168 protein-coding genes, 3 tRNA genes and 1 pseudogene (1 of these 172 running past the window's edge) are annotated in these 179800 nt (G+C 58.3%); 88 read left to right on the plus strand and 84 right to left on the minus strand.

Annotation, left to right across the window (positions count from 1 at the left end; translation table 11 throughout):
* Positions 1-27 carry the start of a 5-formyltetrahydrofolate cyclo-ligase gene (locus QN370_RS01535; protein ID WP_322128952.1) on the minus strand. The gene continues 585 nt to the left of window position 1, outside the view, so 27 of the gene's 612 nt are visible here — the first part of the coding sequence; it begins with the start codon at positions 25-27; its stop codon lies off the left edge, out of view.
* A 34-nt stretch (positions 28-61) separates the two neighbouring features.
* On the opposite strand from QN370_RS01535, the gene QN370_RS01540 reads away from it, so the two are divergent.
* The 5 genes from QN370_RS01540 (at position 62) to QN370_RS01560 (ending at position 5723) form a co-directional block, all read left to right on the plus strand.
* The gene (locus QN370_RS01540) at positions 62-2014 is read left to right on the plus strand and encodes a lytic transglycosylase domain-containing protein (RefSeq protein WP_322128951.1); all 1953 of its coding nucleotides are present in this window, start codon (positions 62-64) and stop codon (positions 2012-2014) included.
* Between the two features lie 41 nt (positions 2015-2055).
* Entirely contained in the window at positions 2056-3024 is a 969-nt protein-coding gene (locus QN370_RS01545) for a complex I NDUFA9 subunit family protein (RefSeq protein ID WP_322129205.1), read from the plus strand.
* Between the two features lie 31 nt (positions 3025-3055).
* The gene (locus QN370_RS01550; protein ID WP_322128950.1) at positions 3056-3781 is read left to right on the plus strand and encodes a glutathione S-transferase family protein; all 726 of its coding nucleotides are present in this window, start codon (positions 3056-3058) and stop codon (positions 3779-3781) included.
* 6 nt (positions 3782-3787) lie between these two features.
* Complete coding sequence (locus QN370_RS01555) at positions 3788-4957, plus strand: multifunctional CCA tRNA nucleotidyl transferase/2'3'-cyclic phosphodiesterase/2'nucleotidase/phosphatase (RefSeq protein ID WP_322128949.1); 1170 nt, start codon at positions 3788-3790, stop codon at positions 4955-4957.
* 85 nt (positions 4958-5042) lie between these two features.
* Complete coding sequence (locus QN370_RS01560; protein ID WP_322128948.1) at positions 5043-5723, plus strand: GNAT family N-acetyltransferase; 681 nt, start codon at positions 5043-5045, stop codon at positions 5721-5723.
* Between the two features lie 18 nt (positions 5724-5741).
* Here QN370_RS01560 and QN370_RS01565 read toward each other — a convergent pair whose 3' ends face one another.
* Positions 5742-6245 (minus strand): Lrp/AsnC family transcriptional regulator, encoded by a 504-nt coding sequence (locus QN370_RS01565; protein WP_322128947.1) that lies wholly within the window; start codon positions 6243-6245, stop codon positions 5742-5744.
* 127 nt (positions 6246-6372) lie between these two features.
* Here QN370_RS01565 and hppD point away from each other — a divergent pair, with 127 nt between their 5' ends.
* The 3 genes from hppD (at position 6373) to QN370_RS01580 (ending at position 12097) form a co-directional block, all read left to right on the plus strand.
* Positions 6373-7479 (plus strand): 4-hydroxyphenylpyruvate dioxygenase, encoded by a 1107-nt coding sequence (hppD, locus tag QN370_RS01570; protein ID WP_322128946.1) that lies wholly within the window; start codon positions 6373-6375, stop codon positions 7477-7479.
* A 1-nt stretch (position 7480) separates the two neighbouring features.
* Positions 7481-8365: a phenylalanine 4-monooxygenase gene (gene phhA / locus QN370_RS01575; RefSeq protein ID WP_322128945.1), complete on the plus strand. Its 885-nt coding sequence runs from the start codon at positions 7481-7483 to the stop codon at positions 8363-8365.
* 114 nt (positions 8366-8479) lie between these two features.
* Positions 8480-12097 (plus strand): indolepyruvate ferredoxin oxidoreductase family protein, encoded by a 3618-nt coding sequence (locus QN370_RS01580; RefSeq protein ID WP_322128944.1) that lies wholly within the window; start codon positions 8480-8482, stop codon positions 12095-12097.
* A gap of 59 nt (positions 12098-12156) precedes the next feature.
* On the opposite strand, the gene queC is transcribed toward QN370_RS01580, so the two are convergent.
* On the minus strand, positions 12157-12873 hold the full coding sequence (gene queC / locus QN370_RS01585; RefSeq protein WP_322128943.1) for a 7-cyano-7-deazaguanine synthase QueC: 717 nt from the start codon (positions 12871-12873) through the stop codon (positions 12157-12159).
* Positions 12874-13218: 345 nt separating this feature from the next.
* On the opposite strand from queC, the gene QN370_RS01590 reads away from it, so the two are divergent.
* The 6 genes from QN370_RS01590 to QN370_RS01615 are packed head-to-tail and all read left to right on the plus strand — an operon-like array spanning position 13219 to position 19485.
* Complete coding sequence (locus QN370_RS01590; protein ID WP_322128942.1) at positions 13219-13767, plus strand: GspH/FimT family pseudopilin; 549 nt, start codon at positions 13219-13221, stop codon at positions 13765-13767.
* Entirely contained in the window at positions 13764-14303 is a 540-nt protein-coding gene (gene pilV, locus QN370_RS01595) for a type IV pilus modification protein PilV (protein ID WP_322128941.1), read from the plus strand. The genes QN370_RS01590 and pilV overlap by 4 nt, the downstream gene beginning before the upstream one ends.
* The gene (locus tag QN370_RS01600; protein ID WP_322128940.1) at positions 14300-15064 is read left to right on the plus strand and encodes a PilW family protein; all 765 of its coding nucleotides are present in this window, start codon (positions 14300-14302) and stop codon (positions 15062-15064) included. Before pilV ends, QN370_RS01600 begins: the two co-directional genes overlap by 4 nt.
* Positions 15061-15642: a pilus assembly PilX family protein gene (locus QN370_RS01605; protein ID WP_322128939.1), complete on the plus strand. Its 582-nt coding sequence runs from the start codon at positions 15061-15063 to the stop codon at positions 15640-15642. The genes QN370_RS01600 and QN370_RS01605 overlap by 4 nt, the downstream gene beginning before the upstream one ends.
* A gap of 12 nt (positions 15643-15654) precedes the next feature.
* Positions 15655-18948 (plus strand): PilC/PilY family type IV pilus protein, encoded by a 3294-nt coding sequence (locus tag QN370_RS01610; RefSeq protein ID WP_322128938.1) that lies wholly within the window; start codon positions 15655-15657, stop codon positions 18946-18948.
* Between the two features lie 42 nt (positions 18949-18990).
* Entirely contained in the window at positions 18991-19485 is a 495-nt protein-coding gene (locus QN370_RS01615) for a type IV pilin protein (RefSeq protein WP_322128937.1), read from the plus strand.
* A 12-nt stretch (positions 19486-19497) separates the two neighbouring features.
* On the opposite strand, the gene QN370_RS01620 is transcribed toward QN370_RS01615, so the two are convergent.
* From QN370_RS01620 to QN370_RS01630, 3 genes are all read right to left on the minus strand, one after another.
* Positions 19498-21096: a hypothetical protein gene (locus QN370_RS01620; RefSeq protein WP_322128936.1), complete on the minus strand. Its 1599-nt coding sequence runs from the start codon at positions 21094-21096 to the stop codon at positions 19498-19500.
* A gap of 125 nt (positions 21097-21221) precedes the next feature.
* Positions 21222-21974, minus strand: coding sequence for a DUF3108 domain-containing protein (locus tag QN370_RS01625; protein ID WP_322128935.1), 753 nt, complete (start codon positions 21972-21974; stop codon positions 21222-21224).
* A 24-nt stretch (positions 21975-21998) separates the two neighbouring features.
* The gene (locus tag QN370_RS01630; protein WP_322128934.1) at positions 21999-23090 is read right to left on the minus strand and encodes a DUF3108 domain-containing protein; all 1092 of its coding nucleotides are present in this window, start codon (positions 23088-23090) and stop codon (positions 21999-22001) included.
* A 99-nt stretch (positions 23091-23189) separates the two neighbouring features.
* Between QN370_RS01630 and QN370_RS01635 the strand changes: the two genes are divergently transcribed.
* On the plus strand, positions 23190-24449 hold the full coding sequence (locus tag QN370_RS01635) for a branched-chain amino acid ABC transporter substrate-binding protein (RefSeq protein WP_322128933.1): 1260 nt from the start codon (positions 23190-23192) through the stop codon (positions 24447-24449).
* A gap of 58 nt (positions 24450-24507) precedes the next feature.
* Entirely contained in the window at positions 24508-25170 is a 663-nt protein-coding gene (locus tag QN370_RS01640; RefSeq protein ID WP_322128932.1) for a PhaM family polyhydroxyalkanoate granule multifunctional regulatory protein, read from the plus strand.
* A gap of 246 nt (positions 25171-25416) precedes the next feature.
* On the opposite strand, the gene QN370_RS01645 is transcribed toward QN370_RS01640, so the two are convergent.
* Together QN370_RS01645 and QN370_RS01650 are read right to left on the minus strand one after the other, a co-directional pair.
* On the minus strand, positions 25417-25677 hold the full coding sequence (locus QN370_RS01645; RefSeq protein ID WP_323581658.1) for a hypothetical protein: 261 nt from the start codon (positions 25675-25677) through the stop codon (positions 25417-25419).
* Between the two features lie 36 nt (positions 25678-25713).
* Positions 25714-26958, minus strand: coding sequence for an MFS transporter (locus tag QN370_RS01650; protein ID WP_322128930.1), 1245 nt, complete (start codon positions 26956-26958; stop codon positions 25714-25716).
* Between the two features lie 238 nt (positions 26959-27196).
* On the opposite strand from QN370_RS01650, the gene QN370_RS01655 reads away from it, so the two are divergent.
* Both QN370_RS01655 and QN370_RS01660 read left to right on the plus strand, forming a co-directional pair.
* Positions 27197-28474 carry a hypothetical protein gene (locus tag QN370_RS01655; RefSeq protein WP_322128929.1) on the plus strand — a complete coding sequence of 426 codons (1278 nt, stop codon included), beginning with the start codon at positions 27197-27199 and terminating at the stop codon, positions 28472-28474.
* 3 nt (positions 28475-28477) lie between these two features.
* The gene (locus QN370_RS01660; protein WP_322128928.1) at positions 28478-29314 is read left to right on the plus strand and encodes a methyl-accepting chemotaxis protein; all 837 of its coding nucleotides are present in this window, start codon (positions 28478-28480) and stop codon (positions 29312-29314) included.
* On the opposite strand, the gene QN370_RS01665 is transcribed toward QN370_RS01660, so the two are convergent.
* The 9 genes from QN370_RS01665 to QN370_RS01705 form a co-directional block, all read right to left on the minus strand.
* The gene (locus QN370_RS01665) at positions 29292-29768 is read right to left on the minus strand and encodes a nuclear transport factor 2 family protein (protein WP_322128927.1); all 477 of its coding nucleotides are present in this window, start codon (positions 29766-29768) and stop codon (positions 29292-29294) included. The two genes, QN370_RS01660 and QN370_RS01665, sit on opposite strands and share 23 nt — an antisense overlap.
* On the minus strand, positions 29765-30532 hold the full coding sequence (locus tag QN370_RS01670) for an SDR family NAD(P)-dependent oxidoreductase (RefSeq protein ID WP_416172187.1): 768 nt from the start codon (positions 30530-30532) through the stop codon (positions 29765-29767). Before QN370_RS01670 ends, QN370_RS01665 begins: the two co-directional genes overlap by 4 nt.
* On the minus strand, positions 30532-31065 hold the full coding sequence (locus QN370_RS01675) for a DUF3833 domain-containing protein (RefSeq protein WP_322128925.1): 534 nt from the start codon (positions 31063-31065) through the stop codon (positions 30532-30534). Before QN370_RS01675 ends, QN370_RS01670 begins: the two co-directional genes overlap by 1 nt.
* A gap of 24 nt (positions 31066-31089) precedes the next feature.
* The gene (locus QN370_RS01680; RefSeq protein WP_322128924.1) at positions 31090-32331 is read right to left on the minus strand and encodes an MFS transporter; all 1242 of its coding nucleotides are present in this window, start codon (positions 32329-32331) and stop codon (positions 31090-31092) included.
* Positions 32331-32873, minus strand: coding sequence for a chalcone isomerase family protein (locus QN370_RS01685; RefSeq protein WP_322128923.1), 543 nt, complete (start codon positions 32871-32873; stop codon positions 32331-32333). The genes QN370_RS01680 and QN370_RS01685 overlap by 1 nt, the downstream gene beginning before the upstream one ends.
* The gene (locus QN370_RS01690; protein ID WP_322128922.1) at positions 32870-34096 is read right to left on the minus strand and encodes a cyclopropane-fatty-acyl-phospholipid synthase family protein; all 1227 of its coding nucleotides are present in this window, start codon (positions 34094-34096) and stop codon (positions 32870-32872) included. The genes QN370_RS01685 and QN370_RS01690 overlap by 4 nt, the downstream gene beginning before the upstream one ends.
* Positions 34093-34866 carry a DUF1365 domain-containing protein gene (locus QN370_RS01695; protein WP_322128921.1) on the minus strand — a complete coding sequence of 258 codons (774 nt, stop codon included), beginning with the start codon at positions 34864-34866 and terminating at the stop codon, positions 34093-34095. Before QN370_RS01695 ends, QN370_RS01690 begins: the two co-directional genes overlap by 4 nt.
* A gap of 1 nt (position 34867) precedes the next feature.
* Positions 34868-36163, minus strand: coding sequence for an NAD(P)/FAD-dependent oxidoreductase (locus QN370_RS01700; protein WP_322128920.1), 1296 nt, complete (start codon positions 36161-36163; stop codon positions 34868-34870).
* Positions 36164-36268: 105 nt separating this feature from the next.
* Positions 36269-36859, minus strand: coding sequence for a glutathione peroxidase (locus tag QN370_RS01705; RefSeq protein WP_322128919.1), 591 nt, complete (start codon positions 36857-36859; stop codon positions 36269-36271).
* Between the two features lie 179 nt (positions 36860-37038).
* Here QN370_RS01705 and QN370_RS01710 point away from each other — a divergent pair, with 179 nt between their 5' ends.
* From QN370_RS01710 to QN370_RS01720, 3 genes are all read left to right on the plus strand, one after another.
* Entirely contained in the window at positions 37039-38577 is a 1539-nt protein-coding gene (locus tag QN370_RS01710; RefSeq protein WP_322128918.1) for a cryptochrome/photolyase family protein, read from the plus strand.
* A gap of 121 nt (positions 38578-38698) precedes the next feature.
* Positions 38699-39550, plus strand: coding sequence for a ferritin-like domain-containing protein (locus QN370_RS01715; RefSeq protein ID WP_322128917.1), 852 nt, complete (start codon positions 38699-38701; stop codon positions 39548-39550).
* A gap of 135 nt (positions 39551-39685) precedes the next feature.
* Positions 39686-40174: an adenylyltransferase/cytidyltransferase family protein gene (locus QN370_RS01720; protein ID WP_322128916.1), complete on the plus strand. Its 489-nt coding sequence runs from the start codon at positions 39686-39688 to the stop codon at positions 40172-40174.
* Positions 40175-40177: 3 nt separating this feature from the next.
* Here the strand turns inward: QN370_RS01720 and QN370_RS01725 are convergent, their stop codons facing one another.
* From QN370_RS01725 to QN370_RS01735, 3 genes are read right to left on the minus strand one after another with little or no spacing between them, the layout of a single operon-like run.
* Entirely contained in the window at positions 40178-40621 is a 444-nt protein-coding gene (locus tag QN370_RS01725) for a copper chaperone PCu(A)C (protein ID WP_322128915.1), read from the minus strand.
* 37 nt (positions 40622-40658) lie between these two features.
* The gene (gene trmL, locus QN370_RS01730; RefSeq protein ID WP_322128914.1) at positions 40659-41129 is read right to left on the minus strand and encodes a tRNA (uridine(34)/cytosine(34)/5-carboxymethylaminomethyluridine(34)-2'-O)-methyltransferase TrmL; all 471 of its coding nucleotides are present in this window, start codon (positions 41127-41129) and stop codon (positions 40659-40661) included.
* Positions 41130-41148: 19 nt separating this feature from the next.
* On the minus strand, positions 41149-41961 hold the full coding sequence (locus QN370_RS01735; RefSeq protein WP_322128913.1) for a ComF family protein: 813 nt from the start codon (positions 41959-41961) through the stop codon (positions 41149-41151).
* Here QN370_RS01735 and QN370_RS01740 point away from each other — a divergent pair.
* From QN370_RS01740 to QN370_RS01775, 8 genes are all read left to right on the plus strand, one after another.
* Entirely contained in the window at positions 41955-42887 is a 933-nt protein-coding gene (locus QN370_RS01740; RefSeq protein WP_322128912.1) for a methyltransferase domain-containing protein, read from the plus strand. The two genes, QN370_RS01735 and QN370_RS01740, sit on opposite strands and share 7 nt — an antisense overlap.
* Before the next feature lie 194 nt (positions 42888-43081).
* Positions 43082-43531: a DUF2244 domain-containing protein gene (locus tag QN370_RS01745; protein ID WP_322128911.1), complete on the plus strand. Its 450-nt coding sequence runs from the start codon at positions 43082-43084 to the stop codon at positions 43529-43531.
* Between the two features lie 88 nt (positions 43532-43619).
* Positions 43620-44792 (plus strand): cytochrome c oxidase subunit II, encoded by a 1173-nt coding sequence (gene coxB, locus QN370_RS01750; protein ID WP_322128910.1) that lies wholly within the window; start codon positions 43620-43622, stop codon positions 44790-44792.
* 19 nt (positions 44793-44811) lie between these two features.
* Entirely contained in the window at positions 44812-46419 is a 1608-nt protein-coding gene (gene ctaD / locus QN370_RS01755; protein ID WP_322128909.1) for a cytochrome c oxidase subunit I, read from the plus strand.
* Between the two features lie 38 nt (positions 46420-46457).
* On the plus strand, positions 46458-46565 hold the full coding sequence (locus QN370_RS01760; RefSeq protein ID WP_322124172.1) for a cytochrome oxidase small assembly protein: 108 nt from the start codon (positions 46458-46460) through the stop codon (positions 46563-46565).
* 1 nt (position 46566) lies between these two features.
* Positions 46567-47157 carry a cytochrome c oxidase assembly protein gene (locus tag QN370_RS01765; protein WP_322128908.1) on the plus strand — a complete coding sequence of 197 codons (591 nt, stop codon included), beginning with the start codon at positions 46567-46569 and terminating at the stop codon, positions 47155-47157.
* 16 nt (positions 47158-47173) lie between these two features.
* Complete coding sequence (locus QN370_RS01770) at positions 47174-47398, plus strand: DUF2970 domain-containing protein (RefSeq protein WP_322128907.1); 225 nt, start codon at positions 47174-47176, stop codon at positions 47396-47398.
* A gap of 20 nt (positions 47399-47418) precedes the next feature.
* Positions 47419-48279, plus strand: coding sequence for a cytochrome c oxidase subunit 3 (locus QN370_RS01775; RefSeq protein ID WP_322128906.1), 861 nt, complete (start codon positions 47419-47421; stop codon positions 48277-48279).
* 80 nt (positions 48280-48359) lie between these two features.
* On the opposite strand, the gene QN370_RS01780 is transcribed toward QN370_RS01775, so the two are convergent.
* The gene (locus QN370_RS01780) at positions 48360-48560 is read right to left on the minus strand and encodes a twin transmembrane helix small protein (protein WP_322128905.1); all 201 of its coding nucleotides are present in this window, start codon (positions 48558-48560) and stop codon (positions 48360-48362) included.
* Between the two features lie 93 nt (positions 48561-48653).
* Between QN370_RS01780 and QN370_RS01785 the strand changes: the two genes are divergently transcribed.
* From QN370_RS01785 to QN370_RS01805, 5 genes are read left to right on the plus strand one after another with little or no spacing between them, the layout of a single operon-like run.
* Positions 48654-49376: an SURF1 family protein gene (locus tag QN370_RS01785; RefSeq protein ID WP_322128904.1), complete on the plus strand. Its 723-nt coding sequence runs from the start codon at positions 48654-48656 to the stop codon at positions 49374-49376.
* A complete protein-coding gene (locus tag QN370_RS01790) occupies positions 49363-49989 on the plus strand; it encodes a cytochrome C oxidase subunit I (protein ID WP_322128903.1) in 627 nt (208 codons plus the stop codon). The genes QN370_RS01785 and QN370_RS01790 overlap by 14 nt, the downstream gene beginning before the upstream one ends.
* A 6-nt stretch (positions 49990-49995) precedes the next feature.
* Positions 49996-51108 (plus strand): COX15/CtaA family protein, encoded by a 1113-nt coding sequence (locus tag QN370_RS01795; protein WP_322128902.1) that lies wholly within the window; start codon positions 49996-49998, stop codon positions 51106-51108.
* A 23-nt stretch (positions 51109-51131) separates the two neighbouring features.
* On the plus strand, positions 51132-52019 hold the full coding sequence (gene cyoE / locus QN370_RS01800) for a heme o synthase (protein ID WP_322128901.1): 888 nt from the start codon (positions 51132-51134) through the stop codon (positions 52017-52019).
* Between the two features lie 5 nt (positions 52020-52024).
* Positions 52025-52648 (plus strand): SCO family protein, encoded by a 624-nt coding sequence (locus QN370_RS01805; protein WP_322128900.1) that lies wholly within the window; start codon positions 52025-52027, stop codon positions 52646-52648.
* 47 nt (positions 52649-52695) lie between these two features.
* Here QN370_RS01805 and rpoH read toward each other — a convergent pair whose 3' ends face one another.
* The 4 genes from rpoH to ftsY all read right to left on the minus strand — a co-directional run bounded on the left by rpoH (position 52696) and on the right by ftsY (position 56378).
* Positions 52696-53592, minus strand: a complete 897-nt coding sequence (rpoH, locus tag QN370_RS01810) for an RNA polymerase sigma factor RpoH (protein ID WP_322128899.1) — start codon at positions 53590-53592, stop codon at positions 52696-52698.
* 221 nt (positions 53593-53813) lie between these two features.
* Positions 53814-54746 (minus strand): cell division protein FtsX, encoded by a 933-nt coding sequence (locus QN370_RS01815; protein WP_322128898.1) that lies wholly within the window; start codon positions 54744-54746, stop codon positions 53814-53816.
* Positions 54743-55417 carry a cell division ATP-binding protein FtsE gene (locus QN370_RS01820; protein ID WP_322128897.1) on the minus strand — a complete coding sequence of 225 codons (675 nt, stop codon included), beginning with the start codon at positions 55415-55417 and terminating at the stop codon, positions 54743-54745. Before QN370_RS01820 ends, QN370_RS01815 begins: the two co-directional genes overlap by 4 nt.
* Positions 55418-55436: 19 nt before the next feature.
* Positions 55437-56378 (minus strand): signal recognition particle-docking protein FtsY, encoded by a 942-nt coding sequence (ftsY, locus tag QN370_RS01825; protein ID WP_323581663.1) that lies wholly within the window; start codon positions 56376-56378, stop codon positions 55437-55439.
* Between ftsY and QN370_RS01830 the strand changes: the two genes are divergently transcribed.
* From QN370_RS01830 to QN370_RS01845, 4 genes are all read left to right on the plus strand, one after another.
* A complete protein-coding gene (locus QN370_RS01830; RefSeq protein WP_323581664.1) occupies positions 56263-56607 on the plus strand; it encodes a hypothetical protein in 345 nt (114 codons plus the stop codon). The two genes, ftsY and QN370_RS01830, sit on opposite strands and share 116 nt — an antisense overlap.
* 96 nt (positions 56608-56703) lie before the next feature.
* Complete coding sequence (gene rsmD, locus QN370_RS01835; protein WP_322128896.1) at positions 56704-57366, plus strand: 16S rRNA (guanine(966)-N(2))-methyltransferase RsmD; 663 nt, start codon at positions 56704-56706, stop codon at positions 57364-57366.
* 37 nt (positions 57367-57403) lie between these two features.
* Positions 57404-57892, plus strand: coding sequence for a pantetheine-phosphate adenylyltransferase (gene coaD, locus QN370_RS01840; RefSeq protein ID WP_322128895.1), 489 nt, complete (start codon positions 57404-57406; stop codon positions 57890-57892).
* 9 nt (positions 57893-57901) lie between these two features.
* Entirely contained in the window at positions 57902-58162 is a 261-nt protein-coding gene (locus QN370_RS01845) for a YfhL family 4Fe-4S dicluster ferredoxin (RefSeq protein ID WP_322128894.1), read from the plus strand.
* 7 nt (positions 58163-58169) lie between these two features.
* On the opposite strand, the gene QN370_RS01850 is transcribed toward QN370_RS01845, so the two are convergent.
* The 9 genes from QN370_RS01850 to QN370_RS01890 form a co-directional block, all read right to left on the minus strand.
* Complete coding sequence (locus QN370_RS01850) at positions 58170-59264, minus strand: sensor domain-containing diguanylate cyclase (protein ID WP_322128893.1); 1095 nt, start codon at positions 59262-59264, stop codon at positions 58170-58172.
* A gap of 335 nt (positions 59265-59599) precedes the next feature.
* Positions 59600-60691 (minus strand): redox-regulated ATPase YchF, encoded by a 1092-nt coding sequence (ychF, locus tag QN370_RS01855; protein ID WP_322128892.1) that lies wholly within the window; start codon positions 60689-60691, stop codon positions 59600-59602.
* A 128-nt stretch (positions 60692-60819) separates the two neighbouring features.
* Entirely contained in the window at positions 60820-61407 is a 588-nt protein-coding gene (pth, locus tag QN370_RS01860) for an aminoacyl-tRNA hydrolase (protein WP_322128891.1), read from the minus strand.
* 110 nt (positions 61408-61517) lie between these two features.
* Positions 61518-62156 carry a 50S ribosomal protein L25/general stress protein Ctc gene (locus QN370_RS01865; protein ID WP_322128890.1) on the minus strand — a complete coding sequence of 213 codons (639 nt, stop codon included), beginning with the start codon at positions 62154-62156 and terminating at the stop codon, positions 61518-61520.
* A 165-nt stretch (positions 62157-62321) separates the two neighbouring features.
* Positions 62322-63272: a ribose-phosphate pyrophosphokinase gene (locus QN370_RS01870; protein ID WP_322129203.1), complete on the minus strand. Its 951-nt coding sequence runs from the start codon at positions 63270-63272 to the stop codon at positions 62322-62324.
* 126 nt (positions 63273-63398) lie between these two features.
* Positions 63399-63475, minus strand: a tRNA-Gln gene (locus QN370_RS01875).
* A gap of 76 nt (positions 63476-63551) precedes the next feature.
* Positions 63552-64409, minus strand: a complete 858-nt coding sequence (ispE, locus tag QN370_RS01880) for a 4-(cytidine 5'-diphospho)-2-C-methyl-D-erythritol kinase (protein ID WP_322128889.1) — start codon at positions 64407-64409, stop codon at positions 63552-63554.
* Positions 64409-65017, minus strand: a complete 609-nt coding sequence (gene lolB, locus QN370_RS01885; protein ID WP_322128888.1) for a lipoprotein insertase outer membrane protein LolB — start codon at positions 65015-65017, stop codon at positions 64409-64411. The genes ispE and lolB overlap by 1 nt, the downstream gene beginning before the upstream one ends.
* A complete protein-coding gene (locus QN370_RS01890) occupies positions 65014-66804 on the minus strand; it encodes a tetratricopeptide repeat protein (RefSeq protein WP_322128887.1) in 1791 nt (596 codons plus the stop codon). The genes lolB and QN370_RS01890 overlap by 4 nt, the downstream gene beginning before the upstream one ends.
* A gap of 132 nt (positions 66805-66936) precedes the next feature.
* On the opposite strand from QN370_RS01890, the gene mutM reads away from it, so the two are divergent.
* From mutM to mutY, 3 genes are all read left to right on the plus strand, one after another.
* Positions 66937-67758 (plus strand): bifunctional DNA-formamidopyrimidine glycosylase/DNA-(apurinic or apyrimidinic site) lyase, encoded by an 822-nt coding sequence (gene mutM, locus QN370_RS01895; RefSeq protein WP_322128886.1) that lies wholly within the window; start codon positions 66937-66939, stop codon positions 67756-67758.
* 71 nt (positions 67759-67829) lie between these two features.
* Complete coding sequence (locus QN370_RS01900) at positions 67830-69767, plus strand: dynamin family protein (protein WP_322128885.1); 1938 nt, start codon at positions 67830-67832, stop codon at positions 69765-69767.
* Entirely contained in the window at positions 69768-70925 is a 1158-nt protein-coding gene (gene mutY, locus QN370_RS01905; protein ID WP_322128884.1) for an A/G-specific adenine glycosylase, read from the plus strand.
* A gap of 29 nt (positions 70926-70954) precedes the next feature.
* Here the strand turns inward: mutY and QN370_RS01910 are convergent, their stop codons facing one another.
* Complete coding sequence (locus QN370_RS01910; protein WP_322128883.1) at positions 70955-71605, minus strand: LON peptidase substrate-binding domain-containing protein; 651 nt, start codon at positions 71603-71605, stop codon at positions 70955-70957.
* Between the two features lies 1 nt (position 71606).
* Positions 71607-72470 carry an RNase adapter RapZ gene (gene rapZ, locus QN370_RS01915; protein ID WP_322128882.1) on the minus strand — a complete coding sequence of 288 codons (864 nt, stop codon included), beginning with the start codon at positions 72468-72470 and terminating at the stop codon, positions 71607-71609.
* 132 nt (positions 72471-72602) lie between these two features.
* Here rapZ and dusB point away from each other — a divergent pair, with 132 nt between their 5' ends.
* The 4 genes from dusB (at position 72603) to ruvC (ending at position 76138) form a co-directional block, all read left to right on the plus strand.
* Positions 72603-73619 (plus strand): tRNA dihydrouridine synthase DusB, encoded by a 1017-nt coding sequence (gene dusB / locus QN370_RS01920; protein ID WP_322129202.1) that lies wholly within the window; start codon positions 72603-72605, stop codon positions 73617-73619.
* 67 nt (positions 73620-73686) lie between these two features.
* The gene (locus tag QN370_RS01925; RefSeq protein ID WP_322128881.1) at positions 73687-73920 is read left to right on the plus strand and encodes a helix-turn-helix domain-containing protein; all 234 of its coding nucleotides are present in this window, start codon (positions 73687-73689) and stop codon (positions 73918-73920) included.
* 87 nt (positions 73921-74007) lie between these two features.
* Positions 74008-75573, plus strand: coding sequence for a bifunctional phosphoribosylaminoimidazolecarboxamide formyltransferase/IMP cyclohydrolase (purH, locus tag QN370_RS01930; RefSeq protein WP_322128880.1), 1566 nt, complete (start codon positions 74008-74010; stop codon positions 75571-75573).
* Between the two features lie 22 nt (positions 75574-75595).
* Positions 75596-76138: a crossover junction endodeoxyribonuclease RuvC gene (gene ruvC, locus QN370_RS01935; protein ID WP_322128879.1), complete on the plus strand. Its 543-nt coding sequence runs from the start codon at positions 75596-75598 to the stop codon at positions 76136-76138.
* Between the two features lie 196 nt (positions 76139-76334).
* Here the strand turns inward: ruvC and QN370_RS01940 are convergent, their stop codons facing one another.
* Complete coding sequence (locus tag QN370_RS01940; protein ID WP_322128878.1) at positions 76335-76619, minus strand: BrnA antitoxin family protein; 285 nt, start codon at positions 76617-76619, stop codon at positions 76335-76337.
* A complete protein-coding gene (locus tag QN370_RS01945) occupies positions 76594-76872 on the minus strand; it encodes a BrnT family toxin (protein ID WP_322128877.1) in 279 nt (92 codons plus the stop codon). The genes QN370_RS01940 and QN370_RS01945 overlap by 26 nt, the downstream gene beginning before the upstream one ends.
* A gap of 130 nt (positions 76873-77002) precedes the next feature.
* Between QN370_RS01945 and ruvA the strand changes: the two genes are divergently transcribed.
* The gene (ruvA, locus tag QN370_RS01950) at positions 77003-77581 is read left to right on the plus strand and encodes a Holliday junction branch migration protein RuvA (RefSeq protein WP_009665122.1); all 579 of its coding nucleotides are present in this window, start codon (positions 77003-77005) and stop codon (positions 77579-77581) included.
* A 6-nt stretch (positions 77582-77587) separates the two neighbouring features.
* Positions 77588-78643 carry a Holliday junction branch migration DNA helicase RuvB gene (ruvB, locus tag QN370_RS01955; RefSeq protein WP_322128876.1) on the plus strand — a complete coding sequence of 352 codons (1056 nt, stop codon included), beginning with the start codon at positions 77588-77590 and terminating at the stop codon, positions 78641-78643.
* 16 nt (positions 78644-78659) lie between these two features.
* Here the strand turns inward: ruvB and QN370_RS01960 are convergent, their stop codons facing one another.
* From QN370_RS01960 to QN370_RS01970, 3 genes are read right to left on the minus strand one after another with little or no spacing between them, the layout of a single operon-like run.
* Positions 78660-79478 carry an alpha/beta fold hydrolase gene (locus QN370_RS01960; protein ID WP_322128875.1) on the minus strand — a complete coding sequence of 273 codons (819 nt, stop codon included), beginning with the start codon at positions 79476-79478 and terminating at the stop codon, positions 78660-78662.
* A 34-nt stretch (positions 79479-79512) separates the two neighbouring features.
* Positions 79513-81042, minus strand: coding sequence for an aldehyde dehydrogenase (locus QN370_RS01965; protein WP_322128874.1), 1530 nt, complete (start codon positions 81040-81042; stop codon positions 79513-79515).
* Positions 81043-81072: 30 nt separating this feature from the next.
* Entirely contained in the window at positions 81073-81753 is a 681-nt protein-coding gene (locus QN370_RS01970) for a GntR family transcriptional regulator (protein ID WP_322128873.1), read from the minus strand.
* Positions 81754-82000: 247 nt separating this feature from the next.
* On the opposite strand from QN370_RS01970, the gene QN370_RS01975 reads away from it, so the two are divergent.
* The 7 genes from QN370_RS01975 (at position 82001) to QN370_RS02005 (ending at position 88244) form a co-directional block, all read left to right on the plus strand.
* On the plus strand, positions 82001-83260 hold the full coding sequence (locus QN370_RS01975; protein ID WP_322128872.1) for an ABC transporter substrate-binding protein: 1260 nt from the start codon (positions 82001-82003) through the stop codon (positions 83258-83260).
* 2 nt (positions 83261-83262) lie between these two features.
* Complete coding sequence (locus tag QN370_RS01980) at positions 83263-84123, plus strand: branched-chain amino acid ABC transporter permease (protein ID WP_322128871.1); 861 nt, start codon at positions 83263-83265, stop codon at positions 84121-84123.
* Complete coding sequence (locus QN370_RS01985; protein ID WP_322128870.1) at positions 84120-85061, plus strand: branched-chain amino acid ABC transporter permease; 942 nt, start codon at positions 84120-84122, stop codon at positions 85059-85061. Before QN370_RS01980 ends, QN370_RS01985 begins: the two co-directional genes overlap by 4 nt.
* Positions 85058-85798, plus strand: coding sequence for an ABC transporter ATP-binding protein (locus tag QN370_RS01990; RefSeq protein WP_322128869.1), 741 nt, complete (start codon positions 85058-85060; stop codon positions 85796-85798). The genes QN370_RS01985 and QN370_RS01990 overlap by 4 nt, the downstream gene beginning before the upstream one ends.
* On the plus strand, positions 85788-86504 hold the full coding sequence (locus QN370_RS01995) for an ABC transporter ATP-binding protein (RefSeq protein ID WP_322128868.1): 717 nt from the start codon (positions 85788-85790) through the stop codon (positions 86502-86504). Before QN370_RS01990 ends, QN370_RS01995 begins: the two co-directional genes overlap by 11 nt.
* A gap of 12 nt (positions 86505-86516) precedes the next feature.
* Positions 86517-87326: an alpha/beta fold hydrolase gene (locus QN370_RS02000; protein WP_322128867.1), complete on the plus strand. Its 810-nt coding sequence runs from the start codon at positions 86517-86519 to the stop codon at positions 87324-87326.
* Between the two features lie 75 nt (positions 87327-87401).
* Positions 87402-88244, plus strand: a complete 843-nt coding sequence (locus QN370_RS02005; protein WP_322128866.1) for a 4-oxalocrotonate decarboxylase — start codon at positions 87402-87404, stop codon at positions 88242-88244.
* A 9-nt stretch (positions 88245-88253) separates the two neighbouring features.
* Here QN370_RS02005 and trmB read toward each other — a convergent pair whose 3' ends face one another.
* Together trmB and QN370_RS02015 are read right to left on the minus strand one after the other, a co-directional pair.
* Complete coding sequence (trmB, locus tag QN370_RS02010; protein WP_322128865.1) at positions 88254-88955, minus strand: tRNA (guanosine(46)-N7)-methyltransferase TrmB; 702 nt, start codon at positions 88953-88955, stop codon at positions 88254-88256.
* A 99-nt stretch (positions 88956-89054) separates the two neighbouring features.
* A tRNA-Gly gene (locus QN370_RS02015) sits at positions 89055-89128 on the minus strand.
* A 115-nt stretch (positions 89129-89243) separates the two neighbouring features.
* On the opposite strand from QN370_RS02015, the gene QN370_RS02020 reads away from it, so the two are divergent.
* The 5 genes from QN370_RS02020 (at position 89244) to QN370_RS02040 (ending at position 96059) form a co-directional block, all read left to right on the plus strand.
* Complete coding sequence (locus QN370_RS02020; protein ID WP_322128864.1) at positions 89244-89597, plus strand: PHB depolymerase family esterase; 354 nt, start codon at positions 89244-89246, stop codon at positions 89595-89597.
* 237 nt (positions 89598-89834) lie between these two features.
* A complete protein-coding gene (locus tag QN370_RS02025) occupies positions 89835-90932 on the plus strand; it encodes a Stealth CR1 domain-containing protein (RefSeq protein ID WP_322128863.1) in 1098 nt (365 codons plus the stop codon).
* A 154-nt stretch (positions 90933-91086) separates the two neighbouring features.
* On the plus strand, positions 91087-92718 hold the full coding sequence (locus QN370_RS02030) for an ExeA family protein (RefSeq protein WP_322128862.1): 1632 nt from the start codon (positions 91087-91089) through the stop codon (positions 92716-92718).
* Between the two features lie 4 nt (positions 92719-92722).
* On the plus strand, positions 92723-93349 hold the full coding sequence (locus QN370_RS02035) for a general secretion pathway protein GspB (protein ID WP_322128861.1): 627 nt from the start codon (positions 92723-92725) through the stop codon (positions 93347-93349).
* A 211-nt stretch (positions 93350-93560) separates the two neighbouring features.
* On the plus strand, positions 93561-96059 hold the full coding sequence (locus QN370_RS02040) for an ankyrin repeat domain-containing protein (RefSeq protein WP_322128860.1): 2499 nt from the start codon (positions 93561-93563) through the stop codon (positions 96057-96059).
* Positions 96060-96094: 35 nt separating this feature from the next.
* On the opposite strand, the gene QN370_RS02045 is transcribed toward QN370_RS02040, so the two are convergent.
* On the minus strand, positions 96095-98620 hold the full coding sequence (locus QN370_RS02045; protein ID WP_322128859.1) for a TonB-dependent receptor: 2526 nt from the start codon (positions 98618-98620) through the stop codon (positions 96095-96097).
* A 165-nt stretch (positions 98621-98785) separates the two neighbouring features.
* Here QN370_RS02045 and QN370_RS02050 point away from each other — a divergent pair, with 165 nt between their 5' ends.
* Both QN370_RS02050 and QN370_RS02055 read left to right on the plus strand, forming a co-directional pair.
* Positions 98786-100093 carry a sensor histidine kinase gene (locus QN370_RS02050; protein ID WP_322128858.1) on the plus strand — a complete coding sequence of 436 codons (1308 nt, stop codon included), beginning with the start codon at positions 98786-98788 and terminating at the stop codon, positions 100091-100093.
* The gene (locus QN370_RS02055) at positions 100090-100731 is read left to right on the plus strand and encodes a response regulator transcription factor (protein ID WP_322128857.1); all 642 of its coding nucleotides are present in this window, start codon (positions 100090-100092) and stop codon (positions 100729-100731) included. The genes QN370_RS02050 and QN370_RS02055 overlap by 4 nt, the downstream gene beginning before the upstream one ends.
* 132 nt (positions 100732-100863) lie before the next feature.
* Here the strand turns inward: QN370_RS02055 and QN370_RS02060 are convergent, their stop codons facing one another.
* The 3 genes from QN370_RS02060 to QN370_RS02070 all read right to left on the minus strand — a co-directional run bounded on the left by QN370_RS02060 (position 100864) and on the right by QN370_RS02070 (position 104933).
* The gene (locus QN370_RS02060; protein ID WP_322128856.1) at positions 100864-102153 is read right to left on the minus strand and encodes a PepSY-associated TM helix domain-containing protein; all 1290 of its coding nucleotides are present in this window, start codon (positions 102151-102153) and stop codon (positions 100864-100866) included.
* Positions 102150-104462 (minus strand): TonB-dependent receptor, encoded by a 2313-nt coding sequence (locus QN370_RS02065; protein WP_322128855.1) that lies wholly within the window; start codon positions 104460-104462, stop codon positions 102150-102152. Before QN370_RS02065 ends, QN370_RS02060 begins: the two co-directional genes overlap by 4 nt.
* Before the next feature lie 75 nt (positions 104463-104537).
* Positions 104538-104933: a DUF2946 domain-containing protein gene (locus QN370_RS02070; RefSeq protein ID WP_322128854.1), complete on the minus strand. Its 396-nt coding sequence runs from the start codon at positions 104931-104933 to the stop codon at positions 104538-104540.
* A 168-nt stretch (positions 104934-105101) separates the two neighbouring features.
* Between QN370_RS02070 and QN370_RS02075 the strand changes: the two genes are divergently transcribed.
* Entirely contained in the window at positions 105102-107183 is a 2082-nt protein-coding gene (locus tag QN370_RS02075) for a TonB-dependent receptor (protein WP_322128853.1), read from the plus strand.
* Positions 107184-107265: 82 nt separating this feature from the next.
* Here the strand turns inward: QN370_RS02075 and nikR are convergent, their stop codons facing one another.
* From nikR to QN370_RS02140, 13 genes are all read right to left on the minus strand, one after another.
* Positions 107266-107715: a nickel-responsive transcriptional regulator NikR gene (nikR, locus tag QN370_RS02080; protein WP_322128852.1), complete on the minus strand. Its 450-nt coding sequence runs from the start codon at positions 107713-107715 to the stop codon at positions 107266-107268.
* Positions 107716-107736: 21 nt separating this feature from the next.
* Positions 107737-108138 carry a DUF2721 domain-containing protein gene (locus tag QN370_RS02085; protein ID WP_322128851.1) on the minus strand — a complete coding sequence of 134 codons (402 nt, stop codon included), beginning with the start codon at positions 108136-108138 and terminating at the stop codon, positions 107737-107739.
* A complete protein-coding gene (locus QN370_RS02090) occupies positions 108135-109355 on the minus strand; it encodes a THUMP domain-containing class I SAM-dependent RNA methyltransferase (RefSeq protein ID WP_416172170.1) in 1221 nt (406 codons plus the stop codon). The genes QN370_RS02085 and QN370_RS02090 overlap by 4 nt, the downstream gene beginning before the upstream one ends.
* Positions 109356-109430: 75 nt before the next feature.
* Positions 109431-110045: a 2-hydroxychromene-2-carboxylate isomerase gene (locus QN370_RS02095; protein WP_322128850.1), complete on the minus strand. Its 615-nt coding sequence runs from the start codon at positions 110043-110045 to the stop codon at positions 109431-109433.
* A gap of 22 nt (positions 110046-110067) precedes the next feature.
* A complete protein-coding gene (locus QN370_RS02100) occupies positions 110068-110490 on the minus strand; it encodes a CopD family protein (RefSeq protein ID WP_322128849.1) in 423 nt (140 codons plus the stop codon).
* Positions 110477-111103: a hypothetical protein gene (locus QN370_RS02105; RefSeq protein ID WP_322128848.1), complete on the minus strand. Its 627-nt coding sequence runs from the start codon at positions 111101-111103 to the stop codon at positions 110477-110479. Before QN370_RS02105 ends, QN370_RS02100 begins: the two co-directional genes overlap by 14 nt.
* 10 nt (positions 111104-111113) lie before the next feature.
* Complete coding sequence (locus tag QN370_RS02110; protein WP_322128847.1) at positions 111114-112505, minus strand: AAA family ATPase; 1392 nt, start codon at positions 112503-112505, stop codon at positions 111114-111116.
* 21 nt (positions 112506-112526) lie between these two features.
* A complete protein-coding gene (locus tag QN370_RS02115; RefSeq protein ID WP_322128846.1) occupies positions 112527-113822 on the minus strand; it encodes a glutamate-5-semialdehyde dehydrogenase in 1296 nt (431 codons plus the stop codon).
* 32 nt (positions 113823-113854) lie between these two features.
* Positions 113855-114874 (minus strand): DNA polymerase III subunit delta, encoded by a 1020-nt coding sequence (holA, locus tag QN370_RS02120; RefSeq protein ID WP_322128845.1) that lies wholly within the window; start codon positions 114872-114874, stop codon positions 113855-113857.
* A 3-nt stretch (positions 114875-114877) separates the two neighbouring features.
* Entirely contained in the window at positions 114878-115420 is a 543-nt protein-coding gene (lptE, locus tag QN370_RS02125; protein WP_322128844.1) for an LPS assembly lipoprotein LptE, read from the minus strand.
* Positions 115421-115440: 20 nt separating this feature from the next.
* Positions 115441-118092 (minus strand): leucine--tRNA ligase, encoded by a 2652-nt coding sequence (gene leuS, locus QN370_RS02130; RefSeq protein ID WP_322128843.1) that lies wholly within the window; start codon positions 118090-118092, stop codon positions 115441-115443.
* A gap of 36 nt (positions 118093-118128) precedes the next feature.
* Positions 118129-121635, minus strand: a complete 3507-nt coding sequence (locus QN370_RS02135; protein ID WP_323581659.1) for a hypothetical protein — start codon at positions 121633-121635, stop codon at positions 118129-118131.
* 291 nt (positions 121636-121926) lie between these two features.
* Complete coding sequence (locus tag QN370_RS02140; RefSeq protein WP_322128840.1) at positions 121927-125451, minus strand: hypothetical protein; 3525 nt, start codon at positions 125449-125451, stop codon at positions 121927-121929.
* A 216-nt stretch (positions 125452-125667) separates the two neighbouring features.
* Here QN370_RS02140 and QN370_RS02145 point away from each other — a divergent pair, with 216 nt between their 5' ends.
* Together QN370_RS02145 and QN370_RS02150 are read left to right on the plus strand one after the other, a co-directional pair.
* Positions 125668-126639, plus strand: coding sequence for a fatty acid desaturase family protein (locus QN370_RS02145; RefSeq protein ID WP_322128839.1), 972 nt, complete (start codon positions 125668-125670; stop codon positions 126637-126639).
* On the plus strand, positions 126629-127375 hold the full coding sequence (locus QN370_RS02150; protein WP_322128838.1) for a hypothetical protein: 747 nt from the start codon (positions 126629-126631) through the stop codon (positions 127373-127375). The genes QN370_RS02145 and QN370_RS02150 overlap by 11 nt, the downstream gene beginning before the upstream one ends.
* Before the next feature lie 163 nt (positions 127376-127538).
* Here QN370_RS02150 and QN370_RS02155 read toward each other — a convergent pair whose 3' ends face one another.
* On the minus strand, positions 127539-128480 hold the full coding sequence (locus tag QN370_RS02155; RefSeq protein WP_322128837.1) for a LysR family transcriptional regulator: 942 nt from the start codon (positions 128478-128480) through the stop codon (positions 127539-127541).
* Positions 128481-128610: 130 nt separating this feature from the next.
* Between QN370_RS02155 and QN370_RS02160 the strand changes: the two genes are divergently transcribed.
* The gene (locus QN370_RS02160) at positions 128611-129822 is read left to right on the plus strand and encodes a urate hydroxylase PuuD (RefSeq protein WP_322128836.1); all 1212 of its coding nucleotides are present in this window, start codon (positions 128611-128613) and stop codon (positions 129820-129822) included.
* A 125-nt stretch (positions 129823-129947) separates the two neighbouring features.
* Here the strand turns inward: QN370_RS02160 and QN370_RS02165 are convergent, their stop codons facing one another.
* The 7 genes from QN370_RS02165 to QN370_RS02195 form a co-directional block, all read right to left on the minus strand.
* Positions 129948-131108, minus strand: a complete 1161-nt coding sequence (locus QN370_RS02165) for an AAA family ATPase (RefSeq protein WP_322128835.1) — start codon at positions 131106-131108, stop codon at positions 129948-129950.
* 344 nt (positions 131109-131452) lie between these two features.
* Entirely contained in the window at positions 131453-132685 is a 1233-nt protein-coding gene (locus QN370_RS02170; protein WP_322128834.1) for a hypothetical protein, read from the minus strand.
* A 77-nt stretch (positions 132686-132762) separates the two neighbouring features.
* On the minus strand, positions 132763-133188 hold the full coding sequence (locus tag QN370_RS02175) for an ExbD/TolR family protein (RefSeq protein WP_322128833.1): 426 nt from the start codon (positions 133186-133188) through the stop codon (positions 132763-132765).
* A gap of 29 nt (positions 133189-133217) precedes the next feature.
* Positions 133218-133646, minus strand: coding sequence for a biopolymer transporter ExbD (locus tag QN370_RS02180; protein WP_322128832.1), 429 nt, complete (start codon positions 133644-133646; stop codon positions 133218-133220).
* 3 nt (positions 133647-133649) lie between these two features.
* A complete protein-coding gene (locus QN370_RS02185; protein WP_322128831.1) occupies positions 133650-134546 on the minus strand; it encodes a MotA/TolQ/ExbB proton channel family protein in 897 nt (298 codons plus the stop codon).
* Between the two features lie 86 nt (positions 134547-134632).
* The gene (locus QN370_RS02190; RefSeq protein WP_322128830.1) at positions 134633-135307 is read right to left on the minus strand and encodes an energy transducer TonB; all 675 of its coding nucleotides are present in this window, start codon (positions 135305-135307) and stop codon (positions 134633-134635) included.
* Positions 135308-135752: 445 nt separating this feature from the next.
* Positions 135753-135956 (minus strand): hypothetical protein, encoded by a 204-nt coding sequence (locus QN370_RS02195; RefSeq protein ID WP_322128829.1) that lies wholly within the window; start codon positions 135954-135956, stop codon positions 135753-135755.
* Positions 135957-136057: 101 nt separating this feature from the next.
* Here QN370_RS02195 and QN370_RS02200 point away from each other — a divergent pair, with 101 nt between their 5' ends.
* The 3 genes and pseudogenes from QN370_RS02200 to QN370_RS02210 all read left to right on the plus strand — a co-directional run.
* Positions 136058-136603, plus strand: coding sequence for an excisionase family DNA-binding protein (locus QN370_RS02200; protein WP_322128828.1), 546 nt, complete (start codon positions 136058-136060; stop codon positions 136601-136603).
* Positions 136603-137187: a PIN domain-containing protein gene (locus tag QN370_RS02205; RefSeq protein ID WP_322128827.1), complete on the plus strand. Its 585-nt coding sequence runs from the start codon at positions 136603-136605 to the stop codon at positions 137185-137187. The genes QN370_RS02200 and QN370_RS02205 overlap by 1 nt, the downstream gene beginning before the upstream one ends.
* Before the next feature lie 138 nt (positions 137188-137325).
* A pseudogene (locus tag QN370_RS02210) lies at positions 137326-137532 on the plus strand (recombinase family protein); the annotation flags it as partial.
* Positions 137533-137597: 65 nt separating this feature from the next.
* On the opposite strand, the gene yjjJ reads toward QN370_RS02210, so the two are convergent.
* Both yjjJ and QN370_RS02220 read right to left on the minus strand, forming a co-directional pair.
* Positions 137598-138923, minus strand: a complete 1326-nt coding sequence (yjjJ, locus tag QN370_RS02215) for a type II toxin-antitoxin system HipA family toxin YjjJ (RefSeq protein WP_322128826.1) — start codon at positions 138921-138923, stop codon at positions 137598-137600.
* Positions 138924-139236: 313 nt separating this feature from the next.
* The gene (locus QN370_RS02220) at positions 139237-142071 is read right to left on the minus strand and encodes a TonB-dependent receptor (protein ID WP_322128825.1); all 2835 of its coding nucleotides are present in this window, start codon (positions 142069-142071) and stop codon (positions 139237-139239) included.
* Here QN370_RS02220 and QN370_RS02225 point away from each other — a divergent pair.
* Complete coding sequence (locus tag QN370_RS02225) at positions 142028-142765, plus strand: hypothetical protein (RefSeq protein ID WP_322128824.1); 738 nt, start codon at positions 142028-142030, stop codon at positions 142763-142765. The two genes, QN370_RS02220 and QN370_RS02225, sit on opposite strands and share 44 nt — an antisense overlap.
* Here QN370_RS02225 and QN370_RS02230 read toward each other — a convergent pair.
* On the minus strand, positions 142753-145512 hold the full coding sequence (locus tag QN370_RS02230) for a TonB-dependent receptor (protein WP_322128823.1): 2760 nt from the start codon (positions 145510-145512) through the stop codon (positions 142753-142755). The two genes, QN370_RS02225 and QN370_RS02230, sit on opposite strands and share 13 nt — an antisense overlap.
* 545 nt (positions 145513-146057) lie before the next feature.
* Between QN370_RS02230 and QN370_RS02235 the strand changes: the two genes are divergently transcribed.
* The 13 genes from QN370_RS02235 to QN370_RS02295 all read left to right on the plus strand — a co-directional run bounded on the left by QN370_RS02235 (position 146058) and on the right by QN370_RS02295 (position 166159).
* Positions 146058-147845 (plus strand): ABC transporter substrate-binding protein, encoded by a 1788-nt coding sequence (locus tag QN370_RS02235; protein ID WP_322128822.1) that lies wholly within the window; start codon positions 146058-146060, stop codon positions 147843-147845.
* Positions 147846-147914: 69 nt separating this feature from the next.
* A complete protein-coding gene (locus QN370_RS02240; RefSeq protein WP_322128821.1) occupies positions 147915-149705 on the plus strand; it encodes an ABC transporter substrate-binding protein in 1791 nt (596 codons plus the stop codon).
* A complete protein-coding gene (locus QN370_RS02245; RefSeq protein ID WP_322128820.1) occupies positions 149702-151714 on the plus strand; it encodes a M3 family metallopeptidase in 2013 nt (670 codons plus the stop codon). The genes QN370_RS02240 and QN370_RS02245 overlap by 4 nt, the downstream gene beginning before the upstream one ends.
* Before the next feature lie 17 nt (positions 151715-151731).
* A complete protein-coding gene (locus tag QN370_RS02250; protein ID WP_322128819.1) occupies positions 151732-152670 on the plus strand; it encodes an ABC transporter permease in 939 nt (312 codons plus the stop codon).
* 11 nt (positions 152671-152681) lie between these two features.
* Complete coding sequence (locus QN370_RS02255) at positions 152682-153824, plus strand: ABC transporter permease (protein ID WP_322128818.1); 1143 nt, start codon at positions 152682-152684, stop codon at positions 153822-153824.
* An 8-nt stretch (positions 153825-153832) separates the two neighbouring features.
* The gene (locus QN370_RS02260) at positions 153833-155533 is read left to right on the plus strand and encodes an ABC transporter ATP-binding protein (RefSeq protein ID WP_322128817.1); all 1701 of its coding nucleotides are present in this window, start codon (positions 153833-153835) and stop codon (positions 155531-155533) included.
* A gap of 126 nt (positions 155534-155659) precedes the next feature.
* On the plus strand, positions 155660-156433 hold the full coding sequence (locus QN370_RS02265) for a ferredoxin--NADP reductase (protein ID WP_322128816.1): 774 nt from the start codon (positions 155660-155662) through the stop codon (positions 156431-156433).
* 353 nt (positions 156434-156786) lie between these two features.
* The gene (locus QN370_RS02270) at positions 156787-158220 is read left to right on the plus strand and encodes a TldD/PmbA family protein (RefSeq protein WP_322128815.1); all 1434 of its coding nucleotides are present in this window, start codon (positions 156787-156789) and stop codon (positions 158218-158220) included.
* On the plus strand, positions 158220-159542 hold the full coding sequence (locus tag QN370_RS02275; RefSeq protein ID WP_322128814.1) for a TldD/PmbA family protein: 1323 nt from the start codon (positions 158220-158222) through the stop codon (positions 159540-159542). The genes QN370_RS02270 and QN370_RS02275 overlap by 1 nt, the downstream gene beginning before the upstream one ends.
* A 54-nt stretch (positions 159543-159596) precedes the next feature.
* Positions 159597-160754, plus strand: a complete 1158-nt coding sequence (locus QN370_RS02280) for an efflux RND transporter periplasmic adaptor subunit (RefSeq protein WP_322128813.1) — start codon at positions 159597-159599, stop codon at positions 160752-160754.
* A 2-nt stretch (positions 160755-160756) separates the two neighbouring features.
* Positions 160757-163837 (plus strand): efflux RND transporter permease subunit, encoded by a 3081-nt coding sequence (locus QN370_RS02285; RefSeq protein ID WP_322128812.1) that lies wholly within the window; start codon positions 160757-160759, stop codon positions 163835-163837.
* Between the two features lie 75 nt (positions 163838-163912).
* Positions 163913-164845: a leucine-rich repeat domain-containing protein gene (locus QN370_RS02290; protein ID WP_322128811.1), complete on the plus strand. Its 933-nt coding sequence runs from the start codon at positions 163913-163915 to the stop codon at positions 164843-164845.
* Between the two features lie 132 nt (positions 164846-164977).
* Positions 164978-166159 carry a hypothetical protein gene (locus tag QN370_RS02295; RefSeq protein WP_322128810.1) on the plus strand — a complete coding sequence of 394 codons (1182 nt, stop codon included), beginning with the start codon at positions 164978-164980 and terminating at the stop codon, positions 166157-166159.
* A 31-nt stretch (positions 166160-166190) separates the two neighbouring features.
* Here QN370_RS02295 and QN370_RS02300 read toward each other — a convergent pair whose 3' ends face one another.
* From QN370_RS02300 to QN370_RS02310, 3 genes are all read right to left on the minus strand, one after another.
* On the minus strand, positions 166191-167054 hold the full coding sequence (locus QN370_RS02300; RefSeq protein ID WP_322128809.1) for a mechanosensitive ion channel family protein: 864 nt from the start codon (positions 167052-167054) through the stop codon (positions 166191-166193).
* A 119-nt stretch (positions 167055-167173) separates the two neighbouring features.
* Positions 167174-167512 carry a CzcE family metal-binding protein gene (locus tag QN370_RS02305; protein WP_322128808.1) on the minus strand — a complete coding sequence of 113 codons (339 nt, stop codon included), beginning with the start codon at positions 167510-167512 and terminating at the stop codon, positions 167174-167176.
* A 59-nt stretch (positions 167513-167571) separates the two neighbouring features.
* On the minus strand, positions 167572-167853 hold the full coding sequence (locus QN370_RS02310; protein WP_322128807.1) for a hypothetical protein: 282 nt from the start codon (positions 167851-167853) through the stop codon (positions 167572-167574).
* A gap of 280 nt (positions 167854-168133) precedes the next feature.
* Here QN370_RS02310 and QN370_RS02315 point away from each other — a divergent pair, with 280 nt between their 5' ends.
* The 5 genes from QN370_RS02315 to QN370_RS02335 all read left to right on the plus strand — a co-directional run bounded on the left by QN370_RS02315 (position 168134) and on the right by QN370_RS02335 (position 171705).
* Positions 168134-168532: a DUF393 domain-containing protein gene (locus QN370_RS02315; RefSeq protein ID WP_322128806.1), complete on the plus strand. Its 399-nt coding sequence runs from the start codon at positions 168134-168136 to the stop codon at positions 168530-168532.
* Between the two features lie 171 nt (positions 168533-168703).
* Positions 168704-169771, plus strand: coding sequence for an XRE family transcriptional regulator (locus QN370_RS02320; protein WP_322128805.1), 1068 nt, complete (start codon positions 168704-168706; stop codon positions 169769-169771).
* Positions 169752-169973, plus strand: coding sequence for a hypothetical protein (locus QN370_RS02325; RefSeq protein WP_322128804.1), 222 nt, complete (start codon positions 169752-169754; stop codon positions 169971-169973). Before QN370_RS02320 ends, QN370_RS02325 begins: the two co-directional genes overlap by 20 nt.
* A gap of 821 nt (positions 169974-170794) precedes the next feature.
* Positions 170795-171184 carry a TIR domain-containing protein gene (locus tag QN370_RS02330; RefSeq protein WP_322128803.1) on the plus strand — a complete coding sequence of 130 codons (390 nt, stop codon included), beginning with the start codon at positions 170795-170797 and terminating at the stop codon, positions 171182-171184.
* Entirely contained in the window at positions 171184-171705 is a 522-nt protein-coding gene (locus QN370_RS02335) for a hypothetical protein (protein ID WP_322128802.1), read from the plus strand. Before QN370_RS02330 ends, QN370_RS02335 begins: the two co-directional genes overlap by 1 nt.
* 23 nt (positions 171706-171728) lie before the next feature.
* Here QN370_RS02335 and QN370_RS02340 read toward each other — a convergent pair whose 3' ends face one another.
* From QN370_RS02340 to mutL, 10 genes are all read right to left on the minus strand, one after another.
* Entirely contained in the window at positions 171729-172238 is a 510-nt protein-coding gene (locus QN370_RS02340; protein WP_322128801.1) for a hypothetical protein, read from the minus strand.
* Positions 172235-172672 (minus strand): DUF5681 domain-containing protein, encoded by a 438-nt coding sequence (locus tag QN370_RS02345; RefSeq protein ID WP_322128800.1) that lies wholly within the window; start codon positions 172670-172672, stop codon positions 172235-172237. The genes QN370_RS02340 and QN370_RS02345 overlap by 4 nt, the downstream gene beginning before the upstream one ends.
* Positions 172669-172866, minus strand: a complete 198-nt coding sequence (locus QN370_RS02350) for a hypothetical protein (protein WP_322128799.1) — start codon at positions 172864-172866, stop codon at positions 172669-172671. Before QN370_RS02350 ends, QN370_RS02345 begins: the two co-directional genes overlap by 4 nt.
* Positions 172867-172891: 25 nt before the next feature.
* Positions 172892-173665 carry a hypothetical protein gene (locus tag QN370_RS02355; RefSeq protein WP_322128798.1) on the minus strand — a complete coding sequence of 258 codons (774 nt, stop codon included), beginning with the start codon at positions 173663-173665 and terminating at the stop codon, positions 172892-172894.
* 2 nt (positions 173666-173667) lie between these two features.
* Positions 173668-173961: a hypothetical protein gene (locus QN370_RS02360; RefSeq protein WP_322128797.1), complete on the minus strand. Its 294-nt coding sequence runs from the start codon at positions 173959-173961 to the stop codon at positions 173668-173670.
* Positions 173962-173973: 12 nt separating this feature from the next.
* On the minus strand, positions 173974-174174 hold the full coding sequence (locus QN370_RS02365) for a helix-turn-helix transcriptional regulator (RefSeq protein WP_323581661.1): 201 nt from the start codon (positions 174172-174174) through the stop codon (positions 173974-173976).
* Positions 174175-174464: 290 nt separating this feature from the next.
* On the minus strand, positions 174465-175724 hold the full coding sequence (locus QN370_RS02370) for a tyrosine-type recombinase/integrase (protein WP_322128796.1): 1260 nt from the start codon (positions 175722-175724) through the stop codon (positions 174465-174467).
* Positions 175725-175889: 165 nt separating this feature from the next.
* Positions 175890-175966: transfer RNA gene (locus tag QN370_RS02375), tRNA-Met, on the minus strand.
* 37 nt (positions 175967-176003) lie between these two features.
* Positions 176004-176969, minus strand: coding sequence for a tRNA (adenosine(37)-N6)-dimethylallyltransferase MiaA (gene miaA / locus QN370_RS02380; RefSeq protein ID WP_322128795.1), 966 nt, complete (start codon positions 176967-176969; stop codon positions 176004-176006).
* Complete coding sequence (gene mutL / locus QN370_RS02385; protein WP_322128794.1) at positions 176966-178822, minus strand: DNA mismatch repair endonuclease MutL; 1857 nt, start codon at positions 178820-178822, stop codon at positions 176966-176968. The genes miaA and mutL overlap by 4 nt, the downstream gene beginning before the upstream one ends.
* A gap of 116 nt (positions 178823-178938) precedes the next feature.
* Between mutL and QN370_RS02390 the strand changes: the two genes are divergently transcribed.
* Positions 178939-179592 (plus strand): VTT domain-containing protein, encoded by a 654-nt coding sequence (locus QN370_RS02390; RefSeq protein ID WP_322128793.1) that lies wholly within the window; start codon positions 178939-178941, stop codon positions 179590-179592.
* The last annotated feature ends 208 nt before the right edge of the window (positions 179593-179800 follow it).

Consider the following 179800-nt stretch of genomic DNA (forward strand, 5'->3'; position numbering starts at 1 on the left):
TGCTATGCTTGGTTTCGTCTGGTTCATGGCAAGTCAAATTCGCGAGTGAGGTTGCAGAGGTATGTTTTCTTTGAAATGGATAGCCGGCGTGGTCCTGGCCGTGGCATCAAGCGTCATCATCGTGCCGGTTGCACAGGCTAAAAATCGCGTTGCCAGTTTTGTCAATGATGACGATGTCTTCATGGCGCTACGCGATGCCGCCCGCCAGGATGATGCCGACAAGGCCGCCGAGCTGGCAGATCGTCTGCCCGATTATGCCATTCCTTCTTATGTCGATTACTACCGCCTCAAGCCGCGTTTGCTGCAGGCATCATCGGTGGAAATTCGCGCGTATCTGCGACGCTATAACGGCAGCGCGATTGCCGACCGCTTGCGCAATGACTGGTTGCTGATCCTTGGCCAGCAACGTGACTTCGTCACGTTCGACGAGCAGTACCCGTTGTTTGCCCTTGACGATGATCTGCAACTGAAATGCTATGCGCTCTTGTCGCGCGCAAGCCGCGGCGAGCAAGTCGCGGTCGCCGCGCGCACCTTGCTGGTGTCGCCCAAGGATTATGGCGATGCCTGCTCAACGCTGATTATGTCGCTGGCACAGAGCGGTCAGTTTACGTCGGAGGATCTGTGGTGGCAGTTGCGCCTGGCGAGCGAAACCAGCCAGGTCAGCGCAGCGCGACGCCTGGCACCGCTGGTGGCAGTGACCGAAGCGCAGGTCGTCCAGGCGATTGAAAAAGCGCCGCTGGTGCTGGCGCGTGGTGTCGGCAAGTCAGCCTCGACGCATCAGCTTTTCATCATGGCGCTGGGTCGGGTGGCACGGACCAGTCCCGAGCAGGCTGCTAGCGCCTTGAGCAATGTCGAGTCGCAACTCACTGCGGACGAGCGCGCGCAGGGCTGGTCCCAGATTGCCTTGCAGGCCTCGCTCAAGCTGATGCCGGAAGCCACCACGCTGTACTGGAGTCACTCTGCCGGTGCCTTGCTCTCCAGCGACGGCTACCAATGGCGAGCCCGGATGGCTTTGCGCAATGGGGACTGGAAACTGATTCTTCAGTCCATCGATGCGATGCCCGCTGACTTGCGTAACGATGCCGCCTGGATTTACTGGCGTGGCCGCGCGCTGGCTGCCACCGGCGACGTGGTCGAAGCGCAGAAACTGTTCAAGTCAATCTCTGACCAGACCAACTTCTACGGTCAGCTGGCGCTCGAAGATCTGGGCCAGAAAATCAGCATCCCGATTCCGGGTGCGCCCTTGACCGCTCAGGAAATCGCCCCGCTGGCAGCCAACGCAGGTTTGCGTCGTGCGCTCAAGTTCTTCGACATGAACTTGCGTTTCGAGGCGGTGCGCGAATGGAACTGGGAATTGCGTAGCCTGACCGAGCGCGAACATCTGGCGGCGGCGGAATTTGCGCGCCAGAACAACGTGCTTGATCGCATGGTCAACACGTCGGACCGAACCCGCTCCGAACGCGATTTTACCCAGCGCTTTCCGTCACCGTTCCGCAATTTCATGGTCACCAGTACCAACGCGCTCGGGCTCGACATGGCCTGGGTCTATGGATTGATCCGGCAAGAGTCGCGCTTCATCATGAACGCCCGCTCGCATGTCGGTGCCTCGGGGCTGATGCAACTGATGCCGGCCACGGCACGTTATGTCGCCAAGAAAATTGGCATGGTCGATTTCGATCCCGGTCAGGTCAATGAAGTCAGCACCAACATCGAGCTCGGCACCAATTATCTCAACATGGTGTTGGGCGACCTCGATGGTTCGCAGGCGATGGCCACGGCCGCTTATAACGCCGGTCCGGGACGGCCACGCAGCTGGCGCGCGTCACTGACCCGCCCGGTCGAAGGCGCGGTGTTTGCCGAATCGATTCCGTTTGCCGAAACCCGGGGTTACGTCAAGAACGTGTTGTCCAATGCGACGTACTATGCAGCCTTGTTCGATGGCAAGCCACAATCGCTGAAAGCCCGACTCGGGATCGTGGCACCCAAGGGTTTCGTGACGGCTGAGCTGCCTTGATAAACCTCATTGATTTACTGAACGGATAACCTGTCATGACCATGCATCACTCGAACATACTGGTACTTGGTGGCACCGGCTTCGTCGGCTCACACCTGGTCGCGCAACTGGTGGCCCAGGGCCGTCACGTGATTGTCCCGACCCGACGCGCGATTCGCGCCCGGCATCTGGCTGTCCTGCCCACCGTCGAGATCGTCGAAACCGATATCCATCAGGAGCAGGCGCTGGCCAAACTGATGCGCCGTACTGATGCGGTCATCAATCTGGTCGGTATCTTGCATTCACGCCCCGGTACCGGCGCGGCCCGCTATGGTCCGGACTTCGCACGGGCTCATGTCGAACTGCCCATTCGCATCGTCGCAGCGTGCGGCGTGGCCGGCGTCAAACGCTTCTTGCACATGAGTGCACTTGGTGCCGATCGTAATGCACCGTCGATGTACCTGCGTTCAAAAGCGGCCGGCGAAGATGCGGCCCTGTCGCATCCGGCAGTGGCCACGACGGTGTTCCGGCCATCGGTGGTGTTCGGCGAGGACGATGCCTTCCTCAACATGTTTGCCGGGATGCAGCGCTGGTTTCCTGTCATTCCGCTGGGTGGTGCCGATGCACGTTTTCAGCCGATTTATGTCGAGGATGTGGCGCAGGCGTTTGTCAATGCGCTCGACAACCAGCATACGGTGGGCAAGGTCTACGAGCTGGCCGGCCCGGAAGTCTTCACGTTGCGCGAGCTGGTGCAACTGGCCGGACGTGCGTCAGGTCATCCGCGTCCGGTGATCGGCTTGCCGCCTGCGCTGGCACGCTTGCAAGCGCTGGTGCTGGAACTCGCTCCGGGCGGACCGGTGATGAGCCGCGATAACCTCGATTCGATGAAAGCCGATAACGTCGCACGCGGACCAATCGCGCCCGAACTGGGCGTCACGCCCCAAGCCCTCGAAGCGATCGCCTCACGTTACCTGGGCGAGGCGGGTTCGCGCAGTCATTTTGATCAGTATCGCGTCCGTGCCAAGCGCTGACGCTCCCTTCTCCAACTAACCCGGACCTCGCATGCAAGCCACCGAACTCGATCCTGTACTTTCACAAACCCTTGATGCCGCCGGCAAAATGCCGCTGAAACTGGTGATCGCCAACAAACGCTACTCAAGCTGGTCGATGCGACCGTGGCTGGTGCTCAAAGCGTTCGGCATTGCCTTTGAAGAAGCCAGAATTGGTCTGGATCGGCCTGATACCTCGTTGCAAATTTCTCAGTATTCGGCAGCGGGCCGCGTGCCGGTGCTGCTGGCCGGGGATATTGCGGTATGGGATTCGCTGGCGATCTGCGAATACCTGGCCGAACAGTTTCCCGAAAAAGCGATGTGGCCGACCGACGTCGCAGCGCGCGCGCTGGCGCGGTGCATCTGCGCCGAAATGCATGGTGGTTTCACTGGCCTGCGCTCGGCCATGTGGATGAACATCGGGGCGCGCTTTCCCGGCAAGGGCAGGACGCCCGAGGCGCAGTCGGATCTTGGCCGTATCATCGAAATCTGGGAAACCTGCCTGGCGCAGTCCGGTCATCACCAGTTTCTGTTCGGGGCATTCTCGATTGCCGACGCCTATTACGCGCCGGTCGTGATGCGTTTGCAGACTTATGGCGTGTCGCTGGCACCGGCCTTGCAAGCGTATGCCGACCGGGTCGTCGCTCATCCGGCCGTGGCGCAATGGATTGCCGAGGCGCTGCTCGAAACCGACCGGATTGAAAAATACGACACGTATCCGGATCTGCCGGCGACCTGAATGCCGATGAAAATCTACACCGTCGGCGGTGCAGTGCGTGATGCCATGCTCGGGTTAGCGGTCAAGGACAGGGATTACGTAGTCGTTGGTGAAACACCCGAGACGATGGTGGCGCTCGGGTACACCCCGGTTGGCAAGGATTTTCCGGTATTCCTGCATCCGCATACGCATGAAGAATACGCATTGGCACGTACCGAGCGAAAGACTGCGCCCGGTTACAAGGGCTTCGTGTTTCATGCCGCCGGGGATGTCACGCTGGAGCAGGACCTGGCCCGGCGCGACCTGACCATCAACGCGATCGCACGGGCCGACGACGGTACGCTGGTCGATCCGTATGGCGGGTGTGCAGATCTTTCCCGCAAGCTGTTTCGCCATGTCTCCGAGGCGTTTGCCGAAGACCCCGTACGGATTTTAAGAGTGGCCCGTTTTGCGGCACGTTTCAGTGATTTTTCGGTCGCGCCGGAAACCAACCTGCTGATGCAACACATGGTCGCCACGGGCGAAGTCGATGCGCTGGTACCCGAGCGTGTCTGGCAAGAACTGGCGCGCGGATTGATGGAGCAACAGCCGTCACGGATGTTGCAGGTGTTGCGCGACTGCGACGCACTGGCCCGCTTGCTGCCCGAAGTCGATGGCGACGGACCAGTGATGGCCATGTTGGACCACGCCGCGCAGCAGGGGCTGACATTGCCGGTGCGGGTCGCCGTGCTGCTGCATGACCCTGTCGGTGGCGACGCAGCAACCCGCATGCAGCGCGTCGATGCGGTCGCGGCGCGCCTGAAAATGCCAGGCGAATGTCGCGATCTGGCCGTGATGGTGGCGCGTGATGGCGCTGGTGTCGTCGCTGCGCCGGGCTGGTCTGCTGACGCCATCGTCGGTTTGATCGAGCGTTGTGATGGTTTGCGCAAACCGCAGCGGTTTGGCGACATGCTGTCGGCAGTACGCTGCATTGTTGAGGGCGGCAGCGCTTATTCCGGCCATGTATTCGCCCCGGCAGCGCTACTCGTCACCGCACTGGAAGCCGCTCGTGGCGTGCCTGCCGGCGAGATTGCTGCCGCTCTGGGTGCCCGTCCGCAAGCCATTGCACAGGCCATACGGATTGCTCGCATCGAGGCTGTGGCGCGGTCGATCGGGGCAATAAGTCGTATCGCTGCCGCACCGCAGCAGGATAACTGAAGGACTTCAAGCCACACCGGGAAACATGGCCTACAATGCGTTGGTGCGCTGCACAACTGTCCGCGCATTTTTGATAGGATCCACCATGAACCCATCGGTTATTTCCGCACCCGATCAGCCGTTGCCAAGCGCTTATCCGGACGTTCTACTGACAGTGCGTGTCAAAGAGCTGTCCGAACGCGACCGCCGTCGCATGCTGATGCACTTTCTGGCACTCGGGGACAGCGACCGTTTATTGCGATTTGGCACGACATTGCCGGACGAACTCATTACTCGCTATGTCCAGAAACTCGACTTCGTCCGCGACACCCTTTTTGGCGTCTACGACAGCGACCTGAGGCTGATCGGCGTCGGTCATCTGGCGTTTGCACCGCGTGATGCACTGCCAACCGGTGCCGATGCAACGACCAAGGAACGGGTCGCCGAGTTCGGTCTGTCCGTCTCGGAGTCGGCGCGCGGCAGGGGAATCGGTACCAAACTGTTCGAGCGTGCGGCGATCCACTGTCGCAATGCCGATGTCGACACGCTGTACATGCACTGTCTGTCATCGAACCGGACCATGATCCGGATTGCCCGCAAGGCAGGCATGCAGATCCGTCGTTCTTACGGTGAGGCGGACGCCTACCTGAAGTTACTCCCGGCCAATCCGTCCAGCGTCATGCTCGAAGCCGTGCAAGAGCAAGTTGCCCGCTTCGACTATGCCTACAAGGCGAATAACCGGGCGGCGATCAAGTGGCTCAACAGCTACCTTTCCGGCTTCAAATAATATCTTTCACACAGTTCGTCAAATTAGCGGCAGTGCCGTCGTGTCCTTGATCCGCTGCAAGGCAAAGCTCGATTTGACATCCAGTACTGCCGGATGGCGCAGCAGTGTTTCCATCATGAAGCGCGAAAAGTGTTCCATGTCTTCGACATGGACGCGCAACAGATAATCCATCTCGCCAGTCATCGCGTAGCAGGCGGCCACTTCGGGCCAGTGCGCGACGGATTCGGCAAAATCTCCGCGCGGCGAGCGGGCTCCTGATTGCGGCACAGCCGTTGCGGCATCGCTATTCTTGATCAACCGCACATTGACATACGCCAGCAGCCCGAGGCCGATTTTTTCTGCGGCCAGCAGCGCCACATATTGGCGGATGACACCGGCTTCTTCGAGCCGGCGGATGCGCCGCAAGCACGGCGACGGCGACAAATTGACACGTTCTGCCACCTCCTGGTTCGATAGTCGACCATCGGTCTGCAGGATCGCCAATATCTTCCTGTCGGTCTTGTCCAGCGGGATTGACGCCATACATCACCTCTATTTGCAATATTCCGGCAATATTATTGCGGATGGCCGTTGCGCGGTAAAGTCATTCGCAATTTTCTGCCGTCGTCCCCGACCTATACTGAGGTTCAAACACCTTTCAGGAGCCAGCATGCAATTCCAACCGTGGGACAACCCGATGGGCACCGATGGTTTCGAGTTCATCGAGTACGCTGCACCGGACCCGAAAGCGCTTGGTGCGCTGTTCGAGCAAATGGGTTTCAGCGCGATCGCCCGCCATCGCCACAAGGATGTGACGCTGTACCGTCAAGGCGAGATCAATTTCATTATCAATGGCGAGCAGGATTCGTTTGCGCAGCGCTTCGCGCGCCAGCACGGTCCGTCGATCTGCGCGATTGCCTTTCGTGTCGACGATGCCGCCTACGCTTACAAGCGTGCCCTTGAACTCGGTGCCTGGGGTTTCGATAATCGCACCGGTCCGATGGAACTCAATATACCGGCCATCAAGGGCATTGGCGATTCGCTGATTTATTTTGTCGATCGCTGGCGCGGCAAGACCGCCGGTGTCATCGGCGACATCAGCATTTATGACGTCGACTTCGTGGCCATTCCCGGCGCGGTTGCCAATCCGGTCGGCAATGGCCTGACCTACATCGATCATCTGACCCACAATGTCCATCGCGGTCGCATGAAGGAATGGGCCGAATTTTATGAAAACCTGTTTGGCTTTCGTGAGGTGCGCTACTTCGATATCGAAGGCAAGCACACCGGTCTGAAATCGAAAGCGATGACCTCGCCCTGCGGCAAGATCCGCATCCCGATCAATGAATCGTCGGATGATAAATCGCAGATTGCCGAATACCTCGACCTCTACCATGGCGAAGGCATCCAGCACATCGCGCTGGGTACCGACGACATCTACCGCACGGTCGAACAGATGGAAGCGCAGCAAGTGCAGTTCCAGAAAACCATCGCGACCTACTACGACCTGATCGACCGGCGCTTGCCCGGCCATGGCGAAAACATCGATGAGCTGCGTCGCCTCAACATTCTGGTCGATGGCACCAGCAGTGCCACCGAGCGCGAATTACTGCTACAGATATTTACGCAAACCGTGATCGGTCCGATCTTTTTTGAAATCATCCAGCGCAAGGGCGATCAGGGTTTCGGTGAAGGCAATTTCCGCGCGCTGTTCGAGTCGATCGAACTCGACCAGATCCGTCGCGGTGTCTTGAAAGATGAAAGCGTGGGGAGCTGACATGGGTGCCATTGAGCGGTCGGTCGGGCAGGAAGAATTTTTCAACACGCTGGACGACAAGTCCGATGGCGGCAAGCTGCGCGGCGATTATTCCGATGCCGATGCGCAGTACGTCGTGGCCCAGAAGTGGGCTGGTTACACGCAAGCGCAGCATGAATTGTGGCGTCGGCTTTACGACCGGCAAGTGCGCCTGCTGCCGGGGCGGGCCTGTGAGGTCTTCATCGACAGCCTGAAAAAAATGGATGCCGCTCAGGGTATTCCGGATTTTGCGCATACCTCGGCGCAGCTGATGGCAGCGACCGGCTGGACGCTGGTGGCCGTACCGGGACTGGTGCCGGACTTCACGTTCTTCGAGCACCTGGCCAACCGGCGGTTTCCGGTGACGGTCTGGCTGCGCGAGCCGGAAGAGTTCGATTACATCGCCGAGCCGGATGTGTTTCATGATTTTTTCGGTCATGTGCCGCTGTTGTTCAATCCGGTCTTTGCCGATCATTTGCAGGAGTACGGCAAGGGCGGCTTGAAGGCCATGCCGCTTGATGGCCTGACCAATCTGGGTCGTCTGTACTGGTACACGGTCGAGTTCGGCCTGATCCGGACCGAAGCAGGTTTGCGTGCATATGGTGCCGGTATCCTGTCATCGGGCGGCGAGATCGAATACTGCCTGACCAGCCCGCAACCGCGCCGGATCCGGTTCGATGCCGAACGCGTCATGCGCACTACCTACAAGATCGACTCCTATCAGGAAACCTATTTTGTGATCGACAGTTTCGAGCAGTTATTTGCGGATACGGCACCGGATTTCACGCCGATCTACGCACGTCTGAAAGACGTCGAGGCGCTGTCCGCCAATACCTTGCTGATCGGGGAGGTTAATCAAACCGCGTAACGACGTATGCCCCGTGTAGAATAAAAAAACAGACTGACGGTCCACAAGACCCGAAGAAGTCCAGACCGCGACACGATCGCATCCAAGAACATAATTTTTGGTACGGAGACAAGCATGAATGCACCCCTGAAGCCCGAGCAGTCGTTGGCACCAGACTCAATGACCTCGTCAACACCCGCGCCCATTTCGCTGGACGACAAATACACGCTGGAACGTGGCCGCGCCTTCATCACCGGCACGCAGGCGATGATCCGGCTGCCGATGTTGCAGCGCCAGCGCGACGTGCGCGCCGGACTCAATACCGCCGGCTTCATCACCGGCTATCGCGGTTCGCCGCTGGGCAGCGTCGACATGACGGCGACCAAAGCCAAAAAATATCTCGACGCCAACCACATCAAATTCCATCCCGGCATGAACGAAGACCTGGCGGCGACCAGTGTCTGGGGCACGCAGCAAGTGAACCTGTTTCCCGGTGCCCAATACGATGGCGTGTTCGGCCTGTGGTACGGCAAAGGTCCCGGCGTCGATCGTTGCGGTGATGTCTTCAAGCACGCCAACATGGCCGGCACCTCCAGACATGGCGGCGTGCTGGTGCTGGCCGGCGACGACCATGCTGCCAAATCCTCGACGACCGCGCACCAGAGCGAACACATTCTGAAAGCCTGCGGCATCCCGGTGCTGTATCCGTCCTCGGTGCAGGAATACCTCGACTACGGTTTGCATGGCTGGGCGATGAGTCGCTTCACCGGTTTGTGGGTCTCGCTCAAATGCGTGACCGACATCGTCGAGTCAGGTGCTTCGGTAGACCTCGATCCGGACCGCGTGCAGATTGTGTTGCCGACCGATCTGGCCTTGCCCGCCGATGGCCTCAACATTCGCTGGCCCGATGCCGTGCTGGATCAGGAAGCGCGGATGAACAATTTCAAGTGGTACGCCGCGCTGGCCTATGCGCGTGCCAACAAGCTCAACAAAATTATCTGGGACAGTCCGCATGCGCGGATCGGCATCATCACCGCCGGCAAGTCTTACCTCGATACACGGCAGGCACTGGCGGACCTCGGCATCGACGAAGCGATCGCCCGCGACATCGGTATTCGCCTGTTCAAGGTCGGCATGACCTGGCCACTGGAAGCGCAGGGCGTGCGCGAATTTGCGCAGGGTCTCGAAGAAATCCTGGTGGTCGAAGAGAAGCGCCAGATCCTCGAATATCAGGTCAAGGAAGAACTCTACAACTGGCGCGATGACGTGCGTCCCCGCGTGGTCGGCAAGTTCGACGACACCGGCGAATGGAGCAACACGCCCGGCATGGGTCACGGCGACTGGCTGCTGCCCGCAACCTACGAACTCAATCCGGCGCAGATCGCCCGCGCGATTGCCACGCGCATCGGCAAGTACTTTGCCGGTCATCCGGTCGCTCAGCGGGTGCAGGAACGTATCGCCTATCTCGAAGCCAAGGAAGCGGTACTCAAGGTCAGCAGCAAGCCCGATCCGGCCAAGGATCGGATTCCGCATTTCTGCTCCGGTTGCCCGCACAACACGTCAACCAAGGTGCCCGAAGGCAGTCGCGCACTGGCCGGCATTGGTTGCCATTACATGGTGCTGTGGATGGATCGCGAAACATCGACCTTCACGCACATGGGCGCCGAAGGTACGACCTGGATCGGCCATGCGCCCTTCACCAGCGAACAGCATGTGTTCACCAATCTTGGCGATGGCACGTACTTCCATTCCGGCTTGCTGGCAATCCGTGCTTCGGTCGCGGCCAAGGTCAACATGACCTACAAGATCCTGTACAACGATGCAGTCGCGATGACCGGCGGCCAGACTGTCGATGGCCCGATCGATCCCGGCATGATATCGCGCCAGATTGCCGCCGAAGGTGTCGGCCCGATCATCGTCGTCACCGACGAGCCGGACAAATATCCGTCCGGTTACGCCTGGGCTGACGGCGTGACGGTGCGCCATCGCAGCGAACTCGATGCGGTGCAGCGCGAACTGCGCGAGTGCAAGGGCATCTCGGCGATGATTTACGACCAGACCTGCGCGTCCGAAAAACGCCGCCGCCGGAAACGCAACGAGTACCCGGACCCAGCCAAACGCGCTGTCATCAACGAGGCCGTTTGCGAAGGTTGTGGCGATTGCAGCGTGCAATCGAACTGCCTGTCGGTCGAACCGCTGGAGACTGAATTCGGTCGCAAGCGCCAGATCAACCAGTCGTCATGCAACAAGGACTTCTCGTGCGTGACCGGTTTCTGTCCGAGCTTCGTCACGGTCGAGGGCGGCAAGCTGAAGAAGCCGAAAAAAGTCGCGGTGTCGAAAGACCCGGCAAGTACTCCTGCGATGCTGTTGCCGCAGCCGATTTTGCCGACCACGGTCACGCCGTACGGCATTCTGGTTGCCGGCATCGGTGGCACCGGTGTGGTTACCGTCGGCCAGATTCTGGCGATGGCCGCGCACATCGAAGGCAAGGGCTGCTCGGTGCTCGACATGAGCGGACTGGCGCAAAAGGGCGGGCCGGTGATGTCGCATGTGCGACTGGCCGATCATCCCGACGACATCCATTCGACCCGCGTCGGTACCGGTGCCTCGGACCTCGTGATCGGCTGTGACGTGATCGTCGCGGCCAGTCGCGATGCGTTGTCGCGCATGGGTGAAGGGCGCACTTATGCGGTCATCAATTCGACCAGCACACCGACGGCCGCCTTCGTCAAGAATCCGGACTGGCAGTATCCGGGCGAGGCGGCCGACGCCGAATTGCGTGCGGCCTGCGGCAACGACCGGGTCGATTTTGTCGATGCCGGCAAGATCGCCACGGCGCTGATGGGCGACACGATTGCGACCAACATGTTCATGCTCGGCTATGCCTGGCAAAAAGGGCAGGTGCCGCTGACGGAAGCCGCGCTGATGCAGGCCATCACGCTCAATGGTGTTTCGGTCGACTTCAACAAGCAGTCGTTCGTCTGGGGCCGCACTGCCGCGCATGACCTGGCCGCAGTCGAAAAAATCACCCGCGTCAATGACACCACAGCGCACATCATCGAGTTCAAGCGGATACCGCATCTTGACGAGCTGATCGCTACGCGGGTCGCGTTCCTGACGGCGTACCAGAACACCGTCTACGCAAAGCAATATCGCGATGTTGTCGAGCAGGTGCGGGTTGCCGAGCAAGGCATCGTTGATGCTGGCAAGCCATTACGTCTCACCGAAGCGGTCGCGAAATACCTGTTCAAATTGATGGCTTACAAGGACGAGTACGAAGTCGCACGGCTCTACACCAACACGGTCTTCGCCAAAAAAATCGATGGCCTGTTCGAAGGCGACTACAAGATCAAGTTCCACCTCGCGCCGCCGCTGTTTGCAAAGAAGGATGCGCAAGGTCACTTGATCAAGCAGGAATTCGGACCGTGGATGATGCAAGCCTTCGGCGTGCTGGCAAAGTGCAAGGGCTTGCGGGGAACCGCGTTCGATCCGTTCGGCTACACCAGCGAACGCAAGACCGAACGTGGACTGATCGTCGCGTATCGGCAGACCATCGCTGCGCTGCTGCCGAGACTGACGCCAGCTAACTTGTCCACAGTGCTTGCCATTGCCAGCATCCCCGAAGAAATTCGTGGCTACGGGCACGTCAAGGACAGGCATCTGGTGGCGGCGAAGTTGAAAGAAACGGCGCTGCTGGCGAGCCTGGATGCGCCGGTGATTACGCTGTTATCGAGGGCGACTCAGTCGGCTTAACCGGCTGGCATTGATGCAGGCGACAGTGTGCGCTGTCCCTGCGTCATCGTCCCGTCTACCTACACATCAGCACTCTTCTGTTGCCGGAACCCGGCATACCCGTTGGCGCGCAATGCGCATGCCGGGCAGGTGCCACAGCCGTAGCCCCAGTCATGCAGGGTGCCGCGTTCGCCAAGATAGCAGGTATGGGTGCCGGTGCGGATCAGGTCGACCAGCGCTGCGCCACCGAGTGACTCTGCCAGTGCCCACGTGTCGGCCTTGTCGATCCACATCAGCGGGGTTTCCAGTTTCAGACGCGTGGCCATGCCCAGATTGAGCGTGACCTGCAAGGCTTTCATCGTGTCGTCGCGGCAATCCGGGTAACCGGAAAAGTCCGTTTCGCACATGCCACCGACCAGCACATTCAAACCCCGTCGATAGGCCAGCGTGGCCGCCACCATCATGAACAGCAAATTGCGACCGGGGACGAAGGTATTGGGCAAGCCGTTTTCCAGCATCGCGATCTCGACGTTGCTCGTCAGTGCCGTGTCTGAAATCTTGCCGATCAGCGACAGGTCGATGACGTGGTCTTCGCCGAGCTGGCGATCCCACTCGGGCGACTGTGCGCGCAGGCTGGCCAGCACGCCCGGTCGCACGGTCATCTCGATGGCGTGGCGCTGACCGTAGTCGAAGCCGATGGTCTCGACCCGGTCATAGCGTTGCAGCGCCCAGGCCACGCAAGTCGTGGAATCCTGGCCGCCGCTGAAAAGGACGAGTGCACCTGTGGAAGTAGTCATATGAAGTCCTTGGTGCGGTTGAGAGGCAATGATCGCCATCGCGGTGATACAGTTGCTGGTTTAATCAGGTGGCAATTATAAGTCGCGCTGTAGCCTGTTGGCGTCGTCGAGAAAGTCGTGCACGCGGGATGCAACAAGCGTGTTGCGTTGTATTTGCGAAATGATTTATAGTTGCCGTACGGTAAGTTTTGGTTGTATTACAAAAAAGCGCGAAAGCGCGATATTTCACGCCTACAATCCGATTTTGTCTTTAAGAAACATGTGGTGCCGCACCGGATCGCAGGCGGTAGCAACACCATTTGATCAACCTGATCTTCCGTTGCCCGCGGTTTCGAAAGCTGTCCCATGTCTACATTGCGCCGTGATGTTTCAGCCGGGTTCACGCTCATTGAAGTGATCGTGGTCATCGCCATTGCCGCAATCCTGTTGTCGGTTGCCGTGCCATCGTTCGTGTCGACAACGCAGCGTTTTCGCACACTGGGCGAGATCAACAGTTTTGCCCATGATCTGCAGTTTGCGCGGACTGAAGCGATCAAGCAGGGCGTGTCGGTCTCGGTCTGTGCATCGGCGGATGGTGCAACCTGTCTGAAGGCGAATACCTGGCACATGGGCTGGATCATATTTGCCGATGCGGCGCAGGTACTCAAGGTCACCAAACCCGCCGATCTGATTCGCATCCAGCCGGGCTGGAGCAATACCGATACGCTACTTGCCGACAACGCCGTCTTTTCATTTACGTTCAGCCGTGACGGCTCTACGGTCGGCTTGCCCGGTACCGGAACAGTCACCACCACCCTGCATACGACACCAGTCAACAGCAACGCCACACAATGTCTCGCGCTCATCAAAACCGGGCGGCAGCAGGTTTTACCAGCGGGGCCGGGATGCGTATGAATAAATTGACCGATCATTGCGGCTTCACGCTGCTTGAAGTGATGATCGCAATGTTCGTGACCGCCATTGGTTTGCTGGGTTTGGCCAAGATGCAGTCACTGGCTATTTCCAGTACGCAAAACGCCGGTAGCCGGTCGATGATCGCGTTTCAGGTCGGTAGTCTGGTGTCGGCGATGCACGCCAACAAAAGCTACTGGGGCTATGGCGGCGCGCCCGCCACTTTTTCTGCCAAAGGACTGGTCGTGACCGATAATTCCGGCGAACTCAACGCCAGCGCCAGCGCCAGCGGTGCCTGCCTGTCTGCGAGCTGTACGCCGGTCCAGTTGGCAGCGCTCGACATGCAGGCCTGGGCTGCCAGCATGAACGGCCGCTTCCCGACCTATAATGCGCGCTTCAATTGCACCACGGATATCACCGCACCGATTGGCTGCGAGATCTTTGTCAGCTGGACCGAGAACCGTGTCGCCATCAGCAAGGCAACGTCTGGTGGAGCCGATACGCAAGTGCAATCCTATAGCGTGTACGCCAAACCATGACGGCGCGCCTGCTTCGACGTCCCTCGGGCTTTACGCTACTCGAGTTGATGATTTCGATCACGATCACGCTCTTCCTGATGGCCGGCATGCTGGTCATGGTCGTGAACATGAAGGGGAGCTTCACGACGCAGGACCAGCTTGGTCGCACGCAGGAAAATGCGTTGTTTGTACTGACCATTCTCGACACCACGATCCGGCATGCCGGCTATTTTCCTGATCCTCTCGTCAGCACGGAAGGTGCGGCGATGCCCGCCACGACCACGGCCAACGCGGATGGAACGACCTATCTGGCAGGCCAAAGCATTACCGGCACGGCGGGTGTCGGGGCAGTCAGCGATACGATTACCGTACGTTTTCAGGCGGCCAGCAACGATGGCTTGTCGAACTGTGCCGGTGATACCAACAAGACGGCTGGCAAGGTCAGTTGGAGCAACACCTTCGCCATCGATGCGAACAACCATCTGACCTGTACCGTGAGTGTCGATGGTGGTGCGCCTGCTGCCGCGGTCGTGTTGATTGATAACGTCGCGTCGCTGCGTGTGCTGTACGGGGTCGATTCAACGGGCAACAATAATGTCGACCGTTACGTCAGCGCGACCGATATCGGTACCACCTATCCGTACACGAGTGTCCATTCGGTGCAGTTAAGCATTGTATTGAGTGACCTGATCAATTCGACCGCCGTCACCAAGGCGACGTTGCCGGTACTCACGCACACGATCAATCTGATGAACAAGACCTACGCGGAGGGCGCTTCATGAGCAGGCGATTTCATCGTCGACAATCAGCACGCGGCGTTGCACTCATCAGTGCGATGCTCATCCTCGTGATGCTGACCTTGCTGGCGCTGTCGATGTTTCGCGGCTTCGGCCTGCAGCAAAAAATCGCTGGCAACGTGCTGGAAAAATCACGAGCGTTCGAGGCCGCAGAAAGTGCCTTGCAGTACGGCGAATTCTGGCTAACGCAAAACGCAGGGCTAACCGGCGTGCCATGTACCTCGACGATCATCATTACCTCCGACGCCGACATGCGGGTATGCGATACGGCTCTGGCAACGCCGGCTGATCCTGCCAGTTGGGTCGGCGCTTCGACCTACACGCCATTGGGCATGCAAGTGCAGGCCGATGGCGGCGCGATCGTCAACGGAAACAGCAATGCCGACATCAACTACGCCCGCTCACCGGCACTGTATATCGCGTACATGGGGCTGGGTCCCAATGGCACCGATGCGCTGTATTCCGTCACGGGTGTCGGGTACGGTGGCAGCAAAACCAGTGCGGCGGTGGTACAAAGCGTCGTTCGCCAAACCGCAAAAGTGACTTCGCTGACCGGACCGTAAAGAAAGCAAATCATGAACAATTTCAGAAGACATGCCGTCGGTGCATTGTGGGTGTTGCCACTGGCCGGCCTGATGCCGTTGACGGCGTCGGCACAACTGGTGGTCAGCGATACGCTCACGGGGGCGTCGTCGACTTACGGCTGGAAACCGCTCGGTGGAGCCTGCCTTACCGCGGGCGATGACACGGGTTCCATTCCGGGATGCAAAAACTTGTCGGCTTATAGCGGCAAAACTCAGGTGGGCGGTGTCAGCGGACGGTTGCCCGATCCGATCGGACAAGGCGCGTTACGCCTGACCAATGGCGATACAACGTCTGGCAGCAACGGTGATAACCAGGCCGGTTCAGTCGTGTCTACCGCGACATTCCCGACTACGCAGGGCGTGAAGGTGACCTTCACGACGGCGACCTATGGCGGCGATGGATTGAGTAATTCGGGTGCGGATGGCATTGCTTTCTTTCTGATGGATGGCGGAAAAGTGCCATCGATTGGTTCGCCGGGCGGCAGCCTTGGATACAGCTGTTCAAATATTAATGCTCCGGGAGATGGTGTTGATGGCGGCTATCTTGCGGTGGCTGTTGACGAGTACGGAAATTTTTCCAACCTGAGCGACACCACGTCGACTGGGAACGTCAATTCGCGCAGTCCCGGCACCATCGTCGTGCGTGGTTCCGGGAGTGTTACTTTTGCGAGCTTGCAAAAGCTGAACGCGATTTACTATCCTGGCAGCCTGTCGTCGACCGACCGAATTAAAGCGGTACAAGCAACATGCAAGAACGGCAGGCTTCAAGATTGGAGTAATTCGTCCAAGCCAAAAGATACCAGTCAAGCGATTCAAAATTACCCGCTGCTTGCCCAGCCGCAAGCGGTGTCCGCGTCGATTTTCAGTCAGGAAGCGACCTTTGCACCGTTGCGTAGTAAAGCGAATTTTTTTTCGTACGACCTGAGCATCACGCAGGACGGCTTGCTCAGCCTGTCCTACAACGTCAACAACGGCGTAGTGCAGCCAATCATTACGAAGCAATCGATCACAGCCAATAACGGCCCGCTGCCACCGAGCTTCCGGTTCGGCTTTACCTCCGGCACCGGTGGTGGCAGCAATGTCCACGAAATCCTGTGTTTCAAGGCGGCCCAAATCAATGCTGCTTCCACGTCTGCCGGAACCAACATCCAGGAATCGGCGCGCGTTCAAGCCGGGTCACAAGTCTATCTGGCGTACTTCCATCCGCAAAATTCCTGGGGGCAGCTGACGGCTTCCTCGCTGGTGGCCGATTCGCTCGGCAACTTGACGATCAACCCCGCGGCGAACTGGGATGCGAGCTGTTCGCTGACGGGGGGCGCGTGCGGCGCGACAGGGGCGACGACCACGGCACAGGCAACACGTACCATGCTTAGCTGGAATGGCACCAGCGGGATTCCTTTTCAGTATCTCAGCATGACGGCGGCACAGAAAGTTTCCATGGGGCTGACTGACGGCCTGTTGCGCACCAGTTATCTGCGCGGTGACCGGGTCAACGAAGTGCCGCTGAGCGGCAGCGGGACGGGGACCTATCGGCGGCGTGACAGCATCCTGGGTGACATCATGAACTCCAGTCCGACCTGGGTCGGTGCGCCGTCGTCGCCGTATGATTTGCCGGGGAAAAGCTCCGGAAAAGATTTGCTGTCCAATGCGACGGTGGCCGAATTCGGCAGCGCTTACGCCAGTTTTTCCAGTGCCAATGCAACCCGTCCGAATACGGTCTACGTCGGTGCCAACGATGGCATGTTGCACGGGTTTCGGGCAGGTGCTTATGACGCCAACAATAACTTCACGACCAAGGTCACGCCGAACGACGGGATGGATGTACTGAGCTACGTCCCGTCGGCTGTCATCAGCAGTATTCATCCGTCGAATTCGGCACTCGATTATTCGTCGCCGCAGTACGCGCACAACGCCTATGTCGATGCGACACCAGGTACCGGCGATCTGTTCTACAGCGGCGCCTGGCATACCTGGCTGGTGGGTGGGCTCGGTGCAGGTGGCAATGCCAGCGGGACGATCAATGACAAAACCAGTACTGCCAATGGCGTGCTGTACGCGCTCGACATTACCGATCCGACGCAGTTCAGTGAAAGCAATGCCGTCAGCCTGGTCAGGGGCGAGTGGGATTCGACGAGCATCGTCTGCGTCAATGTGACCTGCAATACCAGTCTGGGAAGCGTGTACGGCACACCGATCATCCGGCGTCTGCATGATGGCAACTGGGCGGTTATTTTTGGCAATGGTCGCAACAGTACGACGGGTGCGGCAGGGGTCTTCATCATGACCGTCAATGCCATTACCGGCGCGCGTTCGTTTCGCTTTCTGGCTGCCGGTACAGCAAGTTCCGGCAACAAGAACGGCATCGACTACGTTGCCTCGGCCGATCTCGACGGCGATCACGTGACCGATTACCTGTATGCCGGCGACTATCAGGGCAAGGTCTGGCGCTTCGACCTGACCAGCAGCGATCCGGCGCAATGGGCAGCAAGCAGCACGCCGCTGTTTACCACCGCCACTGGTCAACCGATCACGACGGCGTTGACAGTCAATTCGGTGGTCCAGTCGACCGGCAATTCGCGCATCGTCGTGGCCTTCGGTACCGGCGAACAGTTACCGCAAACGCTCAATAGCGGCGCTGCGTATGCCAGCAATACCCAGTCGTTTTATGGCATATGGGACTGGAACATGGCGAGCTGGAATGGCAAGAGCCAGGTCAAGTATGTGTCGCTGGCGGCGCCGCAATCCTTTGGGATCAGTGACCTCACGCTGCAGACCATCACCACAATTTCCGGTGGGACCGGCAGCGTGGCAAATTTCCGTACCGTGTCGCAAAATCCGGTGTGCTGGAGCGGCAGCTCCGTCTGCTCCGGCAGCAACACCAAGTTTGGTTGGCGGATTGATTTTTCATCGACTGAACAGGTGATCTTTAACCCGCGACTGGCGTACGGTGCCTTGATTTTCAACACCACGCTGCCAGCCGTTGCACAGACGCTGAGTTGCTCGAATCAGCCCTCCACCGGTTATACGATGGCGATTTCGCCCGATACCGGCGGTGCGCTGACGACATCGCTGTTCGCGACTGCCGCGAAGGCGGCCGCGCTCACCGCGACCGGCGGTGCCATCATTTCCGGATTGGGTCTGAGTGCGACCGGGGGACCGTCCATTGTGATGGCTGGCGGCAATCCGTTCCTGGTGCAGCAAACGGTAACAGGCGTCGGCATTGTGACCCGTATCGATCCCATCGCTGGCCGATCCGGCCGGATGACCTGGCACAAATTGCTTTAGGCGGGTTGACTGTAGGTACCATCATGTTGAAAAGGCATAGTCATGATCGATAAACATAAAGAGCAGCAACAGCAACAGCAACAGCAACAGCAACAGCAACAGCAACAGCAACAGCAACAACGCGGCTTTACCCTCGTCGAACTGATGATCGTGGTCGCCATCGTGGCCATTCTTGCTGCCATTGCCTATCCGTCCTATGCGCAACAAGTCCGCAAGGGACGGCGCGTGGATGCGAAGTCGGCGATGCTGGACCTGGCGGCCCGTCAGGAAAAATTTTTCGCCACGAACAACCGTTATTCGGTCTCTGGCACGGCCCTCAACTATGGCAGTGCATTTCCGGTCAGTCTGGTCACCGGGAGCGTCACGTCGTACACGATGACGGTGACGCAAGCCACGGTAACGGACTACACCATCACCGCCACGCCGGTCGGTGACCAGATCAACGATCCTTGTTATGCCTATCAGCTCACCAACTTCGGTGTGCAGTCGAACCTGACGGCCAGCGGTGGGGCCAATACAGCAACCGGTTGCTGGTAAGGATGTTGCCAGTCAATAGCGCGATGCAACGATTTCCTGCGAACGGCTCTTGAGGTGGTCCTCGTCGCCCTTATAGATTGCCGTTACCAGAAAACGCGGGGAGCAGGCGATCAGGTGCAGGGGGGCATCTGGCCAGACGGTGTTGCAGGAGGGGAGCACCAGCGTGGCCACATTGCCCTCAAGGGGTACCGTTTTGCGTAGCATTGGCGCATCAACCTGACCCCCGTCCTTGAAGCGAAAGACGACCTGTCCGCCCGGATTGTTGCCGCTGACATTGGCGGTGAAGGTCTGGGTGACTGTCGCGGCGGCCGGGTTCGGCTCGCTCAGCAGTAACGTGGTTGTTGCTTCCACTTCCTGCGGCACCGGATCCAGCACGTCGCCGAACAGGGCTGTGCTGGGCTGGCCGCTTTGCGCGAATACGACGTTGGCCATCGTCGCGCCACTGGCGACATCAATGAAGCCAACGCTGCGCGGTTCACTCGCGCTGTGGATACGGTGCTCGAAAATGAACCCGGCCAGCATGAAACGTCCGGCCGTATTGCTGCCGGCCAGGCCATTGAGGTAATGGTATTCGGCACCATTGCTCGGCAGCGCAAGCACGCGGCTGTTGGACTCGGTAGCGGTATCGATTTCTGCGACGACGTTGGCATTCGGTGTCGAGCCGCCGCCAACATACAGTGTGGTACCGTCGGGGCCAAGCAGGACTGGGCCATTGAATGCAGTCATCATCGATTGAGGCGATTGCGTGATGGGCACCTGCACTGCGCGCGCGGTGGCGCTGGCCATGTCGAGCACCAGATAGCTGACCGTCTTGCTGGTCGAGCCACCGCCAAACACGATCACCCTGTCGTCTCCCGGACTGATGAGGAGCCTGGTCGGATGGATGTCGGGTGCCAGGGCGGCGGTCGGAATGGATTTTTCAATGTCGAGGGTGGCACCATGCACGATCGTGATGCCGGCGGTTCCGCCGTTGTTCCCGCTGCTGGCCACAATCAGTTTTCCGCCCTCGCGGGACATTGCCAGCGCACTGGCCGACGGATCGACCGCCACCGACTTGATGACGACACCGCTCGGGGCATAGATCATGTCGAGCCGACCGGGTGTGAGCACGTATGCGCGCGCGCCTTCATCGTCGGCCACCAGGGCCAGTGGTGCCGCGCTCAGCGGTATCGTCGCCAATACGTTATGCATCGTGATGTTGATGACATGCACGGCGGTAGCACCGAGCGCATACAACCGGGACCCTGTTACATCGACGATCAGGTCGATCACCGGTTCCGGGAGCGGAATGCGGTCAACGATTCTGGCAAGCGCCGGGTCGATGATGGCGATGCCGTTCGTGGTGTTCATGAACACCTTGCCGGCCGGTTTGCTGGCGACGATGCGGGTGGCCCCGTCGAGCGAGGCGGCAACACGCGCAGTGAAGTTGGCCATGTCGACGACGCTCACTTCATTAGTCGATGGATTGCCGACCGTGACAAAGGGTGCGGCCAGCGCGCTGCCGGCAAAGACAAGAAATAACGCAAGGAAAAACGTAAGGGAAAACTTAACTAAGAGACAGGTCATCCGTGCGGCAAGCGGCACGGTCAGGGTGATCGGGTTTTTCATCATGGACTCTCCGTGGAAGGTCGTCGACCGGATAAAGTTCGGCCGACGTTTGCAGGGGACGACTTACCTGTCCCATTCTGAAAGCTTCATCCCGGAGGTCATTGATGTGGCGCAGGCACCTGGCAGGCTTATCCCGGTACGCTACCGATCTTCTCCAATGACTGTTCGATGAAGTCGCCATCGGCTTCCGAGAAACGCACTTTCACCGGATACCATTCCTTACCCGGTGCGAGCCAGATATCGAGTTGCTGGCCTTTCGAGTCCGGTGGTGGCGCACGCGTCACATGCACGGTGCGCTGCGGGCCCAGCGTCGTGTCGAGTTTCTCTTCCTTGACCACAGTGAAGACCCACGGCTCGGCATCACGCGGGCCGGCAACAAAAAAGTCCCATGAAGAATTGACCTTGAAGGCAGCGGCGTTGGCGCGTGCGACGGCGATCAGTTGCCAGATCACGCTATTGCGATCCTGTTCGCCGCCGAGTAACGGGAACGTGTCGGCTTCCGGGGCAAAGCGGATGATCTTGGCGGTACGGTCGAAGGTCGTCGTCGTCGGCTCTTTGCGCCAGCGATTTTCAACAAAGGTCGCTGGTGCCAGGCCGAAGGCATCGATGCTGCCGCTACTGGTGGCATCGACGATCTTGCCGACCAGTGGCGAGCGGGTTTCGGTACTGATGCTGAAGGTGCCGGGCGTGGTGCGCCACTTGATCAGCGCTTCGCCGTTGAGCGAAAAACCGTTCTGGCGGGCCTTGATTGTATAGCTCAGGTCGGCCGGTGGTGGTGGCGTGAAGGTGCGCTTGTGCACCGCATGCTGGGCACTGGCCGACATGCTGGTGCAGAGGAAAATGGTGGTCGCAACAAGATGTCGCAGCGGGATGGATCGCATGAAAACTCCGTTCATAAAAAATGGTTAGCGCTCGGCCAGCGGCGTGATCGACGACATCGACATGTCGAGATAATCACCGTTGGTTTCGGTCTGTCGCAGCCGTACCGGATACCAGTCACGGGCTGGTGCCAGCCAGAATTCGACCTGGGTGTCGTAGGAGCCGGGGCGCGGCTGGCGCAGGAAATGCCAGGTGGTAAATTGCTCGCCACCCAGCGTGAGGGTTTCTTCGCCGACCACCTTGATGTGCCAGGTTTCGGCATCGCGTACGCCGGCAACGAAAATTTCGAGCGCGCTGCCGGGCACAAACTGGCTGGCATCGCCCCGTCCGATCGAGGCGAGTTGCCAGACGATGCTGGCACGGTCCTGTTCGCCGCCGGTACGCGGATAGGTCGTTGTCGACGCGGAAAAACTGATGAGTTTGCTGGCTTGCTGGAAGTGGGTATTGGTCTCGGGTTTGCGGAAACGCTTTTCACTGTACTTCAGCGGCGTGATGCCCTGCGGGTCGAGACTACCCAGACTCTGAAAACTCAGCACCGTGAAAAACAGCACGCTGGCTTCACCATTGATCAGGTAATTGTCACCGCTGCGGCGCCAGCCAATTTTGCCACTGCCATGGACGATCTTGCCGTCACGCAGTGCCTGTACAGCGTAGTTCACTTCGGCCGACGGCGGCGGTGCGGTGTTGAACGCGGGTGCCGTTGCCGGTTCCGGTTCCGGTACGGACGCGACTACCGGCGCGACCGGTTCGGCGGGCGGTGCGATCACTGCAGCGGGCGTCGTAGCGCTGGCTTCGACGGACGACTCGTCGGTGCGCGCGACGGGCGAGTCCGATGCTGCCGCGATGATCACGGGCAGTGCCGGTATGGCCGGCTGCGGCAGTTTGCGTACTGCGGGCGGGCGCGTTTTTGGCAAGGGTGGCGCAGCCGGTTTGGGGTTCGCCACCTCGCGTTGCAACTGCAGCATCACGACGGGTTCGTTGTGCGATTGCAGCACCGGATGCGCAGGATGGGCTGTGATCCAGTTGAACGCGGCCAGATGCAGCAGCGCCACGATGGCAATTGCCACCGGACGGTACCAGCGTTGCAGGCGCTTCTCGGGATTGGCCGGAGGATTCATGCCGGGAGTGTAAACGTTGCGGTGCGCGGTTGCCTTGCGGTGTCACACTCTGAATCATCCCGGCGCGTAAAATGCTCTCCTTTTTGACTGGACTCGCCAATGTCATCGCCAATGCGACAATTCTTGCTGGTCGCCTGCCTGCTCGGTGTGTGGAGTGCTACTGCCGCGGCCCTGCCGCCGATCCCGCTCGCCATGATCGAAGGCATGTCCGGTCCGTTTGCCAATGCCGGCGAAGCCGTGCAGCGCAACGTCCAGCTGGCGATCGAAGTGGTCAATGCCCGAGGGGGTGTGCGGCTCAAGGATGGTCGCCACCCGCTGCAGCTAAGCGTCTTCGACAACAAGCAGACCATCGACGAATCACTGATCGCCTTGCGTCAGGCGGAAGACCGGCATATTCCGTTTGTCTTGCAGGGCAACAGTTCAGCGGTAGCGGCCAGCCTTGTCGATGCACTGAACAAGCACAACGAACGCAGTCCCGATAACCGCTTGCTGTTCCTGAATTACTCGGCGGTCGATCCGGTCCTGACCAATGACAAATGCAGCTTCTGGCATTTCAGGTTCGATGCCAATGCCGACATGCGCATGCAGGCGCTGACCGATGTGATCGAGGGCGATAGCCGCGCCAGCAAGGTCTATCTGATCGGTCAGGATTACAGTTTCGGTCATCAGGTGGCGACGGCCGCACGCACCCAGCTGGCGGCCAAGCGACCCGATATCCGCATCGTCGGCGACGAGTTCCATCCGATCGGCAAGATCAAGGATTTCGCGCCGTACGCGGCCAAGATACGGGCCAGTGGTGCGGACACGGTCATCACGGGCAACTGGGGTAATGACCTGACGCTGCTGGTCAAGGCGGCGCGGGAGTCCGGCCTGAATCTGAAGTTCTACACGTTCTATGGCAACGGCCTCGGTGCCCCGGCGGCGATCGGTGATGCGGGTGTCGGGCGCGTGCGGGCGGTGGCCGAATGGCATCCGAATGTCGGCGGCGCGGCCAGCGATGCGTTCTACCAGTCGTTTCGCCAGCGCTTTCCGGAGCCACGGGATGACTACGTGCACTTGCGCATGCGGGTCATGATCGAGATGCTGGTCAGCGCGATCGAACGCGCCGGCAGTACCGAAGCAGCCAGCGTTGCCAGAGCCCTCGAAGGTGCACGGTTTGCCAACGGCTTTCATGAGGCGACCATGCGTGCAGCCGATCACCAGCTGATTCAGCCGCTGACCGTCTCGGTGATGCAAAAGCAGGGTGAGGACGGCGTGCGCTTCGATAACGAGGGTAGCGGTTATGGCTTCAAGACCGAGCGCTATCTGCTGCCTGCGGCGACTGCCCAGCCAAGCACGTGCACGATGACGCGCCATTGAATTGATTGTTCGTGCGGAGGCGTTCTCTGCTAATCTGGTTTTTCACTCTTGGGGACACATGATGATGAAATCTTCGATGCCAAACATGCCCGGCGCAGGCGCAATGACCGATACGCTGGAATTCATGAAAAAACTGTGGGGTGGCATTACCTTGCCGGGTGCCAGCATGCCGGGCATGGTCATGCCCACCTTGTCGGTGGAAGAAATTGACAAGCAGATCGCTGATCTGAAGGCGGTCGAAAGCTGGCTGACGATGAACATGAACATGCTGGGCGGGACCATCAAGGCGCTGGAAGTACAAAGCGCGACGATCGCCACGCTGCAATCGATGAGTGCCAATTTCAGCTCGGCGATGAAGCCGGCCGAACCGGCACCGACGCCGCAACCATCGCCTTATGAAGCATTTTTCAGGGCAGCATCAGCGAAGACCGAGGCGGCTCCAGCGCAAGCGCCGGCACCTGCGCCTGCGCCGGCACCGCAAGCAGCCCCGGTCCCCGAGGCTGCCGCTGAGCTGCCGCCGATAGCCAATCCGAACGCCTGGTGGAACATGCTGCAGCAGCAGTTCCAGCAAGCAGTCGCCAACGCGATTCCGCCAGAACCGGTGGCCGCACCCAAGCCGGCCAGCGCACCGAAGGCAGCGAGCACTGCCAAGCCAGCCGCTGCCGCCAAGCCCCGTCCCGTAAAAAAACCCACCGCTGCAGCCAAGCCGGAAAAGACCTGACGCCGCGTCAGCGCGTCGGTGTAGTCGTTGGTGCACCTGCCACGCGCAGTTCGTAGGGTGCAATAACCGCAGGGCATTGCACCGAATGTACTGACTGCGGTAGCTGATCCTGCATGCGCTTCGTCATGACCTAGCCGGGGGCGGCCCGGCAGCCGGTCACTTCTTTTTGCTTCGCCAAAAAGAAGTAACCAAGAAAAAGGCGACCGCGAAGCGGCTGCCCTTCGGGTTCCCAAAAGCCGGAGCCAGTCAGGGGGAGGGCCGCAAACTCGCTTCGCTCAGACATGCGTCCCTCTGATCCCCTGCCTGACTCCGACTTTTGGCAGCTGCTTCAATGCGGAACAGGTCAACGTCAACTGCCACGTCAAAATCAACATCAAAATCAACATCAACATCAACATCAAAATCAACATCAACTTCAAAACCATAAAACAAGGGCGGGTACGGCCTCTTGTGCCCGCGCGCGCAGATCGGGAATGCCTGCCAATTCAGGCCGTTCCGCGTGGGCACGATAGGTCTGTGTCCACGCTACGAACTGCCGCTGCGTCAGGGCGTCGGTCCAGTCGGTGGCGCACCTGCCACGCGCAGCATCGGTGCCACCAGCAGCGCGAGTAGCGTGCAGCCGACGGCGAGATAACCGACCACGTTAAAGTGCAGGATCTCGCCACCCGGCGCGCGCGTGATGATCAGTCCGGCGATCAGTGAGGCTAATCCGGCAAACGCCATCTGCACCGAGGACACCAGACTCATGAACGTACCGCGTACCTGTTGCGGCGCAATGGCACTGACCATCGCCATCGCCGGCACCATGCGTCCCGGCACCAGCACAAAGAAGATCGTCGAATTGATCAGCACCAGCCACCACGCGATCGGCACCAGATGTGTCGTGATCAGTATCGGTACCATCGACGCCAGCGCCACCCAGCGGAAGACTCTCAGCTTGCCGCGCTTGTCGGCCTGACGGCCAATTGCTTGAGACGTGAAGAAGGTTGCCGCGCCACCGCACAGATAGATCAGCGTAATGAACGATTCAGGCAAGCCGACATTGGTCGTCATGTACAGCGCAATATACGGAATCACCGTGAACCCGCCGAGCATCATCATGGCAATGAACAGGAAGCCCTTCAGATGTTCGGGATGCCTGGCCACCAGAAAAATCTGCTGGAAAATATTACCCTTGCGCGTCTGCTGCATGTGCCCGGTCAGACTGGGCAGCAAGCGGTAGCCAATCACGAAGATCACCATCGCCAGCGCGACGATGAAGAAAAACGGTGCACGCCAGCCCAGCGCCGGCAAATGATTTGCCAGCACCAGACCGAGCGGTACGCCGGCCACCGTCGACAGCGAAAATGCCGCCATCACAGTCCCCATTGCCTTGCCGCGTCGTTCAAACGGAATGATATCGGCCACCATGGTTTGCACCATCGCACCGAGGATGCCGCCAAACGCGCCTGCCAGTGCGCGCGCAAACAGCAGTTGCGGGAAGGTCTGCGCCAGACCGCAGCACAGCGTCGCCAGCATGAACAGCACGTACAGCGTCAGCGTCAGCTTGCGGCGGTCGAAACGTTCGATGTAGGTGGCCGCCAGCAAACCCGATATCGCCGCCGTGAACGTGTACGACGACAGCAGCAGCCCGAACTGGTGCGTATCAATGTGCAGCACCCGGATCAGTTGCGGGCCGAGCGGCATCATGATCATGAAGTCGAGAATGTGGGTGAACTGGATACCGGCCAGCGTCAGCAGGACCAGCCATTCTTTGCGGGGAGTCAGTCGGGGTGGGGGAATAGTCACGGTGTAGTGCACATCATCAGAGTGGGCGTGGACGGCATGGTAGCAGCCTGGCCGGATAGCGAGGTGCGCTAGAAATATATTTTCTGATATCAACTTAAGTAGCTACTCTCACGAAAATAAAACTACTAGTTGTAATTTAATGTTGACTGACATGTGTCATCATGATCGCGGCAATCAACCAACCACTCCGGCAAGGCATGCCGTTGGTAGTCGATGGACAATAACGTACGGGCAGGTCTTGCATCGGTCAACGCTGACGCAGGATGTGGTCGTTTTAGAGGGTGGCAAGGCGGGTGCTGGCATGGGTTTCGGCGTCAGCGATTTGAAGAGGTTTCAGATGCAATCGAGTGGTGATAAATCTCTTCCAGGTTCTAATGGCACTGCCGGTTTCGGCAATTTTTTCAGGTATCACGGCTGGCTCTCACCGGGAGTGCGTCTGTTTCGCAGCATCCGGTTTCAGGCCAAGGCGCTCTGGATTGCGTTGGCGTTTCTTGTCCCGTTGTTGATGACGTTGTTTTACCTGTGGTCGGCCGCCAATGACCAGGTCAGCTTTGCGCGTACCGAGCGTCAGGGCTTGACCTTTGTCCATCCGTTGGTGGACCTGCTCAAGGCGGCGCAGGGTCGTCGGCGGATAGCGTCCGGTACCGCGCCGCAACTGGCCGAGCAGCAAGCCAGTATCAGTGCTGCCTTCGATAAAGTGCAGGCGCGCCAGACCGAACTGGGCAAGGACTTCGGCACCGAAAAACCGTTCGAGCTTTTGCTCAAGGCGCACCAGTTCCTGATGCAAACGCCGCTGGCGGCCAACCCGGATGCAACCTTCAAGCTGCATTCCGATTACATCGCGCTGGTGCTGGACTTGATGGCGCGGGTTGCCGACGGGTCGCAACTGAGTCTGGACCCGGACCTTGACACGTATCACATGATGAATATTTCGGTCCTGCGTGGACCGATGCAGTACGAGAACACGGCGCAATTGCGCGGCCTCGGTAGCATGATCCTCAATGACAAGGAGCTGACACCGTTACGGCGTGAACAAATGAGCCAGCGCAATGCGGTTCAGGATTACCTCGACCGGGATGTCGAGGCGTCCTACAAGGCGGGTATCGCCATTTTTCCGGAGGTAGCACGCAACATGGACATGCAGGCCACCGACGTCGCGTCGGATGCATTCCGTGCCGCCATCATGAAGCAGATCATGGGGCCGGAACTGACCGGCGACGCCGCCACCTTTCTCGCGCTGGGTAATGCCGCTGTCGACAAGCAGATCGCGCTGACGTTGCAGGTGATGGCACGACTGGACACGCAATTGCAGGCACGGATCGATCGCCTGCAGGGCACGCTGACGACCCAGTTCGGCATCTGCCTGTTTTTTGTGCTGCTCGCGAGCTACCTGATGCTGGCGTTTTACAGAGTGATGATGGGGGGCTTGCAGGAAGTCGCCGGTCATCTGCAGGAAATCACCAAGGGTAACCTGACCACCGCACCGAAGCCCTGGGGCAGCGATGAAGCGGCCTAGTTGATGAATACGATGGGCGAGATGCAAACCAGCTTGCGGCGTATCGTCGGCATCGTACTGGACGGATCGGCGCAGGTGCAGACGGCCAGCAACGAGATCGCCGCTGCTGCCAACGACCTGTCGGGCCGGGCCGAGCAGGCTGCTGCCAACGACCTGTCGGGCCGGGCCGAGCAGGCTGCTGCCAGCCTTGAGGAAACTGCCTCGAGCATGGAACAGATTTCATCGACCGTGAAGCAGACCTCCAGCACGGTGGCCGGCGCGATGAGCATCGTGCAGGCCAACGCGGTATCGGCCACGCGCGGCGGTACCGTGATCAATCAGGTGGCGGCGACGATGGAAGGTATTCGTGTCTCGTCGAACAAGATCGGTGAGATCATCGGCGTCATTGACGGCATCGCTTTCCAGACCAACATCCTCGCTCTCAATGCGGCGGTCGAAGCAGCGCGGGCCGGCGAAGAGGGGCGCGGATTTGCAGTAGTGGCCTCAGAGGTGCGGGCGCTGGCCGGTCGTTCGGCAGCCGCCGCGCGGGAAATCAAGACGCTGATCACCGAGAGTATTGCGCAGGTCGAAAGCGGTAACCGGGTAGTCACCGAAGCCGGCACGACGATCCACGAAATCGTCATCAATGCAGACAAGATCGCAACGATGATGCAAGAGATTACGGTCACCACCAGAGAGCAAAGCAGCGGCGTCGGTCAGGTTGAAATCGCCATCCATGAACTCGATCGCACCACCCAGCAAAACGCGGCCTTGTCGGAACAGGCGGCAGCGGCGTCGACCACCTTATCCGAGCAGGCGCAGCGGTTGAGCGACGAAGTCAGTTTTTTCCGGCTCGCTTGAGCCAGCGCATCAGACTGCCCAGCACGGGCAGTTTTTCATACAGCTCTTCGGCCGCATCCCAGTAATCGCGATGCAGGCAGACCTGGCCGGCAGTATCGAAGCGCACGTGGGTAGCGCCGCGTATGCACTGCTCTTCGGTCGAAAAGCGCTTCATCCTGAAATGAAAATCCCACGTCAGGAAAGCCTGGTCATCCTGCAGTAACTGCGTGGTCACGACAAAGCGCGGCGCGTTCACCTGCACAAACATGTGCTGGAAGATGCGCGTGATCTCGGCCCTGCCACGGACTTCGTTGAACGGGTCCTTGAAGAACGCATCGGCGCTGTAAATGGTGTCGATGCGGGTGATGCTGGCTTGCGTCAGCGTCTCGAAAAAATCGACCAGTGCGTGCAGGCCGTCGGCGTGCTTTACAAGCTGGTGCTTCACAAGCTGATGCTTCACAAGCTGATCACTCATAAGCCGGTCACCTTGTGAATCAGCGCAAAATACCAGCGGTACGGTAGCAGTCGCGCCAGTCGTATCCAGTTGGTGAACCGCTTCGGAAAGTGAATATGGAAGTCGCCTGCTTCAAGCCCGGCGACCAGTTTGTCGGCCGCTTGCGTGGCGCTGATCAGCGCCGGCATCTTGAAGTCATTGACGGCCGTCATCGGCGTATCGACGAAGCCCGGATTGATCTGGTACACCGCCACGCCGCGCGGATGCAGGTCGAGGTAGAGCGACTCAGTCAGGTTGATCAACGCGGCCTTGGTCGGGCCATAGATCAGTGCTTTCGGCAAGCCGCCGAAACCAGCCACCGAGGCGACGATGCCGATGCCACCGCTGCCCTGCTTCAGCAAGCCGGGCAAGACGACATCGAGGCAATTGAAAACACCGCGCAGGTTCAGGTCGATCAGTTGATTGACCTTGGCCAGATCGAGGCTGTCGGCGCGCATTTCGTTGTAGCCGCCCGCGACGATGAGTACCAGATCGATGCCTTTCCAGGCCGCCAGCAACTGGTCGCGCGCGGCCAGCACGGTAGCGTGATCGGTGATGTCGACGAGTGCCACCAGCGCGTTGGCATGACCGGCGGCCAGCTCTTCGAGTGGCTCGGCGCGCCGTGCGGACAGCGCCACCCGCGCACCCTTGGTCAACAACTGACGCGCTGTTTCGGCGCCGATGCCGGTTGATGCACCAATGACCCAGACGCGCTGGCCGGACCAGTTGCGGATGGCCGGATTCATCATGGCCGCTTGGTGAACGACAGCGTCACGTCGCCGACATGAAAACCGAACTTGCTCATCGCCGCGCGGTTGAGCATGACGCGATCATCCATCAGGTACATCCAGTCTTCCATCGTCACGTTGATGACCTTGCCGTCGACCGGCAACGCCAGCACGTAGGTCCAGCGCAATGCATTACCCGCGACCACGCCCTGGGCCACGCCGACCACGTCCCCGGCGGTGCCGGTGTAAGTGCCGGGGCCGGTCTTGGTCAATGTCCAGACACGTTTTTCCTTGGTGCCGTCGGAGTAGGTGAAGCTCTCGTCGAGCGTACCGACATCGCCTTTCCAGCTACCGACCATGACCACGCCAAAGCGCTTGATGACTTCGCCGGAACGATCCTGGAACATCCCTTGTGCGTCCAAGGTGCCATTGAAATACTGCTGCAGGTCGAGCGTTGGTTTCTGGTCCGCGTAGCGCGATGGTTCGACCGTGCCGCAACCGGCGATCAGGACAGCGCAGCACAGGGCGAGCAGGGGTTTGAATATTTTCATGGGATTCCTTTAAATTGTGAGCAATCAAATGGTGCGCAATGGAGCCCGCCACAGCAGCGCTGCAGCGATCAATTTCAGCACGCAGGGCGTTACCGCATAACCGATGGCAATGGCTTGTCCGCCGGCGTCGCTTTGCAAGCCGGGCACGTAGCCCAGCCATTCCAGCAACGGTAGCGAGATGCCGGCGGCCAGCGCCAGGTTCATTTTGGTGGCCCAGCTCCAGGCACCGAAATACACGCCTTCGCGTTTGCCGCTGTCGCCAGCCTGATGGATGACGGCGGCCAGCAAGGCCGGCGGCAGGGCCAGGTCAGCGCCCAGCGTCAGGCCGGCCAGCACGCAGATTACGCCGAACGCCGTGCCGTCGCCGGCACCAAGTTTGTACGTCCAGACGAAGCCGGCCACCGCCAGCAGCATCGAGAACATCCAGGCACGCGCTTCACCAAGGCGTTTGGCCAGCGCGACCCAAAGCGGCATCGAGGCAGTCGCGGCGACGAAATACAGCACCAGGAATAGTCCGGCCTGCTGGCCCAGTTGCAAGCGGTCGCTGGCGAAAAACAGGAACAGCGTGGCCGGGATGGCCGCGGCGATGCCATTGACGACAAACACCGCAAACAGCCAGCGGAACAGTTTGCTGCGAAACGGCACCAGCAACTCCGACCAGCCGCTATGGCTGCGTAGCGTGCGCGCCGGCAGCGGTGCCGAACGCGTCAGCAGCAGTACAGAGCAGGCCAGTACGACGAGGAAGGCGGCGGTGAGCCACCAGGACGGACCGAGCGTCGGTAACGCTGCGGCAATGATGACGCCGATCAGTCCGCAGCCTTCGCGGGTGGCGGTCAGCCGGGAGCGCTGGTCGGGTGCCTGCGTCAGTGCCGCGCCCCAGCTCTGGTGGCTGATCGTGGCCAGACTAAAACCCACGTAGACCACCAGCAGCGCCATCATGAACCACGTCATCGGAAAGCCCGCCGCGACCGTCGGCGGATGGAACAGCGCGACGAATCCGGCCGCCAGCAACGGCAAGGCCAGCAACACGAAACGCCGGTAGCTATCGGCCCGGCGCGCACCGTCAATCCACAAACCGAGTACCGGGTCGAGGAAGGCATCGAACAGACGCGCCAGTAACAGCGCGGTACCGATCAGCGTCAGCGACATGCCGAAGCGTTCAGCGTACAACTTCGGCACGTACATGTAGACCGGTAGCGCGACCATCGCCAGCGGCATGCCGAACAGTCCGTAAGCGAACAGGCTGGCGCGGTCCAGTCGCGCCATCAGCGCGGTACCGCGTTCATCAACAAGGCGTCGCGTAATTTGCCGGCGCTGGTTTTTGGATCCAGCCAGATGGCAAAGAAGGCGCGGGCAAAGACCGGATCAGCGATCTCGCCGAGCAGTTTGCCGTCGAGGTAAAAGCGCGCGCCCGATGCGGGCAGAAAGACGCCGGTCAGTTGGGTGCCGTCGCTCACGTCAGGAAACAGCGCGGTCATGCGCGTGAGCCATTCGGCGCGCTGGGCCGGCGTGCCCAGGCCGAGCTTGCTGATTTCGTCGGCGCTGGATTCGGCGATTTTTTTGCCATTGAGCGAACGGGCATAAGTCAGAGCCAGTGCCAGTGGCGCGTCGGGTGCGATGCCTTTTGGGCCGACCCATAATTGCGCGTCGTAGATATGCAGGCCGAACCAGCGGAACGTGCCTTGTCCGGACAGCCGCGCCGTTGGCACATCGGCCTCAATGAAGGCGGGCGCAGACCATGCCGGCAGGGCCATTGCAAGGCTCAGAAGCAATCCGGAAAACAGCATTCCCCATCGGCGCGCGGTCATGGTTTTTCCAGTGTGAATTGCGCGACGTCGATACTGCCGGCGCGAAATCCCGCTTCGCAATACGCGAGGTAAAACTCCCAGGTGCGCAGGAATCGATCATCGAAACCTTGTGCCCGTACCTTCGGTAATTGTTCCTTGAAGGCGCTGCGCCACTCGTCAAGCGTGCGGGCGTAATCGAGACCGAACTTGAATTCGTTGATCACGCGCAGCCCGACTTGTTCGGCGTATTGCTTGAACACTTTCGGCGATGGCAGCATGCCGCCCGGGAAGATGTACTGCTGGATGAAGTCGGTGCCTTTGCGGTAGCGTTCAAACAGCGCGTCATCGATGACGATGGTCTGGATGCAGGCCCGTCCGCCCGATTTTAGATTGCGTGCAATGCATTCAAAGTAGCTGGGCCAGTAGCTCTCGCCGACGGCTTCAAACATTTCGATCGAGGCGATGCCGTCGAACTGGCCGCTGGTGTCGCGGTAGTCCTGCAGCAGCAGTTCGACCTGATCGACCACGCCGGCATCGGCCAGACGCTGGCGGGCAAAGTTCAGTTGTTCGGTCGACAGCGTCAGGCCGGTCACATGGGCACCGGCATCGCGTGCGGCGATCTCGGCAAAGCCGCCCCAGCCGCAGCCGATTTCGAGGATGCGGGCATCGTTGCCGACTTGCAGTTCGCTGAGGATGCGGCGGTATTTCGCCTGCTGGCCATCCTGCAGGCTGTCGATGTGACCGTTCGAAAACAGGGCGCTCGAGTAGGTCATCGACGGGTCCAGCCACAGCTGGTAAAAAGCGTTGCCGATGTCGTAGTGCGCATGGATATTCTTGCGGCTGCCCGAGCGCGAATTGCGGTTGAACAGATGCTTGACGCGATACAGCAGACTGCCCCACCAGGTGCCATAAATGACCGATTCGACGGCGTGCCGGTTGCGCGTGAACAGCTCGACCAATGCCGGCAAATTGTCGGTAGTCCAGTGGCCATCAATGAAGGTTTCGGCAAAGCCGATATCACCGGATTTCAGCGCGGCGCTGCAGACTTCCCAGTTGTGCAGTTTCATCGTCACCGGCGTCGAGGTGTCGCCGAAGTGCGCACTCTGGCCATCCGGGAATTCCATCACGATTGCGCCCTGATCGATCTTGCGCAGCAGTTGCAGCACGAACTGTACTTGCGACGGAAAGGCCTCGGTCGACAGGTGTTTGGCGTGGACGGGAAGAGTGGCAGTCGTGGTGTTCATCGGCTCAACTTTTTGGTCGGTGGTGCGGGTTTGCTATAAAACGGAACGCGTTTGAAAAACAGTTTCAGCGCTTGCCAGTGGATGCGTACGATCACGCCGAACGTCATCAGCGGATAAGAGAAAAAGCCGCGCAACACGCTGCGGTTGTTCAATGCAGTGGCGGTGCCGGCAATACTGGTCAGCAGCAGCGGACCGCTGGCATCGTCATGGTCGATGCGGGCAATCGTGTGCGCGCCTTTGTGGACGAAGCGAAAACGGTACGTGCCCGAGGTCGCGCAAAACGGCGAGACATGGAACACCTTGCGCGCGGTGATTTCCTCACCCAATGTCATGGCCGCGCCGCTGTCGAGCAGGTAGCAATGCTTCTCGCCGAAGGTATTGCTGACCTCGCAGAGAATGGCGCGCAAGGCACCGTCGGCACGGTGGCAAAACCAGAACGAGACCGGATTGAAGACATAGCCGAACACGCGCGGAAAGGTCTGTAACCAGATTTCGCCGGTGGCGTCGGTGATGCCTTCGCTGCGCAGCAGGTGGTCGATCCACGGTAACAATGCCTGCTGGCCGTCGCCGTGGTCGCGGTCGTGGAACGAGAGAAAATTGAAGCGGTTGCGCGAAAAAAGACGCGGACCAAAATCGTCCGCACCCAGCGTGCGCAGCGGCAGGCGCAAGAAATACACACCGTAGGTGAATGCGTTGGCGGCCGGACGCAGGCGACTGTGGGCGACCTTGCCGAAGCAGAGTTGCGCAGTGGAAGTGGCGGCCTGGTGCATCTCAGGCCGCCACGCGCAGCGACTGCTGGCGTTCCAGCATCGCGACGGATTGCGCCACGGCGAGACCGGATTTCAGACCGTCTTCATGAAATCCGTAGCCGGTCCAGGCACCGGCAAACCAGGTATTGCGCACGCCTTGCAGCGACGGCAAACGACCCTGCGCCCGGATCGCGGCGGCATCGAACAGCGGATGGGCATAGTCGTATTCGGCGATCACTTTGGACGGATCGGGTTCATCGATCGGGTTGAGCGACACAATCACCGGCGTTGTGAACGGCAACGGCTGCAACTGGTTAATCAGATAGTGCACGCAGACTTTTGGCGTCTGGCTGTTCTGGCTCTGGTAATTCCAGGCGGACCAGGTTTTGCGACTGGCCGGCAGACAGCTCGCATCGGTGTGCAGCACGGCGCGGTTCGGCTCATACCGTACTGCCGACAGCACCGCTTGCTCGGCGCTGCTGGCGTCAGTGAGCAAGGCCAGACTCTGGTCGCTATGGCTGGCCAGCACGACATGCTCGAACTGGTGTTCGCCATCGTCCGTGGTGATCGTGATGCGCGTGTCCGCACCATGCGGTTGGCGGGTGATCGCGCGTACCGGAGTGTGCAGCGCCGTGTGGCCGATTTTTGCCAGCAGCTTGTCGACATACTGGCGTGCGCCACCGCGTACGGTTTGCCATTGCGGCCGGCCATTGACTTGCAGCAGGCCGTGGTTATGGCAAAAGCGCACGAAGGTCGACAGCGGAAAGGCCAGCATCTGTTCGGTCGGACACGACCAGATACAGCCGGCCATCGGCAGCAAATACCAGGCGCGGAATTGTTCGGTGTACTTGTTTTGAACGAGGAACTCGCCAAGCGAAATGCCGGATGCAAGATCGTCACCGGCCAGTGCCATCGCGGTGGTCTCGCGGTTGAAGCGCAGGATGTCGCGCAGCATGCCGATGAAGCGCGGGCTCAGCAGATTGCGGCGCTGGGCGAACACGGCGTCCAGATTGCCGCCGGCCCATTCGAGCGTGCGCTTGCCCAGCGGCAGCTTGACCGAGAACGACATGTCGGTGCCGACGGTCTCGACATCAAGCTCTTTGAACAGCGCCACGAGGTTCGGATAGGTCTTGTGGTTGAACACCAGAAAGCCGGTATCGACGCCGTGGGTATGGCCGTCCAGCGTCACGTCGACGGTATGGGTATGGCCGCCAAAATAATCGTTGGCTTCGAACAGGGTGACATCGTGGCCAGCTTCGGACAGGCGGTAAGCGCATGACAAGCCGGAAATGCCGGCACCTACAACAGCGATTTTCATAACATCTCTCCTGCCCGAACAAAGTTAATCAGTTTTACCAGCGAAATTTCAACAGCCCATCACACTACTACGCGCCTGCGGTTCAATCGGATTCACTACAGGTACTTAACCGGGTTGATTCAGTGCTTTTTCGATGGCGTTCACCAGGTTCGGATTGCCCGGTTCAATTTCACTGGCGAAACTGGTGACGATCTTGCCGCTGCGATCAATCAGGTATTTGTGAAAATTCCATTGCGGAGTTTTGCCGGTTACTTTGGCCAGTGTGGCATACAGTGCGTTGGCGTTCGGACCAGTGACCACGGCTTTTGAAAACATCGGGAATTTCACGCCATACGTGTTGAAGCAGAAGTCGGCGATTTCCTTGCTCGAGCCTGGCTCCTGCTTGCCAAAATCATTCGATGGAAAGCCGAGTACGACCAGGCCGCGTCCCTGATATTTGGCGTAGAGTGCTTCGAGACCCTGGTATTGGGTGGTAAAACCGCAGTAGCTGGCGGTATTGACGACTAGCGTTACCTTGCCCGCATACTGGCAAAGATTTTGCGGCGTCTCATCTTGCAAACGCTTGAATTGCTGTTGCAGCACGGCGGGACAGGTGGCCGACGCAGCGGGTTGGGATTGCGCCTGCGCTGCCGGCAATAATCCGGTCGTGGCGATGGCAAACAGCAAAAAGGCGATGATCCGTTGGCGCAAATTCATGATTGAAGACTCGCTGGTATTATTCTGGGCTTTCAAGTCTAACTGATTTTTCAAGCCCACTTCGACGGTGCGGCCGGGCTTCTGTTTCGGCAGTCTGGCAAGCGCTTCTGATGGGCTCCTTATGACAAGATGTGAAAGACATTCCTGATGGTCAATTCTCCTTTTTTTGTGGCAACGTCATGATGCGCCGGTTGGTTCTGGTGCTGGGCGATCAGCTTTCTCTGGATAACCCGGCATTGGCAGATTTTGATCCGCAGCGCGATGTGGTGGTGATGATCGAGGCCGCGAGCGAGGGCATGGCGGTGTGGTCGCACAAGGCGCGCATTACGCTGTTCCTGTCGGCGATGCGGCATTTTGCGCTGGCGCTGGGCGAACGTGGCTGGCCCTTCATTTACGTGAAGCTCGATGACCCGCTTCCGGGCGATTTTGCGGCGCGTCTTGGTGCCGTGCTGGCCGAACATCAGCCACTGGCGTTGTACGTGGCCGACCCCGGCGAATGGCGCATGCAGCAATTGCTGGAGCAGGTTTGCGAGACGTCGCAGACACCGTTACGCGTCATCGACGATACCCATTTCCTGTGCAGCCGCAGCGAATTCGCGACCTGGGCCAAAGGCAAAAAAGAACTGCGCATGGAGTTCTTTTACCGTGTGATGCGCAAGAAGCACCGGGTCCTGATGGACGGCGAGCAGCCCGAGGGCGGCGAGTGGAATTACGATGCCGAAAACCGCAGCGCTTTTCCGAAGCGCACCGGTCCCGGCGTGATTCCGCCGCCGGCCCGTTTTGCGCCGGATGCGATCACCAATGAAGTCATCGCGCTGGTCGAGGCCGAGTTCACGGATCATCCGGGCAGCACCGATCACTTCATCTGGCCGGTCAACCGGGCCCAGGCCTTGCAGGCGCTCGACGCGTTCATCGCAACCCGACTGGTCGGCTTCGGAACGTATCAGGATGCGATGTGGACTGACACGCCGTTCGGCTGGCACGCGCTGCTGTCGACTAGCCTGAACCTGCATTTGCTGTCACCGGCCGAAGTGATTGCCGCGGCCGAAGCGGCTTATCGCAACGGTACCGCCGCCCTTGCCAGTGCCGAAGGCTTCATTCGCCAGGTGCTCGGCTGGCGTGAATTCATTCGCGGTGTCTATTGGCTCGACATGCCTGGCATGAAGTCGGCCAATCACTACGATCACCAACGCGCGCTGCCGCGCTTTTACTGGACCGGCGACACCGGCATGGCCTGCATGAAGGCGGCCATCGGTCAGACACTGGAACATGGTTATGCCCATCACATCCAGCGTCTGATGGTGACCGGGAATTTCGCGCTGCTGGCTGAATTGTCTCCGCAACAGGTCAGCGACTGGTATCTGGCGGTCTATGTCGATGCAGTCGAGTGGGTCGAATTGCCCAACGTGGCGGGGATGGCACTGCATGCACTTGGCAACCGGTTCACCAGCAAGCCGTATATTTCGAGCGGTGCCTATATCAAACGCCAGAGCAATTACTGCAGCGGCTGCCGGTACGATCCGGCCGAGCGTCTCGGTGCACGTGCCTGTCCGTTCACGACGCTGTACTGGAATTTCATTGACAAGCATGAAGCGACATTGGTCGGCAATCCGCGAACGGCGCTGATGGCAAAAAACATTACGCGGTTGTCGAGCGAGGAGCGTGCCGATATTCGTGTTCTGGCCGCCGATATGCTGGATCGGATCGACAGGTTGTGAGATCCGGGCGACGGTGAGTTTAGGTAGTCCGAGAGGACTTCTGGTACGCGCTGCGCTGCGCTTGCCGCAGGCGCATTTGTTGGTAGAATCAAGCAGTTACTTTATCTTTATTAAGGCACTTATGTTGTACCCAGAATTGTTTAAATCGCTTGAGCAAGTCCGCTGGAACATGGATACCGACATTCCCTGGGACCAGTTTGATGCATCGAAACTGACGGACGAGCAGGCCCAGACGATCCGTATGAATGCGATCACCGAGTGGTCCGCGTTGCCTGCTACCGAAATGTTCTTGCGTGACAATCGCGGCGACAGTGACTTTTCTGCCTTCATGTCGGTCTGGTTTTTTGAAGAACAAAAGCATTCCTTGGTCTTGATGGAGTATCTGCGTCGCTTCCGTCCGGAATTCGTGCCGACCGAAGCCGAGCTCGACAAGGTCCGCTTTGAATTCGATCCGGCTCCGGCACTCGAAACGCTGATGATGCATTTCTGCGGCGAGATCCGTCTCAATCACTGGTACCGCTGCGCTTCCGAGTGGCACTCCGAGCCAGTCATCAAGCAAATCTACAAGATCATCAGCCAGGATGAAGCACGTCACGGTGGTGCCTATCTGCGCTACATGAAAAAAGCACTCGGTGTTTCCGGTGATTCGGCACGCGCTGCGTTTGCCAAAATTGGCGTGCTGATGGCGTCGGCCCGGCGTACCGAAAAACCATTGCATCCAACTAACTTGCACGTGAACCAATCGCTGTTTCCGAACGACACAGTGCAGTCACGCTTGCCGGACCCGGAGTGGCTCGAGCACTGGCTCGATGGCCAGATCAAGTTTGACGGCGAGTGGGAAAAGAAAGTCGTTGATCGCATCCTGCACAATATGTCGCTGTTGTTCGAGCGCAGTTTTACGACCGTGCAGGAGCTCAATCGCTATCGCAAGGAAGTGATCAACCGGATGGCGCTGCCCGTTGCGACGGTGTGATGGCTGGTGATGCCAACTCGCGAAGTCAATTCGTGAGGTGAGTTTGTACCGTAAGCTGGTAAAGCAAGTTTGTAATGCAGCAAAGAGCCGCCAGAATTTTCTTGCGGCTTTTTTAATCCTGACAGGAGATTTGCCATGTCCGATTTCGAGCACAAGATTTGCCGTCGTACCGAGTTGGCTTCGCGCATTGCACATCTTCCGCAGCCTGTCGTGATGACCAATGGCGTCTTCGATATCCTGCACCGCGGTCACGTCACTTATCTGGCACAGGCCCGAGCACTCGGTGCCTCTCTGGTAGTCGCCGTCAATACCGATGCGTCAGTCAAGCGCCTCGGTAAAGGCAGCGACCGGCCGCTCAATCATTGCCCTGACCGGATGGCGGTGATTGCGGCGCTTGAGTCAGTCAGTCTGGTGGTGGCGTTCGATGAAGATACGGCGCTCGAAGTCGTGCGTGAAGCGCATCCGGGCATCTACGCCAAAGGTGGCGACTATGAGATGGAGGCGATTCCGGAAGGGCAGGAAGTCCTGAGCTACGGCGGCAAGGCCATCGCCATCGATTTCAAGCACGACCGTTCAACAACGCAATTATTATCGAAGGTCAGGCAGTCCCCGGAAGAACTGTAGTGCTTAGTATGCTGTGGTGAGTGCGTCGATTTTGATCTGCACATCAACCACGCCGGCCCTGTCGAAAGTCAGTTGCAGCGGAACGGCCTGGCCCTCTACCAGCGCTTGTTTCAGGCCGGTCAGCATCACGTGATAGCCGGCGCCGGGTGTCATCGTCAACGTGGTGTTGGCCGCAATTGCGACATCCGTCACTTCACGCATCTTCATGACATGGTCGGTCATCGACATCGTATGCAATTCGGCTGATGCCGCAATCGGTGTACTGATGCGCAACAGCTTGTCGGCGACAGCGCCGTTATTCTTGATGGTCAGGTAGACGGCTGCCGACGGTTGGCCCGGAGCCGATGCGCGTGCGAACGCGCGGCTGATGTCGATTGCCGGATCGGCAGCAAGGGCATTGCCTGAGAGAGCGGCTGCAGCGAGGAAAATCATGGTGGTCAGACGCATAGGGAGTCCTTGGGTTAAAAGGGTGGAGGGGGGCGCATCATGCGCCACCGGCATAGCCGTTCTGACGCCATGCTTCGTAGACGACGACGGCCACCGTGTTCGACAGGTTCAGACTGCGGTTGTCGGGCCGCATTGGCAGGCGGATGCGCTGATCCGGCGGGAAGGAAGCACGCAACGCCGGGTCGAGACCTTTGGTTTCGGAGCCGAACACGAATACATCGCCGGCGCGGAACTGGCCGTTGGCAAACGGTGCCGATCCGTGGGTGGTCAGCGCAAACATGCGCGCCGGATCCGGCTGCACGGTTGCCATGAAATGGGCCCAGTCGGGATGAACCTGCATCGTTGCGTAGTCATGATAGTCGAGGCCCGCACGGCGCATCTTGGCATCGTCGAGCGGAAAACCCAGTGGTTCGATCAGGTGCAATTGTGCGCCAGTGTTGGCACATAGCCGAATGATATTGCCGGTGTTGGGCGGGATTTCGGGTTCGACGAGTACGACATGAAACATGGAATCCTTGAGCTAAAAATTATCGGGGCAGCGTACGTGCAAACACCAGATTGGTGACCCGGCTCGCACCGCAGCGTTTCAGTGTCAACGCCAGTTCGTGCAGCGTCGCACCAGTGGTCATGACATCGTCGACCAGACCGATGTGCCGTCCTGTCACGCTCGTTACGGACGGTGGTGGCACGATGAATGCCGCCCGCATGTTCTGATGACGCTGGCGCGCCGGCATTGCTGCCTGAGCCTCGGTATCGCGCACCCTGATCAGCAGGCTCGGTAAAAGTGGAAGTGTAAGCGAACGCGCCAGTGGTCGGGCAATTTCAAGTGCCTGATTGTAGCCCCGCTCGATCAGTCGCTGCGATCCGAGTGGAACCGGGGCGAGGATATCCGGCCAGTTGCTGCGGTCGGGCGCAGCGACGATCATGGCCTCTTTAAGCAAGTTGCCAAACAGTGGGGCCAGTGGCAATGCGGCCCCGAATTTCAGGGCGAGCACCAACTGGTCGATCGGTGCCTGATAATCGGCGGCAACAATGGTCGCATCGAAAGCGGGCGGGTTACGCAGGCAAGCGCCACAGACCGGCGCAGCAGAGACCGGCAGCGCGCAGCGCTGGCAGCGTTGCGCCATGTGCCGGAAGAACTGCGACTTGCAGGGTTCGCACAGGATGCCCGGTGCGCTCAGTCCGCATAGCGCACAGTCAGACGGGAGCAGCGTTGACAGACTTGTCCGGCACGCTGCCAGTCGATGTCTCCAGTGCCATTTCATCGGAGCAAAGAAGGAACCGGACGTGTAGACTTCACCCTTATCAACTCTCCTATGGTCAGGAATTTTTTGTGACATCCGACTCGTCCGCAACCCAAAAAAATCAGAGCGCACCAATTGATCTCGATCGTGTCCGGCATCTGTTCGCGCGCCCGCAGCGCTTGACCGAGTCGGATTTTTTGCGTCGCGAAATCGCCGCGCGGATGCAGGAAAGGCTGGCGCTCGTCAGGCTGACTCCGCTGCGTGTGCTTGATGCCGGTTGCGGCGAGGGTGCCGACTTGTTGCCGCTGCAGAAGCGCTATCCAGCCGCACAGATTCTCGGGATCGATGCAGCCGCTGCGATGGTGCAGCAAGCGCGGATCACTCAGGGCGCAGCGTCGTCGGCGCTGAACAAATTGATGGCGCAATGGCTGCCTGTTCGTCACACCGGTGCAGCAATGCTGTGCGGTGATTTCGCCCGCTTGCCGGTTGCTCCGCAGTCGATTGATCTGGTGTGGTCGAATCTTGCGCTGCACTGGCATCCGTCGCCGGATCAGGTTTTTGCGGAATGGCGGCGTGTCTTGCGCGTCGACGGATTGCTGATGTTTTCGTGCTTCGGGCCCGATACGTTCAAGCAGTTGCGCAGTGCCTTTACCGCCGTTGATCCGAGTCCGCGCATCTTGCCCTTTGTGGACATGCATGACTTCGGTGACATGCTGGTCGAGGCCGGTTTCTCGACGCCGGTGATGGATATGGAGACGATTACGGTCACGTACCGATCGATCGACAAGCTGCTGGCCGAGGTGCGCGCATTGGGTGGTAACCCGCTGGATACGCGTACGCGCAGCCTGACGGGACGCCGGCGCTGGCAACAAATGAAAGACCAACTGGAGCAATTGCGTGCGCCAGACGGGACGATCGCGCTGACTTTCGAGGTGATCTACGGACATGCTTTCCGTCCGGCACCAAAAACTACGTCACGCGGTGAATCGATTGTGCGGCTGGATTTTCCGCCGCGAAAGTAAAAAAAGCGGACCGGAGAACGTCTCAAAGAATCGCTCCGGATGCAGGGCGTGGCGTGCCGGGAGCAGGGGATGCCACGGGCTGGCAGGGCGAAAGACGCGGTTATTCCGCTTGATACGAAGTCGAATTTCGACATATACTTCGACGGTTTTTCGCCGTGGCTGTTGAGTGCAATCATTAATTCAGGGTTGGAACCATGGCAGAACAACAGTGGATGCTGAAAAGAAATTGCTCGATCTCGCCGCGACAGCTGGCACGGTTTTACGCCAGCCTGTGTTTCGTGTCGCTGCTACTGGCGACAATTTTTACACTAGGCGGTGCCTGGCTGGTACTGGTTTTCTCGGTGGTTGAGTTATCTGCAGTCGGCGCAGCGTTTTTGTATTACGCACGCCATGCCTGCGACCGGGAATGTATCTGGTTGGCAGGTAATGACCTGGTGGTTGAACTGGTCGAGTCGGATCGCACACGCCAGCTCAGGTTTGACATCAGTACGCTTCGCATTGAAGCGCCCGGCTTGCCGAGCGCCTTGATACGAATCAGGTCGGGTAGTTCTCAGGTAGAAGTTGGGCGCTATTTGCCGTATTACAAGCGTCGTGAATTTGCTTCCGAGTTGAGGCAGTCGCTGATACGAACAGGTTGTAATTAATGGTGTCCTGCAGTCAAGACAGTCCACACCGTTCCGGTTGTGAGCACCCGCAAGACAGAATTATTAAAAATGGGTTGTTGAGGAAAACATGAGACAAGTGAAGCGCCTTCAATCGATGATGTTTGCAGCCACCATGGCGGCGAGCGGCCTGGCAAGTGCAGCGGAGGTTCAGGATATTCCTGGCGGCCCGGCTGTCCGCCAGCTCAATCTCCACCCCGGTGTCACCAAGATCGCCGAACAAATTTACTCGCTGCACACCTTCATGCTGATCATCTGTCTGGTGATTTTCGTGGCGGTATTCGGCGTGATGTTCTACTCCATCCTCAAGCATCGCAAGTCGCTGGGCCACAAGTCGGCCACCTTCCATGAAAGTACCGCTGTCGAAATCGCCTGGACCATCGTGCCATTCGTCATCGTCATCGCGATGGCACTGCCGGCTACCCGCACGGTGGTCGCGATGAAGGATACCTCGAATGCCGACATCACGATCAAGGCGACCGGGATGCAGTGGAAATGGGGTTATGACTACCTCAAGGGCGAAGGCGAAGGCATTGCTTTCCTGTCGAACCTGTCGACACCGCGCAGCCAGATTGGCGCGCCTGGCGTTGCACCGACCGAGGCACGTGGCAATAATTACCTGCTTGAAGTCGACAACGAAATGGTCGTACCGGTCGGCCGCAAGATTCGTATCATCACCACCGCCAATGACGTGATCCATGCCTGGGGCATGCCGATGCTGGGCGTCCAGCAGGATGCGATTCCGGGCTTTGTGCGCGATGCCTGGTTCAAGGCAGAACAAACGGGTACCTTCCGCGGTCAGTGCGACAAGCTGTGCGGTGCCGAGCATGCGTACATGCCGATTGTCGTCAGAGCCGTGTCCGATGCCGACTATAAAATCTGGGTTGACGGCAAGAAAAAAGAAATGTCCGCACTGGCCGATGATCCGAACAAGATCTACACCGTCGATGAGCTCAAGCAGCGCGGCGAAAAAGTCTACACAACGAATTGCGTAGCCTGCCATCAGGCGACCGGCAAAGGCGTACCGGGCGCGTTCCCTGCACTCGACGGTTCGGCAGTAGTGAATGGTGCGAAAGCCGATCAGATTCATCTTTTGTTGAACGGCAAAAATGCGATGCCGTCCTGGAAAACGCTGTCCGATACGGACATCGCCGCAGTAATTACTTATACCCGGAACAGCTGGTCGAACAAGGCTGCCGAAAATATTGTCCAACCAGCCGAAGTTCTGGCTGCGCGCAAATAACTGACTCCAGGAGATTGAGATGAGCGCTACCACAATCGATCACGCACACGATCACGCCCACGGGGACGATCACGGCCACGACGACCACCCGCAAGGCTGGCGTCGCTGGTTGTACGCCACGAACCACAAAGACATCGGCAGTCTGTATTTGTGGTTCTCTTTCATCATGTTCCTGTCCGGCGGCGTCATGGCGCTGGTCATTCGTGCTGAGCTGTTTCAGCCGGGCTTGCAGCTGGTGCGGCCGGAATTCTTCAACCAGATGACCACGATGCACGGACTGGTGATGGTGTTCGGCGCGATCATGCCGGCCTTCGTTGGCTTCGCGAACTGGATGATTCCATTGCAGATCGGTGCCGCCGACATGGCGTTTGCCCGGATGAATAACTTCAGCTTCTGGTTGCTGCCGGTTGCAGCGCTGCTGTTGATGGGCTCGTTCTTTGTTCCGGGCGGTGCGGTTGCTGCCGGCTGGACACTGTACGCACCGCTGTCGACGCAGATGGGACCTGGCATGGACATGGCGATTTTCGCGATCCACATCATGGGCGCCTCGTCGATCATGGGTTCGATCAACATCATCACCACGATTCTGAACATGCGCACTCCTGGCATGACGCTGATGAAGATGCCAATGTTCTGCTGGACCTGGTTGATCACGGCTTACTTGCTGATCGCCGTGATGCCAGTGCTCGCCGGTGCCATCACGATGACGCTGACGGACCGCCATTTCGGTACCTCGTTCTTTAACGCTGCCGGTGGTGGTGACCCGGTCATGTACCAGCATATCTTCTGGTTCTTCGGTCACCCTGAGGTGTACATCATGATTTTGCCGGCCTTCGGCATCATCTCGCAGATCATTCCGACGTTCGCACGCAAGCAATTGTTCGGTTACGCGTCGATGGTCTATGCCACCGCATCCATCGCGATCCTGTCGTTCATGGTGTGGGCGCATCACATGTTCACCTCCGGCATGCCGGTCACAGGCCAGCTGTTCTTCATGTACGCCACGATGCTCATTGCGGTACCGACAGGCGTGAAGATTTTTAACTGGATTGCCACGATGTGGCGCGGTTCGATGTCGTTTGAAACACCGATGCTGTTTGCGATCGGCTTCATCTTCGTGTTCACGCTGGGTGGCTTCACCGGTCTGATCCTGGCCGTCACGCCGATCGACATCGCCGTGCATGATACGTACTACGTGGTCGCTCACTTCCACTATGTACTGGTGGCCGGTTCGCTGTTTGCCCTGTTTGCAGGCTTCTACTACTGGGGTCCAAAGTGGACGGGCTACATGTACAAGGAATCGCGCGGCAAGTTCCACTTCTGGGCATCGCTGATCACTTTCAACATTACGTTCTTCCCGATGCACTTCCTGGGTCTGGCCGGCATGCCGCGTCGTATCGCGGACTATCCGGCGCAGTTCACTGACTTCAACATGCTGGCTTCGATAGGCGCAGCCGGTTTCGCGGCATCGCAGCTGTACTTCCTGTTCATGGTGGTACTGCCTTCGATACGCGGCGGTGAAAAAGCCCTGGCCAAGCCATGGGATGGTGCAGAAGGTCTGGAATGGACAGTGCCAAGTCCGGCACCGTTCCATACATTTGAAGTTGCTCCGGTTTTCAAAGGCTGATGAGAGGGCGGGCTTCGGCCCGCCTTTCAACGACATTTATGGCTACTCCAAACAAACCAAGTAATTTGCGCACTGCGCTGGTTCTTGCCTCGATCGCCGTCATGTTTTTTGCCGGTGTCGTGGTCAAGCACGTCTGGTTCGGTTGACGTGACGACGCCGGAACCAGTCGAGACAGAAGAGAGTTACAAACGCTACGCAAAAAAAATCAATGGCCTGATGCTGGGCAAGTTGATGGTGATTGCCGTGCTGATGTTCGGTTTCGGGTACGGACTGGTGCCGCTGTATAAAAAGATATGCGAGCTGACTGGCTCGAATGTGTTGAGTACGCAGGAGTCCAGTGCTGCGACGGCAGTGCGTAACACGCAGGTGGATACCTCGCGGTATGTGACGGTCGAGTTTGACGCCAATGCGCAGGGGCCCTGGCGTTTCCGGCCGACGGTCAACAGCGTGCGGGTGCATCCGGGCGAGATGGCGAACGTCGTGTATGAAGTCGTGAACAAGGAAGCGCGCGCGATCAATGCGCAGGCCATACCGAGTTATGCACCGCAGGAAGCGGCGAGTTACTTCAAGAAGGTCGAGTGTTTTTGTTTCAAGCAGCAAACGCTGGGTCCGAACGAAGCACGGCAAATGCCGGTCGCGTTTTATGTGGATCCCAATTTGCCGAAAAACGTAACGACGATTACCTTGTCCTATACGTTTTTTGAGGTGGGCTTGCCAGCCAAGACGGCAAGCAATTAGGAAGGCGGTCGGTGACATGCAGGACAAGAATAAAGCAGCAAACAAAAAAATCTCATTTTTTGGCACGATGAAAGCCGTATTCTGGTCTTTTATCGGGTTAGGTAAAGGCAAGCAATCCGTCAATGACGGCGAGAACTTCAATCCGGTTCACGTGGTCATCGCCGGCGTACTTGGTGCGCTGATCCTGATCACGGTATTGATCATCATCGTCAAAATAGTGCTGTCAAAAGTCATAATTTAAATTTGGTTCAGGAGATGTGAATGAGTGCTCAACAAGCTGGCGCGTCAAGTTATTTCATACCGGGTCCTTCCGCATGGCCCGTGATGGCAGGTGCCGCGTTGCTGGTGACCATGCTCGGTGCTTCCGGCTGGGTCAACGGGACTTCCTGGGGCATGCCGGTCAACATGATCGGGTTGCTCTCTGTAATAGTCGTGCTGTACAAATGGTTTGGTGATGCGATCGCCGAATCCGAGGGCGGCAAATACAGCGCGCGAATTGACGTGTCTTATCGCTGGAGCATGGCCTGGTTTATTTTTTCCGAGGTGATGTTTTTTGCCGGCTTTTTTGGCGCGCTGTTTTATGCCCGCAGCATAACGATGCCCTGGTTGTCCGATCTGGACCATAAAGTGCTGTGGCCTGACTTTGCAGGGCAATGGGGCAGTATCGGCCCGGCGGGTACCGTTGAGTCGTTCACTACCATGGGCCCATTCCCGATCCCGACAATTAACACGGCACTGCTGCTCACATCCGGTGTGACGCTGACCTTGTCGCATCACGCGATTCGCCTCGGCCATCGCATGCAAACTGCTGCGTGGTTGTTCGCAACAATCATGCTGGGTGCCGTATTCATGGGTTTTCAGGTTTATGAATACATGCATGCGTATTCGGAACTGAACCTGAAACTGACGTCCGGCATTTACGGTTCGACGTTCTTCATGCTGACCGGCTTCCATGGTTTTCACGTAACGCTCGGCGCGATCATGCTGTCCGTGATCCTGTATCGTGTGCTCAAAGGACACTTCACTGCCGACCAGCATTTTGGCTTTGAAGGTGCAGCGTGGTACTGGCACTTTGTCGACGTGGTCTGGCTCGGCTTGTATGTCGTGGTGTACTGGCTGTAACGCCATTGCCGATATTTCCCGGCCGTAAAAAAGCCGCACCTCGGTGCGGCTTTTTTACGGATGGCGCAAGCCGGCAAGTATCAGTGAATTCCGGTAGGCTGTATCCAACCCAGTTTGTAAGAGACCAGTAGCAAGACAAACATGGCGATCGAAAATCCGACCCGCATTGCCAGTGCATAAACGGTTCGGTTAGTTTTGCCCTTGTCCTTCATCAGGAATACGAATGCCGAGCCGAGGCTGCCGATGATGAGGATGAAGCCAATGGCGATGAGAATTTTCATGGAATGCAATCGTGCCGTTCCGGTACCCGCTTCCGACTGCGCAAAAACGCATGCAGAGCACCAAATAGTGGCCTGTGTTAAAAATTGATTGTAATGCGAATCCGATTCCACTTCCGCTTAATTCCCTTTGTCGCTGCCGCGTTGCTCGTGTTGCTAGGTGTCGTCCTCGCCCAATGGCAAACCCGTCGCGCCGCTGAAAAGCAGTCCATCGAGACGCAGCTGACGGCCCGTGCCTTGGCTCCGGTGATCACTCTCGGCACGTTGCCAGTGCAGGCCGACGAGCTTGAATACCGCCGCGTCAGCGTGCGCGGTCAGTTCGTCAGTGACTGGCCGGTCTATCTCGATAATCGGCCGCAAGATGGTCGTCCCGGGTTCTATGTCGTGATGCCATTTCGGATCGCAGGCAGCACCACGCATGTGCTGGTTGAGCGTGGCTGGATCGGGCTCAACAAGGCAAATCGGGCCATAATGCTGCCTTACCAGACCCCGACCGGCGAGCTTGAGATCAGTGGTACCGCGCGTCTCCATGCCGGTCGCGTGATGCAGTTGGGCAGTGCGGCTGAACTCAAGCCCGGCGCGCTATTACAGAACCTCGAGATAAGTGATTTGGCCAGGGCATCGAATCTGGCCATGCAACCGATATTGATCGAGCAGGCGACTACGCCCGACGTTGCGCAAGATGGCCTCATCCGTGACTGGCCAAAACCGTCAAATGGTATCGACATGCATCGCGGTTATGCATTCCAGTGGTATGCACTGGCTGTGATGGCTTTTCTTTTTTTTGTACTGACAGGATTCAGACGTGAACCAGACTGACCAAACCCCCACCCCTGCCGTGCCACCCATCAATCGTCAAGCATCGGGCCGCTGGAAACTGTTCGCCATCATCGGGGTCTGCGCCTTCCCGCTGGTCGCGTCGTATTTCACGTATTACGTGATCAAGCCTCAGGCACGCACCAACTATGGTGACTTCATCGATTACGTGACACATCCGATTCCGGCCGATCTGAACACCACGACGCTGGATGGCACACCGATGGAGCTGAAAGCGCTTGAGGGGAAGTGGATCATGCTGACGGTGGATGGTGGCGCTTGTGCCGACGCTTGCAGCAAGAAACTCTATGACATCCGCCAACTGAGAGTGGCGCAAGGGCGCGAGCGCGACCGGATTGAACGCGTCTGGCTGATTACCGACAAGGTGCCACTGGAAACGCTATTGATTCGTGAGTTCGACGGCACAGTCATGCTGCGATCGCGGGCTGATGCCGTGACCAGGTGGCTGCCAGCAGAAACCGGTGCCACGGCCGCCGATCACATTTACCTGATCGACCCGCTTGGCCGGTTGATGATGCGCTTTCCGAAAGATCGTGATCCCAACCTGATCAAGAAAGATCTTGGCAAGTTGCTCAAAGCTTCCAGTATAGGATAACGGGCGATGCTGATTCAACTAGCCATCATGGGTGTACTGGCAGCACTGTTGCCGCTGTCAATTGTCTGGGTGTCGGCCGATGCCGATAAATACCGCAAGCTGTCATGGGTCACACTGTTCCTGACTTTCGACCTGATCATTTTTGGCGGATTTACGCGCCTGACTGACTCCGGACTGGGTTGCCCTGACTGGCCCGGATGCTACGGGCACGCCAATCCGCTGCAGGCCCATGCCATGATCAGCGCGGCACAGACCGCCATGCCGGACGGTCCGGTAACAATTTTCAAAGCCTGGATCGAAATGACGCATCGTTACCTGGCCATGGGTGTCGGTGTCCTGATCGTGTCGCTGATGATGATTGCGTGGATCCGCTGGCTGAAGTCGGCGCGCAGCGACCAGCGGTTCTCACCGACGATGCCGACGCTGCTGTTTCTGTTCGTTTGCATGCAGGGCGCATTCGGCGCTTTTACGGTGACGATGAAGCTGCAACCGATCATCGTCACAGGACATCTGTTACTCGGGCTCGGGCTGTTGTCGATGCTGACCTGGCTCAATGCCCGCCAGCGTGCTCACCCTCCGGTCGCCATGCAGGCGTCCAGCCTGCGGTTACCGGTGCTGGTTGCCTCAGCACTGTTGCTGGTGCAATTGGCACTTGGTGGGTGGGTCAGTACCAATTATGCGGCGCTGGCGTGTACCGAGTTTCCACTGTGTCATGGGCACTGGTGGCCTGACATGGATTTCGAAAACGGCTTTGCGCTGTGGCGTAAACTGGGCATGACGGTCGATGGGGAGTTCCTGCCATTTCCGGCGCTGACAGCGATTCATTTCGTCCATCGCAGCTTTGCCTTCGTGGTGTTTGCGGTGCTTGGCTGGGTTGCCTGGCGCGCATCACGGATTGACGGGTTGCAGACGATAGGACGGGCAGTGCTGGCAGCGCTGGCCTTGCAACTGTGCACCGGGCTGGCTACCGTCTATTTCAACTGGCCGTTGGCGATCGCTGTCATGCACAATGCGGGCGCGGCATTACTGGTGCTGTTAGTGACCATGTTAAACTACAAAATCCGACTGGCGCATCAAGGCGCGCCAGCTTTTGCCACTCGCACGCCGTCGGCGTCCTGACAATTCCCCCAGACTCTCGCTGAATGACCACGCTGACTTCTTCTACGCCAAACCGATTTTCCCAGTACTGGGCGCTGACCAAACCACGAGTAACGCAGTTGGCGGTATTTTGCGCCGTCATCGGCATGTTTCTCGCGACGCCGGAGCTACCTGACTGGCGCATCGCTTTGCCTGCGACGATTGGTATCTGGTTGCTGGCCGGCGCTGCCTTCGCGGTCAACTGCCTCGTTGAGCGAGAGATCGACGCACGCATGGCGCGTACCGCACGGCGACCGATGGCGCGTGGTGACATTACGGTGCCGCAAACACTGGTTTTTTCCGGCGTGATCGGCGGTGCCGGCACCTGGACGCTGTACTACTTCGTCAATCCGCTGACCATGTGGCTGACCTTCGCCACCTTCGTCGGTTACGCGATTATTTATACGATTATCCTCAAGCCCGCGACCCCGCAGAACATCGTCATCGGCGGCTTGGCCGGCGCCATGCCACCGGCCCTCGGTTGGGCCGCGATCGCCAATGATGTGCCGATGCAGGCCTGGATTCTGGTGCTGATTATCTTCATCTGGACCCCACCGCATTTCTGGTCGCTGGCATTGTATCGGCGCGATGACTATGCCAAGTCCGGTTTGCCGATGCTGCCGATTACCCACGGGATGGTATTCACGCAGTTCCATATCTGGTTGTACACAATTGCATTGGTCGCAACCACTTTCCTGCCGTACGCGGTGAACATGAGTGGTCTGATCTATCTGGTCAGCGTGATTTTGCTGGACATTGTTTTTATGTGGTACGCCTGGCAGGTCTACAAACATTACACGGACCAGGTTTCCCGCAAGATGTTTGCCTATTCGATTCTGTACCTCGGATTGCTGTTTGCCGCGTTGCTAGTCGATCACTACTATAAGATTTGAACCTCATGCGCCTGATTCCTAGTCTTCTGCTACTCCTTTCCCTGACCGTCCTCGCCGGTTGCGAACAAAAGCAGTCCAGTGTCGGGGACATGAAATTTTCACCGGTTGATAGCCAGTTCAAGAATACCGATGTGACCGGTTTGCAATACGCGAAAGATTTTGCGTTGACCGATCACAATGGCAAGCCACGCACGCTGGCTGATTTCAAGGGCAAGGCCGTCCTGATATTTTTTGGTTATACGCAGTGCCCGGACGTTTGTCCGACCACGATGGCTGAAATGGCTGCCGTGATGAAAGAACTGGGTCCGCAAGCCGACAAGGTTCAGGTGTTGTTCGTGACGCTCGATCCTGAACGCGACACTGCAGAGTTGCTGTCCAAGTACGTACCTGCTTTTGATCCTCGTTTCCTCGGCCTGTACGGAGACATGGCGGCAACCGCTGCCGTAGCGAAGGAATTCAAGATCTTTTATCAAAAAGTCGACGGTAAATCTGCCGGTAGTTACACCATTGATCATACGGCGGGCAGCTACGTCTTTGATCCGCAAGGCCGGGTGCGGTTATTCGTCAAGCACGGTCAGGGTGCGGCACCGATTGCGCATGATATCAAGCTGCTATTGGACCAATCATAAAAAAAGGGCGCTTCCAAAAGCGCCCTTTTTTACTGGACAAGCCTGCTTTACGCGAAGGCGGCCAGCGTGCCTTTCATCTTCTTCAATGCAACGGCTTCGATCTGACGAATCCGCTCGGCCGATACGCCAAACTCCTTGGCAAGCTCATGCAGCGTCGCACCTGAACCATCGTCATTGGCGAGCCATCTTGCTTCGACAATACGACGCGAGCGTTCATCGAGCTTGTTCAGTGCTTGCGACAAGCCATCACTTTGTAGCCGGTCATATTGCTGCGCTTCCAGCACGTTGGTTGGTTCATTGCGGTCAGAAGACAGATAGGCGATCGGTGCGAACTTGTCATCTTCGTCATCCGTTGGCGCTTCCAGCGCGATGTCCCGGCCTGATAAACGGGTTTCCATCTCGATGACTTCTTCGCGCTTGACGTTGAGCGTCTGAGCCAATGCCTCGACCTGCGCTGGTGTCATCGAATCAAGACCTGTCTTGTGACTGCGCAAATTGAAAAATAATTTGCGCTGCGCCTTTGTCGTGGCGACTTTGACCAGGCGCCAGTTCTTCAGGATGTACTCGTGCATTTCAGCCTTGATCCAGTGCATTGCGTACGAGACTAATCGCACACCTTGATCAGGATCAAACCGTTTGACGGCTTTCATCAAGCCGATGTTACCTTCCTGAATAAGGTCAGCATGTGGCAAGCCGTAACCGAGGTAGCCGCGCGCAATCGAAACCACCAGACGCAAGTGCGATAGCACCATGCCTTGGGCTGCACCCAGATCGTTCTGGTCTCGCAGGCGGCGTGCCAGCGACATTTCTTCTTCGTGCGTGAGCATTGGCAAACGATTGACTGCCGAGATATAGGAATCGATATTGCCGAGGGTGCCGGTAAAACCGAGGGCCAGAGCGTTGCCTGGCGCGACCGTTGCGGTTTCAGTTGCTGTTGTTTTCATTAGTTCTCCTTGCTTCCTTAAGAGGAAAAGACCAGTTATCGAGACAAACCGGCCGCTACACAGAGCATCTTAGCACTCTGACAGGATGAGTGCTAATGGCTATAGCGGAAGTTCCGGATAGTGTCAGGCTATGGAGTGACGTCAGGTTGTGCCGTTTGTCGTTCACGGATTTGAACAGATTGAGGCAATGAAGTTGCAATAGTCTTGTTGTCGAAATGTTGTCAGCGTGTATCAGGCGACGACAGATGTCGCGACACTGACAACACCGCACCTGCCACGCCGAGCAAGGCACCTAGTCCTAGCAACAGCGAGGAAGCGAGCGGACCCAGCGATACCAGCATGAATTCTGACGCATAAAGCCGGGCGAATTCGGCCACTGCTGCATTAATTGGCCGCAACACCAATGCCACTGACGCCATGGCAAGGCCCGCAGCAAAGAAGCCGAGCAAGGCACCGGTGTAATAGAACGGACGATAAATGAAAGAGTCGGTGGCGCCAACTAACTGCGATACAGAAATTTCATCGCGTTGCGTCAACACTTGCAGACGAATCGTATTGAAAACCACCGTCACCACGACGATGCCGAGTGTACTGGCCAGGATCACGAGTACGACACTCAGCAAGTGGACCAGTGCCGACAGACGCTTGATCCAGGCCGAGTCGACCTGGACATGCTCTACGCCAGCCAGTTTCTGCAGGCTGGCCGCGACGGTATCGATCGCACCGGCATCAACGGCATTGTCAAAGCTTGGCAGCTTGATCAGATAGCCGTCTGGTAGCGGGTTGGTACCCAGTATGTCCACCGACTCGGAAAAGCCAGATTGCTGCTTGAGCATGTCGAGGGCTTTTTCGCGCGGCAGGAACTCGACTTTACCGGGATGCTTGCTCTCTTCCAGAACCCGGCGAATCGTCTTGCCGAGCGCGAGTGCGTCATCGCGTGACACGGCCATGTCAATGAAGACACTGATTTCCGGTTCGACCACCAGTTGCCCGGACATTGGCCGAAGATTTTCCAGCACGGTCAGGCCGGTCAGTGGCAGGGCGAAGGCGATCGCAATGACCACGGCATTGATCAGGAAGCTCGCTGGCGCTGCAACCGCGTTGCGGTACGCCTGACGTAATGCGTAGCCGTGTTGCCTCAGCCAGGTATTCATGCGGTGGTCCTTGCTGGCCAGCTATCAACCAGCTGGCCTTGTTTCAGATAAATGACGCGGGCTGCGGTACCAAGAATTTGTTCATCGTGCGATGAGATGACACAAGTCACCCCGGCACCATGAAATGACTTCAGCGCGTCGAGTACCTGGTTGGCGCTGTCGCGGTCAAGGTTGGCGGTGGGTTCGTCAGCCAGGATGATTTGCGGCCGGTTGACGATGGCGCGGGCAATGGTCACGCGTTGCTGTTCACCGCCCGACAGCGACAGCGGGGCGGCCAGTGCCTTGTCCAGCAAGCCGACCCGTTCCAGTGCGGCACTGGCACGCCTTGTTGCATCGGCGCGGCTTGCACCACAGACAAGCAGCGGTAGCATTACATTGGCCAGTACGGTGCGGTCGGGTAACAGGCGCTGCTGTTGCAGGATCAATCCCAGATTACGTCGCAGGTAGGGCAGGCCGGCACGACTGAGTTTTCCGATATCCTGGCCGTGCACGCTCACCTTGCCGCTGCTTGGCCGCTCGATTGCGGCGATCAATTTGAGTAACGTCGATTTGCCTGCTCCGGAGGGACCGGCGAGGAACACCATCTCGCCATCGGCGATGTCGAGCGTGATGTCGGACAGCGCGACCGCGTTACCGGGATAGTGTTTGGAAACCTGTTGAAATTCGATCATGGGAGCAGAAAGGGTGGCCTTAGTCAGTTGCTTCGCCTAGCAGGGCGGTGACGAATTCATCAGCGTTAAACGGTTGCAGGTCTTCAATTTGTTCGCCGACGCCAATGAAGTACACCGGTATCGGCCGGGTTCGGGCGATCGCAGCCAATACGCCACCCTTGGCCGTGCCATCGAGTTTGGTGACGACCAGACCGGTCAAGCCGAGTGCGTCATCGAAGGCCTTGACTTGCATCAGTGCGTTCTGGCCGGTATTGCCATCGATGACCAGCAAAATTTCATGTGGTGCGCTCGGCATGGCTTTGGCGATCACGCGTTTGATTTTTTTGAGCTCTTCCATCAGGTGCAACTGGGTAGGCAGCCGGCCTGCGGTATCGATCATCACTACATTGGTCTTTTTCGCCTGGGCCGAGTGCACCGCGTCAAATGCCACCGCTGCCGGATCACCTGACTCCTGGGCGATCACCGCGACATTGTTGCGCTCGCCCCAGATCGTCAGTTGCTCGCGTGCTGCTGCGCGAAACGTGTCACCGGCAGCCAGCAACACGGACTGGTTGTTGGCTTGCAGGTGCTTGGCCAGTTTGCCGATGGTGGTCGTTTTGCCGGCACCATTGACGCCGGTAATCATCATCACCATGGGTTGATGCCGGCCCAGTTCCAGTGGTTTCTGTAATGGACTAAGCAAGGCAATCAGCAGTTTGCGCAATGCCGACTTGACTTGCGTGGCTTCGGTCAATTTCTCGTCTTTGACGCGACGCTTCAGTTCCGACAAAAGAAAGTGCGTCGCGTCGACACCGGCATCGGCCATCAGGAGGGCCGCTTCGAGTTCCTCGTACAAGTCGTCATCAATGCGCGCACCGATAAACAGCGTCGTCAAATTCGCCGATGTTTTTGACAACCCTGATTTCAGTCGTGCCAGCCAGGAGCGCTTGACTTCGGCTGGTGGTGTCGGTGGAACGGGTATTTCTGTCGGCGTGGACGGAGCGGCGATCTCCGTGAGAGGCACCCTGTCCGGCAAGGCTGCAGGTACGGGCGCGAGCTCAGGCTCGGTCTTTGGTTTTTTTTTGAAGAAGCTGAACATCGGAGTGTGGTTGGAGGCTTCGCAGAACGGCTGCGCACGGAAAGCTGAGTCAGCAAGCATTCTAGCAGAGCGCAGCGCCACCAATTCTCCGTGGTTGTCGCAGCATCAATGATTTTGTGCAGTTAAATTGGCTATACTCCGAATCCATTCGCGACCGTCGTGCAGGAATCTGGCTGACGCAACGACTATTTACTTTTTGCCCATGATCATGTCCAAACAACCGAGTCAGAAACCCGCTCCCAAACCGCGTCCGCGCCCAGCCCTGACTCATCAGGTTCGTATCATTGGCGGCGACTGGAAACGCACCCCGCTGCCTGTGGTGGAGGCCGCCGGCTTGCGCCCGACGCCGGATCGAGTACGTGAAACCGTGTTTAACTGGCTCACGCACCTGCTTGACGGTCAGTGGTTCGGCGTTGCCTGTCTCGACCTGTTTGCAGGTACCGGCGCACTGGGACTGGAAGCGGCGAGTCGTGGTGCTGCGCGGGTGATGCTGGTCGAAGAAAGCCAGGCCGTGGTGCGCCAGCTCGAAGCGACGCGAGACAAGTTGAGTGCCAGCCAGGTCAGTATCCTGCGTGGCGATGCCCGCACCGTGGCGCAAGGGCTGCAGCGACGTCTGACGGGTCCCGCTGACCGTTATCAACTGATTTTTCTGGATCCGCCATTCCATGCCGATTTGCTGCCGGCGATGTTTCCGCTATGCGCCGACTTGCTGGCCGCAGGCGGCTACATTTATGTTGAAACCGAAAAGCCAATTGATAGCGCGACAATGCCGGAATGGTTGCGCGGCTGGGAAGTTGTTCGTGCGGATCAAGCTGGAGTGGTGTTCTTCCATTTGTTGCAACGCCAGAATTTGCACGTAATTGAGGCATAATGCGGGTTCGAAAATAGTGACACTCCAGGGAGCAAAGATGGTCACAGCAATTTATCCAGGTACATTCGATCCACTTACACGAGGTCATGAAGATCTGGTGCGTCGTGCGTCGGGCCTGTTCGGCAAGCTCATTGTCGGCGTCGCCGACAGCAAGAACAAAAGGCCGTTCTTCGATCTTGAAGAGCGACTCACTATCGCCAATGAAGTGCTGGGGCATTATCCGAACGTGGTGGTCGAAAGTTTTTCCGGCCTCCTCAAGGATTTCGTGCGCCGACACGATGCCCGCGTCATTGTGCGTGGTCTGCGTGCGGTATCGGATTTTGAATACGAGTTTCAGATGGCCGGCATGAATCGGTATTTGCTGCCGGAAGTCGAGACGCTTTTCCTGACGCCATCCGATCAGTATCAATTCATTTCTGGCACCATCGTGCGAGAGATCGCCTTGCTCGGCGGCGATGTGTCAAAGTTTGTCTTTCCTTCGGTCGAAAAATGGCTCAAGGAAAAAATCGCTGCTGGTCAGGAGTAACCCAAAGCCATGGCACTTCTGATCACCGACGAATGCATTAATTGCGACGTGTGCGAGCCGGAGTGTCCCAACGACGCCATTTTCCTTGGCCCGGAAATTTATCAGATCGATCCGGGCAAATGCACCGAATGCGTTGGGCATTTCAATGAGCCGCAATGTCAGCAGGTGTGTCCGGTCAGCTGTATTCCGTTTGATCCGGCCTGGCGCGAGAGCAAGGACGAACTATTGCTCAAGTTCGATCGTCTTCAGAGCAAGAAAAGCAGCGTCTAGACAAGCGCTACGGCGCGCCGACTACCCGGTTACGACCACTCTCCTTGGCGCGATACAGTGCTTCATCGGCTCGGGACACAATTTGTTGTGCCGTCTTTTCGATCTGGTGAACACGATCAGCAGCAACCAGTTCGGTCACTCCTATCGAGACGGTCACGGCCAGCGGCGTGCCATCCGATAACACGATAGGCTGGCTTGCGATGCTGGCACGGATGCGCTCGGCCACCACCAGCGCGTGAGACAGGCCAGCATCGATTAGCAAGACCACGAATTCCTCCCCGCCAAACCGTCCCAGCGCGTCGCTGAGTCTCAATTCTGCCTTGATCAGCAAGGCAACCTGCTGCAGCACTTCATCGCCACCCTGATGGCCCGCACTGTCATTAATTTTCTTGAAGTGGTCGATGTCGATATACATGCAGGACAACGGACATTCCTGACGCCGGGTGCGGCCGATCTCTTCCTGCAAGCGTCGTTCCAGATAGCGACGGTTATTCACGCCAGTCAGCGAATCGGTCAGGCCGATGCGTTTGAGACGCTCATTGTTAATGACGTTTTCAAGGCAGATCGCAATGATGGAGCCGAGGTGTTCAATGAAGTCGCTCGCCATGCCACTGGCGAAGCGTCCTTCATGCAGGCTGCCAAGACTGAGGCAGCCAATCAGGCATCCTCGACGTAGTAGCGGCACTACCGCAACGCTGGCGGGTGTCAGGACTTGCTTCGGGAAAATGACGCCATGTCGTGCTGAACTGAAGCGGCCCAGTACCGGATGCGATATTTTCGCCAGTGTTAGCCCGAGTTCGGCTTCACGGTCAATGAACAGCAGATTCGGGAACTCCGCCTGGTCCAGCGCCAGGTCGACCATGATGCGGCGGATATCGTATTCGGTGTCGATCAGGCACAAGGTCACGACATCAAGTTGGGAGGATTCGGAAAGCGTATCGAAAATACATTCGATGAGTTCGCGCAAACTGTTGGCGGCGATGAACTTCAAATCGATCGCTTGGTGGCGACGCATGATTTGCTGATTGCGCTGGGCCTGCTCCAGTAGCAACACGAGGCGGTCACGCAATTGGATATTTTCAGTGACCAGCTTGTTCGTCATTCGGGCAGTTTCCGATCATGTATGAGAAGAATAATTCTACCAATAGTACCTTTATGTTATCAGGCAATGACGATCATCTCGCCTGCAAACATTGAGAATCCCCGCAGTAACTGAAGGTAATGGCGGTGATGCGGTGCTGTGCTTAGATTTCGCGTGGCTGTACAGATTGTTTGGCAGGCAGCGCGCCGGATAAATGCATGCCGTATTCGAATGTCATTAACGACCTCTCAGCGAGAGCGATGGCGTGCCTCTGGCAGAAAAATCTTCCAGGCATCCGGCCATAAAAAAATCCCGCGCAATGGCGGGATCAGCTGATGTCGATGCAAGGGTGGTCTCTAAACGTTGAACAGGAAGTTCAGTACGTCGCCGTCCTTGACGACGTATTCCTTGCCTTCGGCGCGCATCTTGCCTGCATCTTTGGCACCTGCTTCGCCCTTGAAGGTGATGAAATCGTCATAGGCAATGGTCTGCGCGCGAATGAAGCCACGCTCGAAGTCGGTATGAATCACACCGGCCGCCTGGGGGGCGGTGTCGCCGACGTGGATGGTCCAGGCACGGACTTCCTTGACGCCTGCCGTGAAGTAGGTTTGCAGTCCGAGCAAGGTGTAGGCAGAGCGGATCAGGCGATCCAGACCCGGCTCCGTCATGCCCATGTCGGCCAGGAACTCGGCCTTGTCGGCATCTTCGAGGTCCGAGATTTCGGATTCGATGGCTGCGCAAATGGCGACCACCGGCGCGTTCTGCTTTTTCGCATACTCGGTCAGCTGGTCCAGCAGCGGATTATTCGTGAAGCCGGTGTCCGAGACATTGCCAACATACATTGCAGGTTTGGCGGTAATCAGGCACAGCGGCTTGATCAGTGCCATTTCTTCGGCATCGAGTCCCATTGCCCGCACCGGCAGCGCCAAATCAAGTTGCGGCATGATGCGTTCGAGAATAGTCACCAGCTTGGCGGCGTCTTTGTCGCCGGAGCGGGCTTTCTTGCTTTCGCGATGAATGGCTTTTTCGACTGCAGCCATATCGGCCAGCGCCAGCTCGGTCTGGATGACTTCGATGTCATCGAGCGGATTAATGCGACCGGCTACGTGGATGACGTTGTCGTCTTCAAAGCAGCGCACCACATTGACGATCGCGTCGGTTTCGCGGATGTGTGCCAGGAACTGGTTGCCTAAACCTTCGCCTTTGGATGCGCCCGCGACCAGGCCGGCGATATCAACGAATTCGACCGTCGTAGGAACAGCACGTTGTGGCTTGACGATTTCTGACAAGGCGTCCATGCGTGGATCTGGTACCTCGACCATTCCGACGTTGGGTTCGATCGTGCAGAACGGATAATTTTCAGCCGGAATGCCGGCCTTGGTCAGCGCATTGAAGAGGGTGGATTTGCCGACGTTCGGGAGGCCGACGATGCCGCATTTGAGGCTCATGATGTGTACTTTGCTGGAAAGAAAATTTAAGGCGCTATTTTACCGTAGCGGCGGGACGGGACCGCGCAAATGCGCAGTGCTGCGCAATCTGGGCGACTGATCGGGAAGGCCCGCAATGGTCGCTATCGTCATTTTGCCGTGTGCAGCAGCATCGTGGCTGCCTCGAACTTGCCGTCGCACAGCATTGGAATCACATCGAGGCTCTTCGCAATTGCTTCATCGAGCAGCGGCTGTTCTTCCTTGCGCGGACGGTGCAGCACGTAATCGGCGACAGGCTGCTGCGAGCCCTGCGTGCGCGGATGGCCGATGCCGATGCGCAGACGCCAGTAGTCTTGTGATCCGAGTGCCGCCGTGATGTCCTTGAGGCCGTTGTGCCCGCCAGACGAGCCGCCCTTCTTGAGACGCGCTATCCCTGGCGACAAGTCCAGTTCGTCATGTACCACCAGCACTTCATCGACGGCAATCTTGTAAAACCTGGCGAGTGCACCGACTGACTGGCCTGAGCGGTTCATGAAGGTCTGCGGTTCGAGCAGCCAGATCTCCTGATTGTTGATGCTTGCCTTCGCAGCGAATGCATTAAAACGTGCTTCTCGTACCAGCTTGCAGCGGGCGATTCCATTGGCAAGGTTATCAATGAGCCAGAAGCCGGCGTTGTGACGGGTTTGTTCGTATTCCGGTCCGGGGTTGCCCAGACCGACAATCAGTCGTATGGCCATGATGGAATTGACTATTCAAAAAGTGATTATCGCGGATTCCGCATGAAAAAAGCCCGTCGCGAAGGACGGGCTTTTCATTGGTTCGGCAATGTGCCGGACCGAACAGCAAATTACTTCTTGTCAGCAGGTGCGTTAGCAGCCTGTGCCGCCAAAGCAGCCGCAGCATCTGCTGCTTCTTCAACGCGACCGGCAGGAACCGATGCAGCAGCGATCGTTGGATTGTCATCGCCACCGTGAATCACTGGGCTCACGCCGTTTGGCAATTTCAGATCTTCGAGGTGAATCGAAGCACCGATCTCCAGCTCGCCCAGGTCGACTGTCAGAAACTCTGGCAGGTCTGCAGGCAAACAGGTGACTTCGAGTTCGCTGATCACGTGGCTGATGATACCGGCCGACATCTTGACCGCTGGCGATGCATCACCATTGATGAAGTGCAAAGGCACCTTGACGTGGATTTTTTGCGAGGCATCGACGCGCTGGAAGTCAGCATGCAAAACGAGTTGTTTGTAGGCGTGGACCTGGAAATCGCGCAACAGGACTTTTTCGACTTTGCCGTCGATTTCAAGGTCGAGAATCGACGAGTGAAATGTCTCTTTTTTCAATGCGTGGTAAAGCGCGTTGTGGTCGAGGCTGATGTTGACGGGAACGCCGCTACCACCGTAGACGATACCTGGGGTCTGGCCTGCAATGCGCTGGCGGCGGCTCGCTCCGGTCCCCAGTGCTGTGCGTGCAAATGCGATAACTTTCATGTGTTGCTCCAAATGTTGCAAGGCAATGCCTTGCGATAAAAATCCCCCGCGACCAGGGGATTCGAAAACGGATACGACTGGCGCATCCGGGGTTTGGTGACTCCGCTTGCGACTGCGGATTTCACCGACCTTCGCATTGCTGCAAAGGGTTCAGCGTTTTGACAATTACTCTGCAAACAGGGACATCACCGAGTCGCCGGTACTGATCCGGCGGAAAGTCTCTGCCAGCAGCGCTGCACAGCTCAACTGGCGTATCTTGCTGCACGCGCGGGCTGCTTCTGACAGGGGGATGGTGTCGACGACCACCAGTTCGTCCAGCGTCGAGGCATTGATACGTTCGATCGCCGGACCAGACAGGACCGGATGAGTACAGTAGGCGATGACTTTTTTGGCACCACGGTCTTTCAGCACTTCTGCGGCCTTGACCAGGGTGCCTGCCGTGTCGACCATGTCATCCATAATCACGCAGTTGCGGCCTTCGACTTCACCGATGATGTTCATCACTTCGGAGACATTGGCCTTCGGACGGCGCTTGTCGATGATGGCCAGATCGCAATTGAGGCGCTTGGCCAATGCACGGGCGCGCACGACGCCGCCGACATCCGGCGAAACGACCAGCAGATCATCGTAGTTCTTGGCAACCAGATCGCTGAGCAGGATCGGCGATGCATAAATATTATCGACCGGAATGTCGAAGAAGCCCTGAATCTGGTCGGCATGCAGATCCATGATCAGCACGCGTTCGACACCGACTTCCTGCAACATGTTGGCCACGACTTTGGCCGAGATGGCGACGCGGGCCGAGCGCGGACGACGGTCCTGGCGAGCGTAACCGAAGTAGGGGATCGCGGCGGTAATGCGGCCTGCGGATGCCCTCTTGAGCGCATCGACCATCAACATCAATTCCATCAAGCTATCGTTGGTCGGCGCGCACGTTGATTGCAGGACGAAAACATCCTTGCCGCGCACATTCTCATTGATCTCGACGACAATTTCACCATCAGAAAACTTGGAAACAACCGCTTTGCCCAGCTCAATACCGAGGTGTTTTGCGACACCAAGCGCCAGATCCGGGTTTGCGTTACCGGTAAAAACCATCAGGTTATCGAGTGCCATGGTGAAGTGTCCTGTAAAGCGGTCGTTGAAAATAAAAATGCCGCCCGGGCCCGACGTTTCAGTCATGCGTTGGCGGCTTGCATTTGTACTTGTTGGTGCTTGCTAGTGCTTGCTCTATTAAATCAATGGCAGGGGAAGAAGGATTCGAACCTTCGAATGCTGGAATCAAAATCCAGTGCCTTAACCGGCTTGGCGATTCCCCTACGCAACTTTACTAATGCCGCTGCATTGTCGCGGTGAACCGCGTCTGATGCAACGTCAAAAAAATCTTCTTGCTTGTCACTGCAAATGCATCAGTGGGTGCTGCTTCAGTGCTTTGGCTACCCACGCCTTCCAGCGGTGCGGCACTTTTTCAAGCATGGCGGCTGCTTCGTCTTGTGTGCTGAAGGTGCGAAATACACAAGCGCCTGAACCCGTCATTCTCGCAGCTTCCGGACCTCCGAGCCATTGTATGGCTTCGGCAACCGGCGGAAATAAATCCATCGCCACAGTTTGCAGATCATTTCTACCGAAGCCAACGAGAGCCCCGGAAAAGTCCAGCATTCTGACGGGTTTAGAATTTCTTGTCAATTCCGAAGATGCAAATATTACGGGGGTTGGTATGGAGACTCCCGGTTCGATAATCAGGAACCAGGATTCCGGGGTATCAAGCCGGACGAGTTGTTCGCCGACCCCTTCGGCAAAGGCGTTGGTACCGAAGAGAAAAAACGGTACATCGGCACCCAATTGCAGGCCCAGCTGCTGCATTTCTGGCCTGGTCATGCCGGTCTGCCACAAATGGTTGAGTGCCATCATCGTCGTGGCCGCGTCGGATGAGCCTCCACCTAGTCCGCCTCCCAAGGGTAATTTTTTTTCGATCGCGATATCGGCACCGTACCGGCTCCCGGTGGCTTCTTGCAGCAGGCGTGCCGCACGTACGATCAGGTCACTATCGTGCGCAATGCCGGCGACCTCTGTCGTGCGCCTGATCACGCCGTCATCGCGCACGTCGAAGTGCAGCAGATCATTGCGATCGATCAGCTGAAAAGCACTTTGCAAAAGGTGATAGCCATCTGCGCGGCGACCTGTCACATGGAGGAAGAGGTTGAGCTTGGCGGGAGCCGGGCAATCCCGCAGCGTACGTAACGGGAGTGACATCAAGCCGGTTTCCAGTTGTCAATGACGATCCGGATTGCGACGTTACCGGCGGCCTGTGTGGTGCGCGCGAGGTCAATGCGCTTCGGATGGGCCGTGCCGGTCGGACCATCCGTGTCCCAACTGCCATATTGCAGCGTCCAGCCATCCCGGGTCAGGATGGGGGTAGTGCTGTCTGGCGAGGCGATTACTTGCTGGCCGTTCGCGTCGGTGGCACGACCTTGAAGCCAGTCGCGCAAACCGGCCACCGGCATCGGCCAGCCAAGCGCTTCTGCTGCCAGCGCATCCGGGTCGGTGGCACGGCGCACCGGCTGTCCGGCTTGCGTCAGGATCGCTTCGCCCGGCGAGATATCGATGGTAGCAAGTGTCTGGCCTAGCGGCGACATTAACGTCACCAGCGTCCGGTTAGCGCTTTGCGACCAACTGAAGCTGCCATGGATGGCTTCTTCGCTGCCATTGCGCTGATAGCGTACCGAGAGTCTCCCACCGAGGTCGATGGTTGCAGTGGGCTCGCTGGTTCGCGTTGATGTCGTCGGTAGTGGTGCCATGTTCGCGCAGCCGGCTAGCAGTGCGCACGACAGCACACCGCAACGCATGATGACGTGGATCAAAGGTCCACCTGGAGGCGCGTGAGCGTATTTTTCAACGAGTCATTCTTTGGGTCTTTAGTGCGGGCATCACGCCAGAATCGCTGTGCATCGGCTTTCTCGCCGCGCACCCACAATACTTCACCGAGATGGACTGCGATTTCGGTGTCCGGGCGCAATGTATAGGCCCGCCGCAGCAGGGTTTCGGCTTCCGCCAGCTTGCCCAGCCGGTACTGGACCCAGCCCATGCTGTCAAGGATGAACGGATCGTTTGGTGCCAGCTTCACGGCCTGCTCGATCAGTTTGAATGCCTCCGGCAGTCGCAGGTTGCGTTCTGCCAGCGAGTAGCCCAGTGCGTTGTAGGCGTGCTGGTTGGTGGGTGCCAGCTTGATGACTTTACGAAGCGCGAGCTCCATTTTGTCGACCTGGTTTGATTTTTCGGCCGCCATCGCGAAGTCGTACAGGATGTCGATGTTCTCGGGGAAGCGCAGTGCACCGGTTTCGAGGACTCGGTAGGCATCCTGCTGCAAGTCCGAATCACGCAGGATTTGCGCATCAGTCTGGATTACCTGCACCTGCTCAAGTTCGCTGGTACCGGGAAACTCGGCAAGCAGTTGGCGCGCACTGGTCAATTCTCCGCGTTCTCCCATGATCTGGGCGCGCTTGATTTGCGCGCCAAAGTAGGCTTCGCCGGGCTCGATGCGGGACAGGTAAGCAAGCGCTGCATTGGTGTCCTTGCGCTCTTCCGCGATCTGCGAAAGCACCAGCAGCGCCTGTGCCGGATCGCGATTTTCGGTCGGGTTTTCGGACAGTACCTTCAGATACGTCGTCAGAAATTGCTCGGCTCTCTTCAAGTTGTTGGTTTGGGTGCCGAGTATGCCGAGTGCAAACAGCGTGGTCAGGTCTTCCGGCTGATCCTTGAGCAGGATTTCAAATTCCTTGCTCGCCTGATCGTAGAGGTTCTGTTCGATCAGCATACGGCCATAGGCAATGCGTATCTCGCGACTGTCCGGATGTGCCGACAGGAAGGACCGCAAAGATTGCGCCGATTCCGCTTTGTCGGGGATGATTTGCGCCAGCGTCAGTGCTGCGATTTCCGAGTCAGGTTTGGCTTTGAGCGCGAGCATGGCCTCGGTGCGGGCACGGACAGGGTCATTGCTGCTGAATGCGGCCTGAGCCAGGGCAATGTGTGCTTCTGCCAGATCCAGGTAGGGCGCGACCAGCTTTTCCATGACCTTGAATGCTTCGTTCTTGTCTTTGGCGCGCAATAGCAGCCGCTGGACCTGCAATATCAAAAGAGGGCGGCTTTGTGGTCGGACATCGCGCAAGCGCAGTGCGAACACTTCCTGAAATTCGCTCAGGTCGTCACCGAGCAGGATCATGCCAACGTAATACTGAGTAGCTTCGTCAGATGTTGGTGCCAGCGTGCGCCAGAACCGGATTGCGACCATCGCTTCCTCTGGCTTCTTGGCTGCAATAGCCATTTCAGCGGCGCGTCGTGCGACGCGGGGATCACGGGTTTGCTGTGCCACCGAAATCATGTTGATGTAAGCCGGCTGCCAATCACCACGCTGGAAAGCGATTTCGGCAGTCAGCAGCTGGTACATCAGTTCTTCGGTCAGCTCGACCGGTGGCAGTCCTTCGTTGGCAACATTTTCAGCATTGCCGGGGACCTCGTCAGGAACAATCGCTGCCTGACTTGTGACGGGCACCTCGACTGTCGCGGTGACAGCCGGACGTGTTGTTCCCGACCGGGTGGCGCAGGCCGATAACAAGAGCGACAAGGTTACAATGGCGAAGGTTGTTTTCAAGGGTTAATCCTGTCTGGCCTAGCAAAATTTCATTCTACGCGTAACCAGTCCAATCCGCGTGCCGCTGCGGGTATGCCGGCAACAGCCTGCACCGCATCAGTTTTTTCCTGCTACCTGGAGTTTCCTCCCGCCATGCCCGAATTGCCCGAAGTAGAAGTGACCCGCATGGGTATCGCTCCCCATCTGGATGGCCGCGTCGTTGCTGCCGTTGTCATGCGCCGCAGCGGATTACGTTGGCCGTTCCCGCCCGATCTGGAAACGACGCTGGTCGGACGCACCGTGCGATCGACCGGGCGGCGTGGCAAATATCTGCTGATCAGCTTCGATCACGGTACGTTGCTGATCCACCTCGGCATGTCCGGTCACTTGCGCATCCTGCCGTTATCGACTCCGGCGGAAAAGCATGATCATTTTGATCTGGTGGTCGGCGATCAACTGATGCGGCTGACCGATCCACGGCGCTTTGGTGCCGTGCTGTGGCATGCCCAGCAGGACGGGCCGCTGGAACAGCATGTCCTGTTGCGCGGGCTGGGCATCGAACCGCTGGGTGCGACGCAGCTCGCGCAAATCCTGTTCCATCAGACGCGCGGCCGTAGCGCAGCGATCAAGCAGGTTTTGCTGGCAGGCGATGTGGTGGTTGGGGTCGGCAATATCTATGCTTCCGAAAGCTTGTTCCGGGCCCGGATTCATCCCAAGACACCCGCTGGTCGCATTGCGCTGGTGCGGTACACCCGTCTGGCCAAGGAGATACAGGACACGTTGTTGGCAGCAATTGCCCAAGGAGGCAGTACTTTGCGTGATTTTGTGGGCGCAAATGGACAGTCGGGCTATTTTCAGCAGTGCTATTTCGTCTATGATCGAGTTGGCGAGCCATGTCGTGTATGCGGAACGGCGGTGCGCCAGATCAAACAGGGGCAGCGTTCAACCTTTTATTGCGTGTATTGCCAAAAATAACAGGCGGGCAGCCAGAGACGACTTTTGTGCAGTTCCGGTCCGTTAGCAATAAAGCACCGTGAGGAAACAGCGTGAGTGATCTTTTTCGAAAATTCGAACAGTACGGTGGCTGGCGGGGCGAAGTTCTGACTGCGTTAGCCGCCTATCGTGATCATGTCGAGGCGGTGCAGTTAATGGACCCGGACAGTCAACAGCGCATCGAGCAAATGGCTGTCCGGCTATCGACTGACAAACTGACCGTCGCATTCGTCGCCGAATTCTCGCGCGGAAAATCCGAGCTGATCAATGCGATTTTCTTCGCTGGTTACGGTCAACGTATCTTGCCTTCGTCTGCTGGCAGAACCACGATGTGTCCGACCGAATTGTTGTACGACGAAACCTTCCCGCCCTCGATCCGGCTCTTGCCGATTGAAACCCGAGCCCACGGGAAATCGACTGCCGATCTAAAGTCAGAGCAACAAGTCTGGACCGTGTTGCCTCTGAACTTGTCGTCCGGTGATGGGATGCAGGACGCGTTCCGGCAGGTCAGTCTGACCAAGCGCGTGACGGTCGCACAAGCGCACAGCTATGGCCTGTATGACGAAAACGATCCGGACCGCGCGTTGGCAGCCGATGCCGATGGCCTGGTCGAGGTGTCGCGCTGGCGACATGCCATCGTCAATTTCCCACATCCGTTATTGCAGCAAGGTCTGGTCATCATCGATACGCCGGGGCTCAATGCCATTGGTACCGAGCCCGAGCTGACCCTGAACCTGATTCCCAATGCCCATGCAGTCCTGTTCATTCTGGCCGCCGACACAGGTGTGACCAAGAGCGATATCACGATCTGGCGCGACCATATTGGTGCCGGTGCCGGTCGCATGGTCGTACTCAATAAAATCGACAGCATGTGGGACGAGTTGCGTTCAGCCGATGAAGTCGAGCAGCAGATCTGCCAGCAGGTGAGCAGCGCGGCACAATTGCTAGGTTTGCAGGAGAACCAGATATTTCCTGTCTCTGCGCAAAAAGGACTGGTTGGAAAGATCAATCATGACCTTCCTTTACTTATCCGCAGTCGCATGCCAACACTCGAAAATGCGCTGTCGGAGCAGCTGATTCCGGCTCGTCAGCATATTATCCGCAGCCAGCTTGACGGTAACATTGACGAGCTGACTGCGGCCAAGCGGGCCCAGTTGCTGACCCGTACCCGCAATGTTGTCGAGCAGTTGCTCGAACTGAAAAGTCTGCGCGGGAAAAACCAGAACATCATCGATCACATGATGAAGCGCATTGATATCGAGAAACGCGAATTCGATAAAAGCCTCATCAAGCTGCAAGGTACGCGCGCGGTGTTTGCACGGTTGTCGAACGACGTCTTCACCAGCCTTGGCATGGATATCCTGAAGCAGGATATCCGGTTGACGCGACAGGCCATGGAGGGCAGCATTTTTTCTTCTGGATTTCGCGAAGCAGTGCGGCGGTTCTTCGAGCAGGTCCAGAACAACCTGTACTTGTCGTCAATGAAGACGGATGAAATCTCTGCGATGATGACCGTCATGTACCGTAAATTTTCAACCGAGCATGGATTGGCATTGTCCACCCCGATGCCGTTTTCTCTCGACAAATACGTGAAAGAAATCCGCATGATCGAAGTGATCTACCAGCGTCAGTTTGGCACTGCCGCCATTGTGACCACTCGCACGGCCGTTCTGATGCAAAAGTTTTTTGATTCGATTGCCTCGCGTGTCAAGCAAAGTTTTTTGCAGGCCAACCGCGATGTCGACGCTTGGCTCAAAGTCGTCATGGCCCCCCTCGAAGGGCAGATAAGGGAGCACAAGGCGCAGTTGAAACGCCGGCGTCAGTCCATCGAGCGTATTCATCTTGCGACAGATAGTCTGGAAGAAAAAGTGACGGCTTTTGAACAGATGGAAGCGGAATTGTCGACGGACTACGCCCGTTTGATGCTGCTCGAAAGTTCGCTCAGGACGGCGGTTCAGGCTGAGCTGGTTGCGCTCGAAATGGCGTCCTGAGTGCAACCACGAATCAGTCGCACCATTTCCGCTGGCGCTTACGCTGACCCAAGTTTTTCCACTGCAGTCATTGACTGGCAACAAAGCCACGGCCGCCATGCGCTGCCCTGGCAAAACACGCGTGATGCGTATCGCGTCTGGTTGTCCGAGATCATGTTGCAGCAGACCCAAGTCACGGCAGTCATTCCTTATTATCAAAAATTCCTGACGAGTTTTCCGGATGTCGACGCACTGGCCAATGCCAGTTCGGAGCAAGTGATGTCGCACTGGAGCGGTCTTGGGTACTACACGCGGGCCCGCAATCTGCACCAGTGCGCCCGGCGCGTCGTGGCGGAGTATGGCGGAAAATTTCCGAGCGATCCCGAGTTGCTGGCTGATTTGCCCGGTATCGGTCGTTCCACGGCCGCCGCTATTTCGGCATTTTCCTATGGCACGAGGGCAGCGATACTTGACGGTAACGTGAAGCGCGTATTCGCCCGTGTTTTTGGCGTCGATGGTTATCCTGGAAGCAAACCGGTCGAGGACCAGTTATGGCGGCGTGCGGTCGACCTGTTGCCGCTGGACGGGATCGAGCGTTACACGCAGGGCTTGATGGACCTGGGTGCCACACTGTGCACACGTAGTCGGCCCGATTGCTCGCGCTGCCCGCTGGCCGAACGGTGCGTTGCGCTGGCGACCGATCGCGTCGATCTGTTGCCCGTGCGCAAACCAAAGAAAGCTGTACCGCAACGCCAGACGGCGATGCTGGTTGTGGTCGATCAGGGTCACGTGTTGCTGGAACAGCGCCCTGACAGCGGTATCTGGGGTGGTTTGTTGTCACTGCCGGAAGTTGATGCGTTAGCGCCGGCGGACATTGATGACGAGAACGACAGCACGGTTTTCAAGCAACGGCTGGAGCAGGCACTGGCACCATTCGGCGTGCCGGTATCGTGTGCACGGCTGACGCCATTTTCACATGTCTTTACGCATTTTAAGTTGCAGATATCGCCGTACGAAGTACGTCTGTCGCGCCGGCTTGACCGAGTCGGTCAGGATAGCCATGTCTGGTATCCGTTGCAGGGGTTGGCCGACGCACCTTTGCCGGCACCAGTCAAAAAGTTATTGCTGGCACTGTTTCGGGATGAAGACTTGTTTGCGTCGGCGCGCACAGCCCGGTAGTCGTCGATCCACTGACGACGTAAGTCAACTCAACCTTGCAGGATCTGTTGTTGTTCGAGGCAAGAATGAATCAGCGTCAGCCGCATCGCCGGGTCATCCAATTCCAGCAAGTCCTGTTTGGTTTTCAGGGTCAAGGGCAGGATTTCACTCCAGCGGTTGGCTACCCAGCCTGCGTCATCGAACCGCAAGGGCAGTGCAAACGGATAATCCTGCGTGTTGTTCCTGCCGATCTGCTGATCAAAATCATCGGTGATGGATTTCAATGCGCTGACGCAATCAGCTTGTTCGGCCGATGGCGTCAGTACAGGATCTGCATCCAGGTAGTCGACACGTGCTTCGAGCCGCTGGTCGGCTAGCAGCCGCGTTTCACGGATGCGGAATCGCAGGCCGCCGCGTGTTCCGATCATCAGCAAACCGCCCGCTTCCATGTCCCAGTGGATGATGGCTGCAGAGCAGCCGACTGTTTCCGGTTGCGCTGCTTGCCCCGTCTCCGTCCCGTCCCGGATCGCCACCACACCGAATGGTTTGTCCAGACGCATGCACTCTCGCACCATGTCAATGTAGCGGGTTTCAAAAATACGCAGAGGAAGGATTCCGTCCGGGAACAACACCGTTTGCAAGGGGAATAACGGCAGCCAGTCGGCGTTGTTTGTTGTGATGTCGTTCGTTGTATCAGTCATGTCATTCCATTTCGCGGTGGCGCACGACCACCCGTTCACTGTTGCGAAAATACGCGGCAAGATGTTCAACAAGGTAGACCGAGCGATGCTGTCCGCCGGTGCAGCCTATGGCGACCGTCAGGTAACTGCGATTATCTGCCTTGAACGACGGAAGCCATTTTTCGACGAAATGGCGGATATCAGCCATCAGGTCGGCTGCATCTGGCTGGGCGTCGAGGAACGCGATCACCGGCTGATCGCGGCCATTGAGCGCACGCAATGCCGCATCGTAGTGCGGGTTGGGTAACATGCGCGCATCGAACACCATGTCGGCATCGAGTGGCACGCCAAATTTGAAAGCAAAGGATTCAAACAGCAGCGTTAGCGGAGTCCCTTCCGTGGCGACCAGCTCCTTGATCCAGCTGCGCAGCTTGTTGGCCGGGAGGCCGGACGTATCGATCACATGACCGATTCCTTCGATCGTGGCCAGCATCTTGCGCTCGCGCAGAATGCACTCTGTCAGGGTGGGGCGCTCCTCCTCAGATTGGTCTGGCAGTCTCCGGTGGGACAGTGGATGACTGCGGCGGGTCTCTGAAAAGCGCGCGATCAGCGATTCGGTCTTGGCACTCAGGAACAGCACCTTGACATCATGTCCTTCATTTTTCAGGCGGGCGATGTCGGCTGGCAGGCCGGCGAGGGAATCGGCACTGCGCGCATCCATCGCCACCGCGAGTGTGTCGCCATGGTCTTGCATGCGTGTGGCCACCAGCGCACGCAGCAGCGTGGGTGGCAGGTTGTCGACACAGAAGTAGCCCGCGTCTTCGAGAGCGTTAAGGCTGACAGACTTGCCGGAGCCGGAGATGCCGGTGATGAGAATAATGCGCATGAGCCTGATCATACCGCACGCAGTGCATCCGGGACACTGGCCGTAGCGTCGCGTTGCAGGGGGTGCTCGGAATCTCCGATAAGTCGGCGCGAACCGGATAAAATGCTGGATTCTGTCCTTTTGTCTGCCCGCGTGAAACTCGGACCCTATCAGCTAGCCAACAATGTTTTTGTCGCCCCGATGGCCGGAGTGACCGATCGCCCGTTCCGGCAACTTTGCAAACAGCTCGGAGCCGGTTATGCGGTCTCCGAGATGGCCGCTTCCAATCCGCGCCTGTGGCAAACCGAAAAGACTTCCCGCAGGATCAATCATGATGGCGAGATGGCACCGCGTGCAGTGCAGATTGCTGGCGCTGATCCGGCCATGCTGGCGGACTGTGCGCGTTTCAATGTCGAGCGTGGCGCGCAGGTTATCGATATCAACATGGGCTGTCCGGTCAAGAAAGTCTGCAATAGCTGGTGCGGTTCGGCGCTGCTGCAAGACGAGCGACTGGTCGGTCAGATACTCGACGCGGTGGTGGCGGCGGTCGATGTGCCGGTGACACTCAAGTTTCGTACTGGCTGGGATCGCCAGCACAAGAATGCACTCAACATTGCGCGACTGGCGCAATCGGCCGGTATCGCGATGCTGACATTGCATGGTCGCACTCGCGCCGATGGCTATAACGGCGCGGCAGAGTACGACACCATTGCCGCAGTCAAGGCCGCCGTCACGATCCCGGTGGTGGCCAACGGCGACATCACCACGCCCGAAAAAGCCCGTCATGTGCTGGCTGTTACTGGCGCCGACGCGGTCATGGTCGGTCGTGCCGCGCAAGGCCGGCCATGGATTTTTCGCGAAATCGTCCATTTTCTGGCGACCGGAACCCATCTGGCAGCGCCGCTGGTCAGTGAAGTGGCCACGCTGATGGACGAGCACCTGCGCGCGCACTACGCGTTTTATGGCGAGTATCTCGGTGTGCGTACCGCGCGCAAGCATATCGGGTGGTACGTCCGTGATCTGGCCGGCGGCGAAGATTTTCGCCAGAGCATGAACCTGCTGGAGGACTGCGAACAGCAACTGACAGCGGTAAACGATTTTTTTGAATCGCAAATTCGCTTCGGTGAGCGGTTACAATACATTCCTTTGTTGCAAAAGTTGGCCGCGTAGCGGCACCCACTCCAAGAACAAACAAGCGCCGCAACAAGCGCATTAACCAGGTCATCCACTGCACAGCATGAGTAAAGAAAGCATCCAGGAAGTTGTCAAAAAAAGCTTGGAAAAATATTTCCGGGACCTGGGCGAACAGCAGCCTTCCAACATTTACGAGATGGTCGTCGTGACCGTTGAAAAGCCGATCCTCGAAGTCGTGATGGCGCGTGCAGATGGCAATCAGTCGCTGGCTGCAGAAATGCTTGGGATTAACCGCAACACCTTGCGCAAGAAATTGCAACTGCACAGCCTGTTGTAGTGCAGCGCATCACAGTAACGCCGGTACGCGCTATTCGCGCACCGATGACCTTTACCGAACTCCTTCATTTTTCCGACACTGCCCATCATGATCAAACAAGCTCTGATTTCCGTTTCCGACAAGACCGGACTCCTCGAATTCGCCCGCGCGCTGTCCGCGCTGGGGGTGAACCTGCTGTCGACTGGCGGCACCGCCAAACTGCTCGCCGAGAATGGCCTGAAAGTCACCGAAGTGGCCGACTACACCGGCTTTCCGGAAATGCTGGATGGCCGGGTCAAGACGCTGCATCCGAAAGTGCACGGCGGCATTCTGGCGCGACGTGACTTTCCCGAGCATCGCGCAGCACTGGCCGAGCACGACATTCCGGTCATCGACATGGTGGTGGTCAACCTCTATCCATTCCAGCAAACCGTCGCCAAGCTCGAGTGCACACTCGAAGACGCGATCGAGAACATCGATATCGGCGGTCCGGCGATGCTGCGCTCGGCGGCCAAGAACCACAAGGACGTCGTCGTGATCTGCGAGTCGCAAGACTATGCAAAGGTGCTAGCCGAACTGCAATCAGGCGATGGCGAAGTCAGCTATGAAACCAAGTTTGCACTGGCCAAGAAAGTCTTTGCCCACACCGCGCAATACGATGGCTCGATCACCAACTACTTTACGTCGCTGGGCACCGACAAGGCCCATGCCACCCGCAGTGCATTCCCTTCCACGCTCAACCTGCACTTTGAAAAAGTACAAGAGATGCGCTATGGAGAAAATCCGCATCAGGCCGCCGCGTTTTATCGCGACACCCGACCAGTTGAAGGTGCGCTGGCCAATTACACCCAGCTCCAAGGCAAGGAACTGTCGTACAACAATATTGCCGATGCGGACGCCGCATGGGAATGCGTGAAGACTTTCTCCGAGACCGCCTGCGTCATCATCAAGCACGCCAATCCGTGCGGTGTTGGTACCGGTAGCAGCCCGCTAGAAGCGTATAGCAAGGCGTTGCAAACCGATCCGACCTCTGCATTCGGCGGCATCATCGCATTCAATTATCCGGTCGATGGCAATGCGGCGGAAGCGGTCGCCAGGCAATTTGTCGAAGTCGTCATTGCGCCTTCGTTCAGTGATCAGGCCAGGCAGATTTTTTCCGCCAAGCAGAATGTGCGCTTGCTGGAAATCCCGTTTGGCGCGGGCAGCAATGCGCATGACTTCAAGCGCGTCGGTGGTGGTTTGCTGGTGCAGTCGCCGGATGTGCGCAATCTGGAACAGTCCGAAATCCGCATCGTCAGCAAGCAGCAACCGACACCGCAGCAATTGCAGGACCTGATGTTTGCATGGCGCGTCGCCAAGTTCGTCAAGTCTAACGCGATCGTATTCTGCGGCAATGGCATGACGCTTGGCGTCGGTGCGGGCCAGATGAGCCGCGTCGATTCGGCCCGTATTGCCTCGATCAAGGCACAACACGCCGGTCTGTCGCTGGTCGGCTCTGCCGTGGCATCGGATGCCTTTTTCCCGTTCCGTGACGGCCTCGATGTCGTCGTTGCAGCCGGCGCGACCAGTGTGATCCAGCCGGGTGGTTCGATGCGCGATCAGGAAGTCATTGATGCCGCTGACGAGCAGGGTGTCGTAATGCTGCTGACCGGCCTACGTCATTTCCGTCATTGATCGCATTGCACGACCTGCGACCGTGAGAATACTTGGCATCGATCCGGGGCTGCGCATCACCGGCTTCGGTGTCATCGAAAAGCACGGTCACAAGCTGACCTACATTGCCTCCGGCACCATCAAGACCCTCGACATCGATTTGCCAGCCCGGCTAAAAACCATCCTGGCCGGTGTCACCGAAGTCGTCGCGACGTATCGCCCGGATTGTTCGGCGATCGAAAAAGTCTTCGTCAACGTCAATCCCCAGTCCACGCTGTTGCTCGGCCAGGCCCGCGGCGCAGCGATTTGCGCGCTGGTCAGCGCTGATTTGCTGGTGGCCGAATACACCGCGCTGCAAGTCAAGCAAGCGGTGGTCGGCCAGGGCAAAGCGCAAAAAGAACAAGTGCAGGACATGGTCCAGCGACTGCTGATGTTGTCAGGCAAGCCGACCGCGGATGCGGCCGATGCGCTCGGCGTGGCGATTTGCCATGCGCACAATAGCGATGTGCTGGCGATTCTGGGCGGGCTGGCACCCGGACTGGCGAAGAAGGGTTTGCGGGTGCGCAAGGGACGATTGGTCGGGTGACCTGCGCGATGCAATGACCCGCAACGCATTGGTGATGCTGGCGTAGGGTGCAATAACCGAAGGGCATTGCACCGCGCGCCTCACCGTGACGCCGATGAAGATTGAGCATGAAATGAACGGTACCGGATGTCTTGGCAAATGCGTCGCTTCATTTGGTCGTTGGTGCAATGCCCTGCGGTTATTGCACCCTCCGCGACTAATAACCCGCGGGATGCGTTTTCAGCCAGTCTTGCAATGCCAAATCGATGCGGGTTTGCCAGCCATCACCGGCAGCCCGGAATGCCTGTAGCACGTCGGGCGAGAGCCGGATCGTCGTGGATATTTTTGGTGGCGATTTTTGCGGGCCGCGCAGGCGCATCCCGAGTTTCGTTTGCAAGGCTGATGGAAGTACCTGCTGCGCTGGTTTGAATTGCCGAAAATCATCGCTAGTCAACTCTCGTACTTCGCCGTCCTTGTCAGTCAGTGGTGGTCGCTTTTTCATAGTTACGGATCTCCCGGAGGTTTGCCTTGCGAAAGCTGATGACGCGTATGCCGTCACCAGCGGGTGTAAAACACAGTACATGCAACCGCCCATCGAGCAATCCTGTCGCCACGATGCGCACTTCGGGGTACGGGTTGCGGATATCTTGCTGCACTAGCGCGGTATTAAAATCGAAGTCGGCGACGCGCTGGAATGACAGGTTCCGCTCGCGGATATTCCGCTCGTTCTTGTTGGCATCGAATTCAATATGCATAGTCAGATTGTAGTAACAAAAATCGCTACACTCAAGGAGCAAAGTGTCAAGTTGCTTGTAATGCCAAACCCATAGCAGCCTCTGCACCCTGTATCATCTTGCCGTCCCCACTTATCTCCCAACTCCCCCCATGATCGGTCGCCTCTCCGGAACACTCCTCGAAAAGAACCCGCCGCAATTGCTGGTTGATTGCCACGGCGTCGGCTATGAAGTCGGTGTCTCGATGAGTACCTTTTACAACTTGCCTGCACTGGGCGAAAAAATCGTCTTGCTGACCCAGCAGATCGTGCGCGAGGATGCGCACCTGCTGTTCGGATTCGGCACCGCTGAAGAGCGCAACGTGTTTCGCCAATTGATCAAGATTGCCGGCGTCGGGCCGCGCATGGCACTGGCCATCCTGTCCGGCATGTCGGTCGCCGAACTGGCGCAGGCAATCACGTTGCAAGAGACCGGCCGCCTGACCAAGGTGCCCGGTGTCGGCAAGAAAACTGCCGAGCGATTGCTGCTTGAACTCAAGGGCAAGCTGGGTGCCGATCTCGGTATTGTCGGTGGTGTCGCACTGCCGGACGGCAGTGGCGACATTCTCAATGCGCTGCTGGCACTCGGATATTCCGACAAGGAAGCAATGCTGGCGATGAAGCAGGTACCGGCCGGTAGCGGTGTTTCCGATGGCATCAAGCTGGCGCTCAAGGCGCTGTCCAAGGGGTAATCAGGCATGAGCATCCAGACTGATGATTTCAGCGAACAGCGCATCACCGCGCCGACCCCGGCCTCGCCCAACGAAGAGGCAATCGAACGCGCGTTGCGACCCAAACAGCTCGACGAATACGTCGGCCAGGAAAAAATTCGCGACCAGCTCAGCATCTTTATTACCGCCGCCAGGCAGCGTCGTGAGGCGCTCGATCACACGCTGCTCTTCGGCCCGCCAGGTCTGGGCAAGACCACGCTGGCGCACATCATCGCGCGCGAAATGGGCGTCAATCTGCGGCAGACTTCCGGCCCGGTACTCGAACGTGCGGGCGACCTTGCTGCGCTGCTGACTAACCTCGAAGCCAATGACGTACTGTTCATCGACGAGATTCATCGCTTGTCGCCGGTGGTCGAAGAAATCCTGTATCCGGCACTGGAGGACTACCAGATCGACATCATGATCGGCGAAGGACCGGCCGCGCGTTCGGTGCGACTGGACTTGCAACCGTTCACGCTGGTCGGTGCCACCACGCGCGCCGGCATGCTGACCAATCCGCTGCGCGACCGCTTTGGCATCGTCGCGCGACTGGAGTTTTATAGCGCGACCGAACTGGCCCGCATCGTCACCCGCAGCGCCTCGCTGCTTAATGCACCGATTGATCCCGAAGGCGCGTTCGAGATTGCCAAGCGCAGTCGCGGTACGCCGCGCATTGCCAATCGCCTGTTGCGTCGGGTGCGCGATTACGCCGAGGTCAAATCCAACGGCGACATCACCAAGTCAACGGCGGATGCCGCGCTGGTGATGCTCGATGTCGATCCGGTCGGGTTTGATTTGATGGACCGCAAGCTGCTTGAAGCGGTGCTCTTCAAGTTTAGTGGTGGTCCGGTCGGACTCGATAATCTCGCGGCCGCGATCGGCGAAGAACGTGAAACCATCGAAGATGTACTGGAACCCTACCTGATTCAGCAGGGCTATCTGCAGCGCACGCCGCGCGGCCGGATTGCGACGCCGCTGGCCTACATCCATTTCGGTGTGGCCGCGCCGCGCACCGGACCGAACGGCGAACTGTGGGGACAGTAAGCCGTCAGGGCCGTGCTCAGGCCGGAGAAATGAAATCCGCGATCGCCGCCATGAACTGGTCTGGTTGCTGCAATTGCGGTACATGCGCGCAGCCGGACAGGACAGTGAGCGTCGCGTGAGGCAAGCCCTCGGCTAGCTCGACCGACATCGGCGGTGGGGTCGCTTCATCGTGTTCACCGACCAGCACCAGCACCGGCACGGTGACTGAATTCAGGTCGGCACGCAGATCGAGCGTCGACAAGGCGGCGCAAGCAGCGTGGAAAGTCTGCGGATCGACTTCCAGAAAACGCTCGCGCCGCCGTGCAATCAGCGCCGGATTGGCTGCCTGAAAATCCAGCGAAAACAAGCGCCGCATCGCGACATCGGCAATGCCTGCCAGACCATTGGCTGCCGCACCCGCCGACATACCCTTGAAAGCCGCCCGGCCTGCCTCCGAAAACACCGCGCCGCAATCCGCCAGTACCAGTTTTCCAGCCAGGTCCGGATGACGGATCGCCGTGAGCAAGGCTACGAATCCCCCATAGCCATTGCCTAAAAAAATCGGCGCTTGCGTGTAGTTGAATTCGCGGATCGCCGCCGCCAGCCGGTCAGCCACGGCCTCGAGTCCGCCTTCAACGCGGTCAGAATTGCCGAAGCCGGGCAGGTCAAGGATGACGACCCGGTGGGTCGCCGCCAGCAACCGGGCCAGCGGATCAAAACTGGAGCCGTCGGCCAGTAGCGAATGGAACAGGATGATCGGTGCACCGGCACCGCCGATACGGGCACCGACCTTGTGCTCGCCAACTTTAACGAGAACGGCAATCTGGCCGAATTCCGTCGTAGGTGTTGTATTCATAATGGCCTTTCCTGTCGGGTGGGAGGGATACAGTTCAGTTCAGACGCGGCTGGGTCGCCGTGTCCTTGTACCAGTCGAACGGCGTGTCATCGAGTCGCACCATCACGCTCTTGGTCTCGAAATGCTGGTCGAATGATTCGGTGCCGCATTCACGGCCAATGCCGGAATCCTTGACGCCGCCCCATGGCGAGGCCGGATCGAGCCGGTGATGGTCATTGATCCAGACAATGCCGCACTTCAGGCGTGCCGCGACACGATGGGCGCGCGTGATGTCGTTGGTGCGGATCGCACCTGCCAGCCCGAACGGTGAATTGTTGGCCAGCGCAATGCCTTCGGCTTCGGTGCTGAATTTGGTGACCGAGACGAACGGTCCGAACACTTCTTCCTGAAAAATCCGCATGTCGGCAGTGACATCGGCAAACACGGTCGGCTCGACAAAAAAGCCGTTTGCCAGGGCCGGATCAGCCGGGATGCGGCCTCCGGCGACCAGTCGTGCACCGTCTTCTTCGAGGCCGATGCGGATGTAGCTCAGCACCCGTTGCTGCTGACGTGCCGAGACCACTGGTCCGAGCTGGACCTTCGGATCGATCGGATTGCCGATGCGGATCGACTTGGCCTTGGCGGCGAGTTTTTCGACGAATTCGTCATAGACTTTTTCCTGCACGATCTGGCGACTGCCGCAAATACAGGTCTGGCCAGCACCGATGAAGGCACCAAAGGCGGCGTAGTTGACGGCCTGATCGACGTCGAAATCATCGAACACCAGTACTGGTGTCTTGCCGCCCAGTTCCAGCGTCTGGTGCGCAAAGTTCGCACCGGCCAGTGCGCCGGTAATGCGGCCGGCTTCGGTGCCGCCGGTCAGTACCCATTTGGCCAGGCCGCGATGTTCCGACAGCGCCTTGCCGCTGGTAGGCCCGAGACCGGTGATGACATTGAATACACCCGGCGGCAAGCCGGCTTCGACGAACAGTGCAGCCAGGCGCAGCGTGGTCAGTGGCGTGTATTCGGACGGTTTGACGACCGTGGTGCAACCCGATGCTAGTGTTGGCGCCAGGCTTTTCATCATGATCATCAGCGGATGGTTGAACGGGGTCGAATTGCCAACCACGCCGATGGGTGTGCGCAACGTGTAATTGAGGTAATTGCCATCGACCGGGATGACCGAGTCGCGCCGCGCAATCGCCAGCCCGGCGTTATAGCGCAGGAAGTCCGGCAGACGCGAGACCTGGGCCCGGGTTTCGTTGAGCGAGCGGCCGTTGTTCAGTGTTTCGAGGTGATAGATTTCTTCGAGATTAGCTTCAAACACATCGGCCAGCTTGTTGAGCAGTTTGGCGCGGGTGCGGTTGGACATCGCGCTCCATTCAGGACTCTCGAAGGCGGTCGTGGCGCTTTGTACGGCACGGTCGACATCGGCATCGCTGGCATGGCTGATCTGCGCCAGCAAGACGCCGGTGGCTGGGTTGATTACATCGAGCAAGTCGGGACGGGTGGCGGCGACTTCGCGCCCGTCAATGAACAGGCCGTGGACGGGTACGCCGTTACTGGTATTCGGAACGCTGGACATCTGACTTCCCCTTGATAAAAAAACGATGGACTAACTGACGACGGCAAACCGCGAAATGGCGTCATTGACGCGTTTCGCAGCGGCGGAAACATGGTGTTCGGCGGCGCGCTCGGCGCGCTTGGTCTTGCGCTCTTGCAGCGCATCGATGAGCTGGCAATGTTCGTTGACCAGCGACTCGGGATTGCCTTTCTTGACATTGCTGACGCTGACCCGCACCGCACGTTCCATCTGGTCGATCAGGTCGATCAGGTGGTTTTGCATGCGCAGGTTGCCGCCCAGCGCCGCCAGCGTGTGATGGAAGCTGCGGTTATAGCCGACGAAACCTTCGCTCCACTGGGCGGCATCGAACTGGCGGAATGGCTCCAGCGTCTGCAACTGCGCATCGCTGGCATTGCGCACGATGCGCTCCATGCAGGCGCGCTCGAGGGCGACGCGCAGCTGGAACATGTCCTGTACGTCGGTGACCGAAATCGGCGCGACCCGGTAACCCTGTCGTGGCGTCGAAATGACCAGCCCTTCGCGCTCGAGTCGCATCAGGGCATCGCGGACCGGCGACTTGCTGACCTGGAAGCGCGCGGCCAGTTCGGCCTCGCGGATTTCCGACCCCGGTGGTAACGCACAACTGAGGATGTCGGCCCGCAATTGCGCGTAAGCCGACTCGCGCAAAAGCGGTGTAGTCGTGTTGGGAAGCGGATTTGGTGATGTGGTCATGTTGAGTATTTGAGATATCACGAAATGTATTTTTTTAATTATGTGATACATCACGAAAAAGCGCAAACACGATCAATTGCGCGCTGCACCATACGCAAACTGGCATCTGGCTGTGGAAAACTGCTCATTTAAAATAATAAACAATCGGCTTTTTTTATTTGGTAATATATTAAAGAGAGGCTAAAGCAGCACAAAAAAAGAAGCCAAGTCAAAAAATATTTGATGAAACCAATCAAGGAGACATGTCATGCTGAACAAAATCCTGACCCTCGCTGCAGTCGCGACCGCAGTCACTGCGACCGTCGCTGCTCTTTTATCCGGCCCGGCCCAGGCCGCGGCAGGTGACCCGATCCGAATCGGCTTCCTGACCGTCAAATCCGGCGCACTCGCCGCCGGCGGCAAGCAGATGGAAGACGGCTTGCAACTCTTCCTGAAAGAGCACAACAACATGATTGCCGGCCGCAAGGTCGAACTGTTCGTTGCCGACAGCGCTGGCCAACCGGCCATCACGAAGACCAAGATGCAGGAACTGGTCGAAAAAAATAACGTGCAGGTGATCATCGGCCCGCTTGCCGCCTTCGAGGCATTGGCCGTCGACGACTACATCCGCAAGGCGCAGATCCCGGTGATTTCGCCGTCGGCCGCAGCCGAAGACCTGACCCAGCGCAAGCCTAATCCGTGGTTCGTGCGTGCGGTCGGTACCTCGGCCCAGCCGACCCAGCCGTTCGGCGAATACGCGGCACGCGAACTCAAGTACAAGCGCATCGCCATCATTGGCGACGACTTTTCATTTGGGCATGAAGGCGTGGCCGGTTTCCAGCGCACCTTTGAAGAAAACGGTGGCAAGGTGGTGCAGAAATTGTGGTCGCCACTGAACGTGGCCGACTACGGCACCTATATCGGTCAGATCAATCCGACGGTCGATGCGGTTTTCGTCAGCTTTGCCGGCGGCAATGGTCTGAAATTCATCAAGCAGTACAACGAATACGGCCTCAAGGGCAAGATCCCGCTGCTCGCTTCGATGACCGCAGTCGACGAAGGCATCCTGAAATCGATGGGCGATGAAGCGCTCGGCGTGATCTCGGCGGGCTGGTACACCGCCGCCATCGACAACCCGGCCAACAAGCATTTCGTCGAAGGCATGAACCGCGAGTACAAACAGGATCCCGGCTATTACGCGCTGGGTGCTTACAGTGCCGCGCTGATCCTCGAGCAGGCGCTGAAAACCATCAGCGGCAAGATCGAAGACAAGCCTGCTTTCATGGCGGCATTGCGCAATGTCGAAGTGGCGGGTGATCCGCGCGGCATGCTCAAGCTTGATGCGCTCGGTAATCCGATCATGAATGTCTACATCCGCAAGGTCGAGCGCAAGGGCGGCAAGCTGGTCAACAGCATCATCAAAACCTATCCCGATGTCTCGCAATTCTGGACTTACAACCGCAAGGACTTCCTGGCTGCGCCGGTGTACTCCCGTGACAACCCTGTCGCCGTCAACCTGGAAAAATAATCGTGTCATTCTGGCTGATCCAAAGTCTTAACAGCCTTGCGCTGGGCGGTGTGCTGTTCACGCTGGCAGCGGGTTTTTCGCTGATCTTCGGGCTGATGCGCATCGCCAATCTGTCGCATGGTGCTTACTTCATGCTCGGCGCGTATGTCGGCTTGAGCGTGATCAACCACGGTCATAGTTTTTTGGTGGCGCTGCTGGCCGCAGGGTTAGCTGTCGGTGTACTGGGCGCGGTAGTCGAGCGACTGGTACTGCGTCGGCTCGCTGGCAACAGCCTCGGCCAGGTCCTGGCCACGCTGGGGATTGCCTTCATCATTGCCGATTTCAGCCTGTGGGTCTGGGGCGGCGATCCGCAACCGGTCAGTGCACCGGATTTTCTGGCTGGTTCGACGCGGCTGTTCGGGCAAGTGTTTCCGCTGTACCGGGTTGGTGTGGTGGGCTTTGCGATTTTGCTGGCGATCAGCCTGTGGCTGCTGCTCGACAAGACCCGGCTCGGCATGATGATTCGCGCCAGCGTCGATGACATGCAGATGGCACGCGGCATCGGTATTCCGGCCTCGCGCCTGTTCACCATTGTGTTCTGTCTCGGTACGGCGCTCGCCGGTATCGGCGGCGTGATTGCTGCGCCCATCCTGTCGGTGTATCCGGGCATGGACAGCGACATGCTGCCACTGGCGCTGGTGGTGGTGATTCTGGGCGGTCTCGGCAGTCTGGCCGGCGCCTTCATCGGCAGCTTCGTGATCGGCTTCATCTACAGCTTTGGCCAGGCACTGTTCCCCGACCTGGCTTACATCATTCTGTTCCTGCCGATGGTCGTGATTCTGGCGGTGCGTCCGCGTGGCTTGTTCGGAAGGATTGCGGCATGAAGCGCATCGTACTTCTTGTGTTCATCGTATTGCTGGCGATCATGCCGTGGCTGACCGGCAGCGACTATTACACCAACCTGGCCAGCCAGGTACTGATCGCTGCGCTGTTTGCGTTAAGCCTGAATCTGCTGGTTGGCTATGCCGGGCTGACCTCGCTCGGTCATGCCGGCTTCCTCGGACTGGCGGCGTATTCGAGTGCCTGGCTGATGCTCAATTTGCAGTGGGACCACGCGTCGGCGGCAGCCGCAGCGCTGGCTGGATCGACCGTCGTGGCGGCCTTATTCGGACTCATCGCGCTGCGCGCCAGCGGCATCAGCTTCCTGATGATTACGCTGGCACTGGGCCAGATCCTGTGGGGCATTGCGTATCGCTGGGCGGGTGTTACCGGTGGTGACAACGGCTTGTCCGGCATCACCCGGCCGCATCCGTTCGGGCTGGACCTGGGGCCGGCCAGCCATTTTTATTACTTCACGTTGCTGGTGTTCCTGCTGGTCTGGGCGCTCATGGCGTTGTGGGTGCGCTCGCCGTTTGGTGCCAGTATCCGCGGCACGCGTGACCAGCCGCGCCGCATGAGCGCGCTCGGATTCAATGTCTGGCTGATTCGCTGGATCACCTTCACGATCAGCGGATTTTTCGGTGCCGTGGCGGGCCTGATGTACGTGTATTACCAGCAGTTCATCAGCCCGCACAGCCTGTCACTGGCCAACTCGGCCGAGATGCTGCTGATGGTCATTGCTGGCGGACCGGCGACACTGGCCGGACCGGTGGTCGGTGCCGCGCTGGTGGTCCTGCTCAAAAATATCGCCAGCGGTTACACCGACCGCTGGATCATGCTGCTGGGTTTCGTATTCCTGTTCATCGTCTTGTTTGTACCGAACGGCATTGTGCCGGGTATCGCCAAGCGCTGGCAACAGCGCCGTAACAAGGAGTCCGCATGAATCCCGTGCTGGAACTGTCCGGCCTGAACAAGGCTTTCGGTGGCTTGCATGTCACGCGCGGTGTCGACCTGCGGGTCGAGCAAGGCGAGCGGCATTTGCTGATTGGCCCGAACGGAGCCGGCAAGACGACGCTGTTCAATCTGATTGCCGGTGATTTCTTGTCCGACAGCGGCCGTATCCGCCTGCTCGGCAGCGATGTCACACGCCTGTCCGCCGCACGTCGGGCGCAGGGCGGGTTGGCACGTACCTATCAGATCGTCACGCTGTTCGGCAAGGACACGCTGTTGCATAACGTGATGCTGGCGTTGCTCGGCAAATCGGTGCGGCGCTGGCATCACTGGGGCAGCCTGTCCGGTGAGCGGGAGATGACGGCGCGTGCCCACGCCATATTGGATTCGGTTGGTCTCGGTCACAAGGCCCTGCTGCCGCTACAGCAAACCTCGTATGGCGAAAAGCGCCGGCTGGAAATTGCGATGGCGCTGGCGCAGGAGCCGCAAGTCCTGCTGCTCGACGAGCCGCTGGCCGGCCTGTCGGCCGAAGAGCGCGAGACAATCCAGCAATTACTTGGCCAGATTGACCGCAAAATTACCATCATCATGATTGAACACGACATGGAGGTGGCACTGGCGTTCGCCGACCAGATCACGCTGCTGCACTATGGCGAAGTGATTCTGGCAGGCACCCGCGAGCAAGTCGTCAACGATCCGCGCACCCGGGAGATTTACCTTGGCCACTAACCTGCTCGAACTCGATCAACTCAATGTGTTCTACGCCGACAGTCATGTGCTGCACGATGTTTCGCTAACGCTGGCACGAGGCAAGGTGCTGGCGCTACTGGGTCGCAACGGTGCCGGAAAATCCACCTGCATCAGCGCCATCGCCGGTTTCGTGCCGCCGCGCTCGGGCCGTGTGCTACTGGACGGGTTCGATCTCGCCCGCTGCACGCCGGAACAGATCAGCCATGCCGGCATTGGTCTGGTGCCGCAGGGACGGCGCATTTTCGGCAGCCTCAGCGTGCGTGAAAATTTGCTGGTGGCGGCACGCAAGCACACCCCTGCCGGTCGGCGTTGCTGGAGCTGCGACGACGTCAACGCCATTTTCCCGCGCCTGCGCGAACGCCAGCACCAGCTTGCTTCCAGCCTGTCGGGTGGCGAGCAGCAAATGCTGGCGATCGGTCGGGCACTGATGACCAATCCGTTAGTGCTGCTGCTCGATGAGCCGTCCGAAGGGCTGGCGCCGCAAATTGTGCGCGAGGTCGGTGATGTGCTTGAACAGCTCAAGAGCCAGATTGCGATCCTGCTGGTCGAACAGAATCTCGGCCTGGCCATGAAAGTGGCCGACGACGTGGTACTGCTCAATACCGGTCGCGTCGTGTTTGCCGGCAGTGGTGACGAGTTTCGGCACCAGCAGTCGCAATTGCAATCTCACCTCGGCATTACCTGAGAAGGACTCATCATGGAATTCACGCAAAAATTCGCCACCGTCGGCAACACTACGTTGCGCTACATCGACGAAGGCAGCGGTCCGGCTGTCGTGCTGATCCACGGACTGGCCGGGGACTTCAGTGCATGGCTGGCGCAAATCGAACTGTTGCGGCATTCGTACCGGGTCATTGCGTTCGACAATCGTGGTGCCGGGCAAAGCACGCAGATTGACGAACCGGTCAGCACCGCTGATCTGGCGCGCGACACGCTCGGGCTGATGGATTATCTGCAAATCGCCAGTGCCCACGTCGTGGGCCGCTCGATGGGTGGTGCCGTGGCACAGCAGATGGCATTGCTGGCACCGCCGCGGGTCTTGTCGATGGTGTTGTGCGCGTCGTTTGCGCGGCTCGACCCGCTCGGGCGACGGGTATTGCTCAACATGCGTGATGCGCTTGAATGGCGCATGAACTGGGCCGATCATGCGCGGCATTCGGTGCAGAACTTTGTCTCGGCGGATTTTTTCAACCAGCAACCCGAACGGGTCGCCGCCATCGAACGGCTGATCGGCGGCGAAACCCGCTTGCCGGCCTGCTACATTCGCCAGAACACGGCGTGTCAGGAACACGATACCTTGCCTGAACTGGCGCGTATTCACCAGCCAGTGCTGGTCATGGCCGGTGCCAGTGATCCGATTTGCTCGCTGACTGCCACGGGCTGGTTGGGCGCTGGCTTGCCGAATGCCCGCACCGAGATTTTCGACAACGCCAGCCATTTCTTCTTGATGGAACAGCCCGAGCGCTTCCAGCAATTGTTGTTAATCTGGCTAGGACAAAATGCCTAGTTACAGCGCTTGTGTAATACCACTCGCTAGCTGAGAATAGGGTTCGGTTTAAAAACTACCCTACGCGAGTCTGCAATGCTGATGTCCACAATTTCCAATCGTTTTGCCCACCAGTTGCTTGATGCGCGAGCCGGCTCGGCGCTGATGCCGCGTCTGTCGCAAGATACGGAACTATCGATGGCCGATGGCTATGAAGTCGCCAAGCGCATCCTCGATATCCGCATCGCCGAAGGCGAACAGCCAGTCGGTCGCAAGATCGGCTTCAATAACCGCAAGGTCTGGAGCAAATTTCGCAGTGCCGGTCCGATCGATGCGCCTATCTGGGCCACCATCTACGATTCAACCGTCCGCTACGCCAGCGACAACCGTGCGCTCCAGAGTCTTGTCGGGGCCGTGCAACCGCGTCTCGAACCGGAAATTGTCTTCAAGTTGCGCAAGGCACCTGCAAAAAGTGCGACGCTAGCCGAGTTGGCCAGTTGTATCGAATGGATGGCGCATGGTTTTGAAATTGTGGTCTGCCCGTTTGCCAACTGGCAGTTTGAACCAGCCGATGCAGTGGCTGCGTTTGGCCTGCATGGCTCGCTGATCATTGGTGAGCCGCACATTTTGTCAGAAGCCTCGCGTCGCAATCTGGCACAGGTACTGACTGACTCCAGCATCTCCTTGTCGTCCGATTGTGGTGAAGGATTTTCATTGCGCGGAGCCGGTTTCGGTGCCGACGTGCTCGATAGCCCGGTGCATGCGCTGATGCATCTGCACAAGCTGTTGCAGACGCAGCCTGAGTTCGCGCCGCTGGCCGCCGGGGAAATTATCACGACCGGTACCTGGACCGATGCGTATCCGATCGCTGCGGGCGAAACCTGGACGACCGCATTTTCCGGCGTCAGTCTGCCTGGCCTGACGGTCGCTTTCGTCTGATCGAAGCGATCAGCGCTTGGTAAATACCAGGTCCCAGACGCCGTGGCCGAGTTTCAGGCCACGGTTCTCGAACTTGGTCACCGGACGGTAATCCGGACGCGACGCATAGCCATCGGACGTATTGGCCAGCGTCGGCTCCGTACCGAGCACCTCGAGCATCTGCTCTGCATACTCTTGCCAGTCGGTCGCGCAATGCAGATAACCGCCCGGTGCAATCCGGGAAGCCAGCAAAGCCACCAGCGGTGATTGCAGCAGGCGACGCTTGTTGTGCCGGGCCTTGTGCCACGGGTCCGGAAAAAACACGTGGGCACCCGCCAGCGACAGCGGCGCGATCATGTGCGTGAGCACTTCGACGGCGTCATGCTGGATCAGACGCAGATTGGTCAGTTCCTGTTCGCCGATCAACTTGAGCAAGCTGCCCACGCCTGGCGTGTGGACTTCAACGCCAACGAAATTTTTCTCGGGCATCAGTGCCGCAATCTTCGCGCTGGTTTCGCCCATTCCAAAACCGATTTCAAAAATGACCGGCGCAGCGCGCCCGAAAGTCTGTGCCAGATCTAGCGGGGCCTTTTCATACGGGATGCAAAATTGCGGACCGAGTGTCTCGATGGCGCGTGCCTGGGCGGTCGATAACCGGCCGGCTCGGGTGACGAAGCTGCGGATGCGGTGTTCGGTGGGATCGTAGAACATGGGTTTGCGAGTATCGGTCATGCGGGACTGCCTGTCGGTCGATGTGGATGGGTGCAAATAAAAAAGGCACCGTGGGGCGGTGCCTGGTTCATTCGTGATGCGTTCGTGATGCGTCCGTACTGGAGCGGGTGAAGGGAATCGAACCCTCGTCGTAAGCTTGGGAAGCTTCTGCTCTACCATTGAGCTACACCCGCGAAGGCTCGATTGTACTTGGATTCGGGTCGGACTTGTGTCCAGATTCGTGTCCAGATTCGCGCCCGGATGCAGGCGTGATTCTGATTGACCCGACATCTCACAGGACTTCGATGATTGCCGCTGCACGGCTGCAAGCAGAATGTCGCCACCGTCGGGACGCAGTATTACAAGAACGCCGGCTACAACCGCTGGGCCGATACCAACAACATGATCGTGCTGTATCCGCAAGCCAGTCCGACGTCGGCCAATCCGAACGGTTGCTGGGACTGGTATGGCTACGACGACGTGAATTTCCCTGCCAAGAGTGGTGGCCAGATGGTGGCGATCAAGACCATGATCGATCGCATCACCAGCGGCAATGCCTATGCGGTCAACTCGAACCAGTACCTGGGTTATTACTCAATCTATGCGTACACCGACGTGCGCAACACGTCGAACGGGTATTACGCCTACGGCAGCTGTACCTGACGGAGTCGTCTGATTAACAGGCGCTACAGCCAATCCTGTACGCGTCAGTAGCGCTGTTTGACTGAAATATAGTCATTCCTCCCACGATATTTCATATCGTCGTACCATACGTCCCCGCATACAGCGCCAGCAGAGATTGGCCTGTGCGGAAAGCAGGCGTCAGCGGCGATCCCTTTGTCCTCCCGGGCCAATTCACACTGACTTTGACAGGTTAATTTTCCGGGTGAACATTCGTCCATGACAGACGCAAAACCAATCGATATCGTCTACCTGTGGGTAGACGGCAATGATCCTGCCTGGCGGCGCAAGCGTCATCGCGCTGCCGAAAAACTCAGTACTCGCCATCGTGACGCAATCGCCGTGTACGGCAATGTCGAGGGACGATTCCGTGACAATGACGAGTTGCGTTATAGCCTGCGTGCACTGGAGCGTTTCTTTCCGGAGCATGGTCATGTCTATATCGTTACCGATGGGCAGAGTCCGGCCTGGCTGCGGCCATCGGCCAGGGTCACCATCGTCGACCACGCGTCACTGATTCCGGCGACGTCGCTGCCGACCTTTGATTCCGGCAATATCGAGTCCTACATTCATCGCATTCCCAACCTGTCCGAACGCTTCATTTATCTCAATGACGACGTGTTCTTTGGTGCGCCGGTCCACGTCAGTGACTGGTTTGATGACAACGGTATTTGCGTCGCCTGGTCCGACGAGCCGGCCGTGACCAACGAGCCATTGCGCCAGGATGCCACGTCGCTCGACAATGCCTGCCGGTTGTCGCACCAGTGGCTGGCGGCACGGCACATCGGTGCGTACCAGCATACGTTCCGGACCTTCGCCCATTCGCCACGACCGATGCTGCGTTCGATGATGGTTGCACTCGAAGAGGCCGCACCCGACCTGTTTGCGATGGTGCGCTCGACCACGTTCAGAACCTGGGACAAACCGACCATCGTGTCGGACTTCGTGATGCGCTGGGCGCTGGCACACGGACAGGCTACCGTGCGCGATTACAGCCACCTGTATATTTCAACCGGCGAAGCGGATCAGTTGCAGCAAATTGAACAGCTCGTCGCCCAAGCCGGTTCGGTGGACTTTTTCTGTATCAACGACACCACCGACGATGCGCAACCGCACGATCCGCGTCTGGTCCGGGTGCGCGCCGCCTTGCAGCAAATCTTGCCGCAGGCTTCGCCGTTTGAGCGTGTGTCGGTTGTCGATGCCCTGCGGCGCTGGCATCCGCGTGTCGATGACCATGCTGCTGCCGCGCAGAGTAATCCGGGTGAGCAGCGTGCGCGTCAATCGCTGACGATCTCGGGTGAGGCAGAAATCGTTTAAGCAGTTGACTCCGCCTGCCGCCAGAGCGCGACGCAGGCAACGCTTTTTCTGACAGCGAGGGTGGGCAGGAATGGAGGCATTCTGTTGATGCGTCGCAGCGTCAGTTACGCCGCGAACGTGCAGGATCAGTCCCGCTTTGTGCTAGCCTTCGCACATGTACCAGCCATTCTTTCAGCTCAGCCAGCCCCCCTTTTCGATCGCCCCTGATCCGCGCTACCTGTTCATGAGCGAGCGTCATCGCGAAGCGCTGGCACACCTGGTGTTCGGTCTCAAGGGGGGTGGCGGTTTTGTCTTGCTGACGGGCGAAATCGGTGCCGGAAAAACCACGGTGTGCCGCCTCTTCCTCGAGCAGATTCCCGCCCGCTGCAACGTCGCTTATCTGTTCAATCCGAAACAATCGGTGACCGAATTGCTGCAGTCGATCTGCGACGAATTCAATATCAAGGTCAGCCCGCGCAATCAGGCCGCCGTCACCGTCAAGGACTTCATTGATCCGCTCAATACCTTTTTGCTGCGCACCCACGCGGTCAAACAGAACAACATCCTGATCATCGACGAAGCGCAAAACCTGTCGGCCGATGTCCTCGAACAATTGCGCTTGCTGACCAACCTCGAAACCAACGAACGCAAGCTGCTGCAAATTATCCTGATCGGCCAGCCTGAGTTACGCACGATGCTCGATCGTCCCGAGCTCGAACAATTGGCGCAGCGGATCATCGCGCGCTTTCACCTGGCCGCGTTGTCCGAAAGGGAGACCGCGCAATACATTGCACATCGGCTGGCGGTTGCCGGTGGTCGCAACGAACCGTTGTTCAGCGAGCGGGCGATGCGCCGGATTCATCAGTGCGCACGCGGCATTCCGCGCCGGATCAACCTGCTGTGCGACCGTGCACTGCTCGGTGCCTATGCTACCGGCCTGCGTCGGGTCGATGTGGCCATCATCGACGAGGCGGCGCGCGAAGTATTCCGGCTTGACGGTGCCGGTGCGTCGGCCAGTACGCAGCGCTGGCGTTCCGCGCTGGCCGGTGGTGTGGCTGGCGTCGTGTTGCTGGGTGGGGTGCTGCTGGGCTACAACCGGTTTGCCGCCGTGCCGGTCAAGGCGGCGGCGCTAGGTCCGGTCCGTGCTGCGACTGCTGTTTCTGCTGCCGCCGTGCCGCCGGTGCCGGCAAACCAGTCGGCCGGTGTGCCGCGTGTTGCCAGCAGTGCGGCGCGCGATTTGCCAGCGGCTTACCAGCGGCTCGCCAGGCTCTGGCAGGTAACCCTTGCCGATGGCGACGCCTGCAACGCGCTACAAAAAGAAAATGTCTACTGTTTTGACGGACGTGGCCTGACCGACCTGCGCCAGCTCGACCGGCCCGCGATCCTGACCTTGAATGATGACGATGGCAAAGACTACTACGCGGTACTGACCGGCTTGAACGCCACGAATGCGAGCCTGCAGATTGACGGCATCGCTGATACGGTGAGCCTCGCGGTGCTGGCGCGGCGCTGGAATGGCGATTTCCGAACGCTATGGCGCGGTCCCGCCGGCTATCGCACATCGGTCTCTCCAGGAACCCGCGGCCCGGTGGCAGACTGGCTCGCTGCGCAGTTGGCCGCAGTCGATGGCGTGCCCACACCACCGGACGGCATGGTGGTCGACGAGCGGCGGGTGCGGCGTTTCCAGCTGATGCAGGGACTCAAACCGGATGGCATCGCCGGCCCGCAAACGCTGATGCGGCTGGCCAGCGCGGCAGGACTGGTCGAGCCGCGTTTGCAATCCCTTTCTGTCGCAGCAAGGAAATAAGCCAATGTCCATGATTCTCGAGGCGCTCAAGAAAGCCGATGCCGAACGTCAGTTGGGCGAATTGCCCGGCCTGCATACTTCCAGCTGGCCCGGCGCGGTGCCGGTACGGCGAGCGGACCTGTGGCGGCGTCGTTCGACCTGGCTGGTTCTGGCGGTGCCGGTCCTGGTACTGGCGGGATTGTTCTGGCTGAGAGGGTACGACGCGCCGCCGCCCCGTATTGCGCAGCAGCCGCAGCCGGCACCTGCCGTGATCCCGGCAATGGTCATGCCGCCGCCGCTGGCCAGCAACGATGTCGCCATGCCGCCGCCACTGCCGAAGGGAATAACCAAAGACCGACGCGCAGCGACGTCCGTTTCGCCCGAACGCAAGGACGCAACAGCACTTCCGCGTCAGCCCGCCGGTCGCTTGCTGACGCTGGCGACGTTGCCGGCCAACCTGCAGAGCGAGTTGCCGACACTGAGTATCGGTGGCTCGATGTATTCCGATAATCCGGCCGAACGCATGCTGCTGATCGACAAACGGCTGTTGAAGGAAGGCGAAGAAATCTCGCCAGGGCTGGTGCTCGACAGCATTTTGCCCAACGGAGCGATCCTGCGTTACAAGGGATTGAGGTTTCAGCTGACACAGTAATTTGCAGAAAACAACTACACAACGTGCTTAGCGGAGGCCTTCGTCGACGCGAGGCGGGCTGATGTCGCGGTTAAATGATTTGTTGAAACGGTTCGTTGAAACGGAACCTTTTTTTTGGTGAAGTCACTGAGTAGAGCACTTATCTGTCAGCGCCATGCAGTGGAATGGTGTCGGATGAGGCCGCTTCTCACTACTAACCGTCCAGAACACCATGAATCTGAATCCAGCAGATGGCAATCTGCATCCGAATCGCTCACCGGATCGCCCGCCGATTGAGCAACCTGCTTCATCTGCTGCGGCAGCAGCTGACAATCCGGCACTCGCCGTGCCGCAAGAAGCTCAGGCGCAAGGTGCGCGCAAGCGACCTGCTGCTGTGTTTCAGACGGAGCAACGTGGCATGTTGGTTGCCGCTGGCGATCTGGACAAGCTTGATGACAATGGTTGGGCACCGCTGCACCATGCCATCTACAGAAGAGACAGGAAAGAAGTCCGACGCCTGTTGCGCTTGCGTGCCAATCCCGATCTGGCAACGTCGGTTGGCATGACGCCGCTCATGTTTGCCGTTCAGGCCGGACATTGCGAACTCATCAAGATGCTGCTTGATACCGGCAGAGTGCAGTGCAATGCGATCGATACATATGGTTGCACGGCATTACATAGCGCAGCAAAAATAGGCAATACAGAAATCATCGATTTGTTGCTCAAAGCGGGAAGTGCGATGGAGGCTGTCACGCCCGAAGGATTAAATGCGCTGCATTGCGCCACCATGTTCGGCCATGCCGGTGCCGTCTCGATGCTCATGGAGAGAAGTGCCGGTCAATTGAATATTCAAGCATCGATGCTCGGCTGGGACGCGCTGCATATAGCGGCCCACCAGGGCAATCATGAGGTGGTCGCAGCGTTGGTTGCTCACGCCGGCGTCGACGTCAACCGGACAACCTCCAGCGGTAACACGGCGCTGCGCATGGCAGCTATCGAAGGGCATGGCCTTGCTGTCCGCGCACTGCTTGATGTGCCGGATATTGCGCCTGATGCACGCAGTGAGCTTGGTGAATCCGCCCTCCACTGTGCCGTTCGTGTTGGTGCGGAAGACGTCGTCGTGGCACTCGTTGGGGCGCGCGGTGTCGACGTCAACGCGGTAACCAATGAGGGTGAAAGCGCCCTGCATCTGGCGATTAATGCCGATCACCTCACGATAGTGGACCAACTGCTCGCGTCCCCGCACCTTGATGTCAACCTGGCGACGCCGTCAGGGATGACCGCATTGTCGATGTGCACCGGATTAATGGAAAATTTGCCGCGCGAGGAAGCGGCACTCAGGCTACTTGCGCATCCCGATATCGATCCGAACGGAGCAATTTTTTTGCTGGATTCAACGCGCGTGATCGACCATTTCCGCAGCAAGGCGCAAGCGCCCTCGACCATGTCGGAGGCAGATTTCCTGGTGCAGGAACTGGAGCGCTGGACCTGTTTCAAGCCATCGAACGGCGTGTCAAACCGGTTCCTGAGCAGCGCAACCAATTCCCTGCTTGGCGACAAGCTACATCACCAGCGCAGCGGTGAGTCATTGTCGTTGGTTGCGCGGCGCGACCATTGCGTCAAGGACGCGGCGTTCCGGCTGACGCTGGCACTGGAGCAGTTGTTGCAGTTTTATGGACGGTGCAGCAAGAGTGCACGTCTCGTCGCGCAACGATTGCTGGCCGTTGCGCCGCGAGAACCAACCACTGCGGGTGCCGAACCACTGCCTGATGATCATTACCATAATCAGTTCATTCTTGACGGCATTGCCTATTCGCGTGATGAAATTGAAGACATGGCATTTGGGCGCGGGCGCTATGCACTGGATGCCGAGATAGATCAGATCGCGCACGCAAATTGGGCTGCCAATGTGCATCAAGAAGGATTCCTGCTTCGTGGCCGCGATATTCTCGAGCGTCTCGCGCAGTCGAGCGGGGCGACCGAATTGACGATGGACGAGGCGATCGCGCCTGTGCAGCGCCATATCCGAGCGCTGGCATCGGATCGCGACGCGCAAGCGCAGATAAGCCTTTTCCTGTTCCAGGCCGCGTCACTCCAGCCGGATCTGACGCCGCAGGATCTCAAGCAACAGGTGGCAAACTGGGTAGTCGCGCAGCCGGAGCCGCAGCGAGCACGGCTGCAGGGGGCCTGGCGCGGCGCGATGATCCATCTTGGCTTGGAGCAGGTTTTGTCGCAGGATGGCGAGGTCAACGAAGGTGGCCTGATCACCAGCGCACCCAGAACACTTCATCTGATGCAGTCCTACATCCTGCAGCAATCCGCACTGCCGGATCGGCAGGTCGTTGCCCTGCAACTGCAGGATGCCGTGCTTGAGCGTCTGGTCGATATCGGTAGCGAGTCACGGGTCTGCAATACGGGTTGCGTGCAGCGACTGCTCGATGCGGCTGCCGGTGTCGATGAAAACCTGATGGCGCGCGAGCCGCATGATCGGGCTATTTTTGACGAGATCCTGCACATCGGCAGTGTGGTCAACCGGGCCTTCGACGTGCATTGCAAGGAAGGCGAGCAGGCCATCGTGACCGATGAAGACCAGCGCAATTACGATGCGCTGTCAGGCGAGGTGCGCAAGGATATTTTGCGCGCCACGACGATCGATGATCTGATCAGACGCCGTGGCTGGTCGCGTCCCAAGGTCGAAACGCAGCTCAATGCGGTACTCGATGGGCTGTAACGATGGACCACCCTGCACAAGAGGGCTGCCCGGCGTCAGCCGCCCGCTACCTTGTCAAACGCATAGCGCACACCCAGCCAGAACAGGCGCGGGGCACCGGGGGCATAAAACGTCGAATGCTGTGACGGATAGCCGTCGGCAGCCGATCCGCCGAGCGGCCGCGCAACAAAATTACCGCTGCCATCGAAGCCTGTTGTGCCCAGTTGCGCCGCCGTGTTGTAGCGCGTGTCGAAGACGTTATTGATCTGGCCGATCAACTGCAACTGCGGTGTCACCGCATAGTTCGCACCGAGGTTGAAGATCGCATAACCGGCACTGTGGCCCTGCCCGAGATAGGTCGTGCCATCGGGCTGGTGGCCACTGTTTTCATTGCCGCGTGCCAGCGCGCCGGCCATCGCCACCATGTTGCTGTTGATGTTGAAGTGGGGCGTGACGGCATAGTCGGCCGACAGCTTGAGCAGTTGGCGCGGGATCAGCGGGATGCGGTCGCCGGGGCGGATCGTGATCACGCCATCGACGCCGGGCCTGCCGGCGGTAGCCGTGTCATTGCTACTGTTGCTACTGCCGTTGACGCTCTCGCTGCTCTGGTAGGTGGCATCGAGCAGCGTGTATTGCGCGCCTAGGGTCATCTTGCCGAGCTTGCCGCTCAAGCCCAGTTCGACTCCCTTGCGCTGGGTCTTGCCGAAGTTCTTGAAGTAGCCGTAGCCGGCCTGGTTGTCCGCCACAAACAGAATGTCATTGCGGTTTTCGGCATGGAACACGCCGGCATTCCATTGCAGATTACCGGCCACGCTGCCGCGCAGTCCGGCTTCGGCGGTGCGGGTGACGACCTGATTCAACGGTGGATCGCCGGCCATCGCATTGGGCAATTTGCAGGGCTGGTCCGGATTGGCGCAACCGAGTTCGATCGCGGTCGGCGCGCGACTGCTTTCATTGAGGCCGGCGTAGACGTTAAGGGCGGCGGTCGGACTCCAGGTCAGGCCGATGGCCGGATTGAAGCGCGAGAATTTGTGGTCGCCGCTGAGCGAAGCCGGATCACCATCGGCATGCAGCGCATCGCGATTGCGGATCGTCGTCGTGTTGTAGCGCCCGGACAGGGTCAGGTGCAACTGGTCGCGGAACGACATCGTGTCGCTGGCAAACACGCTCCAGGTACGGATGCGGCCGGACAGGTCGACCCGCGTGTCGTATGGCACACCATCGACGGTGCCGCCGCTGATGCCATCGCCGAACGCATTGACGCCAGTGATGCTGTGGTCCGGATTGATATAACCGAGTTGCGACGATTGCGAAAACTGCACGCGGCTCGCGTCATAGCCGGCACCGGCGACGAACTGGTTGCGCTGACCGGCCAGCGTGCCAAACCATGTCAGCTGTCCCGAGGCACCGTAGTTTTGCTGTGCGCTCTGGCTGCGGTTGATCAGGCCATTGCATTTTTCGGCCGGCTCGTCGTGCTGCAAGCTTTGCGCGATGCAGGTCCAGTACGGAAACGGCGTGTTGGCAGTCGTCGCACCGCTGGCCGGAAAGCCACGGTAACCGGCTGCGCTCAGCGCCGCCTGGTCGGCAGCCGACGGCTGCACGATAGCCTGACCCATCGCCCCTTCATTGATATCGCCGTTGTAGGTCGAGGTACGGAGATCGCGGTAATACACGTTGCCGGAAAACTGCAGTGCGTCATTGACGCTGTGGCTGCCGGTGAGGTTGAGCAGCGTCGAGCGGTTTTGCGTGATGTCGGGACTGGTGTAGACGCTGGCGCGGTCAGTCCCCAGCAAGCGCTGTTCCTGCAGACCGTTGCCGTTCAATCGGGTGTCGGCATGCGACAGGCTCAGCTTCAGATCGGTGTCGGCATTGCGCCAGCCCAGCTTGCTGAATAACTGTTTGACGTCCGAAGGCGACGTGGCGCGCCAGCCATCTTCACGAAACAGGTTGGCGTCGACGTACCAGCTCAGGCCTTTGTCATTGAAGCCGCCATGTTCAAATTCCAGTGCACGCCGGTTATTGCTGCCAGCCGTGACTTGCAGGTCGGTGCCCGGATCGCTGCGGCCATCCTTGGTCTGTATCGAGATCGCACCCCCCAGCGTATTGAGGCCAAACAGCGGATTCGAGCCCGGCATCAGCGTCATCGACGAGATTGCCCCGCTCGGAATCAAATCCCAGCTGACCACGTCGCCAAACGGCTGGTTCATGCGCACGCCATCCATGTAGACCGACATGCCTTGCGGCGTGCCGAGCAAGGGCGAGGCCGTGTAGCCGCGATAGCTGACATCCATCTGGAACGGATTACCCTGCATCTCATTGACGTGCACGCTGCCGAGACGCCGATTCATGAAGTCGCTCAGATCGAGCGCGCCGCTAGTGGCAATGTCACCTTTGCGGGCAACTTGTACCGGGGCGGCGATTTCATTGCGCGCCTGTCCCAGGCCGGGCAGTGGCGTGATGCCGATGACTTCGACGGCAGCCAATTGCTGCTTGGCGGTGGGCGGTTCCTGCTGCGCAAAAGCGGCGGAACTCAATGCCGCGGACAAGGCCAGCAGGCCGCGCTTGAGGGGAAATGGGTGCACAAAGTCTCCGGGATTTTTTCTGGTGGCCGGTCTGAAGCCGGTGTTGCTCCGAGTATAGTCGTGGCTTCCCGCCGAGCACGGGATAACGTCACGCCAAACACGGGAAAAATTCCCTCCATGACGCCGTCGCCGGGGACGAAACAACGCATTGAGACAGGAACAACGATGGATTTGAGACGACGGTTAGTCGGTTACCTTGGCGCGCTGTTGCTGGGACTGTTGCTGGTGATGGTGCTGATCAGTCTGCTGTCGCTGCGCAAGGATGTGCGCACGGAAGTGGCCGCCTCGGAACAACTGGTAGAAGTCTTGCTGGCTGCCGGCCAGATCGCGTCCGACTTGCCACCGGAAGCCGCTGCCGCGCGTCTGGCGACGATTCTTGCGAGCAGTCAATTGCGCCACCTCAGCATCAGTCAGGTCGATGCCGCAGCACCAGCCGAACGCAGCGCGATGAGCCGTCAGCTGGCTCTCTTGCTAGGCATCGTGCCGGTCGGAGACACCGGCAATCTGGTGCAGTTGGGCAGCCAGCGCTTGCGCATTGCGCCCGATCCTTCATCAGAAATGGAAGAGCGTCTCGTCGACACGATACGACTGCTGGTCACACTGCTGTTCTTTTCCGGTGCCACGTTGCTGGTCGCCTGGTGGGCCGCACATCGCGCACTGATGCCGGTACGCGAACTCGAAGCCGGGTTGCAGCGGCTGGCGCGTGGCGACGCCGATGCCGCCTTGCCCCACTTCGCGTTGCGCGAATTCAGCCGCGTCGCCGGTGCCATCGATGCGCTGGCAGCAGCACTGGCCCACGCGCAGGACACCCAGCGACAACTCTCGCGCCAGTTGATCCAGGTGCAGGAAGATGAACGTCGCACCTTGGCGCGCGATCTGCACGACGAGATGGGCCAGACACTGACCGCCATCAGCGTCACGGCAACCTACTTGCAACGCAACGCGCAGCAACTGGCCGCCAGCCAGATCATCGATTGCGCGCAAGAGCTGCGTCGCGATGTCCGTACCAGCGGCGCGCAATTGCGCGCGATGCTGATGCAATTGCGACCGCACGGCCTGGACGGTCCCGGCCTGACGAGCGCGTTGCGCGAGCTGGTCGGCAGCTGGCAGCAGCGTGAATCGGGCATCGCTTTCGCGCTCATACTGCCGGCACCGCTGCCACTGTTGGCCGACGAGGCGGGTGTCGTGTTGTACCGGGTCGTGCAGGAAGCGCTGACAAATGTCGTGCGACACAGCGCGGCCAGTCAGTGTACGGTGACGATTGCCGCGCAGGGCGGCCAACTGCGTGTGCAGATCGACGATGATGGCGGTGGTCTGGTCGCGGACGCGCCGCACCGCGGCGGTCTGCTCGGCATTGCCGAACGCTTGCTGATGGTCGGCGGCAATCTGCAGATCGTGCCCCGTCAGCCGCACGGCCTGAGCCTGCAAATTCGCCTGCCGCTACCCGAACTTCATTCAGAGGAAACCCCATGAACGAGCCCACCCTGCGCATCATCCTGGTCGATGACCACGCCAGCGTGCGTGACGGTTATCGTCGCCTGCTCGACGCCGAACCCGGCCTGCAGGTCGTTGGTGTCGCCGCCCGCGCCGACGAGGCCAATGCGCTGGTTGCGCAGGTTGAGGCCGATGTTGCGCTGGTCGATTTGAGCCTCAAAGGTAGCAGCGGCATCGAAGCCATACGCGGCATGCTGGCGCGTCGGCCAGCACTCAAAATCCTGGTGCTGTCGATGCATGAAGATGGTGGCCATATCACGCAGGCGTTGCGCAGTGGCGCGCACGGCTATCTGAGCAAACATTGCGAACCGGAAGACGTCATCGACGGCATTCGCGGTGTCGCCGCCGGCAAGCGTGTGTTTTCCCCAGCGATAGCGCAAGTGCTGGCCGAAGCCGCCAGCGATGACACCAGCGCCTTCGCCCAGCTTACGCCGCGCGAATTCGATGTGCTGCGCATGCGCGTACAGGGCGAATCGGCCAACACGATTGCGACGTCGATGCAGCTCAGCCCGAAGACCGTACTCAACAACCTGACCTCGATCCGTCAGAAGCTGGCCGCCGAAAATGATGTCCAGCTGATGCATCTCGCCGCGCGACACGGCTTGCTGCGGCTGTAGGGTGCAATAACCGCAGGGCATTGCACCGAATGCTCCGTTTGCGGTGCAATGCCCTGCAGTTATTGCACCCTACGATACCTGGCATTAGGTAGGGTGGGCACGGAGTTATCGTGCCCACCCGAAGGGCTGACGCTAGCGCATTTGCCGGTGCCGGGGTAGAGCCAGCATCGCTTCCAGCAACAGCAGGAATGCCGCCGAGATCGCCAGCAACGGCAGCCCGACGCACAGGACCGCTGCGCCAAGCCATGCCCCGACCGGTACCGCGCGCCATGCTCCCGGCAACACGCGCGGCAAGCCGGACGCGCCGGCACGTTGCCGCTTGAAATACATTATCCAGCCCGACCCCAGCGAAAACAGCACGCTCAGTCCGAACACCAGCAGCAAGGCCTGATTCCACCAGCCAAATTCGCCGCGATGAAACGGGATGCCCAGTGCCGTGGCCTTGCCGAATGCGGTTTGCTGGTCCCAGCCAGACTGATACAACAGCGCGCCGGTACCCGCATCGAGGATCAGGTCGACGCGTCGCAGCGGCTGGCTGCGATCGATGCTGGTGATGTTCCAGGTGCCGCGTGCGCCGCGTGGCGGTGTCAGTTGCAACGCAATCGCGGGAGCATGAAGACGGGCAGTATCCAGCGCGGCCTGCCAGCCGAGCGGCGCGATGCCTGCGGTCGATTGCAGGTTCTTTGGTACAGGCGCGGAAGCCTGGCCAGTCAGGTCGCGCAGACTGCGTATCTGGCCACCTGCGTACTTGCTCCAGGTCAGGCCGGTGCTCAAAATGATGATGCTCATCGCCGCCAGCGCGACGCCGACAAAACCATGCCATTGCTGCCAGCGGGTCCGGCCACGCGCGTTCGCTTGCGGCAATCCCTTGCGCATACCGCGCGGCCACCACAGGTAAATTCCGCTGACCAGCATCACCGTCAGCGAGCTCGCCGCCAGCTCGATCATCCAGCGCCAGTTGTCATTTTGCAGCAAGCGCGAGTGCAGTTTTTTTGACCAGCTACCGAAGCGCTCGCCGCTGGCCATGCTGCCCAGCACCTGCGCGGTGGCCGGATCGACATACACCACCGTCGTCGTGCCATGTCCTTCATGTCCCGGCATGCCGGCCATCGCTGGTGCAAACTGCACTTGCGTGCTCGCTCCGGCTGCGGCAGCGGGCAGTACCGATTGCAGTACTGCACCGGCGGGTGCGGCGGTAATCGCGGCGGCGACGCTGTCGTCAAGCGAACGGGTCGCCGCCACCGGGCTGACCTGGTCGAGCTGCCGGTACAGCACCGCTTCGATCTGCGGCGTGAAGATGTACAGGATGCCGGTCAGCGTCGCCACCAGCACGAACGGCGACGCGATCAGCGCAGCCCAGAAATGCAGTCGCCAGAACAGGCTTTTGCGTTGCGCTTGCTGCAGTGTCAGGGCAGGCTTCATAAGTCAAACTTCAATTCCGCGCTATAGCTGCGCTGCGGATACGGATGGAAATTCCAGTACTGGTAGTTGTTCAGGTTGTCGATGCCAAACGACGCCGTCCACTGTTTGGCCAGCTGGTAGCGCACCCGCAAGTCGGTGGTGAAGTACTTGCTCGAGCCCTGATACGCAAAGCCGTTGGTGTCTTCGTTGTTGAGCGTCGAGAACTGGTTGCCGCTGTAGCGTGCGCCCACCGTGGCGGTCCATGTCGGATCGATGTGATAACTCGCCAGTGCCGTGGCACGCCAGACCGGCACGCGTGGCTGATATTTGCCGATGGTGTCGCCGGCCACCCGGACGAAGCCGCTGTTTTCCTTGATGCGCGAATCGGCATAGGTGACGCTGCCCGACAGGTCAAGTCCGCGCAGTGCGACATCGACACCGCTGAAGGCCACTTCGACGCCGTTGGTCTGCATCCGCGTGACGTTCTGCACGCGGCTGATGTTGCTGTTGGCGGTGGTGTCGAACGTGGTTTGCGAGTACAGCGCGTCATGCACGTTCTCGGTAAAGAAGGTCATCCGCAACAGGCCGCTGGCGAGGTCTTTTTCGGCGGTCAGTTCGCTGGTCCAGGATTTTTCGGGCTTCAGGTTCGGGTCATTGATGTATTGCGAATTGATGGTCGCGGTCGCGCCGTACAACTCGGAGACCGTCGGCATGCGCACCGCGCGTCCGGTCGAGGCTTTCAGCACGGTGTCGTCGGACCAACGATACGACAGCGCGGCTTTCGGCGAAAAGAAGTTTTCGGTGCGATTGCCATAGCTGGCATTGGCCGTGCTGGTCGCCGAGTAGCGGGTAAAGCCATCGGAGGCAGTCCAGTTCTCGGCACGCAGGCCGAGTACCGCTTGCCATTGCGGCGTCAGGGTCCAGCGGTCCTGCGCATACAGGCTGCGCAATTGCGCGTTGCCGCCGACTTCATTGTTGAGCGAGCCCGCTGCATCGCTGCGCCAGTCACCGGCGATATTCGATTTCAGCACGTGCAGTTTGTAATTCTCTTGCTGATAACCGAAGTCGGCGATGTGCGCGCCACCGATGCCGGTAGGGCGCCAGATACCCTTGAGTGCCAGCGTATGCCAGCCAGTACCATCCTGATCCTGAATGGTACCGGCACCGCCCGACAGTGCCGTCGGCAGCGCGACCGTCGCGGCGCGCAGCTGGTCTTTCTGATAGCTGTACAGACTGGCCGCCGCTTCCCAATCCCATGTGCCCTTGGTATTCGATTTGACCGACAGACCATGCATCACATGTTCGATCGCTTCATTGCTCAGATTGAAATCGGCCGGTGTGAGTGCATACCCTTTGCCATTGATGCTGATCGGGCCGGAGGTCACGACTGCGCCAGTCGCAGCATTGCGCAGGTAGGAATCGGGCCGTCCCTCGGAACTGTTTTGCCAGTAACCCAGCGTGTAGCTGGCCCGGATAGTGGGCGAAAAATCGTAGGCCAGCTTGACCTTCGCATGATCCTGAATCGTGTGGTACTCGGTCGCGGTGCCGAGGAGTAGCCACGGCGTGCCGGTGCGATCCAGGCCCGGCACGGCTCCTGTCACGGCGACTGCATTGGCGGCGGGCGCGCTGGTGCTCAGAGCGCGGGTCGGGAAGGTCAGTGGCTGGCCATGGCTGTCGGTGTGGTTGACATTGAACCACCACGACCAGTCACCTGACTTGTTGCCCAGCGAGGCGCTGGTCTGATAGCCGTTGTAGGTACTGCCGGTGTTGTACAGCTCGAACGGTTGCGAGAAATAACCGGCCTTCACATGCGCCTCGAACTGCTGCGGCATGCGCGTCACGATATCAACCACGGCACCGACCGAGTTGCCCGGATAGGCCGCCGAGAACGGGCCGTACATGACGTCGGCGCGCGCGATTTCTTCCGGCGTGACCAACCCCCAGCGCGGCGCGTACGTCGCGCCATTGCCGAGGTAATTCGACAGCAGGATGCCGTCGGCATAGACCGCCGAGCGGGCGCTGTTGCCGGTGCCGGACGCGCGGCTCGACAGCACCGCATGGTTGTAGTCGCCGATGTAGCGCTTGCGTACCAGCAGGCTCGGAAAATACTTCAGCGCGTCTTCACTGTCGGTGGCATTGACGGTGGCTTCGATCTGCTTGCCGGTAATGCCTTCCATCGTGGTCGGGATTTGCGAGGGCAGCGAACTCGGTTGCGGGCTAGTTACGGTGACGGTGCCGAGGTTGCGGGTGGGTGCCTCGGAAAGGGTTTGTGCAAGGACGGCAGGCGCACAGGTGACGCCAGCCAGCAAGACGAAAGGTGTGATGTGCATGAGGCTTCTTCTTAATCGGAATGAGGACACACCAGCTCTGGCGCGATGGCGCAGGCTGGCAGAAATCAGGGTCGATCAGGAAAAAGCGGGTGGGGCGCGCGACTGCGCGGCAGCCCACAGAAATAGTGGACGTGGCGACTGGTAGAACAGGGCGGGGAAGGCGGGTGTGTGGCCTGGCAGCGGTGCGGCAAACGTTGCACTTGTCGGCGGCATGCCGAGCGCTCCGGCGTGGGTCAGGCAGAACGGGCAGTGATCCATCTGCATGGCCGGTTTTGCCGGAGCCGGTTCGCCCGGATTGTCGCTCGCCGCGACCTTGATCAACTTGATGCTGCTGGCCGAACAGATTTCCATCCAGGTGTCGCTGCTGCCTCGCGCAGCGGCCAGTGCATGCGAGACCGTCGGCGCCAATGCCGCCATCAGGATCGCCAGGCAGGCAATCCAGGCAGCTAGGCGGCGCAGGGATGAGGTCATGTTCATGGGGCGAGATTTTAGCATCGGGTTTCGTCGTCAGGACTGCGTCCGCGCAAATAGTTGAATCCGAATGCCGCTTAAGGTCGAATAAGGTCGAATATTGTATGATCAAAAAAAATATGTTCATACGAACTTTCTGTTGCACGATCCGTGCCGAAGGCTTACCCGATGCGTCTTTTGTCATCCCCGCGCTTGCCATCATTACGCCATATCCTGCTTGCCACCGCTATCCTTGGCACCCTCGTTGCCAGTAACGTGCAGGCCCAGCAGGAGCCGACCACGCAATCGGTGGTCGTCGAGGCGTCGCGCCTGACCCAGATCGGCATCGCTGATTCGGCCAGTTCCGGTACGATCACGCAAAAGCAGCTCGATGCCCGGACCGTGTATCGCGCCGGCGAACTGCTCGAAGCCACGCCCGGCCTGATCGTCAGCCAGCACAGCGGCGAAGGCAAGGCCAACCAGTTTTATCTGCGCGGCTTCAACCTCGATCACGGCACCGACTTGCGCACCACGGTCGATGGCATGCTGGTCAACCAGCGCAGCCATGCGCACGGGCAGGGCTGGAGCGACCTCAATTTCATGATCCCCGAACTGGCCACGCGGCTCGATTATCGCAAGGGGCCGTACTACGCCGAAGAGGGCGACTTCTCGGCAGCCGGTGCGGTCAGCGTGCGCTACGCGGACACGCTGCCGCAAGGCATTGCCAGCGTCGGCATCGGCAGCAACGGGTTTCGCCGCACGCTGCTGGCTGACTCACCGGTGGTCGGTGATGGCCATCTGCTGTACGCACTTGAACTGTTTCACAACGATGGTCCGTTCGTGATCGGCGACGATTACCGCAAGGTCAATGGCGTGCTGCGCTACAGCGCGGGCACAGCCGACAATGGCTTCCATGTCAGCGCGATGGCCTATCACGGCAGCTGGCATTCGACCGACCAGATCCCGTTGCGTGGCGTCACCGATGGCAGCATCAATCGCTTCGCCGGTATCGATCCGACCGATGGCGGCAGTGCACACCGTTACAGCTTGTCCGGCGAATGGCACCGTGCGACCGACGACACCTCGACCAGCATCAGCGCCTACCTGATCCACAACCGGCTCGACCTGTTTTCCAACTTCACGTACTTCCTCGATGATCCGGTCAATGGTGACCAGTTCGCCCAGCCGGACAAGCGCGTCACCGCAGGAGTCAATGCAACCCAGGCCTGGCGCACGACGCTGTTGGGTCATGAATCCGAGAACAAGATCGGCCTGCAACTGCAGAACGACAATATCTTCAACGGCCTTTACAGTACGGTCGCTCGACAGACGCTCTCGACCACACGGGATGACCACATCGTCGAAAGCAGCGCTGGCCTGTTCATCGAAAACACCACGCGCTGGACAGAGTGGTTTCGTACCACCGCAGGCTTGCGTTCGGATTTTTTCCGCTTCGACGTCAACAGCAAATTCAATGCGGCCAATTCCGGCACGGCCAGCGACAGCAAGCTCAGTCCGAAGTTGAGTCTGGTGTTCGGACCGTGGGCCAAGACCGAATATTATGTCAACGTCGGCGGCGGTTTCCACAGCAACGATGCGCGGGGTAGCACGATCACGGTCGATCCGAAGACCGGCGCGGCAGCCGACAAGGTACCGCCGCTGGTGCGCTCGACAGGGTTTGAAGTCGGTGTGCGTAGCGAAATCATTCCGGGTCTGCAAAGTTCGCTGTCGGTGTACCAGCTGGATTTTGACTCCGAACTGACCTTCGCCGGGGACGCCGGTACCACCGAAGCCGGGCGTGCCAGCCGGCGCACGGGCTTTGAATTTTCCAACTATTACAAGCCGACTAACTGGCTAACGATTGATGCCGATGTCGCGTTCGCACGGGCGCGGTTTCGGGATGCTGACGTCATCGGCGCGCGCATTCCGGGCGCGATCGAAGGGGTGGCATCGCTGGCGCTGGCGGTCGATAATCTGGGTCCGTATTTTGGCGCGCTGCAGTTGCGCTACTTCGGACCGCGGCCGCTGATCGAAGACAACTCGGTACGCTCGCACAGCACCGCCACGCTTAATGGCCGCATCGGTTACAAGATCAGCCGCAACACGAAGATCGAATTCGAGGGTTTCAACCTGACCGACCGGCGTGATTCGGCCATCGATTATTACTATGCGTCGCGCTTGCCTGGCGAGCCGGCGGCGGGGGTCAACGATATCCACTTTCATCCGATCGAGTCGCGCTCGTTTCGGGTGAGTTTGAATACGATGTTTTGATCGGTGCGGGTGGGGGCGGTGCAATAACCGCAGGGCATTGCACCAACTCCGCCAAGTCCGCTGTCTTGCCATCACCCAAAAATCACGTCCCCGGCAACAAATGCACATGCCGACTACGCAACGGCTGATCAATCTGCACCGGGATGATATGGATATTGCCGTGGCGGACACCGCTCTGCGCAATGAGGCTGTCGGCAAAGGCGCTGACCGCTTTGAACTTGCCACGCAGGATGATGGTTTCCAGGCAGTTGTCGTGATCGAGATGGACATGCGTGGAAGTCACGCACAGGTCGTGATGGTCATGCTGGGCCGCAGTCAGTCGGCTGGCCAGACCGCGCTCGTGATGGTTGTAAATGTAGCTGACGGTCGCCACGCAATGCAGCGCGGTATAAGTCATCTTGCGTTCGGTTTCAATGTGATGGCGCAGCAGGTCGCGGAACGCTTCCGAGCGGTTTTCGTAACCGCGCCGCTCGATCAGTTGGTCGAACTGTTCGGCAATCGAGTCATCGAGCGAGATGGTGATGCGGCGCATGGCAGCCTCTTGAAAATGGCGTTAAAGATGGCGCTTCAGGTTCTGTTCGATGTCCTCGAGTTCGATCTCGATGGCCTTGGTGCTGATGGCAATTTCCCATAACGAAAACAGCAGCGACAGCACCAGCAGCAGCAAGCTCAGGCCAAATACGTATTGCGCCGGAAGAATCATCTCGACAAAGATCAGCAGCATCGACACCGAACACAGGATGAAGCTCGATACGCCGCAGCTTTGCATGCGCCGGATCAGCGTGATGCGGATGCGCAGGTTGGCGATCTGGCGGATCACGACGTCTTCGCGGTTGTCCTTGTACTGGACATGCAGGTGCCGGATCAGCTGGGCCAGCACCACGAAGCGGTTGGTATAGGCCAGCAACAGCAACGAGATCGCCGGAAATAATAGCGCCGGCGTGGTCAGATTCATGCCGCGTCGTCCTTCGGCTTGGCTTCTTCGCGGCGGTTGTAACCCTGCACCATGTCGAAGCGGAACAAACGGCATTCGAGCGCGCCATTGAAGAACGGTGTCTTGCGCGCTTCTTTCAAGCGCAGCAAGCGCGGCACCTTCAGGTCGGCCGTGAACAGGAACACTTTCCAGCCGGGGAAGCGCTGCTTGAGCGTGGTGCCGAATGCATCGAAGAACGTCTTGGCAGTTTCGTCTTCCGGAATCGCGGCGTCGCCACGCAGCTCGATCCGCTCGCCATACGGCGGGTTGGTCAGCAGGATGCCGGGTACGTCGGACGGCGGCTTGATTTCCTGCGCTTCGATTTGCTTGAGCGGGATCTCGAACGGGATGCCGGCCTGATGCAGGTTGGCACGCGTCATCGCAATCGCGTCGCCCGAAATATCGCTGCCGAAAATGGTCGGTTCGGCCGGCAACGGATTGGCCTTGATCGCGGCCTTGATCGCTTTCCATTCTTCCGACAGGAAGCCATGGAATTTTTCAAACGCAAAGTTGCGCCGCGCGCCGGATGGAATCCCGGTCAGCATTTGCGCTGCTTCGGCGAGGATGGTGCCGGAGCCGCACATCGGATCGAACAGCACCATGCCCGGCTTCCAGCCGGCTACCCGTAACAAGCCGGCGGCGAGGTTTTCGCGCAGTGGCGCGTCGCCGGTGTCGAGTCGCCAGCCGCGCTTGAACAGCGCTTCGCCGGAGGTGTCGAGATAGATCGTCACGTTGCGCGCATCCAGAAAGCCGACGATGCGCATGTCGGGTTCCTTGGTGTCGACCGAAGGCCGCTCGTTGAACTGTTCGCGGAAGCGATCACAGATCGCATCCTTGATCTTCAGGGTCGTGAATTCAAGACTGCGCAGCGGCGACTTGATCGCCGTGATGTCGATACGGATCGTACGATGCACGCTGAACCAGTCTTCCCACGGTTGCGCCAGCGCCAGATCGTAGACATCGTTTTCATTGAGGTAGCTGGCGTGCGCCATGCGCATCAGCACGCGCGAGGCAATGCGCGAATGCAGGTTGACCTGATACGCATCGATCAGTTCGCCTGAACAATGGACGCCGCCGGGGACCTGGTTGTGGACTTTCAGGGTCGGACTGCGCAGCGAAATTTCGCCCAGTTCTTCGGCCAGTGCGGCTTCCATGCCGCGCGGGCAAGGACAAAAATACGAGTGAGATGCTTGTGCCATAGGGGTACCTGTTATCCGTTGTGAAGGTGTTCGACACGCCGCCTGGCGTGCCGCGTTGTGACGTTTTTTTTGACGTTATTTTGCTGTGGCGTTCGCCAATGCGCGATCGACAAAATCGAGCCGGTCCTGTCCCCAGTAGCCTTCGCCATCGACGACAAACCACGGTGCGCCAAACACACCGGCGTCAATCGCTGCCTCGGTATGACGGTCGTATTCAGCCTGTATCGACGGGGTCTCGGACGACTTCAGCAACTGCTTGCCGTCGAGATCAAGCTGGCAAGCCAGCCCGATCAGCGTGTCAGCATCGGCGATGTTTTGTTCCTCGACCCAGACCGCCTGCATGATCGCGCCGGTCAGTGCCAGTGCGGTGTCGGTGCCGTGCGCGAGCTGGCAGGCGATGATCAGTTTTGATGCGGTATCACTGGGTACCGGAAAGTATTTCGGGTTCAGGTTCAGCGGCAGTTGCAGGAAACTGCTCCAGCGTTTCAGCTCGGCCAGCCGGTAGGCCTGACGTTGCGGTGCGCGCTGCGCCAGCGGCAAGCCGCCAGTGACGCTGAAGACCTTGCCGATATCGCAGGGCCGTAGTTCGACGCGCGCACCGTGCGCTTTGGCCAGTGCGACAAAGCGCGCATGACCCAGATAAGCGAACGGGGATTGCGGCGCAAAAAAGTATTCGCAGGACTTGGGCATGACGGCTCCGTATTCAGGGTGGTCAGAACGGTTTGATGATCACCAGTGCCACGATCACCAGCAACAGCACGACCGGGACTTCATTGAACCAGCGATAAAACACATGGCTGCGCTTGTTGAGGCCGTTCTCGAATTTTTTCAGCAGCGAACCGCAGGCATGGTGATAGCCGATGGTCAGGACCACCAACAGCAATTTGGCATGCATCCAGCCATTGCCCGGCCCCATGCCGATGCGGTAATACAGCCACAGCACCAGGCCAAGGATCAGCGCCGGAATCATCAGTATTGTCGTGAAGCGGTACAGCTTGCGTGCCATCATCAGCAGCCGTTCGGTAGTCGCGACGTCTTTCACATCGGCCAGATTGACGAAAATACGCGGCAGATAAAAGAGCCCGGCGAACCAGGAAGTGATGAAGACGATGTGCAGCGTTTTAATCCAGAGCATGATTTACCTTTTGAAATTGAACTATCAGTGATTCCTCGAAGGCGTCAAATGACGGTATTCCCCGAAGCGAAGAAAAATCTTCTGTTAATTCTGTAATGCGATGCCTGTGCTTGTCGGGATGAAATTTGAGCAAAGCTCTTCCCGACTTGCCTGAGGCGGAAGCCAGCGCATCAAACAGCGTTTGTTTGGCATCGATGAGCGACTCCCATTTGTTTTTTTTCGGTAGATCGAGAGGCTGTCTTCCATTTCTATTGTTGGCCGCAGCCCGAATTGCAGCTTCATCGGAGAGCAGCCACGCCTCGGTCATTCGTACCGGCACGATTGGGACGCACGCTTCCTTTATTTTATTTGCCGCCGCCATAATTTCCTCGCGTCGAAAGGCAAGCGGCTGATTTTCAGCATCTCTGTGGACGAATAAAATTTCACACGGAAATAATATTAATGCGGCAGAAATCCTTTTGGATAAAATTGAACCGACTTTTCCTAAGTCACGCACAGTTTGATACTGAAAGCGGCAATCCGGAAAGTGTTGGGTAATTAACCAATTAATAATCGGTATCAGTGCCATGTCGGAACTGCCATCAGCCAGCAGTGTGTAGCGAATTATTTTCATTCTATCTTGATTACTGTTGCGCGAGCAGATCGAGTTGAATTTTATATATGTTCGTCAGGCTTTGCTTTCCATGTATATTTTCAACGCCATTGGCTGGATTATTCAGATAATCCATCAGGACACCAAATCCGACAGGTGGTAATGTTGAATTTTTTGATCGCCATGTATTTTCAACTGATTTAAAGACAGACAGGGCCGCACCGCCTTTATAGTATGCTTGTGAAACAATAATATCCTCTGCGGCGATATGCTGGACAACAAGCGGAGAGTGCGTATTGATGATGATTTGTCTTAATGGATTGTCGTCGCAAATACGTTCTTTGGTATCGACCGCCATTTGATACAGCAAATCCACGATTGCCGGGATACGTGCCGGGTGGATGCCATTTTCTGGTTCCTCCAGGCAAATGAGATTGCCAGCATATGCATCGGCACCAATAATTGCCAAGGCAAGAAAGCGCAACGTACCGTCAGATAATGCACGTGCCTCATGTCTTATCTGATTAACAGTTTCAAGATACAGAGTTTTGAGTTGCCTTTTCTCATCGATATCAACAAAGACATTTTTTACTTCAGGTAATAAATTGGACAGTTGATTGGCAATTTCCTGATTTTTTTGCAGTCGATGCAATGTCGCTGGCAGATGTTCGCCATTCTCTGAAACTCTATCTTTTGATGAAAAGTCGTCTGGTTTTCGGAGCGAACTTGATTCCAGTTGCAATAGTGTCCACGATTGCATTTCGCGGCGTGCGGCTAATGCAGTCGGTCGCTCGATAGTATTGATGTTGCTAAGGACAGTCCGATCTGCTTTTGAAATCGGTATGGCAATTGGTGCGCCTTGAGTTTGATCTTGTCTGATTTTGACAATTTTTGATTCAATTTCAGTATAAATAAAATTATTCCGACTGGTGCCCAAATAAACTGATTCAAAGAAATCGGTCGATATATCAAAGCCGAATTCCTCTTTGGCTAGTCCTTTGGGAATCGAGTCCAGGGTTTCATTAACCAGTTCAATGCCATCGGGATTACCCGCGGTTGTGGGAATATACTGAAAGCCTAGTGTATATCTGAGGAAGGTGACTTTGGGTTTTGCTTCCCGTGAAAAATCATCAATTACTTTTCCAGCTACCAGCATGTCAGCTTCAAACACCATCAAGTCGGCTTGTCCTGTCGATGTTCTGGTAAATAACGATGAAATACTCGTCCGTTGTTTCCCGCTATTCCGAATGCTGTTGGCCGCCTCAATAATCGACATGTTCGACAAATTTTTCAGGAACAGAATTGCGTCGAACAGATTCGATTTCCCCACGCCATTGACTCCGGCGATACAAGTAAATGGGCCAAACCTTACTTCAACGTCTTCAAGACTTTTAAAGCCTCGAACTCTCAGCCTTGTCAGCATGAAATGCCCTTCTCGTTTAAGTTAGCCACGTACTTCGCCATGGCCAAAAACAACGTATTTCAATGAGGTCAATCCTTCCAGTCCAACCGGACCACGCGCATGCAGTTTGTCGTTCGAGATGCCGATTTCGGCACCAAGGCCGTATTCGAAACCATCGGCAAAACGGGTAGAGGCATTGACCATCACCGAGGCTGAATCGACTTCGCGCAAAAAGCGCATCGTGCGGCTGTAATCCTCGGTGACGATTGCATCGGTATGTTGCGACGAGTAGGTGTTGATGTGATCAATCGCTTCGTCCAGACCGGAGACGATCTTGACCGCCAGAATCGGGGCCAGGTATTCGGTGTGCCAGTCGGCTTCGGTGGCTTCAGTCAGATGCGGATAGCCGGCCTCGGCGAGGAGTACCTGCGCATGCGCATCGGCACGCAATTCGACTTGCTGACCGGCGTAGCGTTCGGCTAACAGCGGCAGCACTTGCGCGGCAATCCCGCTGGCTACCAGCAGGGTTTCCATCGTGTTGCAGGTGCCGTAGCGATGGCATTTGGCATTGAACGCAATGTCAACGGCTTTGGTCAGGTCGGCCTTGTCATCGATGTAGACGTGGCAGATGCCATCGAGGTGCTTGATCATCGGTACCGTGGCTTCGCGCATCAGCCGTTCGATCAATCCCTTGCCGCCGCGCGGCACGATGACGTCGATGTACTCCGGCAGCGTGATCATTGCGCCGACTGCCGCACGGTCGGTGGTGTCGACAACCTGCACCGCGTCGGCCGGCAAGCCGGCACCGGCCAGTCCCTCGGCGACCAGGATGGCCAGCGCGCGATTGCAATGGATGGCTTCCGAGCCGCCGCGCAGGATGGTCGCGTTGCCGCTCTTGATGCACAGGCCGGCGGCGTCAATCGTGACGTTCGGACGGGCTTCGTAGATGATGCCGATGACGCCCAGCGGCACGCGCATCTGGCCGACCTGGATGCCGCTCGGACGGAATTTCATGTTCGAGATTTCACCGATCGGGTCCGGCAATGCCGCAACTTGTTCGAGTCCTTCGGCCATGCCGGCAATCGATTTTTCTGACAGCGCAAGGCGGTCCAGCATCGCGGCATCCATGCCGCTGGCGGCGGCCGCGTGCAGATCGCGCTGGTTGGCTGCGGTCAGTGCTGCGGCTTCGCGCCGGATGGCGGCGGCGATCAGTCGTAGCGCCTGATTGCGCGTGGCCGTCGAGGCTTTGGCCATCGCGCGCGACGCGCGGCGGGCGTTCTTGCCGAGCGCGACGATGGTGTCGGTGACAGTGTCGGTGGTGGCAGTGGTGCTGGTCATGTTATTCCCGGTACGTTCAGTAAGGTTGTCAGTCAGCGACCGCGTGCGACGTTCAGTGTCAGTTGCCGCATCGCGTCCCACGCATCGCCGGCCAGTGCCGGTGCGCGCAAGCCCTTGACCAGTCGATCGACTTGCGCGGCCTGTTGCACGGCGGCTTCCAGCGTCGCCATCGACAAGCGGCGCAAGGCCGGCTCCATCAGTTTTTCACGCGGGCCCCAGATGCGGTATTGCTTGAGCAACGCGCCCGCCGACTGGCCCTGTTCCATGGCCGCCTTGATCTTGAGCAGCGTACGGATTTCATCGGCAACCGCCCACAATACCAGCGGCAGCGCTTCGCCTTCGCCCTGTAAGCCATCGAGCATGCGCACCAGTCGCGCGACATCGCCGGCCAGCATCGCTTCATTGAGCTTGAAGACATCGTAGCGCGCCACGTTGAGTACGGCATCATGGACTTGCTCGAAGCTCAGCTTGCCGTCGCCATGCAGCAGACCGAGCTTCTGGATTTCCTGGTGCGCAGCCAGCAGGTTGCCTTCGACCCGCTCGGCGATGAAGCTGATCGCTTCGCGCTCGGCGCTCTGGCGTTGCGCCGCCAGTCGCGTGCTGATCCAGCCCGGCAACTGGTTGCGCTCGATCAGCGGGATTTCGATATACACCGCGCTTTTTTGCAGCGTGCCCACCCAGGCCGCTTTTGCCGTGGCCCAATCGAGCTTGGGCAAGCTGATCAGCGTGACATTGTCGGGATTCGGATTGGCTGCGTACTGCTGCAACGCTTGGCCACCTTCCTTGCCCGGCTTGCCGGTTGGCAGACGCAATTCGATCAGCTTGCGGTCGCCGAACAGCGATTGCTCGTTGTTGGCGGCGGTCAGTTCGCCCCACTTGAAACTGCGATCGACCTGCAATACCTCGCGCTCGGATAGTCCCTGCGCGCGCGCGACCTTGCGGATTTTGTCGGCTGCTTCGAGCGCCAGCAAATGCTCGTCGCTGCTGATGACGTACAGCGGCGCCAGCGGTTTGCCGAGGTGAGCATCGAGGGCGTCAGCGCGTAGTTGCATCGGTCAGTTCGGGGTTGGCGTTGTGGCCGGAGTTGCGGTCGGAGTCGGCGTCAGTGCCGACAGCCGGCGCAGGATTTGCTGTACCAGATCGCTCTGCATATCGCGGTACAGCAAGCCTTCTTCGGCTTCCTTGGCCAGCACCGCTGATTCATTGAAGCTGATTTCGCGCTTGAGCACGATGTCGGTCGGCCCCAGCAATTGCTTGTCCTTGTTATCCCGGACCTTGAAACGGAACTTGTAATACAGCGTGTATTCGCTGACCCGGCCCGCACTATTGAGTGTCAGGATGACTTTTTCGCGGGTTTCGGAGAGCACGTCCAGGGTGGCTTCGGCGACTTTTGAATCGGTGAGAACCGTCGTGCCGTAGGCGCGAATATAGCGCCGCAGTTCGGCACCGAGCGGCGAGGTGTCGGCAAAGCCGATCACCATCGTCTTGAACGGCAGCAGCGCGGTGCCGTCGGAACCGCGCAGCTTGAAGCCGCAGGCCGATAGCGCCAGCAGCGCCGCAGAAGTGGCGCTATAGGCCAGAAAGGTACGTCTGTTCATGAGCAGGTTGTCCTTCGCGGTCAGACCACGATGTTGATCAGTTTGCCGGGGACGACGATGATTTTCTTCGGCGGCCCTTCAAGGAATTTCTGCACGTTTTCGTTGGCCAGTGCCGCTGCTTCGATGCTGGCTTTGTCCGCACCTTTGGCGACCGTGATGCTGCCGCGTAGCTTGCCATTGACCTGAATCATCATCTCGATGTCGGCCTGTTCCAGCGCCACCGGATCGACTTGCGGCCAGGCCGCGTCGAGCAGATCGCCATGAACGGCGGCGTAACCGAGCTGCTGCCATAACGTGAACGTGATGTGCGGCGCAATCGGATAGAGCACGCGCAAGAATATCGAAAAGCCTTCGGTGATCACAGCGTCCGAAGCCTTCGAGTCATCGAGCTTGGCCGCTTCCAGCGTGTTGAGCATCTTCATGCAGGCCGACACCACGGTGTTGTACTGGATGCGCTTGATGTCGTGATCGGCCTGATGCAGGATCTTGTGGACTTCGCGGCGCAGCGTGCGCTGCGCGTCGCCCAGATCGGCAACGACCAGCTTCAGTGCAGCGGACTTTTCGATCCGGCCAGCTTGCGCGAACCCGAACGCCCAGACCCGGCGCAGGAAGCGGTTGGCACCTTCGACGCCGGTGCCGGACCATTCCAGCGTCTGCTCCGGTGGCGAAGCAAACATCGTGAACAGACGCGCGGTATCAGCACCGTACAAGTCGATTTGCGCTTGCGGATCAATGCCGTTGTTCTTCGACTTCGACATTTTTTCGGTGCCACCAATGTGGACAGCGGCGCCGTCGGACTTCAGTGTCGCGGCAAGTGGACGGCCCTTGTCGTCGAGCGTCAAGGCCACGTCTTCCGGATTGAACCAGGTCTTCTTGCCGGCGGCGTCTTCGCGGAAATAGGTTTCGTTGAGCACCATGCCCTGCGTGAGCAGATTGGTGAATGGCTCGTCGAATTTGATCAGGCCGAAGTCGCGCATGACCTTGGTCCAGAAGCGCGCGTACAGCAAATGCATCACCGCGTGTTCGATGCCGCCGATGTACTGGTCCATCGGCATCCAGTAATCATTGCGCGCATCGACCATGGACTCGGTACTGCCCGGCGAGCAGTAGCGCATGTAGTACCACGACGAATCGACGAAGGTGTCCATCGTATCGGTTTCGCGGCGCGCCGGTTTGCCGCAGGTCGGGCAATCGACATGCAGGAATTTTTCATGCTTGTTGAGCGGATTGCCGGTGCCATCCGGCACGCAATCTTCGGGCAGCACGACCGGCAAATCTTTCTCGGGTACCGGCACGGCACCGCAGCTGTCGCAATGGATGATCGGGATCGGCGTGCCCCAGTAGCGCTGGCGCGAAATGCCCCAGTCGCGCAGGCGATAGGTGATTTTCTTTTCGCCCAGACCGAGCTCGGCGACGACCTTGGCAACCGCATCGACCGCTTCGGCAAAGCCCATGCCGTCGAAGCGACCGGAGTTGATGCAGCGGCCGTTTTCCTTGTCGGCGTACCAGTCGTGCCATTGGTCGGTGCTGAAGACTTTATCCTCGACGGCGATGACCGGTTCGATTGGCAGCATGTATTTTTGCGCGAACGCAAAGTCGCGTTCATCATGCGCCGGCACGCCCATCACGGCACCATCGCCGTAGGTCATCAGCACGTAGTTGCCCACCCAGACTTCGATCTGGCGACCGGTGATCGGATGCGACACGACCAGGCCGGTCGGCATGCCCTTCTTTTCCATCGTCGCCATGTCGGCTTCGATGACGCTGCCGAGCTTGCACTCGGCATTGAAGGCTGCCAGTTCCGGGTTGTTGCGCGCGGCGAATGTGGCCAGCGGATGTTCCGGTGCGACCGCGCAAAACGTCACGCCCTTGATGGTGTCGGGACGGGTCGTGAAGACCCACAGTTTGCCGTCGTCGATCAGCGTCTCGCCATCAGCAATCGTGTGCGTGAACGCAAAGCGCACGCCGGTCGATTTGCCGATCCAGTTGGCTTGCATCGTGCGCACGCGCTCGGGCCAGCCGGGCAGCTTGTTGTCGACATGGTCGAGCAATTCTTCGGCGTAGTCGGTGATGCGGGCGTAGTACATCGGGATTTCGCGCTTCTCGATGAGTGCGCCGGAACGCCAGCCGCGACCATCGACCACCTGCTCGTTGGCCAGCACGGTCTGGTCGATCGGGTCCCAGTTGACGGTCCCGGTCTTCTTGTAGACGATGCCTTTTTCGAGCATCTTCAGGAACATCCACTGGTTCCACTTGTAGTAATCCGGCTTGCAGGCGGTCATCTCGCGTGACCAGTCAATCGCCAGGCCCATGGCCTGCATCTGCTGTTTCATGTGCGCGATATTGGCGTAGGTCCATTGCGCCGGTGGCACGTTGTTGGCCATCGCCGCATTCTCGGCCGGCATCCCGAAGGCATCCCAGCCCATTGGCATCAGTACGTTGTAGCCATTCATGCGCAGGTGGCGATACATCACGTCGTTGATCGTGTAATTGCGCACATGGCCCATGTGCAGCTTGCCCGACGGGTACGGCAACATCGAGCAGGCGTAGAATTTTTTCTTGTCGTTACCGTGCTGGTCCTGAGCGTGTTCGACGGCCTTGTAGGCGTCGGTCGCTTGCCAGTGGTCTTGTGCTGATTTTTCGATCTCGGCGTGGTTGTATTTGTCTTGCATGACGGGCGCGGCCAATAGGAGGAAAAGGAGGCCTGATTATACTTGGCTCGCCGGTGCCCGCTTCTTTGCCTGATCCTTTATCACTTCCAGCAGCGCGGCGCGCAGTGCATCCCGCTGATCCTGTGAGTGAACATAACGCGGTCCGCGCCGTACCCGATTAGCCATGATTTCGGCATCGAGTGCGTCGTCCAGCGATCCTGCCGTGACCTTGCCGTCTTTGATCGCCTCCCTGAGCACGCGATAGGTAATGAGCGTGGCATTGCGACCGATGCCGGCAAAGCTGAGGATCATTTTTTCGGCGTTGATCGGTTCGGCCGGTTGCGTCACCCATGTGTTGTGGTCGTCGAGCAGGGCGCTGGCGCGCGCAATCAGTGGCGCACTCAGCACGCGATCGGTGAATTGGAGTCCTGCCTGGGTGATCGGCATCTGGACTTTCTTTTCCGGTTTCGACCAGGTGTCCATGGCGACCAGTTGGTGCCGCAGGAAATCGCTGTTGCCGCCGCCGATGGGCTTAAAGCTGATCACACGATAGCGTCCGCCGATTTTCTGCTCCGGATTTTGTTTCAGGTTTTTCAGCAGCAGGGCGATGACCGGTTTTTCGCGACTGTTCTCGGGATCGTAATGCGCCATGCGCGAGACGAACTGGAAGATGCCCTGTCCCGACTCCAGCCCTTGCAGGATGATGTTGTCGACGCTGTCCTGCTGCGGCGATTGCCCTGCGGCGTAGGCTGCATTGCTGCGCAATTGCTGCGCGATCTTGTGCGCATGGATCGGACGCGGTGCCTGATCCGGTGTGCCGGCTTGCACCATGACGACGTGCCTGTTTTCCAGGCATCGCACGCCGGACTCATTCACCGGAACTTCCTGCGGATCAAACTCTGTTGGCTGCAACAAGATTTGCGCCTCGCGACCTAATCCGGTGGCGGTGGCCAGCGCCGCCGCCGCCTTCCTGACACGATGCTGGGCAAACGCCTGCACCGGCAATCCGGCAATCGAGATGGCAGATTGCCGCGCGATCATGGCCACGTGATGGCCCGCATGGCGCACACGCTGGGCGAACCGATTTTTTTTGTATTGCACGCGATGGAATGCGGTGGTCGGTTCCAGGTCGATGACCAGCTCTTCTGTTTCCGGTGGGGCTGGCAATGTGGCGCGCTTGGATGACTCCGCGAGGGCCGGTGAGGCATGGCGCAGCGTCAATCGCAGTGCGCCAAGTACGACGTCAGCGTTCCAGAGATCTTCGGTGAGTTTGTGTAGTGCGGCCTCGACGGCATCATCGTCCGGCTGCAAGACGTTGCCTGTCTGGGTCAGTTCCATGTGGTGCTCGGGCGCCGGGTCTTTCAGCCCGAATCTTTTCAGAGTCGGTTTGATTTCACGCTCAAAGAAGCCTGCGTGGGTGCCCAGGTTCTGGTGATAGTTCGGTTGTTGGGTGGCTTGGGAAATCGCCACCGCCTTGTAGGATTTGGTTTCCAGGGTAGGGTAGGCGTGGGTCGCTTGCCCGACATTGACCACCAGATCCGCCCCCGAAATGCCGAGGTTGAGCGTAACGCCGAGGGCTGCCCCGCCGAAATTGACATAGTTGTAGCGCTCATTGGCACCGGCGATCAGTTGCTTTGACTGCCTGACGGCATCGACCTGCTCTTCGGCATCGCCGCAAAACAGATTGCGTACCGTCACATCGTTGATGGCAGTGAGGCGCTCGGTCGCACGAGTCAGGTTGATACTGTCCTTGCTGGCCCCCGCTGCCAGCGTCAAGTCCTGCAGCGCCAGTTCCAGGTTGAACAGGTCGCGCAGGCGATCGCATAACTCCTGTTTTTGCTGTTCGATGACAGCCTCCTGCCGCTCTTTTCGGCCAGCCCGGCCACGCGATGTTCCTGCTGTTTCACTGGACTTGAGCGCCAGCAATCGCTTGGCCGATTGCGCTACCTTGCCTCTCAGGAGCCGGCTAGCTGCGTCGATGCGGATGCGCATCGGGGTTTTCCAGGCGGCGACCAGTTCCTCGACGGCGAAGTGTTGCAGGTGCGCTTCACGGAACGATTTGTCATGGTCGATTGATTGCGGCCGGCATTCTGGTCCGGTCGGCTTTTCCTGTTCCGCTTTGGCGGCATTCTTGATGTGCCTGGAATAGATCGCCCAGTTGGTCGCCAGGTCGAGGCCGGGGGCTGGCATCTTTTCCTGAGCGATCCCGGCCAGCCTGTCTTGCAGTTTTGCGAGAGCTACTTCCCGGATTTTTTTTCGCTCTGCCGGCCGGGTGAAACGCGGCACTTTCCGGTCCTGCAAATAGTCGGCATAGGCTGCGCCCCGTTGGCGTGTGCTGTGAGTATTTTCTCCCTCAAGCACTTCGAGCAGTTTGATCAGAGCGACGATGGCGCGTTTGGCTCCTCCTTCGCCGTCACGCGACGGACCTTTGCTGAGCTGATAGCCGAGATACATGACGACCGTCAATGCAGTCGCTGCACCGAGTAGTCCGCCGCTGACGACCGTACTAATGAACACCGGTGCCAGGATCCCGACCATGGTGGCAGTGAGCATGGCCACGGTGCCGGTGTAGCTGGTCAGCAAGTAGCGCAGGCCGTTGGCGAGCTCGATTTTTGCGCTTTCGGACGCGGTCTTGTAAGCCGCCTTCACCGAGAGCTGGTGGCAAATCCGGGCGAAGGCCAGTTCCAGTTGTTGCCGCGCGTCTTGCCGGGCTTTCACGTTACCGCCGTTTCTTTCGCGTGCGAGTGCCTGCATCGCCACTTCCATTTGCTCCAGGCTCTTGTTGATGTCCTTGATTTTCAAAGTACGCATGACGCTCAGTGACGCCTGCAACATGTTGGGTGCCCGCTTGGCGGCGGGTGCCGAATCGGCGCGCCCGAGCGGCATGACGTCTTCGGCGCAGGCATTGCGTAACCGACGTGGACCGGCGGCAACGACGGTTGCCGTGGTGCCGATTTGCGTCAGCAGGCGTGCACTGACCAGCGCCACCTTGGACACCGGATCGGGCGTGAGTACGGTCGCCACACTGATTGCATTGCCGATGGCCGCGCCTATCGTCGTATGCTGGCGATGCAAGCCACCGGTACCGACGAGCTTGAAACTCTCCAGTACCGCCTGCGGATCCGGTTCGCCAACGGCGGCAAGGAAGGCTTCGATTTCTGCCTGGTAGTAATCCCTTTTGGTGGCCGTGGCTGGCAGCAAGCGGTCGTCTTCGGGGATGGTGTGACGATTTTTTCGTTCAAATTCGAGTGCCTTCATGCGCGACAGCGCGACAGTCGACACCGTCGTCACGTTATGCCGGGCCTGCGCATCGACCCATTCCCGGCAAATCGCGTCTGCCGCCTTCGGCCAGTCGGCAGAGAATAGCCGCGCTGGCTGGTGCGGCAATGTCATTGTGTTCAATAGCTGAGCGATCCTGCCGCGCATCGTGTGGTTGGCTTGCGGAACAGGCTGGTTATCTGTCGGGCTGGCTGCTTTCGGCATCGTCGCAACAACACTGGCAGACCCCGCCGGCGTGGCTTGCGGGAGTGCTGATAAAGCATTGGTCGGCGCGATTGCGGACATGGAGCTTGACCCGGTAACGGTGAACAGGTGACAAAAGGTGAATGTGCACTTCAACAGTCGTTTGTTAAGTGGTCGGAAAAGGCGGATTGTTCCGTTGGTCGCTGCCGTCACTGCCAGCGGAGCCGATCAGGCCATGAGTCCTGTTACCCCGATTGTTGCGGAGCGCGTCCGATGGCATCGGTAATTTACTGGTGGAACGTCGGCCTGACATTGATCCAGGTCATCATTGCCGGTGGCTGCTTGTCGTCGACGCGGCCGAATGGCATGGCGCGGCGACCGGTACGCGAGTCGTCAGGATGGCTTTGCGTTTGCGGTGCGATCGGGATTATTGATCCAATCCAATAGTGCCTTGCGCAATTCGGTCCGCTGCTCCTGCGTGTGGACGTAGTGCGGTCCGCGCCGTACCCGGTTGGGGCTGATTTCGGCATCCAGCGCGAAGTCGAGGGATTCTTCCGTGACCTTGCCGTCATTGATCGCGTCTCTGAGCACCCGATAGGTAATGAGCGTGGCGTTGCGTCCGATGCCGGCAAAACTGAGGATCATCTTGTCGGCGTTAAGTGCATCGGCCGGTTGCGTCAGCAGCTTGTTGTGCTCGTCGAGCAGTACGCTGGCACGCCTGATCTCCTGTTCACGCAGCAAGCGGTCGCTGAATTGGAGTCCTGCCTGCGTGATCGGTACCCGGATGACCTGCTGCGACGCCGACCAGGTGTCCTCGGCAACCAGTTCATGGCGCAGAAAATCGCGGTGGCTGCTTTTCTCATCGATGCGATTAAAGCTCATCACACGATAGCGCCCGCCGATCAGTCGGCCCTGAGGCTGGCCCAGCTGTTTCAGCAGCATCCCGATGACCGGTGTTTCGCGACTGTTCCTGGGATCGTAATGCGCCATGCGCGAGACGAACTGAAAGATGCCCTGTCCCGACTCCAGTCCTTGCAGGATGACGTTGTCGACGCTGCCATGTTGCGGCGATTGCCCTGCGGCGTAGGCGGCTTTGCTGTGTAACTGCTGCCTGATTTTGTGCGCATGAATCGGATGCGGTGCCTGCTCCGGTGTGCCGGCCTGCACCATGACGACGTGCCTGTTTTCCAGGCATTTCACGCCGGACTCATTGACCGGCACTTCCGTCCGGTCAAACATTGTTGGCCGCAACAAGGCTTGCGCTCTGCCGCGTGATGCGGCGGCGGTGGCGAGTGTTGGCGCCGCTTTCCTGACCCGGTGCTGGGCGAATGCTTGCACCGGCAATCCGGCAATCGACATCGCCGTTTGTCGCCAAATAACGGCCATTTGATGGCGGATGTGGCGCATGCGTTGCCGGAACGGGTTTTTTTTGTATTGCACGCGGTGGAAGTCCCTGGTTGGTTTCAGGTCGACGGCCAGCACTTCCGTTTCGGCTACTGCGGATACGGGTATCGCGCGCCCTGCACTTGACGCTGCCGCCGGGGATGCATGCTGCAGCGTCAAGTGCAGGGCGCGCGGTACGACGTCGGACTCCCCGAGATTCTTCACCAGCTTGTGCAGGATGGTGTCGACGGCGGCATCGCCCGGCTGTACGACATTGCCTTCCAGTGCCAGTTGCACGCGGTGCACGGGTGCCGGTTCTTTCAGCTCGGTTTCTGCCAGTAACTTTTGCATTTCACGTAGTTGGAAGGCGGCGCGGTCACCGGCGCTCTGGTGCGCACCCGGTGCGGCACCCGCCTGGGAGAGCGCGATCAACTTGTAGTCATTGAATTGCAGTGTACGGTAAGCGTTGGTTGCTTTGCCGACATTGACCACGATATCCGCGCCCGCAACACCGAGGTTGAGTGCAATGCCGAAGGCTGCCAGGCCGGTATTGGCATGGGTATAGCGCTCGCTTTCGCCAGCGGTCAGCTCTTTCGACAGCTTGATGGCTTCGACCTGTTCTTCGGCATTGCCGCAAAAAAGCTGTTGCACATCCGTATCGGTGATGGCAGCGATGCGCTCGCGCGCACGGGCCTGGTTGACGCTGTCCGCGTGAGTGCCCGCTGCCAGCTTCAATTCCTGCAGTGCCAGTTCCAGATTGAACAGGTCACACAGGCGCTTGCGCAAATCCTGTTCTTGCAGTTCGATGGCAAGCCTGCGCCGGTCGATCTGGCCCGCTCCGCCTCGCCAGGTTGTCGCTGTTTCGGCAGACTTAAGTTTCAGCAAGCGCTTGGTCGATTGCGCTACCCTGCCTTTCACGATCCGGCTGGCTGCATCCATGCGGATGCGCATCGGAGTTTTCCAGGCAGCGACCAGTTCCGCGACGGCAAAGTCATTCCGGTGCCGGTTACCGAACTGAGTGTCAAGGTCGCTCAATTGCTGCTGGAGCACTGGTTCGGTGAGCCTGTTTTTCTCCGCCTCGGCGACTGTCTCCTTGGCATCCTGGATGTGCTTGCTGTAGATCCCAAAGTTGGTCGCGAGGTCGAGCCCTGCGGGTGGCGGTTTGATGGCTGCGATCGCTTCCAGCCTGTCTTGCAGCGTCGCGAGGGCGGCTTTCCTGATTCTTTTTCGTTCTGCTGGTCGGGTCAGGCGCGGCACTTTCCGGTTCTGCAGATAGTCGGCATAGGCTTCGCCCCGTTGGCGTGTGCTCCTGGAATTTTCTCCAGCCAGCACTTCCAGCATCTTGACCAGGGCCACGATGGCGCGCTTGGCTTTGTCTTCGCCGTCTCGTGACGGACCCGGGCCGAGCTGATAGCCGAGATACATCACGACCGTCAGTATGGTCGCTGCCGCGATCAGCCCGCCCGTGACGACCGCATCGATGAATACCGGCGTCATGACCGCGATCATGGAAGCAGTCAGAACGGCTGCGGTGCCGGTATAGCTGCTCATCAAATAGCGCAGGTTGCCGATGAACTCGATTTTTGCGCTTTCGGACGAGGTCTTGTAAGCCGTCTTCACCGAGAGCTGGTGGCAGATCCGGGCGAAGGCCAGTTCCAGTTGTTCTCGTGTGTCTTGCCGGGCTTTCACGGTGCAGCCATCCCTTGCTCGTTCGAGTTTCTCCATCGCCACTTCCATTTGCTTCAGGCTCTTGGTGACGTCCTTGATTTTCAAGGTGCGCATGACGCCCAGTGAGGCCTGCAACATATTGGGTGCTCGTTTGGCTGCGGCTGACGCATCGGCGCGTCCGAGCGGAATGATGTCTTCGGTGCAGGCATTGCGAAATCGACGCGGCCCGGCGGCAATGACGGCGGCCGAAGTGCACATCTGCGTCAGTGCGCGGGTAGCGACCAGCGCTAACTTGCTTACCGGATCTGGTGTGAACAAGGCCGCCGCACTGAGCGAATTACTGATGGTCGAGCCGATCGTTGCCTGCTGGCGATGCAGGCCACCGCTGCCGGCAAGCTTGAAACTCTCCAGCACCGCCTGCGGATCTGGCTCGCCGACAGCGGCAAGGAAGGCGTCGATTTCTGCCTCGTAGTAATCGGCTTTGGTGGCGTTCGCTGGCAGCAAGCGCTGGTCTTCGTGGATGGTGGCAAGATTTTTTCGTTCGTATTCCAACGCCTTCATGCGCGATAGCGCAACAAGCGACACCGTCGTCTCGTTATGCTCGGCCTGGGTCTTGACCCACTCCTGGCAAATGTCGCCCGCCACAGTCGGCCATGTGGCATCGAAGCGCCGGGCCGGCAGGTGCGGAACTAACTTGGTGTTGAGAAGGCGGATAAACCTCTTGCGCATTGTGTTGTGGGCTGGCACGACAAGCGGGCTGCCTGCTGTGTTACTTGCCAGCGGCGTCGATGCAACCACGCTAGTTGACGGCGGCGCGGAACGGCGCTGGATCGCTGGTGATGCACCGGTCAGTGGGGTTGCACTCATGGTAATCAAGCAAAGAAGGGATCAGGTAAGGGACCAAGTAAGGATCAGGCAAAGGAGCAGACGATGCAGCGCAAGTGACGTTGTCTAAGTGACCGCGCAGGGCTGATGGTTCCGTTTGTGGTGCGATTGCCAACAACGTGGCGATGTCACGGGGAAGAAATAATTCATCAGTAAATTATCGGCGAATTACCGTTACACAGACCGATGGAGATTTTCATGTCATCTTCCGTACATCCTGTTCCCACCCGAAACATTCGCCTTCCGCGCGACCTCCTGAAGACCCTGGCTACGCCTGCACCGGCCCGGTTACTGCTGCAGACCGGCCTCGAATGGGCTTGCATCATTGCCCTGGCGTGGCTGGCGACGTGGTCGGCACATGGGGCGGTGAGCCTGCTCTGCATGCTGCTCATTGCCACTCGCCAGCATGCGTTGCTGGCGCTGATGCACGATTACTCGCACTTTCAGCTCAGCCGCAAGCGCGGCTGGCTCAATGATCTGGTGGGCGATGTCTTTACTGCCTTCCCGTTCTTCATCACCATCCACGGCTTTCGCCGCAATCACCTGCTACATCACAAGCATGCCTGGACCGAGCAGGATCCCAACTATGTCGCTTCCGCAAAAAAGCGCCGTTACCAGTTCCCGAAAACGCGTCTGCAAATCTGGCTGGAAATCGTCAAGCACGCGATCGGCTGGTACACGTTGCAGGAGCTGAAGCGCTACACGGTGGATGCGGGCATGGCCACCGATCTGCCGCGCAGCACCGTGCTAAGTCGCTTCGTGTTTGCGCTGCTGCTGTTTGCGACCGTCGTGTATTTCGACCTGTGGCGGCCGGTCCTGCTGTACTGGATCGTGCCGCTGACGACCTTTCTGATGGCGATTTTGTATGTGCGTGACCTGGGCGAACATTTCGGTTTGCCGGCGGCTGGCTTTGACAGTTCGCGCACGATGCAAGTTGGCCCGCTGGAGCGGCTGCTGATTGCGCAGAACGGCGTCAACTTCCACGCCGATCATCATCTGTTTCCCTCCGTGCCATTTTTTCGACTGGGCCGCCTGCATCGCGCCTTGATGACCGACCCGGCCTCTCGCGGGCGTGCTGTCATTACGCGCGGTTACCTGACCGGCCTGATCACGGAGCTATCGACCACAAACAAGCCTGTCGTTGCCAGCGAGGTCGATTATGTTTATTGACCTGTTGCCCCGGCTGTTACGTCGTGCGCATGCGGTGCGTTTGCAGACGCGCTATCTCGTGCCGGCCGATGTGCCCGCTTTGCTGGCACTGGAACACGACAAATGGGAGCCGAACCAGGCGGCGTCCGAAGCGATGCTGCGTCAGCGCATCGCGGCCCATCCGCAACTATGCATCGGGACGTTTTGTCCGCGCACCGGCAAGGCGCTGGCCTCGCTGTTCATGCGGCCGATTAATCCGGCGATTTTTATCGGGCCGACTCGCTGGGAATCGACGGCGAATTTGTCGGCAGACAACGTGCTGCACCGGCAGACGCGCAGCCTGTTCGGTATCAGTCTCAGCAGCAACCATGCAGCGGCGACCGATGCAATTTTCCGGTTTTTTTATCCGCGTGCACTGAAGTCCGGCTGGCGTGATGTCTATCTGGGTTCGCCGATGCCGGGCTTCCGGCGCGCGCGCGAGCTGGAGCCGGGCCTCTCGGCCTGGGAATACGTCCATCGCAAAAAGAAATTCCATGCCGGCGAGCCAGCCGATCCGCAGCTGTCGTATTACTTCGGCAAAGGATTCCGACAGGTGGTCTCGATTCAGCAAGATTATTTTCCGCATGCGCCGTCGCTCGATTTCGGCGTGATTTTGCGGCGCGTGATTCCGTTGTCGCAACCGGGAAAACTGTGGCAGCGCACGCCGCTGCCGGTGATTGCGTCGATGTCGGCGATGCTGTTTGAGCTGGTGCGGTGAGGGGGCTTTTTATTGCGGCGTGTGAGGGGACTTGTCGGGCTTGATCGGGGCATTTGGTGCAATGCCCTTTGGTTATTGCACCCTACGAAAACGACGGATGCGGTTAATGCACCGTACGCAAACGACGGATGCGGTTGTTGCACTCACCGATTTGGTGGACGGATTAGCGCGTCGTCAATGATTTTGCAGCGGCGCTGATCAGGTCGCGCAGCCACTTGTGTTCGTTGGACTGGTGTACCCGATCGTGCCAGAGCTGGTAGTAGCGCATTTTCGGAAAGGCTACCGGGACCGTGAAGCGCTTTAGCGGCATGGTCTTTTCATAGAAGCGCAGGAACTGTTCGCCGGTCGTCAGTACCAGATCGGTTTGCGTCAGCATGTACGGAATCAACCCGAAGAAAGCCGATTGCACGGTCACGTTGCGCTTCATGTTCTGCTTGGCCAGATAGCCTTCGATGACACCGTTGTAGCCGGCCAGTGTCTGGGCCGGTGCGACGTGTGGCAGGCTCAGATAATCCTCGACCGTCATGTCCTCGGCACCGGTGCGTTTGGCATAGGCGCACTCGCTGTGCATGAAGCAGGCAATCGTGTCTTCAAACAGTTTTGACAGGTGCAAGTGGGCTGGCGGTTCGCCCCAGTTGGCAATGACCAGATCAAGATCGCCGTCCGACAGCAGGCGGATGTAGTCAATTTCGGGACCGAGGCCATGAATCACCAGCTTGCTCTTGGGCGATTCGCGCCGCAGGCTCGACACGACGTTGGGCAGGAACTGGCTATCCAGATAATCGGGCGCGGCGATGTGGAAAGTCCGGCCTTCGTCTTGCGCCACGAACGGCACCTTGCGCACGAACAGGCGTTCGGTTTCGACCAGAATCCGCTTGGCCGGTTTGAGCAGGCTCTCGCCATGCTGGGTCGGCACCATGCCGCGCGCGCCGCGCACCAGCAGCGGGTCGCCGGTCAGTTCGCGTAACTTGCGCAGCGAGGCTGAAATGGACGGTTGCGGCTGGTTGAGTTTGAGGGCCACGCGCGAGACGCTTTTTTCTGACAGCAGCATGTACAGGATGCGGATCAGATGGATGTCGAGATGGTCGGGAAGTACGCCGGACATGAGTGCCTCATATGACAATGAATATGTGAAATATACGGGATGTGGCATGAGTTGGGCAGCGTTTGCGCTTATCTTCGTCAGGTCAGTCATCGTCGCGCGGTCGCACGGCCGACTCTTCCACAAGGATTGCATGGACGCTTTTTTACTCACGTATTTACTCACGTATGGCGTCGACTGGCTCAATTTGCTGGTGCGCTGGCTGCACCTGGTGACCGGCATCGCCTGGATCGGGGCCTCGTTTTATTTCGTCTGGCTCGACAATTCGATTCGCCCGCCATTGCCCGGTTCGGAGCTGGCCAAACGCGGTGTGTCGGGCGAACTGTGGGCCGTCCACGGTGGCGGCTTCTACAATCCGCAAAAATACCTGGTCGCGCCGGCCACCTTGCCGCCTACGCTGCACTGGTTCAAATGGGAAGCGTACTGGACCTGGATCTCGGGATTCTCGCTGCTGACCATCGTGTATTACTTCAATGCGTCAGCGATGATGATCGACCGCTCGGTGGCGGACCTGGCAGTCTGGCAGGCGATCGCGATCGGGCTTGGCACGCTGGTTAGCGGCTGGGTGGTGTACGACTTGCTGTGCCGCTCGCCGCTGGGCCAGCGCGATGGGCTACTGGGGATCGTGCTGTACATGCTGATCGTGGCGGCGGCCTTCGTGCTGTCAACGTTGCTGAGCGGGCGGGCGGCTTACATTCATGTCGGCGCGATGCTCGGCACTATCATGGTTGGTAACGTGTTGATGGTCATCATGCCGGGTCAGCGCAAGATGGTTGCAGCGATGCAGGCCGGGCAAGTGCCCGAGGCGATCCACGGTCAGCGTGCCAAGCAACGCAGCGTGCATAACAATTACTTCACCTTGCCGGTGCTGTTCATCATGATCAGCAACCACTACGCGATGACGTACAGTCACACCGCCAACTGGCTGGTGCTGGCGGCGATCATGGCGGCTGGTGTGCTGATCCGGCACTTCTTCAATTTGCGTCACAAGGGCCGGATTGTCTGGGGCTATCCGGTGGCGGGCGTGGCAATCCTGATGGCGGTGGCGGTGGCCATTGCGCCGACACCGGTGGCGCGCACCGGCGCGTCAGTCGACTTCAAGCAAGTGCAGGCGATCATCGACCAGCGCTGCGTCGCGTGCCATGCGGCGCAACCGACCCAGCCGGGTTTTGCGGCGGCACCGCTGGGTGTGCAACTGCAGACGTCGACGCTGATCCATCAGCATGCGGCGCGGATTTACCAGCAAGTCGTGCAGCTGCGGGCCATGCCAATCGGGAACCTGACCGGCATTACCGAGGACGAGCGGGCGTTGATCGGGAAGTGGTATGTGGCGGGTGCGCGTTGATGGTGATGGATGGTTTTCGGCACGCGTTGTGGTTGCGGGGCAGGTCAGTCTTGGCGACGATTAGCGGTGCATTCGGTGCACACCAAATGAAAGCCGCAGCGTGGGCACGCAGGATGCCGGGCGCATCACTCCGGCAAAAGGCCGTCGGTGTGCAATCGTGCCATCCACGCCTGTTCGACAAAGCTGTCCGTGACGCCGTAGTGCCCATGACTGACACGCATCAGCAGGTTGGCCGAAGTCATCATGCCGATCACGCTTTGCACCTCCTGGGCAGTGATTTCCCGGCCGATTTGCGCCGAGTACTCACTCAACGTGTCGGCAGTAAATCCGCCCCTGACGTTTCCTCCAATATGACAAAAACGGGAAAAGATGGCCGCGGCAAGCGGACCCAGTGCTTCTATTTTTTGTAGTTCGACATCGGCTGCAGCGGCACCAAGAGACTCGGCTATCGTTGGCAAGTGCTCGTCGGCATCGGCTCCCGGAGGCAATCCGCGCAAGATACTGAGTGCCTTCATTAATTCTTCGGGACGACTCCCCATTCTTTTGAATGCGGCTTCAGTGACAGGTATCGACGGGACCTTGGTGGCTAGCTGTGGCGCGACCTGTTGCAGTACGTATTCAATAAAGTCGCGCCCGAGCACCGGAAAATCATGCGTTACCGCACCGTTGAAGGCCTGGTTACCCTTGATGGAGAGTTCCTGGACGCGCGCGCGATGCGAGCCGGTTCCGACGAAGAGAAAATAGCCGGGTGTGTCCGGTCGCGTATTGATCGCATCACATGTTGCTTTCAGTGCGTGGAGCATGCTGTCACCGTCTGCACTGCCTAACGCTTGCTGGACCTCGTCAACGATGAGCACCACATCTGTTTGAGCTTGTTCAATTAACTCCGTGAACGCATGAGCAAGACTGACGCCCCCCTCCTTGCCGACGTCTGCGAGCTTGAATCCGAATTTGAAGCCCGCGGCACCGGCGTCAATACTGGTCACCCGTTTTAATTTCTGGAGTACACCCGAGCCGGGAGTTTGCAGCGCATCGAGCGACTTGCGGATGGCATCGTGGACCAAATCTGCAGGATTGGCTTGTGGTTGGCTCCACAAGTCGACATAGATGACGATCGCGCCGCACTCCTCCAAAGCAGGAATCAGGTCGCTGGCAAGGAAGGTCGTCTTGCCGACCCGTCGCTGGCCGGAAAGAAATAATCCGGAGCGCAGTGAGGTGTCGAGAAAGGAAGGCCGAAGTAGTTGCTGGGCCATTTCCTGAGCGAGGGCAGTGCGGCGAAAAGTCATGATTTATGAAATTTTATGGGATGGCGATAATTATCGGGTTTCCATAAAATTCTGTAAAGCCGTTCTAATGATGACGAATGCACCGCCGCAGCGGGAGTTGGCCGACATGGTTGTCCGTGCTTGGCGATGGTAGCCAGGGCATTCGGTGCAATGCCCTGCGGTTATTGCACCCTACGCGATCGAGTTCTTTGATTGCGGAACCAGTTTTTTTTACGTAGGGTGCAATGCCCTGCGGTTATTGCACCCTACGCGATCGCGTTTTCTTTGATTGCGGAACCAGTTTTTTACGTAGGGTGCAATAACCGAAGGGCATTGCACCGCATACCTGAGCGCTACGAGGAGCGTCAGTTCATCGGCGTTGTAGTCTGCACCAGCCACAGGCCGGCCAGATCCGCTGCGCCGTCGGTCCCCTTGACGGCCTTGAAGGCCTTGGCCGCCAGGTCTTTCTTGCCGGCGCTGGCGTAAGCCACACCGAGGTGCAGGCGCGCATCGTCCAGACGTTTCAGGTTGCCTTTCTTGATGCCGTCTTCCATCAGTGCCAAGCCCTTGTCGGCCTGTCCGGCGGCGACCAGCGCAAAGCCGACATTGACCATCTCCGTGCCATCCTTGCTGGTTATGGCGGCAGTTTCGGCAGCGGCGAAGCCGGCGGTTTCTGCAGCGGCATTCCTGTTGGCCAGGTCCAGCAAGCGCTTCTGACGCGGTGCTTCGGCACCGACGCCGAGAATGCCCGCCTTGAATCCCATGTCGGCGATTTTTTTGCCTTCAGCGGCGTAGCCGGCCTGTAGCGCCAGTTGCGACATTTCCATGTAGTCACCCGCCGTTTTCAGCAAGCCACCGGCCAGACGCAAACGGAAGACATCCAGCGTAAAGCGATCCGAAAAGCCTTTCTTGCTGGCCAGTCGATTGACCAGTTCTGCCCAGTACTGTTTTTTCGGATACGCGCGCACCAGCTTTTCCATTGCCTGCACATACGCAGCACTGTCGTTCTGTTTGAGCGTGGTACTGACCAGCAACTGGTAGGTTTCTTCGGCGGGCGTGCGGCCGGCTTTTTCATCGGCGGCAATCGTCGATTGCAATTCTTTTTGGGCCTTGGCGAAGTCGTTATTGAGGAAGTAGGTTTGTGCCAGCAAGCCGCGCACTTGCGGATCGGTACCGCCTTCCTTGATGTAGCGCTGAATCCAGACCTGCGAATTGGCATAGTCCTGGGCGCGGTAATACAGGATGGCCAGCGCTTGCATCAGCTTGAGGTTGTCGGCAGCGGGCATTTTGCCGGAATTGATCGCGGCTTCGTACGACTTGGCGGCCGTGGCATTATCGCCGGCACCTTGCGCCGCGGCTCCGCGCATGCGGTCCAGCGTCAGTTGTTCGGCCGGATTTTTTGCGCCGATGCGGTCGGCTTCACGCACCTTGGCAAGCGCTTCCTTGTAGCGCTGTGCGCGCATCATGTCCTGGGCTTGCTGCAAGGGTTTGCCGAGTTCGGCACGAAGACCTTCTTGTGCGTGTGAGAGTGGCGTGAAGCCAATGGCGGCGAGCAAGACGGCAACGCAGGTGACGCGAGTGAGGCGAAATCGGGACATGGTGAAACCTTTCTGACGGGCCAAGCAAAAACGGCAGAGGAAGACCCCTGCCGTGTCATCAACGGATGTGTTGCCGGTTATTGCAGGAACTGCTCATTGCCAACCATGCCGATCTTGGTCACGCCAAGTCGCTGTGCCGATGCCATCACGGCGGCAACCGATTTGTACGGTACCAGCTTATTCGGACGCAGGTGCACTTCCGGCTGGGTCGGCGTGTTGGCGACAACCCGCAATTTTGATTCCAGCGTGGCACGGTCCGGTACTACCACACCATCCCACAACACGGTACCGTCAAAGTCAACATCGACGGTAACCACCACCGGCGGTGCCGTCGGCGGGGGCGGCGTGCCGGATGGCATGTTCAGGTTGATCGCATGATTCTGGATCGGAATCGTGATGATCAGCATGATGATCAATACCAGCATGACGTCGATCAATGGCGTCATGTTCATTTCGATCATCGGCTCGTCATCACCGCCGCTTGATCCCATATTCATTCCCATCGCTTACTCCTCGTTGGCGGATTGGTCGGTTAGCTGCGTGGTGGCGGTTCGGTAATGAACCCCACCTTGACGATGCCGGCCCGCTGTGCCGTCAGGATCACCTTGCCGATGTACTCGTAACGGGTGTTCTGGTCACCGCGGATATGCAGCTCCGGTTGCGGTGTCATGACCGCAATCACTTTCAGGCGTGCCAGCAGCGCATTGGTATCGGCCACCGGCTGCTCGTTCCAGAACATGTCGCCATCCTTGTTGACCGCCAAGTTGATGTTCTCTGGCTTGGTCTTGTACGGGAAGTTGACTTCGGACGGCAGTTTCACCGCCACGGTATGCGTTACCACTGGAATCGTGATCAGGAAAATGATCAGCAGGACCAACATGACGTCCACCAGTGGCGTCGTGTTGATCGTGGCGATCACCTCGTCTTCATCACTATCCGAAGAGCCGAGATTCATCGCCATTGATTAGCCTTTTTTGCTTGCAGTTGACATCACGCCCGACAGCAGGACCGAATGCAGGTCGGAGCTGAAGGTACGGACATTTTCCATGGCGGTCTTGTTACGACGGACCAGAAAGTTATAACCCAGAACGGCTGGTACGGCGACGCCCAGACCGATGGCCGTCATGATCAGCGCTTCGCCAACCGGACCGGCCACTTTGTCGATCGATGCCTGACCAGCGATACCGATGGCGGTCAGGGCGTTATAGATACCCCAGACGGTGCCGAACAGACCAACGAATGGCGCGGTCGAACCGACGGTGGCGAGCAAGGCCAGGCCATCTTGCAGGCGACTCTGGACTTTTTCAACAGCGCGCTGGATCGACATCGTGACCCAGGTATTGAGGTCGATGTGTTCCAGTAATGCGCCTTCCTTGTGCTCGATCGACTTGATGCCGGTTTCGGCGATGAAGCGGAACGGACTGCCTTCTTTCAGTGACAGGGTACCGGCATCGACGCTCTTGGCATCCCAGAATTTCTTGCCGGCTTCGGCAGCCTGACCACCCAGTTTGACCTGGTCGATCAGCTTGGTGATGATGACGTACCAGCTGCTCATCGACATCAACACCAGAATCACCAGCGTGCCACGGGCGACGAAGTCACCACCTTTCCAGAGAGCGTCAAGGCCGTAGGGATTTTCGACTTTTTCCGTAACCGGTGCGACCGAAGCGGTGGCGGTACCAGCGGCAGGATCAGCCATCGGCGCAGCAGTCGGCGCGGCTGGCTCAGTGCTGGCCTGGGCCAGCATGATAGGCGTTGATTCAGCGGCAAGCGCTGTTTGTGGTGTCAGCAGTACGGCTGCAGAAGTGACAGAGATCAGTAGCGCTGCAGCAAAAGCAGACAAACGGGATGATAAAAACATGCTTTCTCCAATATGAATAAACGGGTACATCGTTTTAATGTGATCCAACCAGACTGCAGCGATTGGCAGAGCTTTATTCGGCGTTACTAATTATCGAGCTTCCACACATATTCCACCGAGAACGTGGATTGCACAGCTTTCCCATCCTGCGTACCCGGATTGAACTTGCACCGGCTCAGACCAGCAACGGCAGCGCGATCCAGATTGCGCGAACCGCTGGTTTTCTTGACTTTGGCATCGAGCATCTGACCGGTCGGACTCACCGTGAATTCGACCCGGGTAACGCCGGTTTCTTCGGCGATCAGAGAAGCACGCGGATAGTCGGGTTTGCAGCTATTCAAATCGTTGATGCCTGCCACGACGACCGGCGGCCCAGCGGGTGCCGTCGATGGTGCCGGTGCGGCAGCGACCGGTGCGCTCGGTGCTGGCATGACCGGATTGTCCGGTTTGACGTTCGACACGGCCGTAATTGTATTGACGGGCGGTGGCGGCGTATTGATCTGAATCTCTGGCGGCGGAATAAACGGTGGTGGCGGTGCAACCATTTTTGGCGGTGGCGGCGGCGGTGGCAAATTGGGTGGTGGTGGCGGCGGCTTGATCTCTTCGATCAGCTTGGTTTCCACTGGCTGGGTGATGACTTCGACGGCCTTGCGGGCCAGCCCCGAAACCAGCGCGTACACGATAAACAAGTGCAGAAGTATGACAGCCGCGAGACCGCCAAATTTTTTCGCGGGGTTACGTTCTTTCTGCGAGAAATCCATGCCTTAACTCCTCCATTACCAATACATTTTTTTTCATCTCGAAACCCGGTAGGGTTGCATTCTGATCCAGAGGCCGCAGGCATCGTGCAGTCTGGCCAAGGCGTGGATTATACATAGCTGCGTTCTGGTAGCAATAAAAATATAAACCCAATTTAATCAAGGAGATAGCGATGTTTCTGGAAGTTGCATGGCACTTGCATAAACCAGATTTTTTCTTTTGAACATTTATTTCAGTACATTATTTCGTGAAACAGAGTTCTCAGCCGTGCAGACGGGTGCGATGCCATCGGAAAGCGAATTTTACGTGCTGGTCGATGCGGGTTGTCGCCCGGTAGTGTGATGGCTAGCCCGGCGACTATCGGGATGGCCGGCAGGCCTTGCTACGATTTTTTTAAGACTTTTTTCTTATCCTGCATAGCGTGACGCTCCGGAAAGTCCCGTCTTGCTACCGCATCATCGGTGCCGCATCGTCCAGATGCTTTCTTGCGACCGTCTTGAAGTCATCCGAAACCCGCTCATCCGCAAGTACGGCGATCCAGAACTGGTTGGCCAGCATTGCCGCGCGCGGTAGCTGTCGCAGATCGAGCTTGTTCATTGCGTCGAGAAAGAGTCGTCGTCGATCAACCCCGAGTGGGCGCGCGATCATCATCTTGGTGAGAGGTGTTTGCTATGCCACTGCTTTAAGGGTGTGACAGATACAACAGATGCGACATATACTGCACTATGTTCGTAACTATTAATGGAGTCGGCATGGAAACCATTGTTCATCTCAGTGATGACAAAGAAGATCGCGCCCTGGAGGATATTTTCATCAAGGTCCGTCGACTGTTGTCCAGCACGAATCACGCTGACATTGCCACACTCGACACCGATGAAGTTGCCGAAAAATTGGCGTCCGTATTCGTGATCGAGGGCAAAAAACAGCCCGTGAATAAAGGCCTCACCAAGGAGCGTTTGGCTGAGGCCAAGAAGAAGGTCGACAACTATTTTGAGTCGCTTAATTCGGATGCCCCTGTTGAAGATACCGGTCTTAGCCCGAATGAAGCTGCCGAATTATTGCGAATGTCGCGTGGCACGCTCAATAAAATGCTGGCAGATGGTTCATTGAATTTCAGGACTTGGTCAGTCGGCAGTAACAAGCGGATATCTAAAAACGATGTCACCACATATTGGGACGGATTGATGCGCAAACTCGACCCAATTAAAGCTGAACTGGTGGAAGAGGCCCGCAAAGCCGGGATGTACGAAAAGTACAGCAGCAGTACGAATGCGCAAAAAACAAAGAGCCCTGATTGATGGAGCGCGTTTTTGTTGATGCAAATATTTTATTTTCAATCATTTTGCGAGATCTGTTTATCGAACTCGTTCGAGCTGGTGCCATCGAAGTTATTTGGTCTGAGGATGTGCAAATTGAATGGGCTCGCAGTGCTGTATCGAACGGAAATCTAAAGCCATTGAGTCAAACATCCGTGGATCGTCAGAACGACTGCATGAACAAGATGCTGCCAGACGCTTATCTACCGAGATCGCGTTATGAGCATCTGATCGAAAGCATCACTGGGCTGAACGATCAAGATGATCGTCATGTTGTCGCAGCTGCGATTATTGGCAATGCAAGCATTCTCTCCTCCAATGACAAAAAAGCTGGATTTAATAAAGTTCTTGGGCAATACGGGATCACGCTTTTTACGCCCGATGATTTCATGATCTATTTGATCAACGATTTAGACATGATTGATTTAGTCACCAAGGCGATCAAGCGGCAACGATCGGATTACACGCGACCGCTTATCTCTGCGCTTGATCTGGTCGATGCTTTTTCAAAAAACGGACTCGTCGAATTCGCAAAGATCATGCATTCCCAGGCCAAATACTTATAACCGAGGCAATAGTTTGTCGAAGAAAACAGCGAAAGAACTGATCGATTAGTGCGATTTCACGACGCCGATGCCTGCTGATCAGGTGGAGTTTGACAACGCCTCTAGCGTTGGCTCATAAAATCTCTAAATGAAATCAGCATGGCAACCTTTGCCTACGGCCGAGTAAGCACTAAAAAACAGAACGCCGATAATCAAGGGCTGGAAATTGAGAGCGCTGGTCATGTCATTGATGACTGGTTCGCTGACGCCATCAGCGGTAACGCAAGCCCCATCCAGCTACCTCAGTTCGCGCCCCGGCTCGGTCAGATTCGCAATGGAGAGACGTTGCTGGTATCCAAACTCGATCGCTTCGGCGCGACGCCCAAGATTCTTATCCTGCATAGCGTGACGCCCCGGAAAGTCCCGTCTTGCTACCGCATCATCGGTGCCGCATCGTCCAGATGCTTTCTTGCGACCGTCTTGAAGTCATCCGAAACCCGCTCATCCGCAAGCACGGCCATCCAGAACTGGTTGGCCAGCATTGCCGCGCGCGGTAGTTGCCGCAGATCGAGCTTGTCCAGTGCGTCCAGAGACAGTCGGCGATCAACCACTTCCCCTTGGGTGTTTGGCCGATACAACATCGGTAGCATGTCGTAGCAGGGCAGTAAGGAAAACTGCTGCCCGGTATTCCATCGCAGTGAGAGATTTCCGTGATGTCTGTCCGTATTGCCGATGAGTGCACCGTACAGGTCCAGCAGCTGGATGACGTCGAGATCGGATGCGGTTAATTGGCGCTGGTTGCACAGCAGATTTGCCACGTACGACCACGATTTATCGAGGGCACCCGTTTTTCCTGCAAGGCTAGCCAATGACAGCATCGGCAATCGACCTTGCAGTCCTTGCCGGTCAAATCGGGTGGATTCAAGAAATACCCGATTTTGCGAGATCAGGATATCGGACTTTGCAGCGGCAATACCGTTGAGTGCCAGCGTTGTGAGCGCATGGTGTTCGGCAAGCAGGAGGTCTCCCCATCGTCGCCCGCCTGGCGTGTCGATTCCCGCTGAAAATTTGACGAGGACATGACGGCCTGGCTGGTCCGCTTCGTCGCATGAAATCGTGGCGAGGAATTTGGGCTGCTCACCGCCGGCGGAAGACCCGGCCACATCCCCTTGCAAGGCGCGCTCGGCAAGCTCCGGGTAGCGCTGAGATCGATCGGTTTCGGTCATGACGTCCCGGACCCCCTTCGCATGATCCTGGCGGTAACGACGGTAGGATTCACTGCCGACGAGTAGATCGCCCATGCTGTTTTCGCCGCGGCGCGCGAGGTAATACAGCACATCATCGTCGCTCCACTTCAGCACATCCGGGGGCAGATCCAGATCGGCATTTTCTTTCGGTACGGTTCGCCCCAAAAAACCTTGTGGTCGCAGATCCTGAAGAAAGGTGGGTAATCCTTCGCACGGGGTAATTACCGCGCTGCCGTTCAATTGGATCGCATGCCAGTGTCCGGCGAGGACGATCAAGTTGCAGAAATGCTGAGTGGTACCCGTTGCATCGATGCGATAGACCGGCAAGGTACTTCCCAGGTCACGCACAGGTCGAGTCAGTCCGTACCTGGTCGACCGTGCAGCGCCCAGCACGCAGATGTCATTGCCTGCTGCCGGCCAGAGCCGTGAAAACGTCGACTGGCTGATACCCAGTCCGGATGACAGGGTTTTCGCGTCGGCCGGCTGGCGTGACAGGAGTCGGCGAAGCATCGTTATTTGGTCGTCTTTTTTGATTTTTTCCAACCATTATGAATAGATAAAAAAAGGTCTTCGCCATAGCAGACGAAGACCTTATTGGACCACAAATGAATTGATTTTGAATAGATATTATCGGGTTGCCGGAGACAACGCGACAGGGTCGGTGACGGCCGTTTCCGTGCCTTTCGCAAGACACAGCGCGTACCGAACCGCCAAATGAAAAAGCCCGGGAACAAGTCCCGGGCCAAGGTGTTGCTGGTGTCAGGTTCCTGCCGTTGCTGGCCGGGTTGCTGACTTTATGTGTTGATTTATGCGTTGAACGACATCAGAACTTGTACTTGACGCCGACGTTCAGGTAACGGCCAAGCGCGCCGCTGTAGTCCAGCGGGTTGTAGGACTGTGCACCGTAGGTCAGTGGATCGAGTGGTGGCAGTTTGTCGAACAGGTTCTGGACGGTGCCGAAGATTTCCACGTTCTTGCTGGCCAACCAGCGGAAGGTCATGTCAATGGTCGTGAAGGACGCCAGTTTGCAGCCGTTAGGTGCATCGGTGCCATCAGCAAAGGTGCTTGCGCAACCGGCCGGGTCGTTCTTGAACAGCTTGTTGTCGAGCTTGCCGCGGTAGTTGACGATGGTCGAGACACGAATTGCATCACGTTCCCAGGTCGCACCGAGGTTGACGCGATCCGATGGGGTGCCCATGCAGTTGCTGACATCGCAGTTGCCATGCGTACCGGCGAAGTCATACTCGGAGCCGTCTTTTTCCTTGCGCAGGAATTTGAACAGATGGGTCCATTTGGCATCCAGCGTGACCTTGCCATAGCCGGAACCCAACTCGAATCCTTGACGGAGGTCGAGGTCAGCGCCCTGAACGGTGGTTGATGCCGAGTTGACGTATTTGGCAAGAACCGCCGTGATGGCACCCGGGTCACCGGCAATCGCCGTGGCAGTCGATGGATCCCGTGAAACCTGACCGGCAGCAACCGCAGCGGAACTTTGCTCCTGGTTGATTTCGTTCTTCCGCTTGATCTGGAAAAAGTCCAGCGACATGCTGGTCTTAGGCAATGGATCCCAGACGAAGCCGAGGGTCGTGCTCTCGGATTTTTCAGGCTGCAGGTCTTTGTTCGGTGAGGTGATCACGGCGACACTACCTAACGAGCAAGCCGTTGTCACGCCCAGTGCGCAACGGGCTGGATCGGCGACGCTCGAGAAGGCAGCCAGGCCACCTTCGCCGTTTTCAGCAGCGCTCGGAGCGCGGAAGCCACGAGCCACGGTGCCGCGGATCGCAAATTCCTTGACCGGAGTCCACTTCGCGCCGATTTTTGGCGTGAAGGCGTTACCGACATCGGAGTAGCGGTCAGCGCGCACAGCAGCCGACAATTCGACCGTTTTGAGCACGGGAGCCAGGACTTCGGCATACAGGGCACCGACATTGCGGCTGCCTTTGTAGGCTGAATAACCCAACCCGATCACGTCACCGACTTCGGTGCCGCTTGATGGATCAAGTCGGGTGGACTCATGACGGAATTCGCCGCCAACAGCCAGGCCAATCGCACCACCGCTTAACTTGCCCAGTTCACGTGAAGCCTTGAAGTCGATTTGCGAGACGGAGGTCTTGGCATCGTTACTCACGAGTGGTGACAGTGCACCGTAGAGAGCAGCCGAATTAAGGCCGGCGTTTTCACCGATGCGCCAGTAGCTGCCAGCCGGCAATGCCGCATACGCCGCGCTTCGGGCACGAGCAGCAGCAACGTTGGCAGGCGTCGGGTTGAGCAGCGCAAAAGTTGCTGCACGTGCCAGATAGCCGGTGCGCTCACTCGTCACCTTGTTTTCCGAATACAGGAAAGCGGTGTCAAAGTCCCATGCGCCTTGCGTGCCTCTCAGGCCGGCTACCAGGCGAGTGAAGGTCGAATCAATTGTGCTTTCGCGCGGACCCACATCGGCCGCGAGGTAGCGCAACCGTGCTGCGGTACCGAAGTACGGGTTGTCCGGATGATTGGCACCAAGGGCAACACCGGCATTGCTAACCGCACCACCCGGATAGCCGACGCTGCTGCTGACACCCGATGGGGTCGATGACGACTTTGACTCGCTCTTGTAAAGGTTGTACTCGACGTATGCCTGCAAGTCTGGATTGATCTGGCGTGTGCCGCGACCAAAGAAATTGAAGGTTTCCTGCTTCGGTTGAATCTGGTTGTAATCCTGTGCCGCATCGGTCAGGCAGCCGCCGCCTGGATCGCCTTGCGGATGGGTTGTGAAGTTACCGCAGTTGGCACCCGGAAACAGGCGTGTGAAACCGGTACCGGCAAGATTGCCGCGACTGTAATAGTCATTGGTGACCGGATTGCGGACATTGCCGTTGACCGAACTGCCTGCGGCATTGTTGCCGGTGATCGCACCGGCGCCGCTCAAGCCTTCTTGCGCACTGAAGCCATAACCGCGCAAGTCTGATTTGCCGACTTGACGACGATCGGTGCGATCGCGGTAATACGCTTCGCCCTTGTTGCCGTATTCAAAGTTCAGCAAGACATTGTATTTGTCGGTGTCGATGTCACCGAAGCCGTGAGTAATCGTGGCGCGGACATCCTTGCCATCGCTGTAGCCGGACGACTGGCCATAGCTAACCTTGCCCGTAGTGCCTTTGTAATCCTTGCGCAGAATGACGTTGACCACACCGGCAATGGCATCGGAACCGTAAATGGCCGATGCGCCGTCTTTCAGGATTTCAACCCGCTCAACGGCTTCGAGTGGAATCAGGTTCAAGTCGGCAAACACTTTCTGGCCATCATCGGCTAGACCGTATGGCGCAACGCGTCGGCCATTGACCAGCACCAGCGTTGATGCGGTACCAAGACCACGCAGCGAGATACCCGACGCGCCGGCCGCAAAGCCGTTACCGAAGGAAGTCGGAACCGAGCCCTGGTTATCGACAGCGAGCGATTGCAGCAACTCGGCAACACTGGCCTTGCCGGATTTTTCGATATCGGTACGGCTCAGTACCTGGACCGCGGAGGCAGTTTCTGCCTGTGCCCGACGGATGTTCGAACCTGTCACTTCGACGCGTTGTGTGGCAGCGGCTTCTTGTGCCAGGGCGGGCATGGCGATCATGCCCAGTCCCATGACGACACTGCCTGAAAACATCAGGCGCATCGATCGCGACAATACGGTTTCCTTCATCATTGCCAAACTCCTTCGGGGGGTAGTATTTTTTAACAACCGATTTTTATTCGCTGGCTATTGCCGGCTCTACAAACAATTCATTTATAGAATTGATTTTGTGAAAGCATGGTTCCATTTGAAACGCGACCGTGTCAGTACAAATCTTTTAGTGACCGATGGTTGTAGCCCAATAAAACAACGTTGGTTTGCAGCTGCAAAAGTCGTCTTGGGGTACCTGGTGACCGTGTTCCCGACAGCGATTCGGTGCGCTTGTACGGTCATTGCCGCGAAAATCTGCATTTTGTATATCAGAAGACAGATTGCCATCGCGATACTCTTACGCGGCGAATTTTATGTCGGTCGAATCGCGGCGGTGTGGACCGTTATCTTGTGCGGAGCAGCATCGAAATATATTTTTTACTTGGCAGGAATGTGGGTGTACTTCCGGGTAATGCAGAGCTGTGGGAGGGGTTGTTTGTGCAAGGGGTGGGGAACTGTCGGATCAGCGGGATGCTTTTCGGCTTGTAAACAAAAAAACGCCGGTAAGTTACCCGGCGCTGGCGTTACTGCATTTCCCCGAATCTGCCCCGCACTGATGTCGGGTGATCCTTGTTTTATTTCCCTGATGCTCAACTTGGCGCACGGCAGTTGCCTGCCGTGCGCTGTCGTGATTATTGCTTGTGATCAGAACTTGTAGTTGGCGCTCACATAACCGGTTGCGCCATGTGCGTCGTAATACGTTGGATCAAAGCCGGTCTGGAAGTAGTTTCCAAGGCCGATGATTTGCGGTGGCGCACGGTTAAACAAGTTTTTGACGCCGGTACGCAAGGTCAGATTTTTGACGCCGGTGTAAGCACCCTGCAAATCCCAGGTGGAAAACGCGCCTACGTGTTGTGCATCCGTTCCGGTATCCGAATCGGCCCGGGCGGCATCCTTGTAACCGGACTGGAAGTTCTGGGTGACGCCGAGTGCGTAGTCGTGGAATTTCCAGTCAAAGGTCAACTGATGCTTCCAGCGGAAAATGATGCCGCCGGCAGATACGGCATTGAGTGCGTTGCCGTTGGCATCAATCGTGGCAGCGATACTTGGCTGGATGGTGCCATCCGGCAGTTTCTCGTCGAATTTAGTGAGGTAGGTGCCGTTCAGGTGGGTACTGAAGGTACCGTAGTTCACAGTTTTGGCGATCAACCAGCGCAGATCAACGTCAATACCCTGGGTTTTCAGGCTACCGGCATTGAGGTTGGTGCTTTGGATATTGGTGATGTTGCCAGCGCTGTCGCGTTGTACCAGACCCGTGTACGTTGCATTACCAGTAGCGGCCTGGGCAACGATGAACTGGGGTGCCAGCGTGGTTACCAGATCCTTGACGCCAATACGCCAGTAATCCACCTGAATCGATACGCCTTGTACCGGATCAAGAACAAAGCCAACCGACGCTTGCTCGGATTTCTCCGGCTTGAGGTTGGGATTGCCGCCGGTGGTGATGTTGAACTGGTTGTTGACCTTGGTGACCGGGTCGACAAACGTGGCACTGGTGCCGTAAGTTTGCGGGCTGTTCAGCTCCGGCAGCGACGGCTCACGGAAGCCTTTGCCATACGATGCCCGGAACAACATTTGCGTCAGTGGCTGGAAGCGGAAGCTGATCTTCGGATTCGTTGCCGTGGCCGTCGGGAATTTGTCGGTACGTACCGCGAGGTCAACATCCAGATTTTTCAGGATCGGGACATTAAGTTCGCCGAAAATGGCTGACGAATTGCGCGACGCCGACAGGGGCAGCGCCTGGCCGCCATAACCGGAGACGTCACCGGCTTGGTAGGCGGCGCTCGGATTGAGGTTCAGGTGCTCGTTGACCAGGGCGGCACCAGCGGCGAAGCGCATCATTCCGGCAGGCAGGGCAGTGAGATCACCCGACACGCGGCCATTGAGCGCATCGTTGGTCAGCACGGAATTGATGATCTGGCCGTTGTAATTGGTCCCGTAGATTTGCGCAGCCAAGGCAGGGGACTGGTTACGAAGATACGGATTGAATGCATCGTTTCCGCTCAACAGTTTGACCAGCTGGATCTGATTCTGGAATCCCTGCTTGGTGGACTCGGTAACGTCACTGGAATTGTGGTTGTAGGCGATGTCGAAATCGTAGCCTTTGAACGTGCCACGTGCACCCATTACCAAATGCGACTGATCGGCAACGTCTTCCCGAACGCGACCGCCGCCATCAAAGGCGCGATAGCTGACCGTGACCGGCTTACCAGCAGCCGAAGGCTTGTTGGCGGCAATAAATGCTGCCGGATAAGCCGGATTGCTCGGATTGAGGATGATCGCCGGATACACATTCTGTGAGGCGAACAAGGGATCCGGTGCCAGGAACGAGACGCTGTACGGTGACGCTTGTGCATTGACATGCGTGAGCTGATGCGAATGAAATCCTTCGGCAAAGAGTTCCGTGTTGTCATCGAGTTTGAAGCGGAAACTACCTGCCAGATTGGCGCGGGTCACTTGCGGCATCAAGTCAGCAAACGGTGCAAAGTTGAAGCGGCAGGTACCAATGTTGGCATCGTAAGCACTGCCGTTCGTGGCGCAGTTGGCAGGGGACAGGGCATTACCGATACCTGAGCCTTGTGAGGCCAGCGTTCTTGGAATCACATTGACCGAGTTGGGGGTGGTGGTTGGCACAAAAGTGCGTAATGCGCCGCTTGGCGTGGCGCTTTGATCGCGCATGCCGTCATTCGTAAAGGCATCGCGTGCATAGCTGCGTTGCGCGCCAGTCACTGCCGAGTCCTTGGCCACATCGGCCGACAGGGTCACGTTGTAGCGATCTTTCTCATAGTCACCGAAGCCGACCAGGATGCTGGCTTTCTGGGTGGCACCGCCACCGTCTTTGGTACCGCTGGTGTAGCCGCTCAGTTCCGTGCCCTGGAAATTCTGTCGCAGGATAAAGTTGATCACGCCACCGATGGCATCGGAACCGTAGACGCCTGACGCGCCGTCTTTCAGGATTTCAACATGGTCGACTGCTGCCAACGGGATGGAATTGACATCGACCGATGCGCCGTCCGTCGCGTAATTGGCGAGTCGGCGGCCATTGACCAGTACCAGCGTTTTGCTTGATCCGAGGCCACGCAGGCTGGCGGTCGATTCGCCATACGTGGTAGAGCCGACACCTTGGGCGCTGTTGCTCGCACCGACGGCAGAAATGGCGGTGACCGAAGTCAGCAATTGTTCGACCGACGTGACGCCAAGTTTTTGAATGTCTTCGCGCGTCACGGTTTGCACTTGCAGCGAACCTTCTGCCTGTGCCCGCTTGATTGACGATCCTGTCACTTCCACGCGCTGGGAGCTCGACGCTTCCTGCGCTTGGGCTGCGGTCGTCAAGCCCAGACCCAGCACCACTCCACCTGCAAACATCACACGTATTGATCGTGAGATCACGGTTTCCATCATCATTGCCACACTCCTTGGGGGATTGGTCCATCACTGGTTAAAGGCGATCTGCTGTCGCCTGATACGCAATTTCCTGAGGAAATTAACGGTGGAACGATGGAACCATTCCGCCATGGAAGATGTCAATTAGCAACTAAAGTGGTATGTTCCATATTGCAACGTCCAGTGTGCCGATGGAATGTGAAATTGAAGTGGCGATAATGCTCGGTTGAACGTGGGGGTACTGCTAGGTTGTATGGCGAACAGCAAAAAAGGCTAAATTTTATAAATCAATTTCGACTTGTTGGTTACGATAGCTAAAAGCACCTGGATGGTCGGCTCTTAGTGTGGTTTAGTGGTAGCAATGTTTCTTGTGCGCAGCACCATGGAAATATATTTTTCGCACCCCCGAATCGTGCTCAGTTACGTTAAGGTGTCGTCCTTTTACGTCTCGGCCACATGTCGGGTCGTAACGGTCCAATGATCAATCGGGCCATCCGGTTCAGGCGTGCTATCCGGCATGGTCAGGGCAGGCCCGCATGGCGGCAGCGTCTAAAGGATGTCGATCGATGTGGAAATTTGTAGCGCAAGCGTGCGTCTCATTGTTGCTGGTTGCTGGTCCCGCCCGTGCCGTCAGTCCGGCCGATCCCGAGAAAGTCATTCACTTTGCCATTCCGGCTGCTGATGATGGTTTCGATATGGTCCGCACGCCGAACTATTACTCTGGCGTGATCGCCGAATCCATCTATGAAACGCTGCTCACCTACGATTACCTGGCCAGTCCCGCCAAGCTCGTTCCCAAAGTCGCCGAGGCGATGCCCGAGGTGTCCGACGGCGGCAAGACCTATACTTTTCATCTTAAGAAAGGGATCTTTTTCACTGACGACCCTGCCTTCAAAGGCAAGCCGCGTGAACTGACTGCGCAAGACTTTGCCTACTCGTTTCGCCGCCTGCTCGATCCGGCCAATCGCTCGCCGTCGGCCGGTTTCCTGCAAGGCAAAATCGTCGGCATGGATGCCGTTGTCGCTGCCGCCAAAAAAAGCGGCAAGTTTGATTACGATGCGCCCGTCACCGGCTTGCAAACGCCGGACCGCTACACCTTGCAGATAAGCCTGAACGCACCCGACTACAACTTTCCGTACGTGATCGCCTATGTCGCGCTGGCCGGCAGTGCGCGCGAAGTCATTGATGCGTACGGCTTGCAAAGCGGCCAGCATCCGGTCGGCACCGGTGCCTACATGCTGGAGCGCTACGTCCCGCGCAGCAAGATCATCCTGGTCGCCAATCCGGGCTATCGCGGCTCGATCTGGAATTTCGAGCCTTCATCGGACCCGATGGATCAGCAAATCGTGCGCGACATGAAGGGCAAGAAAATGCCGCAGGTCGGTCGCATCGAAGTCAGCGTGATCGAAGAAGAGCAAGCGCGCTGGCTGGCGTTTCAGGACAAGCAGATCGACATCGACTGGGTCCCGCAACTGGCCGCGCGCACTGTGCTTGATGGCACCAAGCTCAAGCCCGAATTCGTCGCGCAAAAAATCCGCCTGCAACGCTTCATCGAACCCGCCATTACCTATACCTTTTTCAACATGCATGACCCCATCGTCGGCGGCTATTCGGATGAAAAAAATGCGCTGCGCCGGGCCATCGCGATGTCCTATAACAATGACGACGACGTGACCCTCATTCGTCACGGTCAAGCGATTAATGCCGAGATGATCATCCCGCCGGGCGTGGTCGGTTACGACCCGAACTACCGCAGTAGCATTGGCTACGATCCGGTACTGGCCAACAAACTGCTCGACCATTTCGGCTACAAGCGCGGTCCGGATGGCTATCGCACGCTGCCCGATGGCAAACCGCTGAAGCTGAAAATCAACCGCGAAGCATCGGTGATTTATCAGGAGCTTGCCGAGCTCTGGAAGCGCGGACTCGACGAGATCGGCATTCGTGCCGAACACCCGGTCAGCAACTTTGCCGACAACCTGAAAGCCGCGACCAAGTGCGAGCTGATGATGTGGGGCGGGGCCTGGAGTGTTGACTATCCGGACGGCGAAAACTTCCTGCAACTGCTGTACGGACCGAATGCGCATCAGGGAAATAACGGCTGCTACGAGTCGCCCGCTTATGATGCGTTATTTAAAAAAGCCATCACGTTGCCGCCGGGTGCCGAGCGCACTGCGTTGTATCTCCAGATGAACCGGCAGATGGAAGCCGACACGGCCTGGAAGCTGGGCGTCATGCGTGTGCGCAACTGGGTCAGTCGGCCGTGGGTGCTGGGTTTCAAGAAGCATCCGTTGCTGCACACTGGTTGGGAATATATCGACGTCGACAAGCGACTGGCGGATGAGGGGCGCTGATTGCGGGCGCACCGCTCACGGTGCGCTGCATTGCGACGACTCACCTTACTCTGACATGCTGGAAAACACATGACTTCACTCTGGTTACGCACTCTCTTAGTTGTGGTTTCTGCCGCGCTGTTGCCGCTGGCCTCCCACGCGGCCGGATCGGCCGATCCTGGCAAGGTCTTGCGCTACGTATTCGTGGCCGCCGAAACCGGTTTTGATCCGGCCATCGGCCGCGACCTGTATTCGGCCAAGGTCGTGCAATCGGTCTTTGAAGCCCTGTACACCTACGACTATCTGGCCCGTCCCGCCAAGCTGATTCCGCTGACCGCTGACGGCATGCCGGAAGTCACCGACGAAGGCAAGACCTACACGATTCGCCTGAAGAAGGGCATCACCTTTTATCCCGACGCCGCGTTCAACGGCAAGAGGCGCGAACTGACGATGGCCGACTACGTATATTCGTATCGCCGCCTGTTCGACCCGAAACTGGCGTCGCCGCATACCTGGCTGTTCGAGGGCAAAGTCATCGGCCTCGATGACCTCGCCAAAGAAGCCAAGAAGACCGGCAAGTTCGATTACGACAGCCCGATTGCCGGCTTCGAGATTCTCGATCCCTACACGCTGCGTATCCACCTGACCCAGCCCGACTTCAATCTCGGCATGATCCTGGCGCACGAACCGACCAGCGCCGTGGCACGTGAAGTGATCGAAAAATACCGCGACACGTCCGGACAAGTCATGGCCAATCCGGTCGGCACGGGTCCGTATCATCTGACCGAGTGGGTGCGTTCGTCGCGCATGGTGCTCGAAGCCAGCCCCGAATATCGCGGTTTGATCTGGGACTTCAAGGCCGGTAGCGATCCCGAAGACCAGGCCATCGTCGCCAAGCTGAAAGGCAAGCGGATGCCGCAGATCGGTCGCGTCGAGATCGCCGTGATGATCGAGGACCAGTCGCGCCTGCTGGCCTTCCAGAATGATGAAATCGACCTGTTCGAGCTGCAGGGACCGCTGGCGCCGCAACTGCTCAGTGGCGGCAAACTGAAACCCGAGTTTGCCAAAAAAGGGTATCAGCTATCGCGCATCGTCGATCCCGAATCGAGCTACTACTACTGGAACATGCAGGACCCGGTGCTGGGCGGATTCGAGAAACACAAGATCGCCTTGCGTCGCGCCATTGCGATGGCGCATAACGTGGAAGAAGAAATCCGGCTGGTCTGGAACGGTGAAGCCGTCGCGCTGCAATATCCGATTCCCCCCGGTGTGGTCGGCCACGACCCGTCGTACAAAAGCTCGATCCAGTACGACCCGGTCGCGGCCAATGCACTGCTCGACAAGTTCGGCTACAAGAAAGGCGGCGATGGCTACCGCAACCTGCCCAGCGGCAAACCGTTCACGATCCGCTATTCGGCCCGTAACGACACCAACGGCCAGCAGCAATCCGAGATGTGGAAAAAGACCTACGACTCGATCGCCATCCGCATGACCGGCGATGTGCGTCCGTTCCCGGATTTGCTGAAAGCCGAAAAGTCCTGCCAGCTGCAAACCCGCACCTCGCCATGGATTGCCGACTATCCCGATGGTGACAATTTCATGCAGTTGTACTACGGCCCGAACACCGGCCAGAACAACAATGGCTGCGCCAAAATCCCGGCCTACGACGAGCTCTACCGCGCCTCGCAAAAGCTGGCCGATGGTCCCGAGCGCGACCTGATTTATCACAAGATGACCCGCATCATGGAGCTGTACTCGGCCCAGCGACTCGGCTATGCGCGCTACCGCAACATGGTGTCGCAACCGCGCGTGATCGGCTACAAGAAGCATCCGATCCTGCATGCCGAGTGGATGTACTTTGATATCGAGAAAAACAAATGAAGCTGCGTGCCCTGATTTTTCCATTGGTGCTGGTGACGCCGTTTGTGTTCGCCGCTGCCGCCGAGCCAACCCGTCCGCTGATTCCGTTGATTGCGGCCGCACAGGTCGCACCGCTATGCGAGTCCGGCCTGGCCGACCTGCGTCAGCGCGTCGCCGCCATGGTGGCGCTGCCGCCGGAGCGTGCCGGTGATGTGGCGGTCGTGCTCGATACCTGGAACCGCTTGCAGATCGCGTTGCAGGATGTCGAAGGTCCGTTCGATATTCTGAGCAATGTCTCGCCGGACAAGGCGACCCGCAGCGCGATGGAAACCTGTCTGGTCGAACTCAGCCAGTTCGAGACTGACCTGAACCAGAACGCCATCGTCTACGCGCAATTCAAAGGCATCACCCCGCGTGACGCCATCGAAACCAAGTTGCGTCAGGACGTACTCGACCGCTTCGAGGACACCGGTGCCGCCCTCGCGCCGGAAAAGCAGGCACGCCTGAAAGTCATCCTCAAGCAACTTGAAGAACTCGGCCAGACCTTCGCCCGCAACGTGCGCGACAACAGCACGCAGTTGGTCTTCAGCGCACAGGAAGTCATCGGCTTGCCTGTCGATTATCTGGCCCGCGCCAAACGCGACGACAAGGGCAATTACCTGCTCGGTTACGCCACGCCGGAATACCTGCCGTTCATGGAATACGCCGACGATGCCGAGGCCCGCAAGCGCTATCAGGCGGCGTACACCAATCGCGGCACCGTGGCCAACCCGCCGCTGCTCAAGGAAGCGATGGCCTTGCGTCAGGAACTGGCAGGCCTGTTCGGATTGCCGACCTATGCCGATTACGCGATCCGTCGGCGCATGGCAAAAACGCCCGCTGCGGTCTTCACCTTTCTCGATGAAGTCCAGGCCGCCGTCACTGAACTGGAAAAAAAGGAAATCGACGAACTGCGCGCCTTCAAGGCCGAGACTCTGAAGACCGCCTTGGCCGACACCCGCATCGAACGCTGGGACGCCGCTTACTGGCAGCAAAAATTGAAGAAGGCACGCTACAACGTCGACCAGAATGCGCTGCGTGCGTACTTTCCGACCCCGGCTGCGCTTGCCTGGATCATGGATGTGTCATCGCGCTTGTATGGCGTCAGCTTCACCCGCGTTGATGTACCTGTCTGGCATGCCGATGTGCAGTACTACGATGTCTTCGATACCAAATCGGCGCAACGCATCGGTGGCATCTACCTCGATCCATTCCCGCGTGAAGGCAAGTATGGCCACGCCGCCGCCTTCGGTATCCGTGGTGTCAGCACGCTGGCACAGCGCACGCCGGTGTCGGTATTGGTGACCAATTTCAACCGTACCGGACTGTCGAGCGACGAGCTCGAAACCATGGTCCATGAATTCGGCCACGTGCTGCATGGCGTGCTGTCGCAGACCCGTTACGTGTCGCAGGCCGGTACTCGTGTCGAGCGCGATTTTGTCGAAGCGCCGTCGCAGATGTATGAAGAGTGGGCGCGTCGCAAGGAGTCGCTCGTATCGCTGGCCAACTTCTGCAGCCCAGCCTGTCCGGTGGTCGATGATGCGATGCTCACGCGCCTGACGGCCGCGCATAATTTCGGTCGCGGCCTGCGCTACGGTCGGCAGTTGCTGTATGCGCGCTATGACATGAATGTCTACTCAGTGACCCCCGCCTTAAAGTCCGCTGATCCTCTGGAAATCTGGAACACGATGGAAGCCGCGACCCCGCTCGGTCATGTCGCCGGCACCGAATTCCCCGGCCAGTTCGGCCACATCATGGGCGGCTATTCAGCCGGCTATTACGGCTACATGTGGTCCGAAGTGCTGGCGCTCGACATGCTGTCAGCCTACAAGGACAAGCTGATGGACCCGGCGGTCGGCCAGCGGTATCGCCAGACCATCCTGTCGCGTGGCGGTGAACTGCGCGGTGCCGAGATGGTGCGCGCATTCCTCGGACGTGCACCGGACAGCAAGGCATTTTTCGACGAAATTTCCGGCCAGCGGCTGCACTGAGAGGATACAAGCACACCATGACTTCCTACATATTGCGGCGCCTGTGGCAAATGCTGCCGACCATGCTGGGCGTGATCCTGCTGGTCTTCATGCTGTTCAACTGGGTGGGTGGCGACCCGGCCTACATCCTGGCCGGCAAGATGTCGAACGCCGAACAGATCGCCAACATCCGTACCCAGCTCGGGATTGACCAGCCGTTCTATGTGCAGCTGTGGATTTTCATCAAGCAGATCGTCACCTTCGATTTCGGCAGCAGCTGGAGCACCGGCGAAAAAGTCTCCAGCGTGATCCTGTCGCGCCTTGGCCCGTCGCTCACCGTGCTCATTCCACTGACCATTCTCGAAACTGTCATCGCCGTCGGCCTGGCACTGGGCATCGCCTTCGTGCGCGGCTCACTGACCGACCGCGCCGTGATGGTGGCCTGCACTGTCGGCATGTCGATCAGCATCCTGGTCTACATCATCGTGTTCCAGTACTTCTTTGCCTACAAACTGGGCCTGTTCCCGGTGCAGGGCTGGGGCGACAATTTCCTCGAAAACCTGTTCAAGTATTCGCTGCTGCCGATCATCATCGGGCTGGCCGTCAGCGTGGCACCGACGCTGCGGCTGTTCCGCACTTTCGTGCTCGATGAAGTCAATCAGGATTACGTGCGTACTGCGCGTGCCAAGGGCGTCTCCGAGCGTCGCATCCTGTGGGTCCATGTCTTGCGCAACGCGGCCATTCCGATCATCACGCACGTGATGTCGAACTTGCCGGCACTGCTGATCGGCGCCTTCCTGATCGAACGTTTTTTCTCGATCCCGGGGATTGGCCGCGAAGTCATCCTGGCCGTCGAGCGCAGCGACTTCCCGGTCATCAAGGCGATCACCGTCTATGTCGCCGCTGCCACGATGATCTTCAATCTGCTCACGGACTTGCTGTATCAGGCCGTTGATCCACGCGTACAACTGAAGTAGGAACCGGATTCATGGCTCAGATCGAATCACACGTTGCACCGCAAGTTTCGCCCGCGGTTTCGCCCGGACTATGGGTACTGGCATGGCGCAGGTTGCGCGCCGACACCGTCGCCATGGTGGCGCTGGCCATCGTGGTCGCTTACCTGGTGACGCTGGCGCTGTCAGCCACCGGAGTGGTCGCGTCCAACTGGGCCGATGAAGTCGGCGTCAATTACGCCCCGCCGACCTTCATGGGGCCGCAATCGGCTGCCGAACGCGGTGCCTCGCCAGCCGAACCAGGCTTGGCCGCACTGCCGCCGGAGAACCCGCTTGATCCGTTGAAAGACATCATCCGCACACTACGGGCACAAACCGCGTCGCGGCAACCGGTGATCGTCAATGACTACGGTATCCCCGATCCGATCGGTCCGGAGCTGGCCGAAGTACGGGCCGAACTGGCCAAGGGCGGTGCCGCCAAAGAAGTCGCTGAGCGCAAGCAGACATTGCCGTTCGGTGCCGACAAATGGGGGCACGACATCCTCCAGAAAACCATCAAGGGTGCTGAAACCTCGATCGTTGTCGGCCTCGTTGCGGCCTTGCTGGCGACCTTTCTTGGCACGATTTTTGGTGCGTTTTCCGGCTACTTCGGCGGCAAGGTCGATGACCTGTTCAACTGGTTTTACAGCATCTTCACGTCGGTGCCGTACCTGTTGCTGATCCTTGCGGTAGCCGCCGTGCTGCAGCAAAAAGGCGTCGTCACCATCGTCCTTATTCTTGGCCTGACCGGCTGGACCGGCACTTACCGGCTGATTCGCGCCGAGTACCTCAAGCACAAGAATCGCGAATATGTCTGGGCCGCCGACGCAATCGGCGCGTCACACATGCGCAAGATGTTCACGCACATTTTTCCGAACGTCAGCCACGTCGCGCTGGTGCAGGTCTCGATTCTGGTGGTCGGTTTCATCAAGGCCGAAGTGATCCTGAGCTTTCTGGGTTTCGGCGTGCCGGTCGGCACCGTCTCGTGGGGCAGCATGCTCAATGAAGCGCAGAACGAACTGATCCTCGGCAAGTGGTGGCAACTGGTGGCCGCGAGTGCCGCGATGGCGATACTGGTGACGGCGTTCTCGCTGTTTACCGACGCGTTGCGCGATGCGCTTGATCCGAAGCTCAAATAGGAATGACGATGACTACTCCAGTGACTGCACCTCTCCTCTCAGTAAAGAACCTGCGCGTCAGCTTTTATACCGACAAGACGCACAGCGTCGAAGCCGTCAAGGGCATCTCGTTCGACATCCCGCGTAATGCCACCATCGCGCTGGTCGGCGAATCCGGCAGCGGCAAGTCGGTCAGTTCGCTGGCCGTGATGGGTTTGCTGTCGCCCGACAATGCGATTGTCGATCCGGCCAGCGTCATCGAATTCGAGGGTCGCAACTTGCTGGCCATGTCGATTGCCGAACGACGCAACCTGTGCGGCAAGGAAATCTCGATGATTTTCCAGGAGCCGATGACTTCGTTGAATCCGGTCTTCACGGTCGGCTTCCAGATCGCCGAAGTACTCAAGCTGCACATGGACATGGATAACCGGCAGGCACGCGTGCGTACGCTGGCGCTGCTCGAAGAAGTCGGCATTCCATCGCCATCGACCAAGATCGACGACTACCCGAGCCAGCTCTCGGGTGGCCAGCAACAGCGCGTAATGATCGCGATGGCGATTGCCTGCGAACCAAAGCTGCTGATCGCCGACGAGCCGACCACCGCGCTCGATGTGACCATCCAGAAGCAGATCATCGACCTGCTCGACGCGCTGCGCAAAAAGCGCCAGATGTCGGTGCTGTTCATCACCCATGACCTCGCGCTGGTGGGCGAGATTGCGGACTCGGTCATCGTCATGCGGCATGGCGAAGTGCGCGAAAAAGGCGAGATCCATCAGATCTTTGAAGCACCGAAAGACCCGTACACCAAGGCGTTATTGCGCTGCCGGCCATCGCTCGACGAACGCCCGATGCGCTTGCCGGTGATCGCCGATTACCTCGAAGGCGATGGCGAACCGGCCGGTCTGCTCGAACAGCGCAGCCGTGGACTGACCGGCAGCGAAGACATCGTGCTCGATGTCCGTAACCTCGGCAAAAGTTTTTATACCCGCGAAGGCCTGTTCGGACGCAAGGAGTTCAAGGCCGTCAGCGATGTCTCGTTCAAGCTGGCACGCGGCAAGACGCTCGGTGTGGTCGGTGAATCCGGTTCCGGCAAGACCACGGTCGGCCTGACGCTGCTGCGTTTGCATCAGGCCACGTCGGGCCAGGCACTGTTCGACGGCAAGGATATTCTGGCCATGTCGAACAAGGAATTCATGGCCTACAAACGGCGCATCCAGATCATTTTCCAGAACCCGTATGCCTCGCTCAACCCGCGCTTCACCGTCGGCCAGATCCTGCTCGAACCGATGCAGATCCATGCGATCGGCCGCGACGACAAGGAGCGCGTCGGCCTGGCCTACGCGCTGCTGAAAAAAGTCGGTTTGCCGGAAGCCGCCTTCCATCGCTATCCGCATGAATTTTCGGGTGGCCAGCGCCAGCGCATTGCGATTGCGCGCTGCCTGACCCTGAAGCCCGAAGTGCTGGTCTGCGACGAATCGGTGTCGGCGCTCGATGTCTCGGTGCAGGCCCAGGTGCTCAACCTGCTGCAGGATTTGCAGGAAGAATTCAACATGAGCTACATCTTCATTTCGCATGACCTCGCGGTGGTCAAGTACATCGCCGATCAGGTCATGGTGATGAACCAGGGCAGCGTGGTCGAACTGGCCAATTCCGATGAGTTGTATCGCAATCCGCAGCATGCTTATACGCGCACCTTGTTGAGTGCGATACCGAAGGGGCTGAAGCACTGAGAAGGCCGACAAGGCACACATTCGCAACAGGTCGCGTATCATCTCGGCTCTACCGGACGGCAATGTTGAAATGTGGCGTGCCGACGCCGGAATCCCCTTTTTTACTAATTAGAGCCTTTATCTGTCATGAGCAATATGAACGAAGAGCGCGTGCTGAGCGTGCATCACTGGACCGACCGGTTGTTTTCCTTTACCACTACACGTAGCCCGTCGCTGCGTTTTTCCAATGGCCACTTCACGATGATTGGCCTGCGCATCAACGACAAACCGCTGCTGCGCGCGTACAGCATTGCCAGCGCCAACTATGAAGACCACCTGGAATTCCTGAGCATCAAGGTCGAGGGCGGGCCGTTGACGTCGCACCTGAAAAACATCAAGGTGGGCGATGCGGTGATCGTCGGTCACAAGCCGACCGGCACGCTGGTGGTTGATTATCTGTTGCCCGGCAAGCGGCTCTACATGCTCTCGACCGGAACCGGCTTGGCACCGTTCATGAGCATCGTGCGTGATCCTGAAATTTACGACAAGTTTGACGAGATCGTGCTGGTGCACGGCGTGCGACAGGTCGATGAACTCGCGTATCACGACATGCTGCTCGAACATTTGCCAAGCCACGAATTGCTCGGCGAAATGGTGACCAGCAAATTGCGCTACTACCCGACCGTGACCCGCGAGTCCTTCCGCAACACCGGACGCGTGACCGATCTGATCGAGAGCGGCAAACTGTTCACCGACCTCGGCGTACCGCCATTCGACCCGGCCGTCGATCGCGTGATGATCTGCGGCAGCTCGGAAATGCTGCGCGACCTCAAGGTCATTCTGGAGACGCGCGGATTCAAGGAAGGCAACACCTCCACGCCAGGCGACTTCGTGATCGAACGCGCCTTCGCAGAAAAGTAATAGCGCGCAGCGAGTGATCAGAACAATGAAAAGTAGGGTGCAATAACCGAAGGGAATTGCACCGATTGGACGAGATGCAGGATGCCGACGTAGGGTGGAATAACCGAAGGGCATTGCACCAAATGCACAAGATGCAGGATGCCGACGTAGGGTGCAATAACCGAAGGGCATTGCACCAAATGCACTGGGGTCGCAACGAGTCGGCTCCGCAATCCGCAATCAGGGTCAGAGTAATTTTCGCGATAAAGCATTGCGAAAAAAAACTCTGACCCTGATTGCTGCTGATGTAGTTTACGACCAAACTCCGTCGTTCTTCGTAACCTGTTTCCCTGACCATTCGAGGCATCACACTCATGTTCGACACGCTGCGCCACCTCTTCCACACCCTCATCCCCGCAGTCGACTTTTGCTCGCTGCGCCTTGTCGACGAATCAGGCGAGCAGATCACCGTCCGCCAGAACATCCTGCAACCGCTAACCACCACCATCGACCGCGGTGCCATGGTCACCATCATTCATCGCGGTGGCTACGGCTATGCCGCCACCAGCGATCTGAGCAGCGCCGGTCTGAAAGACGCGATTGCCCGCGCGCAGGCCTGGGCCGCTGCTAGCGTCGGGCGCTCGGTGGTCGACTATTCGCGCATCACGATGCCGCATCCGGTCGGCCGCTACACGACCGTTCCCAGCCCCAGCACCAATCGCAAGGACCTGATCGCGCTGCTGATGCAGGAGTCGCAGGCCTGCCAGATTGATGCGCGCATCGTTGACTGGTCGGCCTCGGTCGGCACCATCAGCACGCGCCAGTTGTACCTGACCAGCGGCGGTGGCGACCTCGAACAGCAGTTCCGCTACGTGATTCCGAACCTCTCCGTCACGGCCAACGAAGGTGCCGAAACGCAGACCCGCAGCCTCGGCGGCCAGTACAACGGCTATTGCCGGCAGGGTGGTCTGGAAGTGCTGGCCGATGCGAATTTTTATGGCAGCGGGGCGCGCGTGGCGAGGGAGGCGATTGCTTTGCTGTCCGCGCCAAACTGTCCGACCGGCATCATGGATTTGCTGCTGATGCCGGAACAGATGATGTTGCAGATCCACGAGTCGATCGGCCATCCGCTCGAGCTTGACCGCATTCTCGGCGATGAGCGCAACTTTGCTGGTACCAGCTTCGTCACGCTCGACATGTTCGGCACCTATGCGTACGGCTCGTCGCTGCTCAACGTGACCTACGATCCGACTCGCAGCGAGCAGTTTGCCAGCTACGGCTGGGACGACGAAGGCACTCCGGCCGAGAAGACTTACGTGATTCAAAACGGCATGCTTGAGCGTCCGCTGGGAGGCGCGATTTCGCAAGCCCGCGCCGATATTGACGGCGTCGCCAATGCGCGTGCCTGCAGCTGGAACCGCGCGCCGATTGACCGCATGGCCAACCTCAACATCGAACCCGGCAGTTGCTCGCTCGACACCATGATCGGCTGGGTCGAGCGCGGCGTGCTGATGGATACCAATGTCTCGTGGTCGATTGATGACTCGCGCAACAAGTTCCAGTTCGGCTGCGAAATGGGCCAGCTGATCGTCGATGGCGAGCTTAAGGGCCTGGTCAGGAATCCGAACTACCGGGGTATCTCGGAAACGTTCTGGCGCTCGCTCAAAGCGGTCGGCAGTGCCGCCACCGTCGATGTGATGGGCACGCCGTTTTGCGGCAAGGGCGAGCCATCGCAAGTGATCCGGGTCGGCCATGCGTCACCGGCCTGCCTGTTTGGTAATGTCGATGTGTTCGGTGGAGAAGCCTGATGAAAACTTATTTCTACCAACTGGCTGACTTTGTTGGTGCGCGTCTGCAGGGCAGCGAACAGTATCAATGCTGGTACTCGGCCGAAGCCTCGGACTTCGTGCGCTTCAATCGCAGCGCGATCCGTCAGAGTGGTCATGTGCGGCAAGCCGCGCTGACGCTGCACCTGATCGATGGCCGTCGCCACGGCTCGGCCACGGCCGCGCTGGCCGGTCATCTTGAAGCCGATAGCGCGACCATCGAACAACTGCTAGTGACACTGCGCGCGCAACTTCCTGATCTGCCGGAAGACCCGCATCTGCTGGTCGCCACCGAGGTCCATTCCACTGAATTCATTGAGCCGTCGCGCCTGCCGGATGCGGCAGTGATCGTCGATCAGGTACTGCGTGCCGCCAAGGGCGTCGACCTAGTCGGCATTCTCGCGATGGGTCCGATGATGCGCGGTTTTGCGAATGCGGCCGGGCAGCGCAACTGGCATCAGAGCGCTACTTTCAACCTCGGCTGGAGTCTCTATCAAAGTCGCGACAAGGCGGTCAAGTGTGCGTATGCCGGCAGCGACTGGAGCAGCCTTGAGTTCGCCGCAAAAATGCAGGAGGCGACCGCGCAACTGGCGATGCTGCGACGCACGCCGGTGACGGTCAAGCCGGGTGCGTACCGCGCGTTCCTGACGCCGACGGCGCTGCAGGAAATCATCGGCATGTTCAACTGGGATGGGCTGTCGGAGAAGTCGCTGCGCACGCATCAAAGCTCGCTGCGGCGCATGCGCGATGACGGCGTGCGCCTCAATCCGGCGATCACGCTGTGCGAAGACACGCTGGGCGGTGTCGCGCCGGGTTTCGGCGCTGACGGGTTCATCAAGCCGCCACGCATTGCGCTGATCGAGCAGGGCGTGCTGACTGGCAGCATGATCTCGCCACGCTCGGCGATGGAGTATGGGCTGGCCAACAACGGTGCCGGCAGCAGCGAAGCGATGGTGTCGATGGATCTTGCCGGTGGCACGCTGCCGATGGCCAATGCGCTGGCCGAACTGGGTACCGGGATTTTTGTCAGCAATCTCTGGTACCTGAATTTTTCGGATCGGGCCAGTTGCCGGATCACCGGCATGACCCGCTTCGCCACGTTCTGGGTCGAGGAGGGCGAGATCAAGGCACCGCTCAATGTGATGCGCTTTGACGAGTCGGTGTTCCGTCTGCTGGGCGACAAATTGCTGGCGCTGACCACCGAGCGCGAGCTGTTGATCGATAGCGATTCGTGGGGCGAGCGGGCCAACGGCAGTGCGCGCTTGCCGGGTGCGCTTGTGAAAGATTTCATGTTCGTGTTGTAATTCTTTGGCACGCGTATTCATCTCCCTATCCATTTCTGACCGGCCACAATAAAAATGAATAATGACCAGCCACTCCCGCCATCCAAACGCTGGATGCTCCCTGTTGCCATCGTTGTGGTGATTGCCGTCGCCGGTGGTGTGATGTCGATGCGTCCGGCCAAACCGGTCGTGCCTGAAAAGGTGGATACACCTGCCGTCATGGAGCTGGCCGCCGCCGATGTGTTCGCCGTGGTCGCACGCGACCTGCGCGTGCAACTGCCGATGTCCGGGTCACTGACCGCGCAGCAGCAGGCCATCGTCAAGTCCAAGGTGGCCGGCGAAGTACGCGAAGCACCGGTCGCCGAGGGTATCCGGGTACGCCGTGGCGAGGTCGTCGTGCGGCTCGATACGGGCGACCTGAAAGCCCGTGTCGGTGCGCAGGAAGGCGCGCTCGACGATGCCCGCGCCCGTCTCGCACTGGCCAGCAAGAACCGCGAAAACAGCAACGCACTCCTGAAGCAAAAGTTCATTTCCCAGAACGCACTGGATACTTCGCAGAACGGTGTCGACCTCGCCATGGCCGCCGTCAAATCGGCCAGCGCCCAGCTCGACATCGCCCGGCGCGCTCTCGATGACGCGCAAGTGCGCTCGCCGATCGACGGCATCATCAGCAAGCGCTACGTGCAGGCTGGCGAAAAAGCCGCGCCCGACATGGCGCTGTTCGCCGTGGTCGACCTGTCGCGACTGATTCTCGAAGCGCCGGTGCCGGCCAGCGAAATCCCGCGCGTGCAGGTCGGGCAGGGCGTGAGCTTTGCGGTCGACGGGTTCGGTACACGCCTGTTTGCCGGTGACGTGGTGCGCATCAACCCGGCAGCCGAACCCGGATCACGCGCCATCATCGTCTATGTTGCGGTGGCCAATGCCGATGGTGCGCTCAAGTCGGGCATGTACGCCAAGGGCGGCATCACGCTCGGCAAATCGTCGCTGGTGCCAGCCGTGCCGGTGGCGGCTTTGCGCAGCAAGGACGGCGTGACGACTGTCTTGCGCATCGACGGCAACAAGATTAACGGTAACAAGATCGTCGAACAGATCGTCCAGCCCGGCTTGCGCAACGAGGAGGAAGGCATGGTCGAAATCACCGATGGTCTGGCGGTCGGCATGCAGGTGTTGGCCGTCAGGCTCGACGGCGTCAAGGCCGGCACGCTGGTCAAGTTGCCGACTCCGAAAGGCTGATCATGTGGATCACCAAGGTCAGTATCCGCAACCCGGTCTTTGCGACGATGGTGATGGTGGCGTTGATGGTGCTGGGGCTGGCGTCGTACCGCAGCCTCGGCGTCGAGAAAATGCCGGACGTGCAGTTTCCATTCGTGTTCATCCAGGTACTGTATCCGGGCGCGTCGCCGGAAGCGGTCGAGAACGACCTCACCAAGCCGATCGAGAATGTCGTCAACACGGTGCGCGGCGTCAAGAAAATTGTCTCCAGTTCGTTCGAGGGGCGCTCGCTGACCTTCATCGAATTTGACCTGTCGGCCAACATGGATCACGGCATCCAGGAAGTGCGCGACAAGATCGCCACGGTGCGTGCGGCTTTCCCGAAAGACGCCAAGGAACCCTTCGTCGCCCGTCAGGAAGAAAACGCCCAGCCGGTCGCGACACTGACACTGACCTCGGCCAGCGGTGACATGCGTGCCTTGTCGACCTTGTCCGAACAGGTCGTCGTCAAGCGTCTGCAAAACGTCGCCGGTGTCGGCCAGGTCACCACCGGCGGCAACACCAGCCGGCAAATCCTGATCAATGTCGATCCGTCGCGCATGACCGCGCAAAACATCGGCATCGATGAAGTCCTGCGCGCGGTCCAGATCACCAATCAGGACATGCCAGCCGGAGTGATTAGCCGCGGGCCGTCGGAACAACTGGTGCGGGTCGAGGGCAAGATCAAGGACCCGCGCGCGTTCGGCAAGATCGTTGTGGCGCGGCGCGCCAGCGGTCCGGTATTTCTGGATCAGGTCGCCGACATCGTCGATGGCGAGCGTGAAGAAAGCTCGATCTCGCGCGTCAATGGCCAGCGCGCAATCAACATCAACATCACCAAGGTGCAGGACGCCAACATCATCGAAGTCGGCCTCGCTCTGAAAAAAGCTGTCGCCGAGATGGCCAACACTCTGCCCGCTGGCAGCACGCTGACCATCGTCAACGCCAATTCGGATTCGGTCGAGCGTCAGCTCGACGGCGTCAAGGCCACCATCCTCGAAGGCGCGGTGCTGACGATGCTCATCGTGTTCCTGTTCCTGCATTCGTGGCGCAGCACCATCATTACCGGCCTGACCTTGCCGATCTCGGTGATGGCGACCTTCATCGCGATGAAGGCGTTCAACTTCACGATCAATGCGCTGACCTTGATGGCGCTGTCGCTGTGCATTGGCTTGCTGATTGATGACGCCATCGTCGTGCGCGAGAACATCGTGCGGCACCTCGGCATGGGCAAAAGCCACAAGGACGCCGCCAACGACGGCACCAGCGAAATCGGCTTGGCGGTGATGGCAACGACGTTTGCGATTGTCGCGGTGTTCGTGCCGGTGGCCTTCATGGACGGCATCATCGGTCGCTTCTTTTTGCAGTTCGGGATCACGGTGACGGTGGCGGTGCTGGTGTCGCTGTTCGTCAGTTTCACGCTGGACCCGATGCTGTCCTCGGTCTGGCGCGATCCGGTCGAGAACCGTTTTCGTTATCTGCCGTGGCTGGGTCGGTTGATGGAAAAGATCGAGCACGGCATCGACCGGCTGCATGGGCGCTATGGTCGCGCGCTCGAATGGGCGCTGCGCTGGCGCAAGCTCACGCTGTTGTCAGCGCTGCTGCTGTTTATCGGCAGCCTCGCGCTGGTGCCGCTGATCGGTGGCGAAATGTTCCCGGAAACCGACGAGGGTTTCGTCACGCTCAAGTTCAAGACCGCGGTCGGTTCCAGCCTCGCCTATACCAATGAAAAAATTTATCAGGTCGAAACGGCGCTGAAAGACTTCCCGGAAATCGCCAGTGTCATCACCACCGTCGGCGGTCAGGATGGTGCCAACACCGCCGAAGTCAGCCTGAAACTGACCGACCGCAAAAGCACCGGACGGCGGCGTCAGAAAGACCTCGAAACGCTGATCCGCGCCCGCCTCAAACCGATTGCCGGACTCGACCTGTCGGTCGGATTCGAGAAAGCCATTTACATCGCCATCCTCGGTCAGGACATCGGCAAGCTCGATGTGGTGGCCAAACAGGTGATGCAAAAACTGGCCACGATCAAGGGCGTCACCGATCTCGAAAACAGCCTGGCCGCATCGACGCCATCGGTGGTCGTGAAGATCGACAACGAGCGCGCCAGCGACCTCGGCCTGACGCTGCAACAGATCGGGACTGCCCTGCGCCCGTTCGTGGCCGGCGACACCACCAGCTACTGGCTGGCGCAGGATGGGCAGAATTACGAGGTCAATGTACAGCTGCCCAAATCCGGACGTGAGCGCATCACCGACCTCGGCAATTTGTCGGTGGCCAGCAAGAACCTGACCGCCGATGGCCGCGTCATCATGGTGCCGCTGCGCCAGGTGGTCGAGTTCATCCCGGCGACCAGCCCGCAAGTGATCAAGCGGCAAGCGCTGCAACGTCGCGTCGGCATCTACGGCAATGTCGAAGGCCGACCAGCTGGTGACGTCAACAAGGAAGTGCAAGCCATCATCAAGACCATCGACCTGCCAGCCGGCGTGCGCTTCGATGTCGGTGGTCAGGCAGAACAAATGAAGGACATGCTGGGCGCGGCGGTCGCGGCATTGGGCATCGCGGTGATCTTCATCTATCTGGTGCTGGCTTCGCAATTCGGCAGCTTCCTGCAACCGGTCGCGATCATGGTGTCCTTGCCGCTATCGCTGATCGGCGTGCTGCTGGCGCTGCTGATCACGGGCAGCACGCTCAACATGTTCTCCATCATCGGCTTCATCATGCTGATGGGACTGGTGACCAAAAACGCGATCCTGCTGGTCGACTTCACCAACCATTCCCAGCTTGCCGGCCAGAGCCAGCACGACGCCATCCTCACTGCCGGACAAGTGCGTTTGCGCCCGATCCTGATGACGACAATGGCCATGATCTTCGGCATGCTGCCGATGGCGCTGGGCATCGGCGACGGCGGCGAATCCCAGGCCCCGATGGGCCGCGCGGTGATCGGCGGCGTGATCACTTCAACGCTGCTGACTTTGCTGGTGGTGCCGGTGGCTTATACGTATCTGGATGCGTGGGGGCGGCGGGCGAAGGGATTTTTTCGGGGAGCGGAAGTGGTTTGAGTGGCAGGTGGGGTTGGCGGTGTTGGCGGTAATGCAGGAAATGGCACGGAACTAATGGCATGAGCTCGTCACTTAATGCTGCTTCCCCCTGCACCGGTGCCTACCGGGTGGGCCGACCAACAACAGATAACCTTGATTGCCATGTTCAATAAACTGAATCGACTCTTCCGCCCTGCCACGCCTTTGGCGCAAAACCCTCGCGACAATATCGCACCGATCGCTTCTCCGTGTCCGGTAACAGCAGGACTTGACGCTGCGCCATTCCCGGTGCGTGCGAGACCGGCGCGGGATCTCAGAGGTGGATGGCACGCGTACACAGCACGTCTTGAGCAAATGAAAAAGGAGTTGAATGCGTGGGTCAAGGGCGGCCAGGAGGGTGAAAACCGGAAGGAGGCCAAGCAGCGCATCATCGCGTGTTTTCTGGAGAGAAAAACAGAATTATCACTCAAGCGTTTGCAGCTAAAGGCTTTGCCGGATTGCCTCGGCAACTTGACATCGCTGACAGCGCTGTATCTCGACGACAATCGCCTCACGGAACTGCCGCAGGGGATCGGCAAATTGACAGCGCTTGAGTCTCTGCGTGTCGCCCACAACCACCTCACGGAACTGCCCGAGTGGACCGGTAAATTGACCTCGCTGAAAAAGCTGTATCTCGACCACAATCACCTCAAGGAACTGCCCGAGCGCCTCGGCGAATTGACAGCGTTAGCAGTGCTGCACGTCGATGATAATCAACTCACGAAACTGCCCGAGCGTCTCGGCGAATTGACCTCGCTTGACGAATTGTTTGTCAAAAATAATCAGCTCAAGGAACTGCCCGAGTACATCGGCAAATTGCCCTCTTTGAAAAAGCTCTCTGTGGACGGTAATCCCTTGACTTTTTTGTCCGAAGAAATTCGCAACATGCGGGCATTCCTGAAAATGAACTGGTACCGATCTGAAAGCCAGAAAATGGCATTTGACCAACTGCTCTCGTCTCTGCCGTTCACTCGGCCTGCCGGCCGGTAGTCACCGCGGTATGTGGATGGATCCCTGTTAATGAAATGGAACCGTCGGTCGGGAGGCGTCACTTAATGTTACTTCCACATGCATCGGTGCGATCCGGGTGCAACCGGCCAACTCTATTGAATGACCATTGCCATGAACAACAGACTTGATAACGCTGCTTCGCTTCCAGATTCGTCTTCGGCATCGACCGTGCCTTGTCGCCGGACTGCACCGTATCCGCTGGTTATGCCGATGGTGGGCGGGGTGTCGGTGCGAAGCCGTTCGCACTCCAGGGCAATGAGCCGCGAGCAAATGGATAAGGAGCTCAATAAATGGGTGGCAGCAGGGCAGAGCCATGAACTCCGCAAGGAAGCGGCGAACCGCATGTTGACCTGTTTCCGGGAGAAGGGAACGGCATTGGATTTGGGATTTTTGCGCTTGAACACGCTGCCTCATTGCATCGCCGAATTGTCATCGCTGCAGTCGCTGGACGTCTCTTTTAATTCCTTGACGACGCTGCCTGACCATCTCGGCGGCTTGCTGCTGCTGCAAACGCTGGTCGTCTCGGGCAACCGTCTTACGACACTGCCTGAACGGATCGGTGGCTTGTTATCACTTCACACGCTGGACGCCTCGGACAATTCGATCACGGAACTGACCGACGATATCGGCGACTTGTTATCGCTGCACACGCTGGACGTCTCGGGCAACGAGCTGACGGTGCTGCCCGACCGCCTCGCTGAGTTGTCATTGCTGCGCACGCTGGTTGCTTCGGATAACGCGCTCACGAAACTGCCCTTCGGCATCGGCGACCTGGTATCGCTGCAATATCTGGATGTCTCGGATAACGCTCTTTCCGGACTCCCTGCAAGCTTTTGCAACCTGGTCTCGCTGTGCATCCTGGACCTCTCGGGTAACCAGTTCATGCAATTGCGCGATGGCGTCGGCAACTTGTCATCGCTTCATTATCTGGACCTCTCGGGCAATGCCCTGTCAAGCCTGCCCGACGGCATCGCCAACTTGTCATCGCTCCAGACACTGGACCTCTCGCACAATCATTTCACGCAATTAGCTGGCGGCCTCAGCGCTCTGTCGTCGCTCCGGTTACTGCGGCTTTGTAATAATCCATTGACCTGTCTGCCTGAACAATTCCGCACCATGCCCGCATTCCAGGCGCATGCCAGTAATCAGCACTATTTGCATCTGCCTGCCCAGCCCGCAGCCAGCCAGCACCGGGTCTGTACGCCAGCCCAGTTCCGTTCGCCATCGTCCTCCCGGTCCACGGCCGTTGATTGCTCGCCGCCGGTCAAGTCCATCACGACAAGCCATCGCTGACCACGGGTCACCGGCCACCGTGGGCCGGCACCTATCCCTCGGTCATCTCCGGTTTAGGTACGGTTTGCGGGGCATAGAAGTGATGCACATCGCGTTGTGGATACGGTATCGAGCAACCACCGGCTTCGAGTGCTTCCTTGCAGACCTGTACCAGATCAAGCTTGGTATCCCACCAGTCGCTGCGGCTGGTCCAGACCCGGAACATGATGTTGACCGAACTGTCGCCCAGCTTGTCGACCTTGATCAGCGGCGCTGGCGTCGCGAGAATGCGCGGATCGTCGGCAGCGACCTGCTTGAGAATGGCCAGTGCGGTGCCGATGTTGTCGGTGTAGGCGATGCCGTAGTCTTCGTGGATACGACGGATGTCATTGTCAGTAACCGAAAGGTTGACGATAGTCTGGCCCCAGATTTTGGAATTCGGAATGAAGACGGTCGGCCCTTCCACCAGGTGGCCCTTGCAGATGAAAAAGCCCACTGCATCGATGATGTAGACATCGCTCGCCAGCTGGACGACGTCGCCAATCTTGAACGGGCGGAAGAACAGGATCATCACGCCGGCGGCGACGTTGCTGAGCGTGCCTTGCAGAGCCAGACCGACCGCCAGACCGGCGGCACCGAGGACCGCAATGAGGCTGGTGGTTTCGATGCCAAAACGGTTGAGCACCGCCACCAGTGTGAAGATCAGGATCGCGACCCGGACGATCTTGCCGGGCAGATTGTGGAAGACCGGATCGATCCTGCTTGAGCGGCGCATCGTCCGATCGATCAGGCGCGCTACCCAGCCCGCTGCCAGGGCACCGATGACCAAGGTAGCGATGGCGCCGATGACATTGATGCCATAGCTGAGAAGGTAGCCGGTCAGGATATCGACGACGTGTTTGATTTGTTCGTTCATGAGTGCACTTTACGGACGATGACGACGAGCGCCGGACCAGCTCAGGGTGGCGTAATCAGTCGGTGGCGTCAACCTGCCATGCAACAGGCCCTCGCGCGGGCAGTCGTGTTTCGTTATCGTTAGTCGTCGGGGCCGAGGTACATCGGATTCGGCGCGACATACGCGATCACCGGATGCGCAAGCAGGCCCGGCGGCGCGACGCGCATCAGGTCGAAACTCGATACCTGCAACGGTCCGTCGAAGCTCCACGCGAAGGACTTGTTACCGGAGACGAAGCGGACGACTTCGCCGCCGGTGACGTTGACGTACTGCGTTCCCGGTGTCAGGAAAATGGTCTTGATAGCCGCCTCGGGCGGGGCTGCAATGCCGAGCAGGCTAAGCGGTTGTTCCGGAAAGGGCGTGGCGCAACCGGCCATCAGGACGGCGGCGAGCAGGAACGGAATGAGTCGGATGGGCATGGGGCTGGTCCTTGAATGCGGTTGAAAAAAGAGGGTGCCAGATTGGCTGGCAACGAGGGTCAGTGGCGACCGCCCCATCCGCCACCGTGACCGCCGTAGCCACCGTGACCACCGTGACCACCCCAGAACCCGAATCCGAAATCAATGCTCACCGGAGGACCAACATAGACAGGCTGCGGAGCCTGATAGTAGACGGGGCCGGAGGGGTAATAAGTCGGACCGGGTTGCGCATAAACCGGTTGCTCGTAATAGCCGCCGTAACCGGGCGGCGGACCATAGACAGCGCATCCCCCGAGCAAGGTCGCCACAGCCCCCAATAAAATCAATGAACGGTATTTCATGATGGATCCTTTTTCAACTCGCCAGTATAGAAATTGACTCCTTCGAGATCGCGCTATTTACGTTTCATTACAGTGTGCCGGATAAAGCTACTTCATGTTGCTCGAGCCTTTGCGTGCGACATCGCGTTGTAGTCGTCGCGCACTGTTGAGCCCGGGAGCGTTCTCGCAGCCGCCATGCTGTATGTCCTGTCTCGCCGTGCCCCGGCTTGCCAGCGTGCACGGCTTCGTACTAAGCCGAATTGCTTTACAGTGACGCCATCATAATCATCCGGCACCCAGCATGAACTCCTCTGTCAATGTCCCCGCACCGGTCAGTGTTTTTTTCGATGGCTCCTGCCCGTTATGCCAGCGCGAAGTACGCATGTATCAAAAAATCCCGTCATCCGTTCCGATTCAGTGGGTCGATGTCTCGTCCAATCTGCAGGACAACACGACCGGTCGCAGTTGCTCCGAACTGATGTCGCGGTTTCATGTCCGCACCGCGGACGGTACTGTTCTGAGCGGCGCGCGTGCCTTTGTCGCGCTCTGGTTGCTGTTTCCGAGCTGGCGCTGGCTGGGCCGGATCGGTTCGCTACCGCTGATGCCGACGATACTCGAAGTCGCTTACCGTGGCTTTCTGCTGATTCGGCCTGGCATCCAGTGGATTTTCAGAAAAATTTATCCTGATCCGAAGCCATAAAGGTAAGCACCATGCCGCAAGTTGCGGCGAATGGTTGCCAAAATCCGGGCTCTCGTAACGAGGAAGGCGGGTTGTAGAGCGGCGCGGGAATTTTAGCAGCGTGTTCTGGACTGAAGTTTACAAAAAACACTATAATTTAAAAAAATGTAAACCTTTCTAGGAGGAGCTGACATGATTGGTCAACGACTTTCCCGAGCTCGAAAAGCGGCTGGACTTTCGCTGCGTGACGCCGGTGCGCAGATCGGACTGACGCATGCGTCAATCAAAAAATATGAGGATGAGCAAGCTACGCCGACGTCGGCGACGTTGATCAAACTTGCCCGTGCGTTCAATGTGCGCACCGAATATTTCTTCCGTCCGGAGACGCTGGCGCTTGATGGCATCGAGTACCGCAAACGCAGTTCGTTACCAAAAAAGCAGCTAAAAGCCATTGAGCACGAAGTGATTGATCAGATCGAGCGCCGGATCGAATTGGAAAACTTATTCCCTGCGTCTCCTGTATCACCGTTTGCGCCGGTTCCTGGACTGCCTTCTCAAATCACCGATCCTGCGCAAATTGAATGTGTCGTCGAGACCGTGCGTAAGGCATGGGATTTGGGATATGGTCCTATCCTCGATCTGATCGACGTTCTCGAAACCCACGGCATTCGTGTTTTCCTGATCGATACGAATACAAATCAAAAATTTGATGGCCTGGCGGCGTCAGTCAATCAGATGCCCCTCATCGTCGTTGGCTGCAATTGGCCAGGTGACCGTCAGCGCTTTACGTTGGCGCATGAACTCGGTCATCTCATGCTGTCGGGTCTGCTCGCAGACGACATCGATGAGGAAATGGCGTGCAACCGATTCGCCGGTGCATTCCTGATTCCCCGAAAATCTGTCGAACAGGAACTTGGCGCACATCGTAATTATATTGAACCAAAGGAACTCGCCTTACTCAAGGAGGAGTTTGGCTTGAGTATGGCTGGAATCCTTTATCGCACGCGCGATCTCGGCATCGTCACACCGGCTTGGCGAGACGAGCAGGCCAAATTGTTCCGAATAAAGGGATGGCACCTCAAGGAGCCGGGAAAGCAATTCCCGACCGAGAAGGCGCATGTTTTCGAGCAGATGGTTTTTCATGCATTGGCCGAAGAGTATATCGGCGAGTCGAAAGCGGCGGAGCTGATGAAAATATCCTTGACCTCGTTCCAGACGGTTCGGTCTCTGGAGGGCGGCGATGCTGCTGCTCATCAGTGATGCAAATATCCTGATTGATATCGAGATTGGCGGGCTCGTCGCGCCAATGTTCAGTCTTGAATATCAATTCGCTGTTCCTGACGTTCTCTTCTACGAGGAGCTGGAAGAACAACATCACTACCTGCTTGACATGGGCCTCTCGGCCAGAGTGCTCGATGAGGAAATGGTGCAGCGAGTGATCGAGTTGGCTGCGGGTCAGTAATCAAAAACTGCTTTAAGACTGGAATTTTCAATGCGCTTATTTCCCTCGCGACAGGCGGGGAAAATCTTTCAACAACGGACGGAAGCTGAAAGCAGTGTCCCCAATCGTAGGTGGTGAAAACGTAAAAAAGCCCCTAAGTCGTTATTTACTTAGAGGCTTTTCCGGGCAAACGTTGAAGTGCTTTGCCATGTCTTTGGTGGGATAGGTGGACTTGTATATTGGCTCGAAACCCGCATGGATATTAGGATTTCGAAAATCCGTTTCGTAAAGTACCCGCACTAGTACCCGCAAAAAAATTTCCTTGAATGAATTCGCATCTTGCGCGCCAGCACGTCGAAAGCCGCATTCAGCCCGGCCGGTGATAATTTTCTATCGAATTATCGGCGGCCATAGTGTTTGCTTTGACGGTAGCGTTCCCGGCGGTCTTCGGTTGATTTTTAATCATCAGTTGGTCAGTTCGAAGCCGGCCGTCGGCACCAGAATAAAATAATAGCCTCAAGGGGTTACAGGCTTAGGTTTGGAGCCTTTTTTGCTTTTTGCTCGCTGTTCACCATGGGTACCCTCAGATACCCAAGTTTGATAAATGCTCGCAGCATATTTCTTACAAGTTACGCTCAATGTCAGCGCCAGCAGTCGGACAGTGGATCAACATCGCCGTCGGCCGAGTAGATAGCAATTTCCTACCAATCGAAATAAATTATCAATTTAGCATTTCATATTGCCAACTTATGTACATACTAGGGAACTGAAACCCTGAAACCCTGAAACCCTGAAACCCCGAAACCCCGAAACCCCGAAACCCCACTTACAAAGGAATCTACATGGCCCGTAAAAAAGTATTCGTTAGCTTTGATTTCGATAATGACGCTACGATTAAGATGCTATTGGTCAATCAGTCCAAGCTTGACGACACTCCCTTTGATATTTGGGACTCTTCGGTCAAAAAACACATGGAGGGCGACTGGCAAGACAAGGTAAAGGTCAAGCTTCGGAACGTAGATATCGTGTGCGTTCTGTGTGGCGAAAAGACGCATACAGCCAGTGGGGTAGCCATCGAACTTCAAATTGCTAAAGAGCTAGGGAAGCCGTATTTTTTGCTGAAGGGCTACAAGGAACGTAATTGCAAAAAGCCAACATCTGCCACTAGCACTGACAAGATATACAGCTGGACGTGGGAAAACTTGAAGGCCCTGATTCACGGGGGGCGTTGATGGCAATTGACCATTCAACGCTGTGGAATGAAATACCCGAAGGGCAAACTTACCCGCACAATGAAAAATGGTACTCCCACCTTCTCGACCAATACAAAATGTATGTCGAAATGGCAGACCGCATCAGTCAGCGCCGCACCACTGCCAATTCGTATTTCCTAAGTGTCAACACAGCGATTCTCGCCTTCGTTGGCTATCTGACATCAAAGGACAGCGTTGATTTCTTGTGGTTGCTGGCAGTGGCAGGTGGAACACTCACGATACTTTGGTACTCGATCATCATCGCCTACCGGAATCTAAACACAGCAAAATGGGGTGTTGTACATGAGATTGAAAAGCGACTTCCAATCAGCCCATACGATGCAGAGTGGGAAGCGGTGGAGCGGGGCACAAACTCGAAACTCTATCGCCCAATTTCCGAGATTGAAAAAGGCGTACCGTATGTGTTCTTTTTTTTGCACTGTGTCGTCTTCCTCAAAAGCTTTCCTTGGCCCACGGTCAAGTATTGGCTTAACTGCTGACACCGCAAAGCAATTCGGCTTACTTACATACCGCACCCAGTCGGACCAGTGCCAGCAGCGCCAGCAATCATTGTGCTAATTTCAATTTTGGTCGCATCGTCGCTTTTTGTCTCAGGAACGATTGGAGTAAAGCGCGAAGCCGTCGCTAATTCTCTAGCCGTTTGTGCGTCAAACCCAAAGTTTGCGGCGGCGTCATCAAGCGCTTCATCGCAAGCTATCAATCGGGCTTCTGCTAATCGTAAAGCGCACAATCCAGAGATGTGGTCAGCGTCGCTTGAAGACAGCGTCAGGGCAGCCATAGCGCGCACATGGTCACACATCAACCGCCAATGAAAAACGCCCCAGTATTGCGTTATTGACTGAAGCCAAATGATTGTTTCGCCAAATTCGATCACAGGCACTATTCGAGATTCGTACATAACAGTCGTCGCAATTTTTTTGGCTTCCTGCGGGTCGTCTTTCATCAAGCCCCATACGATGATGGCGGCAGTCGATGGTTTGAGGCGCGGGTAAATACTATCGGTGGTTTTCATTGTTTTCCTTGGATTTTCAAAGCGACTTCAATCAAACATATTCTTTTCGCCATTTCGTCGGCATCTATCAGCTTGAGCATCGCACCGATGGCACCCAGTAGCAGCGCACCTTGCCCGGGTGCAATCTCACCAGCGGCCACGGCATCTAGTACGGCGCGGCCCTTCTCAGTAAGAGTATCGCCCGGCATGTGCAGGACTTGCGGCAGCTCTGCGGCTTTCAGTGGTGCCACGGCGCGCTCAAGTAGCAAGCGTGCGGCCCCAACATCGCCAGACAGTGCGCTAACCATCAAGGCGTCGAGCAATTCGGGCAAGCGCGATGAAATGCGCGCACGGATTTTTGATACTTCTCCGGTTCCCTGCTTGCGTCCAGCAGGATTTCCGCTCGTCCCCGGCGGCCACCCGCCCGGCGGCTTTTTCGTTTGATTTGTCGTCATTGCAAATGTCCTGCTTTTACAGAAGCCCGGCAGCGACTGGCGGCGGTAGCGGTAGCTGGTGCGGCGTTGTTCTGCGCCGCCGTTGGATGCGGTGCGGTTCGCGGCTGGTCGATGGCTCGGGTTCGGCTGGCGGACTGTTCGCCGGCATGACGCGAATGGGCGTTCTCGATGTTGGACCTGATCAGTTTTTGCATGTGATTTTCTCTTGTGTGCGGTTGATCAATGGAAGATGGTCGGCGGCAGTCGCGGCCACGCTCTCGCACCCCTTGCGCTGCCTATGGATGGCAACATGTAAAGGTGTCCAGATTCTGAACCATGCCGCCCCGATTTTTTCTTGCCGTCGAAAATGGTCGGCGAGCCAGCATTGACAAGGCTTGCGACGGATTTGTCGGCGGTATGGCATAGCTCATTTAATGAACTGTCATAACCCGGCATAGTTCGCGGATTGAACCGGAATGGTTCATTTAATGGACTGGAATTGTTCATTAAATGAAGCTTGGATGCTCCTTTTTCGGCCTTTGCCTTTTGGCTATTTGGATGATCCGGGCGCTTCGCATCGGTGTGCGCTTGGTCGATTTCGGCCGTGGCGTGGGCGACCGTGCGAAACCGTTGGTAATCGTGCGTAGCCTTCGATGCGCTCACACCCTTATTCGGAAATGAATAAGAGGCTTCGTCAGTGAATCGGTACAAACAGCACTCTTTGCCTTGGTGAGTGAGTCCGCCCGTTTTCCGTGTCCATGCGATCAGGCCGGCAGCAAGTAGCGCCCGTACCGACTTCGCTATCGTCGTCGGTGACTTGAAACCATGGTGGCGCAGTGTGCTTAAGGTGGCGTCTATGTTGCCGTTATTGCTGCCGGTCAGTTGGCGGCGCATGGCGATCCAAACGCTCATTTCTACGTAACCAAGCGCCTTCCATGCGTTGCTATCAATGACGTGCCAATACAGACGGACGTGTCCGCCGCGTGGGTCTTTTCCCTTTTTTGAACTCGCCATGGTCAGCATCCTGCCCCGACTGGATTGGACGTCGCCACGTGCCGGTAACGCTTGACGCGAGCCGACACTCCAAAGCGTGTTGGCACTTTCTCCCAAATGCCGACCAGCGTCAGGCCGTCGGCGCGCAGGATCGACACCGTACTGTTCAAGCAGTGATCCCCGTACCGTTCGGCCTCGAATCGGTTTAGCGATATTCCGGTGCGGAAAAGTGCTTTCATCTTTGCGATCTTGGTATCATCGCGGCGCGTGTTTTCAGTGGCTCCCGTTGACGCGGTGGCCTGTTCGATTTCGTTCATGGTGTCTTCCCCTCAAGCCGTTTTTGCAGCGTTGATACGACCTTCTTGCCACTCGATAATCGAGATTGAAGACCACGCCACGGCTCGTGGACCGATTTTTATCGGTGCCGGAAAAGTCTTTTTTTGAATGTCTTGGTAAATTGAACTACGGGACCGACCGACGGTAGACATTACGGCGGGGAGCCGCATGAATTGATGGTTTGGCATAGACATGTTGCGTTCCTTAGTTTGGATCGCAAAGCATTGAACGTCGATTACAGTATTTCACCCTGTATCTAAATCGCTACCAAAGTGGTTGCGTTTTCAGGATGAAGTGCTTACAATCGGATAGTAGTCTTTGAGAACATACCAATTGCTGTTCGGCTTTGCTGGATTAGTAATTAAGAAAAACCCTACCGGTTCGAGCCAGTGGGGTTTTCCTGCTTTCTGAATGGTATTAGCAGTCAGTGGTCGAATGTACACTATCTGTTTCGTTATGGCAATGCGGCGGCCGCCGGATCCGGTCACGCCGCCCGGAAATTTGCCCGAATAACGGTGCCGCCCTTTGCCGCCGTTTCCAGATAGTCCCCATATTCTTGCATCATGATTTTCCTTTCTTCCAGAAACAAAGCCCTGTCGTAAGCCTCGCCATACGCGTCGCCTGATGCGTGCGACAGTTGGCGGTCAACTACTTCGTGCCGGTAGCCCAAACGCTCCTTGATGACGCCCATAGCAAGCGATCGGAACCCGTGGCCGGTCATCTTGCCGGCATACCCCATGCGTTTGAGTGCCGCAAGAATTCCGAAGTTGGTCGCTGGTTTATCGTGGTCACGTTGGTTCGGGAATAGATACTTGTTGCCGCCGGTGATGGCGTGAAGTTCGCGCAGTAACGCCCATCCTTGGGTCGGTAGAAAAACGTGATGGTTCACTTTGCGCGCTCCGATTTTCTTCTTGCCCATCTTCATCCGGTGCCAGTCGATTACCCATGATTCGTTCTCGAGGTCGATTTCCGACCATGGGGTTTCGGTCAGTTCGCTTGTCCTAACGAATACCATCATCATCAGCCGGAACATGACTTTCGTCGGCACGAACATGCGTCCTTCGATTTTCTCAAATGCCCGAATCAGGTCCGGCAGTTCATCCGGCGTGATGGCGGCATGGTGTCCTCTCTCGCGTGGCTTGAGTGCGCCGCGTAGATTCGACACTGGATCGTTTTCGGCTTTTCCTTCGGCGATGGCAAAGCGGAATATTTGCCCGCACACTTGGCTTTGCCGTTTTGCCATGTCCAAAGCGCCGCGCCTCTCGATTTGACGCAACATGTCCAGCACTACCGGCGCTTTGATGTCGGTAATCGGATACCGGCCGATTAAAGGAAAGACGTCCTTTTCCAGCCGGTGTAAAACATTGGTTGCGGTCCGTGGCTGCCAGCTTTCCAATTTGTTGGCGTGCCACTCGCGGGCGACGGCCTCGAACGTATTGGCGGCGCTGATTGCCTTTTGCGTCTTCTCCAAGCGCTTCGCATCTGCCGGATTGATGCCGCCATCGATTTTCTCGCGGGCGGCGATGCGCTTGTTCCTCGCATCTTTTAAAGAAACATCAGGGTACTTTCCAAATGCGAGTAGGCGCTCCTTGTCGTTAAAGCGGTAACTCATGCGCCAATACTTCGAGCCGTCGGGATTCACCAGTAGGAACAAGCCGCCGCCGTCGCCAAGTTTGTAAGGCTTTTCCTTTGGCTTCGCGGTGCGCGGCTGAATGTCGGTCAGCGGAATGGCGAGTTTTGGCATTTTGCGGGTACCTTTTTTGTGGGTATGAGTTGGTACCCGCAAATGTACCCGTTAAAACTTTGGCTGTACATGGACGCTAAAAGACGGCCACAAACAAAAAACCCGCATCAGCACTGGGCTTTTGCGGGTTTTATGTACGTCTTTGGACATCTTTAAACGTGTTCTTGGTGGTGATAGGTGGATTTGAACCACCGACCCCAGCATTATGAGTGCTGTGCTCTAACCAACTGAGCTATATCACCAAACAGCCAGAGAGTATCGTGTTTCCGGCTTTTGCTGTCAAGGCGAAATTTGCTGTTGGCGGGTGATTTCTATCCGGGCCAATACCAGCGCGCTGGCCTGCGGGTCCAGGCAGTCGATCACGTGCCGCTCCGGTATCCCGCGCAGCCAGGTGAGCTGGCGTTTGGCGAGCTGGCGGGTGGCGGCCAGTCCTTTTTCGCGCAGCGTGGCCAGGTCGATCTGGCCGTCGAGGTATTCCCAGGCCTGGCGATAACCCACGCAGCGCATCGATGGCAGTCCCGGATGCAGGTCGCCGCGCTGGCGCAAGCCAATGACTTCATCGATCAGATTGGGGCCATGTGGCACGAGCATGGCATCAAAGCGGTCGGCGATGCGCCGGTGCAGCGCGCTGCGGTCCGATGGTTCCAGCCCGATTTGCAGTAGCGAAAACGGCAGTTCTACCGGTGCGGCTTGCGCCAGCAGGCTGCTCATTGGCTGGCCGGTCAGCTGATGGATTTCGAGTGCGCGCTGGATGCGCTGCGCATCGTTGGGTTTGAGCCGGGCGGCGGTAACGGAGTCGATCAGTGCCAGTCGGGCATGCATGCCCGGCGAGCCAATCAGGGCGGCGTCGGCGTCGAGCGCGGCGCGCACTTGCGGGTCGGCCTCGGGCAAGGTATCGAGGCCATCGCGCAGCGCCTTGAAGTACAGCATGGTGCCGCCGACCAGTAACGGCAAGTTGCCGCGTGCGAGGATGTCGCTGACCAGTTGCAGCGTCGCGGTTCTGAATTGCATTGCCGAATAGGACTCGGCCGGATCGAGGATGTCGATCAGGTGATGCGGTGCCGCCGCCCGTTCCTCGGCAGTGGGTTTGGCGGTGCCGATATCCATGCCGCGATAGACCAGCGCCGAATCGACCGAAATGATTTCAGACGGAATAACGCGAGCGATCGCCAGTGCAGCGGCGGTTTTGCCGGAGGCGGTCGGTCCCATGATGGCAATCGCCAGTGGCAGGCGCGGCATCGTCATTGGCCGCGCTGGAACAGCCGGTCGAGGTCGGACAAGGCCATCTGCACCCAGGTCGGCCGGCCATGATTGCATTGGTCGGCGCGTTCGGTGGCTTCCATCTGGCGTAGCAATGCGTTCATTTCGGGCAGCGTCAGGATGCGGTTGGCGCGCACGGCCGTGTGGCAGGCCAGCGTGCCGAGCAATTCGTTGCGCCGTTCCAGCAGCACGCGCGAACCGCCAAATTCGCGCACATCGCGCAAGACATCACGTGCCAGCGATTGCGCATCGGCGTTCTTCAGCAGTGCCGGGATGGCCCGCACCGCCAGAGTGGTGGGTGACAGCGCCGCAATGTCGAAGCCGAGTGCGGCCAGCGTCGCCTGGTTTTCTGCGGTGGTGCCGACCTCGACGGCGTCGGCATGGAACGTTACCGGGATCAGTAACGGTTGCACGACGACAGCGTCGGTATCGAGCGCGGTCTTGAACTGCTCGTACAGGATGCGCTCATGCGCGGCATGCATGTCGACCAGCACCAGCCCGGACAGGTTTTGCGCGAGGATGTAAATACCTTGCAACTGGGCCAGCGCAAAGCCGAGCGGGAATTCAACCGTGCCCCCGGACATGCTCGATGGGGTGCCTGATGTCACCGGAGCCGGTTGCCAGCCCGCCACCGCGACCTGCTCGAACGGTTCATTGCTGTCGCCAAACAGCGCGCCGTAGCGGGTGCTGTTCTGTGCGACGCCCGGTTCGGGTTGCTGGCTGAAGCTGCCTTGCCGGGTGTAAGGTTGCGCGTAAGCCGGGGGCGCTTGTTGCGACCTGCTTTGCCACGGCATTGCACCGGCCGCTTGCGGTGCCGGCACCGAACCGTCGGCAGTCGCCGAGGTCTGCGACAGCGCGCGCGTGACGGCATGGAACACGAACTGGTGAACAGCGCGGCTGTCGCGAAAGCGGACTTCGATCTTCGATGGATGCACATTCACGTCGACCAGCGCCGGATCGAGATCGAGCGCCAGCACGTATGACGGATAGCGGTCACCGTGCAGCACGTCCTGATAGGCCGAGCGCACCGCATGCGTAAGCAACTTGTCGCGCACAAAGCGGCCGTTGACGTAAAAATACTGCGCATCGGCACGCCCGCGCGATGCCGTCGGCAAACCGGCATAGCCATGCAGCCGTAACGGTCCGGCGGCTTCATCGAGCGGCAAGCGGGCGGCGCTGAAATCGCTGCCCAGGATGTGCGCGCTGCGCCGGTCCATGTCGGTCAGTGTCCAGTGATCGACGGTCTTGCCGTTGTGCGTGAGCGAGAAAGCCACGTCCGGGCGCGACAGCGCGATGCGGCGCACGACCTCGGCGCAATGACCGTATTCGGTCTGGTCGGACTTGAGGAATTTGCGACGCGCCGGCGTGTTGTAGTACAGGTCCTGCACGTCGATGGTGGTACCGGGCGCGCCGGACGAGGGCACCGGTGCGGGCTGGCTGCCGCTCATTTCCCACGCATGTGCAGCGCTGGCGGTACGGGTGGTCAGGGTCAGTTGCGCAATCGAGGCGATCGAAGCCAGTGCCTCGCCGCGAAAGCCCAGTGTGGCGACGTTTTCGAGGTCTGACAGCGAGGTGATCTTTGAGGTCGCATGACGTGCCAGTGCCAGTGGGATTTCATCGGCGGGGATACCACGGCCGTTATCGGTGATGGCGATACGCTTGATGCCGCCCTGTTCAAGCCGGATGGTGATCTGGGTGGCACCGGCATCGAGCGCGTTTTCGAGTAATTCCTTGACCACGGCGGACGGGCGCTCGACCACTTCGCCGGCAGCAATCTGGGAGATCAGTTGGTCGGGCAGTGCGGCAATCGAGCGGGGAGCGGTGAGAGGAGAAGTCATCGGTCGATTATACCGGTGCATGACCGCCAAACCGGCCGCGCAAGAATGACGGTAGTGTACTATTCCGGCTCAAGTTGTCCTCCGCCCCCTCCTTCAAGATACCTCTCAGGAAAACTATGGATTTCATGCAATTGCTCGATATGGTCATGCACATCGACAAATACCTCGGTGCCTTCATTACCGAATACGGCGCACTGGTGTATGGAGTCCTGTTTGCGATCATCTTCGGAGAAACCGGGCTGATCGTGTTGCCGTTTTTGCCGGGCGATACCCTGCTCTTCATTGCGGGCGCTTTTAGTGCCGAAGGCCAGATGAACCTGCTGGTACTCAATGCGCTGCTGATCACGGCAGCGGTGACTGGCAACACGCTCAATTACTTCGTCGGCCAGGCGATCGGACAAAAAGTCTTTACCCATAATTACCGCTGGCTCGACCAGGCGGCGCTGATCCGGACCCACTCTTTTTATGAAAAGCATGGCGGCAAGACCATCGTGCTGTCGCGCTTCGTACCGATCGTGCGCACCTTCGCACCATTCGTGGCGGGCGTCTCCGGCATGCGGTTTGCTACCTTCCAGTTATACAATATTACCGGCGCGGTAGCCTGGGTCGGCGGTCTGACGGTGGCGGGCTACTTCTTCGGCAACATCCCGATCATCCGCGACCACTTGAGTGCGATCGTGCTTGTCGGTGTCGGTGCAGCGGTCGTGCCAGTGGTGTTGGGTGGGCTGTGGAAGGTGTATCGGAAAATGACGCGGGCGCGGGTGAGTTGACCGGCTGGCCTTGGCCACGGCCACGTGTGCATTCGGTGCAATGCCCTACGGTTATTGCACCCTACCAAGCACCAGGCTCCGTCAGGTGCAACAAACGCAGGACATTGCACCGCCCGCATTCACGAGGCTCCGTAGATACTCTGTTCAAAAGCAAGCCTTTTTCAGGTTGAAGAGCGAATCATTTGAGCAGGGACCGCATAGAATCGCG

The organism is Actimicrobium sp. CCI2.3 (genome assembly GCF_035019065.1).
Classification (GTDB): domain Bacteria; phylum Pseudomonadota; class Gammaproteobacteria; order Burkholderiales; family Burkholderiaceae_D; genus Actimicrobium.

Excerpts from the sequence above, each read along its gene's own strand:
- QN370_RS02105 (WP_322128848.1), bottom strand. The coding sequence starts at position 111,103 with ATGAAAATAATTCGCTACACACTGCTGGCTGATGGCAGTTCCGACATG.
- ruvA (WP_009665122.1), top strand. The coding sequence starts at position 77,003 with ATGATCGGTCGCCTCTCCGGAACACTCCTCGAAAAGAACCCGCCGCAA.
- QN370_RS02275 (WP_322128814.1), top strand. The coding sequence starts at position 158,220 with ATGAAAACTTATTTCTACCAACTGGCTGACTTTGTTGGTGCGCGTCTG.
- QN370_RS02225 (WP_322128824.1), top strand. The coding sequence starts at position 142,028 with ATGACGACACTGCCTGAAAACATCAGGCGCATCGATCGCGACAATACG.
- QN370_RS02115 (WP_322128846.1), bottom strand. The coding sequence starts at position 113,822 with ATGACCAGCACCACTGCCACCACCGACACTGTCACCGACACCATCGTC.
- QN370_RS02165 (WP_322128835.1), bottom strand. The coding sequence starts at position 131,108 with ATGACTTTTCGCCGCACTGCCCTCGCTCAGGAAATGGCCCAGCAACTA.
- QN370_RS01640 (WP_322128932.1), top strand. The coding sequence starts at position 24,508 with ATGATGATGAAATCTTCGATGCCAAACATGCCCGGCGCAGGCGCAATG.
- ispE (WP_322128889.1), bottom strand. The coding sequence starts at position 64,409 with ATGTCACTCCCGTTACGTACGCTGCGGGATTGCCCGGCTCCCGCCAAG.
- nikR (WP_322128852.1), bottom strand. The coding sequence starts at position 107,715 with ATGCGCCGCATCACCATCTCGCTCGATGACTCGATTGCCGAACAGTTC.
- QN370_RS01705 (WP_322128919.1), bottom strand. The coding sequence starts at position 36,859 with ATGAATTTGCGCCAACGGATCATCGCCTTTTTGCTGTTTGCCATCGCC.
- miaA (WP_322128795.1), bottom strand. The coding sequence starts at position 176,969 with ATGACGATGCCGCGCCTGCCACTGGCGATTGCCATCATGGGACCGACC.
- hppD (WP_322128946.1), top strand. The coding sequence starts at position 6,373 with ATGCAATTCCAACCGTGGGACAACCCGATGGGCACCGATGGTTTCGAG.
- QN370_RS02030 (WP_322128862.1), top strand. The coding sequence starts at position 91,087 with ATGTACCAGCCATTCTTTCAGCTCAGCCAGCCCCCCTTTTCGATCGCC.
- trmL (WP_322128914.1), bottom strand. The coding sequence starts at position 41,129 with ATGTTTCATGTCGTACTCGTCGAACCCGAAATCCCGCCCAACACCGGC.
- QN370_RS02325 (WP_322128804.1), top strand. The coding sequence starts at position 169,752 with ATGCTGCTGCTCATCAGTGATGCAAATATCCTGATTGATATCGAGATT.
- QN370_RS01615 (WP_322128937.1), top strand. The coding sequence starts at position 18,991 with ATGATCGATAAACATAAAGAGCAGCAACAGCAACAGCAACAGCAACAG.
- QN370_RS02365 (WP_323581661.1), bottom strand. The coding sequence starts at position 174,174 with ATGTCTATGCCAAACCATCAATTCATGCGGCTCCCCGCCGTAATGTCT.
- QN370_RS01940 (WP_322128878.1), bottom strand. The coding sequence starts at position 76,619 with ATGAAAAAGCGACCACCACTGACTGACAAGGACGGCGAAGTACGAGAG.
- QN370_RS02305 (WP_322128808.1), bottom strand. The coding sequence starts at position 167,512 with ATGCCCATCCGACTCATTCCGTTCCTGCTCGCCGCCGTCCTGATGGCC.
- QN370_RS02300 (WP_322128809.1), bottom strand. The coding sequence starts at position 167,054 with ATGAACGAACAAATCAAACACGTCGTCGATATCCTGACCGGCTACCTT.
- QN370_RS02110 (WP_322128847.1), bottom strand. The coding sequence starts at position 112,505 with ATGCTGACAAGGCTGAGAGTTCGAGGCTTTAAAAGTCTTGAAGACGTT.
- QN370_RS01990 (WP_322128869.1), top strand. The coding sequence starts at position 85,058 with ATGAATCCCGTGCTGGAACTGTCCGGCCTGAACAAGGCTTTCGGTGGC.
- QN370_RS02335 (WP_322128802.1), top strand. The coding sequence starts at position 171,184 with ATGGCAATTGACCATTCAACGCTGTGGAATGAAATACCCGAAGGGCAA.
- ruvB (WP_322128876.1), top strand. The coding sequence starts at position 77,588 with ATGAGCATCCAGACTGATGATTTCAGCGAACAGCGCATCACCGCGCCG.
- QN370_RS02390 (WP_322128793.1), top strand. The coding sequence starts at position 178,939 with ATGGATTTCATGCAATTGCTCGATATGGTCATGCACATCGACAAATAC.
- QN370_RS01710 (WP_322128918.1), top strand. The coding sequence starts at position 37,039 with ATGATGCGCCGGTTGGTTCTGGTGCTGGGCGATCAGCTTTCTCTGGAT.
- QN370_RS01630 (WP_322128934.1), bottom strand. The coding sequence starts at position 23,090 with ATGAATCCTCCGGCCAATCCCGAGAAGCGCCTGCAACGCTGGTACCGT.
- coaD (WP_322128895.1), top strand. The coding sequence starts at position 57,404 with ATGGTCACAGCAATTTATCCAGGTACATTCGATCCACTTACACGAGGT.
- QN370_RS01745 (WP_322128911.1), top strand. The coding sequence starts at position 43,082 with ATGGCAGAACAACAGTGGATGCTGAAAAGAAATTGCTCGATCTCGCCG.
- QN370_RS01720 (WP_322128916.1), top strand. The coding sequence starts at position 39,686 with ATGTCCGATTTCGAGCACAAGATTTGCCGTCGTACCGAGTTGGCTTCG.
- QN370_RS02290 (WP_322128811.1), top strand. The coding sequence starts at position 163,913 with ATGCTGCTTCCCCCTGCACCGGTGCCTACCGGGTGGGCCGACCAACAA.
- pilV (WP_322128941.1), top strand. The coding sequence starts at position 13,764 with ATGAATAAATTGACCGATCATTGCGGCTTCACGCTGCTTGAAGTGATG.
- QN370_RS01725 (WP_322128915.1), bottom strand. The coding sequence starts at position 40,621 with ATGCGTCTGACCACCATGATTTTCCTCGCTGCAGCCGCTCTCTCAGGC.
- QN370_RS01600 (WP_322128940.1), top strand. The coding sequence starts at position 14,300 with ATGACGGCGCGCCTGCTTCGACGTCCCTCGGGCTTTACGCTACTCGAG.
- mutL (WP_322128794.1), bottom strand. The coding sequence starts at position 178,822 with ATGACTTCTCCTCTCACCGCTCCCCGCTCGATTGCCGCACTGCCCGAC.
- QN370_RS01690 (WP_322128922.1), bottom strand. The coding sequence starts at position 34,096 with ATGAACACCACGACTGCCACTCTTCCCGTCCACGCCAAACACCTGTCG.
- QN370_RS02310 (WP_322128807.1), bottom strand. The coding sequence starts at position 167,853 with ATGAAATACCGTTCATTGATTTTATTGGGGGCTGTGGCGACCTTGCTC.
- QN370_RS01805 (WP_322128900.1), top strand. The coding sequence starts at position 52,025 with ATGCGCCTGATTCCTAGTCTTCTGCTACTCCTTTCCCTGACCGTCCTC.
- QN370_RS02230 (WP_322128823.1), bottom strand. The coding sequence starts at position 145,512 with ATGATGATGGAAACCGTGATCTCACGATCAATACGTGTGATGTTTGCA.
- QN370_RS02085 (WP_322128851.1), bottom strand. The coding sequence starts at position 108,138 with ATGAATCTGACCACGCCGGCGCTATTATTTCCGGCGATCTCGTTGCTG.
- QN370_RS02245 (WP_322128820.1), top strand. The coding sequence starts at position 149,702 with ATGAAGCTGCGTGCCCTGATTTTTCCATTGGTGCTGGTGACGCCGTTT.
- ctaD (WP_322128909.1), top strand. The coding sequence starts at position 44,812 with ATGAGCGCTACCACAATCGATCACGCACACGATCACGCCCACGGGGAC.
- QN370_RS02240 (WP_322128821.1), top strand. The coding sequence starts at position 147,915 with ATGACTTCACTCTGGTTACGCACTCTCTTAGTTGTGGTTTCTGCCGCG.
- QN370_RS02355 (WP_322128798.1), bottom strand. The coding sequence starts at position 173,665 with ATGGCGAGTTCAAAAAAGGGAAAAGACCCACGCGGCGGACACGTCCGT.
- QN370_RS02265 (WP_322128816.1), top strand. The coding sequence starts at position 155,660 with ATGAGCAATATGAACGAAGAGCGCGTGCTGAGCGTGCATCACTGGACC.
- leuS (WP_322128843.1), bottom strand. The coding sequence starts at position 118,092 with ATGCAAGACAAATACAACCACGCCGAGATCGAAAAATCAGCACAAGAC.
- QN370_RS02205 (WP_322128827.1), top strand. The coding sequence starts at position 136,603 with ATGGAGCGCGTTTTTGTTGATGCAAATATTTTATTTTCAATCATTTTG.
- QN370_RS02255 (WP_322128818.1), top strand. The coding sequence starts at position 152,682 with ATGGCTCAGATCGAATCACACGTTGCACCGCAAGTTTCGCCCGCGGTT.
- QN370_RS01925 (WP_322128881.1), top strand. The coding sequence starts at position 73,687 with ATGAGTAAAGAAAGCATCCAGGAAGTTGTCAAAAAAAGCTTGGAAAAA.
- QN370_RS01975 (WP_322128872.1), top strand. The coding sequence starts at position 82,001 with ATGCTGAACAAAATCCTGACCCTCGCTGCAGTCGCGACCGCAGTCACT.
- QN370_RS01635 (WP_322128933.1), top strand. The coding sequence starts at position 23,190 with ATGTCATCGCCAATGCGACAATTCTTGCTGGTCGCCTGCCTGCTCGGT.
- QN370_RS02185 (WP_322128831.1), bottom strand. The coding sequence starts at position 134,546 with ATGTTTTTATCATCCCGTTTGTCTGCTTTTGCTGCAGCGCTACTGATC.
- QN370_RS01795 (WP_322128902.1), top strand. The coding sequence starts at position 49,996 with ATGCTGATTCAACTAGCCATCATGGGTGTACTGGCAGCACTGTTGCCG.
- queC (WP_322128943.1), bottom strand. The coding sequence starts at position 12,873 with ATGACTACTTCCACAGGTGCACTCGTCCTTTTCAGCGGCGGCCAGGAT.
- QN370_RS02270 (WP_322128815.1), top strand. The coding sequence starts at position 156,787 with ATGTTCGACACGCTGCGCCACCTCTTCCACACCCTCATCCCCGCAGTC.
- QN370_RS01830 (WP_323581664.1), top strand. The coding sequence starts at position 56,263 with ATGCGCGCACCGATAAACAGCGTCGTCAAATTCGCCGATGTTTTTGAC.
- QN370_RS01540 (WP_322128951.1), top strand. The coding sequence starts at position 62 with ATGTTTTCTTTGAAATGGATAGCCGGCGTGGTCCTGGCCGTGGCATCA.
- QN370_RS01780 (WP_322128905.1), bottom strand. The coding sequence starts at position 48,560 with ATGAAAATTCTCATCGCCATTGGCTTCATCCTCATCATCGGCAGCCTC.
- QN370_RS02155 (WP_322128837.1), bottom strand. The coding sequence starts at position 128,480 with ATGTCCGGCGTACTTCCCGACCATCTCGACATCCATCTGATCCGCATC.
- QN370_RS01760 (WP_322124172.1), top strand. The coding sequence starts at position 46,458 with ATGGCTACTCCAAACAAACCAAGTAATTTGCGCACTGCGCTGGTTCTT.
- QN370_RS02050 (WP_322128858.1), top strand. The coding sequence starts at position 98,786 with ATGGATTTGAGACGACGGTTAGTCGGTTACCTTGGCGCGCTGTTGCTG.
- pth (WP_322128891.1), bottom strand. The coding sequence starts at position 61,407 with ATGGCCATACGACTGATTGTCGGTCTGGGCAACCCCGGACCGGAATAC.
- QN370_RS01550 (WP_322128950.1), top strand. The coding sequence starts at position 3,056 with ATGCAAGCCACCGAACTCGATCCTGTACTTTCACAAACCCTTGATGCC.
- QN370_RS02260 (WP_322128817.1), top strand. The coding sequence starts at position 153,833 with ATGACTACTCCAGTGACTGCACCTCTCCTCTCAGTAAAGAACCTGCGC.
- QN370_RS02250 (WP_322128819.1), top strand. The coding sequence starts at position 151,732 with ATGACTTCCTACATATTGCGGCGCCTGTGGCAAATGCTGCCGACCATG.
- QN370_RS02285 (WP_322128812.1), top strand. The coding sequence starts at position 160,757 with ATGTGGATCACCAAGGTCAGTATCCGCAACCCGGTCTTTGCGACGATG.
- cyoE (WP_322128901.1), top strand. The coding sequence starts at position 51,132 with ATGACCACGCTGACTTCTTCTACGCCAAACCGATTTTCCCAGTACTGG.
- QN370_RS02140 (WP_322128840.1), bottom strand. The coding sequence starts at position 125,451 with ATGAGTGCAACCCCACTGACCGGTGCATCACCAGCGATCCAGCGCCGT.
- QN370_RS01680 (WP_322128924.1), bottom strand. The coding sequence starts at position 32,331 with ATGGCGCGACTGGACCGCGCCAGCCTGTTCGCTTACGGACTGTTCGGC.
- QN370_RS02035 (WP_322128861.1), top strand. The coding sequence starts at position 92,723 with ATGTCCATGATTCTCGAGGCGCTCAAGAAAGCCGATGCCGAACGTCAG.
- QN370_RS01555 (WP_322128949.1), top strand. The coding sequence starts at position 3,788 with ATGAAAATCTACACCGTCGGCGGTGCAGTGCGTGATGCCATGCTCGGG.
- lptE (WP_322128844.1), bottom strand. The coding sequence starts at position 115,420 with ATGAACAGACGTACCTTTCTGGCCTATAGCGCCACTTCTGCGGCGCTG.
- QN370_RS02295 (WP_322128810.1), top strand. The coding sequence starts at position 164,978 with ATGAACAACAGACTTGATAACGCTGCTTCGCTTCCAGATTCGTCTTCG.
- QN370_RS02235 (WP_322128822.1), top strand. The coding sequence starts at position 146,058 with ATGTGGAAATTTGTAGCGCAAGCGTGCGTCTCATTGTTGCTGGTTGCT.
- QN370_RS02190 (WP_322128830.1), bottom strand. The coding sequence starts at position 135,307 with ATGGATTTCTCGCAGAAAGAACGTAACCCCGCGAAAAAATTTGGCGGT.
- QN370_RS01985 (WP_322128870.1), top strand. The coding sequence starts at position 84,120 with ATGAAGCGCATCGTACTTCTTGTGTTCATCGTATTGCTGGCGATCATG.
- QN370_RS02065 (WP_322128855.1), bottom strand. The coding sequence starts at position 104,462 with ATGCACATCACACCTTTCGTCTTGCTGGCTGGCGTCACCTGTGCGCCT.
- QN370_RS01970 (WP_322128873.1), bottom strand. The coding sequence starts at position 81,753 with ATGACCACATCACCAAATCCGCTTCCCAACACGACTACACCGCTTTTG.
- rpoH (WP_322128899.1), bottom strand. The coding sequence starts at position 53,592 with ATGAAAACAACAGCAACTGAAACCGCAACGGTCGCGCCAGGCAACGCT.
- QN370_RS01820 (WP_322128897.1), bottom strand. The coding sequence starts at position 55,417 with ATGATCGAATTTCAACAGGTTTCCAAACACTATCCCGGTAACGCGGTC.
- QN370_RS02135 (WP_323581659.1), bottom strand. The coding sequence starts at position 121,635 with ATGTCCGCAATCGCGCCGACCAATGCTTTATCAGCACTCCCGCAAGCC.
- QN370_RS01945 (WP_322128877.1), bottom strand. The coding sequence starts at position 76,872 with ATGCATATTGAATTCGATGCCAACAAGAACGAGCGGAATATCCGCGAG.
- coxB (WP_322128910.1), top strand. The coding sequence starts at position 43,620 with ATGAGACAAGTGAAGCGCCTTCAATCGATGATGTTTGCAGCCACCATG.
- QN370_RS02330 (WP_322128803.1), top strand. The coding sequence starts at position 170,795 with ATGGCCCGTAAAAAAGTATTCGTTAGCTTTGATTTCGATAATGACGCT.
- QN370_RS01715 (WP_322128917.1), top strand. The coding sequence starts at position 38,699 with ATGTTGTACCCAGAATTGTTTAAATCGCTTGAGCAAGTCCGCTGGAAC.
- QN370_RS02360 (WP_322128797.1), bottom strand. The coding sequence starts at position 173,961 with ATGAACGAAATCGAACAGGCCACCGCGTCAACGGGAGCCACTGAAAAC.
- ychF (WP_322128892.1), bottom strand. The coding sequence starts at position 60,691 with ATGAGCCTCAAATGCGGCATCGTCGGCCTCCCGAACGTCGGCAAATCC.
- QN370_RS01675 (WP_322128925.1), bottom strand. The coding sequence starts at position 31,065 with ATGAAAATATTCAAACCCCTGCTCGCCCTGTGCTGCGCTGTCCTGATC.
- QN370_RS01670 (WP_416172187.1), bottom strand. The coding sequence starts at position 30,532 with ATGAATCCGGCCATCCGCAACTGGTCCGGCCAGCGCGTCTGGGTCATT.
- QN370_RS02000 (WP_322128867.1), top strand. The coding sequence starts at position 86,517 with ATGGAATTCACGCAAAAATTCGCCACCGTCGGCAACACTACGTTGCGC.
- QN370_RS02350 (WP_322128799.1), bottom strand. The coding sequence starts at position 172,866 with ATGCAAAAACTGATCAGGTCCAACATCGAGAACGCCCATTCGCGTCAT.
- QN370_RS01865 (WP_322128890.1), bottom strand. The coding sequence starts at position 62,156 with ATGAAAGTTATCGCATTTGCACGCACAGCACTGGGGACCGGAGCGAGC.
- QN370_RS02090 (WP_416172170.1), bottom strand. The coding sequence starts at position 109,355 with ATGGCACAAGCATCTCACTCGTATTTTTGTCCTTGCCCGCGCGGCATG.
- QN370_RS02055 (WP_322128857.1), top strand. The coding sequence starts at position 100,090 with ATGAACGAGCCCACCCTGCGCATCATCCTGGTCGATGACCACGCCAGC.
- QN370_RS02175 (WP_322128833.1), bottom strand. The coding sequence starts at position 133,188 with ATGGGAATGAATATGGGATCAAGCGGCGGTGATGACGAGCCGATGATC.
- trmB (WP_322128865.1), bottom strand. The coding sequence starts at position 88,955 with ATGACCGATACTCGCAAACCCATGTTCTACGATCCCACCGAACACCGC.
- QN370_RS02370 (WP_322128796.1), bottom strand. The coding sequence starts at position 175,724 with ATGCCAAAACTCGCCATTCCGCTGACCGACATTCAGCCGCGCACCGCG.
- phhA (WP_322128945.1), top strand. The coding sequence starts at position 7,481 with ATGGGTGCCATTGAGCGGTCGGTCGGGCAGGAAGAATTTTTCAACACG.
- QN370_RS02075 (WP_322128853.1), top strand. The coding sequence starts at position 105,102 with ATGCGTCTTTTGTCATCCCCGCGCTTGCCATCATTACGCCATATCCTG.
- QN370_RS01965 (WP_322128874.1), bottom strand. The coding sequence starts at position 81,042 with ATGTCCAGCGTTCCGAATACCAGTAACGGCGTACCCGTCCACGGCCTG.
- QN370_RS01815 (WP_322128898.1), bottom strand. The coding sequence starts at position 54,746 with ATGAATACCTGGCTGAGGCAACACGGCTACGCATTACGTCAGGCGTAC.
- QN370_RS02145 (WP_322128839.1), top strand. The coding sequence starts at position 125,668 with ATGTCATCTTCCGTACATCCTGTTCCCACCCGAAACATTCGCCTTCCG.
- QN370_RS01660 (WP_322128928.1), top strand. The coding sequence starts at position 28,478 with ATGAATACGATGGGCGAGATGCAAACCAGCTTGCGGCGTATCGTCGGC.
- QN370_RS02315 (WP_322128806.1), top strand. The coding sequence starts at position 168,134 with ATGAACTCCTCTGTCAATGTCCCCGCACCGGTCAGTGTTTTTTTCGAT.
- QN370_RS02200 (WP_322128828.1), top strand. The coding sequence starts at position 136,058 with ATGGAAACCATTGTTCATCTCAGTGATGACAAAGAAGATCGCGCCCTG.
- purH (WP_322128880.1), top strand. The coding sequence starts at position 74,008 with ATGATCAAACAAGCTCTGATTTCCGTTTCCGACAAGACCGGACTCCTC.
- QN370_RS01960 (WP_322128875.1), bottom strand. The coding sequence starts at position 79,478 with ATGAATACAACACCTACGACGGAATTCGGCCAGATTGCCGTTCTCGTT.
- QN370_RS02160 (WP_322128836.1), top strand. The coding sequence starts at position 128,611 with ATGGACGCTTTTTTACTCACGTATTTACTCACGTATGGCGTCGACTGG.
- QN370_RS02180 (WP_322128832.1), bottom strand. The coding sequence starts at position 133,646 with ATGGCGATGAATCTCGGCTCTTCGGATAGTGATGAAGACGAGGTGATC.
- QN370_RS01785 (WP_322128904.1), top strand. The coding sequence starts at position 48,654 with ATGCGAATCCGATTCCACTTCCGCTTAATTCCCTTTGTCGCTGCCGCG.
- QN370_RS02340 (WP_322128801.1), bottom strand. The coding sequence starts at position 172,238 with ATGAAAACCACCGATAGTATTTACCCGCGCCTCAAACCATCGACTGCC.
- QN370_RS02150 (WP_322128838.1), top strand. The coding sequence starts at position 126,629 with ATGTTTATTGACCTGTTGCCCCGGCTGTTACGTCGTGCGCATGCGGTG.
- QN370_RS01560 (WP_322128948.1), top strand. The coding sequence starts at position 5,043 with ATGAACCCATCGGTTATTTCCGCACCCGATCAGCCGTTGCCAAGCGCT.
- QN370_RS01870 (WP_322129203.1), bottom strand. The coding sequence starts at position 63,272 with ATGGCACTCGATAACCTGATGGTTTTTACCGGTAACGCAAACCCGGAT.
- QN370_RS01770 (WP_322128907.1), top strand. The coding sequence starts at position 47,174 with ATGCAGGACAAGAATAAAGCAGCAAACAAAAAAATCTCATTTTTTGGC.
- QN370_RS01700 (WP_322128920.1), bottom strand. The coding sequence starts at position 36,163 with ATGAAAATCGCTGTTGTAGGTGCCGGCATTTCCGGCTTGTCATGCGCT.
- QN370_RS02070 (WP_322128854.1), bottom strand. The coding sequence starts at position 104,933 with ATGACCTCATCCCTGCGCCGCCTAGCTGCCTGGATTGCCTGCCTGGCG.
- holA (WP_322128845.1), bottom strand. The coding sequence starts at position 114,874 with ATGCAACTACGCGCTGACGCCCTCGATGCTCACCTCGGCAAACCGCTG.
- QN370_RS02345 (WP_322128800.1), bottom strand. The coding sequence starts at position 172,672 with ATGACGACAAATCAAACGAAAAAGCCGCCGGGCGGGTGGCCGCCGGGG.
- QN370_RS01685 (WP_322128923.1), bottom strand. The coding sequence starts at position 32,873 with ATGACCGCGCGCCGATGGGGAATGCTGTTTTCCGGATTGCTTCTGAGC.
- QN370_RS02025 (WP_322128863.1), top strand. The coding sequence starts at position 89,835 with ATGACAGACGCAAAACCAATCGATATCGTCTACCTGTGGGTAGACGGC.
- QN370_RS01625 (WP_322128935.1), bottom strand. The coding sequence starts at position 21,974 with ATGCGATCCATCCCGCTGCGACATCTTGTTGCGACCACCATTTTCCTC.
- yjjJ (WP_322128826.1), bottom strand. The coding sequence starts at position 138,923 with ATGCTTCGCCGACTCCTGTCACGCCAGCCGGCCGACGCGAAAACCCTG.
- QN370_RS02195 (WP_322128829.1), bottom strand. The coding sequence starts at position 135,956 with ATGATGATCGCGCGCCCACTCGGGGTTGATCGACGACGACTCTTTCTC.
- QN370_RS02320 (WP_322128805.1), top strand. The coding sequence starts at position 168,704 with ATGATTGGTCAACGACTTTCCCGAGCTCGAAAAGCGGCTGGACTTTCG.
- QN370_RS02280 (WP_322128813.1), top strand. The coding sequence starts at position 159,597 with ATGAATAATGACCAGCCACTCCCGCCATCCAAACGCTGGATGCTCCCT.
- QN370_RS02060 (WP_322128856.1), bottom strand. The coding sequence starts at position 102,153 with ATGAAGCCTGCCCTGACACTGCAGCAAGCGCAACGCAAAAGCCTGTTC.
- QN370_RS02040 (WP_322128860.1), top strand. The coding sequence starts at position 93,561 with ATGAATCTGAATCCAGCAGATGGCAATCTGCATCCGAATCGCTCACCG.
- QN370_RS01665 (WP_322128927.1), bottom strand. The coding sequence starts at position 29,768 with ATGAGTGATCAGCTTGTGAAGCATCAGCTTGTGAAGCACCAGCTTGTA.
- QN370_RS01735 (WP_322128913.1), bottom strand. The coding sequence starts at position 41,961 with ATGTCACAAAAAATTCCTGACCATAGGAGAGTTGATAAGGGTGAAGTC.
- rsmD (WP_322128896.1), top strand. The coding sequence starts at position 56,704 with ATGTCCAAACAACCGAGTCAGAAACCCGCTCCCAAACCGCGTCCGCGC.
- QN370_RS01850 (WP_322128893.1), bottom strand. The coding sequence starts at position 59,264 with ATGACGAACAAGCTGGTCACTGAAAATATCCAATTGCGTGACCGCCTC.
- QN370_RS02170 (WP_322128834.1), bottom strand. The coding sequence starts at position 132,685 with ATGTCCCGATTTCGCCTCACTCGCGTCACCTGCGTTGCCGTCTTGCTC.
- QN370_RS02095 (WP_322128850.1), bottom strand. The coding sequence starts at position 110,045 with ATGCCCAAGTCCTGCGAATACTTTTTTGCGCCGCAATCCCCGTTCGCT.
- QN370_RS01580 (WP_322128944.1), top strand. The coding sequence starts at position 8,480 with ATGAATGCACCCCTGAAGCCCGAGCAGTCGTTGGCACCAGACTCAATG.
- QN370_RS02100 (WP_322128849.1), bottom strand. The coding sequence starts at position 110,490 with ATGCTCTGGATTAAAACGCTGCACATCGTCTTCATCACTTCCTGGTTC.
- mutM (WP_322128886.1), top strand. The coding sequence starts at position 66,937 with ATGCCCGAATTGCCCGAAGTAGAAGTGACCCGCATGGGTATCGCTCCC.
- QN370_RS01610 (WP_322128938.1), top strand. The coding sequence starts at position 15,655 with ATGAACAATTTCAGAAGACATGCCGTCGGTGCATTGTGGGTGTTGCCA.
- QN370_RS01845 (WP_322128894.1), top strand. The coding sequence starts at position 57,902 with ATGGCACTTCTGATCACCGACGAATGCATTAATTGCGACGTGTGCGAG.
- QN370_RS01620 (WP_322128936.1), bottom strand. The coding sequence starts at position 21,096 with ATGATGAAAAACCCGATCACCCTGACCGTGCCGCTTGCCGCACGGATG.
- QN370_RS01910 (WP_322128883.1), bottom strand. The coding sequence starts at position 71,605 with ATGACTGATACAACGAACGACATCACAACAAACAACGCCGACTGGCTG.
- QN370_RS01545 (WP_322129205.1), top strand. The coding sequence starts at position 2,056 with ATGCATCACTCGAACATACTGGTACTTGGTGGCACCGGCTTCGTCGGC.
- QN370_RS01605 (WP_322128939.1), top strand. The coding sequence starts at position 15,061 with ATGAGCAGGCGATTTCATCGTCGACAATCAGCACGCGGCGTTGCACTC.
- QN370_RS01695 (WP_322128921.1), bottom strand. The coding sequence starts at position 34,866 with ATGCACCAGGCCGCCACTTCCACTGCGCAACTCTGCTTCGGCAAGGTC.
- rapZ (WP_322128882.1), bottom strand. The coding sequence starts at position 72,470 with ATGCGCATTATTCTCATCACCGGCATCTCCGGCTCCGGCAAGTCTGTC.
- QN370_RS01565 (WP_322128947.1), bottom strand. The coding sequence starts at position 6,245 with ATGGCGTCAATCCCGCTGGACAAGACCGACAGGAAGATATTGGCGATC.
- QN370_RS01775 (WP_322128906.1), top strand. The coding sequence starts at position 47,419 with ATGAGTGCTCAACAAGCTGGCGCGTCAAGTTATTTCATACCGGGTCCT.
- QN370_RS01590 (WP_322128942.1), top strand. The coding sequence starts at position 13,219 with ATGTCTACATTGCGCCGTGATGTTTCAGCCGGGTTCACGCTCATTGAA.
- QN370_RS02005 (WP_322128866.1), top strand. The coding sequence starts at position 87,402 with ATGCTGATGTCCACAATTTCCAATCGTTTTGCCCACCAGTTGCTTGAT.